Here is a 192046-nt window from a genome sequence, read left to right on the forward strand (position 1 = left end):
CGGCGGCGTTCATGCAAGTTGATCTGTGAATAGCAATTTGACATCCAATTTCCTCCATGGCTAACCACATGAATTCATTGGCATGTTGCAGTTTAAAATAGAATGTACCCCGTCATATGATTGAATTGCATAATATGGATTATGGAACAATCGGACGTATCATCATGCCGTTTTAGCGGCGTTTAGCGATATAAAGATGCCCTGGTACTGGCGAGCCTTGCTCACTGCGCACAGTGATATCTTCGCAGCGAATGCAGTCCATTCCATGCTCAGACAACTGCGAGCGGACATAAGACTGTGCATGTGCAAAACGCTGGAAATCACCAACCATGAAGTGACGATCCGCAAATCGCGCATCGCTTTGCGTTTCGCTGGAAAAGCAGAAATATCCGTCTGCCTTAAGATGCCTGGCAACGCCCGCAAAAAACGCTTCGAGTTCCCCCATATAAGGCAGCACATCGGTCGCGACGATCAAATCCCAGGCGTCTTCCTGCGTGTTTTCAAGAAACTTGACGGCTTCGCCCACAAAAAGCGCATCATAATCGCCTTTGTCATAAGCGACTTCGATCATGTTTTCAGAAATATCAACGCCAGTCTTGTGTTCGGCCATATCATCAAGCGCATCGGCTGAAAGCCCGGTGCCGCAGCCAAGATCCAGCATGCGTTTTGCCTGAAACTCTTCATCCATTTCGAGAAGCATTTCACGCAACTGCAATGGCACATCATAGCCAAGCTGATCGACAAGAATTGTGTCGAACATCTCTGCATGCTGATCAAACAACGTCGACACATAGGCATCCGGCGCTTTTGGCGGAACGGATCCGCGCCCCATGCTTGCGAGGCGGACCGCAGCACCACCATGATCGTCGGGATCAATGCGCAACACGTCCTCATAAGCTTTGGCCGCAGCATCCAGATCGCCGGATTTTTCGAGCGAAAGCGCGAGATTATAGGCTTCTGCAAGCGCTTCCTGATCGAAAGTCTCTTTGTTCTTGTCCGCCATAAAACTTGCCTTTCCCGACACGACCGATTGGAATTTCTCTGTAGATTTTCTTTCCCGGTATGACAAGCAAACCGCAAAAAGATAATGCGCGAAGGCCCCTACTCCGCAGCAGCTGCTTTTATCGTGGCGCTGGGTTTATGCTCTGCAAGCCTGCGCGCAATAACAGCGCAGGCCATAAGCTGAATTTGGTGAAACAGCATCAGCGGCAGCACGACACTGCCAACATTCGCACCTGCAAAGATGGCGCTTGCCATGGGCGCACCACTGGCAAGGCTCTTTTTGGAGCCGCAGAACATGATGGTGATACGATCGGCACGATGAAAGCCCAGCCACTTGCTGCCATACCACGTCGCCAGCATCACGATGACCAGAAGCATTATATTCACACCAAACATCACGCCGAGATCATTCCACGAAACCGTGCGCCAAAGGCCTTCAACAATGGCCTCGCTAAAAGCCAGATAGACGACCATAAGGATGGAACCGCGATCGACAAAACCAAGCGCTTTGCTATGGCGACGCATGAAATGACCGATCCATGGCTGCAAAATCTGCCCCAGCACAAAGGGCGCAAGCAATTGCAGCAAAATCGACTGGAGCGCATCGATCGAAATTCCACCGCTGCCTTTAACAGCAAAAAGCAATCCCACCAGCAATGGTGTCAGAAACATACCGAAAATATTGGATGCGGACGCCGAAACAATCGCTGCCGACACATTACCGCCAGCCATTGACGTAAAAGCGATGGATGATTGCACAGTGGACGGCAAAACACAGAGATAAAGAATACCAAGGTAAAACGGAGACTGCGCGAGCCCCGGAATTGTCCAGCCAGCAACAAGTCCCAGAATTGGGAAAAGAACGAATGTTGCGCAGCCTACCACCAGATGCAGCCTCCAGTGAATGACACCGGCAATGACGGCTTCACGCGATAGCCGCGCACCATGAAGGAAGAACAAAAGCCCCACCGCGACCTTGGTCGCAATGGCAAACCAAACAGCAAAATCACCCTGCACAGGAAGGACTGATGCAAGCACAATCGTTGCGATCAACATGCAGGTGAACTTATCGGGTAGAAAACGCATTATCTCGTCAGTCCTTCAGCGCATCAATCTGAAAGCCCCCGTTTCGAATGGGTTGGGGCGCTTTCATCATCAGCAATTATTTCCCGCTTGTAATAGCCCCATCAAAAGCAGGCACAACACGAAAGGACAGGCTGGAGGGCTGATCCGTTCACTTTTCAGGGAGTTTGCAACATAATTCCACCAAAGCGAGCGGCTTTGAAAAATCAATCAACATTGTATCCGTCAGGATTCTTCGATTGCCAGTTCCACATGTCTTTGCACATTTCGCGCAAATCTTTCTGAGCAGTCCAGCCAAGAAAATCACGCGCAAAAGCCGGGTCAGCGTAGCATTCTGCCACATCACCGGGACGGCGCGGTGAAAGCTCATATTTGATCTCACGGTTTGAGACGTGCTCAAAAGCCTTAACCACATCAAGAACACTGTAGCCGTGCCCTGTCCCGAGATTGACAGAGAAACACGTCGGTTCATCCAGCTTTTTCAGTGCTTTCAGGTGTCCGGCCGCAAGATCAACCACATGAATATAATCACGCACGCCGGTGCCATCGGGCGTATCGTAATCATTGCCCCAGATATGGAGCTTTTCGCGGCGACCGGTTGCCACCTGCGCAATGATCGGCATCAGATTGTTTGGAATCCCTTTGGGATCTTCACCGATCAGACCGCTTTCATGCGCACCCACCGGATTGAAATAGCGCAAAATAGCAATTTTCCAGCTCTTATCACTGTTATAAAGATCGCGCAGCATCTCTTCGATGATCAGCTTTGTCCGCCCATAAGGATTAGTCGCAGAAAGTGGCTGGTCTTCGGTAATCGGCAGCTTTTCCGGTTCGCCATAAACCGTTGCCGACGAGCTGAAAACAAGTGTCTTAACACCCGTCGCTTCCATTGCCTGCAACAAACGCAGCGTGCCAACCACATTACAATCGTAATAATGCAGCGGCTTTTCGTTCGATTCACCAACGGCCTTGAGGCCAGCAAAATGAATAACGGCCGTGCATTTATGGCGCTTAATAATCTGTTCAAGAAGCGCACGATCCCGAATGTCGCCCGGCTCACGGATCGGTGCCCGGCCGGTAATTCTCTCTACACGGTGGAGTGATTCCGGGCTGCTGTTATCAAAATTATCGACCACAACAACATCATGGCCAGCTTCAATCAACTGCACGCATGTATGCGAACCGATATATCCGGCACCACCCGTTACAAGAATCGTCATTCTCTCAATACCTGCTTGTTGAACATATCGCCTTGATATGCGATCCCGGTCATTGTGCTGACTATGCCAAAACCGAAGCGGACTGCAACCCGGTGCATACAATTCTCGCAAATTACCCGAACAGTGCCTCATCACTTTTTATGGAGCGAAGATGGAACCTTCCCGCAATATTGACCGTCTTCTCGAAATCATGATCGCCCTGCGCGATCCAGAAACTGGCTGCCCATGGGACGTTGAACAGACATCGCAATCGATTGCACCCTATACGCTTGAAGAGGTCTATGAGGTTCTCGACGCCATCGAACGCGATGATGTGGATGATTTGCGCGAAGAGCTTGGTGATCTGTTGTTGCAGGTGGTGTTTCATTCGCGCATGGCGGAAGAACAGGGCCAGTTCGCCTTTGGTGATGTGGTCGAAGCCATCACGCGCAAAATGATCCGTCGCCACCCGCATGTATTTGGCGATGAAGAAGCCAGAAGCGCAGGCCTGGCCAAGGGATCATGGAACCGCATCAAGGCTGAGGAAAAGGCAGAGCGCGCAGAACGCCGCGCAAAGCTTGGTTTGGAAACGGTCGAGAAAACCCGCTATCTAGATGACATTCCGAAGGCCTTCCCTGCCCTGTTGCGCGCATTAAAGCTCCAGCAAAAAGCTGCCAAGGTTGGCTTCGACTGGTCTGAAGCAGCCCCCATCCTTGACAAGATTGCCGAGGAAACCGCAGAACTCAAAGAGGCAATGGCATCTCACGACAAGGCCCATATTCAGGAGGAATATGGCGATCTTCTTTTCGCGATGGTCAACCTCGGCAGGCATCTGGAAATCGACCCGGAAACCGCATTGATCGCCACCAATGACAAGTTCAAGCGCCGCTTCGATTATATCGAAAAATCGCTCAAAGAATCCGGTGGCAATCTCGAATCAGCCCAGCTTGATGATATGGAAGCCATTTGGGTCGAGGCGAAGAAAAAGGGGCTTTAATCAGCCCCTTTCCTCACGACTTATCTTCCCATTTTGGGCGGGTCATCTGATAGACCTCTTGCGTGGTCGCATAATCCATATAGCCAAGGCGTGTCACCGGCTTGGCTTTTCGGATGTCGAACAGGCCGTCTGTCAGCACGGATTCATCAATGTGAACACCAACAACTTCGCCGATCACCATGTAATTATCGGTTCGCCTGCCCTCTTTGTCCTGCAAATTTCGAACTTCAACGGCCACACATTCAAGGGCCGCATAGGCCTCTTTTACAAAGGGCGCTGCGATAAGTTTGCTTGGGGCGGCAGTCAGTCCGGCATATGAAAACTCGCTGATACCGCGCGGGGCATTTACCGATGTTGCATTCATATGCTCTTTAAGATGATCACTGACCAGACTGGCTGTAAATTCACCCGTTTCCTCAATAAATGTCACGCTGTCTTTCACCCCGCTGGATGAAAACATGATCATCGGCGGCGTGTCACATACTGCATTGAAAAAGGAATAGGGTGCGAGGTTTACGGCCCCCGTCTTTGAACGTGTTCCGATCCAGCCGATGGGGCGTGGTGCAACGATCGCCTTGAATGGATTATGAGGCAGATTATGACCTGATTGTGGTTCATAAAACATCGGGTTTTCCAGCGTTTAAGCAAGTTTGCTAATATTCAACATCAAGATGACCACGGACCATTATAATCGGACACAATCTTATCCATATCTGCACGCGGACGTTCCGGCATTTTGTTTTTCGCTGTTCCAATATGAACAAAACCCGCAACCCGCTCGTCTGGCGAAAGGCCGAGATAGGTGCGAGCCGGTGCATCATCCGAATACCAGTTGGTAATCCAGTTCGTTGCATAACCGAGCGCATTGGCTGCCGTGCAAAGGTTCATGGCTACCGCACCAGCTGAAAGAAACTGCTCCCATTCCGGGATACGCTCATGCGCCACGGGTGAGGAGATAACACCAACAACCAATGGCGCACGTGCAAAACGCGCGCGCTCCTGATCCCTGCGGCTATCAGGCAACGGCCCTTCCCGCTCATCAGCGCGCTTGGCAAGATATGCACCAACCTGATGGCGCACATCACCGCGATACAGGATGAAGCGCCATGGCGTCAAACGGCCATGATCAGGCACGCGGGCTGCAACTTTCAGCAACTCGTCAAGCTCAGCACCTTGCGGCGCTGGCTCGGAAATCGCGGAAATCGGCGTGGAACTGCGCTGCGCCAGAAACTCAAAGACCGGATGTGTCACGGGGGGAAACCTCATCGCTCAAATCTGCATAAATCGCTCCACTTCATGGAGGCGACTTCTTCTCGCGCGACATCATGAAGGTGTAAAGCCTAAAATCAATGACGATGCGTTAGACGCAATGATAAATTTGAAACACAACGGTCAGTTTAGCCTTGAATTTGCCATGCGCTTGAGTGCAAAACATCACCATGTCAGATCGCTCAGACCTGTTTCAGAAAAAGCATACGAAATTATCACGCAGCAGGGCACTTGTAGCGGCTGTTTCGCTTGCCCTGATTGCATCGTCACCGGCACTTGCGCAGGACATTAACGGCACAATCGGCCTGCCTGACCTCCCGCAGCCAAAGCTCGACCTGCCAAAACTCAGTCCCTATGCAAATCCGTCCAGCCCTGAAAACAACCCACTCGTTAAAACCAGTGAGCTTGATCTGAAAGCCCGTCTTAATCAAGATGGGCCGGATATACCCTCTGGGCTTGTCTGGCGTGTTTTTGCGCCAGAGGTTGGCCCGGACGGACAATTGGCGCTGATTGCATCGTCAAAGGGTGGCAGCGCGGTTTTCAACCTGCCAGAAGGCAGCTATCTGGTTCATGCCGCATATGGCCGTGCAGGCGCAACCAAGCGCATTACGCTCACCAATGGCACTCGTCATGAAGTCATGACGCTTGATGCTGGCGGAATGAAGCTAAGCGCCGTCCTGCCGGATGCCGGCAAAATCAAAAGCGACCTTGTTCGCTTCTCTATCTATGCCGATGAGGACAATAGCGAACGCTCGCTGATCGTTCCCGATGTAAAACCGGATACCATCATCCGGCTAAACAGCGGCACTTATCACGTTGTCTCCAATTATGGCACGGCCAATGCGATAATTCGCGCCGATATTCGGGTCGAGGCAGGCAAACTGACAGAAGCCACAGTTCAACATCGCGCTGCGGAAGTCATTCTAAAACTGGTGCGTGAAAAAGGCGGTGAAGCGCTCGCTGACACGTCATGGTCGATACTCAATGCTTCGGGTGATGTGGTTCGTGAAAGCGCAGGCGCTTATTCATCGATGGTTCTCATCGAGGGTGACTATGTCGCCATCGCGAAAAACAAAGACCGAATTTATCAGCGCGACTTCAAAGTGACCTCGGGCCACAATGAAGAAGTGGAAGTCATCGCCAACCGCGAGTCGGAAGCACTGACAGACAACGACGCCGCTCAGGACTGAAGCATTTCCAGTAAAATTGCGAAAAGGCCCACTCGAAGTGGGCCTTTTTGTTTATGCGTTGCGCAGACGCAGGAGATCTGGCGGTGTGGCCTCTTCGCTCAGACGAGCAATCGCTTCATCCAGCGTCATGGATTCCTGATCGCGCGAGCCAAGACGACGCATATTAACCGTCTTTTCTTCCGCTTCACGCATACCGCAAACGAGAATCACCGGAACCTTTTGAACCGAATGTTCGCGAACCTTATAGTTGATCTTCTCGTTGCGTGTGTCAGTCACGACCTGCAAGCCTGCCGCCTTGAGTTTGGCTGCAACTTCCGCAGCATAGCCATCGGCTTCTGAGGTAATCGTCGCAACAACAACCTGAACCGGAGCAAACCACAGCGGCATGTGACCGGCGAAGTTTTCGATCAGAATGCCGAGGAAGCGTTCCATTGAGCCACAAATGGCACGATGGATCATCACCGGCTGCGTCTTTTCCGAATTGCTGTCGATGTAGAAAGCGCCAAAACGTTCCGGCAGGTTGAAATCAACCTGTGTCGTTCCGCACTGCCATTCACGGCCAATCGCATCTTTCAGCGTATATTCGAATTTCGGACCGTAGAACGCACCCTCACCTGGCAGAATGCCAGTCTTGATGTCGTCCGACTGTTCCTTGATCTGCTCAAGAACCGTCATCATCACGCTTTCAGCGCGATCCCACAATTCATCCGAACCAACGCGCTTTTCAGGACGCGTCGAAAGCTTGATCGTGATCTCCTTGAAGCCGAAATCTTTATAGACCGACAAAATGAGATCATTGATACGAAGGCATTCGTCCGCCATCTGCTCTTCGGTACAGAACACATGCGCATCGTCCTGCGTGAAGCCGCGAACACGCATCAGGCCATGCAATGCCCCCGATGGTTCGTAGCGATGCACATTACCAAATTCTGCAAGCTTTATAGGCAGATCGCGGTAAGACTTAAGACCATGCTTAAATATCTGAACGTGACCTGGGCAGTTCATAGGCTTCAATGCAAACACGCGATCATCGTCGGTATCATCACCGGCAACAGTCACCTTGAACATGTTGTCGCGATACCAACCCCAGTGACCGGATGTCTCCCAAAGCGACTTGTCCAGCACCTGCGGTGCATTGACTTCCTGATAGCCATGACTGTCGAGACGACGGCGCATATAAGCGACGAGCGTCTGGAACATGCGCCAGCCTTTGGCGTGCCAGAAAACAACGCCCGGACCCTCTTCCTGGAAATGGAACAGGTCCATTTCACGACCCAGACGGCGGTGATCGCGCTTCTCCGCTTCTTCAAGCATATGAAGATAAGCGTTGAGATCGGCATCATTGGCGAAAGCCGTACCGTAAATGCGGGTCAGCATTGGATTGTTGGCATCACCGCGCCAGTAGGCACCAGCAACCTTCATCAGCTTGAATGAATTGCCGATCTGGCCCGTGGACGCCATATGCGGACCGCGGCAAAGATCGAACCATTCGCCCTGATTGTAGATTTTCAGATCCTGACCTTCAGGGATCGCGTCAACAAGTTCGACCTTGTAGCTTTCGCCCTTATCGGCAAAAACCTGCTTGGCCTTCTCGCGCGACCACACCTGCTTGGTGAATGGCTTGTTGCGCTGAATAATTTCGCGCATCTTCTTTTCAATCACCGGCAGATCATCGGGCGTGAAAGGTTCATTCCGCGCAAAGTCGTAATAAAAGCCGTTCTCAATGACTGGACCGATTGTAACCTGTGTTCCCGGAAAAAGCTCCTGCACAGCTTCGGCCAGAACGTGCGCCGTATCGTGACGGATCAGTTCCAGCGCACGAGGATCTTCACGGGTCAAAATTTCGATTGCACCGGAAGCGCCAAGCGGATCTGAAAGATCACGCACGGTACCGTCTACGGCGTAAGCCACGGCTTTCTTGGCAAGTGATTTGGAAATCGATTCGGCGAGTTCGGCACCGGTTGTTGCGGCATCATATTCGCGCACCGAGCCATCAGGAAACTGCATGGAAACGTTCGACATCATATTCTCCTTATCCAGTCCCGCCAACGATTGCGGGTGGTTTACTCACGAAACGCGCTCTCTGTAACAGAGCCACGCCTATGTAATCTTGAATGAAGACTGGCTATTAATCTCTTTTGATCAGCACGTAAAGGAAAAGCGCCGTGGCAAACTGCATCACAGCGCGATCAGAATTCCGACGACTAAAGAAAATCAGTTGCGAATGGCAAGGCAGGGAACACCCTGCTGCTGAAGCTGTACGCAGGTCTTTTGCGCTGCATCTGAATCTTTGAAGCCCGTGAAGCGCACACGATAGACCTTGCGACCGCGCGTCGATGGCGAAATCTCGCCTTTTGTACCCGGAACCAGACGGCTCACCACCGGCAGATATTTTGCCTGCAACGCATCAGCACCTGAACGCGATGGGGTCGCTCCAACCTGAACACGCCATGCAGACATCGCAGCTTTCACCAAAAAGCCACCATCACCCTGCTCGATCCTATTGTCGTCAATCGTATCGGCAATCACATCGGCTTTTGGCTTTTCAGGCATAAGCGGCGAGATAACAGGCAAAGGTGTCTGAACCGAAGCGGTCACGATTTCGTCGACGCCGGTACCGGCGTCCTCCTTGCCAAAACGTGTCAGCAGCTTTGCCATGCGATCATCACGCTCGCGCGAGGAGCCAGCACCAAGCACAACGCCAACGAGATGCTTGTCATTGATGATCGCGGAGGAAACGAGATTATAGCCCGAAACATCCGTATATCCGGTCTTGATGCCATCAACGCCCTGATAGCGATACATCAGATTGTTGTGACCGTTGAACGGACGTCCTTTGTAAGCGAAGGAACGCTGGGAAAACAACGCATACTCATTTGGAAAATCACGGCGCAGCGACATGCCAAGCACAGCCATATCGCGTGCAGTCGTCAATTGCGTCATCTTTCCGGTCAAACCCGATGGATTGACGAAATAGGTACTCTTCATGCCGAGATTTCGGGCTCTCTGCGTCATCAGGCGACCAAAAGAGGCTTCTGAACCACCCAGATACTCGCCCATGACAGTGGCTGCATCATTGGCAGATACGACAATCATACCGCTGATCGCATCGCGAACCGAAATGGTTTCGCCTGCCTTGAGCCAGAGTTTCATTCTGACTTTTGCCGCCGCATTTTTAGAAATCGGCATCTGATCGTCCCAATGAATCCGACCGGTCTTCAAGGCTTCAAAAGCCAGATAAAGGGTCATCATCTTGGCAAGCGATGCAGGCGCATGTTGTACGGTTGAGCCATCCTGCCCAAGAATCACGCCACTATCGGCATCAAACACAACCCATGAAACATTGGCCATAGCGTTGGTTGCACAGAAGATGCTGGCACCAAGCGCAACACCTGCAATCAGCCGGGAGATGCGTGACGATAATTTATGCATGATGGCTCACAAGAAGAGAAAACTCATTGCAAATGAAGTCGAATTGCGGCGTGAAAAAGACGCTTGCTCAACTTGATTTGCATTTCCTGATAAAACCGATTTATCATTAACGAATTCTGAGCAACACACAATAAATCAACATTTTTTAACAGTTTTTCAGCGCCTGGGTGATGAAACCCGCCAGAATCGCCAGGGCAAATACCACCGGAATTCGTCTGAAAGTTCTCTTGGCACAGGGTCAAAACCGTGAGTCCCCATGGGACCACAGCGCATGATACGAAAAAGTCCCATCCAGCTGCCGTTCCACAATCCGTAACGAGCAACAGATTCGTAGGTATATTCTGAACAGGTCGGCATATGGCGGCAGGAATTGCCGATAAAGGATGAAAGCGTGAGCTGGTAAAGTCTGATCAAACCCGTCCCCAGCACCCTGCCCGGTGTTTTGCGCCAAGGATCGGTAAAATTGCGGGTTTGTCGCTTCTTATTGATCGCAGCCTTGGCCGGATGATCTTTCCCGCAATTGCACATCAGGCGGCCTGCACCTTTTCCTCGATTTGACGGATGCAGTCGACAACTGCATCAAATGTCAAAAGCGTTGAAGCATGACGGGCTTTGTAGTCTCGCACCGGTTCAAAATATTTCATATCTTCAAAACGACCGTCAGGTGCAGGACCATTTTCCTTGAGCATCTTGTACATAGAATCGCGCGCAGCGCGCAATTCCTGCGCCGTGCAACCTACCACATTGCGCGCCATAACCGAGGATGACGCCTGCCCCAAAGCACAAGCCTTCACCTCATGTGCAAAGTCCGTAACCACCCCATCCGCCATCTTGAGATAAACAGTCACTGTCGAACCGCACAATTTTGAATGAACAGTCGCAACGGCATCAGGCTCCGCAATGCGTCCCAGTCGTTCAATGTTCCCTGCAAATTCAAGGATACGTTTGTTATATACATCGTCTATCATTGAGATGAACCTTCCGCCTTACCGGATAAAAATGCAAAATTGTCGTCCGGTAACGGTTTGAAGTTGCATTTTCCTGTCTATATAATAGGCAGTGCGCAGCTGCGCCATGGTCAGATTATCGCATGGTTATGAAGTCGCACAAATATCCGTCCGGCAGCTTGGTGTTGCCGGATCAATACATCGCACGTTCGCAAGACGCATCGCTGTATTGTCCGTTTAACTCGTCTCCTCCGTGAAGGAGACTACTGGAGAATACGAATGGACGCTCGCATCCTTCCGATCGATAACGAACCCATTGTTTCCAAAGAATCGCCAAAGCCAACACAGGCCGAAGCAGAAGCTGCTGTGCGAACCCTTCTTCGCTGGGCCAGCGACAATCCCGACCGTGAAGGGCTTCTCGATACGCCCATGCGTGTTGCAAAATCCTATAGCGAACTTTTTGGTGGCTATGATGAGAGCCCGGAAGATGTGCTGGGCACGACTTTTGAGGAAGTCTCGGGTTATAACGATATGGTGTTGGTGAAGGACATTTCCTTCTTCTCGCATTGCGAACACCATATGGTGCCAATTATCGGCAAGGCGCATGTCGCCTATCTGCCTGATGGCAAGGTGCTTGGCCTGTCCAAGATTGCACGCGTTGTTGATATTTTTGCCCGTCGCCTGCAAACGCAGGAAAGCATTACCGCGCAGATCGCTGATAGCATTCAGCGTATTCTCAAGCCACGCGGCGTTGCGGTCATGATCGACGCGGAACATATGTGCATGGCGATGCGCGGCATCCGTAAGCAGGGTTCAAGCACGATCACCACCACCTTTACCGGCACTTTTAAGGAAGAAGTGAACGAACAGGTCCGCTTCATGAGCCTTATCCGCAAGTAAAACCAATTTATCAGGCGCAACAATGAGCTTTTTCCCTGCCCAACCTTCCGACAAGAAGACGATTGAAGAAGGTGCGGTTTTCATGCCGCGCTTCGACGCTTCCGGCCTCATCACAGCCGTCGTGACGGATGCGCATGATGGTGAATTGCTCATGGTCGCACATATGAATGAAGAAGCGCTGCGCCTGACGCTTGAAACCGGGATTGCGCATTATTGGTCGCGCTCCCGCAACACGCTTTGGAAAAAGGGCGAGACATCCGGCAACCTGCAAAGCGTGATCGAACTGCGCACCGATTGCGATCAGGATGCTCTGTGGCTCAAGGTTCGCGTCGCAGGCGATGGCCCAACCTGCCACACCGGTCGGCGCTCCTGCTTTTATCGCCAGGTGCAGTCCGAAAATGGTCAGATCAGCCTGTCACTGAGTGGCTCCTGCGACCACCAGCATTAACGGGCTGCTGTTGAACATACAAAGGTCGCTCTAAGTTTTTTCTTGGCCTTCAAATCGCAGCATTTATTGTTTCGATACCGTGTTTTGGTAATATCATCAAAACAAGAGGTGCTTAATCGATATGCGTGCATGGGGTCAAAGGCGCAGGGCTGCCAATCCACAAGCCCTGACGCCTGAAGAAGAAATCATCAATCAGCCACAGGTGCGACATCAGCCGCGCCGCATTGCCCTTGCTCTGGGCGGCGGCGCCGCGCGTGGATGGGCGCATATTGGCGTGCTGCGCGCGCTTGATGAGGCTGGGATCGAGATTGAAATGATTGCCGGCACCTCAATCGGCGCATTGGTTGGCGGATGCTATCTTGCCGGAAAGCTCGATCAACTGGAAGAATTTGCGCGCAGTCTCACGCGGCGGCGAATGTTCAATCTTCTCGACATCACATTTCGCGGGAGTGGTCTGTTCGGTGGCATGAAGCTTGACAATCGTATGCGTGAGCATCTCGATGGCTTGCGCCTTGAGGAGCTTGACCGCCCCTTCGTGGCTGTTTGCACCGAATTGCACACCGGCCATGAAATCTGGCTTTCAAATGGCCCTTTAGTCGAAGCCATGCGCGCTTCCTATGCACTGCCCGGCGTGTTCGAGCCTGTCCGCTGGCAGGAGCGTGTGCTGGTCGATGGCGCGCTGGTCAACCCGGTTCCAGTCTCCGTATGTCGCGCCTATGAACAACGCTTGGTTCTCGCTGTGAACCTTCATTACGATCAGTTCGGACGTGCAGCCGTCATCAAACACGCACAGTCGCAGCGCGAAAATCTCACCGAAGCCATACAAGGTGGCAAAGAAAACCGCCTCGGTATAACGGGTGTGATGATGGAAGCTTTCAACATCATTCAGGACCGCATTTCACGCGCGCGTATGGCTGGCGATCCACCGGATGTGTCGCTGATGCCAACCGTTGCACAAATCGGCCTCGCAGATTTCCACCGCGCATCTGAGGCAATCGACATCGGCTATGCAGAAACCGTCAAAAGGCTGGAAGACATTAAGCGCCTTCAAGGGATCAGCGGCTGATAACTCATTATTTTTCTATTATTTTCAAAAAGATTGGGCGAAGTTCAAGAATAGGCTTGTGCCTGTCGGATCGATTTGCTAGATGCCTCCTCGCTGACAAGTTCAGCTTCTACCACGTGCGGTCGTGGCGGAATTGGTAGACGCGCAGCGTTGAGGTCGCTGTGGGGCAACCCGTGGAAGTTCGAGTCTTCTCGACCGCACCATTCTCTTCCAGAATTATCATTTACATTGAAAATGTCGCTCCGCGATCTGGTTAACCACCAGATTAAGCTGAGTTCTTTGCATTTTAAAATCAAGCGTTTAAGCGCATCACAAAATAAATTCAATCAATTGTGCTCAACTGAAAGAATAGCCTTGTGCAGTCGAAACTGATTTGCTAAATGCCCTCTCGCTGACAGTGTTCAGCTTCTACCACACAGTGCGGTCGTGGCGGAATTGGTAGACGCGCAGCGTTGAGGTCGCTGTGGGGCAACCCGTGGAAGTTCGAGTCTTCTCGACCGCACCACTCTCTTCCTGAGAAAATTTGATTTGCGCCTGATTGGCAGCAACGATTTATCTTCGAAAACAAAATGAAAAGCCCGCTTGAAGCGGGCTTTTCTTATAAATTATCGCTATGTTCACCCAGTTTCGGCGAACGTCTGTCGAGTTTTAACTCAGCATCCGAGAATCGGATCGGTGTACGAAGTCCCGGAACACCATCTGGGTCGATTCTCATCTGACGCGCGATGAATTGCGGGTCGGAAAACACATCCTCAACCATGTTGATCGGCCCGGCAGGCACACCTGCTTTGGCAAGCGCTGACAGAAGATCATCCCGTAGCCATTGCTTCGTACGCTCTTCCAACAAAGCCGTCAGAGCATCGCGATTGGCAACGCGCAGCGAATTGGTGACAAATCGGGAATCACTCGCCAGTTCGCCAACTCCAAGCAGAGCCGTCAGCTTTGCAAACTGACCATCATTGCCGCAGGCGATAATGAAATAGCCATCCGACACAGGCAGCGTTTGATAAGGCGCGATATTGGGATGCGCATTGCCCATACGTTTGGGCGAAATGCCGGATGCCAGATAGTTCATGCCCTGATTGGCAAGAACCGCTGTCATACAATCAAACAGCGCCATATCAATATGCTGGCCCCTGCCCGTGCGCTCACGCATGATGAGCGCCGACTGAATGGCGATGACGCTATAAAGCCCCGTAAAGATGTCTGCGAAAGCCACACCAATCTTCTGCGGTTGCCCGTCCGGCTCACCGGTCAGGTCCATGATACCGCCCATGCCCTGGATCATGAAATCATAACCCGCACGCTCTGCATAAGGCCCGGTGTGGCCAAACCCCGTGATTGAGCAATAGATCAGGCGTGGATTGATCGCTTTCAGGCTTTCATAATCGAGACCGTATTTATCAAGACCGCCGAGCTTGAAATTCTCAATCACCACATCCGCATCGGCAACCAGCTTGCGCACAAGCTCCCTGCCCTCATCGGTGCGAAAATCAGCGATGATCGACTGTTTGCCACGATTGCAGGCGTGGAAATAGGCGGCCGACTTTTCGCCTTCAACCTCGATAAAGGGCGGGCCCCATGTGCGGGTATCGTCACCTTCAGGGCTTTCGACCTTGATAACATCCGCGCCGAGGTCGGACAGTGTCTGTCCGACCCATGGACCGGCCAGAATGCGGGCCAGCTCAATGACTTTCAGACCCGCAAGCGGTGTATTCTGCATTTCTCAAAACCTTTCCGGTGATCAGAAAAAGGCCTGAATGCCGGTCTGCGCACGCCCGAGAATCAGCGCATGAACATCATGCGTGCCTTCATAGGTGTTGACGGTTTCAAGATTTTGCGCGTGGCGCATGACGTGATACTCGATCTGAATACCGTTGCCGCCATGCATGTCACGCGCCTGCCGTGCAATATCGAGCGCCTTGCCGCAATTGTTGCGCTTGACGATAGAAATCATTTCAGGCGCCATTTTGCCTTCGTCAAACAGACGACCAACGCGTAAAGATGCCTGCAAGCCAAGCGTGATTTCAGTCTGCATATCAGCGAGCTTCTTCTGGTAAAGCTGTGTGCCAGCCAGCGGCTTGTCGAACTGTTTGCGATCCAGACCATACTGGCGCGCGCGGAACCAGCAATCCTCTGCCGCACCCAGCACACCCCATGAAATGCCATAGCGCGCACGGTTGAGACAGCCGAACGGACCCTTGAGGCCCGATACATTCGGCAGCAAAGCATCTTCCGATACTTCCACACCATCCATGACGATTTCGCCAGTGATTGAAGCGCGCAGCGAAAGTTTGCCGCCAATCTTAGGTGCAGAAAGACCCTTCATGCCCTTTTCAAGCACAAAGCCACGGATCGCACCGTCGTGCGCTGTTGACTTGGCCCAGACTACGAACACGTCAGCAATCGGCGAATTGGAAATCCACATTTTGGAACCGCTGATGCGATACCCGCCATCGATCTTGTCGGCGCGAGTTTTCATGCCCGCAGGATCGGAACCCGCATCAGGCTCAGTGAGACCAAAGCAGCCGATCAATTCGCCGGAAACCAGACCCGGCAGATATTTCTTACGCTGCTCATCTGAGCCATAAGCGTAGATCGGATACATGACGAGCGACGACTGAACGCTCATCATCGAACGATAGCCGGAGTCAATGCGCTCGACTTCACGCGCCACCAGACCATAGGAAACATAACCGGCATTGGCTGCGCCGTATTCTTCGGGAAGCGTTACGCCAAGAAGACCAGCCTGCCCCATAAGGCGGAACAGGTCCGGATCGGTCGTTTCATCCAGATAGGCTTTTTCAATGCGTGGCAGCAGAACATCGCTTGCAAAAGCCTGCGCCGAGTCGCGGATCATCCGCTCGTCTTCGGTCAGCTGTTCATCAAGCAAAAACGGATCTTCCCAGTTAAATGCGGCACGCGACATGAATGGTCTCCTCAGATTTGGTTGGAGAGACTATGGCGCAGCCTATTTCGACATGCAATTTACGTTTACTCATCGATCTATTCCATTTAGTAATAGATCATGATTTCGCTCTCGAGACGCCTGCTTCCTTCAACAAGCGCGCTTGCTGCCTTTGATGCAGTGGCGCGGCATGAAAGCTTTTCGAGTGCTGCGGAAGAGCTGTCTCTGACGCAAGGCGCAGTCAGTCGTCAGATCGCTCTGCTGGAAGAACAGCTTGGCGCCGCTCTGTTTGAGCGCACCAGCCGCCACGTTATGCTGACCGATGCCGGGCGCGCTTATCTTCATGCGATCAGCCCTGCCCTTGCCGCCATTCGTGCGGCGTCATTGCAGGTCATGTCGCAAATGCGTGGAACGACGCTTAATCTCGCATTCCTGCCGACATTTGGCACCCGCTGGCTGATCCCACGGATTCCCCGTTTTGTGGCGCAATATCCGGATATTATTCTGAATTTTGCCACCCGCATTGGTCAGTTCGACTTTGAACGCGAAGGCCTTGATGCGGCAATCCATATTGGCCAGTCAGACTGGCCCAATGCCGATTGCACATTTTTAATGGAAGAAACGGTTGCGCCTGTGTGCAGCCCGGCTTTTCTGAAACAGCATCCCGTCAATTCGCCTGCGGACCTGTTACGCCTGCCGCTTTTCAACATGGCATCACGCCCCGGCGCATGGAACCACTGGTTTAAAAGCCTCGACATTGCTGCACCTGTAGCAAGCGGAATGCGCTTTGAGCAGTTCTCAAATGTCTCTCAGGCTTGTATCGCAGGTCTTGGGATTGCGCTTATGCCGCTGTTTCTGATCAGCGCCGAAATTGAAAACGGGCAGCTTGTCGTGGCCTATCAGCACACCGTCAAAAGCCCGAGCAGCTATTACTTTGTAACACCGCAGGCGCGCGCAAACACGCCTGCCGTTAAAGCCTTTCGCGACTGGCTTCTCACCGAGATCAATCGCGAGTTTGATCCTCACGCCATCGAATTGCTGACAATCTCATAAGAACGAAGACGCTTCTGATGGTCATAGATCATGCCTGTGACCATCAGTTCGTCAGCGCCGGTGCGTTTAGCAAATTCGCGAATCCCCTTGTCGACGATTTCAGGGCCACCCACAACACGACATGACAGCATCTGGCGCACCAGCGCTTGTGCTGAGGGATCAAGCTGCTCCAGATACCCCGCGACAGGTGCTGGCAGCTTGCCCGGACGACCGCTGCGCAAATTCACAAATGCCTGTAATTGCGATGTGAACAGATAATGTGCTTCTTCATCCGTATCCGCCGCAATGACATTCAGCCCAAGCATGACATAAGGCTTTTGCAGATATTCAGATGGCTCAAAACGTTCGCGATAAAGCTCGACGGCGCGCTCCATGTCAGCCGGTGCAAAATGGGAGGCGAAGCTATAAGGCAGCCCCAGCATAGCAGCCAATTGCGCACCAAACAGGCTGGAGCCGAGAATCCAGACAGGAACATTCAGCCCCGCGCCCGGCACGGCCTGTACGCGCTGCCCCGGATCGGCTGGCTTGAAATAATTGAGAAGCTCCACGACATCGCGCGGAAAATCATTGGCGCTGCTTTCCAGATTGCGGCGAAGTGCATGCGCAGTCATCTGATCGGTGCCCGGCGCACGACCAAGCCCCAGATCAATACGCCCCGGAAACAGCGAGGCCAGCGTACCAAATTGTTCTGCGATCACCAGTGGCGAATGGTTCGGCAGCATGATTCCACCCGCACCAACGCGGATGGTGGATGTGCCCGCTGCCACGTGGCCAATCACAACGGAGGTTGCAGCACTGGCAATGCCCGGCATGTTGTGATGCTCGGCCAGCCAATAGCGCGTAAAGCCCAATTTCTCGGCCTGCTGGGCCAGTTCGAGCGTGTTGCGCAGAGACTGCCCTGCATTACTGCCTTCAGGGACGGGTGAAAGATCAAGGACGGATAAAGGTATCATGCTTGCTCATATGGTGTGTAACAGCCGGGATGCAACTTCATCCCAAGAAAAAGGGCGGCCCACATGTGACCGCCCTCAATCCGATTATTCAATACAAGTTTCAGTGATGGGCTGCCGCCGCAGCCTCCTTGCTATCTTCCGACGATGGCACGAATTCGCCTTCAACGTCCTTCTTGGCAATAAATGTATAGAACATTGGCACCACGAACAGCGTGAAGACCGTACCGATTGTGATACCGGTGAAGATCACCAGCCCCATCGAGTAACGCGCGGCCGCACCCGCACCACTTGCCATAATCAGCGGCACAACGCCGAGCGCCATGGCAGCCGTGGTCATCAGAATCGGCCGAAGACGCGTTTCAGCAGAGAGGATGATGGCCTCACGACGCGAATGACCATGCAAGCGACGTTGCTGATTGGCGAACTCCACCATCAGGATGCCGTGCTTGGTTATCAGCCCGACAAGTGTGATGAGACCGACCTGTGTGTAGATGTTGAGCGTTCCAAGGCCAAGGTTCAATGGCACAATCGCACCGAAAATCGAAAGCGGGACTGACATCATGATGATGAACGGATCGCGGAAGCTTTCGAACTGCGCCGCAAGCACCAGATAGATCACGATAACGGCAAGGCCAAAAGCGATGAGGATCGTGTTGCCCTGCTCGACTTCCAGTCGTGACTGACCGGAATAGTCGAGGAAAAATCCTTCCGGCATCTTCGAGCGAGCCAGATCAACAAGCGTCTGCAGGCCCTGACCTGTCGTGACACTAGGCATTGGCAGAGCGGAAATGGTAGCGGAATTGAGCTGATTAAACTGCTCAATAGCGGCAGGCGATGCATTTTGCTTGATTTCAATAACCGACGACAACGGAATCATTGCGCCGGAAACACTGCGAACAAAGAATTCGCCGAGCTTTTCCGGGGTCGAGCGATAGGCATCCGGCACCTGCGTGATGATGTCATAGCTATTGGAATCGCGGTCGAACTTGGCAATCGATGCACCGCCGGTCAGAAGACCAAGCGTCGAACCAATATCGCTAACCTGAACGCCAAGCGTTGCAGCGCGATCACGATCAATGGTGATCGTGGTCTGCGGCGCATTATAGGACATCGAGTTCTGGACAATGATATACTGTCCGGTTGCCTGAGCTTCGTTCTTGATTTCTTCAGCCAGTTCAAAAACCTGACTGGATGGGCCAGTGGATTGAAGCGCAATCGAAATCGGCAAGCCACCGCCAGCACCGGGCAGAGACGGAGGCGCGAAAATAAATGCGTCAACGCCCGCAACCTTGGTCAATCTTGCGGTCAGATCTTCCTGAATTTGCTTTTGCGAACGCGTGCGTTGGGACCAGTCTTTAAGAACCCAGAGCGCAATACCCGATGTTGTTCCGCCATCCATACCAACGATCTGGAAGCGTGTATCCAGTTCCGGCAAATCTTTGGTCAGGCTGTCAATCTGTTCTGCATAGAGGTTGGTATAGGCAGAGGTCGCATATTGCGGAGCCTGGAACATCGAGAACAAAGCGCCGGAATCTTCTTCAGGAGCAAGTTCCGTCGAGGTGTTCACGAAAAGGAAGCCTGTGAGCCCAACCAGAGCAATAACGATCATCAATGTAATCGGACGATAATTAAGCGACCCGGATACCATCCCATGATACCACTTTTCGAGCTTCTTAAAATTCTCGTCGATGATTTTCTGGAACCGGGACGGTTCACCGTGTTTGAGCATACGGGCGCACATCATCGGTGAAATCGTCAGAGCTGCAATACCGGAAATGATAACCGCGCCGGCCAGCGTGAAAGCAAACTCTCTGAACAGCGAACCAGTCAGACCACCGGTAAATCCAAGCGGTGCAAACACCGCGGCCAGCGTAATCGTCATCGCGATAATCGAACCGGTAATTTCCTTCATGCCCTTGAAGGCGGCATCCATCGGACGCAATCCCTCTTCGATATGGCGGTGAATATTTTCAAGCACCACGATCGCGTCATCGACCACAAGACCAATCGCCAGAACCATCGCAAGCAGCGACAGAAGATTGATCGAGAACCCGAGAACATAGAGAAAGAAGCATACGCCAATCAGCGAAATAGGGATCGTGACAATGGGAATAAGAACCGAGCGGAACGACCCAAGGAAAATGATAATGACCAGAATAACGATCGCGACAGCTTCACCAATGGTGGTGAAAACTTCATTGATGGAAGAGCTGATCTGCTCGGTCGCGTCATAGACGAGATCAAGTGTCATGCCCTCCGGCAGAGATGCTTGAATGGCCGGCAGTTCTTTCTTGAAAGCCGTTGCAACATCAATCGGGTTCGCAGACGGTGTCGGGTAAATTGCGAGGAACGTACCGGCCGAACCGTTGAACGAAACAATCGTATCTGTACTTTTCGCAGCAAGCTCAACTTTCGCCACATCGCGCAGACGCACAATCTGATCGCCGGTTGATTTAATCGGCATTGCGCCAAAAGCTTCCGGTGTCTGCAAGGTCGATTCAAGCGTAATCGATGATGCAACATACTCGTTTTTTGTCTGTCCAGGCGCAGACAGGAAGTTCGACGCTTTAATCGCCGCCAGTACTTCAGCCGCCGTAACCTGACGCGCGGCAAGCTGGATCGGATCAATCCAGACGCGCATCGAATAGACCTGACCACCCAGAATATCAGCCTTCGCCACACCCTGAACGGTGGAGATACGCGGCTGCATGACGCGCTGCAAATATTCAGTGATCTGTTCGCTGGTCATATTGGGGTTCTGCGCAGCCAAATACATGGTTGCGAAGCTCTGCCCGGTTCCCTTGACGATCACGGGATCATCAGATTCAGTCGGCAGATTGCCGCGAACCTGATTAACCTTGGCAATCACTTCCGTGAGTGCCGCATCGGGATTAGCGCCCAGTTTCATCTGAACCGTCACCGTGCTCGACGATGGACGGCTGGATGATGTGACGTAATCAATGTTTTCAGTCGTCGCCACCGACTCTGCAATTGGAGAGGTGATGAAACCCTGAATAAGCTCAGCGCTTGCCCCCGCATAAGCGGTCGATATGGTAATAACTGTCTCATCGACTTTCGGATATTCGCGCACAGAAAGCTGCGCGATACCCTGTAGGCCGAGAAGAATGATCATAAGAGCGACCACGGTAGCAAGTACGGGTCGCCGGATGAAAATATCGGAAAAACTCATCTTGCTCGCCTATTACTTGTCAGCCGCTGGGATCGGATTGACCGTGTTGTCAATCGTGACAGGCGTCCCCGCTGAAAGCCGGTTCTGGCCCGCTGTAATCACGATGTCGCCAGCCTTGAGGCCATCCGTGATCTCAACCACACCACCATAACTCCGGCCGATTTTGACGAAAACCTGTTGGGCAACCAGCTTTTTAGCATCACCTTCAGGCGCTTTTTCGCCCTCTTTTGGCTGTGCCGGACGAACAGCATAGACATAGTCGCCATACAGGCTGCGAATGACAGCAGTCTGTGGCAGCGCCAGCACATTGTCTTCCTTTGGCAGTTCAACACGAACCTGAACAAACTGACCTGGTGTCAGACGAGGTTCGTCATTCTGAACTTCCGCACGCACAGAAACCAGGCGGCTCGCAGGATCGATCTTGGGATCGATACCAACGATCTTGCCATTATAATTGAGCTGTTCCATGCTTGGACCAACCTGCACGGGTTGGCCGAGCCTAAGCTCAGGCAGCGACTGTTCCGGCACCGTGAAATCGATGCGCATCTTGTCGGTTTCCTGCAAGGTCCCGATTACGGTGCCCGGTGTCAGATACTGACCGATATCAACCTTCGCAATACCAATAACACCCGTAAACGGTGCTGTTACCGTCTTCTGATCAAGTACAGCCTGCATCTTTGCAACAGCGGCCTTTTTGGCACTCGCCGCAGCTGCCGTCGTATCAACGTCGGAAACCGCACCTACACCGCGCGTGCGCAAGGTTTCAGCACGCTTCAGATTCTGGTCTGCAAGCACGGCCTCGGCCTTCGCAGCAACAAGGTCCGCAGTCTCGATGCTGTTTTCGAGTTGCAGAAGGACCGTACCCTTTTTTACTTCCTGGTTGGCTTTAAAGTCGATTTTATCGACAATGCCACTAACCTGAACCGTCAGGTCAACACCATTGATTGCATTGGCCGACCCAATGGCTTCGATGCCCGGCGTCCATGTCGTCGGCTCCAGCGTGATCGTGGAAACCGTCTTGGCCGGCTGCTGCATATTGGCGAAGAAGTCCTTAATCGCCTGTGTCCTGAACAGGTTAAAACCGACGAGCCCTCCCACGACGATCACGAGGAAAATAATTGCCAGAATAAGGCGTTTGATCATTGCGGAAGCACTCCAGGGTGTCATTGGCGCGCGTCCTATTTGTTGCTCACAATTTGGTCGCACGTATTTTACTTGAATAACTGTCGAAAATAACTGTACCGTCTGGACGGTATTGTCAACTATTGAACTGTCAGGAGACCACTGGAATTGCATACCAAGAATAAGGTCTCTTCGCGAGAGCGCATTTTGCGCGCAGCAGTGGAACTCGCCCAAGAGGTCGGCCCAGCCCATCTCTCTCTCGACGCGGTTGCCGCTCGCGCGGGCCTCTCAAAGGGCGGATTGCTCTATTCGTTTCCAACAAAAGCAAAATTGCTTGAGGGTGTGGTCGAAGAATATATGAGAGAACACGAACGGGCGATGGAGGTTCAGGAAACCCTTCAACGCGGCGATAAAAATCGGGTTGTACGCGCCTTTTTTGATGTTTTTCGTCTTCAGGCAGATGATGAGCCGCCAGCCAGCGGCATCCTTGCTGCCCTCGTCGAAAATCCGGATTTCATGATCCCGGTCAGGCGTTACCACCGAGCCTTGTTGGATCGAATGTTGAAAGATGCAACCGATAATGATCTTGTTTTAATTACTTATCTGGCGCTGACAGGCTTAGAATGCGGGCGCTTGCTCGACTGCGACATTGTGAACGACGAAGAACGCCATTCCGTCATCTGCCGCTTGGAAAAGCTGCTCGAAGCAGGCTAATCGCTGCATGTAAAAAACGCGCCTATGAGGCGCGTTTTTTGTTAAATTAAAGAGCGGGTATATCGCCCCTCTCCCATCCGGCTGTCGTTTCAGCTGCAAAATCTTCAAAACGACCTTCCGCAATCGCTGCACGAATACCCTGCATAAGATACTGGTAATAGGCCAGATTGTTCCATGTGAGAAGCATTCCACCCAGCGCTTCACCCGATTTCACCAGATGATGCAGATAAGCGCGGCTGTAATCACGCGTTGCCGGGCAGTTTGATTCCGGATCAAGCGGACGATGATCGTCGGCATGGCGCGCATTGCGCAGGTTGACCTTGCCAAAGCGTGTGAACGCCAGACCATGACGCCCGGCGCGTGTCGGCATCACACAATCGAACATGTCGATCCCGCGGGCCACCGATTTGAGAATATCATCCGGCGTGCCGACGCCCATCAGATAGCGTGGCTTTTCCGTTGGCAGGATCGGGCAAACCACCTCGAGCATCTCAAGCATGACGTCCTGCGGTTCACCAACGGCCAGACCACCAACGGAATAGCCCTTGAGGTCCATCGCTTTCAGTGCTTCCGCCGAGCGCTCACGCAGGCGCGCATTGTCGCCGCCCTGCACGATGCCGAACATCGCCTTGCCAGCCTGTGTGCCAAATGCCACCTTGCAGCGTTCAGCCCAGCGCAGCGACAATTCCATCGCGCGCTCGGTATTCTTTTCAGGTGATGGCAGCGCCACACATTCATCGAGCTGCATCTGAATATCGCTATCAAGCAGCCCCTGAATTTCGATGGAGCGCTCCGGCGTCATTTCATAAGGTTTGCCATCGATATGCGAGCGGAAAGTCACACCATTTTCATCAAGCTTGCGCAGTTGCGCGAGCGACATGACCTGAAAACCGCCGGAATCGGTCAGAATTGGGCCTTTCCAGCCGCCAAATTCATGCAGACCACCAAGACGAGCCACACGTTCCGCACCCGGACGCAGCATCAGATGGTAGGTGTTGCCGAGGATAATATCCGCGCCCAAATCCTTCACCTGATCCATATACATGGCCTTAACGGTTCCGGCTGTGCCAACCGGCATGAAGGCAGGCGTACGCACCACGCCGCGCGGCATGGAGATTTCGCCCTGACGGGCTGCGCCATCACGCGCTAGCACTTTGAATTCAAAACTTTCGCTGGTCATGCCGTGTCTCTAATGAATTATGCTGGAAAAGGAAACCGTTTCATTGCCTTTCAAGAAGACTGGAGTCTCCATAGGAATAAAAGCGATAGCCTGTGTCGATTGCGCGCTTATAAGCTTCATGCATGGTTTCAAAACCGCTGAAGGCCGAAACAAGCATGAAGAGCGTCGAGCGCGGCAGATGAAAATTGGTCATCAGCAGATCGACTGCCCGGAACTTGTAGCCCGGTGTGATGAAAATATCCGTCGGCCCGGCCCATGGGCGAATGATGCCATCTTCACCGGCAGCACTCTCAATAAGACGCAGCGATGTTGTACCAACACAGATCACCCGGCCACCGCGGGCATGAACGGCATTGAGCGCATCGGCAGTCTCATGCGAAACATAACCGATCTCGGAATGCATCTTGTGGTCCGTCGTATCGTCGGCTTTGACCGGCAGAAATGTGCCCGCCCCGACATGCAGCGTCACGAAATGCTCTTCGATGCCACGCTCGCGGATTTTTTTGAGCAGCTCTGGTGTGAAATGCAGCCCGGCAGTCGGTGCGGCGACAGCGCCTTCTTCGCGCGCGTAAACAGTCTGATAATCGCTGCGGTCGCGCTCGTCTTCAGAGCGCTTGGATGCGATATAGGGCGGCAAAGGAATATGGCCAACGGAAGCAATGGCTTCATCGAGCATGGCACCCGAAAGGTCAAACACCAGCAGCACCTCCCCCGCATCTCCCTTTTCGGCAACGGTCGCGTCGAGAGTTCCAAGGGAACAGCTTGAACCGGAATGACCGAAACGGATGCGATCGCCTTCTTTCACGCGCTTGGCCGGGCGCAGAAATGCTTTCCAGCGATCCGGGCCGGTACGCATGTGAAGCGTCGCACTCACCTGCGAAATATTGCCATCGCGCTCACGCATCCCTTCAAGCTGTGCGGGAATGACTTTTGTATCGTTGAAAACCAGTGCATCACCCGGCTGCAACAGATCAGGCAATTCAAATACCTGTCGATCTTCGAATGGCTGGCCGGGACGCACACGCAACAGCTTGGCGTGATCGCGCGGCTCGGCTGGACGCAGAGCAATACTCTCTTCCGGTAAATCGAAATCGAAAAGATCAACACGCATCATAAACCTCGGCAAAGCAAGAGCGGCCCCGGCAAAACCGGAGCCGCTATATTTCTATAGAAATGACAGAATTAGATGTCGGAAGCGATGCGTGCTGTGACGATCACGTCTGGATCAGTAACAGGTTCGCCACGCTTGATCTTGTCAACATTGTCCATGCCTTCGATAACCTGACCCCATACGGAGTACTGACGGTCAAGCCATGGAGCATCGGTAAAGCAGATAAAGAACTGCGAGTTAGCCGAATTCGGGTTCTGCGAACGAGCCATCGAAGCTGTACCGCGCTTGTGCTGGGTGTTCGAAAATTCAGCCTTGAGGTCAGGCTTATCCGAACCGCCCATGCCAGCGCGTGCGCCGTTGAAATGCGCACCACCCGTCTTGCCGAACTTCACGTCGCCGGTCTGCGCCATAAAGCCGTCGATTACACGGTGGAATACAACGCCGTCATATGCGCCTTCGCGTGCCAGTTCCTTGATGCGTTCGACATGGCCGGGAGCCAGATCAGGGAAGAGTTCGAGAACGACATTGCCCTTGGTGGTTTCAAGAACGAGCGTGTTTTCCGGGTCTTTATAAGCCATCGGGCCTCTCCTATTGAGCGTATCCCCCCAAATTTGATTGGTTTTTGGGACAGGGATACGCGTTGAATTTAAAACTTATTTCTTTTCGATTGTGGCTTTGATGATTTTGTCAGGGTTTTCAACCGAGCCATTGTCGGATTCACTTCCCTTTTTGATCTTATCAACCACATCCATGCCACTGACAACCTTGCCAACCACAGTGTACTGGCCGTTCAGGAAGGCGCCGTCATTGAACATAATGAAGAATTGCGAGTTGGCCGAATTTGGATCCTGGCTGCGTGCCATGCCAACCGTGCCACGCACAAAAGGCTCCTTGGAGAATTCGGCTGGAATGTTTGGCAATTCAGAGCCACCAGTACCCACACGCGATGCATTGAAACCCTTGTCGACATTACCAAACTTCACATCGCCGGTCTGAGCCATGAAGCCCGGAATCACGCGGTGGAAAGCAACGCCATCATAAGCGCCTTCCTTTACCAGCTTCTCAATCTGAGCAACGTGTTTTGGTGCAAGCTTTGGTTCAAGCTCAATTGCAACATTACCATCTTTAAGCTGCAAATTAAGCGTCTCCGCTGCCAAGGCAGCCCCGTGAGATAACGCAACAATGCTGGCTGCGGCGAACGCCGAACGAATAAATGACATAACCGAGAAACTCCCTGAATCAGGATTTGAATTTTGCTTCCAGTGCTTTAGCGACAGCAACCGGAACGAAGGGCTTTATGTCGCCTCCCATTGAGGCAATCTGGCGAACCAATGTGGCAGTAATTGTGCGCACAGCAGGATCGGCTGGCAGAAAGACAGTCTGCAATTCCGGTGCCATTGTCCCATTCATGCCTGCCATCTGCATTTCATAATCAAGATCGGTGCCATCGCGCAGGCCGCGCACCATAAGCTTTGCGCCATGCTTGCGTGCCGCATCAATCACCAGTGCATCGAATGAAATTACCGACACACGCTTTGCATCAGCGCCAAGCAATTCGCTGGAGCTTGCGTTGATAAGCGCAACACGCTCCTCAAAGCTGAAAAGCGGTTTTTTACCCGGATGTACGCCGATAGCAACAATAACCTGATCGGCAAGACGGAGCGCGCCTTTCAGGACATCCATATGGCCATTGGTGATCGGGTCGAATGAACCCGCATAAATCGCGATCGTCATTTCTACCAGCTAGCCTTTTCTCATCAGATTTTCAACAACAACCACAATTGGAAAGAAATCAGAAACCAAGAAAACAAATTGAATGAGCAATGAAGCACGATTTCACGACAAGTTCACAACCGATTTACCATCATGAGCGCACCTTTGCTGCAACCTTTTTGCTTCTCAAGCGTATCTATAATGAAAGGATACCGCGATGATGATATTTCTTCTGGCATTATCCATGATGGTAGCAATGGCTGCATCGGCGATTGTTTTGCTTCTGGAAGAGAATGAAGCAAAGCGCCAACGCATACGTCCCGCCGCTTTTAATCTAAACGCCGTGCGTAAATTGAGTTCGCGTTAAATAAAGTTTCAAAGATCGTCAGTGCCCTCCAGTCCTGACATCTCAAAAAGGCCGATGGCTTCCGCCACCGGCCTTTTCATTTGGATCACAGAGCGCGCTGACACTTGCGTATCAGCGCATTTTTTTACTCTTCGCCACCGGCTGCAGGTGCATCACCTTCAACCGCGATTTCATCAATCTCGGCAGCGCCATTCTCTTCATCGCTTTCCGTTTCCGAAATGCGCTCAACCGAGACGACCTTTTCGCCGTCAGCCGTATTGAAGATCGTGACACCCTTGGTCGAACGTCCAGCGATACGAATGCCGCCGACCGGCACACGGATCAGCTGACCGCCGTCTGAAACCAGCAAGATCTGATCGCTGGCCTCGACCGGGAACAGAGCAACCAGCTTGCCGATTTCATCGGTTTTCGACGTATCGGTTGCGCGAATACCCTTACCACCACGGCCGGAAACGCGGAACTCATAAGACGAAGACCGCTTACCATAACCATACTCACTAACGGTAAGAACGGTCTGCTCACGCGCCTTCAGTTCCTGATAGCGTTCGTCGTTAAGCTCGGTTTCATTTTCGACGTCTTCACCGACAACAACAATATCATCGGCATCGTCCGCACCCTGCGCACGGCGTTCCGCAATCGAACGCTTGAGGTAAGCTGCACGTTCGGCAGCATCCGCATCAACGTGATGCAGAATAGCCATCGAGATGACCTTATCGCCTTCTGCCAGATTGATACCGCGCACGCCAATCGAGTTACGACCAGCAAAGACGCGCACATCAGTGACAGGGAAGCGAATGCACTGGCCACCAGCACAGGTCAGAAGAACGTCATCGAATTCCGTACAGGTATCAACCGAGAGGATTTCATCGCCCTCTTCTTCGAGCTTCATCGCGATCTTACCGTTACGGTTAACCTGAACGAAGTCGCTGAGCTTGTTACGGCGAACCGTACCACGCGTGGTCGAGAACATGACGTCGAGGTTTGCCCAGGATTCCTCATCCTCCGGCAGCGGCATGATCGTGGTGATGCGCTCGCCCTGCTGCAACGGCAACATGTTGATGAGCGCCTTGCCACGCGACTGCGGATTGCCGACCGGCAGACGCCAGACTTTTTCCTTGTAGACGATACCGCGCGAGGAGAAGAACAGAACCGGCGTATGCGTATTGGCGACGAACAGACGGGTTACGAAATCCTCGTCCTTGGTGGCCATACCGGAGCGGCCCTTGCCGCCACGGCGCTGTGCACGATAAGTGGCCAGCGGCACACGCTTGATATAACCGGCGTGGCTGACAGTCACGACCATATCTTCGCGAGCGATCAGGTCTTCATCGTCCATTTCGGCGCCACCAAGACCAAACTCGGTACGGCGCGGCGTGGCAAACTCGTCGCGAACAGCAATCATCTCTTCCTTGACGATTGTCATAACGCGAATGCGCGAGCTGAGAATATCCAGATAATCGCGAATTTCTTCGCCAATCTTGTTCAGCTCATCCGCCACTTCTTCGCGACCGAGCGCTGTCAGGCGCTGCAGGCGAAGATCAAGAATAGCACGCGCCTGCTCTTCCGAGAGGTTATAGGTGTTATCCTCATTGATCCTGTGACGCGGATCATCGATCAAACGAATCAGCGGCGCCACATCAGCAGCAGGCCAACGACGCTCCATCAACTGCTCACGCGCGGTTGCCGGATCAGGCGCACGACGAATGAGAGCAATGATTTCGTCAATATTGGCAACTGCGATTGCCAGACCAACCAACACATGCGCGCGATCACGCGCTTTGTTGAGCAGGAACTTGGTGCGGCGCGTTACCACTTCTTCGCGGAACGCCACGAAAGCGCGCAGCATATCGAGAAGATTAAGCTGTTCAGGCTTGCCGCCATTCAGCGCAACCATGTTGCAGCCGAAAGAGGTTTGCAGCGGCGTGTAGCGGTAAAGCTGGTTGAGCACGACATCCGCAACAGCATCACGCTTGAGCTCGACCACAACGCGATAGCCATCGCGGTCCGATTCATCGCGCAGATCAGAAATGCCCTCGATACGCTTGTCGCGTACCAGTTCGGCCATTTTCTCGATCATCGATGCTTTGTTCACCTGATAGGGAACTTCAGTGATGATGATCGCTTCACGATCACCACGCATCGGTTCAATCGCCACGCGACCACGCATGATGACCGAGCCACGACCCGTCGTATAGGCAGAATTGATGCCAGCACGTCCAAGGATAATACCACCGGTCGGAAAATCCGGGCCGGGAATAATTTCCATGATTTCTTCCAGCTCAATGGCTGGATTTTCAATCAGCGCAACGCAGCCATCGATGACTTCGCCCAGATTATGCGGCGGAATGTTGGTTGCCATACCAACCGCAATGCCGCCCGAACCATTGACAAGCAGGTTCGGAAAGCGGGCTGGCAGAACCATTGGTTCCCGCTCACGGCCATCATAGTTGTCCTGAAAATCAACCGTATCCTTGTCGATATCCGACAGAAGGGATTCAGTGACCTTCTCCAGACGGCATTCGGTATAACGCATCGCCGCTGGCGGATCGCCATCGATGGAACCGAAGTTGCCCTGGCCGTCCACGAGTGGATCGCGCAAGGAGAAGTCCTGCGCCATACGCACCAAGGCGTCATAAATAGAAGCGTCACCATGCGGATGGTACTTACCCATCACTTCACCGATCACACCTGCCGACTTTCGGTAGGGGCGATTGTAAGCGAGGTTCATCTCGTTCATGGCATGGAGAATACGACGATGCACTGGCTTCAAGCCATCGCGCACGTCAGGCAGGGCACGGCTCACGATAACGCTCATTGCGTAATCGAGATAGGAGCGCTGCATCTCCTCAATAATGGAAATCGGTTCGATACCTGTAGGGCCGCTCGGGCCGCCATTCATATCTTCGGAACCGGGTGGAGGCGTTAGATCTGACACTATTCAGATATCTTTCTCAACAGAATCGATAAAGTCACTTTATAGAGCAAAATGGTGCAAAACGCCAATTTCGAGGCCAATTCGAGCAGCTAATTTCGCCCATCTTATCAAGCACTTGAAAGATATTCACATAAACATCGCGTAATGATGTTGCCTGAGCGTGTGCTTTACATCGACCGCGCGGCTTTGATCAGCTACACTCTGCTTCACAAATCAGGCAAAAAATATCAAAAAAAGAGGCGCGTTTAGCATGGGGTTCTACGATACGGTTTTCAGCGCCTTCGTCACCCTGCTTGTCACAATTGATCCGCCCGGTCTGGCTCCTTTGTTTCTTGCATTGACGCCCGGCATGGATCGCAACCATCGCGGACAGGTTGCGCTGCGCGCATCCATCATCGGCTTTGGGGTAATGGCGCTGTTTGCAATTGCTGGCGCGCAGATACTCGGCATGTTCGGCATCAGCATCGGCGCTTTTCGCGTCGCAGGCGGTCTGCTTCTGTTCTGGATCGCCTTCGAAATGATTTTCGAAAAGCGAACCGAGCGCAAGGAAAAGAGCGCCGAAGTTGCCATCACCAAGGACCATATCCGCAATATCGCAGCCTTCCCGCTTGCCATACCACTGATAGCCGGTCCGGGTGCAATTTCCGCCATTGTTCTGACGTCCGATTCGTTCACTGGACCGGCAGAACACGCCGTTCTGCTACTGGTCATATTTACCTGCCTGCTCATTACATATCTGGTGCTGTTGCTTGCAGAACGCGTTGACCGCTTCCTCGGAGAAACGGGCCGCTCAATCCTGACGCGCCTGCTAGGCGTCATATTGGCAGCCCTTGCCGTGCAATTCGTTGCAGATGGCGTCAGGTCGCTGATCACAGGATAAGCACATATCCCTCGCCGACACTTAGTTTTCCCTTTAGGCTGCCGATCTGAATTCAATCAGAACCGGAACCGCTCTAAGTGTGCGAGGAAGGCTTCGATGGATGTCGCCACTGCTCCAGAATTATCGATCATCACAACGTCGTCAGCCTGATGATCGAAGCGCACTTCACGCGCCAAACGCTTTTCGATCTGTTCCCGTGTTTCTCGCCCACGTGCTGCCAGTCGCTCAGCCAATACGGACGGTTGTGCAGTTATCAGCACGATGGAACGTGATTGATACTGTCTGCGAATATCCGTCAGAACCCGACGCGAAACATTGGCGATAACAACCGTGCCTTCCGCAAGTTTGGTATCCAGCGAACGCGGCAGACCATAGCTCAAACCATGCGCCTGCCATTGAAGCGCATAAGCACCCTCGTCTGCCGCTTTGCGAAAAGCTTCCTCGTCCAGACTATCGTGATCTTCAGTGCCCGGCATTTGTGGTCGGGTGATAACGCGCCGCACAAAATGAAACCGCGGATCATCTTTCAGTATCTCACGCGCCGCATCCATAATCGTATCTTTACCGGCACCACTGGGACCGACAACAGCAACAAAACACCCGTTAAGAGTATGATCCGCCCGCATCACAACACACGCGCCCAACAGAAAATCACATCGGAAAAAATAATGCCCAGCGAATGGGGATGCAGCAGATCAGCTCTTCCGCCAAAAGCCATTTCACTTCGTTCATCCAGTCCGATCGCAAAAGTCATCTGTCTACGGCGCATTTTATGGAAATAATCAACGAGACGATAACAGATAATAATAAGCTAAAACAGCAGCTTATATTATTCTTTTTATCAATCAATCCAACTAAAAAAGCGGGCGCTTGTGACGCCCGCTTTTTTATCAGAATGGAATTTCATCATCAAGGTCGCGCGCGAAACCGCCGCCGCTGCCACCACCCTGATTGGATGGGCCGGACGATCCAAAATCGCTTCCGCCGCCGGAATAATCCGACATCTGGTTGCGATTACCACCGCCGCCGCCGAACGACCGCCCCTCGCCACCACCTTCGCCGCGGCTATCAAGCATCTGAAGTTCGCCCCGGAATTTCTGCAACACGATTTCAGTCGAGTAACGATCATTACCGTTCTGATCCTGCCACTTACGCGTCTGCAGCGCGCCCTCGATATAAACCTTGGACCCCTTCTTCAAATACTGCTCTGCCACCTTGGCAAGATTTTCATTGAAGATGACAACACTATGCCACTCGGTACGTTCCTTGCGCTCACCGGACTGACGGTCGCGCCAGCTTTCCGACGTCGCAATACGCAGATTGGCGATCTGATCGCCTGAATTAAGGCGGCGGATTTCTGGATCAGCACCAAGATTGCCGATCAGAATGACTTTGTTGACGCTACCAGCCATTGAAAACTTACTCCGGATCTCTCGCATCCACCCATCCAGCGCGCTTCTCAGCCCTGCCAAACGGCGTCTACTTTTAAAGAATGTCAAATACCAAAAGGTATTGGCCTAAAATTCAACTATCACCTTACAGCAGCCACTTCCACCGCGCTCATGCTCGCACGGCGAATTCCGGCAATGTCCACAGAAGTTTATGTTCTTGTTTTGTTCAATTTACAAGCTTGAAATGGATTTTAATGCGGATTTTATACATGGAGAGATAAAGCATGTTGCGGAAAATTAAGGCCCAACGTCGCGGGGAAATTCGTTCACCGGCCTGATTTCCATTCCCCCTACGATCCGAGAACGGCATGTGTAAAACAAGAAGAAAAAGCAAGCGTATTGGATACGATTAAACGCGACACGCTATAGAAACCGGAAAATCTTCGCAGAGTTAAGCCCTGCCGCTCACTGTTTCTTAGGCGCGCAGGGCTTGGGGTTGAGCTAAGCTCTTATATCGACAGTAATTCGCCGATAAATTTATTCGGAAATCTGAGCAACGATGCCAGATTGCCGCGCATTTTTTAAATTTTCTGCAACTACCTGTCTCAATCAAAAATGCATCATTCCTTGCAAATGAAGCAGTTAAGACTGCAAGTAATTGTGCTCTCATCATGATGAAAGCTATGCAACGTCGTCAGGTGGACTCATGCTCCTATCTCCCTGTTACGTTTACTCAGCCAGTCAGACCTCTTGTCGACATCGTTTCAATTCTGCGATGTCCCTCCATCCGGCGAGCAAATATAGTTTGCTCCTGTCAGGAGTAACAGTCAACGCTCTTGCGTTCACATTTCGTATCGCCTATCAGATGACTGGTTGTTCGATCTTTGTTCCGGCGTTAGAACCCAGAAAGCGACTGAACAGCCCCTTTCCTTTGAAAGGGTTCATCCCCATATTGTGGAGCGGCGCACCATAAATTTTTCGGCGCCAGCCACTCTACGACATGACGAAACAGGCAGGACGCGGAATGAGCGATCAGAAATTCATTTCCATACGTGGCGCGCGTGAACACAATCTGAAAAATGTCGATCTTGATCTGCCACGCGACAAGCTGATCGTGATGACCGGCCTTTCAGGCTCCGGCAAATCATCGCTCGCTTTCGATACGATCTACGCGGAAGGCCAGCGTCGCTATGTCGAAAGCCTTTCGGCCTATGCGCGCCAGTTCCTTGAAATGATGCAGAAGCCGGATGTTGATCAGATCGACGGTCTATCCCCGGCCATTTCCATCGAACAGAAGACAACGAGCCGCAATCCGCGTTCAACTGTCGGCACCGTCACCGAAATCTACGATTACATGCGCCTGCTCTTCGCGCGCGTGGGCGTGCCTTATTCGCCTGCGACCGGCCTGCCGATTGAAAGCCAGACTGTCAGCCAGATGGTTGATCGGGTTCTGGCGTTGGAAGAAGGCACCCGTCTTTATATCCTGGCGCCCATCGTTCGTGGGCGTAAAGGCGAATACAAAAAGGAATTGGCCGAGCTTCAGAAGAAGGGTTTTCAGCGCGTGAAGGTCGATGGCACCTTTTACGAAATTGCTGACGTTCCAGCCCTAGACAAGAAATACAAGCACGATATTGATGTGGTTGTGGACCGCGTTGTGGTGCGCCCTGATCTCGGAACCCGCCTCGCCGACAGCCTTGAAACCTGCCTCAAACTGGCAGAAGGTTTGGCAATCGCAGAATTCGCCGACAAACCATTGCTGGCCGAGGATACATCTGCCGGTGGTAGCGCCAACAAATCGGCAAATGAAACGCATGAACGCGTTATGTTTTCGGAAAAATTTGCCTGTCCGGTGTCCGGTTTCACCATTCCCGAAATCGAACCGCGCCTGTTCTCATTCAACAATCCCTTTGGTGCATGCCCGACCTGTGACGGTCTTGGCACGCAACAGGCGATTGACCCGAACCTGATCATTCCCGATCATTCCGCCTCTCTGAAAGATGGAGCCGTTGCGCCATGGGCCCGTTCGTCTTCACCTTATTACAATCAGACGCTGGAAGCGCTCGGTAAAGCCTATGGCTTCAAGCTGAGTGCCAAATGGTCCGATCTTTCCGATGAAGCGCAGACTGCCATTCTCTATGGCACCAAGGGCAAGGAAATCACCTTCCAGTATGATGATGGCCTGCGCGCCTATCAGACCACCAAGGCTTTTGAGGGTGTGATCCCCAATCTCGAACGCCGCTGGAAAGAAACCGACTCGGCATGGTCGCGTGAGGAAATCGAGCGCTTCATGTCTTCAACGCCCTGCCCGGCTTGTAAAGGCTTTCGCCTGAAGCCGGAAGCGCTGGCCGTCAAAGTTGGCATGAAACACATTGGTGAAATCACCGGCATGTCGATCCGCAATGCCGATGCATGGTTTCGTGATATTGATGGCAGCTTCAATGACAAGCAGCGCGAAATTGCAGCCCGTATTTTGAAGGAAATCCGCGAGCGTCTGGAATTCCTCAATGATGTCGGCCTCGACTATCTGACGCTTGCGCGCAACTCCGGCACACTTTCGGGCGGTGAAAGTCAACGTATTCGCCTTGCCTCTCAGATCGGCTCCGGTCTGACCGGCGTGCTTTACGTGCTTGATGAACCATCCATCGGCCTTCATCAGCGCGACAATGCCCGTCTTCTCGACACGCTTCGTCACTTACGCGATCTCGGCAATACCGTGATCGTTGTCGAGCATGATGAAGATGCGATCCTGACAGCCGATTATGTGGTCGATATTGGCCCGGCGGCTGGTGTTCATGGTGGCAAGATCATCGCGCAGGGCACGCCGAAAGACGTCATGTCCAACCCGAACTCGCTAACCGGCAAATATTTGTCGGGTGCGATGGAGGTGGCAGTTCCGGCTGAGCGCCGCAAACTGACCAAGAACAAGCGCATCCGGGTTGTCGGCGCACGCGGCAACAATCTGAAAAATGTTTCGGCGGATATTCCACTTGGTACATTCACCGCTGTAACCGGGGTGTCTGGCGGCGGTAAATCCACCTTCCTGATCGAAACGCTGTTCAAGGCTGCCTCGCGTCGCATCATGGGTTCGCGCGAACATCCGGCGGAACATGACCGTATAGAAGGCCTCGAATTCCTCGATAAAGTCATCGACATTGATCAGTCACCGATTGGCCGCACGCCACGCTCCAATCCGGCAACCTATACCGGCGCTTTCACACCGATCCGTGACTGGTTCGCAGGTCTGCCGGAGGCCAAGGCCCGCGGCTATCAGCCGGGGCGCTTTTCGTTCAACGTGAAGGGTGGGCGCTGCGAGGCCTGTCAGGGCGATGGCGTCATCAAGATCGAGATGCACTTCCTGCCGGATGTCTATGTCACTTGTGATGTCTGTCACGGCAAGCGTTACAACCGCGAAACGCTGGAAGTGCAATTCAAAGGCAAGTCGATTGCCGATGTCCTTGATATGACGGTTGAAGAAGGAGCTGAGTTCTTCACAGCCGTTCCTGCTGTGCGCGACAAGCTTGAGACGCTCGTTAAAGTGGGACTTGGTTATGTAAAAGTAGGCCAGCAGGCCACAACCCTTTCTGGCGGTGAAGCGCAGCGCGTGAAACTCGCCAAGGAACTTTCACGCAAAGCCACCGGGCGAACGCTCTATATTCTGGATGAACCGACAACCGGCCTGCACTTCCATGATGTGGCAAAACTTCTCGAAGTGCTGCATGAACTGGTTGAACAGGGCAATACAGTTGTGGTCATTGAGCACAATCTCGAAGTCATCAAGACTGCCGACTGGGTTATCGATCTTGGTCCGGAAGGCGGCGATGGCGGCGGTGAGATTGTCGCTGTTGGGCGCCCCGAAGACATCGTGAAGGAAAAGCGCTCTTACACAGGCCAATTCCTCAAGGAACTGCTGGAGCGCCGTCCGGGGCGCAAAGCAGAAGCTGCTGAATGAATGAAAAAGGCGGGTTTTTAAACCCGCCTTTTTCAGGCACTCTATTCAACAAATCCCACAATCGGCCCATATCCGCCATGCCATGAGATGTCATTTCTCCCCATGGCAGGATTATAAATTCCAGCACCGCCGCCGCCGTCGAGGAACAGCGCATTCGGACATTTCAGCCCGTCACGAAACAGCGATGCGAAATCATAGAAATTCACCGCATCTTCGCTAATTGCGAAGCGAATGGTCGCATCATCACAAACACCAACACCGCTTCTGCGGGTCCGGTCCGTCGAGTCTTTGATCAAAATCGGGTTGAGCTTGTTCTCAATGACCAGCATCGGTCCGGATTGCGTCGCAAAGCGCGCCTGCGGTCGGCGCTTTAGAAATCGCTCGGTTGAAACAATACCGGCGCTGTCTTTATCAAAATAGAAAATGCCATTGGGCTTTTTATAGAAGTTTGGAACCGGGCCAGACGCACGCTGAGGCGCTTTTGTATCGGCAGCAACCAGTTCCTGCCCATCCTCGACATAAAGCCCCATCGGCGTGAAATCGGTCTGATACATTCCCGCATTAAACGCGAATGACAGCGTCTTGCCTTGTGCAGCCCCAGCATCTGCAATTTTCGAGAAATTGCGATACGGCTCACCCTCTGCGCCCTTCCAAAACAGACGCAGGTTTTCTTTCGCCTTCACCGTACAGATAATGAATTTTGTATCCTGAAAGACCTGCTCATCACAGGTGTCCGCCTGTGCCGGTTGCATACCGAAAAGCAGCCCCGCGAAACCGAGGGTCGGAAGTGCCACACTCATTTTATAAAATCGCATCGCAAAACCTCCCCTTATAAAGCAAAAAAGCCCGGTTAAACCGGGCCTTCTCGTATAACTGAGCGCGATCATGCCGCGTCAGTTTACTGGATTAGCCGTTAACGGCATCCTTCAGGCCCTTACCAGCCGAGAACTTCGGCACGTTGCGGGCAGGAATAGCAACTTCCATACCAGTCGAAGGGTTGCGGCCAGTCGACGCTGCGCGATGCGATACGGAGAAAACGCCGAAGCCAGGCAGACGTACTTCTTCGCCAGCCTTGAGTGCACCGGTTACAGCTGCGAGAACTGCGTCAACGGCAGTTCCTGCGTCGGCCTTAGTCAAACCGCCCTTTTCCGCTACTGCGGCGACCAATTCGTTCTTGTTCATAGGCATTTCCTTTCTTTATCTACCGGAACGAATAACGCGACCGGATTGCGTGCAGTTTATTCAAATCGGTTGACAAACCAAGCCTGTCAACACGAAAAAACCCCGGAAACCCGGGGTTAAACACAGAAATGCCGGGCTTTTAGCCCGGCATTGTTAGCTTATTAGGCACAGACAATGATTAATGTGCTGTCGAAACACCTGCTTCGTCGTCCACCGGAGCGGATGCGACAGGCGTTTCTGGCTCTGTCCATTCGATCGGCTGCGGCTCCCGAACCAGTGCATGTTTCAGCACTTCGCCGACTCGCGACACTGGAACGATCTCAAGATTATTCTTCACATTGTCCGGAATATCCGCCAGATCCTTGGCGTTTTCTTCCGGGATCAGAACCTTCTTGATGCCGCCACGCAATGCAGCAAGCAGCTTTTCCTTCAACCCACCAATAGGCAGCACACGGCCACGCAGCGTCACTTCGCCAGTCATTGCAATGTCCTTGCGAACCGGAATACCGGTCAGAACAGAGACGATTGCCGTAACCATAGCGATACCAGCCGATGGACCATCCTTAGGCGTTGCGCCTTCCGGCACGTGCACGTGGATGTCACGCTTATCGAACAGCGGAGGCTCAATGCCGAAATCAACTGCGCGCGAGCGAACATACGATGCCGCCGCCGAAATCGATTCCTTCATCACATCACGGAGGTTACCCGTAACGGTCATGCGACCCTTACCGGGCATCATGACGCCTTCGATGGTCAGCAATTCGCCGCCCACTTCAGTCCATGCAAGACCTGTGACAACGCCAACCTGATCTTCGCCTTCGGCCTGACCATAACGGAAACGCTCGACACCGAGATAATCGGAGAGATTCTTGTCGGTGATCTTCACCGACTTCTTCTTCGATTTGAGAATCTCAGTCACGGCCTTACGCGCTAAAGTCATCATTTCACGTTCAAGGCTACGAACACCGGCTTCACGCGTGTAAAGACGGATAACGTTGCGCAGCGCATCGTCTGTGACCGAAAACTCCTTCGGCTGCAGCGCATGATCCTTGATGGCCTTTGGCAGCAGGTGCCGCTTGGCAATCTCGAGCTTTTCATCTTCGGTGTAACCGGCAATACGGATGACTTCCATACGGTCCAGAAGCGGACCCGGAATGTTCAGCGTATTGGCAGTCGTCACGAACATGACGTTCGACAGATCATATTCAACCTCAAGGTAGTGATCCATGAAGGTTGAGTTCTGTTCCGGGTCCAGCACCTCAAGCATTGCCGAAGATGGATCACCACGGAAATCCTGGCCCATCTTGTCGATTTCATCGAGCAGGAAGAGCGGGTTGGACTTCTTCGCCTTCTTCATCGACTGGATGACCTTGCCGGGCATCGAACCGATGTAAGTGCGACGGTGACCACGGATTTCAGCCTCGTCACGCACGCCACCAAGCGACATACGGACATATTCACGACCGGTTGCCTTCGCAATCGAGCGGGCAAGCGAGGTCTTACCGACGCCGGGAGGTCCAACGAGGCAAAGGATCGGGCCTTTGATTTTGGTCGAGCGAGCCTGCACGGCCAGATATTCGACAATGCGCTCCTTGACCTTGTCGAGACCGAAATGCTCGTCATCAAGCACTTCCTCAGCAAAGTTCAGGTCCTGCTTAACCTTCGACTTCTTGCCCCAAGGAATAGACAGCAGCCAGTCGAGATAATTGCGAACAACGGTCGCTTCCGCTGACATCGGACTCATGCTGCGCAGCTTCTTCAGCTCAGCCTGTGCCTTTTCGCGTGCTTCCTTGGAAAGCTTGGTCTTGTTGATGCGCTCTTCGAGTTCAGCCGCCTCATCGCGACCGTCCTCGCCATCACCAAGCTCCTTCTGGATCGCCTTCATCTGCTCGTTGAGGTAATATTCGCGCTGGGTCTTTTCCATCTGGCGCTTGACGCGGCCACGGATGCGCTTTTCAACCTGAAGAACAGAAATTTCAGATTCCATGAAAGCAAGCGCCTTCTCAAGACGCTCACGCACCGAGAGAATCGACAGCATTTCCTGCTTTTCAGGAATCTTGATTGCGAGATGCGAAGCAACCGTATCAGCGAGCTTGGAATAGTCGTCGATCTGGCTTGCAGCGCCAACCACTTCCGGCGAAATCTTCTTGTTCAGCTTCACGTAGTTTTCGAAATCGGAAACCACTGAACGGGCCAGAGCCTCAACCTCAACAGCGTCTTCTTCCGGCTCAGGCAGAGCAGTTGCGTAAGCTTCGTGATAATCCTCACGATCGGTAAACTTGGAAACCTTGGCGCGCGCGGTGCCTTCGACGAGAACCTTAACGGTACCGTCTGGCAGCTTGAGAAGCTGCAGCACATTGGCGATCGTGCCGATCTCATAAATTGCATCCGGTGCCGGATCGTCGTCCGCCGCATTCTTCTGCGTTGCAAGCAAAATCTGCTTATCAACGCCCATCACCTCTTCAAGTGCCTTGATCGACTTTTCGCGTCCAACAAACAGCGGAACGATCATATGCGGGAAAACTACGATATCGCGCAACGGCAGGACGGCATACAGCCCGTCTTCACCATCCGCTCCAGAACCACCCAAAGGAGTCTTCTGTTCAATACCCGTCATTGTAAGTCCTTTCTCAGGTCATTCGACCCGATTGCCACTGGTTATGGCCCCTTTCATAATGAGGCAGTCCATGACCAGTGCTTCGGTCCATAATTGGAGTGTCGAACTCCCAAATTCAAGCTGATTCCAGGGCAGCTTTCATAGAATCGTCATTTATCCTGCGCTGTCACGGAGATTTGTACAATAACAAGCTTTTCCAGTATTCAGCATTTGCCAGGAGATAAACAAAAAAAGGCCGGCAAATCGTCAAGCCGACGCATTGCCCTTTTCTTCCTGACGCTCAGCGTAGATATAAAGCGGACGAGCGCTTCCATCCACAACATCACCGGAAATGACCACTTCCTGCACGCCTTCCAGCGTTGGAAGCTCAAACATGGTGTCGAGCAGGATCTTTTCCATGATCGAGCGCAGACCACGTGCACCGGTCTTGCGTTCAACAGCCTTATTGGCAATTGCGCGCAAAGCATCGTCGTGGAAGCTCAGTTCAACATTTTCCATGTCGAACAGCCGCTGATACTGCTTCACGAGCGCATTCTTCGGCTCGGTCAGGATCTGTACCAGTGCATCAACATCCAGATCTTCCAGTGTCGCGATTACCGGCAAACGACCAACGAATTCCGGAATAAGACCGAACTTCAGCAGATCTTCCGGTTCCAGCTCTTTAAACACATCACCAATGCGGCGGTCGTCAACCGACTTCACAGTTGCGCTAAAGCCAATCGAAGTCTTCTCACCGCGCGCCGAGATGATTTTGTCGAGACCGGCAAAAGCACCGCCACAGATGAACAAAATATTCGTCGTGTCCACCTGCAGGAATTCCTGCTGTGGATGCTTGCGACCACCCTGCGGTGGAACAGAAGCAACAGTGCCTTCCATGATCTTCAAAAGCGCTTGCTGAACACCTTCGCCCGATACATCACGGGTGATCGAAGGATTATCAGACTTGCGGCTGATTTTGTCGACTTCATCGATATAAACAATGCCGCGCTGCGCGCGTTCAACATTATAATCGGCCGACTGAAGCAGCTTCAGGATAATGTTTTCAACATCCTCACCGACATAACCGGCTTCTGTAAGCGTCGTTGCATCCGCCATGGTAAACGGTACATCAATGATGCGCGCGAGTGTCTGGGCAAGGTAGGTCTTGCCGCAACCCGTTGGGCCGACCAACAGAATGTTCGACTTCGCAAGCTCGATGTCGTTGCTCTTGCTCTGATGTGCAAGACGCTTGTAGTGATTGTGTACCGCAACCGAGAGAACACGCTTGGCGTCTTTCTGGCCGATGACGTAATCGTCAAGAACGTCCTTGATTTCCTGTGGCGTAGGCACGCCTTCACGCGACTTCACCATTGAGGTTTTATTTTCCTCGCGGATGATGTCCATGCAAAGTTCGACGCACTCGTCACAAATAAATACGGTCGGGCCTGCAATCAGCTTACGAACTTCATGCTGGCTTTTGCCACAGAAAGAGCAATAAAGCGTATTCTTTGAATCGCCGCCGCTGTTGCTGACTTTGCTCATTGCAGTTTCCTTTCAATAAACCGAAACGAACAACAACCTCATCGCGTGTTCATTTCGATCGTTTTTTCCGGTTCGGATCCATGAGGGTAAGCAAAACGCCGCTCCCTTCAGGCTCCATCAGCAGCTTTTACGCACTGCTTGTCATTTTGGATCCCAGTCACCGCAGGCTTTCCGACCGAGTAAGCCTTTGATGGAGACTTTTGCAGAACCTCAGGCGGGGAACAAATGAAAAATCATGTTCCCCATAGAGATTCGGCACAATCTGATCAATTTTAGCGCCCTGAACCCCAACAGATGCTTAACACCATGCGTTATCCTTCACGTAGGACCACGAAATAAGCCCCTTTTGTGGCAAAGCGCGCTAAAATACGAAGAGGCAGACTATCTGCCTCCCCAAATTACTTGGTTTCTTCGGCGCTCACTTCGCGCGATTCGATCACTTTATCGATCAAACCAAATTCCAGAGCTTCCTGCGCTGTCATAAAGTGATCACGGTCAAGCGTGCGTTCGATCGTCTCATAATCACGACCAGTATGCTTGACGTAAGTTTCGTTGAGGCGACGCTTCATCTTGATGATGTCCTGCGCATGGCGCTCAATATCAGATGCCTGCCCCTGGAAACCACCCGATGGCTGATGAACCATGATACGGGCATTTGGCAGCGCATAACGCTGGCCGGTGGCACCAGCTGTCAGCAACAGCGAGCCCATAGAGGCTGCCTGCCCCATACAAAGCGTGGACACTGGCGGCTTGATGAACTGCATCGTGTCATAAATCGCCATGCCGGAGGTCACAACACCGCCGGGCGAATTGATGTACATGTTGATTTCTTTCTTCGGATTTTCCGATTCAAGAAACAGCAACTGCGCACAGATCAGCATCGACATTCCATCTTCGACGGGACCGTTGACGAAGATGATGCGTTCTTTCAACAAGCGCGAAAAGATATCATAGGCCCGCTCGCCACGGTTGGTCTGCTCGACAACCATCGGCACGAGGTTCATGACGGTTTCAATAGGATCTCTCATTATGGGCCTCTGGATAGTGTATGACGAATATGAATCGTATGGATGTTCCATACATAGGGCTTTGCAACCCTGTTCCGCAAGATGCCGATCAATCCCAGTCCGAATCCTGAGGGACAGGCTTAATGCCGCGTTTCTCATCCAGCATTTTTCGTGCTGTTTCTGTAAGGCGGGCCTGAATATGAACAGAGCCATCTTCCAGATCTTCGCGCTTTACATCGCTGCCATGCTGGTAAATCCAGTCAAGAATGCGAAGCTCGGATGGAGAAAGCACAACATCGACAGTTCCAAGCGCCCCTGCAATGCGGGTCTCAATCAGGGAAAGCAACCTGTCAACGCCTTCCCCCGTCCACGCTGAAAGCGGGATCGGACGCCCCTCCTCGCTGCCGGCGGCAGCCAAGCGAAGTGCTGCCTCACGACCCGCTTCATCCAGATTATCGATCTTGTTCCAGATCTGGATCACGCGCTTATGATCATGCGGCTCGACGTCGAGCCCAGCGAGAATACTTTCAACATCCTCAGCCTGTGCTGCATTGTCGGGATCGGAAATGTCACGCACATGCAGGATCAGATCAGCCTCGACAACCTCTTCAAGCGTTGCCCGGAATGCGGCAACGAGATGGTGCGGAAGATTTGAAATAAAACCGACTGTATCGGACAGGATAACCGTCTCACCGTGCGGCAAACGAATACGACGCAACGTCGGGTCGAGCGTAGCAAACAGCATATCTTCGGCCAGCACGTCAGCGCCGGTCATACGGTTGAACAGCGTTGATTTGCCCGCATTGGTATAGCCAACGAGCGCCACCACCGGATGCGGAACCTTGCGACGCTTCTGCCGATGCAGCGTCCGTGTACGCACAACCGTCTCAAGCTCGCGCTTGATCTTCAGAATCTTATCCTGAAGCATACGCCTGTCGGCTTCGATCTGCGTTTCACCCGGACCGCCAAGGAAGCCGCCACCACCGCGCTGACGCTCAAGGTGGGTCCAGCTTCTGACCAGACGGCCCTTCTGATAGTTCAGATGCGCAAGCTCGACTTGCAACGCACCTTCCTTGGTGCGTGCTCTCTCACCGAAGATTTCAAGGATAAGGCCGGTCCGGTCGATAACCTTGACGTTCCACTCTTTTTCAAGATTGCGCTGCTGCACCGGCGTCAAAGCATGATCGACAATAACAAGTCCGATCGACTTCTCTTCAATGATTTCGGCGATTGCCTCAACCTTACCCGTCCCCAGAAGGGTCGCAGGACGCGGTTGATTGACGATCACACTCTCGGCATGGGCTATTTCGAGATTAATCGCACGTGCAAGACCGACGGCTTCCTCCAGCCGTGCTTCATTGGAGCGCTGAAACTGTGGTCGCTCACCTTCGTCACTTGCCGTGCTTGTTGTGTGTCGTTCGGGTAATATGGGAACGATAACCGCTGCTCTGGTCGGCTCTGGTTCAGACAAACCAAATCCCTTATTTTCATCGGCAGGCGAAACGTTCTTATCCTTGAATTTCGACAAATATACTTACTCCGGGATACGGAAAATACCTATCCATACAGATAGGTATCCGTATTAGCGGTTTCAAATAGAAGACGCCCCGGCATAATATTGGTCAGCATAAAACTGACCAATATTGAACTGATATGCGTCAGGCTTCTTCGCCTTCGAACATCTGCACAGGCTGGCTTGGCATGATGGTCGAGATTGCATGCTTATAGACAAGCTGCGAGTGTCCATCGCGGCGCAGCAATACGCAGAAATTGTCAAAAGACGTCACGATACCCGTGAGTTTCACGCCATTGATAAGGAAGATGGTCAGTGAAATTTTCTGCTTGCGTACAGAATTGAGAAAAAGGTCTTGAAGATTTTGCGATCGTTCAGCCATTGTTTTTATTCCTTTAATCGATCAGCAGTCAGTTCGCTAAATGCCAGACGAACATGCGCGCAAATATAAATCAAGCTCCCGGATCGCGCTAAACCAGTCACTAATCGCAATTGCTGTGGAAAGACAACTGCTTCGCTCTTAAGCTTCGGTTAACAGGATGGGAATCTTTGCGCAACCGCCAAATTTAAAACCTGATATGCAAATCCTTGCAGGTATGAATAAGCAGCCCCTATTTCGGATGATCTGAAAGCGGACCACCAAGCAATGGCTTCACGCGATCAATCGCCCACATATAGAAGCTTCCCGGTTGCATTGAGACAACTTCTTTATGCTTCTTGTGAATGTGAAATCCAATGAAATCAGGGTGTTTTGTGGGTTCCAGCCCATAAGCCGGATCGTAAATCCGCGTCGCTTCCTTGCCCACCCAATAATAGAAATTCTCCTGCGGAGCGGCGTTTCTGAAGATGCCGTATTTGCGTGCTAGCCGTGATATGCCGTCATTTCCGAAAATCGTAATCCCGATGGCGGCAGGCGTTACGTCCTTACCAATGAGACGATAGTATAATGGCCGCAACTTCCCACGCCGCAATCCAAGCCAGCGCGGTAATGGATAGCTTGCCGCCACATAGGCTTCGAATTCACGGATAATCGGATGATCATGCGGCAGGTAAAGCGCAGAAACTCCAACGCGGAAACGATTCTCGCGAGCGAGATAGGGTTTCGATGGATCAGGATGAAACTGCTTGAGCAGATACACATCCGTATCGAGCCACACACCCTGCTTATGCTTCATCAGCATGATGCGAAAAATATCGCTGAACTGAACGATAGTCGTTCGGCTTCGTAAACTCGGATAGCCCGGATCAAGTCGCTTAAACACCACCTCAGGTAGAATTTTGCTGGCATCATGCAGCTCGACGCCTACGGGTACATTCTCAATCGGCGCATATGAAAACAGTTTCACACGCTGGCCAGTCATCACCATTGATGCGAGACAGATGCGGTCGACATCGCGCAGACGCGGCCCATACCAGAACGTACAAATATCCATCGAAAGAACTACCGCGAAATAAGTTTCATATCAGGGGTCAGAAGAATTCCAGACTAACGCGGAACATCTGCTCAACATGCTTGATCGCATCGGCAGTTGCAAAAATCACAACACGATCTTTCGGTTTGATCCGCACATCACCATTGGGCTGAATGACCTGTCCCCCCCGGTAAATCGCACCAATTCGCAAACCGTCCGGCAAATCAAGATCACGCAATGGCGCACCGACCAGCGAAGACGTCTCAAGTGCTTCTGCTTCGATAATTTCGGCCATATCACGATAGACACTATAAACCGCACGGATGCGCCCGCGTCGCACATGCTGCAATATCTTTGATACGGTCACCGCCTTGGGATTGATATAGGCATCTATCCCCACCATGTGGGTGAAGTCCTGATAGGCAACCGTGTTGATCAGCGCCATATTCGCCTTGCAACCGAGGCGCTTCGCCATAATGCTGGAAAGAATATTGACCTGATCCTGATTGGTCAGTGCCACGAACAGATCGGCATCCTCAATATCAGCTTCCTGCAAAAGCGCCTGATCGAGCGCGCTGCCATGCAAAACCATTGTACGGCTAAGCTGATCAGCAATCGTAAAGGCACGCTCATGCTCACTTTCGATCATCTTGATGCGTGTCTGCCATTTACGCTCTTCAATGGCCTTGGCAACATAAAGACCGATATTGCCGCCCCCGGCAATGACAATCCGATGTGCTTCCGGCTTTTCATGCCCAAACAAAGAGAGCGTTCTGCGCACCTGCTCGCGCGTTGTGACAACATAGGCCAGATCACCAGCGTGCAGCTGATCGGTCGAACGGGGAATGAACAGACTGCCATTGCGCACAACACCAACCACAGTCGCAGTCAGATCAGGAAACAGGTCTGATAACTGTTTGAGCGGCGTATTGATAACTGGACATTCTTCCAGGCACTCTATTGCAAGACCGATGATCTTATCATCCGCGAATCGCAGCACGTCAGTCGCGCCCTGCAAGGCAATACGCCGCAGAACCACTTCACCAACTTCAAGCTCCGGCGAGATAATCACATCGATCGGCAGGTTTTCGCGCAAAAACAGATCCTGATACTCAGCCTTGAGATAGGATTGCGCACGAATACGAGCGATCTTGGTTGGCACGTTGAAAACCGAATGCGCCACCTGACAAGCCACCATATTGACTTCGTCAGATAATGTTACAGCAATGATCATATCGGCTTCATTGGCACCGGCTGCGGCAAGAACATCCGGCTGTGAGCCATGGCCAACAAAGCCACGCACATCCAGCGTATCGCGCACAATCTCAACGTGGCGCGCAGACGTATCGATAACCGAGACGTCATTTTCTTCAGCAGCAAGACGTTCAGCAATACCATAGCCGACCTGCCCCGCTCCGCACACGATTACCCGCATGATAGCCCCGCCTGTTTACCGTTATACGCCAAGCGACTTGAGCTTGCGATGCAATGCCGAGCGCTCCATGCCAACAAATTCCGCCGTGCGTGAAATATTGCCGCCAAAGCGATTGATCTGCGCAATCAGATATTCCTTCTCGAAACGCTCACGCGCTTCTCGCAAGGGCAAAGCCATAATGTGCTGATCGGATTCTGTTGGCGCGCGTGGCAGCGTGTCACCAATTTCCGCAGGCAGAAGATCGGCTGTAATAGGCGCTTCCGGATCATCGCCACGCGCCAAAATCATCAGACGTTCAACATTGTTGCGTAACTGGCGAATATTACCCGGCCAGCTATGCGCCTGCAAAACAGCCATCGCATCAGAGCCGATCTTGCGCGGTTTGATGCCTGCCTGTTCCGCAATCTGCGTCATGAAATATTCGACCAGAGAAGGAATATCCTCTCGACGCGACGCGAGGGGCGGAACATGTACGGGCACCACAGAGAGACGATGAAACAGGTCTTCGCGGAATGTACCTTCAGCAATCATGCCTTCAAGGTTCTGTGCTGTGGAGGAAATGATACGAACATCAACCTTCACGCGCTTGGTTCCGCCAACACGCTCAAACTGTTGATCGACAAGAACGCGCAGAATTTTATTCTGCGTTTCGCGCGGCATATCGGCAATCTCATCAAGATAAAGGATGCCACCATGCGCTTCTTCCAGTGCACCAACCTTACGCTCACCACCATCCATTTCGGTGCCGAAAAGCTCAATTTCCATACGTTCCGGCGTAATGGTTGCAGCATTAACGGTCACAAACGGGCCATTGGCGCGACTCGATTGCGCATGAATAGCGCGCGCAGCCAGTTCTTTCCCTGCGCCCGAAGGGCCGGTAATCATGATGCGGCTATTGGTTGGCGCAACGCGCTCAATGGTCTGACGCAACTGGTTGATCGCAAGCGACGCGCCAATGAGCTCCATGCTGTTGCCGCTACGCTTACGCAGGCTGGAAACTTCGCGCTTCAGCTTCGATGTTTCGAGTGCACGTTCGGCAACCAAAATGAGACGGTCGGCCTTGAACGGCTTTTCGATAAAGTCATAAGCGCCGCGACGGATCGCCGACACAGCCGTTTCAATATTGCCGTGACCGGAAATCATCACAACAGGCAGATCAGGGTGTTGCTTCTTGATTTCATCAAGCAGGGCAAGCCCATCTAGGCGACTTCCCTGCAACCAGATATCCAGAAACACCAGTCGTGGCACGCGGTCATCAATAGCCGCAAGCGCACTATCAGCATCAAAGGCCGTACGTGTTTCGTGGCCTTCGTCGCTTAGAATACCGGCAACGAGTTCCCGAATATCCGCTTCGTCATCAACTACAAGAATATCGGCTGCCATATCAGATCACCTGTCCAATTATCTCGTTTCCATGACTTCCCTCTTCCGAACCGGACGAACCAGTGGAAACTTCAGGGAAAATCATCCGTATCATTGCGCCACGACCTTCGTAAAAATCTGCTGGCGCATCATGCAATTCCAGATGTCCGCCGTGGTCTTCCACGATCTTGCGAACAATAGCGAGACCGAGGCCGGTGCCTTTCTCTCGCGTTGTCATATAAGGCTCCAAAAGCTTCTGACGATCATCACGCGGCAAACCTTTGCCATTGTCGATGACATCAACGATGAGCTGTCCATCCGCCTTTTTCGAGCGAACGAGGATATGCCCCTCACCGCGCTCTTCCTTTGGCACGGCGTCAATTGCCTCGCTGGCATTCTTGATAACATTGCCGAATGCTTGGCCAATCAATCGGCTATCAAAAGAACCAATCAGCTTTTCAGAACCATAGTCATTGGTGAATTTTATGTCCTGACGGCTTACCTCGATAAGGAATGATGCCTCGCGCAAAGCCTCGCGCATGTCCATGGCCTTCATTTCAGGCTTCGGCATCCGCGCAAAAGACGAGAACTCATCCACCATGCGACCAATATCACCGACCTGCCGAATGATCGTATCCGTACACTGATCAAAGACTTCACGATCTTCGACAATCACCTTACCATAACGACGGCGAATGCGTTCTGCCGAAAGCTGGATCGGGGTGAGCGGATTTTTGATCTCATGGGCAATTCGACGTGCGACGTCTGCCCATGCAGAAGATCGCTGCGCCTGAACAAGATCCGTAATGTCATCGACGGTCACGACATAGGAATGATCGTCGGATTCTGCATCTTCAACCGTCACCTGCACATTATACGTGCGTGCAACACCGTTACGGGTCATACTGACCTGCTCACGATGAACCGTACGCCCCGTTGTGCGCGCAACTTCAAAGGCCTGCCCGATTTCGGGCGCGATGCTACTCAGGCTCTTGCCGATGGCATCCTCTGAGCTGACACCAAACATATGCTCGGCAGAGCGGTTGAGGATAGAAATCGAGCCATCCGACTCAATGCCGATAACGCCCGCTGTCACACCTGAAAGCACAGCTTCCGAGAAGCGACGGCGCTCATCAATCTGATCTTTGGCAGACAAGAGTTCATTGCGCTGGCTTTTGAGTTCAGCAACCATGTTGTTGAACGTGCCAGACAGCGCGCCAACGTCACCGTCTGAAGAACGCACGGGCACAGAGCTATCAAGATTGCCGGCAGCCACATCGTCAGCAGCACCGATCAACAACCGGATCGGGCGAACAAGACGGTCGGCAACAGCAATACCAGTCCATATCGCTGACAACAGAACAATGAGCGTCAGACCGAAATAAAGCAGCGCAAAAGCGATCTGCGTTGGAATGCGGTTGGCATCCATCTCCTGATAGCGCGCAGTGTTCGCTTCCATCAGGCGCATGGCTTCAAGAATCTGCTGATCAACCGAGCGCACCGTATAAAGGTAAAGATCTGGAATCTCGCGCATTTTGATAACTGCGCCAACAAAATTACTGTTGCCCGGAGGGATGATCACCGGCTTACCGTCTACAGCCGTCTTCAAAGCATCTTCGGTTGGTGCTGGAAGGCGTGCTTCAACACCAGTCTCGCTTTTAACAACGACATCCCCATCTTCACGCACCAAAAACGCACCCAGCAGCCCCCGGCCACCCGCTTGCAGGGTCATATATCGAATGAAACCACCTCTATCGAGACTATAGAGTGTGCGTTGCGCATCCAGTTCCTGCAACATTGAAAATGATGTGCTTTGCAGGTTGAGCGCCGTTTCACGAATATAGGCCGTCGTCAGACTCTGCGACGAACTGACAATGTCACGCGTATTGGTATCAAACCAGCGGTCGAGACCGAGATTGAGTGTGACCGATGCAACAATTGCCACCACAATTGCGGGAATTGCCGCAATCAACGAGAACAGCGCCACAATACGGACGTGAAGTCTTGAAGCGGCTTTTCCCAACCTGCGTGCCGAGATGATCCGGTAGATTTCTCGGCAAATCAGCAGGATGAGAAATACAATCAGCGCAACATTAACAATCACCAGCGCAAGCGTCACTGCACGATCCGGCGTGATTGGCGTAATGCCGATCAGGATGGCAAAAGAAATAGACGCTGTGATCAGCGCCAGAACAACGGTGATGATACCAGGCAGCGCAAGAAGTCTGCGCCCCTCACCGCTACGCGATGATTGCTCCGCTTTGTCCATTTCCGTGGTCAGATTCGCTGTGTTCATGTTAACCATGTTACCCAATAGCGTTGCATCTATGCAACGCATTGTGGCGAAAATGCAACGATTGTTTACAGGTTAATAGCATTTCCAGCAAAACTGCGACGCGGCCTTATGCTGGATAATGCACAAACACCAAACAAGAGCGCCGATCTGATAAATCAGATCAAAAGGCGCACTGATCAAATTTCGCGAAATTATCGTGCGTTCACCAACGGCGGCTTATTGCTTGGCGCCGCGATAGATGTTGACGCCAAGTTCTCTGATTTTCTTGCGCAACGTATTGCGATTAAGCCCGAGAATCTCAGCCGCTTTGATCTGGTTGCCGCGCGTTGCCGTAAGACATGCAAGAATCAGCGGGTATTCCAGTTCGGCAAGCACACGATGATAAAGCCCTGGCGGCGGCAGATCCGCACCAAATGATGCGAAGTAGCGTTGCATATTCTGCTCCACCACCTGCGAGATGGTTATGTTTTCTAGATCACCCGAAACAACTGCCGGGGCATCCGGCTTGGCAAGCTCAGACTTAAGCTCGGCTTCAATGATTTCGGGAGATATTTCATCCTGCGGATAAAGCGCGGCGAGCCTGCGCACCAGGTTTTCGAGCTCACGCACATTACCCGGCCAAGGATAACGGCGCATCATATCAAAGCCTGCCGCGGTGATACGCTTTTCTGGCAACCCTTCTTCCACTGCCCGCTTAAAGAAATGGCGCACGAGATCGGGCACATCTTCGCTGCGCTCACGAAGTGGTGGCAGGCGCAAAGGCACAACATTCAGACGATAATAGAGATCTTCACGGAAAAGCCCCTGCGCAATGAGCTGGCGCAAATCCTTGTTGGTTGCAGCCACGATCCGCACATCGGTCTTGATCGGTGTGCGGCCACCAACCGTCATATATTCGCCCTGCTGTAGCACGCGTAGCAGACGCGTCTGCGCTTCCATCGGCATGTCGCCAATTTCGTCAAGAAACAGTGTGCCGCCATTGGCCTGCTCAAAACGACCGCTGGAGCGGTTTTGCGCCCCGGTAAAGGCACCTTTTTCATGGCCAAACAGTTCAGATTCGATCAGATCGCGCGGAATTGCAGCCATATTAATAGCAACAAACGGCCCTTTGCGACGGCGACCATATTCATGAAGCGCGCGCGCTACCAGTTCCTTGCCCGTACCCGACTCACCTGTCACCATCATGGTGAGATCTGTCTGCATCATGCGCGCCAAGACGCGATAGATTTCCTGCATTGCAGGCGAGCGACCGACCAGTGGCATGTGTTCCGACTGCTCATCAGGAGCAACCGCAACAGGCTTATGCTTTGGCTCGGAAAGCGCGCGCCCAACAATATTGATCAGTTCCGTCAGATCAAAAGGCTTAGGCAGATATTCATACGCCCCCGCTTCCGAAGCGCGGATCGCAGTCATAAATGTATTCTGCGCGCTCATCACCACAATCGGCAGATCAGGCCGCATTTTCTTGATGCGCGGCAACAGATCAAAGGCATTTTCATCCGGCATATTGACGTCTGTAATCACCAAATCGCCATCGCCAGCCGCGACCCAGCGCCAGAGCGAGGCCGCATTGGACGTAACCCGAACATCAAAACCTGCGCGCGACAATGCCTGATTTAGCACTGTACGAATTGCAGCATCGTCGTCTGCGACGAGTATCGTTCCTGTCGGACGTCCGGCTATCATGCTTTGTCTCCTGTCTTTGCAGACATATTATCGGCAGAACTTTTCCACTGCGGCATAAGAATACGAAATGTGGTGCGCGATGGATGGCTGTCGCATTCAATCACCCCGCCATGATCGCCGATGATTTTGGCAACCAGCGCCAGTCCAAGCCCCGATCCATTGGTCTTGGTCGTCACAAAGGGATCAAACAGATGCGGCAGCAGATCCTCTGGCACGCCCGGGCCATTATCCTGCACGCAGAACTCCAGGGGCAAAGCCACCCGATCACTCGCACCCGGCACTTGCAGGCGAATCCCCGGACGATACGCTGTCGAGAGCGTAATTTCCGCACCTTCGCGATCACCCAATGCCTCCGCAGCATTTTTCACCAAATTGAGAAATACCTGCACCAGCTGGTCGCGATTGGCGTAAACTGGCGGCAATGACGGGTCATATTCCTCAATAAAACGGATATGCCGCGCAAAACCGTTTCGCGCCAATGTCTTCACATGGTCCAGCACCGAATAAATATTGACCGCCGTGCGTTCGATTGGACGTTCGTCGGAAAACACTTCCATGCGATCGACAAGCTTCACAATACGATCCGTTTCGTCGGTAATCAGTCGAGCCAGCGGGCGATCTTCATCGCCAACAACCTGTTCAAGCAATTGCGCTGCGCCACGAATGCCAGAAAGTGGATTCTTGATCTCGTGCGCCAGCATGGAAGCAAGGCCTGTCACCGAACGTGCAGCGCCCCGATGGGTCATCTGGCGGTCGATTTTCTCCGCCATGGTCTTTTCTTTAAACAGAATAACCACTGCCCCCGGCGTTTCGATAACCGGCGCAACATAAAGATCGACAATACGTTCGGCACCCAGTTTGGGCGATGAAATATCGACGCGATATTCATTGACCGGCACTTGCGCTGTGCGCACCTGATCCACCAGAGCCAGCAAAGGGCTCCCGAAAGGCAAAAAGGATTCGAGACGATTGCGCGCCAAAATGGAAGAGCCTGAGCGGAAAAACTGTTCCGCATCCATATTCGCATAGACAATATGATTGTCGGCACCGACCATAATCACAGGCTGATTGATCGCATCCAGAATGATTGCTGGAATACCGTTCATGTCTCCTCGACCACCCATTATGCGACCTTTCTGTCTGCTTCATGCAGAAAAACGCGGGAAAGCGCCGCGATAACCGCTCGAGGATCAGTGAGCGTCATGATTTCAGCCTTATCTGCGTGAGAGAATGCTTCACCCGCATGACGATCCAGATACCAACCAATATGTTTTCTTGAATGGCGAATGCCGGTCTTGCTGCCATAATGGTCGAGCATATCTTCGTAATGTCTTATAATATAAGAAAGAATCTCTTGATCTGATCGCGGTGCAAAGTCGCTGCCCGCAATCAATCCTGCAAGCCATGGCTGGCCATAAGACGCGCGCCCGACCATTACGGCATCAGCACCCGAACGGCACTGCAATTCTTCCGCATCTTCCAATGATGACACATCGCCATTGGCAACCAGTGGGATCTTGACGGCATCGCGCACCGCATGAATGGCATCCCAGTCGGCTTTGCCTTCATAGAACTGGCAGCGCGTACGCCCATGCACTGTCACCATCATAACGCCCGCATCCTCGGCGCGCTTTGCAAGTTCCGGCGCATTGATGCTGTTTTCGTCCCAGCCAAGACGCATTTTGAGCGTAACCGGCACTTTCACAGCATTCACGGTTGCCTCAACCAAGGTCATCGCATGGTCCAGATCGCGCATCAGCGCAGAACCGGAATAGCCACCCGTTACCTTTTTGGCAGGGCACCCCATATTGATGTCGATAATATCAGCGCCCTCGCCTTCAGCGATCTTGGCTGCCTCGCCCATCCAATGCGCTTCACGGCCAGCAAGCTGCACCACATGCGTGCCAAGCCCCTCACCGGAGAGACGCAACAGGCTTTCCTTATGACGATTGCAGAGTTCAGCGCTTGCAACCATTTCCGAAACAACCATTCCCGCACCGGCTTCGGCGGCACGTTTTCGAAATGGAAGATCAGAAACGCCGGACATAGGCGCCAGAAATATGCGGTTTGGAACAACCACATTGCCTATGCTTAAAGGCTGACCGAGAGGAGTGATCAAGATATGCTCATTTGGTGTGCATGATGCAATTAGCACACACTTTAATCATTTGACGTGTTGAACGCAAGGAAAAGCGCATGCTCATGCGGATAAATCCATTGCGGTGTGGCAATTATTTGCGCAAGGCATTATTCGGCATTGAACGAGATGAATCTTTTGGCAGAGGCGAGCGAGATTTCACGGGCAGCAGCAGTGATCGTAGCCGCAGGACGCGGCGAACGGGCAGGACAAAGCATCGAAGGGCCGAAACAATATCGGCGCATCGGCGGCGAAGCTGTGCTTTCGCGCACACTGGGGGTTTTTGCGCAATGCTCTGCGATTGAGCAGATCATCGTGGTCATTCATGCCGATGATCGCAATCTCTATGAAAATGCCATCACCGGGCACTATTCAAACGTGCATGTCGTCATTGGCGGCCCAACGCGACAGGAATCAACACGGCTTGGATTGCTGGCACTGAAAAACGATGCACCGCACTATGTGCTTATTCACGATGGTGTGCGCCCCTTCATCAACCAGAGTTTTCTTGAAGGCATATTCGGCACGCTGACACCAACAGAAGGCGTATTGCCAGCACTTGCTGTATCCGACACGCTGAAACAATCGGCCAGTGATGGAACCGTAAAAACAACAGTTCCACGAGCTGGTCTTTTTTCCGCGCAAACCCCGCAGGCTTTTCCTTTTGCGCCAATCCTTGATGCGCATGAAAAGGCATATCTTAGCGGCCGCTCAGACTTTACCGATGATGCATCCATTGCAGAGGCTTTTGGCCTGCCCGTGCGCATCATTGAAGGTTCCCCCGACAATACAAAACTGACATGGGCCAAAGATATTGAAATGGCCGATAAACGTTTGAGGCAAGGTATGACTTCATTTCCAGATATTCGCACCGGCAATGGCTATGATGTTCACAGCTTTGAACCCGGCGATCATGTCACGCTTTGCGGCGTGGCCATTCCGCATAACAGGAAACTGAATGGTCATTCGGACGCCGATGTGGCTCTGCATGCCCTGACTGATGCGCTTCTTGCCACACGCGGCGCAGGCGACATCGGCACGCACTTCCCGCCATCCGATCCGCAATGGAAAGGTGCCGCATCGCACATCTTCGTTGAATATGCGGTCAAGATCGTGCGTGAAGCGGGTGGCCGCATTGCCAATGCCGATGTGACGATCATCGCAGAAGAACCAAAGATCGGCCCCCACCGCCCCGCAATGATGGAATCCATGGCCAATATGCTCGGCATTTCGCAGGATCGTGTATCTGTCAAAGCAACCACCAACGAGAAGATGGGCTTTGTTGGCCGTGGCGAAGGCATTGCCGCTATTGTAACAGCAACTGTGATTTATCCCGGCGAGGTGCCAGAATGACGCTTATTGCGGAAGCTCAAGCCACCGACGTACTCAATGCTTGTCGCAAACACGGCATTATGATTGCGACAGCTGAATCCTGCACCGGCGGGCTGATCGCGGGCGCACTCACCGATATTGCCGGTTCGTCCGATGTGGTGGATCGTGGCTTTGTCACCTATTCCAATGAAGCCAAGAATGAAATGATCGGCGTTCCGATGGAATTGATCAATCGTTTGGGCGCGGTTTCAAAAGAAGTGGCAATCGCCATGGCGGAAGGAGCGCTTCACAACTCCCGCGCAGGCATCAGCATTGCTGTGACAGGCATTGCCGGGCCGGGCGGCGGATCAACTGAAAAGCCAGTCGGCCTCGTGCATATTGCCAGCGCACGCAAAGGCTTTGCCACGTTGCATAAAGAATGCCGCTTTCGTGAAAAATCGCGCGAAGATATTCGTCACGAAACAGTGCTGTCCGCGCTGGGACTGGTTTTAGAAGCGCTTAATTCTTAAGCGTAAATCGCATCGGCGCGCTTCTCAAAGGCTTCCGAAAACTTGCGGAACGCCAGATCGAACATTGACCCCATCAAAAGCCCAAGCGTGCGGCTTTTGAATTCATAATCGATGAAGAACTCGACATCGCATTCCGAACCGTCCCCAACCGGTTTAAAAGTCCAGCGATTGTCGAGATAGCGGAACGGACCATCGACATATTTCACGTCGATGACGTTTTCTTCAGGCTTCAAAAGCACCTGGCTGGTAAACGTCTCGCGGATCAGCTTATAGCCCACCGTCATATCGGCAATCAGAAGCGTCTTGCCGTCTTTCTCTTTACGAGAACGAACGGACAAAGCCTCACACATCGGCAAAAATTGCGGATATTTTTCTACGTCCGATACCAGGGCAAACATTTCGTCTGCCCTGTGATGAACGCGTCTGACGTTGGTGAATTGCGGCATGCGAATTTAAGCCTGTGCTGCAACCTGCGCTTCGCGCGCAGCCTTGAGCTTCGCGAAATCATCACCGGCATGGTGTGATGAACGCGTCAGCGGGCTGGACGCTACCAGCAGGAAGCCCTTGGTACGGCCAATCGTTTCAAAAGACTTGAATTCGTCTGGCGTGACGAAGCGGATCACCGGATGGTGCTTGCGGGTTGGCTGCAGATACTGACCGATGGTCATAAAATCCACGTCAGCCGAACGAAGATCATCCATAAGCTGCAAGATTTCGTTCCGCTCTTCGCCAAGACCGACCATGATCCCGGATTTTGTGAAGATTGTCGGATCGAGTTCCTTCACGCGCTGCAACAGACGGATCGAATGGAAATAACGAGCGCCCGGACGAACCTTGAGATATTTCGACGGAACCGTTTCCAGATTGTGATTGAACACATCAGGGCGGGCCTTGACCACGATTTCAAGCGCGCCTTCCTTGCGAAGGAAGTCTGGCGTCAAAATTTCAATCGTCGTCTTCGGTGTTGCCTCGCGGATCGCGCGAATGACATCGGCAAAATGCTGCGCGCCACCATCGGCCAGATCATCACGATCAACAGAAGTGATCACAACGTGGGTAAGGCCCATCTGCTTGATGGCGCGTGCTACACTTTCCGGCTCATTCGGATCGAGAGCCTTCGGAATGCCAGTTGAAACATTACAGAACGCACAGGCGCGCGTGCAGATTTCACCCATAATCATAAAGGTTGCGTGCTTCTTTTCCCAGCACTCGCCAATATTCGGGCAACCGGCTTCTTCGCAAACGGTCACAAGCTTGTTCGAACGAACAATCTCACGCGTTTCATTATAACCGCGTGAAACAGGAGCCTTAACGCGGATCCATTCCGGCTTTTTCAGGATTTCATTGTCCGGACGATGTGCCTTCTCCGGATGACGAAGACGTCTCTGGTTCACCGTGTCGAGAACTGTAACCATGCTGTTTCCTGCCTATCCGAAGCTATCACAAATCTGAAACGCTTCTAAATTGGGTCCGGTTCGTAATCTCTGGCTTCTACCCTGTCAACTTGGCACGCCCGGAGACATCGTCAATATACTGCGGCTTACCGTCTCGCCGCCATTCCTAATGCTCTGAACACCAGTGCCCAGATCAGGCCAAACAGAAGTCCGCCAAATCCGAGCGCAAAGGCCAGTGTCCAGACGCCGTACCAGCCAGCAATCGCCATTCCATTGACCGATATGGTGTTTCCGCCGATCAGGCTCAAGCTCCCGACAGCAAAGCCAAGCGCAAGACCACCAACGGTACACCATTTAATCATGGGCCATGCGGCGCGCCGCCATGGCCCTTCATTATCAATCAGCGGAATGTGACCACCTCTTCGTTATGCGTTCAGCACCCGGCCATAGGCATCCAGAACGCTTTCTTTCATCATTTCAGAAAGGGTCGGATGCGGGAAGACCGAATGCATCAGCTCTTCTTCCGTGGTTTCAAGGTTCATCGCAACGACAAAGCCCTGAATAAGTTCGGTCACTTCCGCGCCAACCATGTGCGCGCCAAGCAGCTGCCCGGTCTTCTTATCAAAGATTGTCTTGACCAGACCCTGATCTTCACCCAGCGCAATGGCCTTACCATTTGCCGAGAAGGAATAACGACCGACACGAATGTCAAAGCCCTGTTCCTTGGCCTTGGCTTCCGTCAGACCAACTGATGCAACCTGCGGATTGCAATAGGTGCAGCCCGGGATCATCAGCTTATCAAGCGAATGAACATTCGGCAGGCCGGCAATCTTTTCAATGCAAATCACACCTTCATGCTCAGCCTTGTGAGCGAGCATCGGAGGACCGGCAACGTCACCAATGGCATAAATGCCTTCAACATTGGTCTTGCCATAGCCGTCAATGACAACACAGCCACGATCTGTCTTCACGCCAAGCGCTTCAAGGCCGAGATTTTCAATGTTGCCCTGAACGCCGACAGCTGAAATCAGACGATCAACGGTGAGCTTTTCAACCTTGCCGTCCTTGGTTTCAATGTTAGCGGTCACGGAATCCGTGCCCTTCTCGACCTTGGTCACTTTGGCTTCGGTGATGATCTTGAGACCGAGCTTTTCCAGACGCTTGCGCGCGAAGGTGGAAATTTCCACATCTTCAACTGGCATAATGTTTGGCATCAATTCAACAACCGTCACATCAACGCCCATGGCATTGTAGAAAGATGCAAATTCAATGCCGATAGCACCGGACCCCATCACCACCATCGACTTTGGCAGCGCCTGCGGCACCATCGCTTCGAAATAGGTCCAGATCAGCTTGCCATCCGGCTCGATACCCGGCAGCGAACGAGGACGTGCGCCGGTTGCAACAATCACGTGCTTGGCCTTGTAGCTGCCATCGCCCAGCACGCCCTTCGGCACCGGATTTTGCGGCTGCATCGGCTGCTTCGATGATTTACCGACCGAAATCTCTGCTGGCGTGTTGCCGGAAGCACCCTTAACGAGCTTGGCTTCGCCCCAGATCACGTCGATCTTGTTCTTCTTCATCAGATAGGCAACGCCACCATTCAGACGCGCCGACACGCCACGCGAACGCGCAACAACTGCATTCACATCAGCGCTGATCGAGCCTTCAAGCTTGAGGCCGTAATCCTTGGCATGTTCACCCAGATGCAGCACTTCCGCCGAACGCAACAGCGCCTTGGTTGGAATACAACCCCAGTTGAGGCAAATTCCACCCAGATGTTCGCGCTCAACAATCGCAGTCTTAAGACCAAGCTGCGCTGCGCGGATAGCCGTGACATAGCCGCCCGGTCCCGATCCAATGATAATAACGTCGTAGATGTCGGCCATTTTATCCTGCCTTTGATCTATCAGAAAACGGGAAGCGGCATCATACGCATATTCTTAGCGGTGCGCATTCCCGGATCGCCGACCTCTGTCGGCTTACAAATAAGCAAACGCCGCATGTCAGACAACACGCGGCGTTCAATCATATCAGACCAGCATACCCATCGGGTTTTCGATGTGACGCTTGAAGGCCTGTGCAAGTTCAGCAGCCAAAGCACCATCAACGGCACGATGATCGGTGGAAAGGGTGACAGACATAACCGTCGCAACCTTGATTTCACCGTTCTTAACCACTGCACGCTGTTCACCTGCACCAATTGCAAAGATCGTCGCATGTGGTGGGTTGATGATCGCGGCAAAGTCCTTCACGCCGAACATGCCGAGGTTGGACACAGAGGTCGAACCACCCTGATATTCATCAGGCTTGAGCTTGCGATCACGCGCACGCTTGGCAAGGTCTTTCATCTCATTGGAGATGGCAGACAGCGTCTTCGATTCTGACTGACGCACGATTGGCGTAATCAGACCGCCTGGAATGGACACAGCAACACCGACATCCGCACGCTTGTGCTTGATCATGCCGCCTTCGGTCCATGAGACGTTGGCTTCAGGAATATCACGCAGTGCAAGAGCAACAGCCTTGATCACCAGATCATTGACAGAAAGCTTGTAGGCCGGAACCTCGCCCTTCTCCGTCTTGATCAGCGGTGCAGCCGAATTGATTTGCGAACGCAGAGCCAGAAGCGCATCAAGTTCGCAATCGATGGTCAGATAGAAATGCGGAACAGTCTGCTTCGATTCGACCAGACGGCGGGCAATGGTCTTGCGCATACCGTCGTGAGGAACGATTTCGTATGTGCCTTCTTCAAAGAGCTTGAGGATGGCATCATCCGACTGAGGCTTTGGAGCCGATGCCGCTCCCTGTGGTGCGACCGATGCAACTTTCGTGCCGCCGGACTTGATTGCAGCTTCAACGTCACGCTGAACAACACGGCCATGAGGACCAGTGCCTTTTACAGCCGCAACATCAACGCCTGCATCCTTGGCGATGCGACGAGCAAGCGGGGACGCGAAAACGCGCTCACCCTTGTTTTCTACCGGTGCAGCCGCTGGCGCGTCAGCTTTTGCAGGAGCCGAAGCTGCCGCAGGCGCAGCTTCCTTCTTCGGCTCTTCCTTAGGCGTTTCGGCCTTTGGTGCAGGAGCAGAATCGCCGCCTTTCGCAGCTTCAGCAACATCCTCGCCGTCTTCGGCGAGAATTGCGATCAGCGCGTTGACCTTCACGCCCTGCGTACCCGCAGGAACGACCAGCTTGGCAACAGTGCCTTCATCGACAGCTTCGACTTCCATCGTCGCCTTGTCGGTTTCGATCTCGGCGATCACATCGCCGGACGTTACCTTGTCGCCTTCCTTGACCAGCCACTTGGAAAGATTGCCTTCTTCCATGGTCGGCGAAAGCGCTGGCATGGTGATCTTAATCGGCATGTCCAGTACCTCCTCAGGCGGTGTAGGTCACGGTTTTCACCGCTTCCACCACTTCTGCTACAGTTGGCAGAGCCAGCTTTTCGAGATTTGCCGCATATGGCATCGGAACGTCCTTGCCAGCGATCGTCAGGATCGGCGCATCGAGATAATCAAAAGCTTCCTGCATAACGCGGGTAGCAATTTCCGTACCAACGGAAGACTGCGGGAAGCCCTCTTCAACGGTGACGAGACGACCGGTCTTCTTGACCGATTCAACAACCGTTGGAATATCCATTGGACGGATAGTGCGCAGATCGATAACTTCAACGTCGATGCCCTGTGCAGCCAGTTCGTCAGCAGCCTTGACCGCATAGGTCATGCCGATACCGAACGAAACGATGGTCGCGTCCTTGCCCTGCTTATGAATGCGGGCCTTGCCGATTGGCAGCACGAAATCATCCAGCTTCGGTACATCGAAATGATGACCGTAGAGAATTTCGTTTTCAAGGAAGATGACCGGATTTGGATCACGGATTGCAGCCTTGAGAAGACCCTTCGCATCAGCCGCCGAATAAGGCATGACGACCTTGAGGCCCGGAATCTGGCTGTACCATGCGGCATAGCACTGGGAGTGCTGTGCACCAACGCGCGCAGCAGCGCCCGAAGGGCCACGGAACACCATTGGTGCGCCCATCTGACCACCCGACATATAGAGCGTCTTGGCAGCCGAATTGATGATCTGGTCAATCGCCTGCATGGCGAAGTTGAAGGTCATAAATTCGACGATTGGCTTGAGGCCAGCCATAGCAGCACCGACACCGATACCAGCAAAGCCATGCTCAGTGATCGGGGTATCGACAACGCGGCGTGGGCCGAATTCGTCAAGAAGACCCTGCGTAATCTTGTAGGCGCCCTGATATTCGGCAACTTCTTCACCCATGATGAAGACATCGTCGTCACGACGCATTTCTTCGGCCATGGCATCGCGCAGTGCTTCACGCACCGTCATCGAAACCATTTCTGTACCGGCTGGAATATCTGGATCAGATGCAAGTTCAACCTTTGGAGCAGCAGGCACGCTATCGGCTTTCTTTTCTTCAGCCTTTGGCGCTTCTTTTGCTTCTTCCTTCGGTGCCTCTGCTTTTGCAGCAAGTGCGGAACCGATGTCGGAGGCGCTTTCACCCTCACCGAGCAGAATAGCAATCGGCGTATTAACCTTCACGCCTTCCGTGCCTTCTTCGATGAGAATCTTGCCGATTGTGCCTTCATCAACAGCTTCGACTTCCATCGTTGCCTTGTCGGTTTCGATTTCGGCAATCACATCACCGGATGTAACTTTGTCGCCTTCCTTTTTCACCCATTTGGAAAGCTTGCCTTCTTCCATGGTTGGAGAAAGGGCGGGCATGAGAATTTCTACGGGCATGTCAACACCTTTCCCGAACTAGAGCAGAATATCCGTGTAGAGCTCGGAAACATCCGGCTCTGGATCGTTTTGAGCGAATTCGGCAGAATCAGCCACGATGTCGCGGACTTCCTTGTCGATTTCTTTCAGCTCTTCTTCAGTGGCCCAGTTCTTTTCGATCAGGCGCTGTTTAACCTGTTCAATCGGATCGTGCTCGGAACGCATCTTCTGCACTTCATCCTTCGAGCGATACTTCGCAGGATCGGACATTGAGTGACCGCGATAACGATAGGTTTCCATTTCAAGGATCAGCGGGCCCTTGCCAGCACGTGCCCATTCAGCGGCCGCTTCCGCAGCAGCAGCAACGGCGCGAACATCCATGCCATCAACCTTGATGCCCGGAACGTTGAACGAAACACCGCGCTTTGAGAAATCCGTTTCAGCGGATGAACGCGAAACTGACGTACCCATTGCATAGCGGTTGTTTTCGATCACGTAGATCACCGGAAGCTTCCACAGCGATGCCATGTTGAAGGCTTCATAGACCTGGCCCTGATTGGCAGCGCCATCACCGAAATAGGTAACCGAGATATTGTCATTGCCGCGATACTTATTCGCAAAGGCAAGACCTGTTCCAAGAGGAACCTGAGCACCAACGATACCGTGGCCGCCGTAAAAGCCCTTTTCCTTGGAGAACATGTGCATGGAGCCGCCCTTGCCCTTGGAGTAACCCCCACGGCGGCCGGTGAGCTCTGCCATAACGCCACGCGCTTCCATGCCAGTTGCCAGCATATGACCATGGTCACGATAGGAGGTGATAATCTGATCACCTTCCTTAAGTGCTGTCTGCATACCGACGACGACAGCTTCCTGACCAATATAAAGGTGACAGAAGCCACCAATGAAACCCATACCGTAAAGCTGACCGGCCTTTTCTTCGAAACGGCGAATCAACAGCATTTCGCGGTAGGCGTTCAGTTCCTGCTCTTTATTGAAATCAGCCGGTGCTGGTGTCTTGGGAACATTCCCAAAAGACGCCTGCGATTTTCCAGCCGACGCTTTATTAGCCTTCGGTGCCATATCTCGCTCCCTATAGCATGCACCCAAAACCAGCATCGATTTTGAAAGCAACATGCGTCGATTCAAATTATCAGAGCCCTTTCACGCACACAAAGGACGCGCGGCGCTCTACGATTGTCGTTCTATTGTGACGTTATACGGGCAATTTACAAGATACAATATGCACGTAGAGCATAGCTGCTATGCCGCCAAGCCCTTAAAAACATATCACAAAAAGACAATTAACTGGATTTCAGTTAATTTGATCGATCTTCCCGAGAAATGATAATTGTCATTTCATCAGCGTGGGAGAGATTAAGCGCTCTGCGTGCCTGCTCGTCAAGCATGTCCTTTTCAATCGTCCCATCACGAAGAAGCGTGACTCGCTTTTCAAGCGCAGCTCTATCGGCAGTCACCTTTTCAAGCTGCTGCGTCAGAAGGCTTTTCTGTTGTTCGAGCTGAATACGAGAATAGAGACCAAATTCGCCGTGATAGGCGTGAAAACCGAAATAGCTCAGAAACGCAGCCGTCAAAACGGGCAGCACAAATCGGCCGCGAATAGATTTACGTTTCTGCTTGGTCCACATTTCGGCTTCCTTCCCGGACGCTCACGACGGTTTTGATTCTGAATTAAAGCCGTCTATCCGATTTCCACCATGAAGCATTATTTTGCTTAACAGAGCTTTACCATCCAAAGGATGACGAGCCATCCAGGTGCATTTTTTCAAAGGGGCGGCTTCAGCGTGCAAGCACGGCCACCACAATTCGACATCAATCCAATTCAGTTTAACGCTGACATTAAATCATCACCTTAAGTAAGACACAACTTAAATATTAATCATAAATTGCCAATATATTTTATCAGAATTTAAGAAATCGAAAATCGACATAGGGAATTAAATAAGGCAAATATCTTTAACTTAAATGATAAGAGTGATATTTTAACAATTAAAAACAAATATAGAATAATTGTTATTTTATACTCAGATATAGGAAGAAAAAATGGTAACCGAAAAATTGGTAAAGCGCCTTGCATGCATCATCATGGCTCTGTTCCCCGCCTTATGGGGTTTATTCAGCTTTCTGAACAACACCGCCGATTTTTCGGGCACTGCTCAGAATGCCGTTGCGCCGCTCTTATCTATGGCCGACACTTATGGAAATCCGGCTCTGACCTGGCGCTCGATTACCGCCGGTTGGGCACCCTATGTTGGCCTTGCCGGTATTACCGCAATGGAAACACTTGCAGGAATTCTGGCAACGATCGGCGTTCTCAAGATGGGAACAAACCTCGGTAAAGACTATGCAGCTTTCGCCAGAGGCAAAGCATGGGCGATGCTGGGAGCTTTGTGCGCAATCGCAGTTTGGGGCCTTGGCTTTATGGTCGTTGCGGGTGATTGGTTTATGGCATGGCAAGCCAAGGAAAACCCGCTCAACACGCAATTGGGTGCCCTGCTCTATTGTCTTCCCTGCATGATGGCTGTGGTGGTGATGATGCTCCACAAAGAAGAGGCCTAAGGACAGGACAAACAAAAACGGCGGCACATAAGCCGCCGTTTTTTTATTAAAGAGAGATCCTTAGAGGAACTTCAGTGCGCTACGGCCTGCATAGCGCGCCTGCTTGCCAAGTTCTTCTTCGATGCGGATGAGCTGATTATACTTTGCAGTACGATCGGAACGCGCCAGCGAACCAGTCTTGATCTGACCGCAGTTGGTTGCGACGGCAAGATCAGCGATGGTCGAATCTTCTGTTTCACCCGAACGGTGCGACATAACCGAGGTGTAACCGGCCTTGTGCGCGGTTTCGACAGCATCCAGCGTTTCGCTCAGCGAACCGATCTGGTTGACCTTCACGAGGATCGAGTTGGCAACGCCCATCTTGATACCATCACGCAGACGTGCCGAGTTGGTTACGAAAAGATCGTCACCAACCAACTGGCACTTCTTACCGATCAGGTCGGTGAGGTATTTCCAGCCTTCCCAGTCGTCTTCTGCCATACCGTCTTCAATCGATACGATTGGATAATCGGCAGCAAGCTTGGCAAGATATTCTGCCTGAGCCTTTGGATCGCGGGTCTTGTTTTCACCTTCATAGACGTAGTTGCCGTCCTTGAAGAATTCGGTCGCAGCACAATCGAGACCGATAGCAATATCTTCCCCCGGCTTGAAGCCAGCCTTTTCAATCGACTCAACCACGAAATCGAGAGCAGCTTCTGCACTCAACAGATTTGGAGCAAAACCACCTTCATCACCAACATTGGTGTTGTGGCCGGCATCTTTCAGACGCTTCTTGAGCGTGTGGAAAACTTCCGCACCATAACGAACAGCTTCGCGAAGCGATGGAGCGCCAACCGGCAGGATCATGAATTCCTGAAAGTCGATTGGATTGTCAGCATGTGCACCGCCATTGATGATGTTCATCATCGGAACAGGCAGGACATGGGCGTTGGCACCACCAACATAACGATAAAGCGGCAGGCCTGTTGACTGTGCAGCAGCCTTGGCAACGGCAAGCGAAACGCCGAGAATTGCGTTTGCACCCAGATTGCCCTTGTTTGGCGAACCATCAAGATCAATCAGCGTCTGATCAACCAGCAGCTGATTTTCAGCGTCAATACCAGCAACAGCGTCGAAAATCTTACCATTGACGGCTTCAACAGCCTTTTCGACACCCTTGCCAAGATAACGGCTGCCACCGTCACGCAGTTCAACGGCTTCGTGTGCGCCTGTCGATGCGCCTGATGGCACCGCTGCGCGGCCAAAAGCACCATCTTCGAGTACGACGTCTACTTCGACGGTCGGGTTACCACGGCTGTCGAGGATTTCGCGACCAACGATGTCGATGATTGCAGTCATAGGGGCAAGTCCTTCCCTGTAGATAGCCTCGTTTCGTTCGAGGCACATTGAAGAAATTCGATGTGAGACTTCATTACAGAATTAAAAGGCGGAGGAAAATCCCCCGCCTGTGAATTCCTGATGAATTTTTAAATCGATTTAGCAATTCTGTCGAAAGCCATGAGCTTTTCGAGAAGTGCGGACATTTTATCGATCGGCACCATATTTGGACCGTCTGAAGGCGCATGATCCGGGTCCTCGTGTGTCTCAATGAAGACACCCGCGACACCCACTGCAACCGCAGCACTTGCAAGTGTTTGAACAAACTCGCGCTGACCGCCGGAAGAGCCGCCCTGCCCACCCGGCTGCTGTACCGAATGAGTCGCGTCAAAAATCACTGGTGAACCAAAGCCAGCCATGATCGGCAGCGCGCGCATGTCGGAAACAAGCGTATTATAGCCAAAAGATACGCCGCGTTCGGTCGCCATCACATTCGGATTGCCATTCTCGGTGATCTTGGCGAGCACGTTCTTCATGTCCCAGGGCGCCAGAAACTGGCCCTTTTTCACATTGATCACGCGGCCCGTCTTGGCAGCCGCAACCAGAAGATCAGTCTGGCGACAGAGGAACGCTGGAATCTGTAGAACATCGACAACTTCAGCAACAGTCGCGCATTGCTCTTCGGTGTGGATGTCAGTCAAAACGGGAAAACAGAACTCTTTCTTGAGATCGGCAAAAACTTCGAGCGCCTTTTCCAGACCAATACCGCGCTGCGCGCTGAGCGACGTGCGGTTCGCTTTATCGAAGCTCGACTTATAAACGAGCCCCATGCCGAGCTTTTGGGTAATCTCCACCAAACGTCCGGCCATATCGAAGGCATGTTCACGACTTTCCATCTGGCAAGGCCCGGCTATCAAAGCGAGTGGCGCAGTGTTGGAGAACGTAACATTGCCGATTTTGACAGTAGGATTAGCGGTCATCATGATTTGGAACCTTCAATTACAGATGCCTGAAAGGCACTTATCTGGCGTGCAAATCTTACAAAAACAAGACGCACAAATGAAATGCGCCCCCGAAGGGGCGCAAAAGCTTTAAACCAGTCTTCCCTGTTCCATCGCGGCTGCGATGAAAGAGGAAAAGAGTGGATGCGGCTCAAACGGACGTGACTTCAGTTCCGGATGGTACTGAACGCCGATGAACCAAGGATGATCCGCATATTCAACCGTTTCCGGGAGAACACCATCTGGCGACATGCCTGAGAAGACCAGACCGCTTGCTTCCAGACGGTCCTTATAGTCAACATTCACTTCATAGCGGTGACGATGACGTTCGGAAATTTCGGTTGTACCGTAGATTTCGGCAATACGCGTTCCAGCCTTGAGTGTGGAATCATATGCGCCAAGACGCATCGTGCCGCCAAGATCACCAGACTTCGTGCGCTTTTCAAGCATATTGCCCTTGAGCCACTCAGTCATCAGACCAACAACAGGTTCCTTGGTCGGGCCAAACTCAGTCGAAGACGCATCTTCGATTCCTGCAAGGTTACGCGCAGCTTCGAGACATGCCATCTGCATACCGAAGCAAATACCAAAATAAGGGACCTTGTGCTCGCGTGCAAATTTGGCAGCAAGGATCTTGCCTTCCGCACCACGCTCACCAAAGCCACCCGGCACCAGAATGCCGTGGACTTTTTCAAGGTACGGCGATGGGTCTTCGCTTTCAAAGACTTCCGCTTCGATCCAGTCGAGATTGACCTTCACCTTATTGGCAATGCCGCCATGCTGAAGCGCTTCGATCAGCGACTTATAAGCATCCTTGAGTTCGGTATATTTGCCGACCACGGCAATAGTCACTTCGCCTTCAGGATTGTGCAGAAGATGGGAAATTTCTTCCCAGCGTTCCATACGTGGCTTAGGAGCCGGTTCGATGCCGAATGCCGCCAGCACTTCATTGTCGAGACCTTCCTTATGATAAGCAATCGGCACATCATAAATGGTCGAGACGTCGAGCGCCTGAATAACCGCGCTTTCACGCACATTACAGAACAGCGACAGCTTGCGGCGTTCAGAAGCCGGAATCTCACGATCCGCACGCACCAGAAGAATATCCGGCGCAATACCGATCGAACGCAGTTCCTTGACCGAATGCTGCGTCGGCTTGGTCTTGAGTTCACCTGCCGCTGGAATATACGGCATCAAGGTCAGGTGGATATAGACCGCGCTGCCACGCGGCAGTTCGTTGCCAAGCTGACGAATGGCTTCAAGGAACGGCATGGCTTCAATATCGCCAACCGTGCCGCCGATTTCGCACAGCACGAAATCATAATCGTCATTGCCTTCGAGAATGAAGTTTTTGATTTCATCCGTGACGTGAGGAATGACCTGAACCGTCGCACCGAGATAATCGCCGCGGCGTTCCTTTTCGATGATATTGCGGTAAATGCGACCGGTGGTAATGTTATCCCGCTGATTGGCGGGACGACCGGTAAACCGCTCGTAATGACCCAGATCAAGATCTGTTTCCGCACCATCGTCAGTCACAAACACCTCACCATGCTGGTAAGGCGACATCGTGCCGGGATCGACGTTCAGATAAGGGTCGAGTTTACGGATACGCACGCGGTAACCACGTGCCTGAAGGAGTGCAGCCAATGCTGCTGCGGCAATGCCTTTTCCGAGGGAAGAAACCACGCCGCCTGTGATGAATACATATCGCGCCATGGGCTTATGTCGTTAGACCCTTCTTGCTGATTCCGCCACTAAAAAAAGTGCGACCAGCGCTTTTTCCATCAAAATCACATCCGATCGGCCTCCCATATGGGAAAACCGGATGCTTTCACCAAGCTCAATTCTTCTCACACGATGTAGCATTCAATGTTACACGCGCACGAAAAAAGGCCGGGAAATTCCCGGCCTTTCGGGTATTTTAAACCGATATCAGAGAACGACGACTTTTGCGCCCATCCCGACTCGATCATAAAGATCCATGACATCTTCATTGGTCATGCGGAAGCAACCGTTTGAAGCCGGGCTACCGATGGTCCATGGCTGCGTTGTGCCGTGGATACGGATATAGGTATCCTTGTTACCCTGAAACAGGTACATCGCGCGCGAACCAAGCGGATTGCCCGGACCACCATCCATGCCATTCTTGTAACGGCCATATTGCGAAGGATTACGCTCGATCATTTCCTTGGTGGGAATCCAGCGTGGCCATTCGCGCTTGGCGTTAACAGTTGCGGTTCCCTTAAACTCAAGACCGACTTTACCCACAGCAATGCCATAGCGGCGCGCAGTGCCTGAGCTCTCGACGAGATAAAGAAAATACTTCGAAGGGTCGATAACGATCGTACCCGGCTCATAACCGGAGAATGATACGGTCTGCGCCTTATAACGCGGATCAACATTATAGCGATTCAGCCCTACCTTCTTGGCAGCACCAGCATTCGAAGCGCTTTTCTTTTTATTCTTTGCAGGCTTTGCTTTGGTATCGCTGGCCATTGCAACCTGCTGAACATTGCCTGCCGCAGCAGCATCAAGCTCGGCTTCAGCGCCGGCAGCACCAGCTGCAAAGCCCGGAGTGGCAAATCCAATGCAAAGGCTTGCAATGCCCGCCATTAAAATAAAACGTGAAGACATGATCTGTTCCCGAAAACCCAAGCAATGCGGAGAGTGCCTGCCGCACTATCGCGCCCAGGCTTTAGCCCTGCATACTGTAAAGAGCGTCACTACTCAATTAACAGCATCGTGAGTTCATCACGATTCAGAGCACTCTATTGCCTGCTTGCAACACTTTCGGAATGTGCATTCTAACTGCGCGCATCTTATCCAATAAAAAAAGCCGGCCCTGACGGACCGGCTTTCAAATTTTTATATTTCAAACCGCTTACTGCGAATTTGGAACCTGTGGAGCCTGTGGCTGTGTGGTTTCAGGCTGCGCAGGCGCAGGCGTTTGTGTCTCATTGGTCTGCGAAGATTCGCCGCCAAGCTGATTCAGAATGCCGCCGCCTGTATTCGTTCCGCCTGCGGGCTGAGTCTGCGTTCCCGTTGCAGGAATACGATCAAGAATATCAGTCGGACGCTCACCGTAACGAGCCATAATGCCCAGAGCGAGGGAAGTCGCAAAAAAGCCAATCGCCAGAATAGCGGTTGTGCGGGTCAGGGCATTGGCCGCGCCGCGCGCTGTCATAAAGCCCGAACCACCGCCGATGCCAAGGCCACCGCCTTCGGAACGCTGGATGAGCACAACGCCAACAAGCGCCAGAACGATCAACAGATGAATGACAATGACAATGGTCTGCATAGGTTAGGTCTTTATATCTCTGAACTAATGCAGCCACGGGAAACAACCCCGCAGCGCTGTGATACAAATAGATAGAGCGGCTCTTTACACGCTATTGCGTGATAATCCAAGCCCTACATCCTCAATAGATTGTGTTGCACGCCTTACAAATTACGATAGGCTTCGCATATGGCTAGGAAGTCCGAAGCTTTCAAGCTCGCACCACCGACAAGCGCGCCATCCACATCAGCGACGCCCAGCAATTCCGGCGCATTGCCCGGCTTGACCGAACCACCATAAAGCAAACGCAAATGTGCGCCATTCGCACCAAAACGTTCAATGAGCTTTTCGCGCATAAATGCGTGTGCTGTGCGGACATCCTGCACGGTTGGCGTGTGTCCTGTACCGATCGCCCATACTGGCTCATAAGCAATGATCGTGTTTTCAGCATGAACACCATCGGGGAGTGAAACTGCCAACTGGCTGCCAATCACTTCAAGGGTTTGATCTGCTTTGCGCTGATCTGCCGTTTCACCGACACAGACAATAGCGACGAGCCCCGCACTCCATGCGGCTTCTGCTTTGCTGCGAACCAGTTCATTCGCTTCACGGTGATCAGTCCGACGCTCGGAGTGACCAAGGATAACATGACTTGCGCCCGCTTCTTTCAACATCAGCGCCGAAACATCCCCTGTATGCGCACCGGAGGTTTTCTGATGGCAATCCTGTCCGCCCAGTGCAACCGTTTCGCCTTCCAACGTGTCAGCAGCGCGCGACAACAATGTCGCAGGAACACAAATGACAGCATCAAGCTTACGGCCAAGATCTGAACTCAAACCGGCCGCAATTGCGCGGAGTTCTGTCAGAGATTCTCCCGTACCGTTCATTTTCCAATTGCCAGCAACCAGCGGGCGGATTCCCGGAGTCATGTCATTCTCCTCGCCTTTAATGACGTTGAACTGCTCAATAGCCTTACAGCAGCGCAAATTTTTGCCACTGACTAAGCGTATTCGTCGTTCATTGCAATGTTCTTAGTGCTCAAAACCTAATCAGAACTTGCATCTGGGGCTGGCTTGAGGTTATCCCCTGTGACGGCTTTTTATCTTTCGCCAGGCTTTATTTTGTTCTTAAAGGGTTTCCAATGCTCGACAGTATGCGTGATGCCGCCAGATCATGGGTTGCTAAGCTTCTTCTCGGTTTGCTCGTTTTAAGCTTTGCAGTCTGGGGTATTGCAGATGCGTTCAATGGCGAGCTTCAGGTTGATGAAGCGATCAGCGCAGGCGACTCTTCTGTAAGCACGTCCGACTATCGCTTTGCTTACGAGCAGCAACTCATGCGGCTCTCGCAACAGTTCCGTCAGCGTCTGACCCGGGAACAAGCTCAGCAGCTTGGCGTGGACCAGCAGGTTCTGGCGCAGCTTGCAGCCGGCGTCGTGCTCGACGAGCAGGCCCGTAACATGCAGCTTGGCCTCTCCAAGGACGGTATCGCACGCCTCACCGCTGAAGATCCTTCCTTTAAAGATGCAAGTGGAAATTTCAGCCGTGCGCAGTTTGATGCTGTGCTGCGCCAGTCCAACATCCGCCCGCAGGATTATCTTGATAACCGCGCAAAGGTTGCGCGCCGCCAGCAGATCGTTGAAGCATCAACAGATGGCCTGAAAATGCCAAACACCATGCTGAAGGCACTGGCGCTGTATCAGGGCGAGAGCCGCAGTGCTGATTATATTACTGTTCCGGCTGAGAAAGCTGACGCCATTCCTGCACCGTCAGACGAAGCCGTCAAAGCATATTTTGATGAGCACAAGGCTGAATATAAGGCACCGGAATACCGCAAGATCACCTATGTGAAGCTTGAACCTTCCGATATTGCTGATGCATCCGCCGTCACGCAGGATGAAATCAAAGAATATTATGAGAAGAACAAAAGCCGCTTCAGCACCAATGAGACCCGCACCATCGAACAGCTGAATTTTGCCGATGAAGCTGCGGCGAAAGCAGCGCATGAAAAAATCGCTGCCGGTACCAGCTTTGTCGATATCGGCAAGGAACAGGGAAAGAGCGAAGCTGATCTGGTTTTGGGAACTTTCGAGAAAACGGCACTTCCTGATGCGGTTATCGCAGATGCGGCTTTTGCGTTGCCGGAAGGTGGCGTAACTGATGTGGTCAAGGGCGCATTTGGTCCTGTTATTCTGCGCGTTACGAAGGTTAATCCGGCAAATGTAAAGGCGCTGTCAGACGTCGAAAAAGAAATTCGCGATACAGTTGCGACCAATATCGCAATCAGCAGCATCAACGGCATTCATGATGCTTATGAGCAGCAGCGTTCGGAAGGCGGCAGCATGGCTGACGTTGCCAAAGCACTCAATCTCAAATCTGTAACGGTTGACGCGGTTGATGCAGAAGGCAACGATCCGACCGGCAAAAGCGTTGATCTGCCAAATTCGCAAGCCCTTATTTCAGCGGCGTTTCAGGCGGATCAGGGCTTTGATAATGATGCGCTGACATTGGGAAACACGGGTTACCTCTGGTATCAGGTCGATGGCATCACCCCTGCCCGTGATCGCACCCTTGATGAAGTCAAAGACAAGGTTATCGCTGAATGGAAAGGCGAAGAAGCTGTAAAGCGCCTTAACGACCGCATGGCAGAGCTGAAGAAGCGCCTTGATGGTGGAGAAACTCTCGATGCGATTGCAGCAGAGCTTGGGCTTGAAAAGCAGACCAAGCGCGGCATTACCCGCAATACGAACGATGCGGATTTTGGTTCGGCTGCAACCGCTCAGGTCTTCCGTGGACCACTTAACCACACGGGCACCGCTGGCGCGGTTTCAAACGACGGACAAATCCTTTTCAAGGTTATCGAAGTCACCGAACCAACCGCAGCAGGCCCGGAAGCAATTCCTGCGCAACAACAGCAATATCTGGCAAACGCACTGACCGACGATGTTCTTGAGCAACTGGTTGGTGAATTGCAGAAGCAATACCCAGTGAAGATCAATCAAGCAGCGATCAACCGCGCGCTGGCATTCTGATCTTCTGGCACTCTGATAGGCAACGGACATAAATCATGGCTGACTTAAAACCCTATATCGCCAAGGCTGCCTTAGGCACCCCACTGTCGTTTGAGGATTCCAAGGCAGCCTTTGACATCATGATGTCCGGTCAGGCGACACCGTCGCAGATTGGTGGTTTCCTGATGGCGTTGCGTGTGCGTGGCGAAACCGTACCTGAAATTGCAGGTGCTGTTTCATCCATGCGCTCACGTATGCTGCCGGTAAGCGCTTCTGCTGACGCGGTTGACATCGTTGGCACCGGCGGTGACCAGTCTGGTTCTTATAATGTCTCCAGCTGCTCCGCTTTTGTTGTAGCGGGCGCAGGTGTTCCGGTTGCAAAACATGGCAACCGCGCCCTCTCATCCCGCTCTGGTGCAGCCGATGCTTTGGCTGCTTTGGGCGTGAATATCGAAGCTGATGCCAATACCATTGCGCGCAGCATTGATGAAGCTGGTCTCGGCTTCATGTTTGCACCGATGCATCATTCAGCAATGCGTCATGTCGGACCGTCACGTGTCGAACTCGGCACGAGAACAATTTTCAATCTGCTTGGACCACTTTCAAACCCGGCAAGCGTTAAGCGGCAACTGGTTGGCGTCTTTTCCGCTGAATGGGTCGAACCGCTGGCAGAAGTGCTTAAAGAGCTTGGCTCTGAAACGGCATGGGTTGTCTATGGCGATGGCCTTGATGAAATGACCACGGCTGGCACAACAAAGATCGCGGCACTCGAAAACGGAAACATTCGCACTTTTGAGATCACTCCTGAAGAAGTCGGCCTGCGTCGCGTGGACATGTCCGAGCTTAAAGGGGGCGATGCCGAAGTGAATGCCAAAGCCCTGCTTGACGTACTTGAGTGCGCGAAAAATGCTTATCGTGACATCGTGCTGTTGAATTCTGCCGCAGCACTGGTGATTGCAGGCAAAGCAAACGACCTCATGGAAGGCATCACCCTCGCCGCGCAATCAATCGACAGCGGTTCAGCGCTTGAAGTGCTGCAAAAAGTTATCGCTGTGTCTCATGACAAGCCGCTTTGACGGAGAAGAAAAAACATGTCCACTGACATTCTGCGGAAAATCGAAGCCTATAAGCGCGAAGAAATCGCTGCTGCCAAGGCTCGCCTTCCGCTCCAAGAAGTAACGGCACAGGCCAAAGATCAGCCCGCAACGCGCGGCTTTCTAAGAGCACTGGAATCCAAGCGCGCTGCCGACCAATTCGCACTCATTGCCGAAATCAAGAAGGCAAGCCCGTCAAAAGGCCTTATCCGTCCGGATTTTGACCCACCGGTATTGGCAAAAGCTTATGAAGATGGTGGTGCTGCCTGCCTTTCTGTTCTCACAGATACGCCCTCTTTTCAGGGCGCGCCTGAATTTCTGATTGCAGCGCGCAATGCATGCTCGCTGCCCGCCCTGCGCAAAGATTTCCTCTTCGATACCTATCAGGTCTATGAGGCGCGCAGCTGGGGCGCAGATTGCATTCTTATCATTATGGCAAGCGTCGATGATGACCTTGCAAAAGCGCTGGAAGAAACTGCTTTTGACCTCGGCATGGATGCACTGATTGAAGTGCATGACGAGGAAGAAATGGAACGTGCGCTGAAACTTTCATCGCGCCTCGTTGGCGTAAACAATCGCAATCTGCGCACATTTGAAGTCGATCTCGCAGTCTCCGAACGCCTCGCAAAGATGGTGCCTTCGGACCGCCTTCTGGTGGGCGAAAGCGGCATCTTCACCCATGACGACTGCCTGCGTCTCGAAAAATCGAATATCGGCACATTCCTGATCGGCGAAAGCCTGATGCGTAAAGAAGATGTGGCATCAGCCACCCGTGAACTTCTGACCGGTAGGGTGTGAACCATGTCTGCCAAGCTCACCCATATCGACCAGACAGGCGCCGCCCATATGGTCGATGTCGGCGACAAGGCTGAAACTGAACGCGTGGCCACCGCCGAAGGTGCGGTGAGAATGAAGCCGGAAACTCTGGCGCTTATTCTGGAAGACAATGCCGCAAAAGGCGACGTTATCGGCACTGCCCGTCTTGCAGGCATTATGGCCGCGAAGAAGACCGCTGATCTCATTCCACTTTGCCACCCATTGATGCTGACAAAGGTGTCAGTAGACATTGAACCGGATCTGTCACTTCCCGGCCTTCGCATCTCTGCGACTGCGAAACTAAAAGGCCGAACCGGCGTCGAGATGGAAGCGCTGACTGCCGTATCAGTCACTTGCCTGACCATCTATGATATGGCGAAGGCCGTTGATCGCCACATGGAAATTACCAACATTCGCGTTTCGGCAAAGAGCGGTGGCAAGTCAGGTGACTGGAAAGCCTGATTTTTCTGACGAGAGGAAAACGCATGTCCCTGCTTCCAATCGATGAGGCCCTTGTACGTATTCTCAATAATGCAGAGCCGCATGGCACAGAGACGCTCTCTCTTTCTGAAGCAGGCGGACGTGTTGTTGCAGAACCTGTTCAAGCCAAGCTGAAACAGCCGCCCTTCGATTGCTCGGCCATGGATGGCTATGCATTGATGGCCCCACAAAACATCAACTATCCTCTTGAATTCAGTATCATCGGCGAATCAGCCGCCGGAAAACGCTTCGAAGGCCAACTGAAACAAGGCGAAGCGGTCCGCATCTTCACCGGCGCGCCGATGCCGGTAGGCGCTGATAGTATCGTTATTCAGGAAGACACGGAACGATCCGGCGGCAAGCTCACAATCCGTCAGGGATTGGCCAAAGGCCGTCACATCCGTCATGCGGGCCTCGATTTTGCGCCTGGTGACACTATTCTGCCAAGTGGGCGAGAACTTGATGCCCCGGCCCTTTCGCTTACCGCTGCCAGCGGCAATGCCATGATTTCTGTTTTCAAGCAGCCGCGCATTGCCATTCTGGCCACAGGGGATGAACTCGTTCCTCCGGGCGCGATTCCCGGTGCCGACCAGATCGTCGCCTCCAACAGCATTGGCGTTGCTGAAATCGTGCGTCGTACAGGTAGAAAACCTGAAGATATGGGCATTATCAGCGACGACCCCGCAAAGATCGAATCCGCAATCAGTCAGGTTCTCGATGATGGTGTCGACATTCTCGTGACCATCGGCGGCGCATCGGTTGGTGATCGCGATTTTGTGCACAGCGCGTTGAAAAATTGTGGTGTCGATCTCGACTTCTGGAAAATCGCCATGCGTCCCGGCAAGCCACTGATGTATGGACACAAAACTGTATCCGGCAAAACCGTTCACGTCATCGGTCTGCCGGGCAACCCGGTTTCAAGCCTCGTTTGCAGTTTGGTATTTCTGCGTCCGCTGATCGCGAAACTATCAGGGCGTCATTTGACCGCGGATTTCCGCCCGGCACGTCTTGGCAAGCCAATGAATGCGAACGATCATCGTCGTGATTATGTCCGCGCAACGGTTGAACAGGCGGCGGATGGCACACTCACCGCGACGCCGTATCCACTTCAGGATTCCTCAATGCTGTCAGCGCTGGTGGCTTCCGATGCCCTTTTGATCAGAGAAGAAAATGCACCCGCGGCCGCAGCGGGTGATGCTTGCACGATAATGATGCTATAGTAAAATCCAATAGGGTCGGCCCATATTAATAATTTTAAAACCATTGCGGAACAAGACTGGAACATATAGTGTTTGTTCTGGTTATGTTTTTATTTGATTCTGGTCCGGAGGGTATGCGCATGTTGACCCGTAAACAGCACGAGCTCCTGCTGTTCATTCATGAACGTATGAAAGAAACAGGCATTCCCCCCTCTTTCGATGAGATGAAAGAGGCGCTCGATCTGGCATCCAAATCGGGCATTCATCGGCTGATTACCGCCCTTGAAGAACGTGGCTTCATTCGCAGGCTGCCAAACCGTGCCCGCGCGCTTGAAGTGTTGCGCCTGCCCGATTCGATAGCCCCCGGTCTGAACGCGCAGAAGAAATTCGCGCCCAGCGTTATTGAGGGCAGCCTCGGCAAAGCTCCTCCTGCGCCTTCAGCAGCGCGCACCGTCCCGGTTTCAGCCAATAGTGATGCATCGGCGATGGTCTCCATTCCCATGATGGGCCGCATCGCAGCCGGTGTACCAATTTCGGCCATTCAAAATCAGACACATTCCATCAGCCTTCCACCCGAAATGCTTGGTGCAGGTGAGCATTACGCGCTCGAGGTCAAAGGCGATTCGATGATTGAAGCCGGTATTTTTGATGGTGATACGGTCATCATCAAGCGTGGCGATACCGCCAGCCCGGGCGAAATCATCGTGGCTCTCGTCGATGATGAAGAAGCGACACTGAAGCGGTTCCGCCGTAAGGGCGCATCGATTGCGCTGGAAGCCGCCAACCCGGCTTATGAAACACGCATTTTCGGACCTGACCGGGTCCGCGTACAGGGCAAGCTGATCGGTCTGATACGACGGTACTAAAAATCGTTCGGGAAAGGAGAGGCCGACAGCCTCTTTTCTATCGATTATTGCTGGCAAAATGCGTAAAAACAAACAGATAGAGCATTTCCCATAATTCAATCAAAACGGGAAATTCTCTGCATAGACGGAAGGCATAAGTCCTGTCGGATCAAAACAAGGATCGATGGGAGCATGCTTTTAATAGAGTCCTTTAGAGCGTTTCTTCTGTTTCCACCCCGATAGTAAACCCTTTCGCTCTCTTCTTATATTCGCGCTCAGGCTGACCGCGTGCGGCACGCGAATAGAGACGATGAAGCTGCCAGGGGCGCGTTGGCGCACCGACTGAAAAATTTAAATAATCGGCATAGGCTGCATCCTTGCGCTGCTCCGCAACGCTAAAGCGATAAATCTGATGATCGTCGCGGACCGCTGGATCAGGAGAAACCGCCTGATGGCGCTGCATTTCCTCTCCCAGCCTTATTTCGAGCGTTCCTTTCAAGGCCAGTTCCTGTCGGCCAATCACCAGCGTAGACGAACGCGTGCAGCTTAACTCTTTGCCTGCAATCGCCAGAACCACAACGTCACCGACATTACAGGCAATCTCGTGCATCTCTTCCTGAGCGGTATAGGCAAATATGCGCCCGTCCCGAAGTGACAGGGTGCAAAGCCCATCCTCACAGATAAAGCCATCCTCGCGCGCGCCAGCACTTCGTTTCATCGCACTCTGCGGTGGGATAAAATCATCAATCAGATAGGCCGTCTGCCAGTTCTGCGCCGTAAATTGCGGAGGTCTGCTGCGATTGACTGCGAAACTCCCATCGCGCAATCGTACCGCCACGAATTTCGCGTCCTCGCTAATGAGGATATCGGGCATGGGCGAGCGCATAAACACCACAAGACCTGCCATAACGAAAGGCAATGCCAACAATCGCAATCTTGTGGTGAATGTGACGGATATGACAAGCGCGACAGTCCACAGGATCAGCGTCATCACCGGCATGACACCCGGATTACCATCGGGTGAAAAGCTGGCCACAAAGCTCGCAATATATCTCACCAGCAAGATGCCAAATCCCATGACCTGCAATGGCAGCCAATCAAGTTGCAACGGCATCAATATCAAGCTTAACACTGCAAACGGCATCACAAGTATTGAAATGACTGGCAGCGCCAGCACGTTTCCAACAAGTCCAAAGGGCGCCGTGTTGTTAAAATGATAGGCCGCAAATATACCGCTCGCTACACCGGCAACAATGGATGTCGCCCCCGTCGCAAATGTCGGAAAAAGTATTTTTTTCATCGTTCCACGGGGTGATGAGCGCAGATTATTACCTGCCGATTGCTTGCGCATTTTTCGGTCGCTCCACCAGGCAAATGCAGCAATCAGCCCCGCAGTCGCCGAAAACGACATCTGAAAGCTCGGCCCCAGAATTTCATGCGGAGAAATGGCAATCATCGCCACGGCCGCAATAGCCAGATTTCGCATACTGATCGCCGCACGATCAGCCAACAGCGCACAAAGCATGACAACAATCATCAAGTAGCTGCGCTGTGCCGCAACATCTGCGCCCGACATAGCGAGATAAAAAGTGCAACTCAAAAGCGAGAGAAATGCAGCATATTTCTTGACAGCATAACGTGCGCTGAATGCGGGAAAAAGCGCGAATAATGCACGAAGAGACATCATGACCACACCGGCTGCCAGCACCATATGCAGACCAGAAATTGACAGAATATGCGCAAGCCCCGCCTTGCGCAGATCATTGTTGGTTTCATCACTGATCCCTGCCCGCTCGCCTGCGATCAGTGCGGCAGCAACACTGCCATCTTCCCCTGAAAGCACCTCCGCAATCCTCTCGGAAACATGGACACGCAATCTGGCAATTTCTGTTGCAATCGTCGCCTTAAGCCCCTTCGGTTCCAAAACATCTGCAATTTTCGGAGTTCCAAGAAAAAAGCCATTCGCTCCAATGCCGGCAAAATAGGCATGGAATGCAAAATCATAATTGCCCGGTCTCACTGGCCCAGAAGGCACGCGCAGACGCGCAAAGCCAGTTAATCCGCTGCCAATTGTCGTGCGTGCCGGAATATCGCGCGCTGTATGTGGCGCGGCGGCAGCTTCTGGACAGACGGGCGTTAGCTTCTGGACAAAAAGATAAAATTGCTAACGCCGAACAATGTTTTTCTCAATCGTTGATCTTAGGTTCTTGAACCGAACTTGATGCGTTCGGAACAACTTCGTTTACGACTTGCTTCGAAGTTGCCGGTACTGGTGATGCAAACCACGCGAACGCACAAAACAGCAAAATGATGACGCCGCCTATACCGTAAAACAGATTAATTTTGCCGTTCGATTTCAGTTCCCAGCAAAGCACCTTCACCGGGCTGCTAGCGCTGATTGAAGAGCCTAAAGCTATTTCCGGGATACTCTTTCCAAATTTAGTCTCGATCTTCGTTGCATGATCGACGGCCCCCTTCAGCAGTCGATGATACCAATGGCGGTCCATAAACCAAAACCCTGCCCAGATAGTTAGCGCAATGATCGCAATTGCAACTGATAAACTAACATCTAAACCGAACACCTGAACCGCAAGGCCATCACGAAAGGTAATTCCAGCAGCTGCCATCATTGCACCTGTAACGGTCAGAGCAAAATTGCGAATCTGCATTTCGATCTGATTAAAGTGCTGCTGAACATCAACCGACTTTTTCCATATGTCGATCATCTGTGTTGCGTTTAATTCTGCCACACTGGCCTCAGGGCTAACAAAGTCAAATTTTTGCAATATCTCGCCAAAAAAGTCGATTGACGTTGACGGCACAACAGTCCGCGAAGTCGTCCGTTTTTCTCTTTCAATATCCTCGTCAGTCCAATGAGAAACTTTGCGCAAGAGTTCGTAACCTGAATGGGATTGCGAAACACCATATTCGGCAAATACATCATGGACCCCCGCATCTTGGGCCATTGCCACATCTTTAAAGAGACTGTCGCCAACGTACACGCACTCATCTGGCTTGGCCTTGAGATCGGTTATAATCTCCCGCAACAGCCTTGCGTTTGGCTTTAGCTCATTCGGTGCGGTGTGACGAATTTCCGTAATTTGGAGTTCGTAAAACTCATCTGGCAGGCTGCGAATTTGTGAAACGCCTACACCAGCTGGTAGGTCGTGATCTTTGGGGCAATAGAGATAATCAATCACGCCGTCTAAGCCGAGTTTCTTCAGCCTGTAGCCGCTATAGAATGACAATGATTCTGTGTAGGCGATGATGCGCGCACCGCGGTTCTTAATTTGCCATAAGGTTTTGAGAACTGTCGGATAAAGACGAAGGGACCGGTCCCTTTCAATCTTCGATAATTGGATTTCTTGCGCAAGAAAATCCCTCAAACTGCTTCCATCGGGCGTATCCAGCTTCAGTTCATCTACCAGAAACGTATATTCCGAAGTTCGGCGGCTTCTATGTATCTCGCGAATGCTCTTTTCCAATTCAGCTGAATCAACGCTGATCCGGTCACGTAGCCCTTCGTAAACGGGTAAAAAAGACGATTGCCAAATGTGAAACCAGTCATAAAGCGTGTTATCAAGGTCCACGATTAAGGTGTTCACTTTTGGCTTCATTTTTCACTCCTATGATCAACTGAAGCGATACAGCATGTGAAAGGCTTGTTCAAACAAGTCTTAAGTGGACATTGAGCCTTTCATGCCTGCACCTGTGCGGACGGCCAGATGATGGCATCAACAATGGCGCGGGCTGCGACTTCATCTTCCGCCGCATCGATGTCGCGCTTGGCACCGAGACGGATGCTCTCGATCATTGCGCCGATTTGCTGCCACTGTGCAAAAGCAGCGAGTACAATGTCGGCAACCTCGCCAAGCGTTTCCGCTGTAATGCCAACTTCCGATGACAGGATTGGATAGTCTGATGCTTGCGGATTGCTTGCAGCCTTGAGTGCCTGCGCCTCAGCCACCTTCTGCTGATAGGTCATCGCCTGACCAGTCCCGGGCGTGATGTATTGCAGGCGTTCAATTTCAGCGGCAGCATCAACCGACACCTTCAAAGCTTCCTTGACGGAAGCAAGGGACGGCACGGCTTCACCAGCCGGAGCATTGAAATTCTTGCCGTCATATTGCCAGCCCTGACGGACGTTGTTGGGGCATTTCACCCAAACGAAAGATTCATGAAAACGGCCTTTGGGATCGATGTCGGTGAGTTCAATGACAACATTTTCAACAATACTGGCCCACATTATGCATACTCCAAGATGATCACTATCCCTGCTGCCCCAGCGCCGCCCGGAAGAGCCGCCCAGTTTTGTCCACTTGCCGTTCCGCCACCACCTCCACCAAAACCTGTGGCATCAACACCGGCACCGCCGCCAGAACGAGGTGAACCGCCGCCACTAAAACGAGATGAAGCTCCGGGAGCGCCAAAGTTTGCGGCTCCTGTCGTTAGCGACAAAGACACACCACCGGGAGCGCCGGGAGAATTTTCGATGTTGCCGCCGGTTCCATTGCCCGGCCATCCTCCGCCCGTAAGCCAAGGCGCACCCGTTGGGCCAGCAGTCGCACCGCCGCCACCGCCACTGGCCGAAAGCAAGCTGCCAAAGGAGGAGGCACCGCCATTTCCGCCATTGCCGCCGTTGACCGGACTACCTCCCGCACCGACGGTCACCGTGACGCCAGCAAAGCCGCTGGTAATTCGGCTGCGAGCGTAGCCCCCAGATGCTCCGCCCGACCCGACTGATACATTTCCCGCGCCGGTTTCCCTTGTGCCGCCGCCAGCGCCACCGCCGCCTTGCACTTCAACGACAACAGATTGCGTTCCCGGTGTTGGTGTGTATGTCCACGCGCCGATCCCAGCGAATTTTTGCACACCAATCAGGCGACCACGCTGTGCATTAGCGAAAATGAATCGCGTTCCATCACAGACAAGAGTGGCGATAGTACCAGCAAGTAAATCACCGGCACTCAATGCACTTCCGTCATCATGAACGATAGGAAGCGCAGCAAGCGAGCCAATCTTGAGTGTCGCACCAGCCGTGTTTGTCGAAGTGATTTTCACTGCAACAGATAGACCGGCTGAATAGGACGGAAGAACTGGATTAAGATTAATCGTTATAGCATTTGCTGACCCAGCAGCTTCTGTATAGTTCCACTTGCCAGACTGAACGTCTAAAGCGACCTTTTCGACATATGAACCGTTTACGCGCTCAAAAACGCGGCCATCCGGCAAACTTACACCGTGACCGTCTGCGGGAAACGCAAAGGTCCAAGCCCCCGCAGACCATTCTGCTACCTGACCGTTCTTTCCAACCCATGCACCCGTTGCACCAGCAGCGACAATATAGAGATCACCTTCAGCGGGATTTTCTGGCGGAGCCGTGAGCGTAATGCTCTTGACTGGAAGCCAAGGCAGACTATTGAGCTGCCCGATAGGTGTCTTGCGGGAGCTGACCCAATCACGGCTGGCAAGCCATTCAACATAAACACCACCAATGCGGATGAACACACGTCCATCCGGCAATCCGATGCCGTGGCCGTCTTTCGGAACTGTGATATTCCATGCCTGCCCGTTCCACTCGGCCAGTTTCTTTGCATGTCCGGTCCATGCGCCGGTAGCACCCGCAGGAATGATATAAGTGTCCCAAGCTGCCGGATTGGCAGGCGGCGCAGTGACCGTCATGGACTTGACCGGCACCCACGGCGTTAGGGAAAGCTGCGCGACCGGCACTTTGCGGCTTTCAACCCATGCACGGCTCGCCAGCAAGACAGAAGGATCGACCAGCATCGTAACATTGGCGGTTTCACCAATGATGATCTGGAACTCGTATCGGATATCTTCGAGCTGGCCTTCCAAGGCAGTCGGCTTGTATTGCGAAACTGGCTTGGCGACCGCGACCATATCGCCGTCCACATCGAAAATGCCAAACTCGCGCATCCACCAGCCGCCAACAGTGGTCGGGATTATGGATGTAACCAGCACGGCAGACGGGTTGAGCGGATCGATCACAACGCTCTCGACCGGCGTTCGCCAGACTTCTCTAACGAGTGCGGTGCTGGCCGCAGTCGGATTGACCTCAGCACCATTGCCATCACCAATTGCAAAATGCGTGATTGTCACCGCTGCACCACCGGCAGCACTCAGAGCCAGCTTGTTGCGGCCCTTATTGGTGACAATAGAAAAATAGTTCTGCGCCATAGTCAGACCCCGGAAGTGGATAAAGCGTTGATGCGGATTTCACGAACGGCGCGTGCGCCGGTTCCCGCATAGGATGGAATGATGAAATCGTCCGAGCCAAGCTGTGGCGCGTTGATGCGCACGGTGCGACCACGCCGCGATGCGGCACCGGCATAGACGTTAGAGATACCGCGCAAGCCGTACTGGATCGCAATGTCTTGGCTCCAGCGCTTGGTTGCATTGATGACACGAGCCGCCGCCCGCTGATTGGCAAGATCAAGCGGCGCATGGCCGTTGATGACTGTGTCTGACAAAAACAGCACGATCTTGTGTGTATTGTGATGCGCCTTCGGCTCTTCCTGCCACCATTGTGTCCAGCGCGCCGAAATACCGATTGCTTCTAACGCCAGCTTGACACCGCGCACCGTGCCGGTGCGGGCATGGATTTCCGGCGCATGGCTGATGAGTGAGCGAAGCAAGTCCTCACGCATATTGGCCGATACGAACTCGGACAGACCAGCTTCAACAATCATGGTCGGCAGGAGTGATGCCGGAACCGTCGCTGCATCCTGAATCATCAAAGCCGATGGCTTGAAGTCAGCCAAAACCGCGCTTAACGCATTAACGAAATCTCGGGAACGCCGGTCATTGACGCCGGGAGGGACAAGCTCAAGCGGGATGAACGGATCAGACATTCGCCCGGACCTCCAGAACGATTGTCAGCGCATCCAGTCCCGCATAGTGCGTTTCCGGCAGATCGGTGAAGGCCAAGCCCGTTATTGCAACATCGGACACGCCGAAAAGCGCCTTGACGGCTGCGACGATGACCGAAGGTGCAACCTGTGCGCCAAGCTCCTGCGACCACGGATAAAAGGCGGCTTCCGCCGTTGCCCGCACCAAATCTTCCAAACCGGCAATCGCTTCCAGCGACCGAATGGTCAAGGTGAAGCTGAAACCCACGCGGACAGGATCATGGACGGTGACATAATCCCCCATGGCGCGAAGCGTGTCTGGATCAAGATAAGCAAGCACCGCATCCTTCAGCGCGACACTTGGGCCACCTGTTTTCATGAGCGGATAGATATGGATGTAGCCCGGCTCCGGGCGGATGGGAGCAACATCGACGATTTCAGGGTCAACGGCCATGACATGCTCGCGATAGCCATTACGCGGGCCGGTCTTGGCAATCGTGAACAGCGCATTCACCACGCGAAGGCGGAAACGCTCCAGTTCCTCGTCATCGGTGCCACCCGTGATCGTGGTGACATTGCGAGCGCCGGAAACATAGGCAACCGGATCGAGCAGATCAGAAACCGCGCCCACGCCAAGGCCATTGAAGGCCGCACCGGGTGTCTGCGCCGATGCGCGAACCACGCCAGCCGTCATTCCGGCCGGAATGATCAGATCAGCATCGGTAGCAAAGATAACCGCCGTACCGGATGCCACACGGGTGCCTTTCGGAACCGCAACGTCGATCAGACGAACCTGTGTCAGTTCAAATCGAATATCGGTTGTTGCAGGCTGTGCAAGAAGCTTGAAGGTCGAGACGTTGGAGCCACGGTTTTCAAGATGAATGCCATCGGCAAAGACGGCAGTGTTCTGAAGCGTTGCGGTCTGTGCCGCCTCATGCAGGATCGAAAGCGCGTAACTGGCGACTTCAATCAGAAACATTTCCGTTTGTGCTGGATAAAGTGTGCGGCCTGAAACCTCCTCAAAAGCCTGTTTGAAGAGCGCTTTAAGCTTGGATGGATCGCGCTCAAAAAAGTCTGGCGCACCATTGGCGCGAAGCTGTGTCAGCGTCCTTTTGACGGGATCAGGCATTATACTGCACCTCCGTCATATATTGATCAGCAATCACGCTTTCGACCGGACGCCAGAACACCTGTGTCTTGAAATGCGAAAACTGCGCCAGAAGCACTTCGACCTTCTCAACCACAATGCGCGGCTCCCAGATCGTAATCGCGTCCCAGATTTCGCGGGTTAGCAGCGGAATGCCGATGTCGGGATGTTTGTCGATAGCACCTTCCACATCGCAGCCTTTTTCCGGTTCGGTCGGAACAGAGCGCTTTGGCGTCATGATGATATTGGCAATCGACTGATTGAGATCGTCAATGGCGGTGACGATAGCGCCGTAGGTATCGGCAGCAGCACCCGTTTCCGGGTTGATGCGGCTTACCTTTAAAGACCAGTGTCGGTGACGGATTTTATCTTTGTCGATCATGCCGCCAAGCTATCGGGCAGCACATACAAAAATGACCGGACATCGTGTCCGGTCAGTTCACGTAGCAGCAATATCTGCTAACAATAGGCAACTAATAACACCACATAGGGCATGGGGCAAGTCGTGACAGAAAACGTTGAAATTCCGCATAAGAAGACCAAGAAAAGCAGGACGATATGGGTGCTATCGGTCATTTCACTTGTCTATATCGGCATCGTCTATCTCCTGATCAAAGAGACCGCTACCTGCGATAAAGTTGCTATTTCGGCAAATTGGTTCAAGGGATTTTGGGATCAATACCTCGGATGCCGCTCGGTCAACGAACTCGGAGACACATTAGCAGGAGCATTCGCCCCGGTTGCATTCCTTTGGCTTATGGGAGCGGTGTTCATCCAGTCACAGGAGCTCAAGGCACAACGTGAGGAACTGGATGAAACGCAAGAGGTGATGCGCGCGCAGTTACAGGTCTCAATCCAGCAAGTCGAAGAAACAAAGGCATCAACTGCCCTCTTTAAAAAACAAACTGAAATGTTGGAAAAGGAGCAACAACTTCGCCAACAAAAAGAGAGCGATTTGCTTTTTGATAGTCAATTAGCAGCATTTTTAACGGCCTTCAAAAAGGACCACATTGGGTACGATCTCGGCTTTAAATTAGATGGGTCTACCACAAAAAATTGGACAGCCAGCAGTTTACCGGACCCCACAAGACTAGACGAACTAACCCCTACAATCGGAATATTGGGCTTCTATAGGGGTTTTTCCCTTCCGGAGAACAGCCGAAAAGCCATCCTCACTAACTGGGAAAATGAACATCTTTTTAACATTCTAATTGCTCAGATCAGCGATCTGATAGCCCTACAATCCGAACTATCAAATTCTCACAAGTCTTATGCTGCCTCACTAGAGTTGGTTGCAACTCACGAAACTCTCAAAAATATATCTGAACGATTGAAAGTCTGGAAGCGGTCCGATGATTGACCAAGCTTAAGCGGGATCGCCCGTAAGCGCACCACCCGGAACAACGCCGGTGTGTTTGTGATCATGACCCACATTTTTGCCATTGTGGGTCAGTTCAGCACTTTCAAACACTATTGCTGAAGCTGTGACTTTTACCGGGCCATTGAACGTGACGGTTAGAGCACCTGCGGCCCGATCAAGATGGACTGCCCCACCCGGAAAAACCAAACCAACATCGTCATTGCCGCTGAATGGTGGCGCATCGTTGTCATTATACTTGGAGCCGATGACACAGCCGTCTTCGCCCTTCATATCGACGGCACACCAAACTTCGTCATCCATATCCGGCATAAGGAAGCTTTTCGTCGTGCCGGATGACTTTGCCAGCACATCAACCCAGAATGAAACGGTTTCGTCCTCATCAACGAACTGGACTTTGACGCGCATCTTCTTCGGATCACGGTCAACCACGATCCCGCGCTTGTTCGAACTGTTAGCCTTGAAGTCATTTTCCGCGCGCATCGATAATCTCCGCTTCTGATGTATAGCCGTCCCGGCTCATTCGGTGGGTAGATGTGTCGATCAGGTACTTGCCAGAATATTTCCCGAAGTCGGTCATATCGACCGTAACGCCCGCCAATACCCGCACGTCGCCCACAAGCGAGATCGAACCGGAACGGCTTTTCCTATTCTTGAAATGCAGGCGTGATTTCGCCAGCGCCTTGGCATTGGCAGGGCTTTCCGTGCGCTCACCAGAGATTTTCAGAGTGTCGCCCGTTTTGACCTGGGCGTCCTCTTCCTCTGACTTGATCGGTTCTTTCTTGTTGGCATCCAGATAACTGACGCTGGCCTTGGAATAGGTCTCGGCAGTCTGGAATTTGAGGCGATAATCCAGAAGCATCGTGCCGATCTGGGTATGGCTGATCGCCAGCGCCGCAGCGCGGCCATCAACCGACTTGAATGAGGTGAAGATCGCCCGCTTGCCCTTAACCGTGAAATAATGCCCGGTGTCCTCGGCCAGCCGCGTTAGAAACTCAAGGTCACGTTCCCGGCGCTGGGTCACGCGCTCAAAGTTCAGGTTTTCAATATCGCCCTCAAGCGACAGGCCGTTTTCGCCAGTCACTTTGCTGACAATGGCGCGCAGAGACTGCTTTTCAAAGGCGCGGGTCTTTTCGGTACGCAACGGTTTGCTGATTGGTGCGGCAAGGCCGCGAATGGTCATAACATCGCCGTCACGACTGCCCGATGCTTCCGGTTCATCCATTTCAAAATCGCCGCAAGGCAAAACGCCGTCTTTGCCGTCAAAGATGGTCAGATTCATCACATCGCCGGGTTCAGGGCACCATTCGCCCTTCCAGCGACCGTCCTTGTCCTGAACTTCAACCTCGATCTCATCCATCTCACCGTGATGTTTGTCGGTGTAGCTGACAGACGTGGTCTGCGGGTCCATTTCAGACGAAATATCGACGCCCTGATAGATCAGCGAGAAATATGGTTTCGTCGCCATTATTTCGCTCCATAGACCGGATTGTTTCGCTTCCATGGCGGCAATAGATCGGTGTTGCTGGCTTCCTCGGCAATGACCGGGATTTTGAGCGTGATGCCATGCGGCAGAACAAGCGGCGGAACGGTCAGCGCATCAAGAAACAGATCGCGATTGGCTTCAATCAGGACGGTCTGTTTATACTGGTCTCCATAATAGCGATAAGCCAGCAAGTCCCAGCGGTCGCCGGTAGCGGTCACATGATCAAAATAATCGCCTGTCAGTTTTGCGCTCATTTCTTCACCTGTGGATTTTGAGCGGCACCGCTGGAAATGGCCGGTGCGCGAGACTTGGCGATAGAAGTGATCAGCGAGAACAAGCCACCGGCAATTGGATCTTCGAGAAGCGTGATTGTCGCCTCAATTCGCACCGGAACGCCGACCAGACTGGTTTTAACGATGGTGATAGAAAGACTGTCCACCACATAGCGCTTGCCGTTAAAAACGCCGTTGCCGAGAACCAGAGGGAGCGGCGATTTCAAAGCAAAGGCAGCTTCCAGCTTCGCCAGTTCGGTTGCCGGTGTGCAAAACTCTTCCGAAAAGAAAAAACTGAATTCCTTACGGTCAAGCTCTTCGCCGATCTCCTGCAACACCGGCTTGCCCCGCGTTGGGCCATGCTGCGCAAATGTTGCTGCACGATCATAGGAATGCGCGGTTGGGCCGGTCAGAGGCGCAATTCCTAACGGGATACTGCCGAGAAGATAGATCATGGCTGTCTACGCTTCCGTTTGCGCTGCTCTTCATCAACCAGATTGGCGATGTGGCGCGCATGGGTGGAAAGCTCCTTTTTGATGTCGGCTTTTGCAGACTGTGCATCACCGGACAAAGGAATGGTCGGCTTATATTCGATATGAATGCCACCGCTAGACTGTGACTGCGCGATAGATGCGGACTGGCTGCGCGCCGCAACCTCGGATCGAACAGCAGCGCCCGCCACTGGCTGAGCCGATACAGGAACGCTTGCGCCGGTGATACTCGCAGCAGCTAACGTTGCAGCCGCAGCTCCGCGCATGGCCTTGACCATCGGTGCAGGCCGGATCGATTGAGCAATGGTTTCTGCGAATTTCAGCTTGTGAATATCGGAGAGCGGCCCGACCTTTGCTGGCGATGACGGCAGATGGTCACGAACCGCCTGCGCCATCTTCTGAATTTCCGCCGTTACAACCGCAGCCCGTGCGCGAATGCCAGCAGCCATTGTGTCCATCAAGCCAACTCCTTGATTATAGAAGCTGACATTATTCAGGAAGGCTTGAGCCTGTCGAATAGACGACATCACCGACGCGCCTACTTGCTGTGCAGATGTTTCGAGTGCTGCAAGCTTTCCCATAGCCGGAGATGTATCAATAGCTGCCACGGCCTGCATGTCGGTTTTTAGGGCTGCGGTCGCCATCTGTGCGGCCTGAATGGTAGCCGGATCAGTTACACTGATATTTGCTTCCGTATCGCCACCGCTAAACGTGAACACTGATTTTACCTTGTTCCATGCGTTAGCAACACGCGCAGTCGCGCCGTCGATCAAGCCGCCAATGGTGTCAGAAATACCAGCCCAAGCAGCACGTATGCTTTCTGTCGGCACCCAGTCGAAAACAGACCTGATTGAAGTCCAGACACCATCAACCGCCTGAAACACATTCTGTACGGCGGCTGAAGCTGCACCGGAAATTCCATCCCAGTGTTGAACCACCAGACCAACAGGCGTCCACGAAAAGGCTGTTTTCAGCAAATCCCATGCGCCGCTCACGATGCCCGGAATAGCACCAATGAAGCCTTGAATGGTTGACTGGATGCTGCCCCAGTTCTGGATCACCAGACCAAGAGGCGACCATGAGAAGGCTGTTTTCAAGACCGATAGCGGATCGAAGCCAAGCAGGCTTTTCAGCTTTTCCCAGAGCGCTGAAGCACCGGCTGCAATCGAGTTCCAAAGCCCGATGAAAAATTCCTTGATCGGTCCCCAATAGATATAGATTGCAGCCGCAGCGGCGACAATTGCCATAACCAAAAGCACAATCGGATTTGCCAACAGAGCAGCACTCAGCATTGTGATACCCAATGCAATCTGGACGATACCAGCCGCGGTCGAGATCAGAACGGGCGCAAATGCTAACGCGCCGAGAATGGTAGCAAGCCGTTCCCACGATCCGACATAATTTTTAGCCGCGACCAGATAGGCGCCAAGTTTCTGAAGGACATTGTAAACTCCAACAGCGAAGTTCCACGCTGTTTCTAGAACGAACTGAATGTTCTGGCCGATATAAGCGGCCCATTTATCCAGTTCACCGCTATCCTGTAACTGGTTGATGGTATCAAGTATCAGCTGAAGCTTGCTCTTCATCCAGTCGAACAAGCCTGCATTCATAATCGCAAGCTGGAATTGCAACCAGATGTCGCCGATGTTGGAAATCATGCCTTCCCATGTCCGGGAAAGCTTATCCATTGCACCGCCATACTTCTCGCTGAAAATCCCGCTGATTGCTTTCTGAATACCCGCTGCATCGCCTTTCATGGCTTTTACGGTTTTGCTTTGTCCATCAAGGGTCACATAGCTATATTCAATCACGTCGCCGGATTTGGATGAAATGATGCCAAGTTCCTTCAGGCGCTCATTTTCGCCTGTGACAGCATCTTTCATCGCTTCAACGGCCTGAAGCATTGGAACGCCCATTGCAGCTGAAGCATCACCCAAGTCACGCATCAATCCTTGCGTCGGATCAAGCCCCATTGACCGCAGTGCTACAAAGCTCTGCATGACTTGATCCAATTCGTAGGGTGTTTTAGCTGCGAAATCCGTTACCCATGCCATCGCTTTTTTGGCTTTGGCACTTGATCCTTCAGTCGTTTCAAGGATTGTCTGGAATTTCTCGAACTGTGAGGCTGTATCGATTAATTGGTGAGCCGCTAATGCAGAGGCACCAAATGCGGCGGTAGCAATGCCTGCCGCTAACGCCAATCCCCGAAACGTCTTTCCCGCGCCGTCCCTGATTTGCCCGAAACCGCTCTTGGCGAGTGCCACGGTCTGCTTATGCAGCGCAACAGTTGCGCGACCGGCAGCACGCGCACCGGCCACGACGCCATTATAAGCACCACGCGCAACGGATGCGAGTTTGGAAAGGGCTGATGTCTGTTTTTGGGTGGCTTTTGTGGCGTTGTCGGCGGCTGTTTGAGTGGCCTTTGAACCGGCTTTAACAGAGGCAGCGGTTTTCTTTTCCGCAGCCATGATCTTGTTCATGACCTTGGTTGCGCGGTCGATGCCCTCAAAAATCATCGCAAAGCGCATGCAAAAGCCTCCGGCAGGATTACCTGCCAGAGATCGCATATTTCAATGTAGGGATTAGCCGGACATTAAGTCCGGTCACTTGTCGGCAGCGGCTTTGCGGATGGCCTCGGCCTTTGCCTCTTCGAGTTCTACTGTCTCTTCATACCAAAACAGGAACTCTTCTACGTCCATTGCCTGCAACCTATCATGATCCCATCCCTTTTCAATAAGGAAGATGTGCTGGGAGGGATGCGACAGGCTTAGTTCAGAGCGTTTCCCGGCTCCCCCTCCGTCGTGTCTCCATCTTTACCGCCAAACACTTCGCCGATAAGCTGGAGCGTGTCGCCAGCGGGAACCAGTTCCGCTAGATCGGTTAGGTTCAGCTTTTCGCCTTCAAAGCGAACAACTTCACAGACAAATGCGGCCTGCGCTTTTGGTGTGTCGCCCTTCGCAACGCGCTGTGCCTTCATCCAGAGGCCGTGATTGATAAAGTTCGGCACGGTGCAGGAAATGCCGCTTTCGCTCAAAGTGATAGTGCGGTCGCCTGCGTTGGCATCCTTGTGAGCCTTCAACTTGGCCCGGACGCCGGATAGTTCAATCTTGTCAGCCATTCTTGTCTCTCAAACGTTAGAAATCATGGACACCAGCCGCTTTTTAACGCGGCTGGCGGTGGATAGAGCTTGGCTCTAACAGCGCAGGCGGGTTTCGATGAAGTTGAGTGCGTCGGATTTCAGGCTTTGGGCATATTCCGGGGCAAGCGGTAAAGCGGCCCGGATTTCAGGATGGTAGGGCTTTAAATCTTCTGCCTGCCGCACAATGGTCATCACGGCGGGAAATGCCATCATGTCGTGATGATCATAATCGGCGATAACATAAGCCTGCATCACCGGATTGCTGAAGGGCATGGCCGGTGATGGTGTCGGATAGAGCGAGACGGCGATCATGCAGACGATAGCCGACATGCCAATCAGATAGGCGCTGATAAAAGCAGCTGTTTTGCGCATGGTTTCCTCAAAAAGAAGTTTCAGGAATAGTCCGGTCTGGTCGCGTGATTAACGCGGCCAGACGTCTTCGCCATTGATGCGGTAAATGTTGTTCCATGCATCAAATTCGATGATCGGCGTATCGCCGCCATAAACGGCCTGCTTGAAGGTGCTGATCGAGATGTCGTGTTCCTGACCAAGATTTTCGCCAAGCTTGGCAGTACGGCCACCTGTCTTCATCATCTGGAACCCGATATGGGTGACGAGCGTGTGAGACTGCTGTGCGTTCAGTCCTTCACCATCAAAAACATCCACATAAGAATGCAGCTGAAGCTTATGCATCTTGGTTGGATTGAGGATGGCGCGACTGACTTCCTCATCCAGCCACTCAAACGAAATCTTGCCCTCAATCGCCTGTACCGGGCGACCGGGCAGTTTCAGAACGCCGATCATGCCAAGCGTTTGGTGTTCAACTTCGGCATGGGCGATCTCGCCCATGTCCAGTTCTGCCACACGGCCACAAACATCAACCTCGTTGATGTAGCAGTCGGCCTGTGTGATCTGTCCGTTTTTGCGTGCCATGGATTAAGCCTCCTGTCAGGCCGCGAGCGAAAGCGCGTCGGAGATGAATTTCGTATCGACGTAGGAATCGACGGTGATGCGCTCCATGACCGAAGTCGGATGGCACTCGAACTTGTAGTAGAAGCGGCCATCGGCAATCTGTTCGGCAGTGTTCTTTGTACGATCAAACCGGAAGGTCGCACCGTAGAAGACGCCATCACCAATCTTGGAGCGCAGATAGGCGTTCACACCTTCTTCAGCGGCTTCAACATTCTGGCGGGTGCCAAGCCGGTCCACATAGTTCATGAGGAAGAAGATGATCGCTTCATGCGTCATGTCGAGAATGCGGCGGGCATGAATGAAATTCTCGACATGCGATGATGTCGGGAATGCAGCCGAACGGTTGCCGAACGTGCGGTGGCCGGTCGCAAAAGAGCGCATGGCAGTGACGATGCCAGCTTCATTGAGGAAGTTGGTGTCGTTTTGATAATCGCTCGGATAGAAGTTGATCGGAACTTCCAGATCGACAATGCCCTTAATCTCGCGATTGGACGGCGAATGATGCCAGCCCTGCTCAAGATCGGTTGCGATAATGACACCGGCCAGACGCGACGACAGAGGATCAAGGCGAGTGTCAGTCGCACCCGTCGTATCTTCAATCACCACATGTGGATAGGTTAGCACGGTGCGGGCGCTGGATGTGTTGGCTGTGCCGGTCGCACCACGCGCTTCCACTGCCTGCTGTTTGGTCAGACCAAGCGGCAGATCGGCAATGGCAATCGCATGGAGGCGGTTCGCGACAACGTCCATTTCAGCACGAACGGTCGCAGTTGGAGAATAGCCAGGCGCTATGATCAGCTTCGGGAAATAGCCGAATTTATTGTAGCACTCATATGCGCCAGAAAACCCGGTTGCCAATCCGGCAGGCGTAATTGTGCCATTAATGTCGGCAGTCGTGACCTTGGAAGGATCAGGCGTGGTGCCTTCCTTGTGCGTGTCCGGATCAAACACGTTGTTGACGATGATGGTGCCGCCGTCGCCCTGATCAAAGATTGCATCAAGGGCTGCGGGAATGGTGTAGCCAGACTTGTGCAGACCGAATGCAGCAGATGCTTCAGCACGGGTGCGGACGATTATGCGCTTGTTGATGAAATCGGCGCGCTTGTCAGCACTGTCATGCACATCCTGAATGGGAGCTGTTCCATTGACATAGGTGACAGCGGATTTGACATCGCGAACAACGGTCACGCCGTCTTTATGTTCAACGACCTCCGGGCCGTGGTGGAAAGTTGCAGCCATTTATCAGGCTCCTCCAGACTGAGAACCGCCGACCACTTCTGCCGAAGGAATTTCGGCAATCAGCAGTTCACGTTCGATCAAATTGCTAACGATTGGGTGATCTTCCGGCAGTTCCGTGTAGGACGCGCCCGGAAAAAGCATGCGGGTCTTTTGGCCCTCGATGTCGAGCGGCGTGACTGGTCCCGTATAGCGGTAGGACTTTCGGGATTGCGTTTGCGGCTGCTTTGCCATTCCTTTTTTCCTCTACAAAGTTGTGAATGCTGGTCGCATGAGCGGCGCGGGTGTCTGGTAGGTGCGAGCAACAGCCGGGATCGGAAGCGCGATGCGGATTTCCCAGCGCCAGACGCCCTCGGCCTCTTCCATAAGCTGGTCGCGGGTCATGACAGCGGGACCAGCTCCGACAAAGGCGCGACCTTGAAGAGCAAGACGAATATCTTCAAGATGGTTGTAAGCACCGCCTTCGCCGCGCAGTGAGCGAACCAGAAGCACAAGCGAAAACTCCATGGTGCGGACTTGCGCGGTATTGGCTGGGCCTTTTGGTGCCGCATAGCGTGAACCGGCATAGTGAATGAGCAACGCAGCTGGCAGGTTGGAAAAGTCGTAGCGCTTCGGATCGTTCGGAAAGACCTCAACCTTGCATTGGCCGGAAACGCTTTCCTTCAAGACAACGAGGAGCGCGTCTTCAACCTGTTCAATGACCAGTGGGGATCGAACTGTGCGCAAAGTGTCGCTCATGGGTTCCATCCTTTGAGGATGCCCGGAACACGCGCAGGCGGGATGATGGCATCAACGCGGGTCGATCCGGCTTCACCATTGATGGGTTCGCCTGTAATTGGCAGTTCAAACTTGCCGGTTGCGACCGCCTTGATATTGGTGAGCGCCGCGTCATGGCGTTCCTTGACGATCTCGGAAACCTGTCCCTGACCGCCTGACTTGTCGCGCAGACGATAACGCGCAACATCACCAATGAGACCTTTGACAAGCGCAGGCGTGGTTTCCGGGGTCAGCGTTTCGATCACAGCATAGCGAGCGCGGGAATAGCCGATCAGAATGTCTTCGGCATATGTCAGTGCGGCTTCGATCTTGGCTGTATCAATTGAACGACCGGCAGCGTCGTTCAGATTGCCAATGCCCGCAATCTGCGAGACTTCGGCCAGCCCGAACATCTCTGTAAATTCTTCAACCGTTAGAAAACGCGGCATTGGTTAAACCCATTGTGGTTGTGAGGCTGCGGGATGGCCGCAATGATGTGACCATCCCGCCAGAAAAGGCCCGGCTTGAGAGACTTCGGATCGGGCCTTATTTTGTGGGCTTGCCCGACTTACCGTCTTCACCCTTGCCAGTTTCAGCGTCTGGCTTGGTGAGCTTCGCCAGTTCGGCCTGCGCTTCCGCCAGTTTGGTTTCGGCTTCTGTACGTGCTGCTGCTTCTGTTGCAAGATCAGCAGTCAGATCAGTTACCGTCTTTTCAGCGGTTTCGGAGCGGGTGATTGCCGTCTCCAAGTCGGCCTTCAGCGTGTCCCGCTCTGCCGTCAAAGGAACAAGAGCGGCGGAAACGGCAGCATCAACAGCCGTCTGAAAATCACTCTCAAGCGGCGTATCGGGCATATCAGCCGACACAACACCCTCAATATCATCAGGATTGATGACACCTGATGCCGCAAGCTGAAGCGCAAGCGCCGTTGTGACGCTGACGGTTTTCCCTGCCGGTTCTCTAACGCCGTCGATCTTGGCGGGGCCGGTCAGGGTGACCGAAAGTTTGCGATCTTCCATTTTGCCCTCCATTAAGCCGATGCTGCGCCAGCGTTCTGGATGAGGAAGCCCGCCTCGGAACCTGTAATGGTTGCGCGGCGCTCAATGGTGGTTGGATAAATCCACGAACCATTGCGATCCTCAAAATACGGCTTGTTGACCTGCGGATAGCCAAGCAGCTCATAAGTGTAGGCGTAGCTTGGCACCTGAAAGTTGTTGCCAAGTTCCGGAACATAAGCGAGGATCGCATCATCGCCCCAGACATCATTGGCAAGCGCGCTGTCGTCGGATGTTTCCGGCAGATAGACCGCCGCACCGACAACCACCTTTTTTACGTCGAAATAGGCAGCGAGCATTTCAACCGAAATGCTGTCTTTCGACGTATATTTGAACTGTTCCTTGATTTTCGGGTGGTTCTTGGCAGCGTTAGCGGCATTCGGGCCGAGAGCGAGCGTATTCGGATAGCGCCCGACAGACCGGCGGATTGCTTCCTTGGCCGCATCAATGTCGCTCTTTGGATCGGAGTTCGGGTCCGTCCAGCGATCCCCACCTACCAACGCAAGCTTGTGGTTGGCATCATACTTAGAAGCATCACGCGCAAGCTTGGCGCTATCGACTTCCAATGTGAGGTCAAGAACGTCCAGCACCATGTTGACGGCACCGGCTGCAAGATCAATGCCCGGAACGGCTTCAGCTTCCTGCTGATGTTCGACCGGCACAACGGCTTCAAGCGAATCCTGCGCCAGCGATACCGGATCATCCGCATAACCGTACTGGATGCGCTTGCGGTCGGCACCCGGCGCACGGCGGGTATTGAGCAGACGGAAGCTTTCCTTGCCGAAACGGATTGTGCGCATGGAACGGTTCGGGATCGAAACACGCGGGAACAGATCGGCGGAAATGAAAGTGGAATTGCGATAGCCACGCGCATGCGTCGAAAGAATTGGATCGACAACGGCGGCGGTGCGCTGATTGAGAGGCTTAGACATCAACTGGTCCTTACTTGACGAGAATGGTGACGAATTCACCGTCCGCTGCCGCAGTGAGAGCGCGGGCGAAGACGTTGACGGATTCTGCGGTTGCGGCTTTCACGCCACCGGATGCGGCGGAAATGACCTTTGCACCCTTGGCAATCGCACCCTTGGCGCGGATGCGGACGGTGCCGATCATCATGCCAGCGACATCAAGGCCAACTTCGGTAGCCGGGTTAAGTGCTACGGCTTTCACCGCTGCATCGTCCGTGGTGATCTTGCCATCATCAAAGCCGACGAGATCATAGGCATCAAAAACCGTTGTGGCGGTGATGGTGTCGCTGAACACCGAATTGAAATACTGCATGGCAAAAATCTCCGGTTACGAAACGGCGCTGACAGCGTCGAGATATTCAGTGCCGGGATTTGCCTTCTGATAGGCAATCGCCTTGGCATGAAGCTGCATATCGGATGGATCGACGGCTTTGCCGTCAGCCGCAAAGGATGCAGAGCCGCCAGCGCCCGGTTCTTCAGGCAAGTCGAGCGATCCGAACGATACGACCTTCGGCTGTGCCGCAAGAATGTCGCGCAGTGCTTTCGACACTGGAATGGCTGCTTCACCTTCAGCAAACGAAACAGCGGTTTCCGCTGGAAGCGCATCAAGCAGTGAGACGACCTTGTCCTTGCTTGCGGCTAAAAGCTTGCCGTCTTTGACGAGGTTTTCCGCAAAGGACACATTGTCGGCGTGAACCGCTTCCTGTTCGCGTTTCTTGATGCGCTCTTCACGGGCGGAAATGTCAGCTTCGCGAGCGGCAAAAGCTGGATCAGGCTGCTGGTTGGGCTGCGTCACAGGTGCAGGCTCCTTTTTCGGGTTTTCGGGATGGGCTGAAAAAGTTGTGCGCGAGGCTGGCTTTTCGACCTCGGTTTCCGAGAGCCATTCAATGCGATAGGCAGGCAAAGCCTTGTCGGCGTCTTCAAGGCCGAATTTCTCAATCAGGAAATCACGCATCATGCGGAAAATGCTGGCCGTATCCTCAAAGCCACGCTCGCCAAACTCGGCGCTGACAGTGACGGCAGCGTCACCGGCTGCGAACTGGACGTTCTTGAGGCCAGAAACGGCAGGAGCCGCGCCGCCCAGAAAGCCGATATGTTTCGGATACCATGTGCCGGGAACCGGATTGGCTGCATGATCAGGACGGAAGAAAGAAAGGCTAACTTTCTTATAGCGGCCCGATTTTACGGCTTCCGAGAATGCTGGCTCGATCTCGCCAACGGTCGCATAAAGACGCTCGTTGCTGGCGTCATATTCAAAGCCCTTGGCCCATGCATAGGCAGGCGCATCGGTTGAAGGATGACCAACAACGCAGGGTGCGGGTGCGGTTTCAGGATCATAGCAATCTGCAATCGCCTTCAGGTCCGCAGCGGTATAGGTGATCGCAGCGCCTTCCATCGGCGTAAATGTGCCGGGACGGAAGACCTCAATACGGGCAGTGGGATTTGTAGCGGTTGCGATCGGCATGTCAGCTCCAGAAATGATCTGGGCCGACAATGCGGGATGGCAAAAAACAAAATGACCGGACGCGATGTCCGGTCATGTCATTTGTTTGATCTAGGCCGACAATGCGTCAGCTTGCGATGAGTTTCAAGATACTATCCGGGCTGAATTGCGATTTGTGTCTCTGACTATCATCGCAATGCCCTTTCATTCGATTTCTAACGCGCCTCTAACGCGGGGCAAATCAAAAATGAGTAGTTCCGGGCGTTGAACATGCTTATGCGCATCAGTGGCGAAGAAAATCAATGGCATCATTCGGCGCTCAACCAGTCTTCGGCAATGAAGAATATTTCCTCTTCATCCGCATGCGAGATACCAAGATAAGGGCGCGCCGGAATAACGGCTCCCTTCATATAGCCTTTCGATTCACCACCCATATGCTGAATGGCTGCATAGATGAGTGCAGACCCAATCCGTACCTCTGTGTCACTTGCTTCGTAGTTTATTGACTCCTTGAGATGACCGGACACGCGAAGAATTGTCATTGCGGCATTGCCGTTCAATCGTGAACGTCTGTACCGTGTAACAGCTGAAAGCCCTTGCCACCGCGTTCCATCGGGAGCCTGTTCATTGTCGAAGTTATTATCAACAGATTGCAGAAGATGCTCACCGACGTTTTTATAGAAGCCGATAGGCCGCTGCATCTTGCCAATCAGCTCGGCCAGCTTCTCGCGCATATCCGCATCATCAATGGTGGCTTTATAGCTGATGCCTGTCATTGGACTTTTTCCTGTTCTGGCACTATATTGAAACCGTCAGCAACGCTAAGACTGGTGATGGTCATGGTAGCTCCCTGACATAAGGCCGGATCACCCCGGCCTTTTTACTTTTTCGGGCGCTTGTAAACGAGCTTTCCACCACGCCGACGATCCAGTGTTCTGAGATCAGGATTACCGGCCTTATCGGTGGTATTGTAAGCTGTAATCGCCTCCCAGAGCTTTTGTCCGATCTCAAAGACAACCATAAGCCCAGTCTTGGCGTCGGCACGGATATAACGCCGGTCAACGATAAGGTCTTCCTGATCGGGCGAGACCGGGTCTTTCTTGCGGGCAACGCCAACCCAGATTTCGTCGGGGTCCATCAGCGCTTCAGCCAGAAGCGGCGTGACCCTAGCACGATCTCCCTTCAACACCTTCAAAGCGCCTCTACGATCACGGAAAAGCTGATCTGAAATCGGAATTTTGGTGCCGGATTTATCTTGAAACAACACAGCCCTGCCAATAGCTGCACCAAACGGTTTCAGAAACGCGCTGACATAATCCTCTGCCTTCAAACCGTCTTTAAGAGGCTTTGAAGCAAGGGGAACGGCTTTTTGCAGCAAGTCTTCAATCGGCTCTGGCTTGTCAATCTCGACCGCCATGCGCGGATTGTCGAGAAGATCGCGCCCTTCATGCAGCAAATTGGATGGCGTCAAGCCGCGCTCCCATAGATCGCCCGGCATATAATCCCAGCCATAATCGATCCCCTGCGGATGTTCGATCAGCTTGCCAGACGCAGGATCAATCACAGGCGCATAAAGTTCTTCAGGCGATGGATCAGGACCAGTCTTTCCGCGCTTGGTGAGATCACGATAGGAAAGACTGCGGACACCACAGGAGCAAAGCCATCCATTCGGCGGAAAATGTTTCAACCACCACGGATCATCATGGCGATAGATTTTTCCATGCCACGCGACGTGCTGTGGGCGCGGGATTTTCGGCGTCCGCTTGTCACCGTGGATATATTCCCAGAACGGGCGCAGTTTCAGCACATCAGGATCGCGCATCTGCTTAAGCCGACCGGCCATATGTGATGTGCGCAGATTGGTTTCAAAGATGACGCGGGTGCGCCAGCCGCGTTCCCCTTTATATTCCCAGCCATATCGCGCAACGAGCATATCAAAATCATCGCGGAAATTTTCTAACGTCCGGCCTTGTTCGGCGGCGTTAGCAATTGCGGTCTGGAAATCGGCGACCATATCAAGATCGGTCGCACCCGAAATAACAAATGCCCGATCATGAGTGCCGCGCATCACATCAAGCCATGATTTGGTCGGCTTGGCGCGTTTCTGGCGCAAAAACTCAATCTGCTCTTTGAATGGCTGATTGAACACATCAGCATCGACAAAACTTGCGATTTCCTCATCGTCGCGGAATGCATCTTCACGACCATGAAGGGCTGCAAGCTCCAAACCGTCGCCAAGCAAGTTTGCTAACGGATCAGGCGTCCAATTCGCGGCAAGCTGAAGAAGTGATTTCGCAGCTGATGCAAAGTCGCTGGCAGCATCAAGGGCCGAACGAATGGCGTTTATACGGCGTGTAAAATGCCCTGATGCCAATTCCTCAAGCCGGTCAGCAATATCGCTCACCGGATCGGGGGCATCAGCAAAGCTTACTGAATTATGGAGTTTTTTTTTGACTGAACCGGGCCAAAGAGTGCCGCAAAGACCGGGTTCTCTGATGCCTGCATGCGCAGATCGCGGGCGCGCTTGCCGCCTTCCATGAAAGCAAAACGTGCTTCCACAAGCCGGTCAATTGCGGTTTCTGACAATGCATGGGTCAGTTCAAACGACACGATAAATTCACGCGCATCATTGTCATCGTCAATCTGCGCAGCTGTTACCAGAATTTCGACAAGGGCCGCATTCTCGGAACTGGCGGCTTCTGCCTTGGCTTTCCGGGTCTCGGCCTTGTCCTTTTCATTGCTCGGACGCACACGCCAGACACGCGGAACGCCAGCGCCGGGGAAATTATAATCAATCAGCCACTGCACTAGCTGTTCACGTAAAGAATCGGATAAATGGTCCGCGTCACTATCAACGAGCAGATCAAGAATATTGGCGTGGGTTTCCGCTGCCGCCTTTGATCCTGCCGAACCGATGTCGGTTGTCAGTGTCTCGCCCAGAATGCAGATCGCAATCTCGGTATTCCAGAATTCGAGCCACTCCTTATAGCTGACTGCACCTGTGCGCGCAGCTTCCAGAAACTTGACGGAAGTGCCGACCGGAACGGTGACGGCTGCACTGGTCCTGATGCTGGCGAGCTTATGAATAAGCTGGTTCTGCTCCTCTGAAATCAGGCCGTAAGGTGTTTCGGCAATGACGGTCGGACCAGCAAACTTGTCGAGAAAATGCAGCCAAAAGGCGACACCTTCACGCTTAAACAGCACAGCCCAGAACAGCTGATAGCCAAGGCCGAGGCCATAAGGATTGTTACCGACGACACCATGCCGATGAACGATAAACTTGCGGTCAGGCAATTCGGTGCCGTCGCGCATGTTTGTCCAGGTTAAAAGGCGTGGCTTCCAATCCTGCCCGAAAGCAAAGCGGCGCTGATCATGCGTGATGATCTTTTCCGGCACGATACGGTTGCCGTCGCGCTTCCAGACCACTTCCGAGACTGCAAAACCCTTGAGGATCGCGCCACCCGACAGATCCTCGCAGATGCGGTCAAAAGGCAGATTGCGAAACGTCTCACGCACAAAACTTGCGGCCTCGACATCAACTGGCGCATCGGACGCCGCTTCCACTTCCCATTCCCGCGCCACAAGCTGCTTGTTGCGCTTGGTCAGGCAGGCAGAAGCGCGTGTGTCCCGCTTGATCTCATCGTAGATTTTAAGACCATCACCGCCGCCACGCTGGATGAGTGTGTCATCCGCATGCGAGAGCGCACCGCTATAAAACGGAATGGTAATATCGTTTTTGGCATCCGCAATCAGAGTGCGCGCTTCAGCGGGCAGGTTCTTGCGTTCTGTTGCCGTCAGGTTGTTACCTGCAAAAGATGCTGACTTTCGGTTTTTGCGACGGCTCATAGGCGGTATCCCTCAAGTCCAGTATTGCCGCTTCCTGCGGCGGTCATCATTCCGCTTCCGCCCGTGCTGGCGCGATTGCCGCCTGCATAAAGAAGCGCGTTCTGCCAAAGCATGTCGAGACAGTCCGGGCCGTCATCATGATCGGCATCGGGCCATTGCTGTAGCTGGTCGATCAACGTTTGCTGTGTGGCATTGAGCCGGATTAATCCGGCAGCGGTCGGCGGTTGAAGCCGCTCAATGCGCAAATCCTTGTCGGCGTTAGGAATAATTGGCACGGCAGATATGCCGACACCTTGTTGTGCAGCGGTCGTCATCAGCGTTGTGCGCAAAAACTCCTGAAACTGCACTGATTCAACAAACCAGAGCAGGCAGCGATATTCCCGCTGGAATGCAATGATGTCGGCAATGATAATATCTGGCAGGCGGCGGCGGATGGACGCTTCCAGAACATCCATCGTGCCGTGCAGGCGATTGAAGCCGCCGACAAGAATGGCGCTCGGATCACGGCCATGGCCTTTCTTGCCAAGCGAGGGATCGACCGCGCCAAAGTGGATAAGATCGGACAGTTTGAGCGTCCAGAATTTCAACGCACTGAATGGGCTTCCGGCATTAATTGGTTTGTTCTGATATTCGGTCTGGAAGCTGTCATGATCGGCAGCACGTTCCAGCATGAGCCAGACAAGCGGCTGAAGCGCGGGCCAGTTGACGACTGCGCCCGCATCCATGGCGCTCTTGTGCGTCAGGTAGAAAGCGCGAGCGGCTTCCTCGCCATCATTCTGGAAAGCCTCCTCAAACTTGTCCCAAAGGTCCATGCGGTCAGGCCAACGGATAATCGCCTGAAACTCGGCCACCCGCCAGACTGGCGACTTCGCCGCCCGGACAAGCACCGCATCATAATGCAGAACTGTACCGACCCAGACCACATCCATAGTGCCGTCAGGCGGCCCGACTTTCAAAGCGGCGCGCTTGATCCATGTCTCTAACTTCTTGCGCTGATCGGGCGAACGCACCTGTTCATCATTTTCCAGATCGTCAAAAAACATGAGATCAGGGCGATATGGACCATGGCGGCGACCGCGCAGCTTTTGCAGCGCGCCAAGCCCCTCAATGCGAATATTGCTCTTGGTGACGATTTCGCCCTCACGCCAGACACGGCCAGCACCCGTCGCATCGGGGAAATCATAAGACAGGCGCGGGTTTTCTGTGAGTTCTGCTTTGATCGCCTCAATAAGAAGTGCTGCCTGCGCATAGACATCGCAGACTTCCATAATGTAGCGTTTAAGCCCAAGGCAGATGCAATAAAGCGCGAAACCAAGCGACAGATGTGTCGATTTTGACGAACCACGCGGCGCGATGAACAAATCTCTAACGCCTTTTTCAGACGCTATGATTGCAGGAACACGCGCAAAAATCGCCTTGTGAAACAGGCTGTGTTCGCCCTTCACATAATGCGGCAGATAGGTTTCCAGAAAGAACTGAAAGCCGGTTTCAGGATGGCGGACTTGCGCAATCCGCTCGGCCTTGGCCTTTGGATCGGCTGGAAATGCCGACACCGACAAATCAACCCAACGCGCAAGCTCGTCGGCTTTCCCGCTGATCCACTCGCGGAAATCTTTCTCGCTTACTTTGGCTTTCAGGTTCGGGCGCTTCATGGTGCAAAGGCACTCGCAATACGATCACCAAACGGGATCAGAATTTCCTGAACAACAGAAATATGCTGCGGGAACTGCTCCTGCACAAAGCTGACCAGATGCTGCACAACCGACTGCGCAACGCCAAGCTCGGAAATCTTCGGTGCAAGCTTGCCAGCCGAAGCCGTGACTTTGACCATAGCGTCACCGAGCGCCACCATATGCTTGATTTTCTGGTCGAGCGTTAGAACCTGATTGTTTTTAACCTCATCCAGAAGCGCCTGCGCCATGATGACGAAATCTTCCGTCACCGATGAAACAACAACGTCCAGTCCTTCACCAGCAATTGTCGCGGCAGATCGGGCCATGTCCCAATCATCGCCATTTTCCTTCGCAGCCTTTTTCCAGCGTCCGATTGTTGCCTGACTGACGTTCAATGTCATGGCAATGGTTGCAATAGACATGCGCCGATAGACATAATCGGATCGGGCCTTGCGGCGGGTGTCGTGAGTTTCAGCCATTCTTGCCAGTGCCTTTGCCGATACCGAAAATGTCTTTGATAAGCTGCGGCGGGTTTTCTGATGCCTGCTTCAGCCAGAGGATGAGGTTGCGGCCTGTGATCCCGTATGCAGCAGAAACCGCATAGCCCCATGATCCGGGATTTTCAGAGACACCAAGCAATTCCAGTGTGAGATCGGTTGCGACCACGCCGACAAAGACGCCTGCGGCAATGGAACCGACCGCCGTTAGAAAATTGTGGGCGCGCCAGTCCAGAACAACAGAAATCACGGCGGCAACGCAGGAAGAGAGAAGCGTTGCCACCTTCAGGCCAAAGATGGTTTCAGGACCAGTCATTTACGTCCCCGTATGGCGGAAGCTATCGCATTCAGCCCGCCGCCAAGGGCCTGAATTCCAAAAAACGAAAGCAGGATCATGCCCTGCCATTCATCAAACGGTGCGGGGAACTTGGCGATGCGCCAGCCAAGTGCAAAACAGGTGTCAAGCGTGACCAAAACCAGATGAATGGCAAAACAACCGGCAATCACCGCAGTGATCAGCCGCATTTCCCAAAAGACCGCCGACGCGAGCCGAATTTCCTTGGAATTACGGGCCTCTTCAATCTGACGGTTGATGTCAGCAATGGCTGCATCTGCCACAAGGCGTTGCTGGTCGTTTTCCGCCTTGAGCTTCATTTCATAGGCGCGTGTCAACGCGCCTATGAAATCACCTGTCAGCCAGCGCAGGAGAGATGAGAACATCAAATCTCCTTCAGGCGATTGACCGACCAACGGCCAGACGCAAACATATAGACGGCACCGGCTCCCAAAAGCAGAAGCAGTGCTGAGACACCAAAGGCCCAAGGATTGTTAACGCCGACGACAGCCGACACCACTGCCGTGCCGACCGTACCACCGATCAGGCTTTTGACCGAGCCACTATCTGACGGCTTTACGTCATCAGCGGTTGCTAGCGCCTTGTTTGCGTCAGAAATCTTCTCATCGGCATTGGCCGCGTCAATCGCATCCAGAATATTCTTATGATAACCGGCAATCAGCTTGGCCTTATCCTTGCCGTTGACGATAGCGCGAGCGCCTTCAGGATCATCAACCTTTGCATTGAAATAGTCAGAAAGCTTTTGGCCGGTGAAAAGCCCTTCGGCCATGCCAACAATTGCAATGCGAGCACTGATCAGCGGATCAAGCGCTTTATCAGGATAGCGCACCAGATCAATATCAAGCCGATCACCAAGGCGGTCGTAATTATCCTCATGCGTGATCTGGATGGAGCCGCGTCCAAAATAACCATCACGCCAGTAAGGCGTTTTGACCGACTTCAGCTTCCCTGCCTTCCATGCATTTTCCAGACGAGCTTTCGCCTGTGCGTCCGAATTGGCATTGGTTTCTCGCACCGGCTGCATGCGACCACCAGTTTCATGAAAAATCTGCGCGAGAATATTGGCAAGCCAGCGGCGATCCGTGAGCTTGTAATAATCCCACTGCGATAACAGCATGTTGATGCCGTCGATCTGGCCTTGTGTCAGGCGACCGCCGAAAGGCGCACGGCGCAGATAGGAAAAGAAGGTCGTGGGATTCTTGATCGTGGACATTTCGCCTCGCGGTGCCGATTAAAAGATGTGCGAGGACTTTGGCTGGTCTTACAAAGCAAAATGACCGGACATCAGGTCCGGTCATTGATCATTTGCAAACAAATCGAATTGATTAAGTGTCGGCGGCGGGCCATTTGCCACTCGGCGCACATGGCGTTGCGTGATACCGAGGCGGCGAGCTATCTCACTTCTTGATAGCCCCTCTGCTTCGAGACGCCTGATAGCAGACAATGCATTGCGGGGCGGTTTGCAATGTGGAACCGAAAGAACCGATCCGCCCATGTATTTGCATATCGCATATCCATCCTCTTTGCCAAGAGCCTGAATGACAGGATGGTCGTCATTAGGCTTTTTAGGGAAATATGCTTCGCTACCACCATAGACCTGCACGATTTTAAGAGCAAGGCGCACACCAATCGTTTCTGCGATCTCTTCTATTGAAGAGGGCAATGTTTGGAGATCGCTCATGCCGCACCCGTTAAAAATGATTGCTCAAAACAATCTGCAACTGCTATTTGAACAGGTATGGAAACGGGGATGCGAAAATTATGAAAACTGCACTGATAGCCGCTTTGATCGCTCTGACGCCGACACTGGCATTCGCGGAAACCGAGCTTGCCGATTGGCAAAAGGCAGGACTTGAGACGATCAAAGAAGAAAAGAAAGTTCGAGACGCTATGTGGTCGCAAGACATAAGCCTGTGGGTCGGTCTTGACGATGATGGCACGAACAGACGCGGCTTTGGTGAATACCTTTGCCTTGTTCTGAACCAAGCCGGACGGCCAAAAGGCAAGTTCGTTTCCATCAGCCTTCTGGATCACAGTGCATTTATGCGTGGTGAACACAAAGAGCTTGGAAAAGCAGTTTGCAATTAAATCTTTCATGCCCGTGCCTCCATCGCCTTGAGTGCCTCAATGATGGGATTAGCCTCTTCAAACGTTAGAAAATCAGGGTCATCGACGGTAGAGTGTCCCTTAACGAAGGTTCGCAGAGCTTTGCGGGAACCGTCATTTATAACGCCCTTCCGGTGACATGATCGCCAGAGTGCATGAACCAGACGGATATATGGTTTTGTTGAAAGCGGCAGTGATTTGCCGCTTTTCTTCATTTTGAAGCCTAAGCGCTTTAATTCATCAACCACAGCGAGACGCTGGCGCTCGGACATGGCGCGCAGTGAATTAACACCCGTCACACGCACATAAAGCGCCCGGATTGTATCTTCATCCATACCAAGTTGAATGCGAGCGATATTGATGACAGCAAACGTGTTCATCGCCCACCGCCGATCAGTTTTTGTTGCTCTCGCCCACTCACACCACGGGAGATATTGACATTCTCTCCCGCCATTGCACCTGCATATCGCGCATGATCAAAGCGGGTTTTCTGCGCAGGCGTTTTCATAGTTCGCGTGTCTGGATAACGACGCTCGCGCTCAAATTCCGCTTCACGCAATGCAATTGCAGATATGTTCGGCTTGAAGAGATTATAGAGCTGTCCCTTCAAACTCGCGACCAAGCCGATGGTAAAATCTGTCACAGCCTGCTTGCGCGTGGCCGTTGAACGACGACGGCTGTAAAATTCACCTTTTTTGAAACGCTTGATCTCATGATTGATTGCGGTTTCACAGACATCATGAAGATAGACGGCAATCTCCGGTCCCGGTTCCTTGCCGACATAAATCATGACACGGCCATCAAGCGAACTGGACATTAAAGCTGCTGTATTCGTGCAATGGGCGATAACTGGCCAAAGCGATGAACGGGCAGATCGCAATGATCCACTCAAACCCGCAGCATCCTGCGTCATTTCAGGATCATGGTCATGAAGGCCGTGTTCACGCATCAGCTCGGCCACCTTGGCAGCGGCTTCCATAGCCTCTGCCTCAGTGAAGCCCCGCGCCGTTGTGCGCTGACGCAAGGCATTAATCCGCTTACGAATTGTTTCCGAGATCATATCAGCCTCACGCGTTCGCCAGATCGAGCGGAATACGAGTGGCAGTTCCCGTATCCTTATCGACGGCGTAAAACCGGGCATGTTCCTTGGACGCCATGACGCGCACTGAATCGGAAATCACCGTCATGGCCTTTTCCCATTCACCTGTGTCGTCGGTGATTTTCAGGCGCTTCAGGCCAAGGATACGATCTGTGTTGAGCTTGCCCTGCTTATCGACCTGAAACGCCTGATCAATCAGAGCGCGGATATTGTCGTTAGAGCCTTCAGACCAACGGCGAATGCAGCCGTCGATAATCTCTTTGGCAACTTCCAGTTCCGGGCCGAACGTCAAAGTGTCGGAAACCTGAATGGTCAGGCGCAAACTGGTATCGACAGTGGTCAGGGTGATATTGCCCTTTGTGCCACGGCGCTTGACGTTGTATTTTTCGGCCAACAATTCGCGATACGCCATCACATCGTCAAAGACTTCGGCGCGAAGTGTTGCCAAGATGCGGTTCATCTCTGACGCCTTGATCGAAAGGCGGCGAACAAGCTCATCTTCCTCAATATGTTCCGGCTTGATAGCTGACAGGGCAATCATTTCGCCCTTACCCTTATTGACGTAAGAGACACCGCTGATTTCTTCGGTCGGAATGGTCGGTGAAATTTTAGACTGCATAATCTGGGTTCCTTATGGAAAGTATTTCAGGCTACATCGCCGCCATCACCATGGATGACGGTAAGATGCGGACGGGATCGGTTGGATGGGCGGAGCGGAATGACGACACTGCCGGAAGCATTGGTGAGAACCGGCCTAACGCCGAGTTTTTCTTCCATGTCGAGTGCTGCATCTTCATACATGACGAGTGCTAGCGCATAGCTTTGAAGCTGCTCACCAGAGATTGTGATGCTGCCACCAGTTTCGAGCAGCGCATTCTGGAATTCACGACGCATTTCACGCAGGCTATCAGAGAGCATTGATTGTCTCCTTCTGAAGTTCTTCAGGTGATGAGGGGAAAGAAAGCAGCTGATCGTTCAACGGTGCATGTGGACGGCCTGTCAGATACTCAATCGTCATTTCCATATGCCGCGCCTCAAGTTCCATGAGGCGAAGCGTTAGAAGCAACTCAGGAGCATCTACCTCACTGACGAGAGGCATCAGAAAAGCGCGCCACTGCACCACTGTGTCAGACAGCATTTTTCACCTCGGAATTGGTTGAAACGGGATTGTGAGGACAATTCCGGCATGCCGCCCAGTGGCGAAGCTTGTCGGGATCGCTTGTCGGCATTGGAGCGCTTGCATGATGACGACAGGCTTCCGGCGTCAGATCGCTATGCAGATATGGACACCACATCTTGCAGGCGTACATAGCCATAACTTTCGGTGCGAGCTTGGCCGACACCTTGTCCATCTTGGCCGAATATTTTCCATCGCAGATCAGCGAGATTGCCGTACGAGAAACACCAAGTTCATCGGCAATATCTTTTTTTGTGCGCTTCGGCTTTCCAGCCTCGGCGCGCAAAACGTCAACCCACTTTGGATCGGACAAAGTCATGAGGTTCATCTGTCGCATAGCGAACCTCGGTCATCTGCGGTGAAGCGCTCAAGATTATGGTCCCACAATGCGCGCAATGCTGATCGCCATTCCGGTGCAATCGGGCCGGTATCTTTGATCAACCGAAAGCGCTTCCCGCTTTTACTGTTGGCGCGTAAGTTACTTCGGCTAGCTGGCAACGCCGCGACATAGCCAGCGCATCGCAAGTATCTGAGATATGCGAGCAGGTTTTCTTCGGGGTTCTTGTCATCTTTTGCAGCTGCGATGATGACATCGCTAACCATGAACGTTCCACTCATGCGCATGGCGTTCCACGCTCTTTGGCGAAACGTCGTGCGGAAGCGTCGGCGGCTTTTGCATGTCAGTGGTCCTATAGGCCCACTGGTGATCTTTTCGTCCCGCTGTGCAGCAGCCACACCCTCAGATGTTAGGCAGTAGCAACCCACCTCAATCCGGTCCAAATAACCGCGATTGATAAGCGCGGCAGCACCGTTTGAAATTTGGCGGTGGCTCAAAGGTAAAACGAGTGCCAACTGGTCTATGGTCTGGCATGTTCCATCTGTCAGATGTTGCAGAATAATGGTTGAAGCTTCTCCCGGTGCGCACTTCATCAAAATGACTCCGGAACGATCACTGGCTTATTCGAATGACGGTTGTTCATGATGACCTGACCGGCCATGTCAGACAGTTTCACGCCTTCTTCGCCTGCATCAAAGCGAAGGCCAAAGCGTTCGATATTGGCGATGGCTTCCAGAACCTCGCGGTTCAAGCCCTGACTAACCTTCAGGACGAAATCAATCAGATCATCGGCAACCTTGACCTCGCAACGCGCCGAAATCAGGGCTTTCACATCGTCCTTGGAGGCTGGCTGGAAGCTAACGCGCTGCGAGACACGCGAAGCGACCTGTGGGAACCGTGCCAGATGGTCAGCCACTTTTCCCATGCCGACGAGAACAGTCGGCAACTCGATCATGTCCGAAATATCGCGGATAGTTTCGAGAATGCTGGATTTGGAGGAAATATGGTCAGCTTCATCAATGACCAGACCGAAAGCACGGCGGTCCAGCATGGCCGAGTTCTGGCGCATCGCCAGTTCCTCTAACGCCTTGGCGTATTTCTTCGGGAACGAATGCGGCGGCGTAACGCGCAGATTTTCCAAGAGTTCATTCATGAACCAGCTTGGCGACCATTCCTTTTTAGCGCGCAGATACACACACCCATTCTGCGCCACCCAGTGTTTCAATGTCGTGGTCTTGCCAAGTCCGGGCTGACCATCAATGACGACGAGACAAGCTTCCTGCGCGCCGCGCTGTTCAAGTGCGGATAACGCACCCAAAAAGCGTTTTACGTTGGCTGTCTCGACAAACTGGTTTTTCATGCGTATTTTCCTTCGTGTGTTGAGGTTGTCAGGCAGCGGCACGGATGATGTTTCGAAGCGTGTCCACGTCGATGCCTGACAATCGGAATAGTTCAATTGCGGACGGCTGCTGTAAGCACCCGCGCAAGACGCGAACCTGATTACTCGTTAAACTTTCGGGGTTCTGGATCGCCCAAGCTGCAAGCTCTTCATCAGATGCAAACGTACGGCGCTTTGGCTGTGGCTCGGATTGAGCCGGTTTCTGATAATCAGACAGTTTTTCCACGTTAGAGGCTGGAACCAGATCAGGCGTGATGTCGATAATCGGCATCGCATCATTGGCTGTCTGATCGATGAGGAACGGCGTGATAAATTCCTGCTCGGCATCGCGCAGCTTGGCACCAGCCCGCTTGATACGACCCTGACGGCGCTTTTCTTCTGCCGCCTGCTGGAATGTCTTCGGCACATAATCTTGTTTGTTGCCGGTGAAATCGGCAACGCAGATCAATGCACCCGGCTGGCCTTCCTCACGGTCGATCTCACGCACCCAGACAAAGCGAGCTTCATCAAAGTCATAGCCGACCATGACCTGTTCGCCGTGATAGGCTTCCAGTGCCGGATGGAAATACTGATTGTTGTTCCATTCAACGAGGCTACGGCGAGCAGTGCGGATTTCATATGGACGGAAGAGATCGTCAATCTCATCCGAGGCAACCGAAACAGGTTCAAAGCCGTCTTTGACATGCTGCGCCCAAAACTCATCAGGCGAATAGTGACGGTATTTCCCGCTTACCTCATCCATGAAACGCGGCAGGCCGCGATGTGGCGTTGCATTATATTCGGCAATCGCCTCAACGCACATGGCGCGGAAATCATCCCATGACGGCAACAGCCGCGATGCGCCAAAAAGTTTCAATTCCTGACGCGAAGTCTTATGTGCAGCCTTCGACGCTTCCTTGTCCATCGGCGCACCGAGATAAGAAGGCAGCTTCTGTGCCAGCGGGTTCCAGACCGTGCCGTTAAAACGTTCGATGATGCCCTTTGCCTGTGAGTTATATGGCAATGCATGCATCTTGGTGATGGAAAGACGGCCCATCAGGCCATTCACGTCCGCATCAAAGGTCTTGTTTTTATAGCCGGGACCACGGTCGGTGTAGAAAATAGCTGGAATTCCATGGCTAACGCAGGATTTGCGCAAAGCTTCAGTCACCGAAATCACGTTTTCCTTGAGTGCAATGGAGAAACCGACGCACTTGCGCGTTGCCACATCCAACATGGAGGTGATTTCAGGCTTGAAAGCTTTTCCGGTAACTGGATGCGCGACCTCGGCATCAAACGTCTTGCCGTCTGCTGTGTAGATCGTGGTCGGAAACAGGTTCTCGGTCGAACGCTGGATATAAGCCATGCGGGAGCGGAGCGTCAGAAGCCCTTCGCGCCCGACATTCTTTTCAATGTCATTGAGCTTGGTCCGCAAGGTGTAGCGAACTTTTTCAATGGTGAGCGTGGTTGACGGATTGACCTTGCGATAATCCGTCAACGCTTCACTGGCGGCAGGCTTTCCCGGCTTGGCATAAAAGGTTAGAAAAGCTTTGAACTCTTCGGTGACTGGTTCTTCAATCTTGGTCAAAGCCGGGGCCAATGCGACGATACCGCTTGCATCACGCTGACTGAACCACGCGTAGATCGTGGCGCGACTTATGCGGAAATCACCACCAGCGCGATCATTCGCAAGGCGCAGTGTATCTTCCAGCAAACCAAAGCCGTTCGCATCGACAAGTAGTGAAACACGCTCAAGCAATGTACGTTCGCGACCTGTCAAAGCCTCGCCGTTTTCGACTTTCTCTAACGCGACCTTGCGTTCTGAATGTTCTTCCTGTGACTGAACGAAATCCAGAATGGCCTTGCGGCGACCCCATCCGCCCATCATTACGTTATAACGGTCGATGGCTGTAAGGATTTCGCCCCGCGCTTCCATTGCTTGACGCTGGCGAAAACGCAGCGACGTAACCGAAAGTTGTGCAACTTTGCGCTGCTCAATTTCAGTGCGGCGCTCCTGTGCCGCGATAAGAACCGTCTTAATTTCCAGACCCGCGATGACATTCTGCATGACTTCAGGCAGCAGCGAACGATGGTACTCACGACCGCCGCCGACAGCAGCGCGCTTCCTGCACAAATTATCCGGCAATTCGTTCCACCCCCATTGCTGGCATTGATCGCGAACACCGCGTTCGGAGTTCGGAAATGCCGAAGCCTTCAGGCCCCGATCCTTGGCAATCTTCGCCAGCTCTGCGGCTGTAAACCAATCTTTCATCGTCTTGCCTTTCTGCGGGCCGCAAGCGCTCTGATGCGCGCATCCACTTCCTCGCGATGATCTTCCAGAAGGCGCTCTTCGATCAGGTCGGCGTATTCGTCTTCGATCACGGTCAAGCCGAACTCGCCCGGAACAAAGCCGAGAAGGTCTTTCGCGCCAGTCGCATGAACAAGGGCAATAAAGGCATCCAGAGGAATGCGGTGCGATTCCGAGCCTTCAGAGGTCCATTTGTACAGCGTGGCTGATGTCACTTCGCGACCGAGAAAATCGCTAATCTTCTGCGCTATGGTTTCGCGGCTCAGTCCCTGATCTTCACGAGCATCGCGCAGTGCATGGGAAATTAGCCGTGCAATTTTATTGTCGAGTCGCCCGCGACCGATCACGTCCGCACTGTATCCGACAGCCACTTTCGGCGGCTCCCAGCTAAACAGGTCTTTGGTGAGGGGATCGCGGCGGCGGGACATGGTCAGATGACACCCCGGCGCTTGAGAGAGGCCACGATACGCGCTTCGTGCTGCTCGACGACCTTATCCAGTTCATCGTCTGCTAGCTTGGCAAAGAACTTGCTCAAGACGTCAATGCTCTGGCGCATTTCCGCGAGGCGCTCATCAACAACTGACGCGACCACAGCTTCGGGAAGGGCCTTGAGCGTATTCTTGACCGTTTCGACTTTCTTTTCCGTGGCCGTCTTCGTGCTGCCATTGGCAAGAATGGACATTGCATCCTGCACACTGGTCGCTTTTGGCGGGTGACTGAAAAGAACGTCGAGAATGTTTGCCTGTTCGGCATGCGACTGCTCGGAAAGCAGCTTCAATCCCGCTTGATGATTAGCAAGCCATGTTCCGGCGCAACGTTGACGTGAAACAGCCGCGAGATCTTTCCAGATTTTTACGGCCAGCTCTATGGAGCGGCGCGAAAGGCCAATCTTTTCGGCTACATCCAATGAGAACGCAAAAATTTCGTTCTCATTCCGCTTGCCACCGACACCACCATGCGCGCCGTTTTTGGTTTCCGGGTGCATGCGCTCGTAAACCTGTTTCAGTTCATAAAGATGATGACAGCGGTCGAGCGCTTTCAACTCGTTGCGACCGAGATTTTCCATCACCTCTTCAAGGCGCGCATCATCATCAGTAGCGGCGTTAGAAATCCGCGCCGGAATGGTTTCCCACTTAAGTAGGCCAATCCCAGTATAACGGTGCAAACCCGCGACCAGACGAGGACGGCCATCAACCATGCGCACAGTGATTGGATTGATCAGCCCCTGTGCAGCGATCATGGAAGCGAGTGCCTGCGCCCAATCCATATCCAGATCGCGAGCGCGATCTTCAGGAATGTCGATGTCCGAAAGCTTGATATACTGCGAAATAGGTTTGACGACTTCAGGAAAGCCAATAACAACATGCTTGGTCATGCTGCCCTCACAACGAAAGCTGCAATGAATGCCACCTGCGCCGAGAACATCACGGCAAGGATAATTGCTATCGCGATCCAGAAGACAACCGCATCGGCGGCAGTCGCGTTGTCAGAAACGCGGATGAGTTTTGACAATGGGCCGGTCATTACGCAGCCTTCCTGTCTAAAGCCGCGTTAGATTTTTGACTTTCTAACGGGGGCCATTTTGTAGTATCGAGAATGCCGGAGCTTTTCTTTGGGTAACGATCCGGCCAAAGGTTTTCCGCCTTCTGGTCGATGAATGTCGCAAGCGCTTCCTGACCTGCATAATGGGTCATGGTTTTGACCTTCCGCAGAATGGAAGGATGCAGGCCAGACCGAACAGCAAGTTCGGTGAGCGTCATGCGGCGGCGGTGGACTTCGGCCTTAATAGCCTCCCAGTCCATGATCGGCTTTTTCTTACTCATAGCGAAACTCCGCTTTGGAAGCGGGCGTTCCAGCGCCCGCTTTTTAAAGGTCATTTGGTCACAAACGCGAAACGCCGTAGCGGTTCGCATAAATAGGGATAGATCACAATTGCGTATTTAGCAATACGCAATTGTGGTCATTTTGGTGCTGATTTGGCTAAACCTGAAAATCCGTCGAAAACGGACTTGGGCGCGAGAATTCGGCTTATCCGTAAAGAATTTGGCGATGCTGAACGTGAAAACTTCGCATCTCAATTAGGCATCAGTAAAAACACACTTGCGTATTACGAACGAGGCGAACGGACGCCAGACGCAACAACGTTAGCCTCGTATCGAGACCGATTCGGCATCAACATTAATTGGCTGGTCACAGGCGAAGGTTCGATGCTTGGCAACGCATCTGAAACTGTCGAAAAAAACTCAGCGACCAACTTAACCCAAGTGTCGCCAGATATGATTTCGCTACAGCGTTACGATATTCAAGCAGCAGCTGGTGATGGCATCATTCCTGTTAGTGAGAACGCCGAAGACAGCGGCATTTCGATTGCCCGTTCATTCTTGCGCAGGATAGGCGCTCACCCAAATTCGTGCATACTCCTCGAATCGAAAGGAGACAGCATGTTGCCGTCTATTCCGGGCGGCTCTTTGCTGGTCGTGGATAGGAGTAAGACGGAAATTGAAGACGACATGGTTTTCGTCTTTCGCGTTGGCCCAGGCATCAAGGTCAAACGGGCCGTATGGCGTATCGATGGGAACCTTGATCTCGTTTCGGACAATGAAAAGTACCCGCCAGAGACCTACGGCCCGGATAGGGCGGACGAAATCGCGCCCATTGGGCAAGTCATGCTCGTTCTTCGGCACCCTTAGAACCGTTGGAGCCGCTTCCTTAAATCTCTTTTCTAACGCTTGAATGCATTATTCAGCTGCCGACTTCGTTTCTTATGTGACGCGAGAAGGGAAGTTGCAATTATCATTGAATTCCAATGGCTTAATTAAAGTCGGCATAATTAGTGTTAAGTCGGCATAAATTGCCGACTTAATTACCAATGCAATCGGATTTGAATCCGATGCTCAAGCGGACCCAGCTCTTTGCCTCGCGCCCTTTTACTGATTTGAAACCCGGCAAAACCCGAAATAGTGCGTTTCTAACGCTTCTATGCGCAAATGCGCTTCATTGTGCGAACTTAGCTACCAGAATGCGTGATAAACGATCAGGAATGCACGATTCTGTGCTGATTTCTCTGCGCTTTTTTCATCAGTGTCTACGGACTTCAAATCCCTGAAACACTGATTTCTCTTTATGAACAATAGCTTGCTGGATTTTCTCTTAAGACCGTGGATGTCCAGAAGGTAATACCCCCCTACACTGTAATGCGGATGCGTTGTGGTGCATAGCGAAGCTTCGGTCTTTGGGTTTCGATCAAATCAAGCGTCACACGCCAACTGCCGTTATCCTTATATTCGAGCGCTTCCACCCTTCCTGTAATGCGCGTCGCGACCTCCGAGCCTAACAATTGCGTGGCTCGCCACTCTGTTTCAAATTTTCCCGCAATCACTCCCAACTGAAGCGCAAGGGCCAGCGTTAGCAACCGCGATGACAGAAAATGCCTGCGTGATAAAACTCGAACACCACCAAGAGCGGTTAGAATTGCCAGAATGGGCAACCAATGAGGTTCAAATGAGAGTGTGAAATAGACAATCGCCCCGATGCCCATGAAGACCGGAAACAGCAGGAAAAACATGCCCCTGCCGATTTCCCTTAGCATTGCAGCACTTAAGTTGAGCCACGCAAGCGAAGCCAGCGCCGACAGTCGCTGTGATGGGGTTCGATGCTGTTGTGGTAAGATGGGAGATAAATCTTCGCTTGCTTTATAAGGTATCCAAGGTTCGGGCAATAAGGCGCGTTCAAGCCCCGCGGACATGTCTTTGACAAATACCCGTTCGCTTATTTCCTGTGTGTCCCTTATGCTCGTCATGCCCCCGCCTGACTGCAAAAGTGTTCCCCGATCGCGCGAAGCCCTTGCGCACTGTGCTGCCTATGCTACATGAACCCCAGTCAAAATCGATAGGGTTCTCACTCAAGAATCCTTGACGCCTGTAGATTATGAACAAACGGGCGCTACATATTCAAAATTCTGCCTCGTCCAGCACATCTGCTGTACCCTGACGCGGCCTTTATAGTGGAGCTGTCATGTCGAAACCGGTCGTAACCCGTTTTGCCCCCTCGCCCACGGGTTTCCTTCATATTGGCGGAGCCCGGACCGCCCTGTTCAATTGGCTTTATGCCAAGCACAGCGGCGGCAAAATGCTGTTGCGCATCGAGGATACCGACCGCGAACGCTCCACGGATGCAGCAACGGCTGCAATTCTCGACGGTCTGACATGGCTTGGCCTTGACTGGGATGGTGACGTCATTTCGCAGTTCGAACGCGCACCGCGTCATCGCGAAGTGGCTGAAGAACTGGTTGCCAAAGGCAAAGCCTACTATTGCTATGCAACGCCGCAAGAGCTGGAAGACATGCGCGAGAAGGCCCGGGCCGAAGGCCGTCCGCCGCGTTATGATGGCCGCTGGCGCGACCGTGATCCATCCGAAGCACCGGCAGGTGTAAAGCCAGTCATCCGAATCAAGGCACCTCGCGAAGGCGAAACACTGGTACGCGATGCCGTACAGGGCGATGTGCGTTTCCCGAACAAGGATCTTGATGATTTCATCATTCTGCGTTCGGACGGCAATCCAACCTATATGCATGCTGTTGTCGTCGACGATCATGATATGGGGGTCACCGATATTATCCGTGGCGATGATCACCTGACCAATGCGGCACGCCAGACCGTGATTTATGACGCGATGGGCTGGGACGTTCCGCAAATGTCACACATCCCGCTGATCCACGGCGCAGACGGTGCAAAACTATCCAAGCGTCACGGCGCACTGGGCGTTGATGCCTATCGCGCCATGGGTTATCTGCCGGAAGCGCTGCGCAACTATCTAGTTCGCCTTGGCTGGAGCCATGGCGACGATGAAATCATGTCAACCGAACAGATGATCGAATGGTTCGACGTGAAAGACATCAATAAAGGCGCGGCACGTTTTGACTTTCAGAAACTGGAAGCCATCAATGGCGTTTATATGCGTAACAGTGATGATAAAGCACTGTTTGATGCTCTCATCGCTGTGCTGCCGGAAATTGAGGGCGGCGAAGAGCTTGCAAAAGCCCTTGATGACAAGGGACGTGCGCAACTTCTCACCGCAATGCCGGGCCTTAAGGATCGCGCAAAAACGCTTGTCGAGCTGGCCGACGGCGCGAAATTCATTTTCGAACAGCGTCCGCTGAAATTCGATGAAAAAGCAGCCTCCCTGCTCAATGATGAAGGCCGTGCAGTTCTCAAAGCTGTGCTCCCGCATCTTGAAGCAGCCACAGACTGGACCGTTGAATCGCTGGATGCAGCCGTTCGCGCGCATGCAGAGGCCGTTGGCCTGAAACTTGGTAAGGTGGCACAACCTCTGCGCGCCGCACTGACAGGCCGAGCAACATCTCCGGGTGTATTCGACGTTCTGTTCGTTCTGGGCCGAGACGAGTCGCTTGCACGTATAAAAGATCAAATCGTTTGAAATCCCAGCTTTCACGCTGACGTGACAAAACGGGCTTAATTAGTACAAATTACGCATTGCATCGCAAAATCATTGGGATAGTTTGGCGAGCGAAATCGTTAGGGTAATGCGTTGAAAAACCGAGTTCCCGCGAAAGCGGGAAACATCCAGAAATTACGAGAGACAAGTTATAACGACGATTAAAATTCAGCCGCCATGCGGGCGGCAAAGTGGACACGAAAGGAAACACGATGTCAGATAAGACAGCAAGCTTTACCCTCGACGGCAAAACATTCGATCTGCCTGTACGACAAGGCACTGTCGGGCCAGAGGTCGTCGACATCGGGCCACTTTACAAGAACGCCAACGCTTTCACTTATGATCCGGGTTTCACATCGACGGCTTCGTGCGAATCCAAAATCACTTATATTGATGGCGATAAAGGTGTTCTTCTTTATCGAGGTTATCCGATTGATCAGCTTGCTGAACATGGTGACTTTCTCGAAACCTGCTACCTGCTGCTTTACGGTGAACTGCCAACAGCAACCCAGAAAGCTGATTTCGATTACCGCGTAACACGTCACACGATGATCCATGAGCAGATGACGAAGTTCTTTACGGGCTTCCGTCGTGATGCGCACCCGATGGCAGTGATTGTTGGCTGCGTTGGTGCAATGTCGGCTTTCTACCATGACTCGACCGATATCACCGATCCACATCAGCGCATGGTTGCTTCAATCCGCCTGATCGCCAAGGTGCCAACGCTTGCCGCAATGGCCTATAAGTATCACATTGGCCAGCCGTTCATGTATCCGAAGAACGACCTCGATTTTGCGTCGAACTTCCTGCACATGTGCTTTGGCGTTCCATGCGAAGAATATAAGGTCAATCCGGTTCTGGCGCGCGCTATGGACCGTATTTTCATCCTGCACGCTGATCACGAGCAGAACGCATCGACCTCGACCGTTCGTCTTGCTGGATCGTCGGGTGCCAATCCGTTTGCGTGTATCGCCGCTGGCGTTGCCTGTCTCTGGGGCCCGGCACATGGTGGCGCCAATGAAGCAGCCCTCAACATGCTGGCTGAAATTGGCACGGTAGACCGCATTCCAGAATTCATCGCACGTGCCAAGGACAAGAACGATCCGTTCCGTCTGATGGGCTTTGGCCATCGCGTTTACAAAAACTACGATCCACGCGCGAAGATCATGCAGAAGACCTGCCATGAGGTTCTGGGCGAACTCGGCATCAAGGACGATCCGCTTCTCGACGTTGCTCTGGAACTCGAAAAGATCGCTCTGACCGATGAGTATTTTATCGAAAAGAAGCTCTATCCAAACATCGACTTCTATTCCGGCATCACCTTGAAGGCTCTCGGTTTCCCAACCGAAATGTTCACGGTTCTGTTCGCACTCGCCCGCACCGTCGGCTGGGTCGCGCAGTGGAAGGAAATGATCGAAGATCCACAGCAGAAGATCGGCCGTCCGCGCCAGCTCTACACAGGATCTGCGGAACGCGATTATGTACCAGTCGCAAAGCGCAAGTAATCGTCGTTCGATATGCAAAAACCCCGGCAAATCGCCGGGGTTTTTCTTTGTCTTGATTTTCCAGCGTTCAGCGTTTTCTACCGTTCTCTGCAAGATCAAGCAAAACCTGTGCGCCAATCTCGCCCGATGGGCGTTCTGTCGCCATGATCGAGGTAACTTTATCAAAGCCGTCAAGCTGCGCCTGCCGCGAAGCTGTCTTCTGCATCAATTGCTCAATATAGCGCGCAAGATTACCGGGCCTCACCGACTCATTGAAGAATTCCGGCACAACTGGCTGGTCTGCAATAATATTGGGAAGAGCCGCACTCCAGATCGTAATACGGGAGATCAGAAACTGCCGCGCGAACCAGTCAGCTTTATAGGAAAGAACTGTCGGAATATGCGACAGCGCCAGCTCCAGCGAAACAGTGCCCGACGCGGCCAATGCCGCATCCGCACGCGAAAAAGCATCCCATTTGGCCTCATCACCAGTCACAATGAGAGGCTTAACGGCCCAGTCCTTTGACATCTCACGCACCGTTTCTTCAATGCGCGGCAAGGTTGGCAGAATGACTTCGAGTTTTTCAACACGTTTCGAAAGTTCCGCAACCGCCTTGCCGAATGGCTCCATAAGCATCTGAAGCTCGCCACGGCGGGAACCGGGAAGCAAAAGCAGGCAACGTGACCCGTCGGGCCAACGTGTCATCTCGGCTTTACGTTGCGCCGCCTGCACTTTCAGAATCGGCGCATAACTGCTCAAACGATGCCCTACATAGGTCGATTGCGGTCCGTTGAGCCGCTTCATCACCTCGACCTCAAACGGCAAAACTGTCAAAACATGATCGACATAGGCCCGCATGGCTTTGGCTCGCTGCGGCCGCCATGCCCAGACACTTGGGGCTATATATTTGACGATAGGAATAGACGGGGCAGCCGCACGTATTTTCTTTGCAACGCGATGGGTAAAATCGGGGCTGTCAATCAGCAAAACGCAATCCGGCTTTTCAGCAACGATCCGCTTCGCCGTCTGCCCAATGCGCAGAATAAGGCCGGGCAAGTTTTTGAGAATTGCACCAAGCCCCATGAGTGCAATTTCATGAGGATCAAAAAAACTCTTCAAGCCGCGCTCGGTCAGATGCGTGCCGCCGACACCAACAATATCCACAAGTCTGTCGGTCTGGCCACGAAGAGCATCTATCAGATCGGCGCCAAGAAGATCGCCGGATTCTTCTCCAGCCACGATTGCTATTTTCAATGGCCGGCTGGTTTTACTCACCCTTATATGTCCTTTGTGCTTCGACTGATCGTCTCGATAAAAAGGCCTTTTTCATTTGCCGCAGCCAGGGTTTCACCAAGGCCGAGAATGAAGGTGCGTCCCGCTTCAATCGCGATTCCGGAAAGGCCAGCCCGCGCTGCATTTTCCACCGTAGACACACCGATCGCTGGCAAATCAGCGCGCTCATCCTGCCGTGGCTTAGCCATTTTGACAAGCACGCCGCCGCGTTTTGAAATTCTGCCTTCCTGACGCAGCGCAAAAACGCGCTCAATCATCAAGTCGGTGCCTTCAGCCCCCTCAAGCGCAACAACACGCCCCCCAGTCGCTATAGCGCCCTGCCCGACATCAAGTTCACCCAGGCGAAGCGCTGCGTCCATCGCAAGCGCGATATTCCGACGCTCACGCGAATCTGCTCCCAAACGGGTCAAACAACGCGCAGGTTCGGGGGACAACAAGTCTGGCACAACTTCGTGCGCTCCCACCATTTTAAAGCCGTAGCGCTCCAGCAAGCGCATAAAGGCGCGCAACAGCGCATCATCGCCCTGACTGAGCGCAACCAGAACATACCGCGCAGCCCGGATTGTCGGTAAATTAAGCTTCAAATCGCTCAAATGTGGTCGATTGCGAAGGCCACCGGCCAGAACCACTTGCGAAACGCCAGCAGACCGCATGGCGCGCATCAGCATGCCAAAATCAACAGCCGAAATTTCCTGATGATCATAATCATAAAGTGAAGCATCAGCTTCACCGCGCAACGGAAGTACAAAAGGCGGATTTCCATCCGCCTTCAGAGCCTCGGCAACTTTAATCGGCAAAAGACCATTGCCAGCAATAATGGCCGTGCGCGGGCGCATTATCGCGCTTTTCCCGCTATCAATCACCGTCACCATCATCCATCGCTCCGCCTATGGATGAACCAAGCGGCGGCGTACAATAGGCACGTTTATTTTCAACAAGAATGAAGGAAATCAGGTCCTTCACACCATCGGAGTCAGGAATTGCCTTGAGAACGTCCTGCGCGCGTTCACGCACAGGCTTGGAGCGATCAAACAGCATATGCACCGCGTGGCGCAGATTATGGATATCCTTGCGCTGCATACCGGAACGCTTCATTCCGATGATATTCAGACCACCAAGATACGCATGGTTGCCGATCGCACTGCCGTAAGGGATCAGATCATGTGCAAGTGCGGCCATCCCGCCAACAAAGGCATGATGTCCAACGCGCGTGAACTGGTGAACAGCCGAACCACCGCCAAGAATCGCATAGTCACCGATCTCGACATGACCGCCGATCATGACGTTATTGGCGAATGTAACGTGATTGCCAACATCGCAATCATGCGCCACATGCGCATAGGCGAGAAACTGGCAATTGTCGCCAACACTTGTGAAGCCGCGACTGCTGTCTGAACCGCGGTGCATGGTGACACCTTCGCGGATAAGGCAATTCGTACCCACTGTCAGTCGGGTCGGTCCGCCTTTATGCTTTCCATTCTGCGGATCGCAACCCAGAACAGCATGCGGATATACCTTTGCGCCAGCGCCGAGCGTTACCGCGTCGCTGACCACAACATGGCTCATCAGTTCCGAGCCATCACCGATGATAGCACCAGACAGCACATGGCAAAAAGGGCCGACAGATACGCCCTGCCCAAGTTCCACACCCGCCTCGACGAGAGCAGTAGGGTGGATAAAAGTTTCCTTCATTGAGGTACTCACGCCTTCTCTTCGGCTACGCCAACCATCGCGGCGACTTCAGCTTCGGCAACCTTTACGCCATCGACCTCTGCTACGCACTCAAATTTAGAGATATTTCCGCGCTGTTTGATCTTTTTCACGTGAAGGTGAAGCTGATCGCCAGGAACAACAGGGCGACGGAACTTGGCTTTGTCGATTGTCATGAAATAGACGAGGCTCGGCTTATCAGCACCATTATGAAGAACTGTGATTGCGCCAGCTGTCTGTGCCATGGCTTCAATGATCAGAACGCCCGGCATAATTGGCTTGTCTGGAAAATGGCCGGTAAAATGCGGCTCATTCATCGAAACATTCTTGATGCCAGTCGCAGACTGATCGCCATCAATATTAATGATACGGTCAATGAGCAAAAACGGATAACGATGCGGAAGCGCACGCAAAATATCCTGAATGTCTGCGGTTTCCAGCTTCAGATTAGCATCACTCATCAGAGGATTGCTCCTTTCTTGGTTTCCCGATGCTTCGGATATTCGCAATATCTCGGAACCATTGCTTGATTGGTCGAGCAGGGACGCCCCCCCAACGCTCACCATCGGGTATGTCATTCATAACGCCGCTTCCCGCAGCAATCTGCACACGCGAACCGATAACGACATGATCGGCAAGGCCGACACTGCCACCGATCATGGTCTGATCACCGATAACAACACTGCCGGAAATGCCACAAAGTGCAGCCACAACGCAAAACCGGCCAAAGCGCACATTATGTGCAATCTGCACAAGATTATCGATCTTGGTGCCTTCACCGATAATCGTGTCGTTCAATGCTCCACGGTCTATCGTGGTATTTGCACCGATTTCCACATCATCCTGAAGAATAACGCGGCCAAGCTGAGGTACCTTTTCCAGCCCGCGCGGACCCGGCACATAGCCAAACCCATCCTGCCCGATGCGAACACCCGGATGCAAAGACACACGATTGCCGAGCATCGCAAACTGAATGGCAACACCCGGCGCAATATAGCTATCGCGCCCGATCTGACAGCCCTCACCCACAACAGCCGTGGCTGCAATCAGCGTGCCGGAACCGATGCTGACATTTCTGCCAATCATCGCGCCGGCTTCAATCGTTGCACCCTCTTCAATCTTCGCAGATGGATGAATGAATGCAGAAGGTGAAATGCCGGTCTCGCCCAGCCAGCTTTCAGGCCGCACGGAAACAGGAAACAGCATCCGTCCAACGGATGAAAAATCACGGTGTGGATTGCGGGTAACAAGTGCGGCGATGCCGGGAGGAACGCTGTCTGCGACATCTTCGGAGCATAAAACGCCTGCGGCTTTCATACCGGCAAGCGCTAACGCATTTCTCTTGCCATCAACGAAAACAAGCGCATCGTCACTTGCGTCGCTTAAAGACGCCAAACGCGCAACAGCACGCGGCGCAAGCTTCGGGTTACGAAGGCTTGCACCGGTGAAATCTGCAATATCGCCGATCGTGAGTTCACGGGAAGGCTTGAAAAAAATGGGATCTGCCATCAAAGCACTTTCTTGCCCGGGGCATGTCTGCCCCGGGAAAAGGCAAATCTATTAGAACTTGGTCGAAACACCGAAGTTGAAATTCTGAACCTTATCGGTATCAGCCTTAGCAACTGGGAATGCGTAGTCAAAGCGCAACGGACCAAACGGCGAAGCCCACATCAAGCTGACACCGACCGAAGCGCGGAGCTTCTTGTCATCGCCGAGAACAGGTTGACCACCAAGCGAGGAGCTGTTTCCGTAAAGTGTCGCTGCATCAGCAAACAATGCACCGCGAATACCAAGGCTTTCCGGAACAACAGGCATCGGGAACTGAACTTCAGCCGTAGCATTTGCGTAGGTGGTTCCACCAAGCCAGTAGCGGTTGCCGTTTCCAGCGTCCTGATAAGGACCGATACCGTTAAACTTGAAACCGCGGATCATATCCGAATTGTTCTTGAACATATCGAAGATACGAACGCCATCATTGCCGAACTCGTGGATGTAACCACCGCCAACACCCAGCATACCGACAATGTCAGCTTCCTGTGCGAGTGTCTGATAGTAGTTAGCCTTGAACGTGGTCTTGATGTATTTCGCGTCGCCGCCCAGACCTGCAAACTCCTGATTGAAGCGCGCATAAATACCATCATGCGGATTCTTCATATCATCAATGGAGTTATAGGTCAGCGAGTAGCTGATCGAAGAACGAAGCCATGGGCTATGCTGGCCAGCTTCGATAAGCGCTGGGGCATAATAGTTCGGGTCTGGATTGCCCTGGGCGTCAAGAACGTCAAGCTTATACTTTTCCTGAACGAGATTGTAAGCAAGACCAGCCGAGAAGTTATCCGTAATCGGAAGACCGAAACGAATCGTGCCACCCGTCTGCTCAACGTCGTAACGACCACCGCTGCTCACGCGATATGAGCGACGGAATACGTCAAACCCGGCCGACATGCGATAGCCAAGGAAATATGGCTCGGTGAACGACAAGGCGTAGTTACGCATCTTGTCCTGACCGGCACCGGCACTGATACGGACGAACTGGCCACGTCCGAGGAAGTTACGCTCGGTAATCGCAGCTTCAACCTGCGCACCCGGCGAATCACCACCCGTCGTATAACCACCGCCGATCGAGAATTCACCGGTCGACTTTTCGACAACATCGACAATCAGGATCACCTGATCAGGCTCTGCACCCGGCGCGGTCGACACATTAACTGTCTGGAAGAAATCGAGCGCTTCAAGACGACGCTTCGCGCGCTGAACCATAACCTGATTGAAGGCATCGCCTTCATTCATGTCGAACTCACGACGAATAACATAATCACGGGTCTTGTCGTTGCCACGGATCTCAATGCGCTCAACATAAGCGCGCGGACCCTGATCAACACTGTAAACAAGCGAAATCGTGTTGTTTTCGAAATCACGGTCACCACGAGGCTCAACCTTGGCAAACGCATAACCGCTACCGGCGACGTTTTCGGTGATAGCCGTAACCGAATCTTCAACTTCCTTGGCGCTGTAAGGCTTACCCGTACGCGTCTTCACAAGACGATCGAGAGCCTGCGTATCAACACCTTCTACGGTGCTTTCTACGGTTACATTACCGAAATTATAACGCTGACCTTCGTCAACATTGATGGTGATCGTGTATTCGTTGGTCGCCGGATCAAGCACAGCATTCGACGACAACACACGGAAATCCGCATAGCCGCGATTGTAGTAGAAACGACGCAGCGCTTCTTCGTCAGCCTGCAAGCGACCTTCATCGTAAACGTCGTTACGGGTCAACCACGACAGCGGGTTCGAACGCTTTGTGGAGATCACATCGCGCAGACGACGCGCGCTATAGACGTTGTTGCCGACAAAATTAATATCAGCGATCTTTGTGCGACCACCTTCTGTGATCTCATAGACCACATTGACGCGGCCCTGACCAAGATCAACCGTCCGTGCATTCACGATCGCATCGCTGCGGCCGATATGTGCATAGGCACCCTTAATGGCTTCCTTGTCAGCTTCCATCACCGCAGCATCATAAGGCGAGCGCGGCTTAAGCTGGATAGCGCGAGCAAGGTCAGGATCCTTGATCTTCTTGTTGCCCTGGAACAGGACGTTATTAACGACCTTACGTTCATCAACATGGATGACAAGCGTGCTACCAGACTGATTGATGCGAACATCAGAAAACAGCCCCATGGCATAAAGACGCTTTACGGCGTCATCAATATCGGTGCTGTTGAAAGCTTTGCCTGGGCGAATATCGATATTGTCACGGATTGTCTGCGCATCAACGCGCGAATTTCCGCGCACTTCGATGCGATTGACAACAGCAGCCTGAGCAGCATTGACCGACACCAGAGAAAGCGCAGCCGAACCCGAAGCTACAAGAGCAACTGACATGGCGAGCGCTGAAGCGGCACCAAAGAATTTAGAACTTGCCGTCATGGGCTTTCCGAACCTTCGTTTCTTTCTGTCCCCGGGGCGATTTTCCCAGAAATGCACGTATAGATACAACCGTAATAACCGGTTTTTCTATACAAGCAAGCGCCACAGTTAAAATCTGTTTACTTAAGCAATTAGCGTGGCATCCATGCCACGCGATTTAATGTTTATGGTAAACAGATCACTACGCTTTTCCAGTCCTCGCTCCCAATGTTCATTTCTGATTAACACCTCTGCACAGTTTTTAATGTGCGTAGTGCTTCTTAAAAAATGGCAGGCCCCGCCAAAGTAACAACGCGACCCGGTTCCTCGTCGACCAATTTGCCCAGTGATCTAGCAGGCAAACAAGTCGTTGAAAAGTACGAACCCCATGAATCCCATAACAACGAGGAATCCAACGCGATAAAAAATCTCCTGCGCGCCGACAGACACAGGGCTGCCCTTGATCGCTTCCACGGCATAAAAAACCAGATGCCCACCGTCCAAAGGCGGCAACGGAAACAGGTTCAGAAGCCCGATACCAATGGAAAGCATGGCTGTGAGCTGAATCAACCAGTCAAATCCCTGGCTTGCGGCCTTGCCCGCCATATTAGCAATCTTAACAGGACCACCGAGTTGGCACTTATCTTCGCGTCCAACAGCAAAGCGCTGAAAAAATTCTCCGGTCCGGCTGATGATATGGCCGGTTTCCAGAATCGCCTGTCCCACTGATTCGAGTGGACCATATTCAATCCTGCGAAAATTTCCGACTTCCTGCGTGATTTCCACGCCGATTGCACCCATCTTGACTTTATTGCCAAGGGGATCGGTGCGTTCAACGAGCGCTGGCGTGGCTTGCAGATCAACCAGTTTGCCGTCGCGCTCCACTGTGAAGTCTAAAACATCACCCGAGCGACCGGAAACAATCCGCTGCACATCAGCAAACGTCGTAATCTTCTGCCCGTCGACACTCATAAAGCGATCGCCCGGCTTAAAGCCAGCCTCAGCAGCCGGTGTGTTCGGCTGAACACCGGCAACAAGCGGATCGGCAATCTGTCGGCCATACAGGCCAAAAAATACGCTGAAGATAACAACCGTGAGAATGATGTTGAATGCAGGACCGGCAAACACCGTTGCAGCACGCTTCCAGACCGGTTGGGTATGAAAAGCCCTGCTCTGTTCTTCTGCACTGAGAGTGGAATTATCCACACCGACAGGCGAACTGGTGGCACTCTCATCGCCCAGAAACTTCACATAGCCGCCAAGCGGGATAGCCGAAAGCTTCCAGCGCGTGCCGTGTCGGTCGTTAAAGCCGATCAGTTCTGGTCCAAAACCGATAGAAAAGGCGCTCGCACCAATGCCGCACCATCTGCCAACCAGATAATGTCCCATTTCATGCACAAAAACGACAACAGTCAGCACAAACAGAAATGGAATAATCGTCCCTACGAACAGACTTTCACCACCAATGAAAAAGGCAAGAGCCTCCTGCAAATTACCACTCCTACAAATTCATACGCTGTCAGAAACTAAAAAATATGGCTGATGGCACATCAGGCTCTGCAATAATAGCACCAAATAGGTACAAAATAGCGGCAGCAGCCACAAGTCCATCAACGCGATCAAGAACACCACCATGCCCCGGCAGAAGACGACCAGAATCTTTAGCGCCGAACTGACGCTTCACCCATGATTCTGCGAGATCGCCGATCTGCGAGACAATTGACAACAAAAGCGCCAGCAGCGGGACAATAAAACTTCCCGGAGCAGCAACGAGCGACGCAACAAGGATGCCGCCCGCGACAGCGGCAGCAGCACCGCCCAAAGCGCCCGACCATGTTTTGTTGGGCGAAAAGCGCGGCGCAAGTTTCGGCCCACCGAGCGCGCGCCCATTGAAATAGGCAGCGATATCGGTCGACCATACAACTGCAAACAGGAAGCAGATAGCTGTGAACCCGAACGGCTCGTCGCCACGCAACAACGAAAGGGAAATTGCAGAAAAACCCGCATAAAAAAGACCGGCAGCAGGCCAGCCGCGCCCGGTCTTCCACTGCGTTGCCAAAAGAACAATCGAACCTGCCAACAGGAAACCAATCGTCAGCAAGGCCCCACGATCAAGAATCAAAAGCACAAAGGTTACCAGCAACCAACCCCAGCCAAAGAAACGTGAAAATAACGTCTGCTTTGTCGCGCTCAGTTCCGCCCACTCATAAAACATCGCCAGCCCAATCGCGATGGAGAACAGGGTGAACCCCAGCCCGCCTATCCAGGTCAGACAAAGAGCTGCGGCTCCGAGAACAATGGCGGTCAGAATACGCGTTTGCAGATTTGACATTGATACCTTTCGGCTAACTTAAACTGTGAGAGCGACGATTGTGCGCCCCAACAGGTGCACGGCGCTCTATGCGGTCAGGCCACATCAAACCGCGGCACCTTTTGCTGGCGTGCATTCGATTGCGGGTGAGCACTCTTCGAGCTTGTTGGGCACCTCTACGCCACCAAAACGACGTTCACGCTGACGGAAAGCTTCATAAGCAGCATCAAGATCAGCGGCCTTGAAATCAGGCCAGTGTCCCGGCACGAACAGAAATTCGGAATAGGCAGCCTGCCAGAGCAGAAAATTAGAAAGCCGCATTTCGCCGCTCGTACGGATAATCAGATCCGGATCGGGAATTCCGGCAGTATCAAGATTAGCCGAGATCAGCTCCGGCGAAATAGAAGACGGATCAAGGCGCCCTGCCGCCACATCGGCTGCAAGGCTCTTCACCGCACGCGCGATTTCGTCACGCGACCCATAATTGAACGCGATAATCAGATTAAGGCCGGTATTTTTGCGCGTCAGCGATTCAGCTTCCGTGAGCAAGGCGCAAATATCAGACGCCAACCCGTCCCGCTCGCCAATGATGCGCACACGAACATTGTTGCGATGCAGTTCGGCAAGGTCACGCCGGATGAAAAGCTTGAGCAACCCCATAAGATCGCCGACTTCACCGCTTGGGCGCGACCAGTTTTCAGATGAAAATGCAAAAAGGGTGAGATAGCCAAGCTTGCGATCACCAGCATAGCGCACCGTCTCGCGCAATGCTTCAACGCCGGCCCTGTGGCCAGCGCTTCGCGGAAGCCCTCGCGCCTTCGCCCAACGTCCATTACCGTCCATGATAATAGCTATATGGCGCGGATCGGACATATCGCTGCTCTCCCTCACTGAAAAATCATGCGCGGCCTAAACCTGCATGATCTCTCCTTCTTTGACGGTAACAATCTTGTCCATTTCAGCAATGGTATCGTCAGTCAGCTTCTGGACTTTTTCGGAAAGTCCGCGGCTGTCATCCTGACTGATGTCGCCGTCCTTCTCCAGCTTTTTCAGCGTGTCCATACCATCGCGACGAACGTGGCGTGCGGCAATACGGCCCTGTTCGGCATATTGATGCGCAATCTTGACCAGCTCTTTACGACGCTGTTCGTTCAGTTCGGGCAAAGGAATGCGCAGCGTCATGCCGTCGGTGATCGGATTGAGACCAAGACCAGAATCACGAATCGCACGCTCAACCGCACCAACCATGGTCTTGTCCCACACGGACACCGAAAGCATACGCGATTCTGGCACAGTAATATTGGCGACCTGATTGATCGGCATTGTGGAGCCGTAAGCTTCAATCGTGATCGGTTCGAGCAAGCTTGCTGATGCGCGGCCTGTACGCAGGCCACCAAGGTCATGCTTCAGCGCGTTAACGGCGCCTTCCATGCGGCGCTTCAGGTCGTTGATGTCAAAAACATCGCTCATGCAATTTCTCCTTCAGTGCTTGGGGGCAAGGTCAATGATCAGTTATCGGAAACGATCGTGCAACGTCCCCTGCCTTGCAGAATTTCGGCCAAGCCGCCGTTTTCATGAATGGAATAGACTATTATCGGAATGTTGTTCTCACGTGCAAGTGCAACTGCTGTGGTATCCATGACAGCCAGTCCGCGATCAAGAACTTCCTTATGGGTGAGATGATCGAAACGGGTGGCTTCCGGGTCTTTTTTAGGATCGGCGGTATAGATACCGTCGACTTGTGTTCCCTTCAAAAGTGCATCCGCACCGATTTCAGCAGCACGCAGGGCCGCCGCAGAATCTGTCGTGAAGAATGGATTGCCGGTGCCGCCCGCAAAAATAACAACCTTGCCCTCATCCATATAAGCAGTTGCCTGCCGCTGGGAGAAGCTCTCGCAGATTTCGGGCATGGCGATTGCCGACAGAACGACAGCATCCACACCGATCTTGTGCAGCGAGGTGCGCAAAGCCAGCGAATTGATGATGGTTGCGAGCATACCCATGTGATCACCGATCACGCGGTCGCCCCCCTTTGAGGCAACAGCCACGCCGCGGAAAATATTACCGCCGCCAATGACAACGCCAACCTCGACGCCAAGAGCACGCGCCTGCTTGATGTCGTTTGCAATGCGATCAGCGACCGAAACATCGATGCCAAAACCCTGACTGCCCATCAGTGCCTCACCAGAGGCTTTCAAAAGAACGCGTTTATAGGCGGGCTTGACGGACATGGAGGTTTCTCCGCAGATGATGAACGACTGTTACTATTGAGGTTGCGATACACGAAGGGCACCGCGTTGTCACGCGATGCCCTTCATAATCAAAAACCTTTTCAGACGAAAAGACTGATTAGCCCTTAACTGCCGCAGCAACTTCAGCAGCAAAATCGCTTTCTTCCTTCTCGATACCTTCGCCAAGCGCAATACGCGCAAAGCCGGTGATCTTGGCAGGAGCGCCGATCGACTTTTCAGCTTCCTTGAGTGCTGCTTCAACAGTAAGGTCAGGATTGATAACGAAAGCCTGCGAAAGAAGAACAACTTCTTCGTAGAACTTGCGCATACGGCCTTCGATCATCTTTTCGATGATATTGTCTGGCTTGCCCGATTCACGAGCCTGCTCGATGAAGATCGCCTTTTCGCGCTCAGCAGCAGCCGGATCAACATCAGCAGCAGTCAGAGCAAGCGGGTTGATCGCAGCAACGTGCATGGCAACCTGACGACCGAATGCGCTTGCAGCTTCTGCATTGCCTTCTGTTTCGATTGCAACGAGAACGCCGAGCTTGCCGAGGCCATCTGCAACGCCATTGTGAATATAGGTAGCAACTGCACCCTTGGAGACTTCAAGAGCTGCCGAACGGCGGAAGCTGATGTTTTCACCGATGGTTGCAACAGCATCCTTAGCAGCCTGCGTTACCGACTTGCCTTCGATGTTTGCTTCAGCAACAGCTTCAGACGAACCGTCAGTCGACAGAGCGGTCTGGGCAATCTTGCGGACGAGATCCTGGAAAGCATCGTTGCGGGCAACGAAGTCGGTTTCGGAGTTGACTTCAACAACAACAGCCTTGTTGCCGGAAGCTGCAACGCCAACCAGACCTTCAGCAGCCGTACGGCCAGCCTTCTTGTCAGCCTTAGCGATACCCTTGGCGCGCAGATAATCAACAGCGGCTTCGATGTCGCCATTGGTTTCAGCAAGCGCTGCCTTGCAGTCCATCATGCCAGCGCCGGTCAGTTCGCGGAGTTCTTTAACCTGTGATGCGGAAATGCTCATTGTGTCGCCTTTCACGAAAGCGAAGGCACACCGAATGGGTGTGCCAACTTTTAACCGACGCTGATTGCATCGGAACGAATGAAGTTATCCACCCGTCATATGACGAGTGGATGAAAATCATAAACGCTGATTATGCGCCTGCAGCCGGAGCTTCGAGAGCTGGCTCAACAGGAACTTCGGCCTGTGCACCAATGTCGATGCCCATAGCGCCCTGCTGACGTGCAATGCCGTCGAGAGCAGCGCGTGCAATCAGGTCGCAATAAAGCGAAATAGCACGTGCAGCATCGTCGTTGCCCGGGATTGGGTAGTCGATCTGATCTGGATTACAGTTCGAATCGATGATCGCAACAACTGGAATACCAAGACGCTTGGCTTCCTGGATAGCAATTGCTTCCTTGTTGGTGTCAACGATGAACATCAGGTCAGGAACCGAACCCATGTCCTTGATGCCACCGAGTGCGCGGTCAAGTTTTTCACGTTCGCGCTCAAGGTTCAGGCGTTCCTTCTTGGTGAAGCCCTGTGCTTCGCCGGAAAGGATTTCGTCAAGCTTGCGCAGACGCTGGATCGAATTCGAGATTGTCTTCCAGTTGGTCATCATGCCGCCGAGCCAGCGCGCGTTGACATAATACTGAGCCGAACGGGCTGCTGCGTCAGCAATAATGTCCGAAGCCTGACGCTTCGTGCCAACGAACAGAACACGACCGCCACGAGCAACGGTGTCGGAAACGACCTTCAGCGCGTTGTGCAGCAGAGGAACGGTCTGCGACAGATCAAGAATGTGAATGTTGTTGCGGTCGCCATAGATATATGGAGCCATCTTTGGGTTCCAGCGGTGTGTCTGGTGACCAAAGTGAACACCAGCTTCCAGAAGCTGGCGCATGCTGAATTCAGGCAATGCCATCTGTATTTTCCTTTTCCGGTTTAACCTCCACGGGCTGAGGCGATCACTCGCCACCGGAGGCTGAGGCCGGATTTCTCCCGGCAAAAGCCCAATCCCGTGTGTGGAATAGGCGCGCTGTTAAACCAACGCGCCGATAAATGCAAGCCCTGCCCCTCAAATACGGGAGAGCATTTGATTTCACCACTCAGATGAAACAAGTTATATTGGCTATATAAGCTAGCGGCTCAAGCTATTCAAATTCTCAGCTTAGCAGCTCTCTTACTTTTCAGGCATCAGTGAAGAATGATGGGAGGAAATCAACCATCGCTTATGATCCCAAACATAAGTAAACGTATAGCGGGCCTGCACTTTTTTCCCGTCAGCAAAAGTAAAAGTGTAAGCACCTGTGTCAATCGCGTCATTACAACCAATTCGGATTGTGCGGCTATCTATATGCCCGACCGGATGCTCTTTTAAAAAATGTTCAAAGTAATCGATCCGCTCCCCGTCAGTCTTACGCACACGATTGGACATCGTAGGCAGAAGCACCGAGTCACGTGCGTAGTTTGCGGCTACTTTACGCGCATCTCCTGTCCGCAGTGAATTGTTCCAACGATCAAAGAGAGTGGCAATCTGAGCCTTGTCTGTTCGCACACATTGAGGATTGGCTTTTGTCACCGGGTGATGATGCTTGGCAGCCGCCATAGACGGAGAAGCTGCCAACAAAACAACAGAAGCCAGAAATAATAATTTCTTCATAAAACAATCCACATAAATAATTTTACTATATCACGTCTTTATAACTATAAAAAAACAATAAAATGAAACTTAATCGGCATGCAGCCACAATTAATAGTTATAAAATATACCTCTTACTAAGGGCAGGCTTGTTTAACGGTGCTTTTATCCTCGCCATAAACATCGAGCTTAACCAACTTTCCGTGCATGGAAAAATCTCCATAGTCCATGGTCAGGTCACGGGTGATGCCGTTTCGGTAGAGCTTGAAATTGATACGATAGATTGGAAGACCGTCCTGCTTTTCCTTGTCGTCAAAATAGGAGATCGTGACCGGCCAGACATTGTCCTTCATGAACTTGCCCATGGCTTTGGCTTCATCGCCCTTGGCTTGCTGTTCCTTTCCGACAACAACGGTCGTCGAAACAACACGGTCCGCGTCTTCTGATGCATCATAAAGAGACGTCTGGTAAAATTTCTCTCCGGCTACAGCCTTGGCAACAAGTTCTTCCATATGCATGGTTGGAAACTGCGTCGCCTTCAGATCAAGCTTGTTTTCCTTCGGCTTGGTGAGTGCAACCACGGTCTTCCCATCTTCAACCTTGGCATCACCGCGTACTTCCTTGACCAGCTCCTTGTCGACAAAGGTTTTGTTGACGAAACGGAAATCCTTGCCGTTACCACTTTCAAAGGTTGTCGTCTGCTGATCAGTCACGCGTTGCGGCTGCTCGTCCATGTCAATGCGTGTTACAAACCGAAAATTCGTTGTGTAACCTTCGCAAGCAGAACCATTAAACTCGTAAACCATGCGGCCCGTCAGACCAGTGATCCCAGATTTTTCATCGGCACGATCCAATGTAAGATCATACACTGCGCGATGCGGAACCAACGTCACCGTCGAAGCCGCATTGGCAACGCCGCCCCAGATACAAACCGCAGCTCCGGACGCCGCAAATGCCATACTCAAAAAACGCATATATGAATCTCCCGATCTGTTGAGGAGCATGATAAAAAAACTCGTGGCGGAAGCGAGGCAAAAATCGCACCCTCCCCAAAAGCTTCACCGATTCTATGTATAAAGTCGGAAGTAGAAGGCATTAAGTTAGCAAGGATTAATGGAATGACCGACACAATCGACAGCCGTCTTAAAAATCTGGGTATATCTTTGCCGGAGGCAGCAGCGCCAGCCGCAAACTATGTGCCTTTCGCACAGACGGGCTCTTTGCTGCTCACATCCGGTCAGCTTCCACTGGAAAACGGCAAGCTTGTGCACACAGGCCAGATTGGCGATACCTTAACGGTTGCTCACGGTCAGACGGCTGCACGCGCCTGCGCCATCAACATTCTGGCACAGGCAAAGGCAGCGCTTGGCGATCTTAACCGCATTAAGCGAATTGTGAAAATCACCATATTCGTATCTTCGAGCACAACGTTCGTTGAGCAACACCTGGTTGCCAATGGCGCATCCGATCTGCTCGTCGCAGTCCTTGGTGATGCGGGTAAACACGCGCGCTCCGCTGTCGGTGTGGCAAGCCTGCCGCTGAATGCACCTGTTGAAGTTGAAGCCATCATTGAGGTTGCATAATGTCTTCTCCTGAATGGCTCAAAAAGCAGCCGATTGCGCATCGTGGTCTCCACGACCTCAACAATGCGCGCTGGGAAAACACGCTCTCAGCCTTTGATGCAGCCGCAAAAGCCGGCTTTGCGATTGAATGCGACGTACACCTGACCAAAGATGGCGGCGTCATCGTGTTTCATGATGATGATCTTGAACGCCTTACTGGACGCAAAGGCCGTATCAGCGATCTGACACTTGCCGAAGCCACTGAGTTGCGCATTGGCGACACAGATGATCATGCGCCAACGCTCAAGCAGATGCTTGACCTTGTGGCTGGCCGCGTGCCTATCGTAATCGAGCTGAAGGGCATTGAAGGCCGTGATGACGGCCTTGTGGCCGCCGTCGCCAAGGAATTGGCGGATTATAAGGGCGAAGTTGCAATCATGTCTTTCGACCATCATCTGGTGCGACTGTTTGCAAGCGATGCTCCGGGCATTCCCGGCGGCCTGACGGCAGAAGGCACCAGAATGAAGCATTTCGAGGCACATTTCTCGATGCTCGCGCATCCGATTTCATTCGTATCCTACAATGTGCATCATCTACCCAACCCGTTCGTCAGCTTCGTGCGCGACAAGCTCAACCTTCCGGTCATCAGCTGGACAGTGCGCGATATGGAAATGAAGAAGCACAGCGATCTCAACGTGGACCAGATTACCTTTGAAGGTTTCGATCCCCGATCATTGGTAGCTTAGAGAGAAAATCCATGAGTGACGACGAGAGGCAGACTGAGCAAAGCTTCGCCCTTCGCGTCGTCGAAAGCGTCGGCGATTTTTCGGAAGCCGAATGGAACCGCCTTGCCGGAGCCTCCCGGCAGGGTGACAACTATAATCCCTTTGTTTCACGCGCATTTCTTCTGGCGCTGGAACAATCCGGCTCCGTGTCTCGACAAGCTGGCTGGTTACCCCATTATCTACGCCTCGAAGACAATCAGGGGTTTCTGATTGGAGCCGTCTCCAATTACCTGAAAGGGCATAGCCAGGGCGAATATGTCTTCGACCACGGCTGGGCCGATGCTTTTGAGCGCGCAGGCGGCCGATACTATCCAAAGTTTCAGGCTTCCATTCCTTTCACCCCCGCCACTGGCCCACGTTTGCTGCATCATCGGGAGTTTGAACCGGAAGCCATTCAGGTCGCTCTCGCAACCGGACTTCGGCAACTCACTGATCAGACAGGCGCTTCTTCTGCACATGTAACATTTGCGCCTTTAAGCGAAATTTCGGCACTCGAAGCAGCCGGCTTTCTTCATAGAACGGATCAACAGTTTCATTTCATAAACAATGGCTTTTCTAAATATGATGATTTTCTAAATGAACTTGTTTCCAGAAAACGCAAAGCACTCAAAAAAGAGCGCCGCGATGCGCTTTCCGAAGGCGTAGAAATCGACTGGCTGACTGGCAAGGATCTGACGGAATCTGTATGGGACAACTTTTTTGAGTTCTACGTGGATACGGGTAACCGCAAATGGGGGCGCCCTTACCTCAACCGTCAGTTTTTCTCGCTGATTGGTGAAGCGATGGCCGAAGACATATTGCTGGTAATGGCAAAACGCGGCGGACGTTATATTGCCGGTGCCATCAATTTTATCGGCAGCGATACGCTCTATGGCCGACACTGGGGCTGCATCCAAGATCACCCCTATCTCCATTTCGAAGTCTGTTACCATCAGGCAATCGACTTTGCGATTGAGCGAAAACTGCGCGTTGTCGAAGCGGGTGCGCAAGGTGAACACAAGCTTGCCCGTGGCTATGTGCCGGTCACAACCCATTCCGCGCATTACATTGCACATGAAGGCTTCCGCCGTGCGGTCAGTGACTATCTGGAACATGAACGGCACGAAATCGAACAGATCCACACGGCACTGGAAAAGCACACGCCTTTCAGGCACACATAACCAGCTTGATAATTGAGTGAACTGGAGAAACAAGCATGTCCGCCACTTATGACGACAACAACATTTTCGCGAAAATCCTGCGCGGCGAAATTCCGTCAACACGCGTTTATGAAACGGATGATGTCGTCGCTTTTATGGATGTCATGCCGCAGGGAACCGGCCACACGCTGGTTGTTCCCAGAGCACCATCGCGCAATCTGCTTGATGCAGAGCCGGAAGCGCTCGCTCAAGCCATCAAGGCCGTTCAAAAGATCGCCAATGCCGTGAAGAAAGCTTTTGATGCCGATGGCGTCACTGTCAGTCAGTTTAATGAACCGGCAGCAGGCCAGACAGTTTATCATCTGCACTTCCACGTCATCCCGCGTTTTGAGGGTGTAGAATTAAAGCCTCATACCGGAAAAATGGAAGATCCAGCCGTTCTTACAGCAAATGCTGAGAAAATCCGCGCAGCACTTTGATAAGAATCATCTTTATAAGCTTAACAAACCCGTTATCAGAAACGCCTCTGTCACCAATATGCCGACAAGCAACCGCTTTCCGGCAATGAGATAAGCAACAAAACCGGCAGCGGCTGATCCAACGCGCAACCACATCGGGGAGTTCGCAAGCTCCCCGTTCGGATAAAGAATAAGCTGGGCGATCACACCCGCGACAAGTGCCGTCGCCACACAGCGCACGAACACCAGAACCTCGGAATCTTCACGTATCCGACCGCCAACAATGACGCCCATAACACGGAAAAGATAGGTCGGAAGTGCGCCTGCAAGCAGGATGAACATAAGCGGCCACCACCAGTCGGAATAACTGTCCCAGTTCATTGCACAGCCTCCTTCTTTGCCTTGCGCAAATGATGAAAGACAAATGCAATCAATCCGCCAACAACTCCCGTCACCAACAGATCATAGCCCGGTGCGAATTGATGAAAGATCGGAAACAGCACGATGCCGGAAACCATGGCAATCTGCCCTGCCCGTTCCCGCGCTGATCGCCAGAGCGACGTCAGAAAATACATTGGCGTAAGCATGAAAAGCGCTGCAAACACCACCGGCGGAAACGACGCCGATAATGTATAAACCAAGGCCACCACAAGCGCATTCGTTCCGACCAGAACGCTTCCAATGCCTGCAAAATAGCTTGTGCGCATATCGCGTGGCACATTGCGCAGCTCTTCCATCGCCATGACCCAGGCGGTCACTGCCACAAAATGACAAAGTGCTGCCAGCGTCAGCTTGCGCGTCTTTGGGCCTTTCAGCTCCGGTAAAAGTGCCACCACCATCGGCATAAGCCGAACCGACGACAATCCGACCGCCAAAGCTGCGGCAGGGATTGAAGCTCCGGCGCTGATCGCACCAATGAGCACAACCTTAGCAGGCAGCGCCCAGATGGTGAGTGTCATAAACACCGCCTGCCCGACAGTTATGCCACTTTCAATTGCCAGTCCTGAAAAGCCGATAAACGAACTCATCAGCAAGATAGCAGGCACACTCACAATGCGTCGTGTGCCACGAAAAAACCAGCCAAGATGGCCAGATTGCTCTGCTGAGTGATGGTCTGAACTGGGGAATGGACTCGAAGACATACGGTAATTAGATCATGAGAGAGAGAAAATGCACCCGATATAAAAAGGCCCTTCACGTGAAGGGCCTTTTTACGTTTTTATTTCTTACGCGGCACTTTAGGGACCGACGATTTTACCGTTGATGCCTTGGCAGAAGGTTTTGACTCGGCATCATCCTTGCCAGCGAGTACCTTTTCCTTCTCAGGCTTCTTTGCCGCAGCCTTCTTGCGAACGGGCTGCTTCTTTTCCGCCGGAATATCCTTTTTAGGCTTCACTGGCTTGTCCGAAGAAAGGGTTTCAAGCACGAGATCGGTTTTACCATCCTCTTTCTTCTTCACATCAACCCGAACCGTACCGCCATTCTTTAAGTTGCCAAAAAGCACTTCATTGGCCAATGGCTTCTTGATGTGCTCCTGAATGACACGCGCCAGTGGACGCGCGCCCATGCGCTCATCGTAGCCCTTGTCAGCAAGCCATGCGATAGCGGGCTCGGTCAGTTCGAATGTCACACCACGTTCTGCAAGCTGCGCTTCAAGCTGAAGCACGAACTTCTGCACAACTTGATGAATGACTGGAACCGGCAGCGGACCAAACGGAACAATTGCGTCGAGACGGTTGCGGAATTCCGGCGTAAACAACCGGTTGATCGCTTCCATGTCGTCACCTTCACGCCGCGTCGAGCCGAAACCAATCGCAGCCTTTGCCATATCGGCGGCACCGGCATTGGTGGTCATGATCAGGATAACATTGCGGAAATCGATCTTCTTGCCGTTGTGATCGGTAAGCGAACCATGATCCATAACCTGCAACAAAATGTTGTAGAGATCCGGATGTGCCTTTTCGATTTCATCGAGCAACAGCACACAATGCGGATGCTGATCCACGCCATCGGTCAAAAGACCGCCCTGATCGAAGCCGACATAACCGGGAGGCGCACCGATCAAACGTGATACAGTGTGACGCTCCATATATTCCGACATGTCGAAACGAAGCAGTTCGACGCCAAGCGACGATGCAAGCTGCTTGGCAACTTCTGTCTTACCAACACCTGTCGGGCCGGAGAACAGATAAGAACCAATGGGCTTATCCGGCTCGCGCAAGCCTGCACGAGCAAGCTTGATTGCAGCCGAAAGCGCCTCAATCGCAAGATCCTGACCATAAACAACGCGCTTGAGCTCTGCATCAAGATGCGAGAGCACAACCTCATCATCCTTGGAAACCGACTTGGGCGGTATCCGCGCCATGGTGGCAATGGTTGCTTCGATTTCCTTGACACCAATGGTCTTCTTGCGCTTGTTTTCCGGCAGAAGCATCTGGCTTGCACCGGTTTCATCGATCACGTCGATGGCTTTATCCGGCAATTTGCGATCCGAGATATAGCGCGCGGAAAGCTCCACAGCCGACTTGATCGCATCAACCGTATATTTAACCTTATGGAAGTCTTCAAAATACGGCTTCAGACCCTTCATGATCTCAATGGCATCAGGGATCGAAGGCTCATTGACGTCGATCTTCTGGAAACGGCGCACAAGTGCACGGTCTTTTTCAAAGAACTGACGATATTCCTTATAGGTCGTCGATCCGATGCAACGGATTGCACCGGAAGACAGAGCAGGCTTCAACAGGTTTGATGCATCCATCGCACCGCCCGAAGTGGCACCCGCACCGATAACGGTGTGAATTTCGTCAATAAAGAGAACCGCACCCGGATAATCTTCAAGCTCTTTCACAACCTGTTTCAAGCGCTCTTCGAAATCACCGCGATAACGTGTACCGGCAAGCAGCGTGCCCATGTCGAGCGAGAAGATTGTTGCATTCGCAAGCGCTTCAGGCACGTCACCTTCAACGATACGCTTCGCAAGACCTTCAGCAATTGCCGTCTTGCCGACACCCGGATCACCCACATAAAGCGGGTTATTCTTGGAGCGACGGCACAGCACCTGAATGGTGCGGCTGATCTCGCTGTCACGACCGATCAAAGGATCGATGCGACCGGATTTCGCTTTCTCGTTCAGATTGACGCAATAGGCGGTAAGAGCATCCTGCTTTTTCTTCGGACTTTCTTCCGGTTCCACGCTGGTGCGTTCTTCGCTCGGACTTTCCGCGCCACGCGGCGGGCGCGTTTCGCTGCTCTGCGTGCGTTTGGAAATGCCATGCGAGATATAATTGACGGCATCGTAGCGCGTCATCTGCTGCTCCTGAAGGAAATAGGCAGCATGGCTTTCCCGCTCGGCAAAAATGGCAACAAGCACGTTAGCGCCGGTCACTTCTTCGCGATTGGAGGACTGGACGTGAATAACCGCGCGCTGAATAACACGTTGAAAAGCGGCAGTTGGCTTGGAATCTTCATCATAGCCCGTGACGAGATTATCCAGCTCACGATCGATGTAATCGGTCACGATTCTTTTTAGATGCTCCAGATCGACGTTACAGGCGCGCATCACTGCGCCCGCATCCTGATCGTCGATCAGAGCAAGCAGAAGATGTTCGAGCGTTGCATACTCGTGATGCCGCTCGTTTGCGATTGTGAGGGCCTGATGCAGCGCCCTTTCAAGGCTAGATGAAAACGATGGCATATGACCTCACTTTTTCTCCATTACACATTGTAATGGATGCTGGTTTTGGCGGGCAAAATCCATGACCTGACTAACCTTGGTTTCAGCAACTTCGTATGTGAATACACCGCACTCACCGACACCGTGGTTATGAACATGCAACATGATACGCGTCGCATCGTCCATGTCTTTCTGAAAAAAACGTTGCAGGACATGAATGACAAACTCCATAGGAGTATAGTCATCATTGAGAAGCAGAACGCGATAGAGGCTAGGCTTCTTGGTTTTGGGCTGCGTACGCGTAACCACAACGGTCCCGTTATCCGGTCCGTTCCCGCCGTTCGCCTTGCTTTGCATGACTGGATTTAAATACCGCATGTAACCTATCACCCAATGCCCAACTCTATGCCTGCTTGCCCTTCCTTATGTAGGGCGTCATAAGCTGATTTTAAGCCCTTCGCTGACACTTGCAACCGAGACTTATGACAAGGCTGCGCATTGGCACAGGTCTCTCCCAAAAATATTGCCAAATCTTACGATTTAAGCATCCGCGCAGAGCGTCCGCCGAGCATCGATCGGGCTGAGTTCCATGGGCTTTCCCAAAAACGGCACCACAACTTTTTTTTAAAATGTGTGAATAATCCAGTTACCATAAACGGATTGGTAACGCTGATGACAGTAAGGTTCCTGAATTAGATTGCTGTGTGCCCTTTGTGCCGCAGTCCAAAAAAACCGGAATACAGGCAGGTCATCATCGTGCGTACCGCATTCAGTAAAGTCGCATATGTCATGAAAAGAACAGCGCAAGCTGCGCTTCTTCTTGCTGTTGTAACAGGCTGCTCTACGGCCACAACCACGGTTCCTGCTGCGGCCAATGATCGGTACGCTGCGATCGTGGTCGACGCCAATACAGGTAAAACACTGTTTGCATCCAGCGCCGATGCGAAACGTTACCCGGCGTCGCTGACCAAGATGATGACAATTTATATGCTTCTTGAGGCAATGCAGTCAGGTCGCATCAACAAAGACACGCGAATTCCGGTTTCCGCATATGCCGCAGCACGTCCACCGACAAAAATCGGCTTCAAAAAAGGCCAGTCCATTCGCGTCGAGGATGCAATCCTTGCAATGGTAACAAAGTCAGCGAACGACGTCGCAGCTGCATCCGGTGAATTCCTTGGCGGTTCGGAAGAGCGATTTGCACAGATGATGACGGCAAAAGCGCGTCGTCTTGGCATGAGCAACACCACATTCCGCAATGCTTCCGGCCTGCCAAACATGTCGCAGGTTACAACTGCGCGCGACATGGCAATCCTCAGCATTGCACTTCGCCAGCATTTCCCGCGTGAATTTGCTTATTTTTCGCGCAGTAGTTTCCAATATCGCGGTCAAACCATTCGCGGTCACAACCGTCTGCTTGGCCGTATCGAAGGTGTTGACGGCATCAAGACCGGCTACACCAATGCTTCCGGCTACAACCTTGCCTCATCGGTTAATCTTGATGGACGCCGCATCGTCGCCGTCGTGATGGGTGGCAACACCGGCGCAAGCCGCGATGCCCATATGGCGCAGCTCATCAAAAAATACCTGCCAATGGCAACACGTGGTCGCGCTTCCGAACCTCTCATTGCCATGCGTGGTGACGTTCCTCAGGTTGTCGCATCAGCTCAACTGCCAAAGGCACGCAACGCCCCAGTCCCTGTAGCCCGTCAAGCCGGCATTGAAGACGTCATCAACAATGAATCAGGCGAAGGCGACGTTGATCAGCCGCAGGTTCTGGCTCTTGCTGCACCAACGCCGCGTCCGGCAGCACTCGCCGCAGCGCAGGCAGCTGTCCGTCCAATGCCAAAGGCTGCAATCCCTGCGGCTCCTGCTCAGCATGATATTGATCCCGTAACAACCGCTTCTGCAGCTGCATCAGGCGGATGGGCTATTCAGGTTGGCTCGCTGCCAAGCGAAGGTCAGGCACGCGATATGCTTGCAAAAGTGTCCTCATCTGTTGGCGGACCACTTCGGTCAGCCTCCCCCCATACCGAGACATTCGTAAAAGGCGGTTCGACATTCTACCGCGCCCGCTTTGTCGGATTTTCGTCAAAGAAGGCAGCCTGGGATGCATGTGCGTCGCTGAAAAAGAAGAGTTTTGGCTGCTACGCAGTCGCAAATTAATCCCAGCGAGGGGGGAGTCCCTCTCGTAACCGCTTTAGACCCGAAAATAGTATTGCGTAGAGGGTTTCGAGATGTCGAATATGAATGAAACGATCGGACAACATGCTTTGGCACCCAGCCTATGGGCTCTAGAAGCGCCACGGCCTTCAGCCCTCGGGTCCCTGTTTTCGGTGCAGGCACTTAAGCAGGCGGCGATTCGCATTGCAGATGTCCGTCATGGCAAAGGACTCCATACACGTGATCTGGTCGGCCTGCTGGTCAGCCACGCAGCGCGCAATCGCAGAATGGTACAACCGCGCACGATGATGCGCATGACCCTGCCCGTCACATCGGACAAGGTTTCAGTACGCCTCACCATCGAAAGCTGACATACGAAATGAAAAAAGCCTGCCAGAAACGGCAGGCTTTTTTCTTTGTAACCGTCCAACAAGACCTGCGTAACGCCTTTAGCGATCCCGCTTTAACGCAAACGAATCTAAAGCAATCCGAGATCCGCCAGCTCACGTCGCAATTCCGGTGGCAGAGCGGCTCTGCCCGATTTCCCCGCTGCTTCATCGGCAGGAACCTCATTCTCATTCAGATACCGCCACCCCTGAAAAGCGCGGCGCGGCTGCCACTCCGTCGGATGAATCTTGGGTTCGAGCACCAGATGACAGCGGTTGATTCCCTGCTCATCCGTAAACGGGCGTATGTCCAGAAGACGCTGGCGACATTGCACATTGCCCTTGATCACCCAATAGAGCGAACCACCTGCAAGCAATTCATCCACCCGTTTGGGAACCATGCGGGTTGTATGAAACTGCTCGGGCACAACACCGGCAGCACGCTGCTCCGCAAGCCTGAAATCAATCCAGGCTGCGAGGTCTTCAATACTGTCGCAACCGACGCAAAGTTTGACGAGATTAATTGCCATGGGCCTGATTTAGCCAAGCCGTGTGCAGTCTTCAAGTGATAAGAATCTGTCTCAGCAGGCAACCACATTAACAGCCAGTCCACCCTGACTGGTTTCTTTGTAGCGCTCGCTCATATCATGCCCCGTCTGACGCATGGTTTCGATACAGGCATCGAGCGGCACAAAATGCTGACCATCACCCTTCACCGCCAGAGATGCAGCCGTAACGGCTTTCACAGCACCGAGCGCATTGCGCTCAATACATGGCACCTGAACAAGCCCGGCGACTGGGTCGCATGTCATGCCCAGATGATGCTCAAGCGCGATTTCAGCAGCATTCTCAATCTGTTCGGGTGTTCCGCCCATAACGGCAGCAAGACCAGCGGCAGCCATCGCAGAGGCCGAACCAACCTCGCCCTGACAACCAACTTCTGCACCGGAAATAGAGGCATTATGCTTGATCACACCGCCAATGGCGGCCGATGTCAGGAGAAAATCACGAATGCCCTTCGCATCGGCATCATCATGAAAATGCAGATAATAGCGCAACACTGCCGGAACCACACCCGCAGCGCCATTGGTCGGAGCCGTTACAACGCGCCCGCCGGAAGCATTTTCCTCATTGACCGCCATTGCGTAAACAGACAACCAGTCATTGGCGAGCAGCGGATTAAGCTTGTTATTGCGCCAATCCTCTTCCAGCCGCTCAAAAAGCTGCCGCGCACGACGGCGCACATTCAATCCACCCGGCATAATTCCATCGCGACTTAATCCACGCTCAATGCAGCCACGCATTGCACCCCAAATTCGATCGAGACCTTCGTCGAGATCAAGGCAAGACATATGGCATTCTTCATTGGCACGTTTCATATCGGCAATCGAAAGACCGCTCGTGTTGGCCATTTCAAGCATTTCGGCGGCGTTTTTGAACGGATAAGGCACATCAGCCTTTTCCTCACGCTTGCCGCCACTGGTCTGCACGCGGCTTAACTCTTCCGCAGTGACGACAAAGCCACCGCCAATCGAAAAATATACGCGGCGAAGCAGAAGCCGATCACTCTTGTCATAAGCTTCAAAAGCCATGCCGTTTGCATGCCCCGGCAAGGGCGTTTTGCGATCCAGCACCAGATCGGTTTTTGGATCGAATTGATAGGCAGGATGGCCAGCGGGATGGACGGTTTTCGCGCGCGAAACCTTTTCGACTTCGCTATCCATAATATCAGGATCGATCTTATCAGGTGTATAGCCGCAAAGCCCCAAGACCACAGCGCGATCAGTCGCATGACCAACGCCGGTATAAGCAAGCGAGCCATGCAGAACGGCCTTGAGACGAAAGACTTTGGCATTGGCTGGTTTTGGCCACTCGCCGGCGATCAGCTCGTCGAGAAACATATGGGCGGCGGTCATCGGGCCCATCGTATGTGAACTCGAAGGTCCAATGCCAATCTTGTAAAGATCAAATACCGAAAGAAACATTCTACACCTATCCAGCCCAAATTCAGGCTGTGCAATTCCATGTGCCAAGCCGCATAAAACGGCAGACCAAGATGATATTACACCATTAACAGATAGTGTAGGAGAGCAACAACGCCAACAGAATGCCGGATTGCGGCATCATTTTTCCGCTTTCCGCAGCGCGTTTGGCATTACACCGAGAAAAGATAAGCCATGAGAATGATAGCGGCGAGGCCAACGACTGCCCAGAGCGTTACGCCCCAGCAGGATTTTTGAACGGTTTCGTCCATGGATATTTTTAAAACCTTGTTGTGCAACTCTTGTTAGCAGCGTCCTTCACAACGCTGTTACCGGAGATATAGCCCTGACGCAGATGAAACGCAACGCTGAAAAGTGGCTGAAATGCGGCGCGTTTATTATTCTCACAAAGGTACGCTTCAAAAACCCTCTTTGTTTCAGCATCTTAACAACAAAGGTGCTTAACAAAAGCTTAAAAGTCACGGCGAAATTGCGGCATCAGGGTTGTGGAAGCAGCATATCTGTCTTTCCGGTCAGCCAATAGGCTGTCAAACCCACCCATTCCCGCATCGCAACGCTAAAGCGCGACAACGCCTCATTGGGTGATTCAAAATAAAGCGAAAAGCGCTGTTTTGCGGGTGTCTTATAATCAACAGGCCATGCAACGACATCAAAACCTGCCTTACGAAAACACCCGATGGAACGTGGCATATGATAAGCCGAAGTCACCAAAAGCCACGTCTCTCCAGCCTTCGGCTCTGCCAGAGCCTTGGAAAACACGGCATTTTCAACTGTATTGCGTGACTTATTCTCAAAAATGAAACGATCGCCGGAAAAGCCAAGATCGGCCAGCATGGTGCGCGTGCTGTCGGCCTCCGGCTTTGCTTCCTCAAAAAACGCTCCGTCACCGCCCGACACGATCACCTTTGCATCCGGATAAAGCCGCGCAAGCCGCATCGTCTCAAAGATCCGGTCAGCCGCGCTGTTCAATTCGAACCCGGGACGCCCCGCATTGATGTCGCCATTCATGTAACCGCCCAAAACCACAATTCCGTCCACATGGTGCGGAAGTTCAGTTATTTTGGCAAAGCGATCTTCCAGAGGCACAAGCATAATGCTGCCAAGCGTTGTATATGCACTGACAAACAAGATCACTGCACCGCTTATCAGCGCGGCGAGCCCCAGCTTCCTTAAACCGGCCCAGATCAACACGAGTGCGAGCAACAGCAGGACGAAGATGATGGTCAGCGGCTGGAAAAACAGCCAGAAAAGCTTGGAAACGCTGAAAAACAAATCGAACTCCGACAAGAACTGCTGATTTCACAACGACGTAACGAATCCGTTATTCGACATACTATAGCCATGTCAGCGCATGTGATAGAAATCTGCCAGATTCGAATTCGATAGCTCAGGATGCACGATGCAGAGCAATGCTGAAACGACTGTAACGCCCTCAAGCCGTCCGCGCCTGACGCGCATTGATATTGCGCGTGGCGTCGCGCTAATTGCGATGGCGATTTATCATTTCGGCTGGGATCTTGAATTCTTCGGTTATATGGCGGCGGGCACCACCGGGCATGGCGGCTGGAAACTCTTTGCACGCTGCATCGCGTCGAGCTTTCTGTTTCTCGTTGGTTTCAGTCTTGTTCTGGCCCATGGCCGCGCCATTCGCTGGAATGCGGTTGGAAAGCGCCTTCTGCAAATCGTAGCTGCGGCTGCGGCTATTTCTGCAGTGACATATTACATGTCGCCCGACAATTTCATCTTCTTTGGCATCCTGCATCAAATCGCGCTGGCAAGCGTTCTGGGCCTGCTATTTCTGCATCTGCCGCCCGTTTTGACATTGGCCGTAGCCGCCTTTGTCATCAGCGCACCATTTTACGCGCAAGCCGACATTTTCAATCAGATGTGGCTGGCATGGGTTGGGCTGTCGACAATCCCACCGCGCTCGAATGATTATGTTCCGCTGTTTCCGTGGTTTGGTGCCGTGCTGATCGGCATTGCAACGGCGCGCATTTTCGAACGGCTCAACTGGCTGCCGCTGCTCTCGGGCGAGATAAAGCCCCAGTTTCTGCAGAAGCCGCTGACCTTTATCGGTCGTCACAGCCTTGCATTCTATCTGATCCACCAGCCTGTACTGATTGCACTCGTCTATTGCTTCTCGCAAGTCTCGCCGCCCGACCAGCGCCCTGCTTTTACGCAGTCCTGTGTCGCATCATGCCTGCCAAATGGCAGCGAAGCTTTATGCAACCAGTTCTGCGGCTGTGTCGTCAGCGAACTCGACAAAGCCAAACTGTTCGATGAGGTTTTTAGCGGCAAGGCTGACCAGAACAACAATAGCACGGTTCAGCAAATCGTTCAGATGTGCTCACCAGTGCCCGATAATCAGCCATAACAGTTACGTGGAAACGCCAAGCTCGGCCAGACGTTCGATACACGCTTCTTCAACCTGATCAAGTTCGGAAAGCGTTTCGTCAATATCACGGCGCTTCTGACGAAGATCAGCGCGCTTTTCTTCAACGCGCTTCATCAAAAGCTTGAGCTGCCCCGTTTCACCAGGCGGCTCGCGATACATCTGCACGATTTCATGGATTTCCGCGATTGAAAAGCCAAGCCGCTTCCCACGCATGATCTGCTTGAGAAGATGCCGGTCTGAAGGCCTGAACAAGCGCGTGCGACCACGCCGTACAGGCGCGATCAATCCCTCATCCTCGTAGAAACGCAAAGTACGGGTCGATATCCCGAATTCCCGCGTCAGTTCTGTAATCGTATAATATTCACGCACTTTTATATCCCTGCCTTGCAACATGCAGGCAATTGTTGTGCTACCGCATTTACGTAAAAGTCAATATTAAACCGTCACAAATGGTCATAATGATTAAAAATTAGGCTCCATATTTTTAGCTTGACCTTGCCATGATACTGCCGCTCATGCGTTATGAAATCATAACGGGATCAATAACTGACAGCGATTCATGCGACGCTCACTCAAATATACCCTTGTTGGACTGGTCATTGTTGCGCTTTTGGGCGCGGCACCTTTTGCGCTTGAGCCGGTTGTTCAAAAAATCGGCGAAAACTCAATCAGGCAACTCGCCAGAGACGGTAACTTCTGCACAACCGATAAATGCGATGAGGGTATAAATTACGCCATCGGATTTCTTGAAACCAATTACGGCCTGTCACCGGAAAATGTTAAATGGTGCATGGGCGTCGATGTTATTGCGCATTATGAATTGCCGTTTGGTAATGGTCTGAAAAAGTTGGTCACGGATCAGATGTATCAGCGTTGCGGTGATCCAAATCAGGATGAACCTATGGCCAACGGCACCGCAGAATAGAAGGCTTTTCGCTCAATGACGCGACTTTTTCGCATCGCCGCCTGGCTGGTTCTGGTCTCGATCCTGATTGTCACGATCAGCCCGATTCAGTTCAGACCAATCGCCAGCCAATCTGCAGATTTGGAGCGCTTTACAGCTTTCTTCCTCGTCGGGTTCCTGTTTGCTCTCGCCTACCCCCGTCATTGGGTCCAGGTTCTGCTATTAACAGTGGGATGCGCGGGCATGTTCGAACTCATGCAACGCCTCGCCCCCGGTCGACATGGTGAATTTATTGATTTTGTCTTCAAAGCAATTGGCGCGATGGCGGGCGTTTGCATTGGGCGCGGACTGAGCCTCCTGCCGGTATTCAGCCCAAAAAATGAACAATAAAAAGAGTGTCTTATTTTCCAACTAAAATGGAACCAAATGTGTTTTAATGCATTGAACAGACATCAATTGTATGGAGACATGAAATGGCTGACAACAAAACCGCTAATGATATTCAGCACGCTCTCGAACAGCAGATTGCAGATCTACGCGGTGAATTAAAGCGTCTTTCCAAGTCACTGGCTTCGCAATCAAGTGAATTCAGAGATCGTGCAGAAGATGCTCTTGATGACGCATCTGGTCGTTTCCGCCACGCAGCACAGGTTGTGCGTGAACGTGGTCACGCTGTCGCAGAGACCGTAAAGGAAAACCCCGGTACCGCGACCACATTGTTTGGCACCGCGGGCCTTATCGGTATCGCGATCGGCGTTGCAATTGGCTGCATCCTTTCTGATCGCCGTTAAGAACGAAATCCTCCCAATGAAAAGCCGCGCTTCTCTGGCGCGGTTTTTTTTGCGCTTTACCGGAAACAATATCACTGTTAGTCGAAGCCATTGGCAATTTGCCACCGGTCGCAGCCTACCCGGTAAAAACAAGGACAAGTGTCTGGATATTCCAGCACAGGACTGCGCCGTGGCTTTTTAAAAAGGCACGTAAATGTCTGAAAAAACGATATATTCTGACCTCAAGCAGCTCGGATCAAACACTACTGTTCCCCAATCCCCTGAAGAAGCGGTACTGGAACGGGTTGCAAACCCGCAAGCAGGAACGCCCTATTGCATTCGCTTTACAGCACCTGAATTCACCTCGCTTTGCCCCATGACCGGACAGCCGGACTTTGCGCATCTGATGATCGATTACGTGCCCGGAAACTGGCTGGTCGAAAGCAAATCGCTCAAGCTGTTCCTGTTTTCATTCCGCAATCATGGCGCTTTTCACGAAGACTGCACAGTCACGATCGGCAAACGTCTGGTGGAGCTTCTGGAGCCTGAATGGCTGCGTATCGGCGGCTATTGGTATCCACGTGGCGGTATTCCGATTGATGTGTTCTATCAGACTGGCGAAGCTCCGAAAAATGTCTGGATTCCAGAACAGTCTGTACCCAATTATCGTGGTCGCGGCTGATCGCAATTTTCTGTATCTATGTGCGCAGATTTGGCGAACGTTGCCATGTAAACCGGAAGGGCTTCAGATGAAATATTTTGTTCTGTTGATCATGCTAACAACTCTATCCGGTTGTGGTGCCGGAAAAGCGGCAATGGATGCAGGCAAGGGCTTTGACCGATTCGCCTGCATGTCCCGCAATATAAAGGGCGAGACACCCTGCCCGCAGCCCGATAACCAAAGTCAGACCCCGTAAAGCTGGAAAGAGGCAGCAATGGCCATTCAACCCGAAGACGTCCTCGATTTCTGGTTTTCAGCAAAGATGCGCGAAAACTGGTTCAGCAAAAACGATGCAATCGATGCGGAAATTCGTGAAAAATTTCTCGCAGGCTACGAAGACGCGCGTACCGACAAGTTTGAAAACTGGAAACAGCAGCCGGAAAGCGCACTTGCACTGACGATTTTGTTCGATCAGTTTCCACGCAACATGTTTCGCGGCTCTGCACGCTCGTTTGAAAGCGATGGCCTCGCCCGTGATGTAGCGGCGCAGGCACTCGATCATGATTTTGACCGCAAGCTATCGGCAGAACAACGTCAGTTCTTTTATCTGCCCTTCATGCACAGCGAACATCTCAGTGATCAGAAGCGGTGCATTGATCTATACGAAAAGCTCGGTGATGAATTCTCCTTAGGCTTCGCACGCCAGCACCACGATATTATCGAACGCTTTGGCCGCTTTCCGCATCGAAACAAAGTTTTGGGCCGCGAGACGACACCCGAAGAAGCCGAATTCCTTAAAGAGCATTCCGGTTTCTGATTTCTACAATAGTCTGTAAGGTAAGATTCCACGGCGGTCGTGATCGACCGCCAATTTGCTTTTCAATGGCGGGACAGCACGCTGCACGCATTCGGCCCGCTCACAAATACGGCAGGAAACCCCAATCGGGTCAAATGCGGAGCGCGTGGTAATATCCAAACCATCCGCATAGACAAAATCCTGCGCATGTGTGATTTCACAGCCCAAAGAAATAGCATAACGACGTTGCGGGGCGTGAAATCCGCCTTCGCTCTTGGTCAGTTCGGTCGCAATGCAAAGATAGCGCGCACCGTCTGGTGTCTCAGCTAACTGACGAATGATCCGGCCCGGCGTTTCAAACGCCTGATGCACATTCCACAGCGGACACGCCGCACCATAACGGGCAAATTGCAGCTTGGCTGCACTGTGCCGTTTGGTGATATTTCCCGCCCGGTCAATCCGTGCAAAGAACACAGGAACGCCACGCTGGCCAGATCGCTGCAATGTGCTCAGACGATGCGCGACCTGTTCCAGACTGGCACCAAAGCGCGATGCCAGCAATTCAAGATCGTGCCGCAGTTCTTTGGCGGCTGAAAGAAAAGTCTGATAGGGCAAGACCAGCGCACCGGCGAAATAATTCCGCAGACCGATTTTGCAAATCTCAATTGCTTCCAATGAGCGAAAATCCGCCCGTTTTGCGATAGCGGTGACAAGCTCTTCCATCTCCAGTTCGGCAATCTGGAACGCAATCTGGAAATTGCGAGTCGAAGCTGGCGAATAAGGGTTGAGATACAGAACGCGCGCAACCGGATCAAAGCGGCGTAAAATAGCTTCATCGGGATCCGCACGCGCGACACGAACGCGATAGCGCTCCTCCATATATTGCGGCAAAGCCACACCTATATCACGATACGGAATCCTCAGCTCATCGGCAAGCTTTTCTGCAGCAATATCAAGCTCATGAACATAGTTATCGATAAAATGGAAAAAGTCGCGCACGTCTTCATAAGGCGCGGGCTCGGCAACAGATGGCGCACGCCCAAGCTGGTTGTCGAGACTTGCAAGCTGCTCGCTATTGCGCCGATAAGCCTGATGACAGGCAATCAGCGCATGCGCTAAACCGGGCGCATTTTGCGTGATCAGCTTCAATTCCTGCAAATTCGGCTTGTAATTGTCAAACACCGGATCGGCCAACGCCTCGGATACAGCCGATAAAAGCCGATCATCATCGCCAAGCGAAATCGCACCAATATCGATTTGATAATTCTCAGCCAGCGCCAAAAGAACCGCGGCTGAAACCGGCCGCTGATTATTCTCGATCTGGTTGAGATAACTCGTTGAAATACCTAAGCGTTCAGCAAAGCCTGACTGTGTTGCCCGGTGCTGTTCACGTATTTCTCTGATCTTTCTGCCGACATAGAGTTTTCTGGGTGCCATGTTTGCAACTTTGCAATTCGCTATTTGCAAATTTATAAATTACACATCAGCACCTTTTCAAGCTTTCAGAATGCGGCATACTGGCGCTAAGCAGTCAATCAAACTCATAGCTTTCCAAGGTCATAGCGAATGCAGGAACTTCTCGAACAGCTTGAATCTCGTCGCGCAGAGGCTCGCCTTGGCGGCGGACAAAGGCGCATTGATGCGCAACACAGCAAAGGTAAGCTGACTGCCCGTGAAAGAATTGAAGTGCTTCTCGACGAAGGTTCGTTCGAAGAGTTCGACATGTATGTCACGCATCGCTGCACCGACTTCGGCATGGAAAAGCAGAAGATCGCAGGCGATGGCGTGGTGACCGGCTGGGGCACGATCAATGGCCGTCAGGTCTATATTTTCAGTCAGGATTTTACCGTTCTTGGCGGTTCGCTCTCTGAGACCCATGCGCAGAAAATCTGCAAGATCATGGACATGGCCATGCAGAACGGTGCCCCGGTGATTGGATTGAACGATTCTGGCGGGGCGCGAATTCAGGAGGGCGTGGCCTCGCTTGCTGGTTATGCCGATGTTTTCAAGCGCAATGCCGATGCTTCGGGCGTCATTCCGCAGATTTCTGTCATCATGGGGCCGTGCGCGGGTGGTGCGGTTTACTCCCCGGCGATGACCGATTTTATCTTCATGGTCCGCGATAGTTCCTACATGTTTGTGACAGGCCCGGACGTGGTCAAGACCGTCACCAACGAAATCGTCACGGCGGAAGAACTCGGCGGTGCGTCAACGCACACCAGAAAGTCGTCGGTTGCCGATGGCGCATACGAAAACGACATTGAAACGCTGGAACAGGTCCGCATCCTGTTTGACTTCCTGCCGCTCAACAATCGTGAAAAGCCACCTGTTCGCCCTGTCTTCGATGATCCTGCCCGCCTCGAAATGCGGCTGGACACACTCATCCCTGATAACGCCAACAAGCCTTACGACATGAAGGAGCTGATTCTCGCTCTTGCGGACGAAGGCGATTTCTTTGAAATTCAGGAAGCTTTCGCCAAAAATATCATCACCGGCTTTATTCGCATGGACGGCCAGACTATTGGCGTAGTCGCAAATCAGCCCATGGTGCTGGCTGGCTGCCTTGATATTGATTCCTCACGCAAGGCTGCACGCTTTGTGCGCTTCTGCGATGCTTTTAGCATTCCAATCCTGACACTGGTCGATGTTCCGGGGTTCCTTCCCGGCACAGCGCAGGAATATGGTGGCGTGATCAAGCATGGCGCGAAACTGCTGTTTGCTTATAGCCAGGCAACTGTGCCGATGGTCACGCTGATCACCCGCAAAGCCTATGGCGGCGCTTATGACGTGATGGCATCTAAGCACATCGGTGCCGACATTAATTATGCTTGGCCAACCGCCGAGATTGCCGTTATGGGCGCCAAGGGTGCTACCGAAATTCTCTACCGCTCAGAACTGGGCGACCCTGAAAAGATCGCCGCCCGCACGAAAGAGTATGAAGAACGCTTCGCCAATCCTTTCGTTGCTGCCGAACGCGGTTTCATTGATGAAGTGATCATGCCGCATTCATCCCGCCGCCGTATCGCCCGTGCGTTCTCTGCGCTTCGCAACAAGAGCCAGAACACGCCATGGAAGAAACACGACACCATTCCGCTGTAAGATTGCTACGGGTACGATACAGATGATCAAGAAAATCCTCATTGCCAATCGCGGCGAAATTGCCTGCCGGGTTATCAAAACCGCAAAGAAAATGGGCATTGCCACGGTTGCCGTCTATTCCGACGCTGACCGCAATGCGCTGCATGTCAAAATGGCCGACGAGGCCGTGCATATCGGACCAGCGCCCTCAAACCAGTCCTATATCGTGATCGATAAGATTCTGGCAGCAATCAAAGAAACGGGGGCCGACGCCGTCCATCCCGGCTATGGCTTCCTGTCGGAAAACCCGCGCTTTGCAGAGGCACTTAAAGCCGCCAATGTCACCTTCATAGGCCCTCCGGTAAACGCCATTGAGGCCATGGGCGACAAGATCACCTCAAAAAAGCTCGCATCCGAGGCTGGGGTCTCCACCGTTCCCGGCCATATGGGGCTCATCGAAGACGCAGAAGAAGCGGTTCGTATTTCAACATCTATCGGCTATCCGGTGATGATAAAGGCGTCCGCCGGTGGCGGCGGCAAGGGAATGCGCATCGCATGGAATGATGATGAAGCGCGCGAAGGTTTCCAGCTCTCACGCAACGAAGCAAAATCTTCTTTCGGTGATGATCGCATCTTCATTGAGAAATTCGTCACCCAACCGCGCCATATCGAAATTCAGGTTCTTGGCGATCAACACGGCAATGTCATCTATCTGGGCGAACGCGAATGCTCCATTCAGCGCCGCAATCAGAAAGTGATCGAAGAAGCGCCCTCACCGTTTCTTGATGAAGCCACCCGCAAAGCTATGGGTGAACAGGCCGTAGCCCTCGCCAAGGCTGTTGGCTATTATTCCGCAGGCACGGTTGAATTCATCGTCGATGGCGAGCGCAATTTCTATTTCCTTGAGATGAACACGCGCTTGCAGGTCGAGCATCCGGTGACAGAACTGATCACCGGCATTGATCTGGTTGACGAAATGATCCGCGTTGCATCGGGCGAAAAGCTTCGCATCACACAGGCCGATGTCAAGCTCAACGGCTGGGCCATCGAAAGCCGCCTTTATGCAGAAGACCCCTATCGCAACTTCCTGCCTTCGATTGGCAGGCTGACGCGCTATCGTCCGCCTGTCGAAGGCAAAACCGCAAGTGGCGCAATCATCCGCAACGATACGGGCGTCTTTGAGGGTGGCGAAATTTCGATGTATTATGACCCCATGATTGCAAAACTTTGCAGCTGGGGCGCTGATCGCACCAGTGCAATTGATGCCATGAGCAATGCGCTGGATGCTTTTGAAGTGGAAGGCATTGGCCACAACCTGCCCTTCTTGTCAGCGGTTATGGAGCATCCGCGGTTTCGCGCTGGCGCGCTGACCACGGCCTTTATTGCCGAGGAATATCCAGACGGCTTTGCTGGCGTTTCCGTATCGGAAGAAGATGCGCATGTACTGGCCGCTGTTGCTGCACAGATCAATATGGCGGTCGAACAACGCAACAGCCAGATTTCAGGCCGTTTATCGTCACAGGCACAATCTGTGGCAACCGAATGGGTCGTAACGCTTGGTGACTTCAGCTTGACCTTGAGGATCGCTGAGGGCGAAGGTGGGACAACAATCTACTTTGCTGACGCTCGCAGCTTACCGGTCGCCAGCGACTGGCATCCGGGCAATCAGCTTGGCTCTTTCACGGTTGACGGCAGATCCGTCGCCGTCAAGGTTCTGCGCTCCGGCACAGGCTGGCGTCTGCGCTGGCGGGGCATTGATGTGATCGCCCATGTGCGCAAGCCGCGGGTTGCAGAATTGGCAAAGCTGATGCCAGTCAAACTGCCGCCGGATACGTCCAAGATGCTGCTCTGCCCGATGCCCGGCGTTATCACCTCGGTTCTTGTCAAAGACGGTGATACAGTCGAGGCAGGCCAGCCATTGGCAACGGTTGAAGCCATGAAGATGGAAAACGTGCTGCGTGCTGAACGTCGCGCCACCGTCAAACGGATTGCGGCAGAAGAAGGCGCAAGCCTTGCCGTTGATGAACTCATTATGGAATTCGAGTGAGCACCAATATGAGCGAGCGCCCCACAAAACAGGATTGGTCGAAGCTGGCCGAAAAGGAACTGAAGCGGCCAGCCGATAGCCTCGTCTGGCATACGCCGGAAGGCATTGATGTGAAGCCGCTTTATACGGCTGACGATCTTAATGGAATCTGCCACCTTGATTCGCTTCCCGGTTTTGAGCCATTCCTGCGCGGTCCGCGTGCGACCATGTATGCGGGGCGTCCCTGGACCATCCGCCAATATGCCGGCTTCTCCACAGCCGAAGAGTCCAACAACTTCTACCGCAAGGCACTGGCCGCTGGCCAGCAAGGCGTATCGGTCGCCTTCGACCTTGCCACCCATCGCGGTTATGATAGCGATCACCCACGCGTAGAAGGCGATGTCGGCAAGGCGGGCGTGGCAATTGACTCCGTCGAGGACATGAAAATCCTTTTCGACGGCATACCACTCGAAAAAGTCTCCGTTTCCATGACCATGAATGGCGCCGTGATCCCGATCCTCGCCAATTTCATTGTGGCTGGCGAGGAGCAAGGCGTGTCGCGCGATCTGCTATCCGGCACCATTCAGAATGATATTCTGAAAGAATTTATGGTCCGCAATACCTATATCTATCCGCCAGAACCATCCATGCGGATTATTGCAGATATTATTGCTTATACCGCAGCCGAAATGCCGAAATTCAATTCGATTTCCATTTCCGGCTACCACATGCAGGAAGCGGGCGCCACGCTGGTGCAGGAACTGGCTTTCACATTGGCCGATGGGCGCGAATATGTCCGTGCGGCACTCAATAAAGGCCTGAATGTTGATGAATTTGCGGGGCGACTGTCATTCTTCTTCGCCATCGGCATGAACTTCTTCATGGAGATTGCCAAGCTCAGAGCAGCCCGGCTGCTCTGGACACGCATCATGAAGGAATTCGATCCGAAAAAGCCCGGCTCGCTGATGCTGCGCACCCATTGCCAGACATCGGGCGTCTCATTGCAGGAGCAAGACCCGTATAACAATATCGTCCGCACAGCTTTTGAAGCCATGTCGGCAGCCCTTGGCGGCACACAATCGCTGCACACCAATTCTTTTGACGAAGCCATCGCTTTGCCAACTGAATTCTCCGCCCGCATCGCGCGAAACACGCAGCTTATTCTGCAAAATGAAACAGGTGTTACTAAAGTCGTCGATCCGCTGGCAGGCTCTTATTACATCGAAAGCCTGACCAATGAACTTGCAGAAAAAGCATGGGCGCTGATCGAAGAAGTCGAAAGCCTTGGCGGCATGACCAAAGCCGTCGAAAGCGGTCTGCCAAAACGTCTGATCGAAGAAGCAGCCACCCGCAGACAGGCAGCGGTCGATAAGGGCGAAGAGGTAATCGTTGGTGTCAACAAGTTCCGTCTGGAGCAGGAAGACAGCATCGACATTCTCGAAATCGATAATACTGCGGTCAGAAAATCGCAGATCGACCGTTTGAACCGCATCAAACAAACGCGCGATAAAGCCAAAGTTGAGGCAGCGCTTGCCGAGTTGGAAAAGGTCGCAACAACCGGTGAAGGCAACATTCTGGCCGCCGCCGTTGAAGCATCGCGCGCGCGCGCAACGGTCGGCGAAATATCCGATGCAATGCGCCATGCCTTTGGCGACCACGCGGCAGTGCCGAAGGTCGTAAAACACGTCTACGGCAAGGCTTATGAGAACGAGCCTGAGTTCCAGACGCTTGTTGAACGCCTTGAAGAATTCTCAAAGCATACCGGCGAAAAACCTCGCATCATGGTGGCAAAGCTCGGTCAGGATGGACATGACCGCGGCGCAAAAATCATCGCGTCTGCCTTTGACGATATTGGCTTTGAAGTGCTTGCCGGACCGCTATTCCAGACGCCGGACGAAGCCGCCGATATGGCGATCAAGGCTAAAGTGCATGTGCTCGGCGTATCTTCCCTTGCGGCCGGACACAAAACCCTGCTGCCGCAGCTTGTCGATACACTTCGCAAAAAAGGTGCAGAAAACATTATCGTTGTCTGTGGCGGAGTCGTGCCGCGCCAGGACTACCAATATTTGTTTGACCATGGTGTCTCGGCGGTCTTCGGCCCCGGAACGAATGTTCTTGATTGCGCGCGCGCAGTGCTCGACCTGATGGAAGGAAAACGCAGAAATCTATAACGATTTCATGTGTTTGAGATAATCATCGGACTCATTTTATGAGACACTTAAAGCACCGGGGCAATGTGCCCCGGACTTACACTATTGCGGCAACGTGCCCCGAGCTTATGATTTGGGGTCCGCCGATGCTGGTATCGCAGAGCTTGTGACTGAAACCGGATCGCTTGCCGGGAAGCTGTCTTCCAAGCCTTCATCCAACTGACGCTCCAGCTCTGCGCGATCACCGGATCTGCGCGCGCTGGGGCGCGTGAGCAGATTTTGCGGCTCAATTCCACATTCAACACATGCAATGTTAAAAGCCTCACCCAGTTTAAGCGCTGCGAGGCGCGTCACCTCATCGCGGCTGAGTTCCGCATCGGTCTCATTTTCAACTTTGACAGAAACGCGTTCCTCACCTTGTGTGACGAACTCAACCAAATAGACCTTGAAACCACCAAGCGAACTAATTCGTGTTTCAACAATATCCATCGCGTGAACCTCTTTACCATCTCCAAAGATAATAAACGACAGCGCAACGCGTTGGTTCCAACGCCATAGGCCGCACCCTTTTCTCATGCGATCACCGACCTATATGCAAACAGGATAAGCAAACGGAAGGAGATTTTCATGGCTATCACACGCAAGGAAGAAGCCCGTGCGTTGAACGCGGAAGAACGAGAGCTGGTTGAAAAATCGCATCATCCACTTCTTCAGGATGTCCCCGACTCTGAGCTTACTCAACTGGCAAAACTGTTGCGTGATCGTCGCAGCAAGGCGCGCGATCAGGCGCACCAGCGCCGCCGCGAAATGCGCGGAAAAGCAGCAGCACGTGGCGCTTCGGCGTCGAAGGCAGATGAAGGCTCGCATCTGAAGGTTTCCGTTCTGGCTATGGCCATGCGCCGCATCAATGCGGAAATTGATCGCCGCCGCAGCATGTCAGCCAGCAACAATCTGGTTGAAAACGCTCAAAAAGCACTAGCAACCAAGAAAGCAAATGAGAAAAACGAGCCAGCCTTCAACACCCGCCACGCACGTCATGGCATGCGCAACATCCCCAATGAGAAAGCCGACAGTCTCGTCCGCCCTATGGAACGTGGGCGCCTGAAAAAGGCCGCCAGTGTGGCGCAAGCAAAGCGCGATTCCAAACAAAAAGCGGCTGGATAAGCCCAACATTATCTGCAATACCCGGAAAAATTTTCCGGGTATTTTAATAAAATCAATAGGTTGAATTACATTCCTGAATCTTCGAATGAGAGCATTCTTGTTGCTCAGGAAAACTGCAACCCGAAGCCCTGCATCAATCGGCGAATGGCATAATCGGGTTTCTGCGATGTAAAGACCGCCAGATCGTCGTGATGATACAGTTCGTCATCAATATGTCTTGGCGGCAACAGCGATAAAGTACGACGCGCAATGGCTTCGGCAGGATCAAGCCAGTCGACCGGCCATGGCGCCAGCCTGCGAAACACATTGGCGAGAAATGGGTAATGCGTGCAGGCCAGCACAACAATATCCGTGCGGTTTCCATCCTTCTCGACAAAACACGGCGTGATCTGCTCAACCACCAGCGCTTCATCAATCTGCTCACCGCGAATATGCGCCTCGGCAATGCTTGCAAGGCGATCCGCGCCAACTAGGCGCACATGGCATTGCGTTGCAAATGACTGGATCAGATCGCGCGTATAGGCACGCTTGACTGTACCCGGCGTTGCAAGAACTGACACAAGCCCCGACGAGGTGCGCTCAGCAGCAGGCTTGATAGCGGGAACGGTGCCAACAAACGGCACTAAAGGATAAGCGCGACGCAGATCGTCAAGCACCAGCGTCGAAGCCGTGTTACAGGCGATCACCGCGATTTCAGGGTCATGCTCAGTGATAAACTGACCGAAGAGTTCGACAATGCGCAAGCGCAACGCTTCTTCTTCCCAATCGCCGTAAGGAAAACCGGCATCGTCTGCGATATAAATAAATCGCCGATCCGGCATCATCACTCGCGCCTCGCGCAAAACTGTCAGCCCGCCGATACCACTGTCAAAGACCAAAATTGGTCTTTCTGTCGCGGTTGAAGACTTGCCGGAAAGCTCTGCTGCAGGCGGGTGTTTCATTCAGCCTTGTCCTCTTTTGCGGGTTTGCGTGCACGACCTTCCGGGGCACCAGAGCCGCGTGGCTTCTTGGGTGTGAAAGCATCAAGCGATGTGATGACGCCGCGCAAAAGCTTAAGTTCTGCCGATGCAAAACCTGCGCGAGTCAAAACAGAACGCAGATTATTGACCATTATTTCTTTCTTCGCCTCGGGACGGAAATAACCCCGAATATCAAGCGCCTCTTCCAGATGATTGAAAAGACTCTGCAATTCCAGCTTCGGCGCAGCTTCCATTTCTGGCCCACGGAAAACCGTGTCCGTTTCGGTTGCAAGGCCAGATTTCATCCACTCGTAAGACATGAGCAGCACAGCCTGCGCAATATTAAGCGATGCAAAAGCCGGATTAACCGGAAATGTCACCAGCTCATCAGCAAGACCAACTTCCTCATTGCTGAGACCAAAGCGCTCACGCCCGAAAAGAATGCCGATCTTCTCACCACGCACAAAACGACGACGCAACTCATTGTTTGCTTCCACAGGGCTACGCACCTGCTTGAAACCATCACGTTCACGCGCGGTGGTCGCATAGACAAAGTTGAGATCGGCAATCGCCGAAGGCAGATCATCATAAACAACCGCATTGTCGATGATATGATCGGCCTTGCTTGCCGCAGCACGCGCTTTTTCACTTGGAAATTCCTCGCGCGGCTGCACCAATCGCAGTTCCGCGAGGCCAAAATTTGCCATGGCACGCGCCACCATGCCGATATTTTCCGGCAATTGCGGATTAACCAGAATGATGGCTGGTCCTTCCGTGATCATTGGGCGCTGCTTGTCTGTTCCTGCCATGATATTTTCCGCTTATTCCTTAAAATCGTGGCGCTTCCCTGACATAAATGACAGAGAATCGCAAAGATTCCCCTTACATTCGATATCGAAAAACACGTGTAGTAGCGGAATAACACCAGCTCTGCGCCCATCCATGTCAGACTGCCCTGACCGACATCGACGTTACAGGGAGGAAAATCATGTCCGGCAAAAAAATTCTCATGATCTGCGGCGACTTCTGTGAAGACTACGAAACAATGGTTCCGTTTCAGACGCTGCTCGCGGTTGGTCACAAGGTTCATGCCGTATGTCCCGGAAAGAAAGCGGGAGACGCCATAGCGACCGCTATTCACGATTTTGAAGGCCATCAGACATACACCGAAAAACCCGGCCACAATTTCACGCTCAATGCAACATTTGCCGATGTTAAGGCTGAAAACTATGATGCGCTTGTTATTCCCGGCGGTCGCGGGCCGGAATATCTGCGCCTTGATGACAAGGTCATCGCAATCGTCAGAAATTTCTTTGAAGCAGACAAACCAGTCGCCGCCGTTTGCCATGGCGCGCAGCTTCTCGCCGCAGCGCGCGTTCTTGATGGGCGCACCTGCTCGGCCTATCCGGCCTGCCGCCCGGAAGTTGAGCTGGCTGGCGGCACTTATGCCGATATTCCTGTCGATGAGGCGGTCACGGACGGCAATCTGGTGACAGCACCTGCATGGCCTGCCCATCCGGCGTGGCTTTCGCAATTCCTTGCTGTGCTCGGCACCAAAATCACGCATGGTTAGACGCAAGCATTAGCTTTCATCCTGCACCGCATTTCGATAAAAATGCCAAATCAGAGCCTTTCCGCAAATTCTGTCGGAAAGGCTTTCTTGCAATGACATGGAAGGCCAGATGAAAACTGCCAGATCCCTTGCTCTCTCGTTAGCCATCAGCATGAGCGCCATTTTTGCAGGCGCATCAAATATCGCCCATGCGCAGGATGCGGCTGAAGCAGAGGTGGCCGTTACATCAGAGCAATATCCGGCTCCCTCGCCGGAAACATTCGGCCAAACACAATTTGTCTTGTCGGGCAATCCGATTGTTCCTCCGCGCGATTACAGTAAAGGAACCATGCTTCCATCGAAAAACGACTATTCGTCCAATGAAAGCGGACGCATCTATGATATTGTTTTTGTTGGTTTAGAAGCCGATAAAATGCAGTTTGAAATCAGAGGCTACTCGATTGACAGTCTGGAATTTCCAGCATCAGGCCAGACGGTAGAATTTCCCGCTGATCAGCAAAAAGTGGAAATCCGCGATCTCACATTGAACATTGATGAGGCAACCGCCGGAAGCATCACTTATAGCGTTCAACCCCTGAACTAAGTTGCAGGCGGAGGCAAACTGCGCGACACTATCCCGGGACATATTTTGGGAGGAAATCATGTGCAGATTGTTCATCGGGGCTGACGCGTTACTCTGGCAAAGTGTAACCCGCTCGCTGCGTATTGACGGGGTGGTCACAAGTGTCAGACTGGAGAACTTTTTCTGGTCAGCGCTGGAAGAGATTGCCGGACGTGACGAGATGTCAGTCAGCCGTCTCCTGGGCAAACTCTATGAAGAATCGCGCACGGAAGGTCACGATCTTGATAATTTCGCATCGTTTCTTCGGGTTTGCTGCGGACGCTATCTGGCACTTCAGGTCAATGACCTTGTGCCGATAGACAAATCAACTGCAATCTCGACATTGGACGCAGACGCTATTTTGTTGCGCGAACAGCAAACTTATCGTGATCAGCGCTCAGAATGGCGAAAGTCTGCCCATCACGCCGCCTGAAAATGTGCCTATAGGCCAAAGAATGAGTCTCTGACGCTTTGCCTTCGCGTTGACCGATGCTATACGAGCGCGACGCATTCAATGAGAGGCATTATCAATGGCAAAAATCAAGGTTGCAAACCCGGTCGTTGAACTCGACGGCGATGAGATGACACGCATCATCTGGCAGTTCATCAAGGACAAGCTGATCCATCCATACCTCGACATCGATCTGAAATATTACGATCTGTCGGTAGAGCACCGCGATGCGACCAACGATCAGGTTACCATTGATGCTGCAAACGCCATCAAGGAACACGGCGTTGGCGTAAAATGCGCAACCATCACGCCGGATGAAGCCCGCGTTGAAGAATTCAAGCTCAAGAAGATGTGGAAGTCGCCAAACGGCACCATCCGTAACATCCTCGGCGGCGTTATCTTCCGCGAACCAATCATCTGCAAGAACGTCCCTCGCCTGGTTCCAGGCTGGACACAACCAATCATCGTTGGCCGTCACGCTTTTGGTGACCAGTACCGCGCGACCGACTTCAAGTTCCCGGGCAAGGGCACGCTGTCGATCAAGTTTGTCGGTGAAGATGGCGAAACCATCGAGCACGAAGTCTATCAGGCACCGAGCGCTGGCGTGGCAATGGCCATGTACAACCTCGACGAATCGATTCGTGAATTTGCACGCGCTTCGCTGAACTATGGCCTGCAGCGCAATTATCCGGTCTATCTCTCGACCAAGAACACCATTCTCAAGGCCTATGACGGTCGCTTCAAGGACATCTTCGAAGAAGTCTATCAGACTGAATTCGCTGAAAAGTTCAAGGAAGCAAAGATCTGGTACGAACATCGCCTGATCGACGACATGGTTGCCTCGGCTCTCAAGTGGTCCGGCGGTTATGTCTGGGCTTGCAAGAACTATGACGGCGATGTGCAGTCCGACATCGTGGCACAGGGCTTTGGCTCGCTCGGCCTGATGACCTCGGTTCTGATGACGCCGGATGGCAAGACTGTTGAAGCAGAAGCTGCACACGGCACCGTGACCCGTCACTATCGTCAGCACCAGAAGGGCGAAGAAACTTCGACCAACTCGATCGCTTCGATCTTTGCATGGACCCGCGGCCTCGCACATCGTGCAAAGCTCGACAACAATGCCGAGCTGAAGCGCTTTGCTGATACCCTGGAAAAGGTCTGCGTGGACACCGTTGAAAGCGGCTACATGACCAAGGATCTGGCCCTGCTTATCGGCCCAGATCAGCCTTGGCTCTCGACCACCGGCTTCCTCGACAAAATCGACGAAAATCTTCAGAAGGCAATGGCTGCTTAAGCCATCCTATTGAACAAAAAACGGCGGGATTTTCCCGCCGTTTTTTGTTTACCGCTCACTATTCGGCATCGTCCATGGGATCGTTCACCGCTCTACGGCCTTCACAACACAACAAATTGAGTGATGAGAAAAATCAGAGCTGAAAAGCTTTGGTAAAAGCTTGCGCGCCAGCGGGGGAAAAGGCAATCACACGCCCCGCTTCGCGGCGTGCCCAGCCTTTATCGATGAAGGTTTTCAGAAGTGCAGCACCCAGTGCGCCACCCAAATGATTGCGTCTTTCACTCCAGTCGAGACAATGACGACAAAGCGGTCGTTTGCCTTTTTGCAGCGCATCGACATCAATCCCCATGCATGAAAAGAATGATTTTCCCTCATCGGTCAGCAGAGGCTCACTGGCATGATCAATCAAACCAAGTTTATAAGACGCATCAAGCATTTCCACGCCGCGCTCACCCGCCAGATGATCATAGCAAATACGCGCTTTTCGCAGTGCGTGGTCTTTAGGACCAGTGCGAACACGCACGGCACCAGTGCGTTGGGCAAGCCCCATCAAACCTTCGAGCACCTGTGCTACGTCCGGGCCTGATAGCCTGAAATAACGGTGCCTGCCCTGCTTCTCAGCCACAAGCAAATTCGCGGCATCAAGCTTGGATAGATGCCCGCTGGCTGTCTGAAGTGTCACGCCCGCAGCAGCAGCAAGTTCGCTTACCGTCAAAGCACGGCCGTCCATCAGCGCGGTGAGCATGTTTGCGCGTGCCGGATCGCCCAACAGGGCTGCAACAGAAGCTATGATAGGCCCGTCTTTCATACTTCGATGCTAACCGAAGCATGGATGAAGTTCAATGCGCTAAAACGTCTCCAGCAAATCACCAATTTCAGGAGATAAGAATGATTACCTGCTTTATACGCTATCAAATTGATCCGTTCAAAGCCGAGGCTTTTGCGGAATATGCACGCAATTGGGGACAGGCAAGCCCACGTTGCGGTGCCAATCTGATTGGCTATTTCGGCCCGCATGAAGGCTCCACCACAACAGCTTATGGTGTTTATTCAATCGAAGACCTTGCTGCCTATGAAAAGTTTCGCGCACGTCTGGCTGCTGATCCAATCGGCCGAGCGAATTATGAATTTGCAAAACGCGAACAATTTATCCGGTGTGAAGAGCGCATATTTCTCAAACTGCAATCCGCTCCGCATGCGGAGTTCATCAAGCCATGATCGCTGTTATTTTTGAAGTCTGGCCAGCAAATGATGAGAGGCGCGAGCAGTATCTCGATATTGCCGCAAGCCTGCGCGCTGATCTTGCGCAAATCGACGGTTTTATATCGATTGAACGTTTTCAAAGTCTGGTTGAGCCAGAAAAGCTGCTGTCCCTTTCCTTCTGGCGGGATGAAGAGGCAGTCAAACAATGGCGCAATCTACCCACCCATCGCATCGCACAGGCAAAAGGGCGCGGCGGTGTTTTTGAAAACTATCGCCTGCGCGTTGCCGATGTGGCACGGGATTATAGCCTTAGTGAGCGCGATGAAGCGCCCGTCGATAGTCGTAGAGCGCATGCAGCATAAAGAAAGGCCGGGAAATCCCGGCCTTTTCATTCTTATACGCAATTTATCAAATAATCAGCGCTTTCACTGCAACGATGGCATCGTTTGCCTTGGTGCCATCGGAGCCACCGGCCTGTGCCATATCCGGGCGACCGCCGCCGCCTGCGCCACCAAGAGCAGCCGATGCAGCACGAACAAGATCAACCGCGCTAAAACGACCAACTAAATCTTCAGTGACAGCAGCAACTGCGCTTGCCTTGCCATCTTCACCAACACCAATAAAAAGAACGATGCCGGAGCCAACCTGTTTCTTGCCTTCATCAGCCAGCGGCTTGAGATCGCGTGGCGAAACGCCGGTCACAACCTTACCAAGGAAGTTGACGCCATTGACGGTTTCAACAGCACTGCCACCATCCGAAGAGCCGCCGCTCAACGCAAGCTGTCGGCGCGCATCTGCAAGTTCACGTTCCAGCTTCTTGCGTTCGTCAACCAGTGCGTTGACACGCTCCAGTGCTTCAGACGGTGTCGTTTTCAGTGCACCAGCAATGGCTTTGACGCGCTCATCCTGTTCTTCAAGGTAAAGGCGAGCCGCCTCACCCGTCAGCGCTTCCATGCGGCGAACACCGGCAGCAACGCCGCTGTCAGAGAGAATGCGCACAAGGCCGATATCGCCGGTCTGGCGCACATGCGTGCCACCGCAAAGCTCAACAGAGTAAGCCTTGCCAGCCTTTTCACCATGCTTGGCCGTGCCCATCGAAACAACACGCACTTCATCGCCATATTTTTCGCCAAACAGCGCCATCGCACCTTCTGCAATCGCATCGTCTACGGCCATCAAGCGCGTTGAAACCGGCGCATTTTGCAGGATGATCTCATTGGCGAGATTTTCAACAGCGGTCAATTCTTCTGCCGAAATCGGCTTTGGATGCGAGAAGTCGAAACGCAGGCGATCAGGCGCAACAAGCGAACCCTTCTGCGCAACGTGGGTCCCAAGGGTTTCGCGCAGCGCTTCATGCAACAGATGTGTTGCCGAATGGTTGGAACGGATACGCGTGCGACGCTCGGAATCCACCTTCAGCTCAACGGCTTCACCGACCTTTGCCGAACCGCTGGTCACTTCGCCTGTATGTACGAAGACACCTTCGCCCTTTTTCTGCGTATCCTTGATGGTGATGACAAAGCCTTCACCCGAGATTGTTCCGGTATCACCCTGCTGGCCACCGGATTCGCCGTAGAAAGGCGTCTGGTTGACCACGACGGACACGGTTTCACCCTCAGATGCCGATGCCACTTCTGTACCATCGCGCACAAGTGCCGTGATGACACCTTCCGCACTTTCGGTTTCATAGCCGAGGAATTCGGTCGCGCCGACCTTATCCTTAATGCCGAACCAGATGGTTTCGGTTGCAGCTTCGCCCGAACCCATCCAATTGGCGCGTGCTTCGGCCTTCTGGCGTTCCATGGCAACATTAAAGCCATCAGTGTCAACCGTCACACCGCGCTGCCGCAAAGCATCCTGCGTCAGATCAAGCGGGAAACCATAGGTGTCGTAAAGCTTGAATGCAGTTTCGCCATCAAGTCGATCGCCCTCAACCAGATTTTCCGAAGCATCGGAAAGCAGGCCAAGCCCGCGCTCCAGGGTCTTGCGGAAACGGGTTTCTTCCAGCTTGAGTGTTTCTGAAATCAGCGCTTCTGCACGGATGAGTTCCGGATAAGCCTGCCCCATTTCGCGGATCAGGGCTGGCAGCAAACGCCACATCAATGGCTGGCTCGCCCCAAGAAGCTGCGCATGACGCATCGCGCGACGCATGATGCGACGCAGCACATAACCGCGACCTTCGTTCGATGGCAGCACGCCATCGGCAATCAGGAAGCTCGATGCACGCAGATGATCAGCAATGACGCGGTGGCTGGCGCGGAAATCGCCTTCAGCCTTGACGCCTGTTGCTTCTTCCGAAGCGCGGATCAGCGCTTTAAAGAGATCAATATCGTAATTGTCATGCACCCCCTGAAGGACAGCAGCAACACGTTCCAGCCCCATGCCAGTATCAATCGACGGACGCGGCAGATCAATGCGTTGGTCAGGCGTAACCTGTTCAAACTGCATGAAAACGAGATTCCAGATTTCGATGAAGCGGTCACCGTCTTCGTCAGCCGATCCGGGAGGTCCGCCCCAGATATGATCGCCGTGGTCGTAGAAAATTTCCGAACACGGACCGCATGGGCCAGTATCCCCCATCGCCCAAAAATTATCACTTGTGGCAATGCGAATAATACGATCGTCGGAAAGGCCCGCGATCTTCTTCCAGAAATTCGCAGCATCATCATCCGTGTGATAAACGGTGACGAGCAGCTTGTCCTTATTAAGGCCGAATTCCTTGGTGATCAGGTTCCAGGCATGGCTGATCGCTTCTTCCTTGAAGTAATCGCCAAAGGAAAAATTGCCGAGCATTTCAAAGAAAGTGTGGTGGCGAGCGGTGTAGCCTACATTATCAAGATCATTATGCTTTCCGCCTGCGCGCACGCATTTCTGCGACGTTGTCGCGCGGCTGTAAGGACGGTGCTCAAGACCGGTGAAAACATTCTTGAACTGCACCATGCCCGCATTGGTAAACATGAGCGTTGGATCATTGCGCGGCACCAATGGACTTGATGAAACAACCTCGTGTCCGTTCTTACGGAAGTAATCGAGAAACGTAGATCTTATCTCGTTGACGCCAGCCATAATTCACCCTTGGGCTTCTTCCACCCTGCACGGACGCACCCCTCAAAGAAGCACATCGATTATCTTTTCTCCACCCGCAATGCGGCGACAGACTTCGGCACTTAAGCCGCTGCGTTCCGTACTGCCCGACAAGGAACATGGAGTTTCGGTTGACTGCTTTTAACGGCGCACTGCTTTTCTGTCCAGATAAGCAGAGTGCGCTATAAAAGCAATTTCGCGTGGAAGCGAAGAAAACGGCAACTATGCAACAGTATCGAATATAAAAAGCAAACGCCCCACACTCTCGTGCAGGGCGTTTTCTGTTTCATCTCTATAAGACGCCTAAGCTTCGGCTACATCCGGGCCATCGTCAGCTTCCGGACCGCCGTCTTCAAGAAACTTCTCGGCAATCAGACCGGCGTTCTGGCGGAGTGTCGTTTCAATCTCGCGTGCGGTATCGGGATTGTCTTTGAGATACTGCTTGGCGTTTTCACGGCCCTGCCCCAGACGCTGGGAATTATAAGAGAACCAAGCACCAGACTTCTCGACAACACCGGCTTTAACACCAAGATCAACCAATTCGCCCATCTTGGAAACGCCGGCACCATACATAATATCAAACTCAACCTGTTTGAACGGAGGTGCAAGCTTGTTCTTGACCACCTTCACGCGTGTCTGGTTACCAACAACCTCATCGCGTTCCTTGATCGAACCGATACGGCGAATATCAAGGCGAACAGAGGCGTAGAACTTGAGCGCATTACCGCCGGTCGTCGTTTCAGGCGAGCCAAACATAACGCCAATCTTCATGCGAATCTGGTTGATGAAGATGACCATGCAGTTCGACCGCGAGATCGATGCCGTCAGCTTGCGCAGCGCCTGACTCATCAGACGAGCCTGAAGACCCGGCAGAGAATCACCCATTTCGCCTTCGATTTCAGCGCGCGGTGTCAAAGCTGCAACCGAGTCGACCACCAGAACATCAATCGCACCCGAACGCACCAACGTATCGGTAATTTCAAGCGCCTGTTCTCCGGTGTCGGGCTGCGAGATCAGAAGGTTTTCAAGGTCAACGCCAAGCTTGCGGGCATAGACCGGATCAAGTGCATGTTCCGCATCCACGAATGCGCAAATGCCACCCTTCTTCTGCGCTTCCGCAATCGTATGCAGTGCAAGCGTCGTCTTACCAGAACTTTCTGGACCATAAATTTCAACAATACGCCCTTTGGGCAGACCGCCGACGCCCAGGGCTATATCGAGAGAAAGCGAACCGGTTGGCACCGTCTCAATATCGACGACATCGTTCTGACCAAGCCGCATAATGGAGCCCTTGCCGAACGCGCGTTCAATTTGCGACAGTGCCGCATCGAGTGCTTTTGTCTTGTCCACTGATTTTTCCTCAACGAGTCGCAATGATTTCTGAGACATCTTACACTATCCTCTTGCCTCGCTAGAAGCCCATCGGGCTCATCGCCAATATCTATTTGTATCTGTTTTGTTCTCATTATGCAATACCACCAACCTATTGTTTTAATATGATTTTAATTTTTTGTTCTATTCATGTTCTAATTTATTAGAAAACAATAATTTACGTTAGCATCCACGGCTTAATTCCAAAAAATGCGCCTTTCGTGCCGCCGATTCGCGCATCATCTGCAAAAAAGCGCAACTCTCCTCGCGGAGAGCTGCGCCAAAACGGATGAATATCCGATTTTTCGTTTTTACTGACTGACGCCACGCAGTGGCGAAATCTGAATTTCCACACGACGATTCTGTGCTCGTCCTTGCGGCGTTGCATTGGAAGCAACCGGCTGGCTTGCACCATATCCGATAACAGCAAAACGGCGCGGATCAATGCCTTGGGAACCAAGATAACTCGCAACCGAAGCTGCACGACGTTGCGACAGACCCTGATTATAGCTCGCGCTGCCGGTCGAGTCGGTAAAGCCGTAAACATCCACAAGAGTCTGATTGAACTTGCGCAACACGATCGCGACAGAGTTCAGTGTTGGGTAGAACTGGCTCTTCACCTGATCCTGATCGGTATCGAAAGTGATAGCGGACGGCATATTCAGAATGATCTGATCACCATTACGCGTCACGGAAACGCCGGTACCCTGCAACTGATTGCGCAATTCCGATTCCTGGCGATCCATGTAGTTGCCGATAGCGCCGCCACCGAGCGCGCCAATACCCGCGCCGATGAGAACCGCATTACGCTGAGCACGGCTTGAGCCACCAACCATAAGACCACCGAGCGCTCCAACCGCCGCACCAATTGCAGCGCCGCCCGCGGTGTTCGACATCTTTTCCTGACCTGTATAGGGGTCGGTCGTGCAGCCTGCTAAAAATGTGGCGCAGATTAGGGCAATCCCAAGTTTCTTCAGCATAAAAAGGTCATCCTCAATGTTCGATTCGCCGCAAATGATAACTTCGATTACGGCTGGACGGTGACTTTAAAGAGTATTTCCAAGGATTCAAACAAAACAAGGAAGGCTCTGCAAAGGCGAGCCCGAAACTCGTATCAATTTGAAACGACGCTCGGAACGAATTTCAGGCACGAAGCCGAACTACCCCATGCGCCCGCAGGAGCGCAATTGCATCGTATAACGATTGGCCATGGTCTGCGCACGCTTTGCCCCATTCAACGCTGTTGAATTATTGCGCCACACACCGCGCGCATAGCCGCCATGACCCGAATGATAGGCCAGATAGAGGCTATAAGCATCATTCCGGCTTATACCGTTTCTTCGGCTGCTTTCATTATGATACCAGCCGACAAAATGAATGGCATCGCCAAAATTGCTGCGTGAAGCCGTCCAGCGGCCCGTTTCGCGCTTATATCGATCCCAGGTTCCATTCAGAGCCTGCGAATAGCCATAGGCACTTGATGCACGCTTCCATGGGATAAAACCAAGCAGCTTGGTGCGTGGTGGGCGCGCATAAGGGCGGAAACCCGATTCAGCATAGATCGTCGCCATGAGAACAGGAACGGGAACGCCATATTCACGCGAAGCACGCGTCGCGTCCTTCTGCCAATTGTTTATCCAGCCGTCGCGTTGATCAAAGACTGCGCATACATTGCCGGTCTGCCGGGGAGCAGTCGCGCAGCCACCGAGAATAACGAGCGCAACGAGCAAAAAAACGCGCGTCATAATGAAGCCCCTTGGAAATTAGAAATTTTGATAAATTTTAAACAATAAAGAGCGGCGGAGCTAAGCCATTGATTTAATTATAGTTACCACATCGTTTAGGGCCACATCTCAAAGTTGCTCAGCCATTGAAATTATTATGGAATCAATGGCTCAACCCGCATGTGAATTAAAGCTTCAGGTTGTATGTATTTCGGCTTTAGCGGCACCGATGAAGGCCGAATTGTGACACTGAAATTTTCGGGCAAATTCTTTGGCAAAGCCGCTCAGTTTCGCCCCCGGCGCTCGCCCCTCAACCGTGACCAATAATCCAAACGCTTGCGAATTTCCCGCTCAAAACCGCGTTCCGGCGGATCATAGAACACCTGACGGCCCATAGCTTCCGGGAAATAATCCTGCCCGGAAAAAGCGTCTGGCTGATCGTGGTCATAGGCATAGCCCTCGCCATAACCCTCATTCTTCATCAGCTTGGTCGGCGCATTGAGAATATGTTTGGGCGGCAGTAAAGAGCCGTTTTCCTTGGCTGCACGCATCGACGCTTTATAGGCCATATAGACAGCATTGGATTTAGGCGCCGTGGCCAAATAAACGCACGCTTGCGCCAAAGCCAGTTCGCCTTCCGGTGAGCCAAGATAATCATAGGCATCTTTTGCGGCGTTGCAGATAGCCAGTGCTTGCGGGTCGGCAAGCCCAATATCCTCGACCGCCATGCGAACCAGCCGACGCCCCAGATAAAGCGGGTCTTCGCCCGCATCAAACATGCGGCAAAGATAATAGAGTGCTGCATCAGGATCAGACCCGCGTACCGACTTATGCAAAGCAGAAATCAGATTGTAATGCCCATCCTGCCCTTTATCATAGACAGGCGCGCGGCGCTGAACCACATCCTGCAGCTTCTCGGCATCAAAAACCTCTTCAGGTCGGGCCGCACGCCACACCTCCTCGGCCAGTGTCAACGCAGCACGACCATCACCATCCGCCATGCGGATAAGACTTGCGCGTGCCTCTTCATCAAGCGGCAGCGGACGCTCTTCCTGTTCTTCAGCGCGCGCCAGAAGTGTTGCAATGCTCAATGCATCATGGGGATGAAACGTCAGCACCCTCGCCCGCGACAGCAAAGCGGCATTCAGTTCAAAAGAAGGATTTTCCGTCGTCGCCCCTATGAGAATGACGGTGCCATCCTCCATCACGGGTAGAAAACTATCCTGCTGCGCACGATTGAACCGATGAATCTCGTCTACAAACAACAAGGTTTGTCGGCCTGACATACGTCGGGCACGCGCTGATTCAAAAACTTTTTTAAGATCAGCAACCCCGGAAAAAATCGCAGAAATCTGCTCAAAAGCCAGTTCCGTTTCCCCGGCAAGCAACCGCGCAACCGTCGTCTTCCCTGTCCCCGGAGGCCCCCAGAAAATCATGGAGCCAAGCGTACCGGACGCAATCATGCGCGTAAGAACGCCTTCAGGCCCGGTAAGATGCTCCTGCCCGGTGACCTCTGCGAGATGGCGCGGTCGCAAACGATCGGCAAGCGGCCTGTTACGGTCAGCATTCGGATCAACCGCAGTGGAAAAAAGGTCGCTCATTTCGCTTTGCTCAATACCAGAAAAACAAATGTCGTTTCAGGCATAGTCCCGCCCGAAACGACATGCAACTTTAAATACTATATCTATCGTTCAGCGAACGAACTGGCGGATAAGCGCGCCATTACGCTCAACTTCAAGCCGCCATGCCAGACCGCGTCCATTGTTGAGGGCTGTGACAAGATCATTGATCGTACGGATCGGATTGCCGTTGATGCCGCGAATAATATCACGTTGGCGCAAACCAAGACGCGCTGCTTGAGAATTGGCAATGACATTCGTCACAATCACGCCGCGTGATCCTTCACGCAGACGCATCTTGGACGCCATCGCTGGCGTCAGTTCTTCAACAACCGCGCCTGCGAAGGGATTATCCCCTTTGATGGTCTGTTTCTGCTGCGGCTTTGCTTCCGGCTCCTTGGTGAGCTTCACCGGTATTTTGCGGTCCTTGCCATTGCGCGCAATGTCGAGTGTCACCGTATTTCCAATGCCAGCCGTCGAAAGACGATAACCGAGCACGTCAATATTGTCCGCGCGCACGCCCTGAACCGAGAGCACGACGTCACCCACGGCTAATCCCGCCTGCTCCGCCGGCCCGCCCTTATTAACCGCTGTCACCAACACACCGAACGACTTGTCCATGCCAAGACTTTCAGCAACATCCGGTGTGATATTTTGAAAGGTCGCGCCGATATATGGTCGTTCGAAGCTGGAGCTGCCACTGCGGGCTGCATCCACAACCGCACGCACCATATTCGAAGGGATTGCAAAGCCGATACCGACAGAACCGCCAGAGCGTGAATAAATCGCCGTGTTGATGCCAATCAAACGGCCGCGCATGTCAATCAATCCACCACCCGAATTGCCGGGGTTGATTGCGGCATCGGTCTGAATAAAGAAATCAAAATCCGAAACACCGACCTGCGTGCGGGACTGCGCCGAAACAATACCACTTGTCACCGTCTGTCCAACGCCAAACGGATTGCCGATCGCCAGAACCAGATCACCGACTTCAACGTCATCGGAATTTCCAAGAGCCACCACAGGGAATTTTTCGTTGGCCTCGATTTTCAATACAGCAAGGTCAGTTGTTTCGTCGCGAAGCAAGACTTTGCTTTCAAACTGACGGCCATCTGACAATGCAACCTTGATCTCGTCGGCGTCCTTGATGACGTGGTTATTTGTAACGACCAGACCCGAGCCATCAACGATCACCCCGGATCCGAGAGACTGCTCTGTCCTTGATCGACTGCCACCGCCAAACTGCTGCCCAAAAAACTGCTCGAAAAACGGATCACCTGCGAAGGGAGACTGCTGCTGTTGCACCTGACGGGCGGCATACACATTGACCACTGCGGGTGCTGTCTGTTTAACAAGCGGCGCAAAAGAAAGCTGCATATCGGCGCGGCTGAGTGGAATTTGCTTGCCCACAACCGCAGCGGAATTGTCCTGAGCAAATGACGGTAATGCCAACATGCTCATTGAAACAAGAACAACCCCCGTAATTCCATACCGCCGCAAACTCATTTGCACACTCCGTTTTCTTTTCCGACACCCGATTCCCAGGCTCGCAAGCAATATGGAGGCAACCAAGCCAAGTATAAAGGGCTGTATTGTGGCAACAGCATTACAGCTTTGTAATGCTCTGCCCAAAATATCTTTAAAAAACAAAAGGGCCGCTCGAGGCGGCCCTTTTTAAATGCTTCATCGCGTAGATTACGCAGCTTCTGCTTCTGCAGCAGCTTCGGCTTCAACGCGTGCGCGATCAGCCTTGCCCTTTGCATCGACATCGCGTTCAACGAATTCGACAACTGCCATCGGTGCATTGTCACCGGTGCGGAAGCCTGCCTTCATGATGCGGATGTAGCCGCCGTTACGGGTTGCGTAACGTGTAGCAAGTGTGTCGAACAGCTTAGCAACAAGCTGTACATCGCGAATGGCGGAAATCGCCTGACGACGTGCATGCAGGTCACCGCGCTTGCCGAGTGTGACAAGCTTTTCTACGATTGGACGGATTTCCTTAGCTTTAGGAAGCGTGGTCACAATCTGTTCATGCTCGATGAGCGAAGCCGCCATGTTGGCGAACATTGCCTTGCGATGCGAGGCAGTGCGGTTCAGCTTACGCTGTCCATTACCGTGGCGCATGGCCTTCTCCTTTAATTCGTAACGTACCGGGATATGCCGGTCTTAATATTGGTCTTCGTAGCGCTTGGCGAGATCTTCGATGTTTTCTGGTGGCCAGGCTGGGATTTCCATACCAAGATGGAGACCCATCGACGCCAGAACTTCCTTGATCTCGTTGAGCGACTTGCGGCCGAAATTCGGAGTCCGCAACATCTCGGCTTCCGTCTTCTGGATCAGATCGCCGATATAGACGATGTTGTCGTTCTTCAGGCAATTTGCCGAACGTACAGACAATTCGAGCTCGTCGACCTTCTTGAGCAGAGCCGGGTTGAAAGCGAGTTCCGCAACCTGTTCCTGCGGGGCTTCCTTCTGAGGCTCTTCGAAGTTAACGAAGACTGCGAGCTGGTCCTGAAGAATGCGTGCTGCGTAAGCAACAGCATCTTCACCGCTCACCGAACCATTGGTTTCGATATTGAGCGTCAGCTTGTCATAATCGAGAACCTGACCTTCACGGGTGTTCTCAATCTTGTACGATACCTTGCGGATCGGCGAATAAAGGCTATCAACCGGAATAAGACCGATTGGAGCATCTTCCGCACGATTACGGTCGGCTGGCACATAGCCCTTACCGGTGTTGACAGTGAATTCCATGCGGATTTCAGCGCCTTCATCCAGCGTGCAGATGACGTGTTCCGGGTTAAGGATCTCGACATCGCCAACAGTCTGAATGTCACCAGCCGTAACAACGCCCGGGCCTTCCTTGCGGACAACCATGCGCTTCGGGCCTTCGCCTTCCATACGGATGGCGATTTCCTTGACGTTCAGAACGATATCCGTGGTGTCTTCGCGGACGCCAGGGATAGAAGAGAATTCATGCAGCACGCCGTCAATCTGAACGGCGGTGACAGCAGCGCCGCGCAGCGACGACAGAAGCACGCGACGCAGTGCGTTACCGAGCGTCAAACCGAAACCGCGTTCCAGCGGCTCAGCAACAACGGTTGCATGAGTGCGTGAGCCGTTGGTGATAAAATCCACCTTGTTCGGCTTAATCAGTTCCTGCCAGTTTTTCTGGATCATGTGGTTTTCCTCTATCAACCGTCGCTACCATCCAATCGTAGCGATCTTGTGAAGAACCGCAGAGGAACCCCGAACAATAAAGCACGGGGTTCTTACAGCATATAAACGAAAATCAGACCCGGCGCTTCTTGCGCGGACGGCAACCATTGTGCGGGATCGGCGTAACATCGCGAATCGACGTAATAACGAAACCGGCAGCCTGAAGGGCGCGCAGTGCAGATTCACGGCCAGAACCCGGTCCGCAAACCTCGACTTCGAGGGAGCGCATGCCATGTTCCTGCGCCTTCTTGGCGCAATCTTCAGCAGCGATCTGTGCGGCAAACGGGGTCGACTTACGCGAACCCTTGAAACCCTGAGCACCCGCAGATGACCAGGCAATCGCATTACCCTGTGCATCCGTGATGGTGATCATGGTGTTGTTAAACGTCGAATTTACGTGGGCAACGCCCGACGAAATGTTTTTGCGTTCGCGACGGCGAATACGCTGGGCTTCCTTAGCCATGATAGTCCTCTCAAAACTCGATCTCGACACCGCCGTAGTTCCAGCGGCTACACCGGCCCTTTGAAAAGGACCAGCACCGAACCCACCCTTTTACAGGCAAGCCCGGCAGAACGATTGGTTCTGCCGAAAATTACTTCTTCTTACCTGCGATAGCCTTTGCAGGACCCTTACGGGTGCGTGCATTGGTATGCGTGCGCTGGCCACGAACTGGCAGCGAACGACGATGGCGCAGACCGCGATAGCAGCCAAGGTCCATCAGGCGCTTGATGTTCATCGAAACTTCACGACGCAGGTCACCTTCGACCCGGTAGTCAGCATCGATTGCTTCACGGATCTGAAGGACTTCAGCATCCGAAAGCTGATTTACGCGACGATCATCGGAAATGCCGACTTTCGTTACGATCTGACGAGCAAATTTTGGTCCAATCCCGTGAATGTACTGAAGCGCAATGATTACGCGCTTGTTCGTCGGGATGTTGACGCCAGCGATACGTGCCACGTCTGTTCTCCTTGAGTTACATAAAAATCCATCTGGATGATGCGATCAACCAGACAGCATTGTTTGACCGGTCCCGGCCTCTTACTATTTCCGCCAGAACCGACCATTCAAAACAAATTGAAGTGGCGCAGTCTTTGACGGAATCACCCGAAAAAGTCAACTCTTAACTGTCCGTAAAGCGGCCATAGCAGCGTTACAGACATTAAAAGCAACTTTCAGAAGCAATAAACGGACAGAAAAACATCAAATGATCTTCTGTCCGCAATTCCTATTCGTTCAAACGAGCCTTAGCCCGCATGCTTCACGCCGGAACGAGAATTCTCTCGATTTCGGCAGTAACGTCCTCTACCGGCGCCATGCCATTGAGCACGCGCAACTCACCAGTACCGGCATAATAGGCCGAAAGCGGTGACGTTTTTTCACGGTATTCAACGAGACGCTTGCGAAATGCTTCCGGGTTGTCATCAGAACGAACCTGACCACCCTTTGCAATCGTATCGGCAACACGGCTCTCCATCCGGCTGACCAATGCGTTCTCGTCCACTTTCAGCTCAATAACAGCATCAAGCTTGAGACCTTTATCGGTCAGCATTTCGCCAAGAGCCTGCGCCTGTGGAACAGTCCGCGGATAACCGTCAAGAATGAAACCATTTGCGCAATCCGGCGCATCAATACGCTCTGACACGATCTGGTTTACAATCTCATCGGAGACCAGCTGACCGGCATCCATGACAGCCTTGGCGCGTTTCCCGATTTCGCTTTGCTGAGCGACTGCTGCACGCAGCATATCGCCAGTCGAAAGCTGAGGTATTCCATGCTTCTTGGTAAGAAGTCCAGCCTGCGTCCCCTTACCTGCTCCGGGCGGCCCAAGAAGTATTAGTCTCATTTACTGCGTTTCCCACCTCTGAGTTTGGACTTCTTGATCAGCCCTTCATACTGATGGGCGACAAGATGTCCCTGAATTTGCGCAACCGTATCGAGCGTTACGCTGACCACGATCAGCAGCGAAGTACCACCAAGATAGAACGGTACACCGGTCGCGGAAATCAGAAATTCCGGCAGAAGACAGACAAGCACGATATAGATGGCGCCGACAACCGTAATGCGTGTCAACACATAGTCTATATACTCAGCCGTCCGTTCACCCGGACGAATGCCCGGAATAAAGCCGGAGTGCTTCTTCAGCTGGTCCGCAGTGTCCTTGGGATTGAACACAATGGCCGTATAAAAGAAGCAGAAGAATGCCATCAAACCGGCATAGAACAGCATGTAGAGCGGCTGACCATGACCGAGAGCATTGAGAATGGTTGTACCCCATGCCGGCATTTCAGCTGTGTTCGCAAAGCCGGCAACCGTTGCAGGCAGCAGCAGAAGCGAAGACGCGAAAATCGGAGGAATAACACCCGCAGTATTGAGCTTGAGTGGCAGATGCGATGTATCGCCCTGGAACATGCGATTGCCAACCTGACGCTTCGGATACTGGATCAGAAGACGGCGCTGGGCGCGTTCAACAAAAACGATGATTGCAATCAGCGCAACAGCCAGAACGATAACACCGAGGATCAACCCCGTGGACAGAGCGCCGGTGCGGCCCAGTTCCAGCGTACCGGAAATAGCATGCGGCAGGTTTGCGACAATACCCGCGAAGATGATGAGCGAAATGCCGTTACCGATGCCGCGCGCGGTGATCTGTTCACCAAGCCACATCAGGAACATCGTACCGCCAACAAGCGTGATGACCGACGAAACCAGGAACATTGGGCCGGGATTCGTAACGATGCCATTACCGGACTGCAAGCCAACCGAAATCGCATAAGCCTGCACGATTGCCAGAAGCACCGTACCGTAACGCGTATATTGATTGATAATCTTGCGGCCTGACTCGCCTTCCTTCTTGAGCGCTTCAAGCGTCGGGACAACCGACGTCATAAGCTGCACGATAATGGAGGCAGAAATATAAGGCATGATGCCGAGTGCGAAGATCGCCATACGGCCAACCGCGCCACCCGCAAACATATTGAAAAGTCCAAGCACACCCTGGCTATGCTGCTGGAATGCCTGCGCAAGCGCATCAGGATTGATGCCGGGTAGCGGAATATAAGTACCAAAACGGTACACCAACAAAGCGCCCAGTGTAAACCAGATGCGCTTCTTGAGTTCTTCAGCTTTCGAAAATGCCGAAAAATTAAGATTGGAAACTAGCTGTTCAGCAGCCGATGCCATAAAAATTTCTCCGGTGAAAAGTCTCCGGTCCCCTACTCCCATAGACACAAGTTTTACAACTCACGACCACTCGGACAAGAAGACCCTACCCAGATATGCGCATTGGCATAAATGTGCAAGCGGCGGCACCAAGGCCGCCGCTTTTTATTTTTATGTCGATGCTTTATTCAGCAGAAGCTTCAGGAAGCTTTACGCTACCGCCAGCCTTTTCGATCTTTTCGATCGCTGCCTTGGAAGCACCAGCAACCTCGAAAGCTACCTTTGCCTTCAATTCGCCGTCCGCAAGAACGCGAACACCGTCGAGAGCGCGACGAATCACGCCAGCAGCCTTAAGCGAATCGATGTTCACAACTGCCTTTGCGTCCAGCTTGCCCGCATCGATCGCAGCCTGAACACGGCCAAGCGATACAATGTTGAAGCTCTTCGCAAAGATGTTGGTGAAGCCACGCTTCGGCAGGCGACGGTAGATTGGCATCTGACCGCCTTCAAAGCCGTTGATCGCTACGCCTGAACGGGACTTCTGTCCCTTGACGCCGCGGCCAGCGGTCTTGCCGGTGCCCGAGCCGATACCACGGCCGACGCGCTTGCGCGCCTTAACTGAACCTGGCTTGTCACGCAGATCGTTGAGTTTCATGTCTCTATCCTCTGCGTTATCAGGCCTCGTCCACAACGCGGACGAGATGCTGAACCTTGGCAATCATGCCACGAACTGAAGGAGTATCCTCCAGTGTGCGGCGGCGGTGCATTTTGTTAAGTCCGAGTCCGATCAGCGTAGCACGCTGTTCGGCTGGACGACGGATAGGGCTTCCGATCTGTTCGACCGTAACCGTCTTACCCTTCTTCTCAGCCATCACTCAAATCCCTTGTCTATGGCGTATCCGGTGCGATGGCACCGGACTGGCACAAACTATCGGCTATTCTTCCGAACCGACCACATCATGGCGACGAGCCTGAAGGGTCGAGTACTTGATGCCGCGCTGTGCAGCAATGTCCTTTGGATGCATCTGATGCTTCAGAGCGTCAAAGGTTGCACGAACCATGTTGTAAGGGTTCGATGAGCCGAGCGACTTAGCAACAACGTCCTGAACGCCAAGCGTTTCGAACACAGCACGCATAGGACCACCAGCAATGATACCCTTACCAGCAGGGGCTGCGCGGAGCAGAACCTTGCCAGCGCCGTGACGACCCTGCACATCGTGATGCAGTGTACGACCCGAACGCAGTGGTACGAAAATCATATCGCGCTTGGCAGCTTCTGTTGCCTTACGGATAGCTTCAGGCACTTCACGAGCCTTGCCATGTCCGAAGCCGACGCGACCTTTCTGGTCACCAACGACGACGAGTGCAGCAAAACCGAAGCGACGGCCACCCTTAACAACCTTGGCTACGCGATTGATGTGAACGAGTTTGTCAACGAATTCGCTGTCACGCTCATCACGACCGCGGTCCTCGCGGTTACGTTCTCTCTGTGCCATATCCTATTCCTTTATTTTTTTCCGGAAGCACAAAATTATTAGAAGCTAAGACCGCCTTCGCGGGCTGCTTCGGCGAGAGCCTTCACACGGCCGTGGTAAATAAATGCACCACGGTCGAACACTACTTCGTTGACGCCTGCTTTTACGGCACGCTCAGCAACCAGCTTGCCAACTGCAGCAGCTGCTGCGGAATCGGCGCCAGTCTTGAGCTTGCCCTTCAGATCGCCATCCAGGGTCGAAGCGGCAGCGATGGTTACACCGCGAACGTCGTCGATAACCTGAACGTAGATGTTCTTGGAAGAGCGGTGCACGCTGAGACGTGGACGGCCGTTTGCAACAGCCTTGACCTGACGGCGTACACGAGCAGCGCGACGCTGCAAAGTTTCTTTTGGCGATGCCATGACGCGCTTCCCTTACTTCTTCTTGCCTTCTTTGCGGACGATTTTTTCGCCAGCATACTTGACGCCCTTGCCCTTATAAGGCTCGGGGCCGCGATATTCACGGATCTCAGCCGCAACCTGACCGACCTGCTGCTTATCGATACCCGTGACGACGATTTCCGTCGGTTTAGGAACAGCAACAGTGATGCCAGCAGGCACGTCATAGATAACTTCGTGAGAAAAGCCGAGAGACAGCTGGACATTCTTGCCCTGCATAGCAGCACGATAACCAACGCCGCTGATCTCAAGCTTCTTTTCAAAGCCCTTGTTGACGCCTTCGAAGATGTTTTCGATCATCGAACGCGACATGCCCCACTTGGAGCGGGCTTCTTTAGACTGGTCACGAGGATCAACGCTTACAGCGCCGTCTTCGAGCTTAACCAGAACTTCATCGTGCACCACGAAAGACAATTCGCCCTTCGCGCCCTTAGCCTTGACGATCTGCCCATCAACACTGGCGGTCACGCCTGCCGGGACCGGCACGGGTTTTTTACCGATACGAGACATTTTTATACCTGTCTTCTATCTGTTCACTGTCAGCCGCATCAGAAGATGCGGCAGAGCAGCTCACCACCAACGTTTTGTTCACGGGCTTCATGATCCGCCATTACACCCTTAGGTGTGGACAAGATCGAGATGCCAAGACCATTCGCAACCTGCGGGATCGACTTGACCGACACGTAAACGCGACGGCCTGGCTTCGAAACGCGGGTCAGTTCACGAATGACTGGAACGCCTTCATAGTACTTGAGTTCGATTTCGATCTCGGCCTTGCCGTTCACGAATTCACTCTGCGTGTATCCGCGGATGTAACCCTCAGACTGAAGAACATCCAGAACGCGAGCACGAAGCTTCGAAGCCGGGGTCGAAACCTTGGTCTTCTTGCGGCCTACTGCGTTACGAATACGGGTCAGCATATCGCCGATAGGATCTGACACAGACATATGCTACTCCTTACCAGCTCGACTTAACTATGCCCGGAACCTGTCCGAGCGAACCCAACTGGCGAAGCGCAATACGCGACATCTTCAGTTTACGGTAATAACCACGCGGACGACCCGAAACTTCGCAACGATTGCGAATACGAACCTTAGCGGAATTGCGCGGTAGTTCGGCGAGCTGAATAGTAGCGCGGAAACGCTCATCCAGCGGAAGGCTCTGATCCATAACGATCGCCTTCAGACGTGCACGCTTTTCAGCATGACGCTTAACCAACTTTTCGCGGCGCTTATTGTTTTCGACTGCGCTAGTCTTGGCCATATTATTATACCTCGCTACGCTTGCCGTTACTGCCGGAACGGGAAGTTGAAGGCGCGCAGAAGAGCGCGGGCTTCATCATCCGTTTTTGCGGTCGTGCAAACGATGATGTCCATGCCCCAGATCTGATCAACTTTATCGTAGTTGATTTCTGGAAACACGATGTGTTCCTTAACACCCATGGCAAAGTTGCCACGACCGTCAAAGCTTTTCGGATTCAGACCGCGGAAGTCGCGAACGCGCGGAAGCGCAATCGTAACCAGACGATCAAGAAATTCGTACATGCGATCCGCACGAAGAGTGACCTTCGTACCGATTGGCATGTCTTCGCGCAACTTAAAAGTTGCAATCGAATTACGGGCGCGCGTAACGACAGCCTTCTGACCAGCAATCAGGCTGAGATCAGCAGCTGCAACCGTTGGCTTTTTCGAGTCAGCAGTTGCTTCGCCTACACCCATATTCAGGACAACTTTGGTGATGCGTGGAATCTGCATCTCGTTGTCATATTTGAATTCTTCAAGAAGAGCTTTACGGATCGTGTCCTGATAAATCTTCTTGAAGCGTGGAAGTGCCTTAGCTTCAGACATCAGATCACCGCTCCCGAACGCTTTGCAACGCGAACCTTCTTGCCGTCTTCAATACGGAAACCAACGCGGGTTGGCTTGCCATCTTTTGGATCAGCAACTGCCAGGTTAGACAAATGGATCGGCGCTTCTTTCGAAATGATGCCGGCTTCCTGAGTCTGTGTCTGACGCTGGTGACGCTTTACAACATTAATGCCGCGGACGACAGCTTTGTCATCCTTTGGCATAACCTGAAGAACTTCGCCCTTACGGCCCTTGTCCTTACCGGACAGCACGACAACGCTGTCGCCTTTGCGAATCTTTTGCATCGTCTTGCTTCCTTACAGAACTTCCGGAGCCAGCGAGATGATCTTCATGTGGCTCTTAGCGCGAAGTTCGCGTGGAACCGGTCCGAAGATACGTGTGCCGATAGGCTCTTTCTTGTTATCGATGAGAACGGCTGCGTTGTTATCAAAACGAATAACGCTGCCATCTGCGCGACGGATGTCCTTGGCAGTCCGTACGACTACCGCCTTCATCACATCACCTTTTTTGACGCGGCCGCGCGGAATAGCTTCCTTGATCGACACCACAATGATGTCGCCCACGGAAGCATAACGCCGCTTCGAGCCGCCCAGCACCTTGATGCACATGACACGACGTGCGCCGGAGTTATCCGCCACGTCGAGGTTTGTTTGCATCTGAATCATGACTGGCCGCCTTCTTTTCCTTCAGCTGGTTAAGGGCTCCTGCCCTACCTAAGCTGCGTGTTTGTAATTTAGCCCGCTGTTACGTTCGAAAGAACGACCCAGCGTTTGTCCTTCGAAATTGGCTTGGATTCTTCAATAGAAACCTGATCACCAATCTTGAACTGGTTGTTTTCGTCATGCGCCTTATACTTCTTAGACTGGCGAATGGTCTTCTGGAGGAGCGGGTGCGAATAGCGACGCTCTACCTTAACCACAACAGTCTTATCGTTTTTGTCGCTGACGACAACGCCCTGCAGAACGCGTTTAGGCATTATACTTGTTCCTTATGCCTTGCTTTCGGCCGCCTTCTGGCGGGCGATGGTCTTAATACGCGCAATGTCACGGCGAACCTGTTTCACGCGCGCGGTTTTTTCGAGCTGGCCGGTTGCCTTCTGGAAGCGCAGATTAAACTGCTCTTTCTTCAGGGCGCCCAACTCATCGTTGATCTGATCGAGGCTTTTCGCCCGAACGTCTGCGGCTTTCATGACTGCCTCTCTTACTCTGCGATGCGCTGAATGAAGCGCGTCTTGACCGACAACTTTGCAGCGCCGAGTCTTAAGGCTTCGCGTGCCACATCTTCGGGTACGCCGTCAAGCTCAAACATTACGCGGCCTGGTGCCACGCGGCATGCCCAGTAGTCAACTGAACCCTTACCTTTACCCATACGGACTTCGGTAGGCTTCGATGTAACTGGCAGATCCGGGAAGATTCGGATCCATACACGGCCCGCACGTTTCATGTGACGGGTGATCGCGCGGCGAGCCGCTTCGATCTGTCGTGCTGTGACGCGGTCAGGCTCAACGGCCTTCAAACCGAATGCACCGAAATTAAGATCCGTACCGCCCTTCGAGTTGCCGTGAATACGGCCCTTGAACTGCTTACGGAACTTGGTGCGCTTTGGCTGCATCATTGTTCTCTACTCCAATTTTCTCGCCCGCGGCCCGCTTTTTAAGCGTTTTCGCGGCGGCGGTTCTGCTGGGAACCCTGATTGTCACCCTCAACCGCACGACGTTCGGAAGCCATTGGGTCATGCTCAAGGATCTCGCCCTTGAATACCCAAACCTTCACGCCGCAGATGCCGTAAGCGGTCTGCGCTTCTGCTGTACCGTAGTCGATATCAGCACGCAGCGTGTGAAGCGGAACGCGACCTTCGCGATACCATTCCATACGTGCGATTTCAGCGCCGCCCAGACGACCGGAGCAGTTGATACGGATACCTTCAGCACCGAGACGCATTGCCGACTGAACGGCACGCTTCATGGCGCGACGGAATGCCACACGGCGTTCGAGCTGCTGAGCGATCGACTGAGCAATGAGCGTCGCGTCGACTTCCGGCTTACGCACTTCAACAATGTTGAGCGACGTATCGGAATTCGTCATCTCGGAAAGCTTCTTGCGAAGCTTTTCGATGTCTGCACCCTTCTTGCCGATGATGATACCCGGACGAGCCGAGTGAATCGTCACGCGGCACTTCTTGTGCGGACGCTCGATTACGATCTTGGAAATCGCAGCCTGCTTGAGTTCGCTCTTAAGATACTCACGGATCTTGACGTCTTCATGCAACAGCTTGCCGTATTCACCGGTATTTGCGTACCAACGCGAATCCCAGGTGCGGTTAATGCCGAGACGAAAACCGATCGGATTAATCTTCTGGCCCATTATGCGGCCTCCCCTTTTTCCGCAACTTCGCGGACAACAATGGTGAGATGCGAAAACGGCTTTTCGATGCGGCTTGCCTTACCACGTCCACGAACGTGGAAACGCTTCATGACAATTGATTTGCCAACATAAGCTTCAGCAACGATCAGCGCGTCAACATCGAGATCATGATTGTTCTCTGCGTTGGCGATAGCCGATTCGAGCGTCTTTTTCACTGTTTCCGCGATCCGCTTGCGCGAGAACGTCAGATCAGCAAGTGCCGCGTTAACTTTCTTGCCGCGAATAAGTGCCGCGACAAGATTAAGCTTCTGCGGGCTGACGCGAAGCGTACGGGCGACGGCTTTCGCCTCGTTATCCTTAAGCTGGCGGGGAGCCTTGGCCTTGCCCATCTGTTACTTCCTCTTTGACTTCTTGTCCGCGCCGTGACCGTAATAGGTACGCGTCGGCGCGAATTCACCGAACTTATGTCCAACCATTTCTTCGGAGATCGATACCGGCACATGCTTGTTGCCGTTATAAACACCGAAGGTCAGGCCAACGAACTGCGGCAAGATCGTGGAGCGACGGCTCCACATCTTGATAACTTCATTACGACCGCCCTCGCGTACCTTCTCAGCTTTCTTGAGAAGATAGCCATCGACGAACGGACCTTTCCAAACTGAACGAGCCACTTCAGACTACCTCTCTTACTTCTTGCGCTGATGACGCGAACGCATGATGAACTTATCGGTCGCCTTGTTCGAACGGGTCTTTTTACCCTTCGTAGGCTTGCCCCAAGGCGTGACCGGATGACGACCACCAGAAGTGCGGCCTTCACCACCACCATGCGGGTGGTCAACTGGGTTCATGGCAACGCCGCGAACGTGTGGACGCTTACCGCGCCAAACCGAACGACCGGCCTTACCGTCATTAATGTTGCTGTGCTCTGGATTGGATACTGCACCAACCGTTGCAAAGCATGCACCCGAAACCAGACGCTGTTCGCCCGAGTTCAGACGCAGGATAGCCATGCCCTGATCGCGACCGACGAGCTGTGCATAAGCACCAGCCGAACGTGCAATCTGACCGCCCTTGCCCGGCTTCATTTCCACATTGTGGATAATGGTACCAACTGGCATCGACGACAGCGGCATTGCATTGCCTGGCTTGACGTCGACGGACTGGCCGGAAATGACCTTGTCACCAACTGCCAGACGCTGCGGAGCCAGAATGTAGCTCAGCTCGCCGTCTTCATAGCGGATCAACGCGATAAACGCGGTGCGATTTGGATCGTATTCCAGACGTTCTACAGTCGCTACGACATCATGCTTACGACGCTTGAAGTCGATGAAACGATAAGAACGCTTGTGACCGCCGCCCTGAAAGCGGACAGTGATACGACCGGTGTTGTTACGGCCACCCTTCTTGGACAAACCTTCGGTCAATGACTTGACCGGTTTGCCCTTGTAGAGTTCCGAACGGTCCACGATGACCAGCTGACGCTGGCCTGGTGTGATCGGATTAAAGTGCTTGAGTGCCATTGTCTTTACTCCATGGCCTCTCAGAGACCTGTCGAAACGTCGATGCTCTGACCTTCAGCCAAAGTTACGATCGCTTTCTTGACATCGCTCTGGCGCCCGACAATGCCGCGGAACCGCTTCACTTTGCCTTTGCGCACAGTGGTGTTTACAGCCTTAACCTTGACGCCGAAGAGCGCTTCGATTGCAGCCTTGATTTCCGGCTTCGTCGCCTTGCGGGCTACGTTGAAGACGACCTGATTATGTTCGGAAACAAGGGTCGACTTCTCGGTGATGACTGGGCTGACGATCACGTCATAATGGCGAAGATCGGTCATTTAAAACGCTCCTCGAGTGCTTCGACAGCTGCCTTGGAAAGCACGAGCTTGCCACGACGCAGGATGTCGTAAACATTGATGCCCTGTACTGGCAGAACGTCGATGTTCGGGATGTTCGAAGCAGCGCGCTGGAAGTTCACGTCGAGCTCTGCACCACCGATAAGAAGTGCATTTTCGAGACCGAGCTTTGCGAACTGCGACACAAGCTGCTTTGTCTTGGCTTCAGACGCTGCCAGATCATCGATGATGATCAGGTCAGATGCCTTTGCCTTAGCCGACAGAGCGTGACGCAAGCCGAGAGCGCGAACCTTCTTTGGCAGATCATGATCATGCGTACGGACAACCGGTCCGTGAGCCTGACCACCGCCGCGGAACTGCGGTGCACGGGCCGAATGGTGACGAGCGCGACCCGTACCCTTCTGCTTATACATCTTCGAACCGGTGCGGCTGATGTCGCTGCGGCCCTTGGCATCGTGAGAGCCCTGCTGGCGGCGAGCCAGCTGCCAGCGCACGACGCGCTGGAGAATGTCGTCGCGTGGATCAAGACCGAAGATAGCTTCGTTCAACTTGACCTGGCCGGCATCCTTGCCTTCAAGGGTTGTAATTGTGAGATCCATTATTCGGCTCCCTCAGTCGCTGCAGTTTCAGAAACTACAGCAGCTTCTACCTTGGCCTGTGCTGCTTGGCGCAAACCAGCTGGCTTGGGAGCATTATCAGGCAGCGAAACCTTTACGGCGTCGCGAACGTAGATCCATGCACCCTTTGAGCCAGGAACTGCACCGCGGACAAGGATAAGGCCGCGATCGAGATCAGTCGAAACGACTTCGATATTCTGCGTGGTTACACGGGTCTGACCCATGTGACCGGCCATCTTCTTGCCTTTAAATACTTTACCTGGATCCTGACGCTGACCGGTCGAGCCGTGAGCGCGGTGGGTCACTGAGTTACCGTGCGATGCACGATGACCAGCAAAGTTATGACGCTTCATAACACCGGCAAAGCCTTTACCGATCGAAGTACCCGTCACGTCGACCTTCTGGCCGGCGACGAAATGTTCGGCAGTGATTTCCACGCCGACTTCGAGCAGGTTTTCAGGAGAAACGCGGAATTCCGCAACTTTCGCCTTAGGCTCAACTTCAGCCTTCGCGAAATGACCGCGCAGAGCCTTGGTTGTGTTCTTTACCTTGGCAAGTCCAACGCCAAGCTGAACAGCCGTGTAACCATTCTTTTCAACTGTACGCTGAGCGACCACGTGGCAGTCTTCCATGCGGAGAACTGTCACTGGTACATGTTCGCCGGCGTCGTTATAGACGCGGGTCATGCCCAGCTTTTGTGCGATAACACCTGAACGCATCGGGTTCGTTCCTTCCGTCCTCAAGCCGCTTAGAGCTTGATCTCGACATCAACACCGGCAGACAGATCGAGCTTCATGAGCGCGTCAACAGTCTGTGGGGTTGGGTCAACGATATCGAGAAGACGCTTGTGCGTGCGCATCTCGAACTGTTCGCGGCTCTTCTTATCGATGTGCGGCGACCGGTTTACTGTGAACTTTTCGATCCGTGTTGGCAGTGGGATCGGTCCGCGCACATTGGCACCGGTACGCTTGGCAGTCGACACGATTTCCCGCGTCGAAGCGTCAAGGATCCGATGATCAAACGCCTTGAGGCGAATGCGGATGTTTTGACCGTTCATTTGATCTGTTCCTTGTTACGCGGAGCGCCTCCGGAGAGACGCTCCTGCACAAATCTAATTACTCGATGATCGAAGCGACGATGCCTGCACCAACGGTACGGCCACCTTCACGGATAGCGAAGCGGAGCTTCTCTTCCATTGCGATCGGCACGATCAGCGTAACGTCAA

203 protein-coding genes, 2 tRNA genes and 1 pseudogene are annotated in these 192046 nt (G+C 52.8%); 48 read left to right on the forward strand and 158 right to left on the reverse strand.

Annotated features, from left to right (window positions below):
* Window positions 1-172: 172 nt before the first annotated feature.
* From ABE530_RS11440 to galE, 3 genes are all read right to left on the reverse strand, one after another.
* Entirely contained in the window at window positions 173-1003 is an 831-nt protein-coding gene (locus ABE530_RS11440; protein ID WP_499694592.1) for a class I SAM-dependent methyltransferase, read from the reverse strand.
* A 98-nt stretch (window positions 1004-1101) separates the two neighbouring features.
* Entirely contained in the window at window positions 1102-2088 is a 987-nt protein-coding gene (locus ABE530_RS11445) for a bile acid:sodium symporter family protein (RefSeq protein WP_265984679.1), read from the reverse strand.
* Window positions 2089-2291: 203 nt separating this feature from the next.
* Window positions 2292-3305: a UDP-glucose 4-epimerase GalE gene (gene galE / locus ABE530_RS11450; protein WP_265984678.1), complete on the reverse strand. Its 1014-nt coding sequence runs from the start codon at window positions 3303-3305 to the stop codon at window positions 2292-2294.
* 151 nt (window positions 3306-3456) lie between these two features.
* Here galE and mazG point away from each other — a divergent pair, with 151 nt between their 5' ends.
* On the forward strand, window positions 3457-4281 hold the full coding sequence (gene mazG, locus ABE530_RS11455; RefSeq protein ID WP_499694593.1) for a nucleoside triphosphate pyrophosphohydrolase: 825 nt from the start codon (window positions 3457-3459) through the stop codon (window positions 4279-4281).
* A 13-nt stretch (window positions 4282-4294) separates the two neighbouring features.
* On the opposite strand, the gene ABE530_RS11460 is transcribed toward mazG, so the two are convergent.
* Both ABE530_RS11460 and ABE530_RS11465 read right to left on the reverse strand, forming a co-directional pair.
* On the reverse strand, window positions 4295-4906 hold the full coding sequence (locus ABE530_RS11460; protein ID WP_499694594.1) for a flavin reductase family protein: 612 nt from the start codon (window positions 4904-4906) through the stop codon (window positions 4295-4297).
* A 41-nt stretch (window positions 4907-4947) separates the two neighbouring features.
* Window positions 4948-5532: a nitroreductase family protein gene (locus ABE530_RS11465; protein WP_499694595.1), complete on the reverse strand. Its 585-nt coding sequence runs from the start codon at window positions 5530-5532 to the stop codon at window positions 4948-4950.
* A gap of 188 nt (window positions 5533-5720) precedes the next feature.
* Here ABE530_RS11465 and ABE530_RS11470 point away from each other — a divergent pair, with 188 nt between their 5' ends.
* On the forward strand, window positions 5721-6740 hold the full coding sequence (locus ABE530_RS11470) for an RgsD C-terminal domain-containing protein (RefSeq protein ID WP_499694596.1): 1020 nt from the start codon (window positions 5721-5723) through the stop codon (window positions 6738-6740).
* A 51-nt stretch (window positions 6741-6791) separates the two neighbouring features.
* On the opposite strand, the gene thrS is transcribed toward ABE530_RS11470, so the two are convergent.
* From thrS to ABE530_RS11490, 4 genes are all read right to left on the reverse strand, one after another.
* Complete coding sequence (gene thrS, locus ABE530_RS11475) at window positions 6792-8765, reverse strand: threonine--tRNA ligase (RefSeq protein WP_499694597.1); 1974 nt, start codon at window positions 8763-8765, stop codon at window positions 6792-6794.
* A gap of 189 nt (window positions 8766-8954) precedes the next feature.
* Window positions 8955-10172 (reverse strand): serine hydrolase, encoded by a 1218-nt coding sequence (locus ABE530_RS11480; protein ID WP_499694598.1) that lies wholly within the window; start codon window positions 10170-10172, stop codon window positions 8955-8957.
* 156 nt (window positions 10173-10328) lie between these two features.
* Window positions 10329-10700, reverse strand: coding sequence for a membrane protein insertion efficiency factor YidD (gene yidD, locus ABE530_RS11485; RefSeq protein ID WP_265984672.1), 372 nt, complete (start codon window positions 10698-10700; stop codon window positions 10329-10331).
* Entirely contained in the window at window positions 10700-11140 is a 441-nt protein-coding gene (locus tag ABE530_RS11490) for an iron-sulfur cluster assembly scaffold protein (protein WP_499694599.1), read from the reverse strand. Before ABE530_RS11490 ends, yidD begins: the two co-directional genes overlap by 1 nt.
* A 258-nt stretch (window positions 11141-11398) precedes the next feature.
* On the opposite strand from ABE530_RS11490, the gene folE reads away from it, so the two are divergent.
* The 5 genes from folE (at window position 11399) to ABE530_RS11515 (ending at window position 14038) form a co-directional block, all read left to right on the forward strand.
* On the forward strand, window positions 11399-12019 hold the full coding sequence (gene folE / locus ABE530_RS11495) for a GTP cyclohydrolase I FolE (RefSeq protein WP_499694600.1): 621 nt from the start codon (window positions 11399-11401) through the stop codon (window positions 12017-12019).
* A gap of 22 nt (window positions 12020-12041) precedes the next feature.
* Entirely contained in the window at window positions 12042-12467 is a 426-nt protein-coding gene (gene hisI / locus ABE530_RS11500) for a phosphoribosyl-AMP cyclohydrolase (protein ID WP_499694601.1), read from the forward strand.
* Between the two features lie 121 nt (window positions 12468-12588).
* Window positions 12589-13533 (forward strand): patatin-like phospholipase family protein, encoded by a 945-nt coding sequence (locus ABE530_RS11505; protein WP_396998561.1) that lies wholly within the window; start codon window positions 12589-12591, stop codon window positions 13531-13533.
* Window positions 13534-13651: 118 nt separating this feature from the next.
* Window positions 13652-13736, forward strand: a tRNA-Leu gene (locus ABE530_RS11510).
* A gap of 217 nt (window positions 13737-13953) precedes the next feature.
* Window positions 13954-14038: transfer RNA gene (locus ABE530_RS11515), tRNA-Leu, on the forward strand.
* Window positions 14039-14131: 93 nt separating this feature from the next.
* Here ABE530_RS11515 and ABE530_RS11520 read toward each other — a convergent pair.
* Together ABE530_RS11520 and ABE530_RS11525 are read right to left on the reverse strand one after the other, a co-directional pair.
* Window positions 14132-15256 carry a CaiB/BaiF CoA transferase family protein gene (locus ABE530_RS11520; RefSeq protein ID WP_499694602.1) on the reverse strand — a complete coding sequence of 375 codons (1125 nt, stop codon included), beginning with the start codon at window positions 15254-15256 and terminating at the stop codon, window positions 14132-14134.
* 21 nt (window positions 15257-15277) lie between these two features.
* Window positions 15278-16462: an acyl-CoA dehydrogenase gene (locus ABE530_RS11525; RefSeq protein ID WP_265984666.1), complete on the reverse strand. Its 1185-nt coding sequence runs from the start codon at window positions 16460-16462 to the stop codon at window positions 15278-15280.
* A 99-nt stretch (window positions 16463-16561) separates the two neighbouring features.
* Between ABE530_RS11525 and gcvA the strand changes: the two genes are divergently transcribed.
* Entirely contained in the window at window positions 16562-17494 is a 933-nt protein-coding gene (gene gcvA / locus ABE530_RS11530) for a transcriptional regulator GcvA (RefSeq protein WP_499694603.1), read from the forward strand.
* Here gcvA and ABE530_RS11535 read toward each other — a convergent pair.
* From ABE530_RS11535 to ABE530_RS11545, 3 genes are all read right to left on the reverse strand, one after another.
* A complete protein-coding gene (locus ABE530_RS11535; protein ID WP_499694604.1) occupies window positions 17464-18447 on the reverse strand; it encodes an LLM class flavin-dependent oxidoreductase in 984 nt (327 codons plus the stop codon). The two genes, gcvA and ABE530_RS11535, sit on opposite strands and share 31 nt — an antisense overlap.
* Before the next feature lie 100 nt (window positions 18448-18547).
* Window positions 18548-21637 (reverse strand): efflux RND transporter permease subunit, encoded by a 3090-nt coding sequence (locus ABE530_RS11540; RefSeq protein ID WP_499694605.1) that lies wholly within the window; start codon window positions 21635-21637, stop codon window positions 18548-18550.
* Window positions 21638-21649: 12 nt separating this feature from the next.
* Complete coding sequence (locus tag ABE530_RS11545) at window positions 21650-22780, reverse strand: efflux RND transporter periplasmic adaptor subunit (RefSeq protein ID WP_396996972.1); 1131 nt, start codon at window positions 22778-22780, stop codon at window positions 21650-21652.
* Window positions 22781-22927: 147 nt separating this feature from the next.
* On the opposite strand from ABE530_RS11545, the gene ABE530_RS11550 reads away from it, so the two are divergent.
* Window positions 22928-23473 (forward strand): TetR/AcrR family transcriptional regulator, encoded by a 546-nt coding sequence (locus ABE530_RS11550; protein WP_265984661.1) that lies wholly within the window; start codon window positions 22928-22930, stop codon window positions 23471-23473.
* A 46-nt stretch (window positions 23474-23519) separates the two neighbouring features.
* On the opposite strand, the gene tgt is transcribed toward ABE530_RS11550, so the two are convergent.
* From tgt to coaD, 5 genes are all read right to left on the reverse strand, one after another.
* Window positions 23520-24653, reverse strand: coding sequence for a tRNA guanosine(34) transglycosylase Tgt (tgt, locus tag ABE530_RS11555; protein WP_499694606.1), 1134 nt, complete (start codon window positions 24651-24653; stop codon window positions 23520-23522).
* 40 nt (window positions 24654-24693) lie between these two features.
* Window positions 24694-25764 carry a tRNA preQ1(34) S-adenosylmethionine ribosyltransferase-isomerase QueA gene (queA, locus tag ABE530_RS11560; protein WP_499694711.1) on the reverse strand — a complete coding sequence of 357 codons (1071 nt, stop codon included), beginning with the start codon at window positions 25762-25764 and terminating at the stop codon, window positions 24694-24696.
* A 71-nt stretch (window positions 25765-25835) separates the two neighbouring features.
* Complete coding sequence (locus tag ABE530_RS11565; protein WP_265984659.1) at window positions 25836-26342, reverse strand: peptidylprolyl isomerase; 507 nt, start codon at window positions 26340-26342, stop codon at window positions 25836-25838.
* Between the two features lie 75 nt (window positions 26343-26417).
* Entirely contained in the window at window positions 26418-26984 is a 567-nt protein-coding gene (locus tag ABE530_RS11570; RefSeq protein WP_499694607.1) for a peptidylprolyl isomerase, read from the reverse strand.
* A gap of 19 nt (window positions 26985-27003) precedes the next feature.
* Window positions 27004-27498 (reverse strand): pantetheine-phosphate adenylyltransferase, encoded by a 495-nt coding sequence (coaD, locus tag ABE530_RS11575; protein ID WP_265984657.1) that lies wholly within the window; start codon window positions 27496-27498, stop codon window positions 27004-27006.
* A gap of 196 nt (window positions 27499-27694) precedes the next feature.
* Between coaD and ABE530_RS11580 the strand changes: the two genes are divergently transcribed.
* Window positions 27695-27844 (forward strand): hypothetical protein, encoded by a 150-nt coding sequence (locus ABE530_RS11580; RefSeq protein ID WP_265984656.1) that lies wholly within the window; start codon window positions 27695-27697, stop codon window positions 27842-27844.
* A gap of 124 nt (window positions 27845-27968) precedes the next feature.
* Here ABE530_RS11580 and gyrA read toward each other — a convergent pair whose 3' ends face one another.
* The gene (gene gyrA, locus ABE530_RS11585) at window positions 27969-30743 is read right to left on the reverse strand and encodes a DNA gyrase subunit A (protein ID WP_265984745.1); all 2775 of its coding nucleotides are present in this window, start codon (window positions 30741-30743) and stop codon (window positions 27969-27971) included.
* A gap of 286 nt (window positions 30744-31029) precedes the next feature.
* Here gyrA and ABE530_RS11590 point away from each other — a divergent pair, with 286 nt between their 5' ends.
* Window positions 31030-31659, forward strand: coding sequence for a MarC family protein (locus ABE530_RS11590; protein ID WP_265984655.1), 630 nt, complete (start codon window positions 31030-31032; stop codon window positions 31657-31659).
* A 56-nt stretch (window positions 31660-31715) separates the two neighbouring features.
* Here ABE530_RS11590 and phnN read toward each other — a convergent pair whose 3' ends face one another.
* Both phnN and ssb read right to left on the reverse strand, forming a co-directional pair.
* Window positions 31716-32285, reverse strand: coding sequence for a phosphonate metabolism protein/1,5-bisphosphokinase (PRPP-forming) PhnN (gene phnN / locus ABE530_RS11595; RefSeq protein ID WP_499694712.1), 570 nt, complete (start codon window positions 32283-32285; stop codon window positions 31716-31718).
* 264 nt (window positions 32286-32549) lie between these two features.
* Window positions 32550-33071, reverse strand: a complete 522-nt coding sequence (gene ssb / locus ABE530_RS11600) for a single-stranded DNA-binding protein (RefSeq protein ID WP_499694608.1) — start codon at window positions 33069-33071, stop codon at window positions 32550-32552.
* A gap of 1003 nt (window positions 33072-34074) precedes the next feature.
* Between ssb and uvrA the strand changes: the two genes are divergently transcribed.
* The gene (gene uvrA, locus ABE530_RS11605) at window positions 34075-36999 is read left to right on the forward strand and encodes an excinuclease ABC subunit UvrA (protein ID WP_265984652.1); all 2925 of its coding nucleotides are present in this window, start codon (window positions 34075-34077) and stop codon (window positions 36997-36999) included.
* Between the two features lie 41 nt (window positions 37000-37040).
* Here uvrA and ABE530_RS11610 read toward each other — a convergent pair whose 3' ends face one another.
* The 14 genes from ABE530_RS11610 to dusB all read right to left on the reverse strand — a co-directional run bounded on the left by ABE530_RS11610 (window position 37041) and on the right by dusB (window position 55146).
* The gene (locus ABE530_RS11610; protein WP_499694609.1) at window positions 37041-37814 is read right to left on the reverse strand and encodes a phosphodiester glycosidase family protein; all 774 of its coding nucleotides are present in this window, start codon (window positions 37812-37814) and stop codon (window positions 37041-37043) included.
* Window positions 37815-37905: 91 nt separating this feature from the next.
* On the reverse strand, window positions 37906-38181 hold the full coding sequence (locus ABE530_RS11615) for an HU family DNA-binding protein (protein WP_007875106.1): 276 nt from the start codon (window positions 38179-38181) through the stop codon (window positions 37906-37908).
* A 178-nt stretch (window positions 38182-38359) separates the two neighbouring features.
* The gene (lon, locus tag ABE530_RS11620) at window positions 38360-40798 is read right to left on the reverse strand and encodes an endopeptidase La (protein ID WP_499694610.1); all 2439 of its coding nucleotides are present in this window, start codon (window positions 40796-40798) and stop codon (window positions 38360-38362) included.
* Between the two features lie 246 nt (window positions 40799-41044).
* Entirely contained in the window at window positions 41045-42319 is a 1275-nt protein-coding gene (clpX, locus tag ABE530_RS11625; protein WP_265984650.1) for an ATP-dependent Clp protease ATP-binding subunit ClpX, read from the reverse strand.
* 398 nt (window positions 42320-42717) lie between these two features.
* A complete protein-coding gene (clpP, locus tag ABE530_RS11630; protein WP_265984649.1) occupies window positions 42718-43347 on the reverse strand; it encodes an ATP-dependent Clp endopeptidase proteolytic subunit ClpP in 630 nt (209 codons plus the stop codon).
* Window positions 43348-43435: 88 nt separating this feature from the next.
* Entirely contained in the window at window positions 43436-44854 is a 1419-nt protein-coding gene (gene hflX / locus ABE530_RS11635) for a GTPase HflX (RefSeq protein WP_499694611.1), read from the reverse strand.
* A 130-nt stretch (window positions 44855-44984) separates the two neighbouring features.
* Window positions 44985-45221, reverse strand: a complete 237-nt coding sequence (gene hfq / locus ABE530_RS11640) for an RNA chaperone Hfq (protein WP_002964239.1) — start codon at window positions 45219-45221, stop codon at window positions 44985-44987.
* Between the two features lie 229 nt (window positions 45222-45450).
* Window positions 45451-46272 (reverse strand): glycosyltransferase family 32 protein, encoded by an 822-nt coding sequence (locus ABE530_RS11645; RefSeq protein WP_265984647.1) that lies wholly within the window; start codon window positions 46270-46272, stop codon window positions 45451-45453.
* 37 nt (window positions 46273-46309) lie between these two features.
* On the reverse strand, window positions 46310-47686 hold the full coding sequence (trkA, locus tag ABE530_RS11650; RefSeq protein WP_499694612.1) for a Trk system potassium transporter TrkA: 1377 nt from the start codon (window positions 47684-47686) through the stop codon (window positions 46310-46312).
* A gap of 21 nt (window positions 47687-47707) precedes the next feature.
* On the reverse strand, window positions 47708-49069 hold the full coding sequence (gene ntrX / locus ABE530_RS11655; RefSeq protein WP_265984645.1) for a nitrogen assimilation response regulator NtrX: 1362 nt from the start codon (window positions 49067-49069) through the stop codon (window positions 47708-47710).
* A 1-nt stretch (window position 49070) separates the two neighbouring features.
* Window positions 49071-51386, reverse strand: a complete 2316-nt coding sequence (locus ABE530_RS11660) for a sensor histidine kinase NtrY-like (RefSeq protein WP_499694613.1) — start codon at window positions 51384-51386, stop codon at window positions 49071-49073.
* Between the two features lie 174 nt (window positions 51387-51560).
* Window positions 51561-53030, reverse strand: coding sequence for a nitrogen regulation protein NR(I) (gene ntrC / locus ABE530_RS11665; protein WP_499694614.1), 1470 nt, complete (start codon window positions 53028-53030; stop codon window positions 51561-51563).
* Window positions 53027-54154, reverse strand: a complete 1128-nt coding sequence (locus ABE530_RS11670) for a two-component system sensor histidine kinase NtrB (protein ID WP_499694615.1) — start codon at window positions 54152-54154, stop codon at window positions 53027-53029. The genes ntrC and ABE530_RS11670 overlap by 4 nt, the downstream gene beginning before the upstream one ends.
* The gene (gene dusB, locus ABE530_RS11675; RefSeq protein WP_499694713.1) at window positions 54154-55146 is read right to left on the reverse strand and encodes a tRNA dihydrouridine synthase DusB; all 993 of its coding nucleotides are present in this window, start codon (window positions 55144-55146) and stop codon (window positions 54154-54156) included. The genes ABE530_RS11670 and dusB overlap by 1 nt, the downstream gene beginning before the upstream one ends.
* A gap of 150 nt (window positions 55147-55296) precedes the next feature.
* Between dusB and ABE530_RS11680 the strand changes: the two genes are divergently transcribed.
* Window positions 55297-56520 (forward strand): bifunctional 2-C-methyl-D-erythritol 4-phosphate cytidylyltransferase/2-C-methyl-D-erythritol 2,4-cyclodiphosphate synthase, encoded by a 1224-nt coding sequence (locus ABE530_RS11680; protein ID WP_499694616.1) that lies wholly within the window; start codon window positions 55297-55299, stop codon window positions 56518-56520.
* Window positions 56517-57008, forward strand: coding sequence for a CinA family protein (locus tag ABE530_RS11685; protein WP_499694617.1), 492 nt, complete (start codon window positions 56517-56519; stop codon window positions 57006-57008). Before ABE530_RS11680 ends, ABE530_RS11685 begins: the two co-directional genes overlap by 4 nt.
* Here the strand turns inward: ABE530_RS11685 and ABE530_RS11690 are convergent.
* The 8 genes from ABE530_RS11690 to ABE530_RS11725 all read right to left on the reverse strand — a co-directional run bounded on the left by ABE530_RS11690 (window position 57005) and on the right by ABE530_RS11725 (window position 64797).
* Window positions 57005-57454: a type II toxin-antitoxin system RatA family toxin gene (locus tag ABE530_RS11690; RefSeq protein WP_499694618.1), complete on the reverse strand. Its 450-nt coding sequence runs from the start codon at window positions 57452-57454 to the stop codon at window positions 57005-57007. The two genes, ABE530_RS11685 and ABE530_RS11690, sit on opposite strands and share 4 nt — an antisense overlap.
* A 6-nt stretch (window positions 57455-57460) precedes the next feature.
* The gene (gene lipA, locus ABE530_RS11695) at window positions 57461-58423 is read right to left on the reverse strand and encodes a lipoyl synthase (protein WP_499694619.1); all 963 of its coding nucleotides are present in this window, start codon (window positions 58421-58423) and stop codon (window positions 57461-57463) included.
* Window positions 58424-58548: 125 nt separating this feature from the next.
* Entirely contained in the window at window positions 58549-58764 is a 216-nt protein-coding gene (locus tag ABE530_RS11700; protein ID WP_265984752.1) for a hypothetical protein, read from the reverse strand.
* Window positions 58765-58827: 63 nt separating this feature from the next.
* Window positions 58828-60291 (reverse strand): dihydrolipoyl dehydrogenase, encoded by a 1464-nt coding sequence (gene lpdA, locus ABE530_RS11705; RefSeq protein ID WP_499694620.1) that lies wholly within the window; start codon window positions 60289-60291, stop codon window positions 58828-58830.
* A gap of 144 nt (window positions 60292-60435) precedes the next feature.
* A complete protein-coding gene (locus ABE530_RS11710) occupies window positions 60436-61770 on the reverse strand; it encodes a pyruvate dehydrogenase complex dihydrolipoamide acetyltransferase (protein WP_499694621.1) in 1335 nt (444 codons plus the stop codon).
* Between the two features lie 13 nt (window positions 61771-61783).
* A complete protein-coding gene (locus ABE530_RS11715) occupies window positions 61784-63172 on the reverse strand; it encodes a pyruvate dehydrogenase complex E1 component subunit beta (RefSeq protein WP_499694622.1) in 1389 nt (462 codons plus the stop codon).
* 18 nt (window positions 63173-63190) lie between these two features.
* Window positions 63191-64231, reverse strand: a complete 1041-nt coding sequence (gene pdhA / locus ABE530_RS11720; RefSeq protein ID WP_265984634.1) for a pyruvate dehydrogenase (acetyl-transferring) E1 component subunit alpha — start codon at window positions 64229-64231, stop codon at window positions 63191-63193.
* Window positions 64232-64467: 236 nt separating this feature from the next.
* On the reverse strand, window positions 64468-64797 hold the full coding sequence (locus tag ABE530_RS11725) for an FtsB family cell division protein (protein ID WP_396997009.1): 330 nt from the start codon (window positions 64795-64797) through the stop codon (window positions 64468-64470).
* A gap of 415 nt (window positions 64798-65212) precedes the next feature.
* Here ABE530_RS11725 and ABE530_RS11730 point away from each other — a divergent pair, with 415 nt between their 5' ends.
* Window positions 65213-65728 carry a DUF2165 family protein gene (locus ABE530_RS11730; RefSeq protein WP_499694623.1) on the forward strand — a complete coding sequence of 172 codons (516 nt, stop codon included), beginning with the start codon at window positions 65213-65215 and terminating at the stop codon, window positions 65726-65728.
* A 60-nt stretch (window positions 65729-65788) separates the two neighbouring features.
* Here ABE530_RS11730 and eno read toward each other — a convergent pair whose 3' ends face one another.
* The 6 genes from eno to tpiA form a co-directional block, all read right to left on the reverse strand.
* Complete coding sequence (eno, locus tag ABE530_RS11735; RefSeq protein ID WP_265984631.1) at window positions 65789-67066, reverse strand: phosphopyruvate hydratase; 1278 nt, start codon at window positions 67064-67066, stop codon at window positions 65789-65791.
* 128 nt (window positions 67067-67194) lie between these two features.
* Window positions 67195-68028, reverse strand: a complete 834-nt coding sequence (kdsA, locus tag ABE530_RS11740) for a 3-deoxy-8-phosphooctulonate synthase (RefSeq protein ID WP_499694624.1) — start codon at window positions 68026-68028, stop codon at window positions 67195-67197.
* Window positions 68029-68136: 108 nt separating this feature from the next.
* Window positions 68137-69765, reverse strand: a complete 1629-nt coding sequence (gene pyrG, locus ABE530_RS11745) for a CTP synthase (RefSeq protein ID WP_499694625.1) — start codon at window positions 69763-69765, stop codon at window positions 68137-68139.
* A 216-nt stretch (window positions 69766-69981) separates the two neighbouring features.
* Complete coding sequence (locus ABE530_RS11750; protein ID WP_265984628.1) at window positions 69982-70683, reverse strand: L,D-transpeptidase; 702 nt, start codon at window positions 70681-70683, stop codon at window positions 69982-69984.
* A gap of 247 nt (window positions 70684-70930) precedes the next feature.
* The gene (gene secG / locus ABE530_RS11755) at window positions 70931-71347 is read right to left on the reverse strand and encodes a preprotein translocase subunit SecG (RefSeq protein ID WP_265984627.1); all 417 of its coding nucleotides are present in this window, start codon (window positions 71345-71347) and stop codon (window positions 70931-70933) included.
* A 143-nt stretch (window positions 71348-71490) separates the two neighbouring features.
* Window positions 71491-72255 (reverse strand): triose-phosphate isomerase, encoded by a 765-nt coding sequence (tpiA, locus tag ABE530_RS11760; RefSeq protein ID WP_499694626.1) that lies wholly within the window; start codon window positions 72253-72255, stop codon window positions 71491-71493.
* 212 nt (window positions 72256-72467) lie between these two features.
* On the opposite strand from tpiA, the gene ABE530_RS11765 reads away from it, so the two are divergent.
* The 6 genes from ABE530_RS11765 (at window position 72468) to lexA (ending at window position 78788) form a co-directional block, all read left to right on the forward strand.
* On the forward strand, window positions 72468-74354 hold the full coding sequence (locus ABE530_RS11765) for a peptidyl-prolyl cis-trans isomerase (protein ID WP_499694627.1): 1887 nt from the start codon (window positions 72468-72470) through the stop codon (window positions 74352-74354).
* A 35-nt stretch (window positions 74355-74389) separates the two neighbouring features.
* Window positions 74390-75409, forward strand: coding sequence for an anthranilate phosphoribosyltransferase (trpD, locus tag ABE530_RS11770; protein ID WP_499694628.1), 1020 nt, complete (start codon window positions 74390-74392; stop codon window positions 75407-75409).
* A 15-nt stretch (window positions 75410-75424) separates the two neighbouring features.
* Window positions 75425-76225: an indole-3-glycerol phosphate synthase TrpC gene (trpC, locus tag ABE530_RS11775; RefSeq protein WP_499694629.1), complete on the forward strand. Its 801-nt coding sequence runs from the start codon at window positions 75425-75427 to the stop codon at window positions 76223-76225.
* 3 nt (window positions 76226-76228) lie between these two features.
* Window positions 76229-76705 carry a cyclic pyranopterin monophosphate synthase MoaC gene (gene moaC, locus ABE530_RS11780; protein ID WP_499694630.1) on the forward strand — a complete coding sequence of 159 codons (477 nt, stop codon included), beginning with the start codon at window positions 76229-76231 and terminating at the stop codon, window positions 76703-76705.
* Between the two features lie 23 nt (window positions 76706-76728).
* Window positions 76729-77943: a molybdopterin molybdotransferase MoeA gene (locus ABE530_RS11785; protein ID WP_499694631.1), complete on the forward strand. Its 1215-nt coding sequence runs from the start codon at window positions 76729-76731 to the stop codon at window positions 77941-77943.
* 119 nt (window positions 77944-78062) lie between these two features.
* Window positions 78063-78788 carry a transcriptional repressor LexA gene (lexA, locus tag ABE530_RS11790; RefSeq protein WP_499694632.1) on the forward strand — a complete coding sequence of 242 codons (726 nt, stop codon included), beginning with the start codon at window positions 78063-78065 and terminating at the stop codon, window positions 78786-78788.
* Window positions 78789-79023: 235 nt separating this feature from the next.
* Here lexA and ABE530_RS11795 read toward each other — a convergent pair.
* The 7 genes and pseudogenes from ABE530_RS11795 to ABE530_RS11825 all read right to left on the reverse strand — a co-directional run.
* Window positions 79024-80868, reverse strand: a pseudogene (locus tag ABE530_RS11795) (ComEC/Rec2 family competence protein); the annotation flags it as partial.
* Between the two features lie 85 nt (window positions 80869-80953).
* Complete coding sequence (locus ABE530_RS11800) at window positions 80954-82384, reverse strand: HAD family hydrolase (RefSeq protein WP_499694633.1); 1431 nt, start codon at window positions 82382-82384, stop codon at window positions 80954-80956.
* An 80-nt stretch (window positions 82385-82464) separates the two neighbouring features.
* Entirely contained in the window at window positions 82465-83013 is a 549-nt protein-coding gene (locus tag ABE530_RS11805; RefSeq protein WP_499694634.1) for a hypothetical protein, read from the reverse strand.
* Entirely contained in the window at window positions 83013-84965 is a 1953-nt protein-coding gene (locus ABE530_RS11810; protein ID WP_499694635.1) for a phage tail-collar fiber domain-containing protein, read from the reverse strand. The genes ABE530_RS11805 and ABE530_RS11810 overlap by 1 nt, the downstream gene beginning before the upstream one ends.
* 2 nt (window positions 84966-84967) lie before the next feature.
* Window positions 84968-85639 carry a phage tail protein I gene (locus ABE530_RS11815; protein WP_499694636.1) on the reverse strand — a complete coding sequence of 224 codons (672 nt, stop codon included), beginning with the start codon at window positions 85637-85639 and terminating at the stop codon, window positions 84968-84970.
* Entirely contained in the window at window positions 85632-86765 is a 1134-nt protein-coding gene (locus tag ABE530_RS11820) for a baseplate J/gp47 family protein (protein WP_499694637.1), read from the reverse strand. Before ABE530_RS11820 ends, ABE530_RS11815 begins: the two co-directional genes overlap by 8 nt.
* A complete protein-coding gene (locus ABE530_RS11825) occupies window positions 86758-87165 on the reverse strand; it encodes a GPW/gp25 family protein (protein WP_499694638.1) in 408 nt (135 codons plus the stop codon). Before ABE530_RS11825 ends, ABE530_RS11820 begins: the two co-directional genes overlap by 8 nt.
* Window positions 87166-87288: 123 nt before the next feature.
* Between ABE530_RS11825 and ABE530_RS11830 the strand changes: the two genes are divergently transcribed.
* A complete protein-coding gene (locus tag ABE530_RS11830) occupies window positions 87289-88143 on the forward strand; it encodes a hypothetical protein (RefSeq protein WP_499694639.1) in 855 nt (284 codons plus the stop codon).
* Window positions 88144-88149: 6 nt separating this feature from the next.
* On the opposite strand, the gene ABE530_RS11835 is transcribed toward ABE530_RS11830, so the two are convergent.
* The 25 genes from ABE530_RS11835 to ABE530_RS11955 all read right to left on the reverse strand — a co-directional run bounded on the left by ABE530_RS11835 (window position 88150) and on the right by ABE530_RS11955 (window position 108030).
* Window positions 88150-88644 carry a phage baseplate assembly protein V gene (locus ABE530_RS11835; protein WP_499694640.1) on the reverse strand — a complete coding sequence of 165 codons (495 nt, stop codon included), beginning with the start codon at window positions 88642-88644 and terminating at the stop codon, window positions 88150-88152.
* Window positions 88628-89629: a phage late control D family protein gene (locus tag ABE530_RS11840; RefSeq protein WP_499694641.1), complete on the reverse strand. Its 1002-nt coding sequence runs from the start codon at window positions 89627-89629 to the stop codon at window positions 88628-88630. Before ABE530_RS11840 ends, ABE530_RS11835 begins: the two co-directional genes overlap by 17 nt.
* Window positions 89629-89901, reverse strand: a complete 273-nt coding sequence (locus tag ABE530_RS11845) for a tail protein X (protein ID WP_499694642.1) — start codon at window positions 89899-89901, stop codon at window positions 89629-89631. The genes ABE530_RS11840 and ABE530_RS11845 overlap by 1 nt, the downstream gene beginning before the upstream one ends.
* Entirely contained in the window at window positions 89898-90374 is a 477-nt protein-coding gene (locus ABE530_RS11850) for a phage tail protein (protein ID WP_499694643.1), read from the reverse strand. The genes ABE530_RS11845 and ABE530_RS11850 overlap by 4 nt, the downstream gene beginning before the upstream one ends.
* Window positions 90371-92938, reverse strand: coding sequence for a tape measure protein (locus tag ABE530_RS11855; RefSeq protein WP_499694644.1), 2568 nt, complete (start codon window positions 92936-92938; stop codon window positions 90371-90373). Before ABE530_RS11855 ends, ABE530_RS11850 begins: the two co-directional genes overlap by 4 nt.
* 239 nt (window positions 92939-93177) lie before the next feature.
* Window positions 93178-93528 (reverse strand): hypothetical protein, encoded by a 351-nt coding sequence (locus tag ABE530_RS11860; protein WP_499694645.1) that lies wholly within the window; start codon window positions 93526-93528, stop codon window positions 93178-93180.
* A gap of 75 nt (window positions 93529-93603) precedes the next feature.
* Window positions 93604-93921, reverse strand: coding sequence for a hypothetical protein (locus ABE530_RS11865; RefSeq protein WP_499694646.1), 318 nt, complete (start codon window positions 93919-93921; stop codon window positions 93604-93606).
* A gap of 48 nt (window positions 93922-93969) precedes the next feature.
* Complete coding sequence (locus ABE530_RS11870; protein WP_499694647.1) at window positions 93970-94482, reverse strand: phage major tail tube protein; 513 nt, start codon at window positions 94480-94482, stop codon at window positions 93970-93972.
* Window positions 94483-94497: 15 nt separating this feature from the next.
* Entirely contained in the window at window positions 94498-95760 is a 1263-nt protein-coding gene (locus tag ABE530_RS11875) for a phage tail sheath family protein (protein ID WP_499694648.1), read from the reverse strand.
* Window positions 95761-95763: 3 nt separating this feature from the next.
* Window positions 95764-95991 (reverse strand): hypothetical protein, encoded by a 228-nt coding sequence (locus tag ABE530_RS11880; RefSeq protein WP_499694649.1) that lies wholly within the window; start codon window positions 95989-95991, stop codon window positions 95764-95766.
* A 12-nt stretch (window positions 95992-96003) separates the two neighbouring features.
* Window positions 96004-96495: a Gp37 family protein gene (locus ABE530_RS11885; RefSeq protein WP_499694650.1), complete on the reverse strand. Its 492-nt coding sequence runs from the start codon at window positions 96493-96495 to the stop codon at window positions 96004-96006.
* Complete coding sequence (locus tag ABE530_RS11890) at window positions 96492-96962, reverse strand: phage protein Gp36 family protein (protein WP_499694651.1); 471 nt, start codon at window positions 96960-96962, stop codon at window positions 96492-96494. Before ABE530_RS11890 ends, ABE530_RS11885 begins: the two co-directional genes overlap by 4 nt.
* Window positions 96963-97059: 97 nt before the next feature.
* The gene (locus ABE530_RS11895; protein WP_499694652.1) at window positions 97060-97530 is read right to left on the reverse strand and encodes a hypothetical protein; all 471 of its coding nucleotides are present in this window, start codon (window positions 97528-97530) and stop codon (window positions 97060-97062) included.
* 11 nt (window positions 97531-97541) lie between these two features.
* Entirely contained in the window at window positions 97542-98498 is a 957-nt protein-coding gene (locus tag ABE530_RS11900) for a major capsid protein (RefSeq protein WP_499694653.1), read from the reverse strand.
* 10 nt (window positions 98499-98508) lie between these two features.
* The gene (locus tag ABE530_RS11905; protein ID WP_499694654.1) at window positions 98509-98847 is read right to left on the reverse strand and encodes a hypothetical protein; all 339 of its coding nucleotides are present in this window, start codon (window positions 98845-98847) and stop codon (window positions 98509-98511) included.
* A 15-nt stretch (window positions 98848-98862) separates the two neighbouring features.
* Window positions 98863-99999, reverse strand: a complete 1137-nt coding sequence (locus tag ABE530_RS11910) for a hypothetical protein (RefSeq protein ID WP_499694655.1) — start codon at window positions 99997-99999, stop codon at window positions 98863-98865.
* 287 nt (window positions 100000-100286) lie between these two features.
* Window positions 100287-100754, reverse strand: coding sequence for a phage virion morphogenesis protein (locus ABE530_RS11915; RefSeq protein WP_499694656.1), 468 nt, complete (start codon window positions 100752-100754; stop codon window positions 100287-100289).
* A 104-nt stretch (window positions 100755-100858) separates the two neighbouring features.
* Window positions 100859-102382, reverse strand: coding sequence for a PBECR2 nuclease fold domain-containing protein (locus tag ABE530_RS11920; protein WP_499694657.1), 1524 nt, complete (start codon window positions 102380-102382; stop codon window positions 100859-100861).
* A gap of 23 nt (window positions 102383-102405) precedes the next feature.
* The gene (locus tag ABE530_RS11925) at window positions 102406-103824 is read right to left on the reverse strand and encodes a phage portal protein family protein (protein WP_499694658.1); all 1419 of its coding nucleotides are present in this window, start codon (window positions 103822-103824) and stop codon (window positions 102406-102408) included.
* Window positions 103821-105476 (reverse strand): phage terminase large subunit, encoded by a 1656-nt coding sequence (gene terL / locus ABE530_RS11930; protein ID WP_499694659.1) that lies wholly within the window; start codon window positions 105474-105476, stop codon window positions 103821-103823. Before terL ends, ABE530_RS11925 begins: the two co-directional genes overlap by 4 nt.
* Window positions 105473-105976, reverse strand: coding sequence for a DUF1804 family protein (locus ABE530_RS11935; protein ID WP_499694660.1), 504 nt, complete (start codon window positions 105974-105976; stop codon window positions 105473-105475). The genes terL and ABE530_RS11935 overlap by 4 nt, the downstream gene beginning before the upstream one ends.
* Window positions 105969-106310 (reverse strand): hypothetical protein, encoded by a 342-nt coding sequence (locus ABE530_RS11940; protein WP_154144416.1) that lies wholly within the window; start codon window positions 106308-106310, stop codon window positions 105969-105971. Before ABE530_RS11940 ends, ABE530_RS11935 begins: the two co-directional genes overlap by 8 nt.
* Entirely contained in the window at window positions 106307-106714 is a 408-nt protein-coding gene (locus ABE530_RS11945) for a hypothetical protein (RefSeq protein WP_499694661.1), read from the reverse strand. Before ABE530_RS11945 ends, ABE530_RS11940 begins: the two co-directional genes overlap by 4 nt.
* Complete coding sequence (locus ABE530_RS11950) at window positions 106714-107562, reverse strand: glycoside hydrolase family 19 protein (RefSeq protein ID WP_499694662.1); 849 nt, start codon at window positions 107560-107562, stop codon at window positions 106714-106716. Before ABE530_RS11950 ends, ABE530_RS11945 begins: the two co-directional genes overlap by 1 nt.
* A gap of 81 nt (window positions 107563-107643) precedes the next feature.
* A complete protein-coding gene (locus ABE530_RS11955; protein ID WP_499694663.1) occupies window positions 107644-108030 on the reverse strand; it encodes a helix-turn-helix domain-containing protein in 387 nt (128 codons plus the stop codon).
* Between the two features lie 80 nt (window positions 108031-108110).
* Between ABE530_RS11955 and ABE530_RS11960 the strand changes: the two genes are divergently transcribed.
* Window positions 108111-108437, forward strand: coding sequence for a hypothetical protein (locus ABE530_RS11960; protein ID WP_499694664.1), 327 nt, complete (start codon window positions 108111-108113; stop codon window positions 108435-108437).
* Window positions 108438-108442: 5 nt separating this feature from the next.
* Here ABE530_RS11960 and ABE530_RS11965 read toward each other — a convergent pair whose 3' ends face one another.
* From ABE530_RS11965 to ABE530_RS12025, 13 genes are read right to left on the reverse strand one after another with little or no spacing between them, the layout of a single operon-like run.
* Window positions 108443-108835 carry a regulatory protein GemA gene (locus ABE530_RS11965; protein WP_499694665.1) on the reverse strand — a complete coding sequence of 131 codons (393 nt, stop codon included), beginning with the start codon at window positions 108833-108835 and terminating at the stop codon, window positions 108443-108445.
* The gene (locus ABE530_RS11970; protein ID WP_499694666.1) at window positions 108832-109515 is read right to left on the reverse strand and encodes a DUF7168 domain-containing protein; all 684 of its coding nucleotides are present in this window, start codon (window positions 109513-109515) and stop codon (window positions 108832-108834) included. Before ABE530_RS11970 ends, ABE530_RS11965 begins: the two co-directional genes overlap by 4 nt.
* Before the next feature lie 7 nt (window positions 109516-109522).
* Complete coding sequence (locus ABE530_RS11975; RefSeq protein WP_499694667.1) at window positions 109523-110173, reverse strand: DUF3164 family protein; 651 nt, start codon at window positions 110171-110173, stop codon at window positions 109523-109525.
* Between the two features lie 26 nt (window positions 110174-110199).
* Window positions 110200-110472, reverse strand: coding sequence for a hypothetical protein (locus tag ABE530_RS11980; RefSeq protein WP_499694668.1), 273 nt, complete (start codon window positions 110470-110472; stop codon window positions 110200-110202).
* The gene (locus tag ABE530_RS11985; RefSeq protein WP_499694669.1) at window positions 110462-110692 is read right to left on the reverse strand and encodes a hypothetical protein; all 231 of its coding nucleotides are present in this window, start codon (window positions 110690-110692) and stop codon (window positions 110462-110464) included. The genes ABE530_RS11980 and ABE530_RS11985 overlap by 11 nt, the downstream gene beginning before the upstream one ends.
* Window positions 110682-111068, reverse strand: coding sequence for a MarR family transcriptional regulator (locus ABE530_RS11990; protein ID WP_499694670.1), 387 nt, complete (start codon window positions 111066-111068; stop codon window positions 110682-110684). Before ABE530_RS11990 ends, ABE530_RS11985 begins: the two co-directional genes overlap by 11 nt.
* Entirely contained in the window at window positions 111056-111661 is a 606-nt protein-coding gene (locus ABE530_RS11995; RefSeq protein ID WP_499694671.1) for a hypothetical protein, read from the reverse strand. Before ABE530_RS11995 ends, ABE530_RS11990 begins: the two co-directional genes overlap by 13 nt.
* A complete protein-coding gene (locus ABE530_RS12000) occupies window positions 111661-112428 on the reverse strand; it encodes an AAA family ATPase (protein ID WP_499694672.1) in 768 nt (255 codons plus the stop codon). The genes ABE530_RS11995 and ABE530_RS12000 overlap by 1 nt, the downstream gene beginning before the upstream one ends.
* Window positions 112429-112456: 28 nt before the next feature.
* The gene (locus ABE530_RS12005) at window positions 112457-114718 is read right to left on the reverse strand and encodes a Mu transposase C-terminal domain-containing protein (RefSeq protein WP_499694673.1); all 2262 of its coding nucleotides are present in this window, start codon (window positions 114716-114718) and stop codon (window positions 112457-112459) included.
* On the reverse strand, window positions 114715-115182 hold the full coding sequence (locus tag ABE530_RS12010) for a hypothetical protein (RefSeq protein ID WP_499694674.1): 468 nt from the start codon (window positions 115180-115182) through the stop codon (window positions 114715-114717). The genes ABE530_RS12005 and ABE530_RS12010 overlap by 4 nt, the downstream gene beginning before the upstream one ends.
* A gap of 2 nt (window positions 115183-115184) precedes the next feature.
* Window positions 115185-116129: a ParB N-terminal domain-containing protein gene (locus ABE530_RS12015; RefSeq protein WP_499694675.1), complete on the reverse strand. Its 945-nt coding sequence runs from the start codon at window positions 116127-116129 to the stop codon at window positions 115185-115187.
* Window positions 116126-116278 carry a hypothetical protein gene (locus tag ABE530_RS12020; RefSeq protein ID WP_499694676.1) on the reverse strand — a complete coding sequence of 51 codons (153 nt, stop codon included), beginning with the start codon at window positions 116276-116278 and terminating at the stop codon, window positions 116126-116128. Before ABE530_RS12020 ends, ABE530_RS12015 begins: the two co-directional genes overlap by 4 nt.
* Window positions 116278-116577 carry a helix-turn-helix domain-containing protein gene (locus ABE530_RS12025; protein WP_499694677.1) on the reverse strand — a complete coding sequence of 100 codons (300 nt, stop codon included), beginning with the start codon at window positions 116575-116577 and terminating at the stop codon, window positions 116278-116280. Before ABE530_RS12025 ends, ABE530_RS12020 begins: the two co-directional genes overlap by 1 nt.
* 153 nt (window positions 116578-116730) lie before the next feature.
* Here ABE530_RS12025 and ABE530_RS12030 point away from each other — a divergent pair, with 153 nt between their 5' ends.
* Window positions 116731-117444, forward strand: coding sequence for an XRE family transcriptional regulator (locus ABE530_RS12030; RefSeq protein ID WP_499694678.1), 714 nt, complete (start codon window positions 116731-116733; stop codon window positions 117442-117444).
* 494 nt (window positions 117445-117938) lie between these two features.
* On the opposite strand, the gene ABE530_RS12035 is transcribed toward ABE530_RS12030, so the two are convergent.
* Window positions 117939-118553 (reverse strand): competence protein ComE, encoded by a 615-nt coding sequence (locus ABE530_RS12035; protein ID WP_499694679.1) that lies wholly within the window; start codon window positions 118551-118553, stop codon window positions 117939-117941.
* A gap of 215 nt (window positions 118554-118768) precedes the next feature.
* Here ABE530_RS12035 and gltX point away from each other — a divergent pair, with 215 nt between their 5' ends.
* Window positions 118769-120190 carry a glutamate--tRNA ligase gene (gene gltX / locus ABE530_RS12040; protein WP_499694680.1) on the forward strand — a complete coding sequence of 474 codons (1422 nt, stop codon included), beginning with the start codon at window positions 118769-118771 and terminating at the stop codon, window positions 120188-120190.
* Between the two features lie 230 nt (window positions 120191-120420).
* On the forward strand, window positions 120421-121713 hold the full coding sequence (gene gltA, locus ABE530_RS12045) for a citrate synthase (protein WP_265984576.1): 1293 nt from the start codon (window positions 120421-120423) through the stop codon (window positions 121711-121713).
* A 67-nt stretch (window positions 121714-121780) separates the two neighbouring features.
* On the opposite strand, the gene lpxB is transcribed toward gltA, so the two are convergent.
* The 15 genes from lpxB to eipB form a co-directional block, all read right to left on the reverse strand.
* Window positions 121781-122968 carry a lipid-A-disaccharide synthase gene (gene lpxB, locus ABE530_RS12050; RefSeq protein WP_499694681.1) on the reverse strand — a complete coding sequence of 396 codons (1188 nt, stop codon included), beginning with the start codon at window positions 122966-122968 and terminating at the stop codon, window positions 121781-121783.
* A gap of 2 nt (window positions 122969-122970) precedes the next feature.
* Window positions 122971-123861, reverse strand: a complete 891-nt coding sequence (locus ABE530_RS12055; RefSeq protein ID WP_499694682.1) for an LpxI family protein — start codon at window positions 123859-123861, stop codon at window positions 122971-122973.
* A complete protein-coding gene (lpxA, locus tag ABE530_RS12060) occupies window positions 123842-124678 on the reverse strand; it encodes an acyl-ACP--UDP-N-acetylglucosamine O-acyltransferase (protein WP_265984573.1) in 837 nt (278 codons plus the stop codon). The genes ABE530_RS12055 and lpxA overlap by 20 nt, the downstream gene beginning before the upstream one ends.
* An 8-nt stretch (window positions 124679-124686) precedes the next feature.
* Window positions 124687-125157 (reverse strand): 3-hydroxyacyl-ACP dehydratase FabZ, encoded by a 471-nt coding sequence (gene fabZ, locus ABE530_RS12065; protein WP_265984571.1) that lies wholly within the window; start codon window positions 125155-125157, stop codon window positions 124687-124689.
* Window positions 125150-126205 (reverse strand): UDP-3-O-(3-hydroxymyristoyl)glucosamine N-acyltransferase, encoded by a 1056-nt coding sequence (lpxD, locus tag ABE530_RS12070; RefSeq protein WP_499694683.1) that lies wholly within the window; start codon window positions 126203-126205, stop codon window positions 125150-125152. The genes fabZ and lpxD overlap by 8 nt, the downstream gene beginning before the upstream one ends.
* Before the next feature lie 51 nt (window positions 126206-126256).
* Window positions 126257-128635 carry an outer membrane protein assembly factor BamA gene (gene bamA / locus ABE530_RS12075; RefSeq protein ID WP_265984569.1) on the reverse strand — a complete coding sequence of 793 codons (2379 nt, stop codon included), beginning with the start codon at window positions 128633-128635 and terminating at the stop codon, window positions 126257-126259.
* A gap of 330 nt (window positions 128636-128965) precedes the next feature.
* The gene (gene rseP, locus ABE530_RS12080) at window positions 128966-130105 is read right to left on the reverse strand and encodes an RIP metalloprotease RseP (protein ID WP_396997025.1); all 1140 of its coding nucleotides are present in this window, start codon (window positions 130103-130105) and stop codon (window positions 128966-128968) included.
* Between the two features lie 28 nt (window positions 130106-130133).
* Window positions 130134-130946 carry a phosphatidate cytidylyltransferase gene (locus ABE530_RS12085; protein WP_499694684.1) on the reverse strand — a complete coding sequence of 271 codons (813 nt, stop codon included), beginning with the start codon at window positions 130944-130946 and terminating at the stop codon, window positions 130134-130136.
* Window positions 130947-131030: 84 nt separating this feature from the next.
* Complete coding sequence (locus ABE530_RS12090; protein WP_265984566.1) at window positions 131031-131816, reverse strand: isoprenyl transferase; 786 nt, start codon at window positions 131814-131816, stop codon at window positions 131031-131033.
* Between the two features lie 18 nt (window positions 131817-131834).
* Window positions 131835-132395 (reverse strand): ribosome recycling factor, encoded by a 561-nt coding sequence (frr, locus tag ABE530_RS12095; RefSeq protein ID WP_265984565.1) that lies wholly within the window; start codon window positions 132393-132395, stop codon window positions 131835-131837.
* Window positions 132396-132433: 38 nt separating this feature from the next.
* Window positions 132434-133156, reverse strand: coding sequence for a UMP kinase (gene pyrH / locus ABE530_RS12100; protein ID WP_265984564.1), 723 nt, complete (start codon window positions 133154-133156; stop codon window positions 132434-132436).
* 118 nt (window positions 133157-133274) lie between these two features.
* Window positions 133275-134192, reverse strand: coding sequence for a translation elongation factor Ts (gene tsf / locus ABE530_RS12105; protein WP_265984563.1), 918 nt, complete (start codon window positions 134190-134192; stop codon window positions 133275-133277).
* Between the two features lie 130 nt (window positions 134193-134322).
* The gene (rpsB, locus tag ABE530_RS12110) at window positions 134323-135093 is read right to left on the reverse strand and encodes a 30S ribosomal protein S2 (RefSeq protein WP_265984562.1); all 771 of its coding nucleotides are present in this window, start codon (window positions 135091-135093) and stop codon (window positions 134323-134325) included.
* Between the two features lie 258 nt (window positions 135094-135351).
* Window positions 135352-135831, reverse strand: coding sequence for an SgcJ/EcaC family oxidoreductase (locus ABE530_RS12115; RefSeq protein WP_499694685.1), 480 nt, complete (start codon window positions 135829-135831; stop codon window positions 135352-135354).
* 116 nt (window positions 135832-135947) lie between these two features.
* Window positions 135948-136784 carry a cell envelope integrity protein EipB gene (gene eipB / locus ABE530_RS12120; protein ID WP_499694686.1) on the reverse strand — a complete coding sequence of 279 codons (837 nt, stop codon included), beginning with the start codon at window positions 136782-136784 and terminating at the stop codon, window positions 135948-135950.
* A gap of 144 nt (window positions 136785-136928) precedes the next feature.
* Between eipB and ABE530_RS12125 the strand changes: the two genes are divergently transcribed.
* Genes ABE530_RS12125 through ABE530_RS12140 form a run of 4 tightly spaced genes read left to right on the forward strand, consistent with a single transcriptional unit; the run spans window position 136929 to window position 139775 of the window.
* On the forward strand, window positions 136929-137393 hold the full coding sequence (locus ABE530_RS12125; RefSeq protein ID WP_499694687.1) for a RidA family protein: 465 nt from the start codon (window positions 136929-136931) through the stop codon (window positions 137391-137393).
* On the forward strand, window positions 137393-138118 hold the full coding sequence (locus ABE530_RS12130; protein WP_265984558.1) for a glycerophosphodiester phosphodiesterase: 726 nt from the start codon (window positions 137393-137395) through the stop codon (window positions 138116-138118). The genes ABE530_RS12125 and ABE530_RS12130 overlap by 1 nt, the downstream gene beginning before the upstream one ends.
* 11 nt (window positions 138119-138129) lie before the next feature.
* Window positions 138130-139317: a GNAT family N-acetyltransferase gene (locus ABE530_RS12135; protein ID WP_499694688.1), complete on the forward strand. Its 1188-nt coding sequence runs from the start codon at window positions 138130-138132 to the stop codon at window positions 139315-139317.
* A 35-nt stretch (window positions 139318-139352) separates the two neighbouring features.
* Window positions 139353-139775 (forward strand): HIT family protein, encoded by a 423-nt coding sequence (locus tag ABE530_RS12140; RefSeq protein WP_499694689.1) that lies wholly within the window; start codon window positions 139353-139355, stop codon window positions 139773-139775.
* Between the two features lie 12 nt (window positions 139776-139787).
* On the opposite strand, the gene ABE530_RS12145 is transcribed toward ABE530_RS12140, so the two are convergent.
* The 4 genes from ABE530_RS12145 to clpS all read right to left on the reverse strand — a co-directional run bounded on the left by ABE530_RS12145 (window position 139788) and on the right by clpS (window position 143808).
* Complete coding sequence (locus ABE530_RS12145; RefSeq protein WP_265984555.1) at window positions 139788-140135, reverse strand: AzlD domain-containing protein; 348 nt, start codon at window positions 140133-140135, stop codon at window positions 139788-139790.
* A complete protein-coding gene (locus ABE530_RS12150; protein WP_499694690.1) occupies window positions 140132-140896 on the reverse strand; it encodes an AzlC family ABC transporter permease in 765 nt (254 codons plus the stop codon). The genes ABE530_RS12145 and ABE530_RS12150 overlap by 4 nt, the downstream gene beginning before the upstream one ends.
* A gap of 77 nt (window positions 140897-140973) precedes the next feature.
* Window positions 140974-143451: an ATP-dependent Clp protease ATP-binding subunit ClpA gene (gene clpA, locus ABE530_RS12155; RefSeq protein ID WP_499694691.1), complete on the reverse strand. Its 2478-nt coding sequence runs from the start codon at window positions 143449-143451 to the stop codon at window positions 140974-140976.
* Between the two features lie 6 nt (window positions 143452-143457).
* Entirely contained in the window at window positions 143458-143808 is a 351-nt protein-coding gene (gene clpS, locus ABE530_RS12160; protein ID WP_265984552.1) for an ATP-dependent Clp protease adapter ClpS, read from the reverse strand.
* A gap of 378 nt (window positions 143809-144186) precedes the next feature.
* Between clpS and ABE530_RS12165 the strand changes: the two genes are divergently transcribed.
* Window positions 144187-145596 (forward strand): D-alanyl-D-alanine carboxypeptidase, encoded by a 1410-nt coding sequence (locus ABE530_RS12165; RefSeq protein WP_265984551.1) that lies wholly within the window; start codon window positions 144187-144189, stop codon window positions 145594-145596.
* Window positions 145597-145667: 71 nt separating this feature from the next.
* Window positions 145668-145964 carry a hypothetical protein gene (locus ABE530_RS12170; RefSeq protein ID WP_265984550.1) on the forward strand — a complete coding sequence of 99 codons (297 nt, stop codon included), beginning with the start codon at window positions 145668-145670 and terminating at the stop codon, window positions 145962-145964.
* A gap of 107 nt (window positions 145965-146071) precedes the next feature.
* Here the strand turns inward: ABE530_RS12170 and ABE530_RS12175 are convergent, their stop codons facing one another.
* From ABE530_RS12175 to ABE530_RS12185, 3 genes are all read right to left on the reverse strand, one after another.
* Window positions 146072-146509, reverse strand: a complete 438-nt coding sequence (locus ABE530_RS12175; RefSeq protein WP_265984549.1) for a DUF1489 family protein — start codon at window positions 146507-146509, stop codon at window positions 146072-146074.
* A gap of 51 nt (window positions 146510-146560) precedes the next feature.
* On the reverse strand, window positions 146561-147964 hold the full coding sequence (locus ABE530_RS12180; protein ID WP_265984548.1) for an L-serine ammonia-lyase: 1404 nt from the start codon (window positions 147962-147964) through the stop codon (window positions 146561-146563).
* 495 nt (window positions 147965-148459) lie between these two features.
* The gene (locus ABE530_RS12185) at window positions 148460-149254 is read right to left on the reverse strand and encodes a YdcF family protein (RefSeq protein ID WP_499694692.1); all 795 of its coding nucleotides are present in this window, start codon (window positions 149252-149254) and stop codon (window positions 148460-148462) included.
* Between the two features lie 127 nt (window positions 149255-149381).
* On the opposite strand from ABE530_RS12185, the gene ABE530_RS12190 reads away from it, so the two are divergent.
* On the forward strand, window positions 149382-150356 hold the full coding sequence (locus tag ABE530_RS12190; RefSeq protein ID WP_499694693.1) for a heparan-alpha-glucosaminide N-acetyltransferase: 975 nt from the start codon (window positions 149382-149384) through the stop codon (window positions 150354-150356).
* Between the two features lie 3 nt (window positions 150357-150359).
* Here the strand turns inward: ABE530_RS12190 and ABE530_RS12195 are convergent, their stop codons facing one another.
* A complete protein-coding gene (locus ABE530_RS12195) occupies window positions 150360-150746 on the reverse strand; it encodes a MerR family transcriptional regulator (protein WP_094577492.1) in 387 nt (128 codons plus the stop codon).
* Between the two features lie 190 nt (window positions 150747-150936).
* On the opposite strand from ABE530_RS12195, the gene ABE530_RS12200 reads away from it, so the two are divergent.
* The 5 genes from ABE530_RS12200 to ABE530_RS12220 all read left to right on the forward strand — a co-directional run bounded on the left by ABE530_RS12200 (window position 150937) and on the right by ABE530_RS12220 (window position 153529).
* The gene (locus tag ABE530_RS12200; protein ID WP_265984545.1) at window positions 150937-151302 is read left to right on the forward strand and encodes a hypothetical protein; all 366 of its coding nucleotides are present in this window, start codon (window positions 150937-150939) and stop codon (window positions 151300-151302) included.
* Between the two features lie 15 nt (window positions 151303-151317).
* Complete coding sequence (locus ABE530_RS12205; RefSeq protein ID WP_499694694.1) at window positions 151318-151671, forward strand: VanZ family protein; 354 nt, start codon at window positions 151318-151320, stop codon at window positions 151669-151671.
* 83 nt (window positions 151672-151754) lie between these two features.
* Window positions 151755-152072, forward strand: a complete 318-nt coding sequence (locus tag ABE530_RS12210) for an ElaB/YgaM/YqjD family protein (RefSeq protein WP_265984543.1) — start codon at window positions 151755-151757, stop codon at window positions 152070-152072.
* 193 nt (window positions 152073-152265) lie between these two features.
* Complete coding sequence (gene queF / locus ABE530_RS12215) at window positions 152266-152733, forward strand: preQ(1) synthase (protein ID WP_499694695.1); 468 nt, start codon at window positions 152266-152268, stop codon at window positions 152731-152733.
* A 253-nt stretch (window positions 152734-152986) separates the two neighbouring features.
* Window positions 152987-153529 carry a DUF924 family protein gene (locus tag ABE530_RS12220; RefSeq protein ID WP_499694696.1) on the forward strand — a complete coding sequence of 181 codons (543 nt, stop codon included), beginning with the start codon at window positions 152987-152989 and terminating at the stop codon, window positions 153527-153529.
* A 3-nt stretch (window positions 153530-153532) separates the two neighbouring features.
* Here the strand turns inward: ABE530_RS12220 and ABE530_RS12225 are convergent, their stop codons facing one another.
* Entirely contained in the window at window positions 153533-154945 is a 1413-nt protein-coding gene (locus ABE530_RS12225) for a helix-turn-helix domain-containing protein (protein WP_265984539.1), read from the reverse strand.
* Window positions 154946-155074: 129 nt separating this feature from the next.
* Here ABE530_RS12225 and ABE530_RS12230 point away from each other — a divergent pair, with 129 nt between their 5' ends.
* Genes ABE530_RS12230 through scpA form a run of 3 tightly spaced genes read left to right on the forward strand, consistent with a single transcriptional unit; the run spans window position 155075 to window position 160783 of the window.
* Entirely contained in the window at window positions 155075-156607 is a 1533-nt protein-coding gene (locus ABE530_RS12230) for an acyl-CoA carboxylase subunit beta (RefSeq protein WP_499694697.1), read from the forward strand.
* 22 nt (window positions 156608-156629) lie between these two features.
* Window positions 156630-158633 carry an acetyl-CoA carboxylase biotin carboxylase subunit gene (locus ABE530_RS12235; protein ID WP_499694698.1) on the forward strand — a complete coding sequence of 668 codons (2004 nt, stop codon included), beginning with the start codon at window positions 156630-156632 and terminating at the stop codon, window positions 158631-158633.
* 8 nt (window positions 158634-158641) lie between these two features.
* Window positions 158642-160783: a methylmalonyl-CoA mutase gene (scpA, locus tag ABE530_RS12240; RefSeq protein WP_499694699.1), complete on the forward strand. Its 2142-nt coding sequence runs from the start codon at window positions 158642-158644 to the stop codon at window positions 160781-160783.
* A 105-nt stretch (window positions 160784-160888) separates the two neighbouring features.
* On the opposite strand, the gene ABE530_RS12245 is transcribed toward scpA, so the two are convergent.
* The gene (locus tag ABE530_RS12245) at window positions 160889-161251 is read right to left on the reverse strand and encodes a hypothetical protein (protein WP_265984741.1); all 363 of its coding nucleotides are present in this window, start codon (window positions 161249-161251) and stop codon (window positions 160889-160891) included.
* A gap of 138 nt (window positions 161252-161389) precedes the next feature.
* Here ABE530_RS12245 and ABE530_RS12250 point away from each other — a divergent pair, with 138 nt between their 5' ends.
* Window positions 161390-161926 (forward strand): hypothetical protein, encoded by a 537-nt coding sequence (locus ABE530_RS12250; RefSeq protein WP_499694700.1) that lies wholly within the window; start codon window positions 161390-161392, stop codon window positions 161924-161926.
* Between the two features lie 104 nt (window positions 161927-162030).
* On the opposite strand, the gene murI is transcribed toward ABE530_RS12250, so the two are convergent.
* Entirely contained in the window at window positions 162031-162867 is an 837-nt protein-coding gene (gene murI / locus ABE530_RS12255; RefSeq protein WP_499694701.1) for a glutamate racemase, read from the reverse strand.
* Complete coding sequence (locus tag ABE530_RS12260) at window positions 162864-163694, reverse strand: RNA methyltransferase (protein ID WP_265984533.1); 831 nt, start codon at window positions 163692-163694, stop codon at window positions 162864-162866. The genes murI and ABE530_RS12260 overlap by 4 nt, the downstream gene beginning before the upstream one ends.
* A 179-nt stretch (window positions 163695-163873) precedes the next feature.
* On the opposite strand from ABE530_RS12260, the gene ABE530_RS12265 reads away from it, so the two are divergent.
* The 4 genes from ABE530_RS12265 to ABE530_RS12280 all read left to right on the forward strand — a co-directional run bounded on the left by ABE530_RS12265 (window position 163874) and on the right by ABE530_RS12280 (window position 166804).
* Window positions 163874-164458: a DJ-1/PfpI family protein gene (locus tag ABE530_RS12265; protein ID WP_499694702.1), complete on the forward strand. Its 585-nt coding sequence runs from the start codon at window positions 163874-163876 to the stop codon at window positions 164456-164458.
* A 97-nt stretch (window positions 164459-164555) separates the two neighbouring features.
* Entirely contained in the window at window positions 164556-165041 is a 486-nt protein-coding gene (locus ABE530_RS12270; protein ID WP_499694703.1) for a hypothetical protein, read from the forward strand.
* Between the two features lie 58 nt (window positions 165042-165099).
* Entirely contained in the window at window positions 165100-165492 is a 393-nt protein-coding gene (locus tag ABE530_RS12275) for a ribbon-helix-helix domain-containing protein (RefSeq protein ID WP_499694704.1), read from the forward strand.
* Between the two features lie 97 nt (window positions 165493-165589).
* Window positions 165590-166804 carry an NADP-dependent isocitrate dehydrogenase gene (locus ABE530_RS12280; protein WP_396997051.1) on the forward strand — a complete coding sequence of 405 codons (1215 nt, stop codon included), beginning with the start codon at window positions 165590-165592 and terminating at the stop codon, window positions 166802-166804.
* Between the two features lie 133 nt (window positions 166805-166937).
* Here the strand turns inward: ABE530_RS12280 and ABE530_RS12285 are convergent, their stop codons facing one another.
* Window positions 166938-167612: an ArsR/SmtB family transcription factor gene (locus ABE530_RS12285; protein WP_265984528.1), complete on the reverse strand. Its 675-nt coding sequence runs from the start codon at window positions 167610-167612 to the stop codon at window positions 166938-166940.
* Between the two features lie 80 nt (window positions 167613-167692).
* Between ABE530_RS12285 and ABE530_RS12290 the strand changes: the two genes are divergently transcribed.
* Window positions 167693-168022 carry an NIPSNAP family protein gene (locus ABE530_RS12290; RefSeq protein WP_265984527.1) on the forward strand — a complete coding sequence of 110 codons (330 nt, stop codon included), beginning with the start codon at window positions 167693-167695 and terminating at the stop codon, window positions 168020-168022.
* A complete protein-coding gene (locus ABE530_RS12295) occupies window positions 168019-168369 on the forward strand; it encodes an antibiotic biosynthesis monooxygenase family protein (protein ID WP_265984526.1) in 351 nt (116 codons plus the stop codon). The genes ABE530_RS12290 and ABE530_RS12295 overlap by 4 nt, the downstream gene beginning before the upstream one ends.
* A 46-nt stretch (window positions 168370-168415) precedes the next feature.
* Here ABE530_RS12295 and alaS read toward each other — a convergent pair whose 3' ends face one another.
* From alaS to ABE530_RS12465, 34 genes are all read right to left on the reverse strand, one after another.
* A complete protein-coding gene (alaS, locus tag ABE530_RS12300) occupies window positions 168416-171073 on the reverse strand; it encodes an alanine--tRNA ligase (protein ID WP_499694705.1) in 2658 nt (885 codons plus the stop codon).
* Between the two features lie 321 nt (window positions 171074-171394).
* On the reverse strand, window positions 171395-172480 hold the full coding sequence (gene recA, locus ABE530_RS12305; protein WP_265984524.1) for a recombinase RecA: 1086 nt from the start codon (window positions 172478-172480) through the stop codon (window positions 171395-171397).
* A gap of 293 nt (window positions 172481-172773) precedes the next feature.
* The gene (locus tag ABE530_RS12310; protein WP_265984523.1) at window positions 172774-173442 is read right to left on the reverse strand and encodes a YiaD family glycine zipper/OmpA-like lipoprotein; all 669 of its coding nucleotides are present in this window, start codon (window positions 173440-173442) and stop codon (window positions 172774-172776) included.
* 180 nt (window positions 173443-173622) lie between these two features.
* Complete coding sequence (locus tag ABE530_RS12315) at window positions 173623-174207, reverse strand: transglycosylase SLT domain-containing protein (protein ID WP_499694706.1); 585 nt, start codon at window positions 174205-174207, stop codon at window positions 173623-173625.
* A gap of 263 nt (window positions 174208-174470) precedes the next feature.
* Window positions 174471-175787: a replication-associated recombination protein A gene (locus ABE530_RS12320; RefSeq protein WP_499694707.1), complete on the reverse strand. Its 1317-nt coding sequence runs from the start codon at window positions 175785-175787 to the stop codon at window positions 174471-174473.
* Window positions 175788-175877: 90 nt separating this feature from the next.
* Complete coding sequence (locus ABE530_RS12325) at window positions 175878-177311, reverse strand: DegQ family serine endoprotease (RefSeq protein WP_499694708.1); 1434 nt, start codon at window positions 177309-177311, stop codon at window positions 175878-175880.
* Window positions 177312-177500: 189 nt separating this feature from the next.
* Window positions 177501-177929: a 50S ribosomal protein L17 gene (rplQ, locus tag ABE530_RS12330; protein WP_095446804.1), complete on the reverse strand. Its 429-nt coding sequence runs from the start codon at window positions 177927-177929 to the stop codon at window positions 177501-177503.
* Between the two features lie 42 nt (window positions 177930-177971).
* Window positions 177972-178985: a DNA-directed RNA polymerase subunit alpha gene (locus ABE530_RS12335; RefSeq protein WP_265984519.1), complete on the reverse strand. Its 1014-nt coding sequence runs from the start codon at window positions 178983-178985 to the stop codon at window positions 177972-177974.
* A gap of 112 nt (window positions 178986-179097) precedes the next feature.
* Window positions 179098-179487, reverse strand: a complete 390-nt coding sequence (gene rpsK / locus ABE530_RS12340) for a 30S ribosomal protein S11 (protein WP_024897028.1) — start codon at window positions 179485-179487, stop codon at window positions 179098-179100.
* Between the two features lie 130 nt (window positions 179488-179617).
* On the reverse strand, window positions 179618-179986 hold the full coding sequence (rpsM, locus tag ABE530_RS12345) for a 30S ribosomal protein S13 (RefSeq protein WP_187544612.1): 369 nt from the start codon (window positions 179984-179986) through the stop codon (window positions 179618-179620).
* 301 nt (window positions 179987-180287) lie between these two features.
* Window positions 180288-180872, reverse strand: a complete 585-nt coding sequence (locus tag ABE530_RS12350; RefSeq protein ID WP_265984518.1) for an adenylate kinase — start codon at window positions 180870-180872, stop codon at window positions 180288-180290.
* The gene (gene secY / locus ABE530_RS12355; protein WP_265984517.1) at window positions 180869-182209 is read right to left on the reverse strand and encodes a preprotein translocase subunit SecY; all 1341 of its coding nucleotides are present in this window, start codon (window positions 182207-182209) and stop codon (window positions 180869-180871) included. Before secY ends, ABE530_RS12350 begins: the two co-directional genes overlap by 4 nt.
* Window positions 182210-182372: 163 nt before the next feature.
* Window positions 182373-182843, reverse strand: coding sequence for a 50S ribosomal protein L15 (rplO, locus tag ABE530_RS12360; protein ID WP_499694709.1), 471 nt, complete (start codon window positions 182841-182843; stop codon window positions 182373-182375).
* A gap of 19 nt (window positions 182844-182862) precedes the next feature.
* Window positions 182863-183060, reverse strand: coding sequence for a 50S ribosomal protein L30 (gene rpmD / locus ABE530_RS12365; RefSeq protein ID WP_007875314.1), 198 nt, complete (start codon window positions 183058-183060; stop codon window positions 182863-182865).
* 63 nt (window positions 183061-183123) lie between these two features.
* Entirely contained in the window at window positions 183124-183684 is a 561-nt protein-coding gene (gene rpsE, locus ABE530_RS12370; RefSeq protein ID WP_499694710.1) for a 30S ribosomal protein S5, read from the reverse strand.
* 38 nt (window positions 183685-183722) lie between these two features.
* A complete protein-coding gene (rplR, locus tag ABE530_RS12375; RefSeq protein WP_265984515.1) occupies window positions 183723-184085 on the reverse strand; it encodes a 50S ribosomal protein L18 in 363 nt (120 codons plus the stop codon).
* Between the two features lie 12 nt (window positions 184086-184097).
* Complete coding sequence (gene rplF / locus ABE530_RS12380) at window positions 184098-184631, reverse strand: 50S ribosomal protein L6 (protein WP_265984514.1); 534 nt, start codon at window positions 184629-184631, stop codon at window positions 184098-184100.
* 38 nt (window positions 184632-184669) lie between these two features.
* Entirely contained in the window at window positions 184670-185068 is a 399-nt protein-coding gene (rpsH, locus tag ABE530_RS12385; RefSeq protein ID WP_007875325.1) for a 30S ribosomal protein S8, read from the reverse strand.
* Between the two features lie 10 nt (window positions 185069-185078).
* A complete protein-coding gene (gene rpsN / locus ABE530_RS12390; RefSeq protein ID WP_265984513.1) occupies window positions 185079-185384 on the reverse strand; it encodes a 30S ribosomal protein S14 in 306 nt (101 codons plus the stop codon).
* A 26-nt stretch (window positions 185385-185410) separates the two neighbouring features.
* Complete coding sequence (gene rplE / locus ABE530_RS12395; RefSeq protein ID WP_396997065.1) at window positions 185411-185968, reverse strand: 50S ribosomal protein L5; 558 nt, start codon at window positions 185966-185968, stop codon at window positions 185411-185413.
* On the reverse strand, window positions 185968-186273 hold the full coding sequence (gene rplX / locus ABE530_RS12400; protein WP_094539757.1) for a 50S ribosomal protein L24: 306 nt from the start codon (window positions 186271-186273) through the stop codon (window positions 185968-185970). Before rplX ends, rplE begins: the two co-directional genes overlap by 1 nt.
* A 12-nt stretch (window positions 186274-186285) precedes the next feature.
* Window positions 186286-186654, reverse strand: coding sequence for a 50S ribosomal protein L14 (gene rplN, locus ABE530_RS12405; RefSeq protein ID WP_007875329.1), 369 nt, complete (start codon window positions 186652-186654; stop codon window positions 186286-186288).
* Between the two features lie 68 nt (window positions 186655-186722).
* A complete protein-coding gene (gene rpsQ / locus ABE530_RS12410) occupies window positions 186723-186965 on the reverse strand; it encodes a 30S ribosomal protein S17 (protein WP_024897017.1) in 243 nt (80 codons plus the stop codon).
* Window positions 186966-186977: 12 nt separating this feature from the next.
* Window positions 186978-187178 carry a 50S ribosomal protein L29 gene (rpmC, locus tag ABE530_RS12415; RefSeq protein WP_024897016.1) on the reverse strand — a complete coding sequence of 67 codons (201 nt, stop codon included), beginning with the start codon at window positions 187176-187178 and terminating at the stop codon, window positions 186978-186980.
* An 11-nt stretch (window positions 187179-187189) separates the two neighbouring features.
* On the reverse strand, window positions 187190-187603 hold the full coding sequence (rplP, locus tag ABE530_RS12420) for a 50S ribosomal protein L16 (protein ID WP_094577441.1): 414 nt from the start codon (window positions 187601-187603) through the stop codon (window positions 187190-187192).
* 38 nt (window positions 187604-187641) lie between these two features.
* On the reverse strand, window positions 187642-188352 hold the full coding sequence (gene rpsC / locus ABE530_RS12425) for a 30S ribosomal protein S3 (protein ID WP_024897014.1): 711 nt from the start codon (window positions 188350-188352) through the stop codon (window positions 187642-187644).
* A complete protein-coding gene (gene rplV / locus ABE530_RS12430; RefSeq protein ID WP_007875336.1) occupies window positions 188352-188741 on the reverse strand; it encodes a 50S ribosomal protein L22 in 390 nt (129 codons plus the stop codon). The genes rpsC and rplV overlap by 1 nt, the downstream gene beginning before the upstream one ends.
* A gap of 3 nt (window positions 188742-188744) precedes the next feature.
* Entirely contained in the window at window positions 188745-189023 is a 279-nt protein-coding gene (rpsS, locus tag ABE530_RS12435) for a 30S ribosomal protein S19 (protein WP_140904458.1), read from the reverse strand.
* A gap of 15 nt (window positions 189024-189038) precedes the next feature.
* Complete coding sequence (gene rplB, locus ABE530_RS12440) at window positions 189039-189872, reverse strand: 50S ribosomal protein L2 (RefSeq protein WP_265984511.1); 834 nt, start codon at window positions 189870-189872, stop codon at window positions 189039-189041.
* Between the two features lie 20 nt (window positions 189873-189892).
* Window positions 189893-190186: a 50S ribosomal protein L23 gene (locus tag ABE530_RS12445; RefSeq protein WP_007875343.1), complete on the reverse strand. Its 294-nt coding sequence runs from the start codon at window positions 190184-190186 to the stop codon at window positions 189893-189895.
* Window positions 190183-190803, reverse strand: coding sequence for a 50S ribosomal protein L4 (gene rplD / locus ABE530_RS12450; RefSeq protein WP_265984510.1), 621 nt, complete (start codon window positions 190801-190803; stop codon window positions 190183-190185). Before rplD ends, ABE530_RS12445 begins: the two co-directional genes overlap by 4 nt.
* Complete coding sequence (rplC, locus tag ABE530_RS12455) at window positions 190803-191540, reverse strand: 50S ribosomal protein L3 (RefSeq protein ID WP_265984509.1); 738 nt, start codon at window positions 191538-191540, stop codon at window positions 190803-190805. Before rplC ends, rplD begins: the two co-directional genes overlap by 1 nt.
* Before the next feature lie 29 nt (window positions 191541-191569).
* Window positions 191570-191878 (reverse strand): 30S ribosomal protein S10, encoded by a 309-nt coding sequence (gene rpsJ, locus ABE530_RS12460; protein WP_002964363.1) that lies wholly within the window; start codon window positions 191876-191878, stop codon window positions 191570-191572.
* 58 nt (window positions 191879-191936) lie between these two features.
* The coding region (locus ABE530_RS12465; protein WP_499694714.1) for an EF-Tu C-terminal domain-related protein at window positions 191937-192046 on the reverse strand (110 nt) is incomplete at its 5' end.

Source organism: Brucella sp. TWI559, assembly GCF_039674265.1.
Taxonomy (GTDB): domain Bacteria; phylum Pseudomonadota; class Alphaproteobacteria; order Rhizobiales; family Rhizobiaceae; genus Brucella; species Brucella chromiisoli.

What these genes read in the sequence shown, in the direction of transcription:
- ABE530_RS12220 (WP_499694696.1), top strand. Translation starts at nt 152,987, where the DNA reads ATGGCCATTCAACCCGAAGACGTCCTCGATTTCTGGTTTTCAGCAAAG.
- ABE530_RS12230 (WP_499694697.1), top strand. Translation starts at nt 155,075, where the DNA reads ATGCAGGAACTTCTCGAACAGCTTGAATCTCGTCGCGCAGAGGCTCGC.
- rpsE (WP_499694710.1), bottom strand. Translation starts at nt 183,684, where the DNA reads ATGGCACAGAGAGAACGTAACCGCGAGGACCGCGGTCGTGATGAGCGT.
- lipA (WP_499694619.1), bottom strand. Translation starts at nt 58,423, where the DNA reads ATGGTTACAGTTCTCGACACGGTGAACCAGAGACGTCTTCGTCATCCG.
- ABE530_RS12130 (WP_265984558.1), top strand. Translation starts at nt 137,393, where the DNA reads ATGTCTTCTCCTGAATGGCTCAAAAAGCAGCCGATTGCGCATCGTGGT.
- tsf (WP_265984563.1), bottom strand. Translation starts at nt 134,192, where the DNA reads ATGAGCATTTCCGCATCACAGGTTAAAGAACTCCGCGAACTGACCGGC.
- rplV (WP_007875336.1), bottom strand. Translation starts at nt 188,741, where the DNA reads ATGGGCAAGGCCAAGGCTCCCCGCCAGCTTAAGGATAACGAGGCGAAA.
- ABE530_RS11850 (WP_499694643.1), bottom strand. Translation starts at nt 90,374, where the DNA reads ATGATCTATCTTCTCGGCAGTATCCCGTTAGGAATTGCGCCTCTGACC.
- ABE530_RS12135 (WP_499694688.1), top strand. Translation starts at nt 138,130, where the DNA reads ATGAGTGACGACGAGAGGCAGACTGAGCAAAGCTTCGCCCTTCGCGTC.
- ABE530_RS11440 (WP_499694592.1), bottom strand. Translation starts at nt 1,003, where the DNA reads ATGGCGGACAAGAACAAAGAGACTTTCGATCAGGAAGCGCTTGCAGAA.
- ABE530_RS11905 (WP_499694654.1), bottom strand. Translation starts at nt 98,847, where the DNA reads ATGCAGTATTTCAATTCGGTGTTCAGCGACACCATCACCGCCACAACG.
- ABE530_RS12225 (WP_265984539.1), bottom strand. Translation starts at nt 154,945, where the DNA reads ATGGCACCCAGAAAACTCTATGTCGGCAGAAAGATCAGAGAAATACGT.
- rpsK (WP_024897028.1), bottom strand. Translation starts at nt 179,487, where the DNA reads ATGGCTAAGGAAGCCCAGCGTATTCGCCGTCGCGAACGCAAAAACATT.
- ABE530_RS11845 (WP_499694642.1), bottom strand. Translation starts at nt 89,901, where the DNA reads ATGAGCGCAAAACTGACAGGCGATTATTTTGATCATGTGACCGCTACC.
- ABE530_RS12005 (WP_499694673.1), bottom strand. Translation starts at nt 114,718, where the DNA reads ATGAAAGATTGGTTTACAGCCGCAGAGCTGGCGAAGATTGCCAAGGAT.
- ntrC (WP_499694614.1), bottom strand. Translation starts at nt 53,030, where the DNA reads ATGATAGCCGGACGTCCGACAGGAACGATACTCGTCGCAGACGACGAT.
- ABE530_RS11520 (WP_499694602.1), bottom strand. Translation starts at nt 15,256, where the DNA reads ATGCAGAATACACCGCTTGCGGGTCTGAAAGTCATTGAGCTGGCCCGC.
- ABE530_RS11580 (WP_265984656.1), top strand. Translation starts at nt 27,695, where the DNA reads ATGATGATATTTCTTCTGGCATTATCCATGATGGTAGCAATGGCTGCA.
- ABE530_RS12245 (WP_265984741.1), bottom strand. Translation starts at nt 161,251, where the DNA reads ATGGATATTGTTGAAACACGAATTAGTTCGCTTGGTGGTTTCAAGGTC.
- ABE530_RS12140 (WP_499694689.1), top strand. Translation starts at nt 139,353, where the DNA reads ATGTCCGCCACTTATGACGACAACAACATTTTCGCGAAAATCCTGCGC.
- rplO (WP_499694709.1), bottom strand. Translation starts at nt 182,843, where the DNA reads ATGAAACTCAACGATCTGCGTGACAAGCCAGGTTCAGTTAAGGCGCGC.
- ABE530_RS12250 (WP_499694700.1), top strand. Translation starts at nt 161,390, where the DNA reads ATGGCTATCACACGCAAGGAAGAAGCCCGTGCGTTGAACGCGGAAGAA.
- rplX (WP_094539757.1), bottom strand. Translation starts at nt 186,273, where the DNA reads ATGCAAAAGATTCGCAAAGGCGACAGCGTTGTCGTGCTGTCCGGTAAG.
- ABE530_RS11925 (WP_499694658.1), bottom strand. Translation starts at nt 103,824, where the DNA reads ATGAGCCGTCGCAAAAACCGAAAGTCAGCATCTTTTGCAGGTAACAAC.
- phnN (WP_499694712.1), bottom strand. Translation starts at nt 32,285, where the DNA reads ATGCGGGCGGATCATACTCTTAACGGGTGTTTTGTTGCTGTTGTCGGT.
- ABE530_RS11815 (WP_499694636.1), bottom strand. Translation starts at nt 85,639, where the DNA reads ATGTCTGATCCGTTCATCCCGCTTGAGCTTGTCCCTCCCGGCGTCAAT.
- ABE530_RS11690 (WP_499694618.1), bottom strand. Translation starts at nt 57,454, where the DNA reads ATGCCGCAATTCACCAACGTCAGACGCGTTCATCACAGGGCAGACGAA.
- galE (WP_265984678.1), bottom strand. Translation starts at nt 3,305, where the DNA reads ATGACGATTCTTGTAACGGGTGGTGCCGGATATATCGGTTCGCATACA.
- ABE530_RS12260 (WP_265984533.1), bottom strand. Translation starts at nt 163,694, where the DNA reads ATGGCAGGAACAGACAAGCAGCGCCCAATGATCACGGAAGGACCAGCC.
- pyrG (WP_499694625.1), bottom strand. Translation starts at nt 69,765, where the DNA reads ATGGCGCGATATGTATTCATCACAGGCGGCGTGGTTTCTTCCCTCGGA.
- rpsH (WP_007875325.1), bottom strand. Translation starts at nt 185,068, where the DNA reads ATGTCTGTGTCAGATCCTATCGGCGATATGCTGACCCGTATTCGTAAC.
- lpxA (WP_265984573.1), bottom strand. Translation starts at nt 124,678, where the DNA reads ATGAAGGAAACTTTTATCCACCCTACTGCTCTCGTCGAGGCGGGTGTG.
- ABE530_RS11765 (WP_499694627.1), top strand. Translation starts at nt 72,468, where the DNA reads ATGCTCGACAGTATGCGTGATGCCGCCAGATCATGGGTTGCTAAGCTT.
- ABE530_RS11785 (WP_499694631.1), top strand. Translation starts at nt 76,729, where the DNA reads ATGTCCCTGCTTCCAATCGATGAGGCCCTTGTACGTATTCTCAATAAT.
- ABE530_RS11680 (WP_499694616.1), top strand. Translation starts at nt 55,297, where the DNA reads ATGAATCTTTTGGCAGAGGCGAGCGAGATTTCACGGGCAGCAGCAGTG.
- gltX (WP_499694680.1), top strand. Translation starts at nt 118,769, where the DNA reads ATGTCGAAACCGGTCGTAACCCGTTTTGCCCCCTCGCCCACGGGTTTC.
- ssb (WP_499694608.1), bottom strand. Translation starts at nt 33,071, where the DNA reads ATGGCTGGTAGCGTCAACAAAGTCATTCTGATCGGCAATCTTGGTGCT.
- ABE530_RS11950 (WP_499694662.1), bottom strand. Translation starts at nt 107,562, where the DNA reads ATGTCCACGATCAAGAATCCCACGACCTTCTTTTCCTATCTGCGCCGT.
- ABE530_RS11900 (WP_499694653.1), bottom strand. Translation starts at nt 98,498, where the DNA reads ATGTCTAAGCCTCTCAATCAGCGCACCGCCGCCGTTGTCGATCCAATT.
- rplQ (WP_095446804.1), bottom strand. Translation starts at nt 177,929, where the DNA reads ATGCGCCACGGTAATGGACAGCGTAAGCTGAACCGCACTGCCTCGCAT.
- clpS (WP_265984552.1), bottom strand. Translation starts at nt 143,808, where the DNA reads ATGCGGTATTTAAATCCAGTCATGCAAAGCAAGGCGAACGGCGGGAAC.
- hisI (WP_499694601.1), top strand. Translation starts at nt 12,042, where the DNA reads ATGAGCTTTTTCCCTGCCCAACCTTCCGACAAGAAGACGATTGAAGAA.
- pyrH (WP_265984564.1), bottom strand. Translation starts at nt 133,156, where the DNA reads ATGTCCGTCAAGCCCGCCTATAAACGCGTTCTTTTGAAAGCCTCTGGT.
- ABE530_RS11965 (WP_499694665.1), bottom strand. Translation starts at nt 108,835, where the DNA reads ATGAACACGTTTGCTGTCATCAATATCGCTCGCATTCAACTTGGTATG.
- murI (WP_499694701.1), bottom strand. Translation starts at nt 162,867, where the DNA reads ATGAAACACCCGCCTGCAGCAGAGCTTTCCGGCAAGTCTTCAACCGCG.
- ABE530_RS11660 (WP_499694613.1), bottom strand. Translation starts at nt 51,386, where the DNA reads ATGCGTTGCATAGATGCAACGCTATTGGGTAACATGGTTAACATGAAC.
- ABE530_RS11570 (WP_499694607.1), bottom strand. Translation starts at nt 26,984, where the DNA reads ATGTCATTTATTCGTTCGGCGTTCGCCGCAGCCAGCATTGTTGCGTTA.
- ABE530_RS12210 (WP_265984543.1), top strand. Translation starts at nt 151,755, where the DNA reads ATGGCTGACAACAAAACCGCTAATGATATTCAGCACGCTCTCGAACAG.
- ABE530_RS12085 (WP_499694684.1), bottom strand. Translation starts at nt 130,946, where the DNA reads ATGTCAAATCTGCAAACGCGTATTCTGACCGCCATTGTTCTCGGAGCC.
- ABE530_RS11985 (WP_499694669.1), bottom strand. Translation starts at nt 110,692, where the DNA reads ATGCTGTCTGACACAGTGGTGCAGTGGCGCGCTTTTCTGATGCCTCTC.
- ABE530_RS12035 (WP_499694679.1), bottom strand. Translation starts at nt 118,553, where the DNA reads ATGACGAGCATAAGGGACACACAGGAAATAAGCGAACGGGTATTTGTC.
- clpX (WP_265984650.1), bottom strand. Translation starts at nt 42,319, where the DNA reads ATGAGCAAAGTCAGCAACAGCGGCGGCGATTCAAAGAATACGCTTTAT.
- ABE530_RS12290 (WP_265984527.1), top strand. Translation starts at nt 167,693, where the DNA reads ATGATTACCTGCTTTATACGCTATCAAATTGATCCGTTCAAAGCCGAG.
- rpsQ (WP_024897017.1), bottom strand. Translation starts at nt 186,965, where the DNA reads ATGCCTAAACGCGTTCTGCAGGGCGTTGTCGTCAGCGACAAAAACGAT.
- ABE530_RS12320 (WP_499694707.1), bottom strand. Translation starts at nt 175,787, where the DNA reads ATGAGCGACCTTTTTTCCACTGCGGTTGATCCGAATGCTGACCGTAAC.
- ABE530_RS12175 (WP_265984549.1), bottom strand. Translation starts at nt 146,509, where the DNA reads ATGGCAATTAATCTCGTCAAACTTTGCGTCGGTTGCGACAGTATTGAA.
- ABE530_RS11910 (WP_499694655.1), bottom strand. Translation starts at nt 99,999, where the DNA reads ATGCCGATCGCAACCGCTACAAATCCCACTGCCCGTATTGAGGTCTTC.
- rplD (WP_265984510.1), bottom strand. Translation starts at nt 190,803, where the DNA reads ATGGATCTCACAATTACAACCCTTGAAGGCAAGGATGCCGGCCAGGTC.
- ABE530_RS12200 (WP_265984545.1), top strand. Translation starts at nt 150,937, where the DNA reads ATGCGACGCTCACTCAAATATACCCTTGTTGGACTGGTCATTGTTGCG.
- ABE530_RS11975 (WP_499694667.1), bottom strand. Translation starts at nt 110,173, where the DNA reads ATGCAGTCTAAAATTTCACCGACCATTCCGACCGAAGAAATCAGCGGT.
- gcvA (WP_499694603.1), top strand. Translation starts at nt 16,562, where the DNA reads ATGATTTCGCTCTCGAGACGCCTGCTTCCTTCAACAAGCGCGCTTGCT.
- rpsB (WP_265984562.1), bottom strand. Translation starts at nt 135,093, where the DNA reads ATGGCATTGCCTGAATTCAGCATGCGCCAGCTTCTGGAAGCTGGTGTT.
- ABE530_RS11890 (WP_499694651.1), bottom strand. Translation starts at nt 96,962, where the DNA reads ATGCCGCGTTTTCTAACGGTTGAAGAATTTACAGAGATGTTCGGGCTG.
- hfq (WP_002964239.1), bottom strand. Translation starts at nt 45,221, where the DNA reads ATGGCTGAACGATCGCAAAATCTTCAAGACCTTTTTCTCAATTCTGTA.
- eipB (WP_499694686.1), bottom strand. Translation starts at nt 136,784, where the DNA reads ATGCGTTTTTTGAGTATGGCATTTGCGGCGTCCGGAGCTGCGGTTTGT.
- mazG (WP_499694593.1), top strand. Translation starts at nt 3,457, where the DNA reads ATGGAACCTTCCCGCAATATTGACCGTCTTCTCGAAATCATGATCGCC.
- ABE530_RS11710 (WP_499694621.1), bottom strand. Translation starts at nt 61,770, where the DNA reads ATGCCGATTAAGATCACCATGCCAGCGCTTTCGCCGACCATGGAAGAA.
- rpmC (WP_024897016.1), bottom strand. Translation starts at nt 187,178, where the DNA reads ATGAAAGCCGCAGACGTTCGGGCGAAAAGCCTCGATCAGATCAACGAT.
- bamA (WP_265984569.1), bottom strand. Translation starts at nt 128,635, where the DNA reads ATGACGGCAAGTTCTAAATTCTTTGGTGCCGCTTCAGCGCTCGCCATG.
- ABE530_RS12010 (WP_499694674.1), bottom strand. Translation starts at nt 115,182, where the DNA reads ATGTCCCGCCGCCGCGATCCCCTCACCAAAGACCTGTTTAGCTGGGAG.
- rpmD (WP_007875314.1), bottom strand. Translation starts at nt 183,060, where the DNA reads ATGGCTGAGAAGAAGGGTAAGACGGTTACGGTCGAACAGATCGGAAGC.
- yidD (WP_265984672.1), bottom strand. Translation starts at nt 10,700, where the DNA reads ATGTGCAATTGCGGGAAAGATCATCCGGCCAAGGCTGCGATCAATAAG.
- ABE530_RS11615 (WP_007875106.1), bottom strand. Translation starts at nt 38,181, where the DNA reads ATGAACAAGAACGAATTGGTCGCCGCAGTAGCGGAAAAGGGCGGTTTG.
- trpD (WP_499694628.1), top strand. Translation starts at nt 74,390, where the DNA reads ATGGCTGACTTAAAACCCTATATCGCCAAGGCTGCCTTAGGCACCCCA.
- secG (WP_265984627.1), bottom strand. Translation starts at nt 71,347, where the DNA reads ATGCAGACCATTGTCATTGTCATTCATCTGTTGATCGTTCTGGCGCTT.
- ABE530_RS12325 (WP_499694708.1), bottom strand. Translation starts at nt 177,311, where the DNA reads ATGAGTTTGCGGCGGTATGGAATTACGGGGGTTGTTCTTGTTTCAATG.
- ABE530_RS11700 (WP_265984752.1), bottom strand. Translation starts at nt 58,764, where the DNA reads ATGATTAAATGGTGTACCGTTGGTGGTCTTGCGCTTGGCTTTGCTGTC.
- folE (WP_499694600.1), top strand. Translation starts at nt 11,399, where the DNA reads ATGGACGCTCGCATCCTTCCGATCGATAACGAACCCATTGTTTCCAAA.
- ABE530_RS11445 (WP_265984679.1), bottom strand. Translation starts at nt 2,088, where the DNA reads ATGCGTTTTCTACCCGATAAGTTCACCTGCATGTTGATCGCAACGATT.
- frr (WP_265984565.1), bottom strand. Translation starts at nt 132,395, where the DNA reads ATGAGCGATGTTTTTGACATCAACGACCTGAAGCGCCGCATGGAAGGC.
- ABE530_RS11505 (WP_396998561.1), top strand. Translation starts at nt 12,589, where the DNA reads ATGCGTGCATGGGGTCAAAGGCGCAGGGCTGCCAATCCACAAGCCCTG.
- gyrA (WP_265984745.1), bottom strand. Translation starts at nt 30,743, where the DNA reads ATGAATGGCGGCCCGAGCGGCCCTACAGGTATCGAACCGATTTCCATT.
- ABE530_RS12280 (WP_396997051.1), top strand. Translation starts at nt 165,590, where the DNA reads ATGGCAAAAATCAAGGTTGCAAACCCGGTCGTTGAACTCGACGGCGAT.
- ABE530_RS12265 (WP_499694702.1), top strand. Translation starts at nt 163,874, where the DNA reads ATGTCCGGCAAAAAAATTCTCATGATCTGCGGCGACTTCTGTGAAGAC.
- ABE530_RS11685 (WP_499694617.1), top strand. Translation starts at nt 56,517, where the DNA reads ATGACGCTTATTGCGGAAGCTCAAGCCACCGACGTACTCAATGCTTGT.
- trpC (WP_499694629.1), top strand. Translation starts at nt 75,425, where the DNA reads ATGTCCACTGACATTCTGCGGAAAATCGAAGCCTATAAGCGCGAAGAA.
- ABE530_RS11825 (WP_499694638.1), bottom strand. Translation starts at nt 87,165, where the DNA reads ATGATCGACAAAGATAAAATCCGTCACCGACACTGGTCTTTAAAGGTA.
- ABE530_RS12285 (WP_265984528.1), bottom strand. Translation starts at nt 167,612, where the DNA reads ATGAAAGACGGGCCTATCATAGCTTCTGTTGCAGCCCTGTTGGGCGAT.
- lon (WP_499694610.1), bottom strand. Translation starts at nt 40,798, where the DNA reads ATGACGGGTATTGAACAGAAGACTCCTTTGGGTGGTTCTGGAGCGGAT.
- ABE530_RS12055 (WP_499694682.1), bottom strand. Translation starts at nt 123,861, where the DNA reads ATGATGGTGACGGTGATTGATAGCGGGAAAAGCGCGATAATGCGCCCG.
- ABE530_RS11470 (WP_499694596.1), top strand. Translation starts at nt 5,721, where the DNA reads ATGTCAGATCGCTCAGACCTGTTTCAGAAAAAGCATACGAAATTATCA.
- lexA (WP_499694632.1), top strand. Translation starts at nt 78,063, where the DNA reads ATGTTGACCCGTAAACAGCACGAGCTCCTGCTGTTCATTCATGAACGT.
- ABE530_RS11990 (WP_499694670.1), bottom strand. Translation starts at nt 111,068, where the DNA reads ATGCGACAGATGAACCTCATGACTTTGTCCGATCCAAAGTGGGTTGAC.
- fabZ (WP_265984571.1), bottom strand. Translation starts at nt 125,157, where the DNA reads ATGAGTGATGCTAATCTGAAGCTGGAAACCGCAGACATTCAGGATATT.
- ABE530_RS11880 (WP_499694649.1), bottom strand. Translation starts at nt 95,991, where the DNA reads ATGGCAAAGCAGCCGCAAACGCAATCCCGAAAGTCCTACCGCTATACG.
- ABE530_RS11945 (WP_499694661.1), bottom strand. Translation starts at nt 106,714, where the DNA reads ATGTTCTCATCTCTCCTGCGCTGGCTGACAGGTGATTTCATAGGCGCG.
- eno (WP_265984631.1), bottom strand. Translation starts at nt 67,066, where the DNA reads ATGACTGCAATCATCGACATCGTTGGTCGCGAAATCCTCGACAGCCGT.
- secY (WP_265984517.1), bottom strand. Translation starts at nt 182,209, where the DNA reads ATGGCATCGGCTGCTGAACAGCTAGTTTCCAATCTTAATTTTTCGGCA.
- ABE530_RS11545 (WP_396996972.1), bottom strand. Translation starts at nt 22,780, where the DNA reads ATGATCAAACGCCTTATTCTGGCAATTATTTTCCTCGTGATCGTCGTG.
- clpP (WP_265984649.1), bottom strand. Translation starts at nt 43,347, where the DNA reads ATGAGAGATCCTATTGAAACCGTCATGAACCTCGTGCCGATGGTTGTC.
- ABE530_RS11535 (WP_499694604.1), bottom strand. Translation starts at nt 18,447, where the DNA reads ATGATACCTTTATCCGTCCTTGATCTTTCACCCGTCCCTGAAGGCAGT.
- ABE530_RS11940 (WP_154144416.1), bottom strand. Translation starts at nt 106,310, where the DNA reads ATGACTGGTCCTGAAACCATCTTTGGCCTGAAGGTGGCAACGCTTCTC.
- ABE530_RS11525 (WP_265984666.1), bottom strand. Translation starts at nt 16,462, where the DNA reads ATGTCGCGTGCCGCATTTAACTGGGAAGATCCGTTTTTGCTTGATGAA.
- ABE530_RS12275 (WP_499694704.1), top strand. Translation starts at nt 165,100, where the DNA reads ATGTGCAGATTGTTCATCGGGGCTGACGCGTTACTCTGGCAAAGTGTA.
- ABE530_RS11460 (WP_499694594.1), bottom strand. Translation starts at nt 4,906, where the DNA reads ATGTTTTATGAACCACAATCAGGTCATAATCTGCCTCATAATCCATTC.
- lpxD (WP_499694683.1), bottom strand. Translation starts at nt 126,205, where the DNA reads ATGGCAGATCCCATTTTTTTCAAGCCTTCCCGTGAACTCACGATCGGC.
- ABE530_RS11540 (WP_499694605.1), bottom strand. Translation starts at nt 21,637, where the DNA reads ATGAGTTTTTCCGATATTTTCATCCGGCGACCCGTACTTGCTACCGTG.
- ABE530_RS12170 (WP_265984550.1), top strand. Translation starts at nt 145,668, where the DNA reads ATGTCGAATATGAATGAAACGATCGGACAACATGCTTTGGCACCCAGC.
- ABE530_RS11865 (WP_499694646.1), bottom strand. Translation starts at nt 93,921, where the DNA reads ATGCGCAAAACAGCTGCTTTTATCAGCGCCTATCTGATTGGCATGTCG.
- ABE530_RS11870 (WP_499694647.1), bottom strand. Translation starts at nt 94,482, where the DNA reads ATGGCACGCAAAAACGGACAGATCACACAGGCCGACTGCTACATCAAC.
- ABE530_RS11805 (WP_499694634.1), bottom strand. Translation starts at nt 83,013, where the DNA reads ATGTGGGCCAGTATTGTTGAAAATGTTGTCATTGAACTCACCGACATC.
- ABE530_RS11715 (WP_499694622.1), bottom strand. Translation starts at nt 63,172, where the DNA reads ATGCCCGTAGAAATTCTCATGCCCGCCCTTTCTCCAACCATGGAAGAA.
- ABE530_RS11875 (WP_499694648.1), bottom strand. Translation starts at nt 95,760, where the DNA reads ATGGCTGCAACTTTCCACCACGGCCCGGAGGTCGTTGAACATAAAGAC.
- queA (WP_499694711.1), bottom strand. Translation starts at nt 25,764, where the DNA reads ATGCGTGTTGATCTTTTCGATTTCGATTTACCGGAAGAGAGTATTGCT.
- tgt (WP_499694606.1), bottom strand. Translation starts at nt 24,653, where the DNA reads ATGACCAGCGAAAGTTTTGAATTCAAAGTGCTAGCGCGTGATGGCGCA.
- ABE530_RS11565 (WP_265984659.1), bottom strand. Translation starts at nt 26,342, where the DNA reads ATGGCTTATAAAGACCCGGAAAACACGCTCGTTCTTGAAACCACCAAG.
- ABE530_RS11885 (WP_499694650.1), bottom strand. Translation starts at nt 96,495, where the DNA reads ATGAGCGACACTTTGCGCACAGTTCGATCCCCACTGGTCATTGAACAG.
- rplN (WP_007875329.1), bottom strand. Translation starts at nt 186,654, where the DNA reads ATGATTCAGATGCAAACAAACCTCGACGTGGCGGATAACTCCGGCGCA.
- ABE530_RS11645 (WP_265984647.1), bottom strand. Translation starts at nt 46,272, where the DNA reads ATGGATATTTGTACGTTCTGGTATGGGCCGCGTCTGCGCGATGTCGAC.
- ABE530_RS12000 (WP_499694672.1), bottom strand. Translation starts at nt 112,428, where the DNA reads ATGAAAAACCAGTTTGTCGAGACAGCCAACGTAAAACGCTTTTTGGGT.
- rplB (WP_265984511.1), bottom strand. Translation starts at nt 189,872, where the DNA reads ATGGCACTCAAGCACTTTAATCCGATCACACCAGGCCAGCGTCAGCTG.
- ABE530_RS12205 (WP_499694694.1), top strand. Translation starts at nt 151,318, where the DNA reads ATGACGCGACTTTTTCGCATCGCCGCCTGGCTGGTTCTGGTCTCGATC.
- ABE530_RS12235 (WP_499694698.1), top strand. Translation starts at nt 156,630, where the DNA reads ATGATCAAGAAAATCCTCATTGCCAATCGCGGCGAAATTGCCTGCCGG.
- ABE530_RS12310 (WP_265984523.1), bottom strand. Translation starts at nt 173,442, where the DNA reads ATGCTGAAGAAACTTGGGATTGCCCTAATCTGCGCCACATTTTTAGCA.
- ABE530_RS11820 (WP_499694637.1), bottom strand. Translation starts at nt 86,765, where the DNA reads ATGCCTGATCCCGTCAAAAGGACGCTGACACAGCTTCGCGCCAATGGT.
- ABE530_RS12315 (WP_499694706.1), bottom strand. Translation starts at nt 174,207, where the DNA reads ATGACGCGCGTTTTTTTGCTCGTTGCGCTCGTTATTCTCGGTGGCTGC.
- rplE (WP_396997065.1), bottom strand. Translation starts at nt 185,968, where the DNA reads ATGTCTGAAGCTAAGGCACTTCCACGCTTCAAGAAGATTTATCAGGAC.
- ABE530_RS12445 (WP_007875343.1), bottom strand. Translation starts at nt 190,186, where the DNA reads ATGACCGATCTTCGCCATTATGACGTGATCGTCAGCCCAGTCATCACC.
- rpsC (WP_024897014.1), bottom strand. Translation starts at nt 188,352, where the DNA reads ATGGGCCAGAAGATTAATCCGATCGGTTTTCGTCTCGGCATTAACCGC.
- ABE530_RS11960 (WP_499694664.1), top strand. Translation starts at nt 108,111, where the DNA reads ATGAAAACTGCACTGATAGCCGCTTTGATCGCTCTGACGCCGACACTG.
- ABE530_RS11725 (WP_396997009.1), bottom strand. Translation starts at nt 64,797, where the DNA reads ATGTGGACCAAGCAGAAACGTAAATCTATTCGCGGCCGATTTGTGCTG.
- ABE530_RS11730 (WP_499694623.1), top strand. Translation starts at nt 65,213, where the DNA reads ATGGTAACCGAAAAATTGGTAAAGCGCCTTGCATGCATCATCATGGCT.
- rplR (WP_265984515.1), bottom strand. Translation starts at nt 184,085, where the DNA reads ATGGCATCGCCAAAAGAAACTTTGCAGCGTCGCGCTGCTCGTGTACGC.
- ABE530_RS12335 (WP_265984519.1), bottom strand. Translation starts at nt 178,985, where the DNA reads ATGATCCAGAAAAACTGGCAGGAACTGATTAAGCCGAACAAGGTGGAT.
- ABE530_RS12350 (WP_265984518.1), bottom strand. Translation starts at nt 180,872, where the DNA reads ATGAGACTAATACTTCTTGGGCCGCCCGGAGCAGGTAAGGGGACGCAG.
- ABE530_RS11835 (WP_499694640.1), bottom strand. Translation starts at nt 88,644, where the DNA reads ATGCGCGCGGAAAATGACTTCAAGGCTAACAGTTCGAACAAGCGCGGG.
- recA (WP_265984524.1), bottom strand. Translation starts at nt 172,480, where the DNA reads ATGTCTCAGAAATCATTGCGACTCGTTGAGGAAAAATCAGTGGACAAG.
- ABE530_RS12295 (WP_265984526.1), top strand. Translation starts at nt 168,019, where the DNA reads ATGATCGCTGTTATTTTTGAAGTCTGGCCAGCAAATGATGAGAGGCGC.
- ABE530_RS11750 (WP_265984628.1), bottom strand. Translation starts at nt 70,683, where the DNA reads ATGTCTTCACGTTTTATTTTAATGGCGGGCATTGCAAGCCTTTGCATT.
- ABE530_RS12270 (WP_499694703.1), top strand. Translation starts at nt 164,556, where the DNA reads ATGGAAGGCCAGATGAAAACTGCCAGATCCCTTGCTCTCTCGTTAGCC.
- ntrX (WP_265984645.1), bottom strand. Translation starts at nt 49,069, where the DNA reads ATGGCAGCCGATATTCTTGTAGTTGATGACGAAGCGGATATTCGGGAA.
- ABE530_RS11855 (WP_499694644.1), bottom strand. Translation starts at nt 92,938, where the DNA reads ATGCGCTTTGCGATGATTTTTGAGGGCATCGACCGCGCAACCAAGGTC.
- ABE530_RS11895 (WP_499694652.1), bottom strand. Translation starts at nt 97,530, where the DNA reads ATGGAAGATCGCAAACTTTCGGTCACCCTGACCGGCCCCGCCAAGATC.
- rpsJ (WP_002964363.1), bottom strand. Translation starts at nt 191,878, where the DNA reads ATGAACGGTCAAAACATCCGCATTCGCCTCAAGGCGTTTGATCATCGG.
- ABE530_RS12015 (WP_499694675.1), bottom strand. Translation starts at nt 116,129, where the DNA reads ATGACCAAGCATGTTGTTATTGGCTTTCCTGAAGTCGTCAAACCTATT.
- ABE530_RS11480 (WP_499694598.1), bottom strand. Translation starts at nt 10,172, where the DNA reads ATGCATAAATTATCGTCACGCATCTCCCGGCTGATTGCAGGTGTTGCG.
- ABE530_RS11670 (WP_499694615.1), bottom strand. Translation starts at nt 54,154, where the DNA reads ATGGGTGGTCGAGGAGACATGAACGGTATTCCAGCAATCATTCTGGAT.
- terL (WP_499694659.1), bottom strand. Translation starts at nt 105,476, where the DNA reads ATGAAGCGCCCGAACCTGAAAGCCAAAGTAAGCGAGAAAGATTTCCGC.
- ABE530_RS11970 (WP_499694666.1), bottom strand. Translation starts at nt 109,515, where the DNA reads ATGATCTCGGAAACAATTCGTAAGCGGATTAATGCCTTGCGTCAGCGC.
- rpsN (WP_265984513.1), bottom strand. Translation starts at nt 185,384, where the DNA reads ATGGCCAAGACTAGCGCAGTCGAAAACAATAAGCGCCGCGAAAAGTTG.
- queF (WP_499694695.1), top strand. Translation starts at nt 152,266, where the DNA reads ATGTCTGAAAAAACGATATATTCTGACCTCAAGCAGCTCGGATCAAAC.
- ABE530_RS11980 (WP_499694668.1), bottom strand. Translation starts at nt 110,472, where the DNA reads ATGCTCTCTGATAGCCTGCGTGAAATGCGTCGTGAATTCCAGAATGCG.
- trkA (WP_499694612.1), bottom strand. Translation starts at nt 47,686, where the DNA reads ATGCGGGTAATCGTGTGCGGAGCGGGGCAGGTCGGCTATGGTATTGCT.
- ABE530_RS12180 (WP_265984548.1), bottom strand. Translation starts at nt 147,964, where the DNA reads ATGTTTCTTTCGGTATTTGATCTTTACAAGATTGGCATTGGACCTTCG.
- ABE530_RS11590 (WP_265984655.1), top strand. Translation starts at nt 31,030, where the DNA reads ATGGGGTTCTACGATACGGTTTTCAGCGCCTTCGTCACCCTGCTTGTC.
- lpdA (WP_499694620.1), bottom strand. Translation starts at nt 60,291, where the DNA reads ATGGCCGACATCTACGACGTTATTATCATTGGATCGGGACCGGGCGGC.
- tpiA (WP_499694626.1), bottom strand. Translation starts at nt 72,255, where the DNA reads ATGACTCCGGGAATCCGCCCGCTGGTTGCTGGCAATTGGAAAATGAAC.
- ABE530_RS12150 (WP_499694690.1), bottom strand. Translation starts at nt 140,896, where the DNA reads ATGTCTTCGAGTCCATTCCCCAGTTCAGACCATCACTCAGCAGAGCAA.
- ABE530_RS11840 (WP_499694641.1), bottom strand. Translation starts at nt 89,629, where the DNA reads ATGGCGACGAAACCATATTTCTCGCTGATCTATCAGGGCGTCGATATT.
- rplP (WP_094577441.1), bottom strand. Translation starts at nt 187,603, where the DNA reads ATGATGCAGCCAAAGCGCACCAAGTTCCGTAAGCAGTTCAAGGGCCGT.
- ABE530_RS11610 (WP_499694609.1), bottom strand. Translation starts at nt 37,814, where the DNA reads ATGCGATTTTATAAAATGAGTGTGGCACTTCCGACCCTCGGTTTCGCG.
- alaS (WP_499694705.1), bottom strand. Translation starts at nt 171,073, where the DNA reads ATGGCTGGCGTCAACGAGATAAGATCTACGTTTCTCGATTACTTCCGT.
- ABE530_RS11955 (WP_499694663.1), bottom strand. Translation starts at nt 108,030, where the DNA reads ATGAGCGATCTCCAAACATTGCCCTCTTCAATAGAAGAGATCGCAGAA.
- ABE530_RS11490 (WP_499694599.1), bottom strand. Translation starts at nt 11,140, where the DNA reads ATGATAGACGATGTATATAACAAACGTATCCTTGAATTTGCAGGGAAC.
- ABE530_RS12020 (WP_499694676.1), bottom strand. Translation starts at nt 116,278, where the DNA reads ATGACCGGCCCATTGTCAAAACTCATCCGCGTTTCTGACAACGCGACT.
- ABE530_RS11915 (WP_499694656.1), bottom strand. Translation starts at nt 100,754, where the DNA reads ATGACAGGCATCAGCTATAAAGCCACCATTGATGATGCGGATATGCGC.
- ABE530_RS12145 (WP_265984555.1), bottom strand. Translation starts at nt 140,135, where the DNA reads ATGAACTGGGACAGTTATTCCGACTGGTGGTGGCCGCTTATGTTCATC.
- ABE530_RS12125 (WP_499694687.1), top strand. Translation starts at nt 136,929, where the DNA reads ATGACCGACACAATCGACAGCCGTCTTAAAAATCTGGGTATATCTTTG.
- ABE530_RS12115 (WP_499694685.1), bottom strand. Translation starts at nt 135,831, where the DNA reads ATGAAGAAATTATTATTTCTGGCTTCTGTTGTTTTGTTGGCAGCTTCT.
- gltA (WP_265984576.1), top strand. Translation starts at nt 120,421, where the DNA reads ATGTCAGATAAGACAGCAAGCTTTACCCTCGACGGCAAAACATTCGAT.
- kdsA (WP_499694624.1), bottom strand. Translation starts at nt 68,028, where the DNA reads ATGATGACCGCTAATCCTACTGTCAAAATCGGCAATGTTACGTTCTCC.
- ABE530_RS11860 (WP_499694645.1), bottom strand. Translation starts at nt 93,528, where the DNA reads ATGGCTGACAAGATTGAACTATCCGGCGTCCGGGCCAAGTTGAAGGCT.
- scpA (WP_499694699.1), top strand. Translation starts at nt 158,642, where the DNA reads ATGAGCGAGCGCCCCACAAAACAGGATTGGTCGAAGCTGGCCGAAAAG.
- coaD (WP_265984657.1), bottom strand. Translation starts at nt 27,498, where the DNA reads ATGACGATCGCGATTTATGCGGGTTCATTCGACCCGATCACCAATGGC.
- ABE530_RS11995 (WP_499694671.1), bottom strand. Translation starts at nt 111,661, where the DNA reads ATGAAGTGCGCACCGGGAGAAGCTTCAACCATTATTCTGCAACATCTG.
- thrS (WP_499694597.1), bottom strand. Translation starts at nt 8,765, where the DNA reads ATGATGTCGAACGTTTCCATGCAGTTTCCTGATGGCTCGGTGCGCGAA.
- ABE530_RS11810 (WP_499694635.1), bottom strand. Translation starts at nt 84,965, where the DNA reads ATGGCGCAGAACTATTTTTCTATTGTCACCAATAAGGGCCGCAACAAG.
- ABE530_RS11935 (WP_499694660.1), bottom strand. Translation starts at nt 105,976, where the DNA reads ATGGCTGAAACTCACGACACCCGCCGCAAGGCCCGATCCGATTATGTC.
- moaC (WP_499694630.1), top strand. Translation starts at nt 76,229, where the DNA reads ATGTCTGCCAAGCTCACCCATATCGACCAGACAGGCGCCGCCCATATG.
- uvrA (WP_265984652.1), top strand. Translation starts at nt 34,075, where the DNA reads ATGAGCGATCAGAAATTCATTTCCATACGTGGCGCGCGTGAACACAAT.
- pdhA (WP_265984634.1), bottom strand. Translation starts at nt 64,231, where the DNA reads ATGGCACCGAAGGCTAATAAAGCGTCGGCTGGAAAATCGCAGGCGTCT.
- clpA (WP_499694691.1), bottom strand. Translation starts at nt 143,451, where the DNA reads ATGCCATCGTTTTCATCTAGCCTTGAAAGGGCGCTGCATCAGGCCCTC.
- rplC (WP_265984509.1), bottom strand. Translation starts at nt 191,540, where the DNA reads ATGCGTTCAGGTGTTATCGCACAAAAGCTGGGCATGACCCGCGTCTAT.
- ABE530_RS12190 (WP_499694693.1), top strand. Translation starts at nt 149,382, where the DNA reads ATGCAGAGCAATGCTGAAACGACTGTAACGCCCTCAAGCCGTCCGCGC.
- ABE530_RS12025 (WP_499694677.1), bottom strand. Translation starts at nt 116,577, where the DNA reads ATGAGTAAGAAAAAGCCGATCATGGACTGGGAGGCTATTAAGGCCGAA.
- ABE530_RS11800 (WP_499694633.1), bottom strand. Translation starts at nt 82,384, where the DNA reads ATGAAGCCAAAAGTGAACACCTTAATCGTGGACCTTGATAACACGCTT.
- rplF (WP_265984514.1), bottom strand. Translation starts at nt 184,631, where the DNA reads ATGTCTCGTATCGGTAAAAAACCCGTGCCGGTCCCGGCAGGCGTGACC.